The organism is Paraburkholderia yinzeri (assembly GCF_046581065.1).
Taxonomy (GTDB): Bacteria; Pseudomonadota; Gammaproteobacteria; order Burkholderiales; family Burkholderiaceae; genus Paraburkholderia.
In genome coordinates this window covers 455,936-686,621 of sequence record NZ_JBFOCJ010000003.1, presented here as the reverse complement: position 1 = coordinate 686,621, position 230,686 = coordinate 455,936, and the positions used below count along the sequence as shown (strand labels likewise).

General features: G+C 63.6%; 206 protein-coding genes and 9 pseudogenes (2 of these 215 cut by a window edge). 82 read left to right on the top strand and 133 right to left on the bottom strand.

The features are described 5' to 3' along the window. Positions 1-103, top strand: partial view of a DUF1801 domain-containing protein gene (locus WJ542_RS29920; RefSeq protein ID WP_411193155.1) — the end only. 314 nt of this gene lie to the left of the window's left edge; only the last 103 of its 417 coding nucleotides appear in the window; its start codon lies off the left edge, out of view; the stop codon is at positions 101-103. 36 nt (positions 104-139) lie between these two features. Here WJ542_RS29920 and WJ542_RS29915 read toward each other — a convergent pair whose 3' ends face one another. The 10 genes from WJ542_RS29915 to WJ542_RS29870 form a co-directional block, all read right to left on the bottom strand. Further along, a complete protein-coding gene (locus tag WJ542_RS29915; protein ID WP_411193154.1) occupies positions 140-1,084 on the bottom strand; it encodes an endo alpha-1,4 polygalactosaminidase in 945 nt (314 codons plus the stop codon). Between the two features lie 15 nt (positions 1,085-1,099). Then, entirely contained in the window at positions 1,100-2,134 is a 1,035-nt protein-coding gene (locus WJ542_RS29910; protein WP_411193153.1) for a glycoside hydrolase family 191 protein, read from the bottom strand. Beyond that, positions 2,131-3,501, bottom strand: a complete 1,371-nt coding sequence (pelG, locus tag WJ542_RS29905; protein ID WP_411193152.1) for an exopolysaccharide Pel transporter PelG — start codon at positions 3,499-3,501, stop codon at positions 2,131-2,133. Before pelG ends, WJ542_RS29910 begins: the two co-directional genes overlap by 4 nt. Continuing rightward, positions 3,501-5,156 carry a GT4 family glycosyltransferase PelF gene (pelF, locus tag WJ542_RS29900; RefSeq protein ID WP_411193151.1) on the bottom strand — a complete coding sequence of 552 codons (1,656 nt, stop codon included), beginning with the start codon at positions 5,154-5,156 and terminating at the stop codon, positions 3,501-3,503. The genes pelG and pelF overlap by 1 nt, the downstream gene beginning before the upstream one ends. Further along, a complete protein-coding gene (locus WJ542_RS29895) occupies positions 5,153-6,163 on the bottom strand; it encodes a hypothetical protein (RefSeq protein WP_411193150.1) in 1,011 nt (336 codons plus the stop codon). The genes pelF and WJ542_RS29895 overlap by 4 nt, the downstream gene beginning before the upstream one ends. Then, positions 6,156-7,571 carry a PelD GGDEF domain-containing protein gene (locus WJ542_RS29890; protein WP_411193149.1) on the bottom strand — a complete coding sequence of 472 codons (1,416 nt, stop codon included), beginning with the start codon at positions 7,569-7,571 and terminating at the stop codon, positions 6,156-6,158. The genes WJ542_RS29895 and WJ542_RS29890 overlap by 8 nt, the downstream gene beginning before the upstream one ends. A gap of 22 nt (positions 7,572-7,593) precedes the next feature. Further along, positions 7,594-8,139, bottom strand: a complete 546-nt coding sequence (locus WJ542_RS29885) for a penicillin-binding protein activator LpoB (RefSeq protein WP_411193148.1) — start codon at positions 8,137-8,139, stop codon at positions 7,594-7,596. Positions 8,140-8,213: 74 nt separating this feature from the next. Beyond that, on the bottom strand, positions 8,214-12,203 hold the full coding sequence (locus tag WJ542_RS29880; protein ID WP_411193147.1) for a tetratricopeptide repeat protein: 3,990 nt from the start codon (positions 12,201-12,203) through the stop codon (positions 8,214-8,216). After that, positions 12,193-15,000 (bottom strand): polysaccharide deacetylase family protein, encoded by a 2,808-nt coding sequence (locus WJ542_RS29875; RefSeq protein ID WP_411193146.1) that lies wholly within the window; start codon positions 14,998-15,000, stop codon positions 12,193-12,195. Before WJ542_RS29875 ends, WJ542_RS29880 begins: the two co-directional genes overlap by 11 nt. A gap of 866 nt (positions 15,001-15,866) precedes the next feature. After that, positions 15,867-16,841 carry a LysR family transcriptional regulator gene (locus tag WJ542_RS29870; protein ID WP_411193145.1) on the bottom strand — a complete coding sequence of 325 codons (975 nt, stop codon included), beginning with the start codon at positions 16,839-16,841 and terminating at the stop codon, positions 15,867-15,869. 81 nt (positions 16,842-16,922) lie between these two features. Here WJ542_RS29870 and WJ542_RS29865 point away from each other — a divergent pair, with 81 nt between their 5' ends. The 7 genes and pseudogenes from WJ542_RS29865 (at position 16,923) to WJ542_RS29835 (ending at position 22,899) form a co-directional block, all read left to right on the top strand. After that, on the top strand, positions 16,923-17,453 hold the full coding sequence (locus tag WJ542_RS29865) for an SRPBCC family protein (RefSeq protein WP_411193144.1): 531 nt from the start codon (positions 16,923-16,925) through the stop codon (positions 17,451-17,453). Then, positions 17,450-18,106 (top strand): annotated as a pseudogene (locus WJ542_RS29860) (zinc-dependent alcohol dehydrogenase family protein); the annotation flags it as partial. The gene WJ542_RS29865 and the pseudogene WJ542_RS29860, both read left to right, overlap by 4 nt. A gap of 100 nt (positions 18,107-18,206) precedes the next feature. Beyond that, positions 18,207-18,704: a pyridoxamine 5'-phosphate oxidase family protein gene (locus tag WJ542_RS29855; protein ID WP_411193143.1), complete on the top strand. Its 498-nt coding sequence runs from the start codon at positions 18,207-18,209 to the stop codon at positions 18,702-18,704. 322 nt (positions 18,705-19,026) lie between these two features. Next, the gene (locus tag WJ542_RS29850) at positions 19,027-20,052 is read left to right on the top strand and encodes an amidohydrolase family protein (RefSeq protein WP_411193142.1); all 1,026 of its coding nucleotides are present in this window, start codon (positions 19,027-19,029) and stop codon (positions 20,050-20,052) included. 2 nt (positions 20,053-20,054) lie between these two features. Then, entirely contained in the window at positions 20,055-20,738 is a 684-nt protein-coding gene (gene ligK, locus WJ542_RS29845) for a 4-carboxy-4-hydroxy-2-oxoadipate aldolase/oxaloacetate decarboxylase (RefSeq protein ID WP_411193141.1), read from the top strand. Between the two features lie 11 nt (positions 20,739-20,749). After that, a complete protein-coding gene (locus WJ542_RS29840; RefSeq protein WP_411193140.1) occupies positions 20,750-21,478 on the top strand; it encodes a substrate-binding domain-containing protein in 729 nt (242 codons plus the stop codon). Between the two features lie 71 nt (positions 21,479-21,549). After that, on the top strand, positions 21,550-22,899 hold the full coding sequence (locus tag WJ542_RS29835) for an MFS transporter (protein WP_411193139.1): 1,350 nt from the start codon (positions 21,550-21,552) through the stop codon (positions 22,897-22,899). A 27-nt stretch (positions 22,900-22,926) separates the two neighbouring features. On the opposite strand, the gene WJ542_RS29830 is transcribed toward WJ542_RS29835, so the two are convergent. The 5 genes from WJ542_RS29830 to WJ542_RS29810 all read right to left on the bottom strand — a co-directional run bounded on the left by WJ542_RS29830 (position 22,927) and on the right by WJ542_RS29810 (position 27,783). Beyond that, the gene (locus WJ542_RS29830; protein ID WP_411193138.1) at positions 22,927-23,874 is read right to left on the bottom strand and encodes a LysR family transcriptional regulator; all 948 of its coding nucleotides are present in this window, start codon (positions 23,872-23,874) and stop codon (positions 22,927-22,929) included. Positions 23,875-23,955: 81 nt separating this feature from the next. After that, positions 23,956-25,206 (bottom strand): acyl-CoA dehydrogenase family protein, encoded by a 1,251-nt coding sequence (locus WJ542_RS29825; protein ID WP_411193137.1) that lies wholly within the window; start codon positions 25,204-25,206, stop codon positions 23,956-23,958. Between the two features lie 24 nt (positions 25,207-25,230). After that, positions 25,231-25,995, bottom strand: coding sequence for an SDR family oxidoreductase (locus WJ542_RS29820; protein ID WP_411193136.1), 765 nt, complete (start codon positions 25,993-25,995; stop codon positions 25,231-25,233). A 37-nt stretch (positions 25,996-26,032) separates the two neighbouring features. Further along, complete coding sequence (locus WJ542_RS29815) at positions 26,033-27,061, bottom strand: phosphotransferase (protein ID WP_411193135.1); 1,029 nt, start codon at positions 27,059-27,061, stop codon at positions 26,033-26,035. 47 nt (positions 27,062-27,108) lie between these two features. Continuing rightward, the gene (locus WJ542_RS29810; RefSeq protein ID WP_411193134.1) at positions 27,109-27,783 is read right to left on the bottom strand and encodes a histidine phosphatase family protein; all 675 of its coding nucleotides are present in this window, start codon (positions 27,781-27,783) and stop codon (positions 27,109-27,111) included. Between the two features lie 240 nt (positions 27,784-28,023). Between WJ542_RS29810 and WJ542_RS29805 the strand changes: the two genes are divergently transcribed. Continuing rightward, positions 28,024-28,800 (top strand): hypothetical protein, encoded by a 777-nt coding sequence (locus WJ542_RS29805; RefSeq protein ID WP_411193133.1) that lies wholly within the window; start codon positions 28,024-28,026, stop codon positions 28,798-28,800. A 148-nt stretch (positions 28,801-28,948) separates the two neighbouring features. Here WJ542_RS29805 and WJ542_RS29800 read toward each other — a convergent pair whose 3' ends face one another. The 12 genes and pseudogenes from WJ542_RS29800 to WJ542_RS29745 form a co-directional block, all read right to left on the bottom strand. After that, a complete protein-coding gene (locus tag WJ542_RS29800; RefSeq protein ID WP_411193132.1) occupies positions 28,949-30,715 on the bottom strand; it encodes a ShlB/FhaC/HecB family hemolysin secretion/activation protein in 1,767 nt (588 codons plus the stop codon). A gap of 98 nt (positions 30,716-30,813) precedes the next feature. After that, positions 30,814-31,230, bottom strand: a complete 417-nt coding sequence (locus WJ542_RS29795; protein ID WP_411193131.1) for a hypothetical protein — start codon at positions 31,228-31,230, stop codon at positions 30,814-30,816. 298 nt (positions 31,231-31,528) lie between these two features. Then, complete coding sequence (locus WJ542_RS29790; protein WP_411193130.1) at positions 31,529-31,780, bottom strand: hypothetical protein; 252 nt, start codon at positions 31,778-31,780, stop codon at positions 31,529-31,531. Beyond that, positions 31,777-33,213: a hypothetical protein gene (locus tag WJ542_RS29785; protein WP_411193129.1), complete on the bottom strand. Its 1,437-nt coding sequence runs from the start codon at positions 33,211-33,213 to the stop codon at positions 31,777-31,779. Before WJ542_RS29785 ends, WJ542_RS29790 begins: the two co-directional genes overlap by 4 nt. A gap of 14 nt (positions 33,214-33,227) precedes the next feature. Beyond that, the gene (locus WJ542_RS29780) at positions 33,228-33,482 is read right to left on the bottom strand and encodes a hypothetical protein (RefSeq protein WP_411193128.1); all 255 of its coding nucleotides are present in this window, start codon (positions 33,480-33,482) and stop codon (positions 33,228-33,230) included. Continuing rightward, on the bottom strand, positions 33,479-34,693 hold the full coding sequence (locus WJ542_RS29775) for a hypothetical protein (protein WP_462848400.1): 1,215 nt from the start codon (positions 34,691-34,693) through the stop codon (positions 33,479-33,481). The genes WJ542_RS29780 and WJ542_RS29775 overlap by 4 nt, the downstream gene beginning before the upstream one ends. Then, positions 34,690-35,061 carry a DUF6984 family protein gene (locus WJ542_RS29770; protein WP_411193127.1) on the bottom strand — a complete coding sequence of 124 codons (372 nt, stop codon included), beginning with the start codon at positions 35,059-35,061 and terminating at the stop codon, positions 34,690-34,692. Before WJ542_RS29770 ends, WJ542_RS29775 begins: the two co-directional genes overlap by 4 nt. Positions 35,062-35,307: 246 nt before the next feature. Then, positions 35,308-36,625, bottom strand: a pseudogene (locus tag WJ542_RS29765) (hemagglutinin repeat-containing protein); the annotation flags it as partial. A 44-nt stretch (positions 36,626-36,669) separates the two neighbouring features. Further along, a complete protein-coding gene (locus WJ542_RS29760; RefSeq protein ID WP_487007209.1) occupies positions 36,670-37,713 on the bottom strand; it encodes a two-partner secretion domain-containing protein in 1,044 nt (347 codons plus the stop codon). 252 nt (positions 37,714-37,965) lie between these two features. Continuing rightward, complete coding sequence (locus tag WJ542_RS29755) at positions 37,966-38,493, bottom strand: DUF6496 domain-containing protein (protein ID WP_411193126.1); 528 nt, start codon at positions 38,491-38,493, stop codon at positions 37,966-37,968. A gap of 92 nt (positions 38,494-38,585) precedes the next feature. After that, on the bottom strand, positions 38,586-39,080 hold the full coding sequence (locus tag WJ542_RS29750; protein WP_411193125.1) for a PRC-barrel domain-containing protein: 495 nt from the start codon (positions 39,078-39,080) through the stop codon (positions 38,586-38,588). 131 nt (positions 39,081-39,211) lie between these two features. Then, positions 39,212-39,631: a hypothetical protein gene (locus WJ542_RS29745; RefSeq protein WP_411193124.1), complete on the bottom strand. Its 420-nt coding sequence runs from the start codon at positions 39,629-39,631 to the stop codon at positions 39,212-39,214. Between the two features lie 353 nt (positions 39,632-39,984). Here WJ542_RS29745 and WJ542_RS29740 point away from each other — a divergent pair, with 353 nt between their 5' ends. Further along, positions 39,985-40,263 carry a hypothetical protein gene (locus WJ542_RS29740; RefSeq protein WP_411193123.1) on the top strand — a complete coding sequence of 93 codons (279 nt, stop codon included), beginning with the start codon at positions 39,985-39,987 and terminating at the stop codon, positions 40,261-40,263. Between the two features lie 56 nt (positions 40,264-40,319). Further along, positions 40,320-40,451: a hypothetical protein gene (locus WJ542_RS29735; protein ID WP_411193122.1), complete on the top strand. Its 132-nt coding sequence runs from the start codon at positions 40,320-40,322 to the stop codon at positions 40,449-40,451. A 73-nt stretch (positions 40,452-40,524) separates the two neighbouring features. Here WJ542_RS29735 and WJ542_RS29730 read toward each other — a convergent pair whose 3' ends face one another. Further along, entirely contained in the window at positions 40,525-40,956 is a 432-nt protein-coding gene (locus tag WJ542_RS29730; RefSeq protein ID WP_411193121.1) for a CBS domain-containing protein, read from the bottom strand. A 153-nt stretch (positions 40,957-41,109) separates the two neighbouring features. On the opposite strand from WJ542_RS29730, the gene budC reads away from it, so the two are divergent. Further along, entirely contained in the window at positions 41,110-41,874 is a 765-nt protein-coding gene (gene budC, locus WJ542_RS29725) for a meso-2,3-butanediol dehydrogenase (RefSeq protein WP_411193120.1), read from the top strand. A 75-nt stretch (positions 41,875-41,949) separates the two neighbouring features. Continuing rightward, complete coding sequence (locus WJ542_RS29720; RefSeq protein ID WP_411193119.1) at positions 41,950-43,020, top strand: hypothetical protein; 1,071 nt, start codon at positions 41,950-41,952, stop codon at positions 43,018-43,020. A gap of 53 nt (positions 43,021-43,073) precedes the next feature. Here the strand turns inward: WJ542_RS29720 and WJ542_RS29715 are convergent, their stop codons facing one another. The 9 genes from WJ542_RS29715 to WJ542_RS29675 form a co-directional block, all read right to left on the bottom strand. Then, positions 43,074-43,502 (bottom strand): DUF3005 domain-containing protein, encoded by a 429-nt coding sequence (locus tag WJ542_RS29715; protein ID WP_411193118.1) that lies wholly within the window; start codon positions 43,500-43,502, stop codon positions 43,074-43,076. A 62-nt stretch (positions 43,503-43,564) separates the two neighbouring features. Then, positions 43,565-44,164: a hypothetical protein gene (locus WJ542_RS29710; protein WP_411193117.1), complete on the bottom strand. Its 600-nt coding sequence runs from the start codon at positions 44,162-44,164 to the stop codon at positions 43,565-43,567. A 144-nt stretch (positions 44,165-44,308) separates the two neighbouring features. Then, positions 44,309-44,494 carry a hypothetical protein gene (locus tag WJ542_RS29705; RefSeq protein ID WP_411193116.1) on the bottom strand — a complete coding sequence of 62 codons (186 nt, stop codon included), beginning with the start codon at positions 44,492-44,494 and terminating at the stop codon, positions 44,309-44,311. Between the two features lie 76 nt (positions 44,495-44,570). Next, entirely contained in the window at positions 44,571-45,395 is an 825-nt protein-coding gene (locus WJ542_RS29700; RefSeq protein ID WP_411193115.1) for an alpha/beta hydrolase, read from the bottom strand. Positions 45,396-45,478: 83 nt separating this feature from the next. Then, on the bottom strand, positions 45,479-45,802 hold the full coding sequence (locus WJ542_RS29695; protein ID WP_411193114.1) for a hypothetical protein: 324 nt from the start codon (positions 45,800-45,802) through the stop codon (positions 45,479-45,481). Between the two features lie 211 nt (positions 45,803-46,013). Continuing rightward, on the bottom strand, positions 46,014-47,471 hold the full coding sequence (locus tag WJ542_RS29690; RefSeq protein WP_411193113.1) for an NCS1 family nucleobase:cation symporter-1: 1,458 nt from the start codon (positions 47,469-47,471) through the stop codon (positions 46,014-46,016). A 104-nt stretch (positions 47,472-47,575) separates the two neighbouring features. Next, positions 47,576-48,724 (bottom strand): porin, encoded by a 1,149-nt coding sequence (locus WJ542_RS29685; RefSeq protein ID WP_411193112.1) that lies wholly within the window; start codon positions 48,722-48,724, stop codon positions 47,576-47,578. A 230-nt stretch (positions 48,725-48,954) separates the two neighbouring features. Next, entirely contained in the window at positions 48,955-50,340 is a 1,386-nt protein-coding gene (locus WJ542_RS29680) for an LLM class flavin-dependent oxidoreductase (protein WP_411193111.1), read from the bottom strand. Next, a complete protein-coding gene (locus WJ542_RS29675; protein ID WP_411193110.1) occupies positions 50,340-51,590 on the bottom strand; it encodes an SfnB family sulfur acquisition oxidoreductase in 1,251 nt (416 codons plus the stop codon). The genes WJ542_RS29680 and WJ542_RS29675 overlap by 1 nt, the downstream gene beginning before the upstream one ends. Before the next feature lie 781 nt (positions 51,591-52,371). Here WJ542_RS29675 and WJ542_RS29670 point away from each other — a divergent pair. The 3 genes from WJ542_RS29670 to WJ542_RS29660 all read left to right on the top strand — a co-directional run bounded on the left by WJ542_RS29670 (position 52,372) and on the right by WJ542_RS29660 (position 58,530). Then, positions 52,372-53,856 carry an efflux transporter outer membrane subunit gene (locus WJ542_RS29670; RefSeq protein ID WP_411193109.1) on the top strand — a complete coding sequence of 495 codons (1,485 nt, stop codon included), beginning with the start codon at positions 52,372-52,374 and terminating at the stop codon, positions 53,854-53,856. 315 nt (positions 53,857-54,171) lie between these two features. Continuing rightward, positions 54,172-55,269, top strand: a complete 1,098-nt coding sequence (locus WJ542_RS29665; protein WP_411193108.1) for an efflux RND transporter periplasmic adaptor subunit — start codon at positions 54,172-54,174, stop codon at positions 55,267-55,269. Between the two features lie 12 nt (positions 55,270-55,281). After that, the gene (locus WJ542_RS29660) at positions 55,282-58,530 is read left to right on the top strand and encodes an efflux RND transporter permease subunit (RefSeq protein WP_411193107.1); all 3,249 of its coding nucleotides are present in this window, start codon (positions 55,282-55,284) and stop codon (positions 58,528-58,530) included. Between the two features lie 62 nt (positions 58,531-58,592). Here WJ542_RS29660 and WJ542_RS29655 read toward each other — a convergent pair whose 3' ends face one another. From WJ542_RS29655 to cynR, 4 genes are all read right to left on the bottom strand, one after another. Next, on the bottom strand, positions 58,593-59,336 hold the full coding sequence (locus tag WJ542_RS29655; RefSeq protein WP_411193106.1) for an SDR family NAD(P)-dependent oxidoreductase: 744 nt from the start codon (positions 59,334-59,336) through the stop codon (positions 58,593-58,595). A gap of 151 nt (positions 59,337-59,487) precedes the next feature. Then, the gene (locus WJ542_RS29650) at positions 59,488-60,543 is read right to left on the bottom strand and encodes an HAF repeat-containing protein (RefSeq protein ID WP_411193105.1); all 1,056 of its coding nucleotides are present in this window, start codon (positions 60,541-60,543) and stop codon (positions 59,488-59,490) included. A gap of 175 nt (positions 60,544-60,718) precedes the next feature. After that, a complete protein-coding gene (locus tag WJ542_RS29645; protein ID WP_411193104.1) occupies positions 60,719-63,085 on the bottom strand; it encodes a DNA polymerase II in 2,367 nt (788 codons plus the stop codon). Positions 63,086-63,212: 127 nt separating this feature from the next. After that, on the bottom strand, positions 63,213-64,094 hold the full coding sequence (gene cynR / locus WJ542_RS29640; RefSeq protein WP_411193103.1) for a transcriptional regulator CynR: 882 nt from the start codon (positions 64,092-64,094) through the stop codon (positions 63,213-63,215). A gap of 125 nt (positions 64,095-64,219) precedes the next feature. On the opposite strand from cynR, the gene WJ542_RS29635 reads away from it, so the two are divergent. The 5 genes and pseudogenes from WJ542_RS29635 to WJ542_RS29615 all read left to right on the top strand — a co-directional run. Further along, positions 64,220-64,879 carry a carbonic anhydrase gene (locus tag WJ542_RS29635; protein WP_411193102.1) on the top strand — a complete coding sequence of 220 codons (660 nt, stop codon included), beginning with the start codon at positions 64,220-64,222 and terminating at the stop codon, positions 64,877-64,879. Positions 64,880-64,919: 40 nt separating this feature from the next. Further along, entirely contained in the window at positions 64,920-65,390 is a 471-nt protein-coding gene (gene cynS, locus WJ542_RS29630; protein WP_411193101.1) for a cyanase, read from the top strand. A gap of 841 nt (positions 65,391-66,231) precedes the next feature. Continuing rightward, positions 66,232-67,083, top strand: a complete 852-nt coding sequence (locus tag WJ542_RS29625; protein WP_411193100.1) for an SPFH domain-containing protein — start codon at positions 66,232-66,234, stop codon at positions 67,081-67,083. A 53-nt stretch (positions 67,084-67,136) separates the two neighbouring features. Continuing rightward, entirely contained in the window at positions 67,137-67,661 is a 525-nt protein-coding gene (locus WJ542_RS29620) for a hypothetical protein (RefSeq protein ID WP_411193099.1), read from the top strand. Positions 67,662-67,702: 41 nt separating this feature from the next. Continuing rightward, positions 67,703-67,936: pseudogene (locus WJ542_RS29615) on the top strand (transporter substrate-binding domain-containing protein); the annotation flags it as partial. Here the strand turns inward: WJ542_RS29615 and WJ542_RS29610 are convergent. Next, positions 67,937-68,359: an Rrf2 family transcriptional regulator gene (locus tag WJ542_RS29610; protein WP_411193098.1), complete on the bottom strand. Its 423-nt coding sequence runs from the start codon at positions 68,357-68,359 to the stop codon at positions 67,937-67,939. Between the two features lie 76 nt (positions 68,360-68,435). Between WJ542_RS29610 and WJ542_RS29605 the strand changes: the two genes are divergently transcribed. Then, positions 68,436-69,410: an alpha/beta fold hydrolase gene (locus WJ542_RS29605; protein WP_411193097.1), complete on the top strand. Its 975-nt coding sequence runs from the start codon at positions 68,436-68,438 to the stop codon at positions 69,408-69,410. Between the two features lie 313 nt (positions 69,411-69,723). Here the strand turns inward: WJ542_RS29605 and WJ542_RS29600 are convergent, their stop codons facing one another. Then, positions 69,724-70,458, bottom strand: coding sequence for a hypothetical protein (locus tag WJ542_RS29600; RefSeq protein ID WP_411193096.1), 735 nt, complete (start codon positions 70,456-70,458; stop codon positions 69,724-69,726). 255 nt (positions 70,459-70,713) lie between these two features. Here WJ542_RS29600 and WJ542_RS29595 point away from each other — a divergent pair. Next, a pseudogene (locus tag WJ542_RS29595) lies at positions 70,714-70,956 on the top strand (integrase); the annotation flags it as partial. Between the two features lie 763 nt (positions 70,957-71,719). On the opposite strand, the gene WJ542_RS29590 reads toward WJ542_RS29595, so the two are convergent. Then, positions 71,720-72,289 (bottom strand): YdeI/OmpD-associated family protein, encoded by a 570-nt coding sequence (locus tag WJ542_RS29590; RefSeq protein ID WP_411193095.1) that lies wholly within the window; start codon positions 72,287-72,289, stop codon positions 71,720-71,722. A gap of 174 nt (positions 72,290-72,463) precedes the next feature. On the opposite strand from WJ542_RS29590, the gene WJ542_RS29585 reads away from it, so the two are divergent. The 5 genes from WJ542_RS29585 to WJ542_RS29565 all read left to right on the top strand — a co-directional run bounded on the left by WJ542_RS29585 (position 72,464) and on the right by WJ542_RS29565 (position 81,121). Then, the gene (locus WJ542_RS29585; protein WP_411193094.1) at positions 72,464-73,099 is read left to right on the top strand and encodes a TetR/AcrR family transcriptional regulator; all 636 of its coding nucleotides are present in this window, start codon (positions 72,464-72,466) and stop codon (positions 73,097-73,099) included. An 8-nt stretch (positions 73,100-73,107) separates the two neighbouring features. Further along, positions 73,108-74,217 (top strand): alkene reductase, encoded by a 1,110-nt coding sequence (locus tag WJ542_RS29580; RefSeq protein ID WP_411193093.1) that lies wholly within the window; start codon positions 73,108-73,110, stop codon positions 74,215-74,217. A gap of 62 nt (positions 74,218-74,279) precedes the next feature. Then, on the top strand, positions 74,280-75,254 hold the full coding sequence (locus WJ542_RS29575; RefSeq protein WP_411193092.1) for an alpha/beta fold hydrolase: 975 nt from the start codon (positions 74,280-74,282) through the stop codon (positions 75,252-75,254). Positions 75,255-75,355: 101 nt separating this feature from the next. Further along, positions 75,356-80,206: an NAD-glutamate dehydrogenase gene (locus WJ542_RS29570; protein ID WP_411193091.1), complete on the top strand. Its 4,851-nt coding sequence runs from the start codon at positions 75,356-75,358 to the stop codon at positions 80,204-80,206. Between the two features lie 12 nt (positions 80,207-80,218). Beyond that, positions 80,219-81,121, top strand: a complete 903-nt coding sequence (locus WJ542_RS29565) for an NAD-dependent epimerase/dehydratase family protein (protein WP_411193090.1) — start codon at positions 80,219-80,221, stop codon at positions 81,119-81,121. Positions 81,122-81,131: 10 nt separating this feature from the next. Here the strand turns inward: WJ542_RS29565 and WJ542_RS29560 are convergent, their stop codons facing one another. Next, a complete protein-coding gene (locus WJ542_RS29560; RefSeq protein ID WP_411193089.1) occupies positions 81,132-81,785 on the bottom strand; it encodes a TetR/AcrR family transcriptional regulator in 654 nt (217 codons plus the stop codon). A gap of 156 nt (positions 81,786-81,941) precedes the next feature. On the opposite strand from WJ542_RS29560, the gene WJ542_RS29555 reads away from it, so the two are divergent. The 3 genes from WJ542_RS29555 (at position 81,942) to WJ542_RS29545 (ending at position 88,926) form a co-directional block, all read left to right on the top strand. After that, positions 81,942-83,552, top strand: a complete 1,611-nt coding sequence (locus WJ542_RS29555) for an AMP-binding protein (RefSeq protein ID WP_411193088.1) — start codon at positions 81,942-81,944, stop codon at positions 83,550-83,552. A 633-nt stretch (positions 83,553-84,185) separates the two neighbouring features. Beyond that, positions 84,186-87,458, top strand: a complete 3,273-nt coding sequence (locus WJ542_RS29550; RefSeq protein WP_411193557.1) for a carboxyl transferase domain-containing protein — start codon at positions 84,186-84,188, stop codon at positions 87,456-87,458. Between the two features lie 112 nt (positions 87,459-87,570). Further along, positions 87,571-88,926, top strand: coding sequence for an MFS transporter (locus WJ542_RS29545; RefSeq protein WP_411193087.1), 1,356 nt, complete (start codon positions 87,571-87,573; stop codon positions 88,924-88,926). A 61-nt stretch (positions 88,927-88,987) separates the two neighbouring features. On the opposite strand, the gene WJ542_RS29540 is transcribed toward WJ542_RS29545, so the two are convergent. From WJ542_RS29540 to WJ542_RS31805, 10 genes and pseudogenes are all read right to left on the bottom strand, one after another. Beyond that, positions 88,988-89,716, bottom strand: coding sequence for a GntR family transcriptional regulator (locus tag WJ542_RS29540; protein ID WP_411193555.1), 729 nt, complete (start codon positions 89,714-89,716; stop codon positions 88,988-88,990). Positions 89,717-89,780: 64 nt separating this feature from the next. Then, positions 89,781-90,179, bottom strand: a complete 399-nt coding sequence (hpxZ, locus tag WJ542_RS29535; protein ID WP_411193553.1) for an oxalurate catabolism protein HpxZ — start codon at positions 90,177-90,179, stop codon at positions 89,781-89,783. A gap of 2 nt (positions 90,180-90,181) precedes the next feature. Then, the gene (locus tag WJ542_RS29530) at positions 90,182-90,847 is read right to left on the bottom strand and encodes a cysteine hydrolase family protein (RefSeq protein WP_411193086.1); all 666 of its coding nucleotides are present in this window, start codon (positions 90,845-90,847) and stop codon (positions 90,182-90,184) included. A gap of 62 nt (positions 90,848-90,909) precedes the next feature. Beyond that, the gene (locus WJ542_RS29525; RefSeq protein WP_411193085.1) at positions 90,910-92,523 is read right to left on the bottom strand and encodes an ABC transporter ATP-binding protein; all 1,614 of its coding nucleotides are present in this window, start codon (positions 92,521-92,523) and stop codon (positions 90,910-90,912) included. A 2-nt stretch (positions 92,524-92,525) separates the two neighbouring features. Further along, a complete protein-coding gene (biuH, locus tag WJ542_RS29520; RefSeq protein ID WP_411193084.1) occupies positions 92,526-93,218 on the bottom strand; it encodes a biuret amidohydrolase in 693 nt (230 codons plus the stop codon). A gap of 77 nt (positions 93,219-93,295) precedes the next feature. Continuing rightward, the gene (locus tag WJ542_RS29515) at positions 93,296-94,222 is read right to left on the bottom strand and encodes an ABC transporter permease (protein ID WP_411193083.1); all 927 of its coding nucleotides are present in this window, start codon (positions 94,220-94,222) and stop codon (positions 93,296-93,298) included. Next, positions 94,215-95,366: an ABC transporter permease gene (locus WJ542_RS29510; protein ID WP_411193082.1), complete on the bottom strand. Its 1,152-nt coding sequence runs from the start codon at positions 95,364-95,366 to the stop codon at positions 94,215-94,217. Before WJ542_RS29510 ends, WJ542_RS29515 begins: the two co-directional genes overlap by 8 nt. Before the next feature lie 29 nt (positions 95,367-95,395). Further along, positions 95,396-96,493 (bottom strand): BMP family ABC transporter substrate-binding protein, encoded by a 1,098-nt coding sequence (locus WJ542_RS29505; protein WP_411193081.1) that lies wholly within the window; start codon positions 96,491-96,493, stop codon positions 95,396-95,398. 39 nt (positions 96,494-96,532) lie between these two features. Further along, positions 96,533-98,398, bottom strand: a complete 1,866-nt coding sequence (atzF, locus tag WJ542_RS29500; protein ID WP_411193080.1) for an allophanate hydrolase — start codon at positions 98,396-98,398, stop codon at positions 96,533-96,535. Between the two features lie 249 nt (positions 98,399-98,647). Beyond that, positions 98,648-98,887, bottom strand: a pseudogene (locus tag WJ542_RS31805) (IS701 family transposase); the annotation flags it as partial. 796 nt (positions 98,888-99,683) lie between these two features. Between WJ542_RS31805 and WJ542_RS29495 the strand changes: the two are divergent. Together WJ542_RS29495 and WJ542_RS29490 are read left to right on the top strand one after the other, a co-directional pair. Continuing rightward, complete coding sequence (locus WJ542_RS29495) at positions 99,684-100,880, top strand: porin (protein ID WP_411193079.1); 1,197 nt, start codon at positions 99,684-99,686, stop codon at positions 100,878-100,880. 146 nt (positions 100,881-101,026) lie between these two features. Beyond that, entirely contained in the window at positions 101,027-101,383 is a 357-nt protein-coding gene (locus tag WJ542_RS29490) for a BON domain-containing protein (protein WP_411193078.1), read from the top strand. Positions 101,384-101,558: 175 nt separating this feature from the next. On the opposite strand, the gene WJ542_RS29485 is transcribed toward WJ542_RS29490, so the two are convergent. Together WJ542_RS29485 and gntR are read right to left on the bottom strand one after the other, a co-directional pair. Further along, positions 101,559-102,434 (bottom strand): lipid A biosynthesis lauroyl acyltransferase, encoded by an 876-nt coding sequence (locus WJ542_RS29485; RefSeq protein WP_411193552.1) that lies wholly within the window; start codon positions 102,432-102,434, stop codon positions 101,559-101,561. A 782-nt stretch (positions 102,435-103,216) separates the two neighbouring features. Next, the gene (gene gntR / locus WJ542_RS29475; protein WP_411193548.1) at positions 103,217-104,311 is read right to left on the bottom strand and encodes an HTH-type transcriptional regulator GntR; all 1,095 of its coding nucleotides are present in this window, start codon (positions 104,309-104,311) and stop codon (positions 103,217-103,219) included. A gap of 150 nt (positions 104,312-104,461) precedes the next feature. On the opposite strand from gntR, the gene WJ542_RS29470 reads away from it, so the two are divergent. After that, complete coding sequence (locus WJ542_RS29470) at positions 104,462-105,751, top strand: ABC transporter substrate-binding protein (RefSeq protein ID WP_411193077.1); 1,290 nt, start codon at positions 104,462-104,464, stop codon at positions 105,749-105,751. A 106-nt stretch (positions 105,752-105,857) separates the two neighbouring features. Here WJ542_RS29470 and WJ542_RS29465 read toward each other — a convergent pair whose 3' ends face one another. Together WJ542_RS29465 and WJ542_RS29460 are read right to left on the bottom strand one after the other, a co-directional pair. Further along, positions 105,858-106,916, bottom strand: coding sequence for an alpha/beta fold hydrolase (locus WJ542_RS29465; RefSeq protein WP_411193546.1), 1,059 nt, complete (start codon positions 106,914-106,916; stop codon positions 105,858-105,860). Positions 106,917-107,124: 208 nt separating this feature from the next. Further along, the gene (locus tag WJ542_RS29460; RefSeq protein WP_411193545.1) at positions 107,125-109,497 is read right to left on the bottom strand and encodes a plasma-membrane proton-efflux P-type ATPase; all 2,373 of its coding nucleotides are present in this window, start codon (positions 109,495-109,497) and stop codon (positions 107,125-107,127) included. Positions 109,498-110,192: 695 nt separating this feature from the next. Between WJ542_RS29460 and WJ542_RS29455 the strand changes: the two genes are divergently transcribed. Next, positions 110,193-110,714 carry an IS21 family transposase gene (locus WJ542_RS29455; protein ID WP_411193076.1) on the top strand — a complete coding sequence of 174 codons (522 nt, stop codon included), beginning with the start codon at positions 110,193-110,195 and terminating at the stop codon, positions 110,712-110,714. 9 nt (positions 110,715-110,723) lie between these two features. Here WJ542_RS29455 and WJ542_RS29450 read toward each other — a convergent pair whose 3' ends face one another. Together WJ542_RS29450 and WJ542_RS29445 are read right to left on the bottom strand one after the other, a co-directional pair. Then, positions 110,724-110,996 (bottom strand): hypothetical protein, encoded by a 273-nt coding sequence (locus tag WJ542_RS29450; RefSeq protein ID WP_411193075.1) that lies wholly within the window; start codon positions 110,994-110,996, stop codon positions 110,724-110,726. Positions 110,997-111,009: 13 nt separating this feature from the next. Next, a complete protein-coding gene (locus WJ542_RS29445) occupies positions 111,010-111,363 on the bottom strand; it encodes an NUDIX hydrolase (RefSeq protein ID WP_411193074.1) in 354 nt (117 codons plus the stop codon). Between the two features lie 130 nt (positions 111,364-111,493). Here WJ542_RS29445 and WJ542_RS29440 point away from each other — a divergent pair, with 130 nt between their 5' ends. Then, positions 111,494-111,850 (top strand): hypothetical protein, encoded by a 357-nt coding sequence (locus WJ542_RS29440; RefSeq protein WP_156954440.1) that lies wholly within the window; start codon positions 111,494-111,496, stop codon positions 111,848-111,850. Positions 111,851-111,884: 34 nt separating this feature from the next. Here the strand turns inward: WJ542_RS29440 and WJ542_RS29435 are convergent, their stop codons facing one another. The 16 genes from WJ542_RS29435 to WJ542_RS29360 form a co-directional block, all read right to left on the bottom strand. Continuing rightward, positions 111,885-112,214 carry a helix-turn-helix domain-containing protein gene (locus tag WJ542_RS29435; RefSeq protein WP_027796003.1) on the bottom strand — a complete coding sequence of 110 codons (330 nt, stop codon included), beginning with the start codon at positions 112,212-112,214 and terminating at the stop codon, positions 111,885-111,887. Then, on the bottom strand, positions 112,198-112,452 hold the full coding sequence (locus WJ542_RS29430; protein WP_027796004.1) for a type II toxin-antitoxin system RelE family toxin: 255 nt from the start codon (positions 112,450-112,452) through the stop codon (positions 112,198-112,200). Before WJ542_RS29430 ends, WJ542_RS29435 begins: the two co-directional genes overlap by 17 nt. A gap of 61 nt (positions 112,453-112,513) precedes the next feature. Continuing rightward, positions 112,514-113,578 (bottom strand): phage late control D family protein, encoded by a 1,065-nt coding sequence (locus WJ542_RS29425; protein ID WP_411193073.1) that lies wholly within the window; start codon positions 113,576-113,578, stop codon positions 112,514-112,516. Continuing rightward, on the bottom strand, positions 113,575-113,991 hold the full coding sequence (locus WJ542_RS29420) for a phage tail protein (protein WP_411193072.1): 417 nt from the start codon (positions 113,989-113,991) through the stop codon (positions 113,575-113,577). The genes WJ542_RS29425 and WJ542_RS29420 overlap by 4 nt, the downstream gene beginning before the upstream one ends. A 19-nt stretch (positions 113,992-114,010) precedes the next feature. Beyond that, positions 114,011-116,617 carry a phage tail tape measure protein gene (locus WJ542_RS29415; RefSeq protein WP_411193071.1) on the bottom strand — a complete coding sequence of 869 codons (2,607 nt, stop codon included), beginning with the start codon at positions 116,615-116,617 and terminating at the stop codon, positions 114,011-114,013. Beyond that, positions 116,610-116,732, bottom strand: a complete 123-nt coding sequence (locus tag WJ542_RS29410; RefSeq protein WP_411193070.1) for a GpE family phage tail protein — start codon at positions 116,730-116,732, stop codon at positions 116,610-116,612. The genes WJ542_RS29415 and WJ542_RS29410 overlap by 8 nt, the downstream gene beginning before the upstream one ends. An 8-nt stretch (positions 116,733-116,740) precedes the next feature. Further along, positions 116,741-117,082: a phage tail assembly protein gene (locus WJ542_RS29405; protein WP_411193069.1), complete on the bottom strand. Its 342-nt coding sequence runs from the start codon at positions 117,080-117,082 to the stop codon at positions 116,741-116,743. 28 nt (positions 117,083-117,110) lie between these two features. After that, entirely contained in the window at positions 117,111-117,620 is a 510-nt protein-coding gene (locus WJ542_RS29400; RefSeq protein ID WP_411193068.1) for a phage major tail tube protein, read from the bottom strand. A gap of 27 nt (positions 117,621-117,647) precedes the next feature. Then, a complete protein-coding gene (locus WJ542_RS29395; protein ID WP_411193067.1) occupies positions 117,648-118,820 on the bottom strand; it encodes a phage tail sheath protein in 1,173 nt (390 codons plus the stop codon). Positions 118,821-118,885: 65 nt separating this feature from the next. Beyond that, positions 118,886-119,218 (bottom strand): hypothetical protein, encoded by a 333-nt coding sequence (locus WJ542_RS29390; protein WP_411193066.1) that lies wholly within the window; start codon positions 119,216-119,218, stop codon positions 118,886-118,888. A gap of 49 nt (positions 119,219-119,267) precedes the next feature. Next, positions 119,268-119,693, bottom strand: coding sequence for a phage tail assembly chaperone (locus WJ542_RS29385; RefSeq protein WP_411193065.1), 426 nt, complete (start codon positions 119,691-119,693; stop codon positions 119,268-119,270). An 11-nt stretch (positions 119,694-119,704) separates the two neighbouring features. After that, positions 119,705-121,156 (bottom strand): phage tail protein, encoded by a 1,452-nt coding sequence (locus WJ542_RS29380; RefSeq protein WP_411193064.1) that lies wholly within the window; start codon positions 121,154-121,156, stop codon positions 119,705-119,707. Between the two features lie 11 nt (positions 121,157-121,167). Beyond that, complete coding sequence (locus WJ542_RS29375; RefSeq protein ID WP_411193063.1) at positions 121,168-121,722, bottom strand: phage tail protein I; 555 nt, start codon at positions 121,720-121,722, stop codon at positions 121,168-121,170. Next, complete coding sequence (locus tag WJ542_RS29370; RefSeq protein ID WP_411193062.1) at positions 121,715-122,635, bottom strand: baseplate J/gp47 family protein; 921 nt, start codon at positions 122,633-122,635, stop codon at positions 121,715-121,717. The genes WJ542_RS29375 and WJ542_RS29370 overlap by 8 nt, the downstream gene beginning before the upstream one ends. Further along, positions 122,632-122,994, bottom strand: a complete 363-nt coding sequence (locus WJ542_RS29365; protein WP_411193061.1) for a GPW/gp25 family protein — start codon at positions 122,992-122,994, stop codon at positions 122,632-122,634. Before WJ542_RS29365 ends, WJ542_RS29370 begins: the two co-directional genes overlap by 4 nt. Then, entirely contained in the window at positions 122,991-123,683 is a 693-nt protein-coding gene (locus WJ542_RS29360) for a phage baseplate assembly protein V (protein ID WP_411193060.1), read from the bottom strand. Before WJ542_RS29360 ends, WJ542_RS29365 begins: the two co-directional genes overlap by 4 nt. A 286-nt stretch (positions 123,684-123,969) precedes the next feature. Here WJ542_RS29360 and WJ542_RS29355 point away from each other — a divergent pair, with 286 nt between their 5' ends. Next, positions 123,970-125,208, top strand: coding sequence for a hypothetical protein (locus tag WJ542_RS29355; protein WP_411193059.1), 1,239 nt, complete (start codon positions 123,970-123,972; stop codon positions 125,206-125,208). Between the two features lie 455 nt (positions 125,209-125,663). Further along, complete coding sequence (locus WJ542_RS29350) at positions 125,664-125,834, top strand: hypothetical protein (RefSeq protein ID WP_411193058.1); 171 nt, start codon at positions 125,664-125,666, stop codon at positions 125,832-125,834. Positions 125,835-125,970: 136 nt separating this feature from the next. On the opposite strand, the gene WJ542_RS29345 is transcribed toward WJ542_RS29350, so the two are convergent. The 12 genes from WJ542_RS29345 to WJ542_RS29290 form a co-directional block, all read right to left on the bottom strand. After that, positions 125,971-126,450: a phage virion morphogenesis protein gene (locus WJ542_RS29345; protein WP_411193057.1), complete on the bottom strand. Its 480-nt coding sequence runs from the start codon at positions 126,448-126,450 to the stop codon at positions 125,971-125,973. Next, on the bottom strand, positions 126,447-126,860 hold the full coding sequence (locus WJ542_RS29340; RefSeq protein WP_411193056.1) for a phage tail protein: 414 nt from the start codon (positions 126,858-126,860) through the stop codon (positions 126,447-126,449). The genes WJ542_RS29345 and WJ542_RS29340 overlap by 4 nt, the downstream gene beginning before the upstream one ends. Beyond that, positions 126,853-127,083 (bottom strand): Rz1-like lysis system protein LysC, encoded by a 231-nt coding sequence (lysC, locus tag WJ542_RS29335; protein ID WP_411193055.1) that lies wholly within the window; start codon positions 127,081-127,083, stop codon positions 126,853-126,855. The genes WJ542_RS29340 and lysC overlap by 8 nt, the downstream gene beginning before the upstream one ends. After that, positions 126,974-127,405, bottom strand: coding sequence for an Rz-like lysis system protein LysB (gene lysB, locus WJ542_RS29330; RefSeq protein WP_411193054.1), 432 nt, complete (start codon positions 127,403-127,405; stop codon positions 126,974-126,976). The genes lysC and lysB overlap by 110 nt, the downstream gene beginning before the upstream one ends. Then, positions 127,402-128,208, bottom strand: a complete 807-nt coding sequence (locus WJ542_RS29325; protein ID WP_411193053.1) for an N-acetylmuramidase domain-containing protein — start codon at positions 128,206-128,208, stop codon at positions 127,402-127,404. Before WJ542_RS29325 ends, lysB begins: the two co-directional genes overlap by 4 nt. Further along, on the bottom strand, positions 128,205-128,489 hold the full coding sequence (locus WJ542_RS29320; RefSeq protein WP_411193052.1) for a phage holin family protein: 285 nt from the start codon (positions 128,487-128,489) through the stop codon (positions 128,205-128,207). The genes WJ542_RS29325 and WJ542_RS29320 overlap by 4 nt, the downstream gene beginning before the upstream one ends. A 1-nt stretch (position 128,490) precedes the next feature. Next, complete coding sequence (locus WJ542_RS29315; RefSeq protein ID WP_411193051.1) at positions 128,491-128,835, bottom strand: putative holin; 345 nt, start codon at positions 128,833-128,835, stop codon at positions 128,491-128,493. Positions 128,836-128,852: 17 nt separating this feature from the next. Beyond that, a complete protein-coding gene (locus tag WJ542_RS29310) occupies positions 128,853-129,059 on the bottom strand; it encodes a tail protein X (RefSeq protein ID WP_411193050.1) in 207 nt (68 codons plus the stop codon). Continuing rightward, positions 129,059-129,541 carry a head completion/stabilization protein gene (locus tag WJ542_RS29305; protein ID WP_411193049.1) on the bottom strand — a complete coding sequence of 161 codons (483 nt, stop codon included), beginning with the start codon at positions 129,539-129,541 and terminating at the stop codon, positions 129,059-129,061. Before WJ542_RS29305 ends, WJ542_RS29310 begins: the two co-directional genes overlap by 1 nt. Positions 129,542-129,640: 99 nt before the next feature. After that, complete coding sequence (gene gpM / locus WJ542_RS29300) at positions 129,641-130,366, bottom strand: phage terminase small subunit (protein ID WP_411193543.1); 726 nt, start codon at positions 130,364-130,366, stop codon at positions 129,641-129,643. Further along, positions 130,363-131,373, bottom strand: coding sequence for a phage major capsid protein, P2 family (locus WJ542_RS29295; protein WP_411193048.1), 1,011 nt, complete (start codon positions 131,371-131,373; stop codon positions 130,363-130,365). Before WJ542_RS29295 ends, gpM begins: the two co-directional genes overlap by 4 nt. A 36-nt stretch (positions 131,374-131,409) precedes the next feature. After that, positions 131,410-132,297: a GPO family capsid scaffolding protein gene (locus WJ542_RS29290; protein ID WP_411193047.1), complete on the bottom strand. Its 888-nt coding sequence runs from the start codon at positions 132,295-132,297 to the stop codon at positions 131,410-131,412. Between the two features lie 142 nt (positions 132,298-132,439). Between WJ542_RS29290 and WJ542_RS29285 the strand changes: the two genes are divergently transcribed. Next, complete coding sequence (locus WJ542_RS29285; RefSeq protein WP_411193046.1) at positions 132,440-134,206, top strand: terminase ATPase subunit family protein; 1,767 nt, start codon at positions 132,440-132,442, stop codon at positions 134,204-134,206. Further along, positions 134,203-135,237 carry a phage portal protein gene (locus WJ542_RS29280; protein ID WP_411193045.1) on the top strand — a complete coding sequence of 345 codons (1,035 nt, stop codon included), beginning with the start codon at positions 134,203-134,205 and terminating at the stop codon, positions 135,235-135,237. Before WJ542_RS29285 ends, WJ542_RS29280 begins: the two co-directional genes overlap by 4 nt. Before the next feature lie 62 nt (positions 135,238-135,299). Here the strand turns inward: WJ542_RS29280 and WJ542_RS29275 are convergent, their stop codons facing one another. The 12 genes from WJ542_RS29275 to WJ542_RS29220 form a co-directional block, all read right to left on the bottom strand. After that, positions 135,300-135,530 (bottom strand): DUF4276 family protein, encoded by a 231-nt coding sequence (locus WJ542_RS29275; RefSeq protein WP_411193044.1) that lies wholly within the window; start codon positions 135,528-135,530, stop codon positions 135,300-135,302. A gap of 27 nt (positions 135,531-135,557) precedes the next feature. Then, positions 135,558-136,838, bottom strand: coding sequence for an IS256 family transposase (locus WJ542_RS29270; protein WP_411188333.1), 1,281 nt, complete (start codon positions 136,836-136,838; stop codon positions 135,558-135,560). A gap of 26 nt (positions 136,839-136,864) precedes the next feature. Next, positions 136,865-137,407: a DUF4276 family protein gene (locus tag WJ542_RS29265; RefSeq protein WP_411193043.1), complete on the bottom strand. Its 543-nt coding sequence runs from the start codon at positions 137,405-137,407 to the stop codon at positions 136,865-136,867. Beyond that, positions 137,407-138,489, bottom strand: a complete 1,083-nt coding sequence (locus WJ542_RS29260; RefSeq protein WP_411193042.1) for an AAA family ATPase — start codon at positions 138,487-138,489, stop codon at positions 137,407-137,409. The genes WJ542_RS29265 and WJ542_RS29260 overlap by 1 nt, the downstream gene beginning before the upstream one ends. 182 nt (positions 138,490-138,671) lie before the next feature. Beyond that, positions 138,672-138,998: a hypothetical protein gene (locus WJ542_RS29255; protein ID WP_411193041.1), complete on the bottom strand. Its 327-nt coding sequence runs from the start codon at positions 138,996-138,998 to the stop codon at positions 138,672-138,674. A gap of 343 nt (positions 138,999-139,341) precedes the next feature. Then, positions 139,342-140,595: a hypothetical protein gene (locus WJ542_RS29250; protein WP_411193040.1), complete on the bottom strand. Its 1,254-nt coding sequence runs from the start codon at positions 140,593-140,595 to the stop codon at positions 139,342-139,344. 262 nt (positions 140,596-140,857) lie between these two features. Then, the gene (locus WJ542_RS29245) at positions 140,858-141,109 is read right to left on the bottom strand and encodes a hypothetical protein (RefSeq protein ID WP_411193039.1); all 252 of its coding nucleotides are present in this window, start codon (positions 141,107-141,109) and stop codon (positions 140,858-140,860) included. A 74-nt stretch (positions 141,110-141,183) separates the two neighbouring features. Then, on the bottom strand, positions 141,184-141,852 hold the full coding sequence (locus WJ542_RS29240; RefSeq protein WP_411193038.1) for an AAA family ATPase: 669 nt from the start codon (positions 141,850-141,852) through the stop codon (positions 141,184-141,186). Positions 141,853-141,899: 47 nt separating this feature from the next. Continuing rightward, positions 141,900-142,112, bottom strand: coding sequence for an ogr/Delta-like zinc finger family protein (locus WJ542_RS29235; RefSeq protein ID WP_411193037.1), 213 nt, complete (start codon positions 142,110-142,112; stop codon positions 141,900-141,902). Continuing rightward, positions 142,109-142,372, bottom strand: a complete 264-nt coding sequence (locus WJ542_RS29230; protein WP_411193036.1) for an ogr/Delta-like zinc finger family protein — start codon at positions 142,370-142,372, stop codon at positions 142,109-142,111. The genes WJ542_RS29235 and WJ542_RS29230 overlap by 4 nt, the downstream gene beginning before the upstream one ends. Then, positions 142,369-144,240, bottom strand: coding sequence for a replication endonuclease (locus WJ542_RS29225; RefSeq protein WP_411193035.1), 1,872 nt, complete (start codon positions 144,238-144,240; stop codon positions 142,369-142,371). Before WJ542_RS29225 ends, WJ542_RS29230 begins: the two co-directional genes overlap by 4 nt. Beyond that, positions 144,240-144,524, bottom strand: a complete 285-nt coding sequence (locus WJ542_RS29220; protein WP_411193034.1) for a hypothetical protein — start codon at positions 144,522-144,524, stop codon at positions 144,240-144,242. Before WJ542_RS29220 ends, WJ542_RS29225 begins: the two co-directional genes overlap by 1 nt. Before the next feature lie 453 nt (positions 144,525-144,977). Here WJ542_RS29220 and WJ542_RS29215 point away from each other — a divergent pair, with 453 nt between their 5' ends. The 5 genes from WJ542_RS29215 to WJ542_RS29195 all read left to right on the top strand — a co-directional run bounded on the left by WJ542_RS29215 (position 144,978) and on the right by WJ542_RS29195 (position 149,765). Further along, entirely contained in the window at positions 144,978-145,307 is a 330-nt protein-coding gene (locus WJ542_RS29215; protein ID WP_411193033.1) for a helix-turn-helix domain-containing protein, read from the top strand. A 95-nt stretch (positions 145,308-145,402) separates the two neighbouring features. Beyond that, on the top strand, positions 145,403-145,822 hold the full coding sequence (locus WJ542_RS29210) for a DUF302 domain-containing protein (RefSeq protein WP_411193032.1): 420 nt from the start codon (positions 145,403-145,405) through the stop codon (positions 145,820-145,822). A gap of 130 nt (positions 145,823-145,952) precedes the next feature. Continuing rightward, complete coding sequence (locus WJ542_RS29205; protein ID WP_411193031.1) at positions 145,953-146,564, top strand: glutathione S-transferase family protein; 612 nt, start codon at positions 145,953-145,955, stop codon at positions 146,562-146,564. Positions 146,565-146,604: 40 nt separating this feature from the next. Continuing rightward, the gene (locus WJ542_RS29200) at positions 146,605-148,719 is read left to right on the top strand and encodes a 2Fe-2S iron-sulfur cluster-binding protein (RefSeq protein ID WP_411193030.1); all 2,115 of its coding nucleotides are present in this window, start codon (positions 146,605-146,607) and stop codon (positions 148,717-148,719) included. A 143-nt stretch (positions 148,720-148,862) separates the two neighbouring features. Beyond that, positions 148,863-149,765 carry a LysR family transcriptional regulator gene (locus tag WJ542_RS29195; protein ID WP_411193029.1) on the top strand — a complete coding sequence of 301 codons (903 nt, stop codon included), beginning with the start codon at positions 148,863-148,865 and terminating at the stop codon, positions 149,763-149,765. Positions 149,766-149,778: 13 nt separating this feature from the next. Here the strand turns inward: WJ542_RS29195 and WJ542_RS29190 are convergent, their stop codons facing one another. Further along, positions 149,779-149,982 (bottom strand): DUF2970 domain-containing protein, encoded by a 204-nt coding sequence (locus WJ542_RS29190; RefSeq protein ID WP_411193028.1) that lies wholly within the window; start codon positions 149,980-149,982, stop codon positions 149,779-149,781. Between the two features lie 357 nt (positions 149,983-150,339). Here WJ542_RS29190 and WJ542_RS29185 point away from each other — a divergent pair, with 357 nt between their 5' ends. The 3 genes from WJ542_RS29185 (at position 150,340) to WJ542_RS29175 (ending at position 154,118) form a co-directional block, all read left to right on the top strand. Further along, positions 150,340-151,761: an aminotransferase-like domain-containing protein gene (locus tag WJ542_RS29185; protein WP_411193027.1), complete on the top strand. Its 1,422-nt coding sequence runs from the start codon at positions 150,340-150,342 to the stop codon at positions 151,759-151,761. A 144-nt stretch (positions 151,762-151,905) separates the two neighbouring features. After that, on the top strand, positions 151,906-153,696 hold the full coding sequence (locus tag WJ542_RS29180) for a nitrite/sulfite reductase (protein WP_411193026.1): 1,791 nt from the start codon (positions 151,906-151,908) through the stop codon (positions 153,694-153,696). Next, the gene (locus tag WJ542_RS29175; RefSeq protein ID WP_411193025.1) at positions 153,693-154,118 is read left to right on the top strand and encodes a DUF934 domain-containing protein; all 426 of its coding nucleotides are present in this window, start codon (positions 153,693-153,695) and stop codon (positions 154,116-154,118) included. The genes WJ542_RS29180 and WJ542_RS29175 overlap by 4 nt, the downstream gene beginning before the upstream one ends. An 8-nt stretch (positions 154,119-154,126) precedes the next feature. Here WJ542_RS29175 and WJ542_RS29170 read toward each other — a convergent pair whose 3' ends face one another. The 5 genes from WJ542_RS29170 to hutH all read right to left on the bottom strand — a co-directional run bounded on the left by WJ542_RS29170 (position 154,127) and on the right by hutH (position 159,975). Then, positions 154,127-155,008, bottom strand: coding sequence for a LysR family transcriptional regulator (locus WJ542_RS29170; protein WP_411193024.1), 882 nt, complete (start codon positions 155,006-155,008; stop codon positions 154,127-154,129). Between the two features lie 15 nt (positions 155,009-155,023). Then, a complete protein-coding gene (locus tag WJ542_RS29165; RefSeq protein WP_411193023.1) occupies positions 155,024-155,872 on the bottom strand; it encodes a bifunctional allantoicase/(S)-ureidoglycine aminohydrolase in 849 nt (282 codons plus the stop codon). Between the two features lie 173 nt (positions 155,873-156,045). Continuing rightward, complete coding sequence (locus tag WJ542_RS29160) at positions 156,046-156,513, bottom strand: nucleoside deaminase (RefSeq protein WP_411193022.1); 468 nt, start codon at positions 156,511-156,513, stop codon at positions 156,046-156,048. Between the two features lie 181 nt (positions 156,514-156,694). Further along, a complete protein-coding gene (hutU, locus tag WJ542_RS29155; RefSeq protein ID WP_411193021.1) occupies positions 156,695-158,383 on the bottom strand; it encodes a urocanate hydratase in 1,689 nt (562 codons plus the stop codon). A gap of 56 nt (positions 158,384-158,439) precedes the next feature. After that, positions 158,440-159,975: a histidine ammonia-lyase gene (gene hutH, locus WJ542_RS29150; protein WP_411193020.1), complete on the bottom strand. Its 1,536-nt coding sequence runs from the start codon at positions 159,973-159,975 to the stop codon at positions 158,440-158,442. A gap of 237 nt (positions 159,976-160,212) precedes the next feature. On the opposite strand from hutH, the gene WJ542_RS29145 reads away from it, so the two are divergent. The 4 genes from WJ542_RS29145 (at position 160,213) to WJ542_RS29130 (ending at position 163,251) form a co-directional block, all read left to right on the top strand. Continuing rightward, positions 160,213-160,971, top strand: coding sequence for an ABC transporter substrate-binding protein (locus WJ542_RS29145; RefSeq protein ID WP_411193019.1), 759 nt, complete (start codon positions 160,213-160,215; stop codon positions 160,969-160,971). Positions 160,972-161,051: 80 nt separating this feature from the next. Continuing rightward, complete coding sequence (locus tag WJ542_RS29140) at positions 161,052-161,741, top strand: ABC transporter permease (protein WP_411193018.1); 690 nt, start codon at positions 161,052-161,054, stop codon at positions 161,739-161,741. Further along, complete coding sequence (locus WJ542_RS29135; RefSeq protein WP_411193017.1) at positions 161,738-162,451, top strand: ABC transporter permease; 714 nt, start codon at positions 161,738-161,740, stop codon at positions 162,449-162,451. Before WJ542_RS29140 ends, WJ542_RS29135 begins: the two co-directional genes overlap by 4 nt. Positions 162,452-162,483: 32 nt before the next feature. Next, positions 162,484-163,251, top strand: a complete 768-nt coding sequence (locus tag WJ542_RS29130; RefSeq protein WP_411193016.1) for an ABC transporter ATP-binding protein — start codon at positions 162,484-162,486, stop codon at positions 163,249-163,251. A gap of 34 nt (positions 163,252-163,285) precedes the next feature. On the opposite strand, the gene WJ542_RS29125 is transcribed toward WJ542_RS29130, so the two are convergent. The 10 genes and pseudogenes from WJ542_RS29125 to WJ542_RS29080 form a co-directional block, all read right to left on the bottom strand. Continuing rightward, on the bottom strand, positions 163,286-163,723 hold the full coding sequence (locus WJ542_RS29125; RefSeq protein WP_411193015.1) for a MarR family winged helix-turn-helix transcriptional regulator: 438 nt from the start codon (positions 163,721-163,723) through the stop codon (positions 163,286-163,288). Between the two features lie 110 nt (positions 163,724-163,833). Then, the gene (locus WJ542_RS29120) at positions 163,834-164,334 is read right to left on the bottom strand and encodes an OmpA family protein (protein ID WP_411193014.1); all 501 of its coding nucleotides are present in this window, start codon (positions 164,332-164,334) and stop codon (positions 163,834-163,836) included. Between the two features lie 77 nt (positions 164,335-164,411). After that, a complete protein-coding gene (locus WJ542_RS29115; RefSeq protein WP_411193013.1) occupies positions 164,412-164,888 on the bottom strand; it encodes a hypothetical protein in 477 nt (158 codons plus the stop codon). A 289-nt stretch (positions 164,889-165,177) separates the two neighbouring features. Beyond that, positions 165,178-165,570, bottom strand: a complete 393-nt coding sequence (locus WJ542_RS29110; RefSeq protein ID WP_411193012.1) for a hypothetical protein — start codon at positions 165,568-165,570, stop codon at positions 165,178-165,180. Then, positions 165,515-166,549, bottom strand: a complete 1,035-nt coding sequence (locus WJ542_RS29105; RefSeq protein ID WP_411193541.1) for a type VI secretion system protein TssA — start codon at positions 166,547-166,549, stop codon at positions 165,515-165,517. Before WJ542_RS29105 ends, WJ542_RS29110 begins: the two co-directional genes overlap by 56 nt. 182 nt (positions 166,550-166,731) lie before the next feature. Then, positions 166,732-167,109, bottom strand: a pseudogene (locus WJ542_RS29100) (type VI secretion system baseplate subunit TssG); the annotation flags it as partial. Next, positions 167,109-168,998 (bottom strand): type VI secretion system baseplate subunit TssF, encoded by a 1,890-nt coding sequence (gene tssF, locus WJ542_RS29095; protein ID WP_411193011.1) that lies wholly within the window; start codon positions 168,996-168,998, stop codon positions 167,109-167,111. The gene tssF and the pseudogene WJ542_RS29100, both read right to left, overlap by 1 nt. 25 nt (positions 168,999-169,023) lie before the next feature. Next, a complete protein-coding gene (tssE, locus tag WJ542_RS29090; RefSeq protein ID WP_411193010.1) occupies positions 169,024-169,575 on the bottom strand; it encodes a type VI secretion system baseplate subunit TssE in 552 nt (183 codons plus the stop codon). Continuing rightward, positions 169,562-170,419 (bottom strand): type VI secretion system accessory protein TagJ, encoded by an 858-nt coding sequence (locus WJ542_RS29085; protein ID WP_411193009.1) that lies wholly within the window; start codon positions 170,417-170,419, stop codon positions 169,562-169,564. Before WJ542_RS29085 ends, tssE begins: the two co-directional genes overlap by 14 nt. Beyond that, the gene (locus WJ542_RS29080; protein ID WP_411193008.1) at positions 170,416-171,162 is read right to left on the bottom strand and encodes a TagK domain-containing protein; all 747 of its coding nucleotides are present in this window, start codon (positions 171,160-171,162) and stop codon (positions 170,416-170,418) included. Before WJ542_RS29080 ends, WJ542_RS29085 begins: the two co-directional genes overlap by 4 nt. Before the next feature lie 439 nt (positions 171,163-171,601). Between WJ542_RS29080 and tssH the strand changes: the two genes are divergently transcribed. The 11 genes from tssH (at position 171,602) to WJ542_RS29025 (ending at position 186,939) form a co-directional block, all read left to right on the top strand. Further along, positions 171,602-174,322: a type VI secretion system ATPase TssH gene (tssH, locus tag WJ542_RS29075; protein WP_411193007.1), complete on the top strand. Its 2,721-nt coding sequence runs from the start codon at positions 171,602-171,604 to the stop codon at positions 174,320-174,322. A 39-nt stretch (positions 174,323-174,361) separates the two neighbouring features. Next, complete coding sequence (gene tssB / locus WJ542_RS29070; RefSeq protein ID WP_411193006.1) at positions 174,362-174,904, top strand: type VI secretion system contractile sheath small subunit; 543 nt, start codon at positions 174,362-174,364, stop codon at positions 174,902-174,904. A 27-nt stretch (positions 174,905-174,931) separates the two neighbouring features. After that, positions 174,932-176,425 carry a type VI secretion system contractile sheath large subunit gene (gene tssC, locus WJ542_RS29065; RefSeq protein ID WP_411193005.1) on the top strand — a complete coding sequence of 498 codons (1,494 nt, stop codon included), beginning with the start codon at positions 174,932-174,934 and terminating at the stop codon, positions 176,423-176,425. A 305-nt stretch (positions 176,426-176,730) separates the two neighbouring features. Then, positions 176,731-177,093 (top strand): tlde1 domain-containing protein, encoded by a 363-nt coding sequence (locus tag WJ542_RS29060; protein ID WP_411193004.1) that lies wholly within the window; start codon positions 176,731-176,733, stop codon positions 177,091-177,093. A gap of 47 nt (positions 177,094-177,140) precedes the next feature. Further along, positions 177,141-177,593 (top strand): hypothetical protein, encoded by a 453-nt coding sequence (locus WJ542_RS29055; protein WP_411193003.1) that lies wholly within the window; start codon positions 177,141-177,143, stop codon positions 177,591-177,593. 87 nt (positions 177,594-177,680) lie between these two features. Next, on the top strand, positions 177,681-178,163 hold the full coding sequence (locus WJ542_RS29050) for an Hcp family type VI secretion system effector (RefSeq protein ID WP_411193002.1): 483 nt from the start codon (positions 177,681-177,683) through the stop codon (positions 178,161-178,163). A gap of 114 nt (positions 178,164-178,277) precedes the next feature. Next, entirely contained in the window at positions 178,278-178,784 is a 507-nt protein-coding gene (gene tssJ / locus WJ542_RS29045) for a type VI secretion system lipoprotein TssJ (RefSeq protein ID WP_411193001.1), read from the top strand. Between the two features lie 23 nt (positions 178,785-178,807). After that, positions 178,808-180,154 carry a type VI secretion system baseplate subunit TssK gene (gene tssK / locus WJ542_RS29040; RefSeq protein WP_411193000.1) on the top strand — a complete coding sequence of 449 codons (1,347 nt, stop codon included), beginning with the start codon at positions 178,808-178,810 and terminating at the stop codon, positions 180,152-180,154. 85 nt (positions 180,155-180,239) lie between these two features. Continuing rightward, positions 180,240-181,607: a type VI secretion system protein TssL, long form gene (gene tssL / locus WJ542_RS29035; RefSeq protein ID WP_411193539.1), complete on the top strand. Its 1,368-nt coding sequence runs from the start codon at positions 180,240-180,242 to the stop codon at positions 181,605-181,607. Positions 181,608-181,636: 29 nt separating this feature from the next. Beyond that, positions 181,637-185,704 (top strand): type VI secretion system membrane subunit TssM, encoded by a 4,068-nt coding sequence (tssM, locus tag WJ542_RS29030; RefSeq protein ID WP_411192999.1) that lies wholly within the window; start codon positions 181,637-181,639, stop codon positions 185,702-185,704. Then, the gene (locus WJ542_RS29025; protein WP_411192998.1) at positions 185,701-186,939 is read left to right on the top strand and encodes a DotU/TssL family secretion system protein; all 1,239 of its coding nucleotides are present in this window, start codon (positions 185,701-185,703) and stop codon (positions 186,937-186,939) included. The genes tssM (WJ542_RS29030) and WJ542_RS29025 overlap by 4 nt, the downstream gene beginning before the upstream one ends. 360 nt (positions 186,940-187,299) lie before the next feature. On the opposite strand, the gene pobA is transcribed toward WJ542_RS29025, so the two are convergent. Beyond that, entirely contained in the window at positions 187,300-188,490 is a 1,191-nt protein-coding gene (gene pobA / locus WJ542_RS29020) for a 4-hydroxybenzoate 3-monooxygenase (RefSeq protein ID WP_411192997.1), read from the bottom strand. Between the two features lie 177 nt (positions 188,491-188,667). Between pobA and WJ542_RS29015 the strand changes: the two genes are divergently transcribed. After that, complete coding sequence (locus WJ542_RS29015; protein ID WP_411192996.1) at positions 188,668-189,540, top strand: helix-turn-helix domain-containing protein; 873 nt, start codon at positions 188,668-188,670, stop codon at positions 189,538-189,540. Positions 189,541-189,805: 265 nt separating this feature from the next. On the opposite strand, the gene WJ542_RS29010 is transcribed toward WJ542_RS29015, so the two are convergent. The 5 genes from WJ542_RS29010 to WJ542_RS28990 form a co-directional block, all read right to left on the bottom strand. Then, positions 189,806-190,168 carry a BON domain-containing protein gene (locus WJ542_RS29010; protein ID WP_411192995.1) on the bottom strand — a complete coding sequence of 121 codons (363 nt, stop codon included), beginning with the start codon at positions 190,166-190,168 and terminating at the stop codon, positions 189,806-189,808. 54 nt (positions 190,169-190,222) lie between these two features. Next, positions 190,223-191,308, bottom strand: a complete 1,086-nt coding sequence (locus tag WJ542_RS29005; protein ID WP_411192994.1) for a porin — start codon at positions 191,306-191,308, stop codon at positions 190,223-190,225. A gap of 640 nt (positions 191,309-191,948) precedes the next feature. Continuing rightward, positions 191,949-192,758, bottom strand: coding sequence for a glycosyltransferase family 2 protein (locus WJ542_RS29000; RefSeq protein ID WP_411192993.1), 810 nt, complete (start codon positions 192,756-192,758; stop codon positions 191,949-191,951). Positions 192,759-192,789: 31 nt separating this feature from the next. Continuing rightward, positions 192,790-193,506, bottom strand: coding sequence for a 3-oxoacyl-ACP reductase FabG (fabG, locus tag WJ542_RS28995; protein ID WP_411192992.1), 717 nt, complete (start codon positions 193,504-193,506; stop codon positions 192,790-192,792). 30 nt (positions 193,507-193,536) lie between these two features. After that, positions 193,537-193,797: a phosphopantetheine-binding protein gene (locus WJ542_RS28990; protein ID WP_411193537.1), complete on the bottom strand. Its 261-nt coding sequence runs from the start codon at positions 193,795-193,797 to the stop codon at positions 193,537-193,539. A gap of 710 nt (positions 193,798-194,507) precedes the next feature. Here WJ542_RS28990 and WJ542_RS28985 point away from each other — a divergent pair. The 10 genes and pseudogenes from WJ542_RS28985 to WJ542_RS28940 all read left to right on the top strand — a co-directional run bounded on the left by WJ542_RS28985 (position 194,508) and on the right by WJ542_RS28940 (position 205,290). Beyond that, a complete protein-coding gene (locus WJ542_RS28985; RefSeq protein WP_411192991.1) occupies positions 194,508-195,164 on the top strand; it encodes a COG4648 family protein in 657 nt (218 codons plus the stop codon). A gap of 88 nt (positions 195,165-195,252) precedes the next feature. Next, the gene (locus WJ542_RS28980) at positions 195,253-197,118 is read left to right on the top strand and encodes an AMP-binding protein (RefSeq protein ID WP_411192990.1); all 1,866 of its coding nucleotides are present in this window, start codon (positions 195,253-195,255) and stop codon (positions 197,116-197,118) included. Further along, positions 197,118-198,044, top strand: a pseudogene (locus tag WJ542_RS28975) (lysophospholipid acyltransferase family protein); the annotation flags it as partial. The gene WJ542_RS28980 and the pseudogene WJ542_RS28975, both read left to right, overlap by 1 nt. Before the next feature lie 110 nt (positions 198,045-198,154). Beyond that, the gene (locus WJ542_RS28970) at positions 198,155-198,844 is read left to right on the top strand and encodes an outer membrane lipoprotein carrier protein LolA (RefSeq protein WP_411192989.1); all 690 of its coding nucleotides are present in this window, start codon (positions 198,155-198,157) and stop codon (positions 198,842-198,844) included. Positions 198,845-198,869: 25 nt separating this feature from the next. Next, on the top strand, positions 198,870-201,404 hold the full coding sequence (locus WJ542_RS28965) for an MMPL family transporter (RefSeq protein ID WP_411192988.1): 2,535 nt from the start codon (positions 198,870-198,872) through the stop codon (positions 201,402-201,404). Further along, complete coding sequence (locus tag WJ542_RS28960; protein ID WP_411192987.1) at positions 201,401-202,312, top strand: polysaccharide deacetylase family protein; 912 nt, start codon at positions 201,401-201,403, stop codon at positions 202,310-202,312. Before WJ542_RS28965 ends, WJ542_RS28960 begins: the two co-directional genes overlap by 4 nt. A gap of 62 nt (positions 202,313-202,374) precedes the next feature. Continuing rightward, the gene (locus WJ542_RS28955; protein WP_411192986.1) at positions 202,375-203,598 is read left to right on the top strand and encodes a beta-ketoacyl-[acyl-carrier-protein] synthase family protein; all 1,224 of its coding nucleotides are present in this window, start codon (positions 202,375-202,377) and stop codon (positions 203,596-203,598) included. Continuing rightward, the gene (locus tag WJ542_RS28950) at positions 203,595-204,470 is read left to right on the top strand and encodes a beta-ketoacyl synthase chain length factor (protein ID WP_411192985.1); all 876 of its coding nucleotides are present in this window, start codon (positions 203,595-203,597) and stop codon (positions 204,468-204,470) included. The genes WJ542_RS28955 and WJ542_RS28950 overlap by 4 nt, the downstream gene beginning before the upstream one ends. Beyond that, entirely contained in the window at positions 204,467-205,009 is a 543-nt protein-coding gene (locus tag WJ542_RS28945) for a hotdog family protein (RefSeq protein WP_411192984.1), read from the top strand. The genes WJ542_RS28950 and WJ542_RS28945 overlap by 4 nt, the downstream gene beginning before the upstream one ends. Then, positions 205,006-205,290, top strand: coding sequence for a hypothetical protein (locus tag WJ542_RS28940; RefSeq protein ID WP_411192983.1), 285 nt, complete (start codon positions 205,006-205,008; stop codon positions 205,288-205,290). The genes WJ542_RS28945 and WJ542_RS28940 overlap by 4 nt, the downstream gene beginning before the upstream one ends. Before the next feature lie 29 nt (positions 205,291-205,319). On the opposite strand, the gene WJ542_RS28935 is transcribed toward WJ542_RS28940, so the two are convergent. Next, the gene (locus WJ542_RS28935) at positions 205,320-205,598 is read right to left on the bottom strand and encodes an H-NS histone family protein (protein WP_411192982.1); all 279 of its coding nucleotides are present in this window, start codon (positions 205,596-205,598) and stop codon (positions 205,320-205,322) included. Between the two features lie 157 nt (positions 205,599-205,755). On the opposite strand from WJ542_RS28935, the gene WJ542_RS28930 reads away from it, so the two are divergent. Then, on the top strand, positions 205,756-206,397 hold the full coding sequence (locus tag WJ542_RS28930) for a DsbA family oxidoreductase (RefSeq protein ID WP_411192981.1): 642 nt from the start codon (positions 205,756-205,758) through the stop codon (positions 206,395-206,397). 22 nt (positions 206,398-206,419) lie between these two features. Beyond that, a complete protein-coding gene (locus WJ542_RS28925; RefSeq protein ID WP_411192980.1) occupies positions 206,420-207,100 on the top strand; it encodes a cytochrome b/b6 domain-containing protein in 681 nt (226 codons plus the stop codon). A gap of 30 nt (positions 207,101-207,130) precedes the next feature. On the opposite strand, the gene WJ542_RS28920 is transcribed toward WJ542_RS28925, so the two are convergent. Beyond that, complete coding sequence (locus WJ542_RS28920) at positions 207,131-208,684, bottom strand: methyl-accepting chemotaxis protein (RefSeq protein ID WP_411192979.1); 1,554 nt, start codon at positions 208,682-208,684, stop codon at positions 207,131-207,133. Between the two features lie 204 nt (positions 208,685-208,888). Between WJ542_RS28920 and WJ542_RS28915 the strand changes: the two genes are divergently transcribed. Then, entirely contained in the window at positions 208,889-209,716 is an 828-nt protein-coding gene (locus WJ542_RS28915) for an isocitrate lyase/PEP mutase family protein (protein WP_411192978.1), read from the top strand. A gap of 62 nt (positions 209,717-209,778) precedes the next feature. Here WJ542_RS28915 and WJ542_RS28910 read toward each other — a convergent pair whose 3' ends face one another. Beyond that, on the bottom strand, positions 209,779-210,567 hold the full coding sequence (locus tag WJ542_RS28910) for an FRG domain-containing protein (RefSeq protein ID WP_411192977.1): 789 nt from the start codon (positions 210,565-210,567) through the stop codon (positions 209,779-209,781). A 157-nt stretch (positions 210,568-210,724) separates the two neighbouring features. Here WJ542_RS28910 and WJ542_RS28905 point away from each other — a divergent pair, with 157 nt between their 5' ends. The 3 genes and pseudogenes from WJ542_RS28905 to WJ542_RS28895 all read left to right on the top strand — a co-directional run bounded on the left by WJ542_RS28905 (position 210,725) and on the right by WJ542_RS28895 (position 215,136). Next, complete coding sequence (locus WJ542_RS28905; protein ID WP_411192976.1) at positions 210,725-211,177, top strand: MarR family winged helix-turn-helix transcriptional regulator; 453 nt, start codon at positions 210,725-210,727, stop codon at positions 211,175-211,177. After that, a complete protein-coding gene (locus tag WJ542_RS28900) occupies positions 211,174-212,430 on the top strand; it encodes an MFS transporter (RefSeq protein WP_411192975.1) in 1,257 nt (418 codons plus the stop codon). Before WJ542_RS28905 ends, WJ542_RS28900 begins: the two co-directional genes overlap by 4 nt. Before the next feature lie 595 nt (positions 212,431-213,025). Next, positions 213,026-215,136 (top strand): annotated as a pseudogene (locus WJ542_RS28895) (phosphocholine-specific phospholipase C). Positions 215,137-215,239: 103 nt separating this feature from the next. Here WJ542_RS28895 and WJ542_RS28890 read toward each other — a convergent pair. From WJ542_RS28890 to WJ542_RS28875, 4 genes are all read right to left on the bottom strand, one after another. Continuing rightward, complete coding sequence (locus tag WJ542_RS28890; RefSeq protein ID WP_411192974.1) at positions 215,240-216,178, bottom strand: OmpA family protein; 939 nt, start codon at positions 216,176-216,178, stop codon at positions 215,240-215,242. Between the two features lie 4 nt (positions 216,179-216,182). Beyond that, positions 216,183-217,172 carry a type VI secretion system-associated protein TagF gene (gene tagF, locus WJ542_RS28885; RefSeq protein ID WP_411192973.1) on the bottom strand — a complete coding sequence of 330 codons (990 nt, stop codon included), beginning with the start codon at positions 217,170-217,172 and terminating at the stop codon, positions 216,183-216,185. Further along, positions 217,169-221,062: a type VI secretion system membrane subunit TssM gene (tssM, locus tag WJ542_RS28880; protein ID WP_411192972.1), complete on the bottom strand. Its 3,894-nt coding sequence runs from the start codon at positions 221,060-221,062 to the stop codon at positions 217,169-217,171. Before tssM (WJ542_RS28880) ends, tagF begins: the two co-directional genes overlap by 4 nt. A 127-nt stretch (positions 221,063-221,189) precedes the next feature. Beyond that, positions 221,190-222,053 carry a M15 family metallopeptidase gene (locus WJ542_RS28875; protein ID WP_411193535.1) on the bottom strand — a complete coding sequence of 288 codons (864 nt, stop codon included), beginning with the start codon at positions 222,051-222,053 and terminating at the stop codon, positions 221,190-221,192. 133 nt (positions 222,054-222,186) lie between these two features. Here WJ542_RS28875 and WJ542_RS28870 point away from each other — a divergent pair, with 133 nt between their 5' ends. Next, positions 222,187-223,050: a phage tail protein gene (locus tag WJ542_RS28870; RefSeq protein WP_411192971.1), complete on the top strand. Its 864-nt coding sequence runs from the start codon at positions 222,187-222,189 to the stop codon at positions 223,048-223,050. 57 nt (positions 223,051-223,107) lie between these two features. Here WJ542_RS28870 and WJ542_RS28865 read toward each other — a convergent pair whose 3' ends face one another. Continuing rightward, on the bottom strand, positions 223,108-224,274 hold the full coding sequence (locus tag WJ542_RS28865) for a lytic transglycosylase domain-containing protein (protein ID WP_487007210.1): 1,167 nt from the start codon (positions 224,272-224,274) through the stop codon (positions 223,108-223,110). Here WJ542_RS28865 and WJ542_RS28860 point away from each other — a divergent pair. Continuing rightward, entirely contained in the window at positions 224,194-224,415 is a 222-nt protein-coding gene (locus WJ542_RS28860; protein ID WP_411193593.1) for a hypothetical protein, read from the top strand. The genes WJ542_RS28865 and WJ542_RS28860 overlap by 81 nt on opposite strands. Positions 224,416-226,724: 2,309 nt before the next feature. On the opposite strand, the pseudogene WJ542_RS28855 reads toward WJ542_RS28860, so the two are convergent. Continuing rightward, positions 226,725-227,177: pseudogene (locus WJ542_RS28855) on the bottom strand (RHS repeat-associated core domain-containing protein); the annotation flags it as partial. Between the two features lie 433 nt (positions 227,178-227,610). Next, positions 227,611-230,686, bottom strand: partial view of a DUF6531 domain-containing protein gene (locus WJ542_RS28850; protein ID WP_411192970.1) — the 3' portion only. The gene runs 1,505 nt beyond the window's last position; only the last 3,076 of its 4,581 coding nucleotides appear in the window; its start codon lies beyond the right edge, outside the window — the gene reads right to left on this strand; the stop codon is at positions 227,611-227,613.

The following is a 230,686-nucleotide window of genomic DNA, read 5'->3' as shown; positions in this document are numbered from 1 at the left end:
CGAGGGCGAAGAGGTCGACGCGCAGGCGTTCAAGACGCTGATACTGGCCGCGGCGGCGCTCAACGCGTCTGGCAAGAAGGCGAAGCAAACGCCGGCGAAGTAGGCCGCCGCATCGCTAATCGGATCGCCGGGTTCCTTTTCACTGGGCGGCACGTGTGCAGGCGCTGGCCTCGCGCGGCGGCGGAAGCGTCGCCTCCGGCAGCGTTTGCAGCGCGCCGTCCGTGACGAAGGGCACGATGTCGTGGGCGGCAATGTTCGCAGCGGTCTGCCGCGCGCATTCGGCGTCGCCCGGCGCGCAATAGTCGATCGAGATGACGGGCAGGCCGTATTGCGTCCGCACGGTTTGCGCCATGCCCAGCAGCCAGTTTCTATCTGCCTCGGGCACGGGAACGTAGCGCGATTGTGCCTGGTTCCAGCCGCTATAGAGCGATTCGAACGCAACGGCGGTCACCTCGCCGTGTATCTGCGGCAGCAGTTCGAAACCGCGATTCAGGATCAGTTGCGCGGCCGGGTGGCTTGCCTTGATGGCGCGGATCACGCGCACGATGCCGTCGCGCTGGCGCGCGCGTTCGGCGTCCGTGGCGGTCACGAGCTGATACGAGTCCAGTGTGTCGAGAAAGAAGCCGCGATAGCCGCGCGCCCATAATGGATCGATGACGTGGCGCACGAAGAAGGCCGGCCAGCCGGCACGGCTTTGATCGACCACGCGCGACCCCCAGCTCTCGTTATGGCCCAGCAGCCAGTCTTTCGGCAGCGCCGCATAGTACGGCCGTTGGGCCGTGATCTCGCCGACGCTCGCATACGCGAACCACTGCGTGCACGGCAGCGCATGATCGCGCGGGAGAAAGCCGCTGTCCGGCTCGAGCACGGCAATGTCGTAGCGGGCGAGCAGTTCGGTGGGCGGCGTCGTGCCGTAGTAGAGCGCCACGCTCGGCGCGGGAGCGTTCGTGTCCGCCGCGCGGGTCGCGGGCGCCGCGCACAAGGCGCACAGGGCGGCTGCGAGCAGGCGCGCGCCACGCGTGAGGAAGCCCGGGGAGCGTCGCGAGCGGGCTTGCGGCGCCGTGCGCCCGGAGGTCTTATGCATGGAGGGTTCCGCGCATCAGGAAGGAAGAAAGGGCCACCAGCATACCGTGTTGAGCGCCGAGGTCGCCACCGACGGGTTCAATCCGGCCGCGAGACTCGCGTTCCAGTCGCTTTGCGCGGCGCTCGTTTGCGTGCAGTCCGTCATGTAGTCGAGCGAGCCCGTGAAGAACGCGCTGCGCGGCAAGCCGGCTTCGACGCTGCGCCAGGTTTGCAGCTCCTGCACCTGGCCGGTGTCCACTGCCGGTGCGAAGACCTGCTCGCCGAAGTCGCCGTCCACGAGCATCGGGAACGCGATGCCACCGCTTGTGCCGCTCAGCGCCGTGACGGGCGCATGGTTGAGCACGATCGGCGCGTCGGGAAAATCGTTGCGCAGCCGCGCGACGAGGTCGAGGCCGCCTTGCGCGCAAGTCGCGTCGCAGGGTCCGTCGGTCGCGCCGGCGCCGTGGCCGACGATCTCGAAGTTATCGAGCATCAGGCCGTCCACGCCGGTCGCCATCAGTTGCGGCGCGACGTAGTCGGCGATCAGGTGCTGATAGTCGCTGTTGGCGGGGTTCATCCAGTATTCGCTGTAGCCCGCCATCTTGCCGAGCTGCGCGGCCGTGTTCGCCGAGCACGAGAGGAAGCCCGCCGGCGCGCTGCTCCAGTAGGTCCGCCATGTTTCGCATGCGCCGAAGTTCAGGTAGCTCAGGACGGTGGCGCCGTTGCTCCTGAGCGTGGCGATCTGCGCGGGCGTGACGGCCGGGCTGCCGTTGGCCGGATCCGCATCCACGACGATGAGCTTGAACGTCGATGCCATGCGCGCGAGGTCTGCCTGGGATCCCGAACCGTAGTACACCACCCAAGCCCCTTGCGGGTTCAGATTGCGCGAGGCGGCAATCGTCACGTTCGTCGAGCCGTTGATGGCAACGGCCGGTTGCGGGCTCGACGCGCCGCTGGCCGGCGACGCGGCCGATCCCGAGGCGCCGCCGCCGCCACCGCAAGCGGCGAGGAGTGCCGCGCAGGCGAGCGCGGCTGCGCGGCTGCGCAGCGAGTTCGTGTCACCGGTTTTCATTGCAGCATGTAGGTTTCGTATTCGAGCGCGGCGAACTTGGCGTCGAGCGTGCGGACCGCGACGATCGTCGCGATCAGAAGGGCCAGCGCGAAACCGTAGCCGTACGCGGCCGGTCCGAGACGGATCGAGAGTGCGGTGAAGAGCGCATTGAGCGCGACGAAGAGGCCGGTGAGCCTCAGGCCGTCGCGGCGCGTGTCCAGATAGAACATCACGTTGAGCAGGCCGAGGAACAGCACCTGCAAGCTGGCGGCGATGACGTCGACGAGCAGCAGCGGCAGGTACAGCGACGAGATGCGCAGGACGCCCAGCAGCGCGGCGCCGAACGCCAGCATCAGCAAGACCACGACGATCTGGACCTTGACGATTTCCGCGAGACCGGTGCGGACGCTGCGCACCATCATGTCGCGCATCGCGTTGATGCGCTGCAGGGTCGCGCCCGTGCGCACGGCGTCGTAGAACGCGTCGTAGTAGCCGGCGAAATCGGCCTCGATGCGCACGAGGAAGGCGGCCATGGCCGGCATCACGCACACGTAGGCGAGAAACACGGGAATGTCGTAGATGACCGAGGCATGGAACCAGCCGATCACGCGCGTGCCGGTGACGTCCGAGAACCAGAAGATGAACTTGTCGATCCAGACGCCGAGATTGAACATGATCCCGACGCAGGCCAGGCTCGGATAGACGTAGCGGCGGTCGAACATCTCGAATGCGATGTAGCGCGAACCCGGGTATTGCCGGTGCACGATCGTCGAAAGGCACAGGAAAAGAATGGCATGACCGGCGACGAAGCCGCCAAGCAGACCTTCGAGCCCATGGCGATTGAGCCCGAGTGCGAGCCCGACCACCGCGGTGTAGCCGATGGCGAACGACACCAGGATTTGCCGGTACTGCTTGACGCTCGAAAGAAAGATCACGGCGATCCAGATGTTGCTCACGATCACGAAGCCGCCGATCATCAGCAGCCGGTAGGCGAGCGGCGTCTGGCCGAAGCCGAAGCTCATCGCGAGGGTGCCGAGCACGCCGGACATTGCCGTGCAGGCGAGCTGGACCGCGCGGTAGTTCGGCAGCACGAGGTCGTCGCGGCGCTCGTAGAGCCGGTCCGAGACGAAGCGTGTGAAGGAGAGCTGCAGCGGGCCCGTGACGATCAGGCTGCAGGCGATCATATAGGTCACCGATACCTGAAACTCCGTGATGAGCACGCTCGGTATCACGATAGCGAAGCTCAGCATGCCGATGATCAGGATGCCGAAGCACGAGAGGATCATCGGGCCCGAGCTGATGAGGCCGGCGTAGAAGTAGGCGCGCGCAACCCCCGTCAGCGTGTCGCGGCGCATCAGTTTGCGCAGTTCGAATCCAATGCCGGCCATCAGCGACTCCGGTTGAAGGCCGCGCGCAGCGCGGCGAGGGCGCCGCCGCGCGCTTTTCCGTGAACCGGGCAGCCGCCCGCGGGGCCGGCCGCACCGGGCGCGGCGCCGTCGCGTGGGCGGTCCGGCTGCGCGTTCGCGCGGGCGTAGATCGCCTCATAACGCTCGATCATCTGGCTGCGCCGGTAGTAGCGCTGCGCGCGCTGCGTGGCGGCGCGTTGCGCGGCGAGCCAGCGCGGCTCGTCGTTCAGCAGCGCGATGGCCTCGCTCGCGAACGCCGCCGGATTGGCGATCTGCACGACCGCGCCGGCCACGCCGAGCTCGCGGTCTTCGGGCTGGCCGCCTTCGATGAGCTCGCGGCACGCGCCCACGTCGGTCGTGATCGCGGGCACGCCGGCGGCGAATCCTTCCAGCACCACGAGCGGCAGGGCCTCGCTGATCGAACTCAGCGCGACCAGGTCGACCTGGGGCAGCATCTCGTCCATGCGCTGGAAGCCGAGGAACTTCAGGTTGCGCTGCAGGCCGAGGCTTTCCGCCAGCGCGCGGCATTCGCGTACGTATGCTGGATCTTCGTCCTCGGGGCCGATGATCCAGCCTTCGATGTCGGGCATCGTGCGGGCGGCAATGAAGATCGCGCGGATGAAGGTCTTGATGTCCTTGATCGGCACCACGCGGCCGATCAGCGCGACCACGCGGCGCGCTCGCGCGGGACGCCGCGCGGCGAGCGGCATCAGCGTTTCCACGTCGATGCCGTTAGGGATCGTGCGCGTGAGCTCGGCGCGCGCGCCGTCGACAATCTGGCGCTGGCGGTTGCCTTCGTAGAGCGCGACGATCTCGTCGGCAGCGTCGTAGGCGAGGCGCCCGAGCGCTTCGAAAAAGCGCAGCCACAGGTCGCGGAAGTAGCTCACGTCCGAGACGTCGCGTTCGAACACGCCGCGGTTGTCGCGTATCCAGCGGCTTTGCAGCAGGTCGATCTTGCGCTCCTTCGTGTAGATGCCGTGCTCGCTCACGATGAGCGGGCGGCCCGTGCGATGGTGCAGCAGCGCGCCCAGATAACCGGCATAGCCCGTCGATACCGTGTGGTAGATGCGCGCCCGCACGGTGCGCTCGGCCACGCGGGCGAGCTGCCAGAGCGGCTGGTGCATGTTGCGCACGGTCCAGAAGTAGTCCGTGAACGAGGGGTCCGTGCAGCGCTCGCGGTATTGCTGCTCGATGTACTCCCAGGCTTCGCGGCTGTACAGGAACTGCTCGGCCGAAAGACTTCCGCCTTCCCCGAGCATCCCGATCAGTTCGACCATCATCGAGCCGATTTCCGGCTGGCGGTCGCGGCCGCGCAGCATCTCGTGGAAGGCGGCGGAGCGGGCAAAGGCTTCGTGGTCGCCGGGTACGGCGCGATGATGCGGCATCGCGTCGGCAAACGACGCTTCGTAGAGATAGTGGTCCTCGAAGTGCACGACATTGTCGGGCAGCGCATAGGCGGCCTTCGTGTAGTCCTCCCTGCGCCCGCCGATGAAAACGATGGCGAACTGCCGCTGCGGGTAGGCGCGGATCATCTCGTTGACCCAGCTCGATACGCCGCCGCGCACATAGGGGAAGGTGCCTTCCAGCAGCAGGCAGACGTCGGCTTCTTCGGCGCGGCGAGTGAGCGTTGTGTTCATCGTGTCCAGTAATCGATCACGGGTTTGAGCGCCGGCGTGCCGGCGTGCCGCGCGAGTTCGCCGACGATCGCGGCGGCTTCGGCGTCGCGGCGTTGCCGGAAGGCCGCCTCGGCGAGCCAGGGCAGGAGGCGCTCGCGCGGGAAGCTGAGTTCGCGCGCACGTTCGAGCAGCGGCGTGGCTTCGTCGGCCCGGTCGCGGGCTAGCGCGAGGCGCGCGAGCAGCAGGCAGAGCGCGGCGTCGCGGTCGCCTTGCGCGAGCGCTTGCGCCTTGCGCGCATGCATTTCGGCCTCGGCGATCGCATGGTGATAGACGTCGCCCTGCGCGAGCCGCTGGTAGACGAGCTCGAAATGCAGTTCGGCGAGCTGGCGGTGCAGCGCCTGCTGTTCCGCTTCGGTGCCGGCGCGCGTGAGCGCGTCGCGGCACGCGAAAATCTGGTTCACGATTTCGTTTTCGGCCTGGTCGAGCATGCCGTAGGCGAGGAGGCGCAAGTCGTCGACGGGGTCGGCGAGCAGATCGCGCAGCAGCGTGCCCGTGGTTCGCGTCGGCAGTTGCTGGATCGAAACGAGCGCGGCGAGGCGGTCGCCCGTGGCCGCGTGGCGGTTTGCAAGGCGCGCCTGCACGCGCGCGCCGGCGGCGTGCGAGACGCGCGAGACGAGATGGGAGACGAACTCGGGCCGTCCCACCACGTCGATCTCGCGCAATGCGCGCGCGATGGCGAGCCGGGTGCCGACGCGGCTCGCGAGCACTTCGAGCAGGCCGCCCACGCAGGGCGCGAAGAAACACAGCGCCCAGAGATGGGCGAGGGCGGCGCGGCGCGGCTCCTGCTGCTCGGCGGGCATCAAGCGGCGGAACAGGATCGCTTCGGCCGCCGCTGCCAGGGCCTGCAGCACGAGAAAGCACGCCAGCGGTTCGAGGCCCGCGAACGGATGAAACGCGCTCCACAGCGCCGCGCCTTGCAGCAGCGCGGCAAACGGCAGGGCGAGGAGGATCGCGGCCGCGTCACTCATGGTTCGTTACCCGCTGCAGCAGTTCCGCGAGATTGGTCTTGCCCGAGGCGCCCGTCACGTGCAGCGTGTGCACGCCGATGCGCGCGCGATCGAAGTCGGTGTCGAACTGGTTGCGCAGGTTCGTCTCGATGCGGGCGAGATAACCCGCGACGCCGGTGGCATCGGCAAGCGGCATCAGGTTCACGAGCACCGAGCGCTTCGAGGTCTGCAGCGGCCAGGCGAGGTCCGCCGAACGCCCGCGGCGCAGCACGTGCTCGAACAGCGAGTCGTGCTCTTCGTCGCGCGGGAACGACAGGGCCACCACGGACGACTCGATACCGCTCCTCTGGTGCAACTGCACGAGGCGGCCGTATTCGAGACCGAAATCGCTCGGGCAGCCGGGCACGGCGTCCATGAGATCGTGCGTCGCGCGAGCATATTCGAGGCCGTCGCCGTAGTAGCCGAGCAGGACGAACAGCAGTTGCAGGTTGTCGTGGTTGAGCGAGAGAAACGGCATGCGCTGGACCACCAGCAGCGCGCGTGTTTCGCCGCTGGCCGAGATCAGCGGCGCGCAGGCGATGTATTGGCTGCCGACGCCGAGTATGTCCGCCGATTTCAGGTGCGCGAGCTGGCCGCTTGCGAGGGCGAGCGTGACGAGTGGATCGGCGGCGTCGAGTTCGAAGGGCTCGCCCACCGTCGCGAGCGGCTCGGCCGCGAGCTTGCCGGTGTTGACCGCATAGAGCGCCGCTACCTCGATCTGGCAGGCCCGCGCAACGAATTCGATAAGCCGCGCCGTGCCCGGCAGCCGGGTTGCCGCATCGGCGGCGTCGGCGGCATTGCCGGCCGAAAGCTGGCGGAGCTCGTTGATCGAGTCGCGCAGCGTGGTCGGGCGCGTGAGCAGGTCGCGCTCCAGCCGCTCGTGCGAGAGCCGCAGCAGGTAGTGGTTGTCGGTGAGTGCCGTGAGGCGTTCGTTGAGGTAGTCGTTGACCGAATTGGCGCGGTCGGCGCGCACGTTCCAGGTGTCGGCGAAGTGGCCCGCGAGGATCACGAGCACCCCGCCGCCCACGAAGAACGGCGTGGGCCACGGCGTGCCCGTGGGGTAGGCGAGTGTCCAGACCAGTGCCAGCAGCACGCCCGAGCCGAGACCGGCAATCACGCCGTAGCGCAGCGCGATGAGGGTCGGCACGAGCCACAGCCAGGGAAAGCCGCTTTTCAGCAGGAGCGGATCGGCGCGGTCGAAGAACCAGGCGAGCGCGAGCGCCACGATCGTGATGAGCGCGGTCTCGGCCCACGCGAAGCGCGAGCGCATGACCGGCGCGAGCACATTGCGCAGCCAGCCGGGGTCGCTGTGGGGCCGCTCGTAGACGTGCCGCCGGCCGCTGCCTTCGCGCGAGGCCGGATCGCGGCCGCTATTGGTCTGGATTTCCATCGCGATCTCGCTTGAGGCGTGTTCAGCCGTGTGCGGCCAGCGGCGCGAGCAGCTTGCCGACCAGGCTTTGTGCCGTGCTGCCGAGGCCCGAGCGGCTCCAGCCCGTGCGCGAGCCCGTCGCGCTCCAGACCACGCGGCCCGAGGGCAGCTCGCGCAGCTCGAACGAGAGCGTGACGACGGGTTCGCCGTCCACGCCCACCTTGTAGCGCCACTCCTCCACCGCGCCGGTCAGCACGTATTTCGCGTGCTGGCCGCGGGCCCAGTCGAGGCCCTGTTCGAGGTTCGGCTGCGTGGAGGCGTCGAAGCTCGCGCCGTTGTCGGCGCTTGCCATCGTCGCCACGCTCGCGTAGCCGAGCGTGCGCAGCGTATTCGCCGCTACGGCCTGGGCGGAGCGTCCCGCGTCGGGCGTTTCGGTGAAGTTCGCGAGCGGCAGCACGGCCACGCCGTTCGATGCCGCGAGCGCCGGCGCCGGCGTCGAATCGACGCTGGCGCAGGCGCTCAGGGCCAGCATGCCGGCGGCGGCCAGCATCAGCCCCCAGCTTCTGCGGATGCGCTCGATTGCATTCATGTCTGCTCTTCCTTTCCGGTTCGTTGAGTGTCGGGATCGGCACGCCCCGAGGCGCACCGTCTTGCGTCGTGAAGTCAATACAGCCAGCGATAGCGTGCGCCGATCATCGTGAGCTGCGAGCCGTTTTGCGCGAGATGCTCGTGCTCGAAGTAAATCGCTGCATGGTCGCCGCCAAATACCGATCCCGCAATGCCGACGTCGGCGTTCAGGCCCCAGCCCTGGACCGTGTCGTGCACGATGCCGAGGTCGAGATAGGGCCGCCAGGCGTGCGTGTAGCGTTCGGCGAGATCGTTGCCGAAGCCCACGTACGCGCCGAACTGCGTGTAGCTGTTCGGCATGAAGGTCGCGGCGGTGATCGGGCTCTCGTCGGCCGGCACGAGCCGCGCAAGCAGGGCGTCCGGCTGGCCGCTGTTGTTGTAGCCGCCGTGCGCAGCCACGAAGCGCAGCGTGTAGTCCGGGTACTCGGTGCGGATCTTGTAGTCCACTTCCGCCTGCTGAACGCCACCCGTGCCGATGAGATTGCGCGCCTGGCTGTAGAAGCGGTCGGCTTCGAGGCTCGCGTTGAACGACCAGCGCGGGTCGATCTGCCACAGAAGATTGCCCGTTACGAGATCCTTCATGCCGCCGACAAAGAGCGTCTGCGTTTCGTCCGCGTCCGCGTTGCGCGCGATCGAGCCCGACAGCGTGACGGGCGAGCCGTTGCCCGTCGACCCGTCGAGGCGGAACGTGTAGAACGAATCCATCCCGTCGCGCCGCCCGAAGCTGGCGTTCACGGTCGAATCGTTGGTCTGGCGGCGCAGGAAGAACGACGCCTGGCGGTCCACGGGATCGACGTTGACGAGCTGCGTCGTGTCGGCGGTGCGCTGCCAGCGCTGGATGCCGAGCAGGCCGATCAGGTAGTGATCCGTGAGCTTGAGGCTGGCCGTGATGGTCTGCTGCACGTAGTCGAGCGGGTGCTCGATATAGTTTTCGATCGAGGTGCCGATCGACTGGTCCCAGAACAGCGACGTTTCGACGAGGCGTTCGTGCAACTGGTCGTCGTACGGCGCGCCGTCGAGGCCCGCGAACGCATGCGCTTGCGCGGCGCCCTGGCGGTCGACGAAATTCTCGGCGTCGATGCGGCTGTAGAGCGTCGGCGCGGTGCTGCGCGAGTCGAGAATCTGCGTGATCTGCTGGGCGTCTTCCTCGGCCAGCGCGATCGTGAGCTGCTCGTTGCGCTGGCTGGAGAGATCGGTCGCGTAGCGGCGCGAGAGCCAGCGTTTGGCCACGTCGTTGCGCTCGAGCGAGAGCGCCCACGCAACGGCGACGTCGCGCGCGACCGAGCGGCGGAGCTTGCGGTACTGCGCGTCGCGCTCCTGCGGCGCGGGCAGCGCATCCACGCCGGGCGCGTTGCCGAGCAGGCTGTGCCCCGATGCATCGTCGGGCGCGCGGGTGTCGGAGGCGGTCAGCGCGGCGAGAAGATGGGCGGCGGTGTCACCGTTCTCCAGCATCTGCGCCAGCATCGCGCGGCGCCCCTGCAGTTGCTCCTTCGCTTCCCATTCGTTGCGTGCGGGCATGGCGAGGGGCTTCGTGCCGGGCCTGGCGCCAGGCTTGCCCGCGTTCCCCGAAGTCTCGTGCAGCAGCGCGATCCAGACGCGCCGCCGCATCGACCACGCGAGCGCCGTGTGCCCGGCCATTTCCTGCGCGTCGGCATAGGTGAGCAGCCACAGGGGATCGTTGCCGCTCGTGACGGCCTGCCGGCGCAGATAGGCGAGGGCGGCCTCCGGGCGGTTCAGTTGCATTTCGCCGGCGGCGTACGGTCCCCACAGCATTTCGTCGTCGAGCGAGCGGTCGCGCCAGCGGTTGAGCGCCGCGCGTAGCTCGTCCTCGGTGCCCGCGTCGACCACCATCCACAGATACGCGGCGATCGTATCGGCGTTCGTTCCCGGCATCGCGACGGCCCGGCGCAGGTCGGCGAGCGCGGCATCGAGGCGGCCGATCTGACGCTCGTACTCGGCGCGCGCGGCGAGGAAGCCCCCGTCGCGCTCGGCGTTGGCGAGCTGCTCCGGCGTGAGCGAGGCCAGCAGCGCGCCGGTCTCGTCGAGGGCGTGCGCGGCGAGGTAATAGTTGATCGCGTCGCGCAGCGGCTGGACCTCGCCCGTCTTGCGGAACTGGCGCGTGGCGGTGCGCGCGGCGTCGATCGGATAAGGCTCGTAGAAGAAGGTCATCGTGACGAGGTCCTCCGGCTCGGTGCCGGGGTTCGTCAGCAGATGCCGGTAGGCGCGGTCGGTGTCCGCGTCGTCCTGCAGCAGGCGCGCGAGCTGGCCGTAGGTGCGCCAGTAGAGCGTGTCGGTATCGCTCGCATAGGGCTCGGCGCGCTTGAGGGCGGCGAGCGCCTCCGCGTAGCTGCCGCGCTGATAGAGCAGATTCGCGCAGCGCTCGGCGTATTCGGTGTTGCGTGGCGAGGCCAGCGCCAGCTTCTGGTAGGTCGCGAGCGCCTGATCGTAGTTGCCGTTGCGTTGCGAAAGCCACGCGTAGCGGCGCAGCATTTCCTCCGTGCGCGCGCCGGTCGCGCGTGCCTTCAGGAACGCGAGGCCGTCGTTGGGGCGGCCGAGTCGTTCGTAGGCGGCCATCACGTCGTCGACGAGCTTGAGGTTGTCGGGCGCGGCGTCCGACGCGTGCACGAGCGACTGCACGTAGGCGTCGTCGTCGTCGAGCATCGGCGCGATGCGCTGGACGTTGCGCCAGGCTTCGGGGTCGTCGGTCGCTTTCGCGTAGGCGAGCCACGACTGCAGCGCGGCCATCGGCTCGTTGTGCCATTCCTGCACTTGCGCGAGACGCTTGCGCCACTCGGGTGCGGCGCCCGGGCGCTGCGCCTGTTTGGCCGCGATCGTTTCGGCGTTCGAAAGATCGTTCGCTTCGAGAAAGGATTGATAGAGCGTGAGCGCGAGCTTGTCGTCCGCGGACTGGGTGCGGGTTGTGCCGGCGGGGCTCGCTGCGGCGGGTACCGACGCAGCGACGCGCAGGAGCCGCACAGGCCGCGCCGACGCAACACCGGTTTCGACGAGCGGGCCGAATGAGCCGAATGGGGCGACCGCGGCGCGCTTCGCACGCACGCGCTCGAAGCGCTCGATGCCGGGTAGCCGCAACCACTTCGCGTGCTGCGGCGCACGGTCTGCGGGCACGTTGGTGGCGACATGTGCTGCGGCGAGCCGTATCGCGCCGGCCTCGGGCGTGCGCTGCGTGACGAACGGCATGAGCGCGCGCGCGTAGCGCTGGACGAGTTCGGGGCGATTCGCGGCCCGCGCCAGTTCGAGCATGACTTCGAGCGTCGCGCGGTCCCCGGAGAGAACGCCCAGATGCGCGCCGCCCTGCGCGAGCGCGTCGTCGAGCAGATTGCCGGCCTGCAGCGCGCGCACGGCGGCGATGAAGTTGCGCCGGGTGTCGTCGCGCGTCGTGGCCATGGCCTGCGCGGCGAAGTAGCCCGCTGCTGCCGCGCGATAGTCGCCCGTCGCCAGATACAGGCTTGCGGCCTCGCGCTGCCAGTGCTGGCGGCGCTCGGGGTCCACGGCGATGAGCCGCTCGTTGTAGCGCGCGGCGATGCCCGGCGCGTTCACGGCGAGAGCCTGTTTCGAGAGCCATTGCAACTGGCTGGCGTCCTGCGTTTCGGCGACCATCGCGCCGAGCAGCGCCTGGGTCCTGGCCGTGTGCGTTGCGCGCTCCGGCGAGCCGGGCCTGGCTGCGAAGGTCTTGATCAGCTCGCAGCGCAGTTGCAGGGAGTCGGCCGCGCGGCGCTGTTCGGGCGTGCCGAGCGCGGCGAGCCGCGCGGCGATTACCTCTGCGTCGTCGAGCCGGCCGAGCCCGAGGTATTGCTCGCCCAGCGCTTTCAGATAGACCGGGTCCGCGGGCTCGCTGCGCAGCCACGCTTCGAGGTAGGCGGTGTTCAGTTCGTTCGGCGTCGTATCTTCGACCACGCGCGAGCGCAGGTGTGCCGCGCCGTAGACGCCGCTCAAGGCGGCCACGAGCGCGAGCGTCGTCGCGGCGAGCGCCAGCGGCGAGGCAATGCGGGGCCGGTCACTGGCCACAGTTCACCTCGACCGGCTGGTAGGTCACTTCGACGCCCGGCACGGCCGGCACGACGATGTGCAGCGTGTCGCCCTGGCGCTGCGTGGTGAGCGCGCGGCCACCGCTGCTCGCGCGGCATTGTCCGGCGTGCGCCACGTCGATGAACGGCTGGTAGTAGCTGCCGAATTCGAAGCGCAGGCCGCGCGCGGTGCGCTCGAAATCGCGCACGAAGCCGTTGGCTTCGGCGAGGTAGGGCAGCGTGCCGTTCGGGTCGGGCTGTGCGAGCGTGAAGCGCGCGCTGCCGCCGTCGAAATGAATGTAGGTGCCGTCGGGGCCCGACGAGTAGCCCGTCACGCCGGAGGCGTCGGCGAGGCGCGGGACCTCGTTGCCGTTCCAGTGCAGTTCGCTCACGCTGCCGTTGCCGCGCACGAGCCAGCCGTCGCCGTCGCGGGCGACCGCGAAGTGATGCCAGTCGAGCACGATGCGCTCGTAGTCGGTCACCTGCACGGGCAGCACCGGTTGCGCGAGCACAGTGCTCATGATCGTGTCGAGCGAGCGCAGCGACGCGAGCTTGGTGCCGCTGTACATGTGGTAGTAGATGTCGATCGGCTTGAAGCGCAGCGGCTTGTCGGTCATCTCGAAGGTCTGCAGCACCTGATCGAAGCCGTAGAACGGGCCTTGCCAGTCGTTCGTGTAGACGTTTTCATCCTGGTTCGGCGCGAGGACCTGGTAAGCGCCGGGCCCCTTGTCGATGCCGATGGGCGCGATGTTCGTCCAACTGTTGTTGCCGCGCGTGATGACGGTGTCGCCGCCGTTGAAGTTGTAGACGCCGGCATCGTAGGTGCGCTTCACCGCGACGGCGGGCGGCATGCAGTCGCCCGACCATTGCAGGACGAGCACCTTCTTGCCCGGCGGCGCGAGACGCGTGTTGATGTACTTGATCGAACCGAAGATCTCCCGGTCCAGATTGAAGTGGTAGCCGGGAATGTTCAGCGAGAACGCGGAGTCCGAGCCGCCGCGATCGGTGCGCGAGCCGTCCTTGCCGTTCACCTCTTCCCAGATGAACGGGTGCGAGTAGGTGTGCGTGCCGATCTCCACGTAGGGCAGCGCGAACATCTTGCGCGCGATGGCTTCGAGGCGCGGCGAAATCGCCGGATACAGGCCGTCCGGACCGACCTCGCCCTCGATGACCGAGAGCAGGGTCGGCACGGGGTAGCGCGTCCAGATACGCTCGTAGAGCGCTTCGCCCGAGTAGTCGGGACCGGGGAACTCGGCGCGCGAGGCGAAGCCGTCGCCGTCCACGTGCGTCATGAAGAGGCGTCGCCCGTTTTGCGTGGTGGTGCTCGGTCCCGGCAGCGCGGCAAGGCGCAGGGTCGCCTTCAGGAAGCTGATGGGCTGGATCACCCAGCGCTCCTGGTCGATGCCGCTCAGGGATACTTCGGTGTACTGATTCAATGCGAAGCCGCCCCACGGCATTACGCCGACAGCATCTACGCGTGTGCCGTTCGCATCGATACCGAGGAGCGAGCGGCCCGAGCCCGCGACGCGCACGGATGGCAGGTCGCGCGGGTCCGGCTTCGGCATCGTCTCGAAGCCGACCATGGGGTCCTGGGTGACGATGGACAGCGGCCCCGTTAACTGGCCGCTTACGGAGGCAAGGCCCGGGAGCTCGCTCGAATCGCCGGCGCTAAATCCGAACTGGCCGAGAAAAGCGATTGGCACGTGCGCGGCGGTCACGCGCCGGATCCAGCGGCGCCAGGACATCTGATCGGCAACGTCGCCGTGCTCGATCCACACGACGACGCCGGCGTAGCGGTCGGGCGTCACGTTCGCCGGCAGCGGGCCCGAGATGTCCGCGTACTGGACGTCGTAGCCCAGGTAATTGAGCGGCGTGGCGAGCACGCGTACGCCCGGTGTCAGGTCGAGCTGGTCTCCGGTCTCGCGGTCCTGCACGACCAGCACCTTGCGCGGCATTACCTCGATGCGGCCGATCCCGACTACGTCCTGATCCGGATCCGTCACGTAGGCGTCGAGCCCGGCGGCCAGCGCCTGCTGGGCGGTGTGGCGCGCGCATGCCCGGTCGGTGGCGTCGCAGTATTCGAGCGTGACGACCGGCACGCCGGTCTCGCGCGTGAGCGCCTTGGCCGCTTCGAGCGCACCTGCCGGGCTGGCGGCCGGCGTGGCGTCCGCCGTCGCGCCAGCAGCAAGGGGCTCGGTGAAGAACGGGCCGGCGAGCACGGCGTAGACGTCTTTGGCGTGGGCGCGCGCCGCGTTCAGCGCGTCGGCGCCGCCGAGCACGATGGCGGCATCCGGGTGGGCCGCGCGAATCGCGTCGAGCGCGGCGATGGCCACAGGCGTATCGAGCACGAAGCCGCGGAAGCCGCGCTGCCAGAGCGGCGCGATTTCCTGTTCGACGAAGGCGTCGGCGCGCTCGCCGGGCTGCGCGGTCGTGCGCGCCAGGTAGATCGTATGAGCGAGGGGGCGTGAGGCAGGATCGAAGCTGCGCGCCGGATCGAGTACCACGGCGTCGAATGCCTGCAGCCTATCCATCGGCGGATCGTCGCCGTCGAACGTGGCGAGATTGACGTGGCGTGCCGAGGCCGTCGCCGTGCTGGTGGAGAGAGGGAGCGTCGAAATGGCCGAGCTGGCTGCCGTTGCCGCTGCCGTCGTCGCGGCGGCGGGAGGCGACCCCCAGGCCGCATGAGAACACGCGCTGGCGGCGAGGCACGCAACCAGAATGCGTTTTATCTCAAAAATACCCGGCAACCGGCCCGCGAGTCGCGCGCGCAGCGCGATCTTATGTACAAGACTTGCCAACTTTCCACACCCGGTAAGAATTTAGTCGGCGGAGAACACTTCAGCGCGCGTAAATCGGTCGGTGGGATTATTGAATTCCGACGAGGCGTAGCCCGGTGCGCGGTGCGGTTGACTCCCTCTTTAGGAGGCGCAAGGTAACATAAATATGTAGAAAGTCAAAGGCATGTTAAATGTATTTTTCTATTTTAACGTTTTACATGTTGTTTTAGATCGACATTGGAGGCGGTTTTAAAAACGAACGGTTGGACTTTCTTTGGAGTGCGGTCTTTGCAGGGCTGGCGTATGGGGCGGTCAAGTCAGGAAGATGATGATGCATCGAGTTATCGGCTGGCAAAAAAATTGTAGTCAATAAATCTGGCCCTTTGCATGCGAAAGATCTTGACAAAAATGGCAATGGGGCGGGGTTAACCAGTGTCGTGCCCGGTTTCCCCTTGTTTTTCGCATAAAGGGTAAATACGGATTTTGGTCTTGTGAATTTGACGGCATTCACGCCCGGAGAAGCCGCGAAACCTCTGACCGCTTTGCAGTCGCAGGTGAAACGCCGGTGATGCGTCAGAATTTTTTGAGGAAGGCCTGCGGCGCCGATGGGCAGAGGGCAGACGGAGAGGAGCGGCTACCCGCTAACGCTTCATGCCGAGCAAAATCGCCGTCATGGTCATTACACGGTCACGGAATGGTTGCCGCGCGAAGTGAAGCAGCCGCGCGCGGGGTTCTGCTGCGGCGCATCAGCCATCTCGTCGTCGCGGCTGCTGTGACTCATGACCTGACGGTGGTAACGCGAAATGTCGACGACTTCGCCAGTACAGATACCCGCGTGCTAACCCTCTTCAAAGGGTAGCGTCGGAGAGGGGCAACCGGAAAGCGCATCACCTTCTTTCAGGCTTGGTCCCTGTTGCCTTACGCCGTCGCCTGGCAGCGCCCGATGCCCGCTCGTCAGGCAAATCCACACAGGTCCTGAAAAGCAGTTCCCGCACCCAGCGATGCCCCGCGTCGTGATGCCTACGCTCATGCCACACCGCATATTTCGTGAATCCCGGTATGTCGAGCGGCGGCTCGAACTGCACGAGGCCATCGGCATGCGAGGTCAGCCGGCCAGGCACCACGGCGATCAGGTCGCTCTGGCGCAGGATCTCGGGCAATACAAGAAAGCTCGTCACCGAAAGGGTAACGCGCCGCGCGCGCCCGAGCCGGGCCAACGCTTCGTCGGTTACCCCTTCGAAGCTGCCACCTGTGTAGGACACCAAAGCATGGTCCAGCGCGCAGAACCGGTCCAGCGTGAGCCGGCCTTTCGCGGCGCCGGGATGATCCGCACGCATGATGCAGATGTAGCGTTCCTCGAAGAGGCGCCGCGCGTGCAGATCCGCCGCGGTACTTTCCAGCGTGACCAGCGCCAGGTCGATCTCGCCGCGTTCCAGTTGCGCGTGCAGTCGCGCGTCCTGAACGGGCAGCACGGCAACGCGAATGCCGGGCGCCTCGCGTCGGAGCACCGAAAGAAAAGGCGCGACGACGGCGCGCAGCGCGTAGTCGGTGGCGGCGATGGTCAGCACCATGCTGGCAGTGACGGGATTGAACGCGGCCGGCCGCAGCAAGCCCTCGATTTCGCTCAGGATCTGCTTGACGGGGACCGCCAGTTCCAGCGCGCGAGCGGTCGGCACGATGCCGCGCTGGGTGCGCACGAACAGCGGATCGCCGAAGCGCTCTCGCAGGCGCGTAAGCATGCCGCTTACGGCAGGCTGGGTCAGCGAGAGCCGCGCCGCCGCGCGTGTGACATTGCGTTCGTCGAGCAGGGCATCCAGCGCCTTGAGGAGATTCAGGTCCATTGTCCTGATATCACTGTTCATGATGACAAAAATAGATATTCGCGATTAGATTTATTTCAGCATAACGCCCATCATGAGCGGTGTCCATCAAGGAGCTGGCGAATGAAAATGAACGCAATCCTCTGGCCCGAGGGCTATGTGCCGGGCTTTACCGACAACTACGCTTCGAACGAAGTGATCGTGGCGGGCCTGAGCGCGGCCGACGTCTGGCCGCTGCTGGGCGCGCCGTCGAGCTGGCCTGCTTACTACGCGAATTCGGCGAACGTCCGCTTTTACGATGGTAAAGGCCTCGAGCTGGAAAATGGCGCACGCTTTTACTTCGAGACCTTCGGATTCCCGGTGGAGGCACAGTGCAACGAATACGTTCCGCCGGCCGGCGGCCAGCCGGGTCGCGTGGCCTGGCACGGCTGGGCGGGCGAGGAAGGTGCCGAAGCGCGTCTCGACGTGCACCACGCGTGGCTCGTGGAGGATCTCGACGGCGGGCGCGTGCGCATCCTCACGCAGGAGACCCAGAAGGGCAAGCCGGCGCAGGAACTGCACAAGACCAAACCGAACCCGATGATCAACGGTCATCAGGACTGGCTGGACGGGCTCGTCGCGGCGGCCCGCAAGGAGAAGGAGAATCAATCATGAAGGCCATCGTCGTCAAGGCGCCGGGCGGTCTCGATCGCCTGGAAGTTCGCGATCTGCCCGACCCGGGGCAGCCCGGCGCAGGTGAGATTCGCGTCGCACTGCACGCCACTTCGCTGAATTTCCACGACCTGCTGGTCGCCAACGGCAGCATCCCGGCCGCCGACGGCCGCGTGCCGATGGCCGACGGCGCCGGCGTGGTTGAGGCCGTGGGCGCCGGGGTCACGGAGTTTCAGCCCGGCGATCGTGTGGTGTCCTGCTTTTTTCCGCAGTGGCCGGCCGGGCCTGCGTTCGACGCCGTGGGCAGTTTCGCCGGTACACCCGGCGATGGTATCGACGGCTACGCCGCGCAGTACGCGGTGCGGCCGGCCAGTGCTTTTACTCACGCTCCGCGCGGCTGGAGCCACGCGGAAGCGGCGACGATCACGACTGCCGGACTCACCGCCTGGCGCGCGCTGGTGGGCGACGCTCAGTTGAAGGCGGGCGATGTCGTGTTGACCCGCGGCACGGGCGGCGTTTCGATCATGGCGTTGCAGATCGCGAAAGCGATGGGCGCGCAGGTCACCGTCACGTCCTCGTCCGACGACAAGCTCGAACGCGCTCGCGCATTGGGGGCCGACCACGGCATCAACTACCGCCAGCACGCCGACTGGGCAAGGTCGTGGCCGAATGGTGAGCGCGATTCGGTTCGCCTTGCGTCGAGGTGTCTGCGTCGAGTCTAATGGAACGTCGACAGCTTGAGGCAAGGAGAAACCGATGGACGAACGCGAGGCCGTGCGCAACGCGGCGCCTGGCACGGCCGCACTACCGCAGCCGGTGTTGCAGAAGCTCGACGGCGACCATCTTGCAGCGAGCCTCGGCGAGGCGATTCGTCTTTCGACGCTCGGCCCCGATGGCTGGCCGCATGCGGCCCAACTGAGTGTCGGCGAGATGCTGGCCGTGGGGCCGGCCGAGCTGCTCGTTGCGATCTGGCCGCAGTCGAATACGGCCCGGAATTTGCAGCGCGATGGGCGGTTGACGCTGTCGCTCGCTCACGACGGCGCGCTGCTGGAGATACGCGGCCGCGCGAGCGTCGCGGCGGAGCATCAGACGGCGCTCGATCTCACCGTGTTCCGGGTGGCGATCGAGGCAGTCGACGAGCATCGCGCGAAATACGCAGAGGTACTAAGCGGCGTGACGTTCCGCCTGCACGAGCCGGAGAGGGTGCTCGCGCGCTGGCGCGAGCAGATCGCGATGCTGCGCGGCTTTGCCTGAGCGAGGCTTGCCCATACCGCCGACGCGGCGATTGCGAACTCTTTCACGCGGTATCGATTCTGTTTATGGGAGACCGTGCGCGCGGGTGGATCGCGGGCATGTTCGTACGCTTTCGCCGCTAGCCGCGACCAGCCTTGTCCCGCAAGGCGCGGCGCCCTGCGCGGGAGGCATCGCGCGTGCCGTTCCAGGCCACGGACGGCCCCCGCGACAGCCCTGATTTCTGGTTAACCCCGTATAGCCGGACCGCTGGCCGGCTCCCTATCTTCATGTTCGATCTGTCGCGACCGCTCGCCAGGGCGGCGCGAACGCCAAAGGATGGTTCATGATTATCGATATCCACGGTCACTACACGACAGCGCCCAAGGCGCTGGAGGCCTGGCGGAACCGCCAGGTCGCGGGCATTACCCATCCGGCCGAAATGCCCCGGGCTTCCGAACTGAAGATCGGCGACGACGAGCTGCGCGAATCGATCGAGCAGAATCAGTTGCGCCTCATGCGCGAGCGCGGTCTCGACCTCACGGTGTTCAGCCCGCGCGCGAGCTTCATGGCGCATCACATCGGCGACTTCGAGGTGTCGAGCACCTGGGCCGCGATCTGCAACGAACTGTGCTACCGCGTGAGCCAGTTGTTTCCGCAGCATTTCATTCCGGCCGCGATGCTGCCGCAGAGTCCCGGCGTGGACGTCGCCACCTGCATTCCCGAGCTCGTGAAGTGCGTGGAGCAGTACGGCAACGTGGCGCTCAACCTCAATCCCGACCCGTCGGGTGGGCACTGGACGAGCCCGCCGCTCTCCGACCGCTATTGGTATCCGCTCTACGAGAAGATGGTGGAGTACGACATCCCGGCGATGGTGCACGTGAGCACGAGCTGCAACGCGTGTTTCCACACCACGGGCGCGCACTACCTGAACGCGGACACGACGGCGTTCATGCAATGCCTCACGTCGGACCTGTTCCGCGATTTTCCCACGCTCAGGTTCGTGATCCCGCATGGCGGCGGCGCCGTGCCGTACCACTGGGGTCGTTTCCGTGGTCTTGCGCAGGAGCTGAAGAAGCCGCTGCTCGAAACGCATCTGCTGAACAACCTCTTCTTCGATACCTGCGTCTATCACCAGCCGGGCATCGATCTGCTGACCAAAGTGATTCCTGCCGACAACATCCTGTTCGCGAGCGAAATGATAGGCGCCGTGCGCGGTATCGATCCGCAAACGGGACACTATTTCGACGATACGAAGCGCTATATTGAGGCATCCGAAATGAATCCCGATCAGCGCTACAAGATTTACGAAGGCAACGCGCGGCGCGTGTATCCGCGCCTTGATGCCGCGCTCAAGGCACAAGGACGCTGACCATGTACGAACTCGGAGTCGTTTATCGCAACATCGCGCGCGCGGACAGCCGTGCCGCTGATGGGCTCGGCGCGCTCGGCAGCGCGACCGTGCACGAAGCCATGGGCCGCACGGGCCTCATGAAGCCGTATATGCGGCCCATCTACGCCGGCGCGCACGCGTGGGGCACGGCGGTCACGGTGCTGCTGCATCCCGGCGACAACTGGATGCTGCACGTGGCGGCCGAACAGATCCGCCCCGGCGACGTGGTGGTGGCGGGCGTCACGGCGGATTGCACCGACGGCTACTTCGGTGATCTGCTCGCCACGAGCTTCAAGGCGCGCGGCGCGCGGGCACTCGTCATCGACGGCGGCGTGCGCGACGTGAGCGTCTTGCAGCACATGGACTTCCCGGTGTGGAGCAAGGCGATTTCGGCCAAAGGGACGATCAAGGCGACGCTCGGCTCGGTGAACATTCCGGTGGTCTGCGCGGGCGCGCTCGTGCACCCGGGCGACGTGATCGTGGCCGATAGCGACGGCGTGGCGGTCGTGCCCGCCGCGAAGGCGCTGGATACGCTGGACAAGGCCAGCGCGCGCGAGGCGCTGGAGGAAGAGAAGCGCGCGAAGCTGGCCTCGGGCGTGCTTGGCCTCGACATGTACAAGATGCGTGAGCCGCTCGAAAAGCTGGGCCTGCGCTACATCGACTGAGGGCGGCAATCATGGCACGGCAGCCCTCGCTCATGGGTATTTCGTCGATGGCGACGCGTCTCGTTCTGGCGGATTTCGTCGAGGCCTGGCGCTCGCGATTCGCCGGAAACGAGGCAACGGCTCCGTACATCGAGTCGGTGGGCGGCGTGGAAGCGGCGCGCCGCGTAGCGGAAGGCGAGCCGTTCGATTTCGTGGTGCTTGCCGACGATGCGCTCGCGCGTCTGGGTACGCAAAGGCACGTCGACCTGGGCACGCGGGTCGAGGTGGCGCGCTCGGGCGTGGCGATCGCCGTGCCGGCCGGCGCGCCGGCCGTTGTGCCACTTCCCGCCCTGCACGACGAGGACGCCGTGCGCCGCGCAGTGCGGGAGGCTCGTCGCATCGGCTATTCGACGGGACCGAGCGGCGCGCATCTCGCGACGCTGCTCGATCGCTGGGGCATGGCGAAGACCGTTGCCGATCGCCTCGTGCAGGCGCCGCCGGGGGTGCCGGTGGCCTCGCTGCTCGCACGCGGCGAGGTGGACCTGGGTTTTCAGCAGTTCAGCGAACTCGTCAACGTTCCGGGTGTGCAGATTGCCGGCGCGCTGCCGGACGACATCCAGCTCGTGACCGTGTTTGCCGCCGCGTGCACCGCCGCAACTTCGCAGCGCGCGGCCGTGCAGGCTTTCCTTGACTTTGTCGGCGCACCGCAAGGCGACGGGATCCGGCAGCGCCACGGCATGGAGGCGCCTGTGCGCGCCTGAAGCGGTTGGGATTGGAAAAGCGTATGCCGCTTCGGTGGCGGATCTCACTACAAAGAGAGAGGAGACAACAGATGTCGACCAGCAAGACGATTGATATCAAGGCGTTCATCGACGAACGCCCCATTTCGGCCTGGCAGTGGCTATTGGTGGCGCTGTGCTTTCTTGCCGTGACGGCGGACGGGATGGACGTGGCCATCATGGGATTCGTGGCGCCTTCCGTCATTCACGAGTGGGCCATTTCGCGGCCGGCGTTCGGGCTCGTCATGAGCACCGCGCCCATTGGCCTCGTGATCGGCGCGCTGACCGCGGGTCCGGCTTCGGACCGCATCGGCCGCAAATGGGTGCTCGTGGCTTCCGTGTTTTTGTTCGGTGTCTTTACGATCCTCACTGCGTTCACGCAGTCGCCGGCATCGATGGCCCTGCTGCGGATTCTGAGCGGCATCGGCCTGGGCGCGGCCATGCCCAATTCGACGACGCTGCTCTCGGAGTACTCGCCGCAACGCAAGCGCGCACTCCTCATCACGATTATGTTCACGGGCTTCAATCTGGGCTCGGCCTTGATCGGGTTTGCCGCCGGCTGGCTCATTCCGGCGCACGGCTGGCGCGCCGTGCTGATTTTCGGGGGTGCCGTGCCGCTTGCGCTCGTGCCGCTGCAGATCTGGCTGCTGCCCGAGTCGGCGCGTCTTCTCGCCGTGCGCGGCGCTTCGCCGGTGCGCATTGGCGCGGTTCTCGGCCGGGTCACGGGGGCGCGCTTCAACGGCAACGAGACCTTCGTTTCGAACGAACCGCCGCTGCCCACCCGCAAGCCCATTGGCGTGCTGTTCTCGCACGGCTACGGGGTGATGACGATCGCCCTGTGGGTAACGTATTTCATGGGACTGCTCGTCATCTATCTGCTGACCGGCTGGCTGCCCACGCTGATCAAGGACGCGGGCCTTTCCGTGACCGTGGCGGCCAACGTGACGGCCATGTTCCAGATTGGCGGGACGATCGGCGCGGTGCTCGTGGGCTGGGTCATGGACAAGGCGCGCCCCGCGCGCGTCATCAGCCTCGCGTACGTTGGCGGCGGAATCTGCGTGCTGGTGCTCGGTGCGATGGGGGCGTTGTCCTCGTCACTCGCACTGCTCGTGTTCGCGGCCGGCTTCTGCATGAGCGGCGCGCAAACGGGCCTCAACGCCTACGCGCCAGGACGCTACCCGACTGTCGCGCGTGCGACGGGGGTTAGCTGGATGCTGGGCATGGGCCGCTTCGGCAGCATTTTCGGCTCCGCCATCGGCGGCGCGCTGCTGGGACTTGGCTGGCAATTCGGCGCCGTGCTCGGGATGCTTGCCGTGCCGGCCGTCCTCGCGGCCATCGGCATACTCGTTTCGCAACGCACAGTGAGTGCGGAGCCGGCGGCGCAAATGCGCGCCGCGCAGTGAGCGCTGTGACCGGGCCGCTACGGGATGCTACGTGAGGGCGCGCGCCCTGCGGCGTTTGCGCTCCGGCTGTTCCGGCACACTGGCGCGCTCGCTCAACAGGTCGATCACCTTGCGGCGTAGCCAGATGCTGGCCTGATCCTGTTCGCTGCTGCGATGCCAGTACAGATGCCATTCGAGCCGCGGGAGCCCGAATGGCAATTCCAGAATTCGCGCGTCGTGCCGTTGCAGAAGCTGGACCGGCGCGGTCAGCGCGAGATCGGTGCGCAGCGCCACGAGCGGTGCCACCATGTAGTGCTGCACGCGCATCTGGATGCGTCGCGCCTTGCCGAGTTTCTTCAGCTCCGCATCCACGAACCCGCTTCCCTGGCGGCGGCTCGACACCTGGATATGGCCGAGCGCCAGGTAGTCGTCGAGGCTCAGCGTGTCGCCCGCGAACGGGTGGTCGTGGCGCAGCAGGCAGGCGTAACGGTCGCTTCCTAGCGGCAGCGTATGCAACTGCGGGTCGTCGATCAGCGGCACGTCGATGGCAAAATCGATCTTGCCGGTCGCGAGCGCAGTGGACAGTTCGCTGCGCGGCGTGAAATAGCATTCGAGGCTCATGCCCGGCGCCTGTTGCTGAAGCAGTTCGCCGAGTGCGGGCAGCAAAATCGCTTCCGTCAAATCCGGCATGCTCAGACGAAAGGTGCGCTCCGAAGTGGCCGGCACAAAGACGTCGCCTTCGGTCGCGCTGGCCTCCAGCAATTGCAGCGCCTCGCGCACGCGGCCGATGATGTTTTCGGTGAGCGGCGTGGGCACCATGCCGGACGGCGTGCTCACGAAGAGCGGATCGTTGAACGCCTTGCGCATGCGGGCCAGCGCATTGCTGACCGCGGGCTGGGTGATGAAAAGCGCCTCTGCGGCGCGGGTCAGATTGCGCTTTTCGTAGATCGACTCGAATACGACGAACAGGTTCAGATCCAGCTTCGGTGAACGCATCTCACTGCCTCCGTTTGCCCGCCATCATAAACGAGAGGTGTCGTGGCGATGCGTCCGGCCGGATCGTTGCCGCTCAGTGCTTCAGTCGCGCGGCGGGATGTTGAGGTAGGCCGCCGTCGAGCCGAGCCGCTCCTTGCCCCCGCCGATCTCCATGCGGGCGATGGCCTGGAGGTGGACTTCGTCCGGGCCGTCGGCGAAGCGCAGGGCGCGGCCCCAGGTCCAATGATCGGCGAGCGGCGTGTCGGGGCTCAGGCCCATGGCGCCGAACACCTGCATCGCGCGGTCGCAGACCGTGGTGTGGACCTGCGGAATCAATGCCTTGATCATCGAAATTTCTTTGCGCGCCGCTTTCGCGCCCACTTCGTCCAGGAGCCATGCCGTTTTCAGCACGAGCAGCCGGGCCTGCTCGATTTCGATGCGCGACTTCGCAATCCATTCGCCCACCGTGCCGTGCTGATGCAGATACTTGCCGAACGCCTTGCGCTCCTGGGCACGCTCGATCATCAGTTCGAGCGCCAGTTCCGCCGCACCGATCGAGCGCATGCAGTGGTGAATGCGTCCCGGCCCGAGCCGTGCCTGCGCGAGCGCGAAGCCGCTGCCTTCTTCGCCGAGCAGATTCGATGCGGGCACGCGGACGTTCCTGAACGTCACCTCACAATGGCCTTCCGGGGAAACGTGATTCATGACCGGAATATTGCGCACGATCGTCACGCCCGGGGTGTTCGCCGGCACGAGAATCATGCTCTGCTGATGGTGGCTTTCGGCATCGGGGTCGGTCTTCCCCATGACGATGAAGAGCTTGCAGTTCGGATGCGCCGCATTCGTGATGAACCACTTGCGGCCATTGATCACATAGTCGTCGTTGTCGCGCCGGATCGACGTCGTGATGTTCGTGGCGTCGGAAGAGGGGACGTCCGGCTCGGTCATCGCGAAGGCCGAGCGGATCTTGCCTTCCAGCAGCGGTACGAGCCACTGATCGCGTTGCGCGGGCGTTGCGAACATGTGCAGCAGTTCCATGTTGCCGGTATCGGGCGCGTTGCAGTTGAACACCTCGGGTGCCCAGGAGATCCGGCCCATGACTTCGGCGAGCGGGGCATATTCGAGGTTCGTGAGGCGCGTGCCCGACTCGTCGTCCTTCAGGTGCGGCAGGAAGAGGTTCCACAGGCCTTCGGCTTTGGCGATGGCCTTGAGGTCTTCCATGAACGATACGGGATAGTGCCCCGCGTGTACCTCTTCGAGCCATTGCCGGTGGCGCGGCACGATATGTTCGTCCATGAAGCCGCGCACGCGGCGTAGCAGGTCTTCAACCTTGGGGCTATAAGCGAAATTCATGTCGGGTTCCTTCCTTGCGGAGTACTAGATCGTCAGGCCACCGTCGACGACGATGCATTCGCCGTTCGTGTAGCTCGACGCATCGGAGACGAGATAGAGCACGGTGCCGGCCATCTCGCGCGGTTCGCCATGGCGGCGCAGCGGGATCTCGCTGATCCAGCGTTCGTAGATCTCCTTGTTCTCGAACAGCGCACCAGCGAACTTCGTTTTCGTGAGGCCAGGCAACAGCGCATTGACCCGGATGCCGAACGGTCCGCACTCCTTCGCGAATGCCCTGGTCATGTTGACGACCGCGGCTTTTGTGATCGAGTAGATGCCCTGCATGTCGCCGGGCTGCAGCGCGTTGACCGAGGCCGTATTGACGATGGCGCCGCCGCCCTGCGCCTTCATCATCCTGCCGGCTTCCACCGACATGAAGAAGTAGCCGCGCACGTTCACTTCGACGGTCTTGTTGTAGGCGGAGAGGTCCGTGTCGAGGATATGGCCGAAGTAGGGGTTGGCCGCCGCGTTGTTGACGAGAATGTCGAGGCGGCCATGCTTTTCGCGGATATGGGCGAAGATGGCCGCGATGTCTTCCATGCGGCCGACGTGGCATGCGAAGGCTTCGGCGCTCTTGCCGTTTGCGCGCAGGCTTGCGGCAACCGCTTCGCAGTCGTCGAGCTTGCGGCTCGAGACGATCACATGAGCGCCTTGTTCGGCCAGCAGCGTTGCGATGGCTTCGCCGATACCGCGACTGGCGCCGGTCACGAGGGCGATTTTGCCCGTGAGGTCAAAGAGGTTCGTGCTCAATGTCGTTTCCCTAGTTCGGGTTGAATGGCTTGGTGTGTCAGGCGAGCAGGTCCGCGGCGAGCCTGGCGAGCGGCTCGACCATCCCGCCCACCTCGTGAGCATCGGTGCTCGAAGCGTTGCCCTGCATGGCGCGCGCCTTTACGCCCTGGGCAATCGAGGCAAGCCGGAAGAAACTGAACGCCAGATAGAAGTTCCAGTTGGCGATGCCGGGCAGGCAGCATAGTTCGCAGTACTGCGCAACGATCTCGTCTTCCTCGGGAATACCGAGTGCGGCGCGGTCCTGACCGCGCAGTCCCATGATGTGCCCCTTCGAAGGCAAACGCAGGCACATGCAGAAGTAGGCGAGGTCCGCGAGCGGATTGCCCAGCGTCGAGAGTTCCCAATCGAGCACCGCGCGTACGCGCGGCGCGTCGCTGGCGAAGACGAGGTTATCGATGCGGAAGTCGCCGTGCACGAGGGCAGGGCGCTGGCCGTCGGGAGGGCAATGCGCCGGCAGCCAGTCGATCAGCGCTTCCATCGACGCCAGGCGCTCCGTCTCGGCGGCCCGGTATTGCCGCGTCCAGAGCTCGATCTGACGCTGGAAATAGTTGCCGGGACGCCCGTAATCGGCGAGATCCACAGCGTCGATATCGACGTTATGCAGCGCAGCGAGCGTCGCGACGATCGACGCGTAATAGTCGCGCCGCGCTTCGCGGTCTACCTCGGGAAGCGCCGGGCTCCAGAAGATGCGTCCTTCTTCGTAGCTCATCAGATAGAACATGCTGCCGATCACTGCGCGGTCCTCGCACAGATGCACGGCCTGGGCGACCGGCACCGGCGTGGGTGCGAGCGCTTTGAGCACGCGGAATTCACGATCGACGGCGTGCGCCGACTTGAGCAACTCACCGGGCGGCTGGCGGCGCAGCACATAACGGCCGCCGGGAGTGTCGAGCAGAAAGGTCGGGTTGGACTGGCCGCCCGCGAACTTCGTTGCGCGGACCGGACCGCGAAAGCCGGGAAGGTGCTGTTGCAGATACGGCGTGAGCCGCTCGACGTCGAGCGGGAGGCTGGAGTGTTCGCTGGTCATGGACTTCACTGCGGGATTTCGCTGCATGTCGGGTGAACGACGGGGGATCAACCGTAGGTCTGGAACTCGCGGCGTTGCGGGTCATCGAGGTGCGAAACGACATTGAAGCTCGACAACTGAAACGTTTCGCGGTTGAAGAAGCAATGGGTGACGCTGCTATTGCGGATCTGCATGTTCAGCGCGATGGCCGTCGCGGCCGGCGCGTGCAGGATCTGCTGCGTCAGCGCGCCGATTACGCCGCCCGACGTGATCGCCAGTACGCGCTGGGCGTCGCTCTGCTGGATCGCCGCGCGCGCGTCGGCCACGCGCTGCTGGAAGGCTTGCCACGTTTCGGGCACGCGTGCATCGAGCGCACCTTCGGCCCATAAATGGAGGACCTGGCGCAGGGCCTTGAAGAAACCGCGCGGATTACCGTTGACGGCCTCGGCGAGGCTGCGATGTTCGTCGCCGAGGGCGCGAAAGAGCGCGTGGAAATCGTATTCGTCCAGCCCCGGATGAATGTCGCATGCCGCGGGCAGGCCGGGCAGCGCATGCCGGATCGCATCGAGCGTCTGCGCGTGGCGCCGCAGCGTGCCGCTGACGATCCGGTCGAAGCGAATGCCGTTGCGGGCAAAGTGCTCGCCGAGCCAGACGCATTGCTGCTCGCCTGGGGTCGAAAGCTGGTCGTAGTTGTCGGCGCCGAGCGACGCTTGCCCGTGCCGCACCAGATAGAGTTCCGCCATCGCAAAGTCCGCCGGAAAAAGGATTGAGCCAGCATAGCGATGGCGCGGGTATTGATGAAGTTTATTTTTTTAATATGCTGGCATTCATCGTAATGATGATTGTCATAAGCGCAATTTCATCGGCAAGCCGGTTATGACGAGAAATGGTTTGTCAGACACGGTGACTGCCCGCAATATCTGGGGGTACGAAACCCTTACTACATACGGCAAGGCGAGTGCTCTCCGCGTCGTTCGCTCATCATGGATCTTCTGGTTTTCAAGCTCGTCGTTACCCCGCTGTTGCTGCTGGCCGCAAGTCTTGCCGTTCGCCGCTGGGGCGAAGCGGTGGGCGGATTGCTGGTGGGCCTGCCGCTCACTTCGGGGCCGATCTCCGTGTTTCTGGCGCTGGAGCATGGGCCTGCGTTTGCCGCGCAGGCCACGGCGGGGTCGCTCGTCGCCACGGCTGCACAAGCGGCCTTTTGCCTTGCCTATTGCCGGCTGGCGATCCGGGGATGGTCCGTGGCCCTTGCCGGCGCCTGCGCGACGTTTGCCGTCGTGGCCATCCTCCTGCAACGCAGTGCGCTACCGGAAACGGGCCTGTTCGCGGTTGCCATTCTTGCCGCCGCCCTCGCGCTCAGTCTCATTCCCCACAAGGCCGGCAAAAGCGGCCGGCTCGATCCGCCGTGGTGGGATTTGCCCTCGCGCATGGTGCTCATCGCCACGCTCGTGGTCAGCGTCACGATGATTGCGTCTTATGTCGGTCCTGAAGCGAGCGGCGTGCTGGCGTCGTTCCCGTTCATGGCCATCATTCTGGCGGTCTTCGCCCATCGCATGATCGGTCAAGCCGCTGCGCAGCAATTGATGCGCGGCATGGTGGCGGGGCTGCTGGGCTTTGCTGCGTTCTTCTATGTCCTGAGCCTGGCGTTGCCGCGCGTGAACCTGCCGGTTGCGTACGGCAGCGCGATTCTTTGCACGCTCGTGATCCAGGCGGTCTCGTTCTACCGGATGCGCGTTCCGGTCACTTTGCCCGCGGATTAGTCTCGCGCGGGCGCCATGGCTGGACTGGGCGCCCTTAAATCGCGTATCGCGATCGGACTCGCCATGAAGCGGGCATGTCAGACCTTCTGCGCGGGAAGCGGCGGTAGTATGGCGCGCGAAAGCATATGGCGTTTTCCCCTGTTCATCGTCAAAACTGCCCCATGACCTGGAACCCCAGTGTCACGCGGGCGGTATCGAACCCGTCCGGCTTGTAGATCGGCGTGCCCGCGAAGAGGTCCCAGGAGAGCGTGCCGATACGGATGGGCAGACCGCCCCGGATGCCGATGACGGCCCCCGCCAGTTGTGTTCCGACCAGCACTTCGGTACCGGGGCCGAAAACATGGCCGTAGTCGATGCCCGCGTAGAGCGATTGTCCCGTTTGTCCGACAGGCCATTGCAGTTCGTTGCGCCAGTAGAAGCCGCGCCCGGCGGCGAGCATCTGTTCGCCGTCGAAGCCGCGCACCGTATAGCGCCCGCCGATGCTCAGGTCGTCGATGTAGAACAGCGTGTCGCCGGTGTACTGGCCGTGCACGGTAGCCACGTAGCGCAGCGGTTGGCTACCGACCGCGAACGGCACCGAGAGATTCGCGTCGAGCGTCGCCATGTGGAAGCGGTATGTGGCCATCTGCGGCGTGCCGTCGCCGGCGTCCGGGTCGGGCGTTGCCCCGAGCCCCCCGATACCCTGGCGGTACGCGAGCGTGCCATCGAATTGAGCGGCGCCGAAATAATGCCGGTCGGTCACACCGCCTTCGATGAACGTGTTGTTGCGGTCCTGTTGCGGAATCGTCGTGTCCGCGATGAAGCTCGCGCCCCAGCGCTTGATCAACTGGAATTCGAGGCCGAGTACGTCGTTCTGGCTGCGGCTGATGACCCGCTGGATTTTCAGGGCTGCTGTCTGCGCATTGCCGCTCGATACGAAGGCCTGGTTCGCGGTCGCGATCTGCTGGTAGTACGTGTTCGTGTTGCCGTAGAGCGTGGCCGTCCAGTAGCCCCAGGGGATCGAATACGAACCGTTGAAGCCGTGCGAACCCAGGCCATGATCGGCAAATTCGAGGTCCTGGTTCGCACCGACCGTAAAGATGTCGTTCAGGCCGAGCGGATTGTCGATGCCGAGCGATACGTTGCCCTGCAGTCTGCCGGTGGCGCGCTGGCCCGAGTTGTCGACCGAGGCGACGAAGGTCCAGGGCTTCGAGCGCTTCACGGTGATGTCGACGTCGCTTTCGCCAGGCACAGTGCCGGGCACGATCGGCATGGTGGCGTCCTGGCTTGCCGGGCGCTTCATCTGCTCCAGGCCCTGTTCAAGATCGCGCAACTGGAGCACGTCGCCGTCGCGCGCGGGAAACGCGCTCTTCCAGGTGCCGCGCGTGGACGGGTCCACGAACCCCAGATGACGGATGACGCCGGGGATGAGGGAGAATTTCAGTGTGCCTTTAGACAGGTCCTGCGGTGCGAGCAGGACGCGCGTGGTGACGTAGCCCCGGCTCAGGATTTCGCGCTGCAGACCTTTAGTGAGTACGTCGAGGCCCTGCCTGCCGATGCATTGACCCCGGTAGTGCTGCAACCAGTCGTGCAGGAATGCGAACCGGTCCATCGGCAATGCCGAAGCGCCCCTGGCGCGCTGTGCCTCGGGCAGTGTATCGGGCACCTCGACCGCGAATGTGTCGATGCGAAAGCACGGAGTTTCGGCGGGCAGGACCGGCCATGCGCCTGCTGCCGGCGCTGCCGAGAGGACAGCGGGCGCGGCGACGGTGGCCGCGCGCTGCTGCGCGTCGCGTTGCTGCTGGAGCTGCTGGTTTTGCAGCGCGTTTGCGCGGGCGGCAGCGGCAACATCGGGCGGGGTCTCTTGCGCGTGGGAGGCGAGTGTAACCAGGGCTGTGAGCGGCAGCGCCGCCATCAGCCTCTTTGAGGTTTTCATGTTGATGAAAAATAGTGCAGAATAATTACAGGGTGTGATTTTTGATAAATTTGGATTGCTTATGATATATAGAGGTGAGCGCCGTTCAAACACCATCTTTAAGATTGTCCTTTTAAGACGTCACGTCCTCTCCATAGAGAAACCAATCCAGCTATGCCGATACAGATTGAGAGGCTCGGAAAGAAGCTAGGTCGAATAATCAATGTCAGAACATTCATGGAAAGGTTCGTCAGAAACATCGCCATTGCCATGCGCCAAACGAATTTTGTGTAAGTTGACAAGTTCACGCCTAACAGGAAGTAGGCGACAGAAAAAGCCAAGTCCGTCACTACACCATTAAGCGTTACGAAAAGGCGTTGCAGCGTCGTAGCCTGGGAGGCAAGCGGAATAGAGGAAAAATTCGCGACCAGAATGATCGCTGCAATTATCTGAAATGTCGCGAATATGTAAAATGCAACCTGCGCCGCAAAAAACCTGTCATCAGGAATAAAAGTACTTGATTTTGATTCGCTCATTTATTGATTCCACCCTCTCGAAGGTAACCTGATTTTGCGTGCCAAATAAAGTCTGCAAATTTTAACGCTTCTCGATATACCAATTTTGAGATTCAAGTTGCATCCGGCGTAAGACGCACCGAATCGGGAGCAAACGTCCTTTTGTTTGCCGTTAAGTTCCACATTCATCATAAAAATCCGAAGTAATTTCTCATTTTGGATATCATAGTTTGTTTGGACGGTGTGAGGTGCAGCAGCAGACAGTAACCGCTGCATCACATTCCTAGAAAATGATGCTGTACTTGTCCGAAAGCGAGAACTAACCCAAGCGTGGCCGATTAATCACGTCAAGCAAATTCTCCAACTCCCGGCCGTAATCATTGGGTTCGAAATTCAGTTGAATACCTTTCATCATGAACTCGTCATTGATGATCCCGCAAACCCATTCAATGTCCTTCGGGTCTATATAACCGTTCTCAAGGTTTTCAAAAATATCGGAATTTTTCCCCGAGTCCTTGGTACGTAGCACACCAAGAATATTCTTTTGGCGAGTCGTAAGAGTGATTTTCATTTTTTAACTCCAGCGGCACTTGTGCCCCACGTAGTGACAACGTTCCCTTGTTCGTTCACAACGACCGTTGCATTTTGGCCTATGTATTTGAACGTCGGTCCATACGCGCTAGGCACATATTGAATGTTAGTAGGATTGGAAAATGCATCATTGACGGCAGCCTGATTAACGCCAATGCCTCCATTCCGACCTGCGATTTGCTCAAGAGCATGATTGGAATAGCTAGTAATCGCCGTGGGCGCCGTAGCTCCTGCTGCCTCCTCAGCGGAAAGTTGCATGCTGAGGCGTGCAGCTTGAAGTGAGCTTTGTGCAGCTTGTTCGGCAAGGCTACTTTCCCCTGCTGTGAGTATACCGACGCCCGCGTCAACGAGAGAGCCAACTGCCAGCGCCGCCGCAGCGCCGTAATTACCGTTCGCAAATGCTGTCTGCGCCTGGTCGGCCAATTGTTTGCCTGGCACAAGGTTAAGCGTGGCTTGGCCAAATTCTTTCGCATACTGAACAAAGCTAGCCTGGTTCTGAGCGGCCGCCAGATCGCTTTTCGCCTGCTCATTACCCTTGTCGTTGTGCTGGTTGTAGAGATCGACGTTCGAGGCCGTTGCGGCTCCCGCCGTGCCCCCAATCAGCGCACCGCCCAATCCTGACAGGACATTCCCGGCGAGGTTACCAAGCAACGATGAACTTGTTGCATCAGTGACCGAATTGCCAGCCGCCTTCGTCTGGTCGGCCAGCTTCGACACTAGCCCCGCACCCAGCGCACCGCCTGCCGCTGAGAACATGCTACCGCCTCCGAGGCCGCCAATGAGTGCACTGCCTACCGCCTGCAGTTCCGCGCGCGAATCACCACCTTCCATCCACTGATTGGCCTGGGCTGCATCCGCCGCCACGGCAACCGTGTCGCCATTGGTCGCATCCACCTTGGCCTGGGTGACCGCCGCATCACGCTTGCTGTCCGCATACTGTCCGATACCCTGCGCGACGACCTGACCCGCTGCCTGTGCCGCCTGCGTCGTATCCGCCTGCTGGTTGAGCAGGGTGTTCACATCGGGCGTATTCGCAACCGTGCCGTTGGTGTTCGTCGTGTCGCGGCTCAGGTTCGCCACGTCCTGCGTCTGCGCACCGGGATTCGTGACGTTGATCGTGCCCGCACTGATTGCGCTGCGCGTTGTCGCGCTCTGGTCCCCATTGGCGTCCTGCGACATCATCGGCGCGATACTACCGGTGCCGCTCACCGAGCCGGGGCCGATCAGGCGACTGACGATGATGGATACACCATCGAGTAAGTCGGGTTTGCCCATGTCCTTCAGGCAAAGGTCAACTGCCTGGGACGGGTGCAGGACCAGCGCTAGGGGCTTGCACCCATTGAGAACGATGTAACGCTCGATGCCGTCCTCAATGAGTGTCCACGGCCCACAGGCTAGATCGAATGCTTTCATGGAACCACACCCCGCTATCTTTCGTCTTCCTTATCACCATCGTCCTTTGCCTTGTAGTTGTCACGGCTTCTTAACGCCAGCAACTCTCTAACCAACTGAAACGTAATTCCGCCAAACAGAATTACATACAGCGGCATTCCTGCCATCGCGGGACGCCACCCTGCACCTTGTGCTATAGACACAATGGCGAAGGCACCAAAGATTCCGAGTAAGGAAAAGTACGCAATTGCGTAACGACGTATTATTTTTGTTCGCTGCTCGCTGTTCATTGCTTAGATATCCTGTTCTGAATTGCTGTCTGAACTGGTCCAGCTGCACCTTGTATCATCTGATTCAGGTAGTTTCCCATTGCCCCTGGAAGGGCAGCTTTTGCGCCAGAACCTAGAGCTGATGCAAGTGTTGCACCGGCTGCCGCACCATCTGGGTTACTGCCCGTCATTCCCGCAGTGCCGAACGAACCGACACCACTCACGACAGCGTTATAGCCATTTGCGGCAATTTTCCCGACCGTACCCATTTGTGCAATTGCGGCATCACCTACCGCAAGCGGTGTAGCTAATCCCGCGACGATTCCTGCGATATATGAGTTTGTAAAGCTAGGCGCATCCTTTGATTGTCCGCTCAAGTAGTTGTAGGTGGCCCCGCCGAAATCGGTCACAAAACCCCAACTAGCGGCCACCACAGCTTCCGGGCCAAGCGCAGCTACGGCAACCGCAGGAACTCCATACAAGGCTTCAGTTTTCATGTTGTCCGATGCGACCTGCGCATTCGCTCCCTCGGCATTAACGGCTGCCATCGCGAGGGATGGATCGCACGGCCCCGAAGCGTTACAGACCTTCGACAACAGGCTCTTTTTGTTGTCCAGGCTCTGGTTGTAGAGTTGCACAGCCGAACCCGTCGCCGCGCCTGCCGTTCCTCCAATGATGGCCCCACCCAGACCCGCAGCAATATTGCCCGCGAGGTCGCCGATCAGTTCCGAGCCCGTCGCCGAGCTTACACCGTTCGCGATATCCGCCAGCCCCGGCGCAGCCTTCGACGCAAAGCCTGCACCCGCAGCACCGCCAATCGTGCTGAATGCGCTCCCGCCACCCAGGCCACCAATCAGCGCACCGCCCGCGGCCTGAGCCAGCGCGCGGCTGTTGCCACCTTCATCCCACGCCGCCGCCGTCGTCGCATCCGTCGCCGTATCGCGCTTGTAGTCCGCATACGCGCCGATACCCTGCGCGACGACCTGACCCGCTGCCTGCGCCGCCTGCATCGTGTCGGCCTGCTGGTTGAGCAGGGTGTTCACGTCGGGCGTATTCGCAACCGTGCCGTTGGTGTTGGTCGTGTCGCGACTCAGATTCGCCACGTCCTGCGTCTGCGCGCCGTGATTCGTGACGTTGATCGCGCCCGCGCTGATCACGCTACGTGTCGTCGCACTCTGGTCCCCGTTGGCGTCCTGCGACATCATCGGCGCGATACTACCGGTGCCGCTCACCGAGCCTGCCCCCAACTAAGAAGGAATTTTTCTGGATCGTATGTTGCCGTAGCTTTTGTCCCATCATCCTTGTAAATATCAAGTTCCGCTATGAGGCCCGCCTTTAGAAGGAGAATGAAATTAATATATGGGTTCGAGATCGCAGTAGCGTCGATGTCTTCTTGCTGTCCAGTCACTAATGGACCGCTAACATCAGCATACGGAACTGCTTCGGAAATATAAAATTCAAGGGAGCCATATTCATCAATGCGCCTCACGTAGGCAGATTCAATTTGCCTTATTAAATTTTCATTCTTTTCTAGCACTGAAATTAGCTTCATCACAATACTTTTCTCCAGTGAGGTAAGAGGTCTAAAATTTTTGTCCAATTTAAAATCTCTTTACTTGTAAAAGTACGTGCCGATGTTCACGTCGCCGTTGGGCAACGGATACGCTCTATAAAGATAGTTTTGGGTTTGCCCCCAAAACGGCCCACCTATAATATTCAAAGGTGGCAGACTTCCCAAAATCTCGGCGCGAGCAGCGACAGGATCGGAAACGTGACGATCTCCGTGCCCCCAATGTACCTGCTGATTGTAGAGGTATACATTCGATGCTGTAGATGCGCCTGCGGTGCCGCCCACCAGCGCGCCACCAACGCCCGCCGCCACATTCCCAGCCAGATTGCCGAGTAGGGTCGATCCGGTCTCGGACGTAACATTATTCGCCAAGCTTGCCAGTTCGGGCGCGTACTTAGAGGTCAAACCCGCAGCGAGTCCGCCGCCCACTGCCGTAAAGACGCTACCACCTCCGAGGCCACCGATGAGCGCGCCGCCCGCAGCGTGCAGCAGGGCGCGGTTGTCCCCCCCTTCAGCCCACGAGTCGGCTTCCGCCTGATACTGTGTGGCTAACGCCGTATCTCCCGCCTTCGTTGCTGCATCAGCCGCACCCTGGGCCACGTCCTGCTTTTCAGTGGCATACATGCCAATACCCTGCGCCACGACCTGGCCCGCTGCCTGCGCCGCCTGTATCGTGTCCGCCTGCTGGTTGAGCAGGGTGTTCACATCGGGCGTATTCGATACCGTGCCGTTGGTGTTCGTCGTGTCGCGACTCAGATTCGCCACGTCCTGCGTCTGCGCGCTGAAGCTCGCGCTGCCGCCGGCCTCGCTGATACTGAACCCGCCACCCGCGCTGCTCTGGTGTGCTGCGCTCGTCGTCGTATCCTGTACGCTCGCGATATTGAGGTCGCCGCCTACGGCCGCCGTCACCTGGTTTCCCGCGACCTGCGAGCCGGTGATGTTCGTGTCGCCGCCGCTCAGGATCGTGACGCTGTTCGTGCCTGTAACGTGCGAGGCATTCTGCGTCGCCGCATCGCTGTTCGCGTCACCGTGCGCGTTCTGCATCGAGGCCGAGACCCCGAAGCCGTTCGTGGTGAGGGACACGCCCACGCTCGCCCCGGACGACGAATTCGAGCTGCGCGTCGAATCGGTGTTCGTCGTATTCACGATGTTGACCTGGTTCGCCGCGGCCAGCACGACATCGCTGGCACTCACGTTCGAACCGGCAATCGTCACATTACCGCTACCCGCCGTGCCGTTGCCCGTCGCGACGAAGGTGGTCGTGCCGCCCGCCTGCACGTTCGAACCCACCTGCGTCGTCTGGTCCTCCGACGACTGGCTCTGGCTGTGGCTCGACCCGACACTGACCTGCACGCCGATGCTCGGTGCGCCCGCCGCCTGGGAGACTCCGGTTGTCGCCATCTGGTACGCGCCGTAGCCCGCCAGCGCCGCATCCGCCCACCGCCGCAATCGCATGCAAGGCGTCGGCACGTCCATTGCTGTTGCCGCTCGCGAGCGACTGACCCTGCTGGTACGCACCGTTGATCGCATCCCCGATGCTGCCACCCAGGCCGATGCTCAGATCGTGCCGGTGTTCTGGACGCTGGCGGCACTGATGCCAAGGTTGCCGCTCGCATTCATGCGGCCCGACTGCACGAGTTACCCCGCGCTCGTGAGCGTGAGGTCGCCCGCCTGCGCTGCGAGGGTTCCGGCATTGGCGACCCCGACACCGTTCTCCGTGCCCACCAGGGTTATGCTGTTCGCATACATACCGCCGAGCTGCGACACGTCGAGGGAGACCCCCGGCGCGGCGCCGCTGCCCGCGATGGGTGTTGGCGTCAGGCTCGCATAGTCGATGTTGTTGGCGCCCGTGGTGACGTTCAGCCGGTTGGCGTAGATCGCCGCATTGGCCTGCACGGCACGCGCCAGCAGGTCTACCTCGTCGATATTCGAGGCGTTCAGGCCCGCGCCCTGGACCGTGATGGTGCCCTGGGTGACGCTGAAACCGCTCAGGTTGCCGCTGCCGTCGATGAGCGGATTGCCCGTCGTTAAAATTCCGCGGGCCGTATTGATAAAGCCCCCGCCATCCACCACCAGGCCCGAACTGTTGGCGATCACGACATCCGCTTTCTGCCCGGCCACCTCCACGTAGCCGGCGAGGCGGGAGGGAGTGTTGCTGTTGACCTGGTTGACGATGATCTTTGCGGACTGCCCCGGTGAAAGATTGGGATTACCCGATATCTGCCCGGCGAGCTGCGTGTTCGTGATCGTGGGGGAGTTGTTCAATATCGCGCCGCCCGATCCGACATCGAACTGCGAATAGGTATTGAGCGAGACGCCCGCCCCCGAGGGCTTCTGCACGTTCACCTGCGGCAGACCGTTAGCCGTATTGATCACGTTCGGCGCATGCGCACCGGATGGCACGATCTGCGCCCCGGCCATCAAGGGTGCGAGGCCAAAGACCGCGAGCGCAGCAAAAGCCACATGACGCATGGCGAACAGCGTGAAGGACCGGCGTGCGACCGATGGGCCGGTTTCGCCCTGGCCTGACTTGCCCTGCGCGATGGCCGTTTCCGAAACGGCGACAAGCATTCCCCGAAGCCTGCTGAACACAAGCCGGTAGCAATGGTTATTCAATTTTCTTGTACCTGTGATGCTGGACGAAGCCCTGCCGGTTTGCAGGACGTTTCCCAGTGACGTCACACGAGGCCAGACACGGCATCGGAACTGGAAGCGCGCTTTGCACGCACAGGCATGCTTACCCAATCCCTAATTAACGACTGTCAACTATTGCCAGGATTCGTCGTTAAAACCACACTTCGTTAAATGCTTTATGCGCCTTGTCGGTAAAACCGGCTTCGACCGATTACGCAGATAACGCTGCAATCTGGCCGATCGCGATCGGGCGATCTCGCCCGATGAGCCCGACGAAATCCGGCCGGATAGTGCGGCATGCTAGCGGTGCGTCCCATGTGCGCGCGCCGCTCGCGTTTGCGCGGCCTTTTTCGCCGCGGCCGAGCGTCCCGCCGCGCCCTTGGTCTGCGCGGCCTTCTTCGCGGCGGCCGAACGGCTGCTGGCCGGCCGGCGCGCGGCTGCGCTCTTCGCCTGCTTCGACATGGCCTTTTTCGAGGCGCCTGCCGGACTCTCACGCTTCAGTGCGGCCGTGGTCGCGCGCGAGCGTTGGGTCTTCGATTCGGAACTGGCGCGGGCCGGCTTCCGGCCCTGGCCCGCAACCGCATCCTTGCCGGCTTTTCTGCGCGTCGCTTCGCGGGTCTTGCCCTGCGCCGGCGGCTTCAGATCGACGCCGGCCCGGCGTGCCTCGGAAAGGCCGATCGCCACCGCCTGGCTGGCGGAACGCACGCCGTGCTTGCCGGCCCGCACGCGTTCGACTTCTTCCTTGACGAATTCTCCAGCCTGCGTGCTGGCCGACTTGCCGGCGCGCTTGTCGGCGCGCGCACGCTCGATGGTCTTTTGCTCGGGCATTTTCGTTCTCCCAGGTAAGTGTCGGGACATCTTGCATTTGCGCAATAGCCGTACCGCGCAGGTCCAGGTCGTGCCGAGCACTTCGTTTGCGATCAGCGCTTCGTTTCTGGAGCGTCCGGGTCGTCGCGCAGGCCGCGCATGTCGAGCACGGCGGGATCGTCCCAGTAGGGCTGGGTGCCGTAGTATGCGTGCAGCGTCGTGGCCCAGCTCAGGTCGGCCATGGTGGGCCACTGGTCCTTGTCGAATCCCGGCGCTTCCTTCACGCGTTCGGACGAAACACTGAGCAAAAAGCACTTGCGGCTCGTATCGAGCGTAAGCGCGCTCCACGGTATGGCGAGGAGCTTGTTGCCAATGCCGAGAAAGCCGCCGCTCGCCATCACGGCATAAGCGATGCGGCCGCCCTGCACGTCGAGCATGATCTCCTTGATCTTGCCGACTTCTTCTCCCTCCGAACTCAGCACGCGGTCGCTGTCGAGCGTGCTGGCCGCCATGACGTTCGGCCCCGGCCCGGCGGCCGTGGCACTGCCTTTGCCGACGATGCGCGCGCCGGTTCCTGCTTGCGTGGAGGTATGAGAGGTAACAGACATGATGGACTCCTGATCGGTTGGATGGCCCCTCATGGGCAGCAACGCGCGCGCCTGACGCGAGTTAGCGGGGTCTCGCGATGCGTGGCCTTGTGCGGATCTTTACGTGCGTGGCCGACAGCAGGCGAGTGGCGTTACCGGAAGGGGGCGCACAGGCGGTCGAGGGGCAGGACGAGCAGCACGGTCCCGCTGAATGCCAGGCCGAACGTGAAAGCGGCGGCCGAGGCCACACTGCACCAGGCCACGAACCGGATCGCATCGCCGCGCCGCGGCGCGAGCGAGACGATCTGGCGTAACGCGCGTCCCGCCGCGACCACCAGCGCGAGGCAGGCACCGAACGCCAGCACCGAGGCAATGGTGACGAAGCGCTCGAGTTCGTCCCATGGAAGCGCGTTGTGTTGCGTGATGCCGCCGGAGCAGGCCGTCGAGACGAGCTTTATGCTCACGAGCAGGTGCAGTAGCCAGATGAGCGGCGCGGCGAAGAGCGCAGTCCAGATGATCGCCCGCTGCAGCCGGGTGGGATCGCGGGGGGAGGGGGAAGCGGGCAGGCTCATCGTCGGTCGGCGGAATGATGGCTCGTCGCCATGGCTGGAGTTCCTGTCGGCAAATCTCGCTCTCGATCATACGCGCCTATCGCGGACTGCCCGATGGTGCCCGCCTGGCCCGACGCGACGTGGACAGGTCGGGTCACCTGGCCGGCCTGCATGAAAGGCCGGTGGAAGTGCAACTGTACCGTGCAACGCATCTCCCATGCCCGGGGCCCATTCCGGTAGTCCGGCAGCGCGACCTGACCGCAGGTACGAGCGATGCGAACCGCCATGTCGGGCAGGTTCATCGTCACGCGCGGACCGCCGTGCCCGCACCGTGCGGCCTCTCGCCCGAGGCCACGTTACCGAAGGAGAGTTCCATGAATTCTGCCAAACCCCATTCGCCTGCTGGCTCCGCCACGACGCCCCCTGTCGAAGGCACGCCGCCACGATCCGACGCGAAGCCCGCGCGGGGTTATCCCGGCTCGTTCGATCAGCCGGAGCCGCGGCCGGAGGCGATGCCCGCCGAAGGCGGTCCGCATCCTGAGCAGACCGCCGAGGTGCCGCTCGGCATGCACGGGCACCCGGAGCCGCCCGGCGCACGCGGGCACAACAGTCCGCCCATACGTAGGAAGCCCGGCGACAAATGCACGCAATAGGCCCACATAACCGCCACGCGCAGCCACATCGAGCGATGCGCTGAGGAGTGCGGATCATGCCGGAAGAGACCGCGTGGTTCCTGCTGGTTGGCGTGCTGCCGATGTTCGTCGCGCTCGACGCCATCGTGATTACCGTTGAGGGACTTTGCGGACCACCGAGGGCGACGAGGGCGCCGTTGCAACGATGACGTGTAATGACTGCAACGGCGAGCATCTCAGGGCCAATCGTCCGATGGTAAGCGCGTCTGTCTGCGCTCGTAATCACCTCACGCGCCGCTGCGAGATGTCTTCCAGCGTATTGGCCACGCTCTGGCGCTGCTGGCCGTCGCAGCGCGTGGCGATATCGGCGAGCGAAAGCGTCCCGACCAGTTCGCGCGCGTGGTTGACGACCGGCACGCGGCGCACCTGCGCCTCGCCCATGCGGCGCTGCACGACGTCGAGGTCGTCGTCCTCGTAGCAGCACTGTACGTCGGAACTGGCCACGCGCGCCACGGGCTCCATCGGCTCGTAGCCGGCGGTCAGGGCGCGCACCGCGAGATCGCGGTCGGTCACCATGCCGACGACATGATCGCCGTCGCAGATGGGCAGCGCGCCGATGTCGTGCCGGCGCATGAGTTGCGCAGCGTGCCGGATCGTGGATTCCGGCGTCACGCGCACGACGTTGCGCGACATGATTTCGTAGACCTGGGTCATGGGTTCCTCCTCTTTCGTGTGCAAGCGCGCAAGCATAGGAGCATCGGCCGTTCCGCGCTTCGCCTTAAGCCGCATCAGAGACGGGCATGGCAGTTGCACGTCCGGTCCTCACGTGCGCGGCCGCGCCGCGACGCTGCTGCCAGGGAGGGCTCGATGGAACGTTTCAACGACAAAGTTGTGATCGTGACCGGTGCGGGCTCGGGCATCGGCGCCGCCACCGCACGCCGCTTCGCCGCAGCGGGCGCCGCCGTGGTGCTCGCGGGCCGCACGCCCGCGAAGCTGCGCCACGTGGCCGCCGGGTTGACGGAAAGCCGTGCGCTCGTTCATCCCGCGGACGTGAGCGATGCGGGCGAGGTGCTGGCGCTCGTCGACGCCACTATTGCGCGTTTCGGCCGCATCGACGTGCTCGTCAATAACGCGGGCATCGCCTCGATGGGGGCGATCGACGAAGCGCCGCTCGAAGACTGGGACCGCGTCATGGCGACCAACGTGAGCGGGGTGCTCTATTGCATGCGAGCGGCTGCACCGTTTCTCAAGGCGACGAAGGGTTGCATCGTCAATGTGTCTTCGGTGTCGGGCCTGGGCGGCGACTGGGGCATGAGCTTTTACAACGCGGCCAAGGGGGCGGTCACGAATCTCACCCGTGCGGCAGCGCTCGATTTCGCGCCGGCGGGCGTGCGCGTGAATGCGGTGTGCCCCTCGCTGACGCGTTCGGATCTCACCGGGGATCTGCTCGACGATGAAGCCCTGATGGCGCGCTTTCGCGAGCGCATTCCGCTTGGCCGCCATGCCGAGCCCGAGGAGGTCGCAGCCGTGATTGCGTTTCTCGCGAGCGACGACGCGCGTTTCATCACGGGCGCGAATATTCCCGTGGATGGCGGATTGGGCGCGTCGAACGGGCAGCCGCGTCTGGCCTGAACGCATTCGTCAGAGGTACGAGAATTGCTGTGCGGGCGCGGATTCCACCACGGGCCGCCATGCGTCCCCTACAAGATGATTTCAAAGGCAACCGTTCTGGCTCTTCTTGGCGCCGCCTGTCTTGGTGCGGGCTGCGCGCATATCGGCCCGGATCACCTGCGCGCCGACCAGGTGGACTACGCGCGGGCACTCGGCGATGCCAAAAAGCGGCAGATCCTCGCCACGATCGTGGGGCTGCGCTATGGCGACGCCCCGGCCTTCCTCACGGTCAGCTCGGTCATTGCCGCGTATCAGTTCGATTCGAGCGCGGGCGCAACGGGCAACATTGGTTCGGGATCCGAACCGAACTACGCCATGGCGACGGGCAGCGTCTCGTATGGCAACCACCCCACGTTCACGTTCGCGCCGACTACCGGCGAAGCCTACGCTTCCGCCTATATCCGGCCGCTTGCGCCGGAACTCGTGTTGCCGCTCGCCGAAGGAGGCATTCCGATCGATCTGCTGCTGCGCATGACGGCGCAATCGATCGGCGGCTTGCAGAACGGCAGCGCGCTAGGCGGCGAGAACAGCGCCGGCGCCCCCGGTTTCTTCGAGTTGCTGCGCGTGTTCCGGCGCCTGCAACTGGCGGGCGAGTTGAGCCTGGAGTCTCGCGACGACAAAGGCAAGCCGAGCGTCTGGCTCGCGATCGGCGCCGAGCAGAGCGCCAGCACGCACGAGGTGGCAGCCGATCTGGCGCGCGTGCGCCAGTTGCTGCATCTGTCGGCGGCCACGCGCACCTACGAGATCGTCTATGGACCGTCCTCCGGCGGCGGGACGCGCATTCCGATGGTGACGCGTTCGGTGCTCGGCATCCTGACGGACCTCGGCGCGCAGGTGGAGGTGCCCGACGAGCAGGTGAGCAATGGATCGACGAAGGCGACCGTCGGCCTCATCGGCGGCGAAACGCGGCCGACCATCATCGTCCATGCCGGCAGGAAACCGGGCGCGGATCCGTATGTCGCCGTCGACTACGACGGCACGGCCTACTGGGTGGAGCGCGACGACTTCGACTCGAAATACGCGTTCACGGTATTGCAGAACCTGATGGCGCTCGCGGAATCCGATACGAGCGCGAAGGCGCCGGTGCTGACGATTCCGGCGAATTAAGGGGTCGTTTGCAGCCGGCCCTGCAGCCTGCCCGTTCCGGCGGCGGATTGCCCCTATTCGTGCGGGTCGCCCTGGACTTCGCGCTCCAGACTGATGATCGCGTCCGTGCGCTCGCCGTGGCGGCTTTCCACGACCACGTAGCCCTGCACCACCACGCGGTAGCCCGGCAGCGCCGCGATATGCGGCACGGCGCGCACGGTGCGGCTGTCGAAGCCACCGAGCCCGTCCGACGCGACGGAGACGTGGTTCTCCATCGTCGCATTGGAGGTGACGACGTTGTCGTGCCGTTCCCTCACGTCGCGACGCGCTTCGAGCGTCTTGCCGTCGGCGTCGACGGAGCTGTTGCTCGCCGCCGTTCCCGCTACTTCGACGGTGAGAATTCTGCGGCTCGCAATGGCGAGGGGATCCAGCGACGCGAAGCCGGCGGGGTGGTCGGCATCGGCTTCCGGCGGGGTGTTCCGGTTGTGCTCGGAATGCGGCATGTTGGCCTCCATGAGTGAGATCACATCGATGCGCATCGCGCGTTCCAACCGCCTGGCCGCCCTCATTTCACGTTCGTGCGGCTGCGTGCGGTACGGCTTTCGTCGACGGGTTTCACCGTTCGCGTGGGATCGAAGTCCGACCATTGACCATGTTGCCAGAGGCCGGACGCTTCTTCGATGTCCTGACCGTTGGCTTCGCGCAGGATGCTCACCACGCGCGGCTGCTCGGCGGGGCTGACGTGGACGGCGACGAGCACGCCGGACTCGCGCTCATGCGGACCTGCCGTAACGGCAGGCTCGTTCTCCTTGCCTCCGCCTCGTGTCATCAGCATCGCACCCGCCAGCGAGCCGACATAGGCGCCCACTGCGGTCGCCACGATCAGGACCAGCAGCGAATGAAAGAACAGGAGCGTCAGGATGCCGGCTATGAGCATCCCCACCACGGCGCCGATGCCGCCGCCGCCCGTTGCCCCGATGCCGGCGGGTCGCGCCTGTGTGTCGGCGTATTCGTCGCCGCCAATCGGGTAGCGCGCATGCTGGCCGCTGGGATTGACGTAGAACTCGGCGACGTCTTCGTCGACGAAGCCGTGGGTCAACAGCCGCCGTTTTGCCGAGTCGGCAGCGGCGAATGTCGTAAACCGTGCTGCGATGATCTGGGACATGGCTTCCTCCGTTTTGCAGTCGGCGATTGGGGATCGACGCCAGTGAAGCGACGCGTCGATCGATCTGCCTGCTGTCGCGCAAGTGCCGTTCCGACCATGTCGTGGAAAGCTCGTGGAAAGCGATGCGGACGCTTCGGCACGGCATCACGCGCCGGTAATCGGCCAGTCGGCCGCGCCGCCGCTTCGGTCCGCCGCGAGCAGCATGCGGACCACGCCGCTGTGCAGGATGACGGGTTTCCCGCCGTTGCGTTCGAGTGCCTGCGCGCAGATCGCTTCGATGCGGTCGCGCGCCTGAGAGAAGGCGTCGAGCAGCCAGGTCGCGCGGAGCACTCGCGAGGGCGTCGGCAGGATGCGCGCCTGGGCCGCCGGTCACGTTGGCTTCACGGCACGGCTTCCTGCCGCGACGTTAATCCGGCGCCCCGAGTACGCTCATTTGCCAGCCGTCATGTCGCGCGAGATCGTCGAGCATCGAAAAATGCGTGCAGCCGGGCACATGCACGAGCCCGACAGGTTCACGTGCCGCTTCGCACGCGAGCGCGTAGTCGGTCGAATGGCGCACCAGTTCCGCAAGCTCATTTGCGCCGACCGCGAGCACCATCGGCGCGCCGTGGCCGATATGCCTCAGCGGACTGTAGTCGTTGATCTCGCGCGCGCTCAGTTTCAACTTTTCGTCGAGCCAGCAGAGGCTGATCGGTTCGAGGTCGACGAGCGCGCTGATCGCGAGCACCTTCGAAACGGCCGGATGCGCGCGATAGATCGCGCTCAGATGCCCGCCCGCGGAATGCCCGCTCAGACACAGCGGGCGCCCTGCGATGCCGGCTCCGGCGCGGTCGGCGGCCAGGTGGTCGAGCAGCAGACCGATTTCCGCCACGATTTCGGTCATGCTGGCTTCCGGGGCGAGCGTATATTCCGCAAGCGCCACGTTATAGCCGCGCGCGATCGGACCCGAGGCGACGAACGCGAAGTCCTCTTTCACGCAGTTCTGCCAGTACCCGCCGTGAATGAAAACGAAGGTTGGCGCGTCCGGCCGGTCACAGGGGATCCAGTCATAACGCTGGCGCGGCCGCCCGCCGTATCGCAGATCGCGTTGGCAGGGCACGGCTTCGTAGAGCTTGCGGCTGCGCGCCTGGAAGTCGGCCAGCACGCCCGCGAAGTCGGCGACGGCTTTCGTGTTGTTGTAGGCCATGTCGAGCGTGTCTCGATCCATGCCTCGATAGATGGCTTGCGTCATCGTCTCCTCTCGTCCTCTGTGGTCGGATCGCCGTTTGCGGCCACGGCATGCAGCGTATTTTATGATCGGGCCGCAAACCCGCGCTAAACCGACGTGTGCCCGGCGTAAAACTGTCCGAAGTGGCGCGCGGCGAAGAGGGAAATCAACAGCCCGCCCAGGCCGGCGGCCGCCACATGCGAGGTAGCGTGAAGATCGAAAGACCCGACGCGGCAGATCAGCAGGTAACCTGTGGCGAGATTAAAGGCCCCCCACAGAACATTGACCGTCGGCGAGGACCGTCCCTTGCCGGGGGGATTGGCGAACGGACTCTGAAATGGCCGCCCCATCGTTCCGCTCACGAGATGAGGTATGGCATTGGCGAGAAAGACCCCGCCGAAAAAGTAAGCAATATGGTGTGCCCATTCCATTAGCAAGGTTCCTCATTGAGTGTTCCGGACCATCGACCGCGGCTCCATGCCGTGCGGCTTGCACAAGCGAAATTTGACAGTAACACTTAACAGTTTATCTGGCAAGTTTGACTGATGATAAGGACGTGCGCGACGGCTGCGCGGAAGCCGTCGCTTCGTGCAGCCGTCCCGGCAGGAAATGGGGGCTTTGTGCTTTCCCGGCGGAAAGCCTTCAAACGCGCGTGGGTGCGACGGCGGTGCGGGGCCGCAAGGCCGTCATGATCAGGTACGTGCCGCCGCCGATCGCGACACCGAAGAACCACCCATAGGTGTTCCACCAGACCGGCAGCAGGCTGGTGAGATTGGGCAGAAACGTGGAAAAGAGGCTGCCGAGCGCGACGGCGACGAGGGCGTTGACGTTCCAGCCGCCTTCGTAACGGTACTCGCCGTATTCTTCGTAGAGCGCCGCGACGTTGACGTTCCCTTTGGCCACCAGATAGTAGTCCGCAAGGATGATGCCGAGCAGCGGGCCCATCGTGGCGCCAATAGCGTTGACGAAGTGCGCGGCATTGCCTTCCCACGGGGCGAACGGGTAGAGCACGAGCGCGATGATCGCCGCAACGTAGCCGCCTTTGCGGAAGCTGATCTGCTTCGGGAACGTGTTGGAAATGTCGAAGGCCGCCGAGACGAAATTGGCCACCACGTTGATGCCGAGCGTGGCGACCGCGAAAGTCAGCGCCGCGATGAGCGCCAATACCCAGCTATCGAACCGGGCCGAGATCTGCTCCGGGTGGAGCAGCACTTCGCCATAAACCCGGTAGGCGGCGAGGGTGGTGATGCCGGCGACCAGCGAAAAGGCAATCAGGTTGACCGGCAGGCCCCACAGATTGCCTTTCTTCACGGCGTCGCGGTTTTTCGCATAGCGCGAAAAGTCGCAGAAATTGAGGTACAGCGCTGCGAAATAGGTGATCCAGGTGGCGCCCACCGCCATCAGCGCCCAGAATGAGCCCGGCTTGCCGCTCACGCCGACGTCTTTGGTCTTGTCGAGCAGCACATCGGTCGGAATGCCGCTCGCGAACGAGAAGCCGCCCGCTTTCACGCACAGGCCGACCGAGAGGATCAGCATGGCCACCCACACGGCCGGTCCCGCCCAGTCCTGGAACCGGCGCACCGTCTCCATGCCCTTTTGTATGATGAACAACTGCAGCACCCAGATGACCACGTAGCAGATCACCTCCAGTGCCGAATGGCCGAGCAACTGCGTGCCCTTGTGGAACGCGAGAAGGCTGTCGTTGCGGATCAGCAGCGCGACCACTGCGCCCGAAGCCGCCGCCGTTTGCGCGCCGTACCAGAAGCAGGCCACCACGGCTCGCACCAGCGCGGCCAGGTTGGCGCCCCAGATGCCGAAGGAGGCGCGTGCGAGTACCGGATAGGGCACGCCGGTCTTTTCGCCGGCATAGCCGATCAGGTTCATGAGCGCGAAGATCACGAGCGAGCCGATGCCGATCGCGAGGATGAAGTTGACGAAGCTCCCACATAGCAGGAACAGGCTGGCGGCGAGGTAGTAGCCCCAGAGGCTGTGCACGTCCGAGGTCCAGACGTTGAAGATGCTGAAGGCCCCCCAGTTGCGCGTCTGCGCCGGCGCGAGGTCTTCGTTGTAGAGGCCGGGGGAGGGATCGCGGAGGTCCATCTGTTGCTCCTTTGCACGCGCGGAAAAGAAGAAACACGACCGGACATGCCCAGATGGAGACGCTCCGCCACTGAGGCCTGCTGGTTTGCAGGCATTCTATGCTGTCAAAAACGCTCGCGCATGCCAATGGTGGCGGCGATCTGGGTTTGCGTGGACGACGGGCCACCCGCACCGTCGATGAACGCGACGTAGTTGTGCCCCGAAACCTTCTGGAACATGGTTTCGAAGTAGACGTCCGTATGTTTCGACAAGGTGTACACGGTCTGGAAATCCGCGGACTGCCAGTGCGGATTGCTGCCGTAGGTCTTCGTATCGGAAACGCTGCCGTCCGTATACGTATAGGTCAGTCCGACCGAGACACGCGAGGTCACGGTGAACATCGCATTCGCTTCGTAGTTGTTGAAACGCACCGTGCCGTCCGCGCTGCCGAACGAATCGCTGCCTTCGAACGCGCTTTGCGTATAAGCGAGCCCTAGCCGGGCAATACCGATCCCGTAGTTGACGGCGCCGCCGAAAGTCCGCTGTGTCTGCGCGCCGAGCTGGAAGCCGGCTTTGGCTTCGTACGACGACTCCGCGGTATCGACGGCGCCCGTGGTGTTGGTGGAGCTGGATCCATTGACCTGCATGTACCCGGCGGCGACATCCAGCGGACCGTTCGTGTATCTCGCGCCCGCGCTGTAGGCCCGGTTCGCGGCGAACTCCGTCGTGTTCGAGAACGCGTAGGCACCCCCGAAGCTCAAGCCGGACAGATCCGGGCTTGCGTACTTGACGGCGTTGTTGAACGCGAACGAGTGGACGAGGTTGTCGTTGTCGAACGGATGGGCGAAGCCGGTACTGCCGAAGGTATCCGCCTGGGCGGTCAGCGGTCTCAGGTAGTCGACGATGGAATCGTACTGGCGACCGAGCGAGAGCGAGCCGCTGTTGACACCCCCGATACCGACGAAGGCCGAGCGCCCGAACAGCCGGTTGTCCTGCCCGAGCTTGCCGTTCGTGACGTTGAAGCCGTTTTCGAGGTCGAAGAACGAGTTGATCCCGCCGCCCAGGTCTTCCTGGCCGCGAACGCCGAAACGCGATCCGTTGATCGTGCCGCTCGTCGCTTGCCAGAGCGGCCCATGGGCGCCCCCGCTCGAGACGTTGTTCGTATACATGAGCCCCGCGTCGATCAGCCCGTAGAGTGTCACGGAGCTTTGTGCGTGCGCGGCGCTGGCCCAGGCAAGAAGCAGGGCGGCGGGCACGGGTAGTAATTTTTTCATTGAGTTTCCCAAGGTCTCGACTGCACGATCAGCAGGCAGCCGAGTGTAGGGAAACGCCCCTAATTGCCGAACCAAGCAGTTTGAAAAAGCATTCCCGCGGCAATGCAAAGTAAGCGGGGCGGGGATGGCGGGGGCGATCGCGTTGTTCTGAAAGTCAGAATTGAGAATTTCGGAAGAATGGCGGGCGATTTTGCGGGGCTTTCGCGCCCGCGCCTTGTCTCCTCGCGTCGTCAGGCCACCGGTGCCTCGGCGCGCGCGCCCACGCGGAACCGCGCGCCGGCATGGCGTTCGGGCAGCGTGTCCTCTGCGCCGAACAGTTTGTGCCGCAGCGTGCCCGGCGCATACGCCGTCTTGTAGAGCCCGCGGTTCTGCAGCTCGGGCACGATCAGTTCGACGAAATCCTCATAACTTTCGGGCACTACCGTGCGGCTCAGGTTGAATCCGTCGACGCCGGCTTCGTCGACCCAGGCCTGCAGTTCGTCGGCGACTTGCGCAGCACTGCCGACGATGGCCGGATAGCGTCCGCCCAACTCGAACATCTCCAGCAGCTTGCGGCGCGTCCAGCCGTGCTGCTTTGCCGTGCGCGCCGCCGATTCGATCGCGTTGCCGCCTGCGTAGTCCACCGGCGCGTCGAGATCGTATTGCGCGTAGTCGACACCGGTGCTGGCCGCGAAGTGGGCGAGGCCGGCTTCGCGGCTCGCGTAGTGCAGATAGTCCGCGTATTTTTCGCGCGCTTGCGCCGAGGTCGCGCCGGGCACGACGGCCGCGCCCACGAAAACTTTCACGTCGTCGGGCCGGCGGCCCGCGCGCACCAGTTCCTCGCGCAGCGTGCGCACGGTTTCGCGGGCGGCCTGGCGGTTGGGCGGCGAGATGAACACGCACTCGGCGTGGCGCGCGGCGAAACGCTGGCCGCGCCCGGAACTGCCGGCCTGGAACAGCACCGGCGTGCGCTGGGGCGACGGCTCCGCGAGATGGTAGCCGTCCACGTTGTAATAGCGCCCCGCGTGCTGCACGCGATGCAGTTTCGCCGGATCGGCGAACACGCGCGCGGCCTTGTCGCGGCGCACGGCGCCTTCTTCCCAGCTGCCTTCCCAGAGCTTGTAGAGCACGTCGAGATATTCGTCCGCGCGATCGTAGCGCTCATCGTGCGGCAGTTGTTCGGCGAGTCCCATCGCGCGGGCGGCGCTGTCGAGGTAGCCCGTCACGATGTTCCAGCCGATGCGCCCGCCGGTCAGATGATCGAGCGTCGAGAAACGCCGGGCGAGCAGATAGGGCGGCTCGTACGAGAGATTCACCGTCACGCCGAAGCCGAGATGCGAGGTCGCGGCCGCCATCGCGGAGACGAGCAGCGTCGGGTCGTTGACCGGCAACTGGATCGACTCGCGCAGCGTCACGTCCACGTCGTGCCGGTAGACGTCGTAGACACCGACGATATCGGCGAGAAAGAGGCCGTCGAACAGGCCCCGTTCGAGCGTGCGCGCGAGATTCGTCCAGTAGGGCAGCAGCCGGTAGTCGGTCGAGCGGTCGCGCGGATGGGTCCAGAGCCCGTGATTGATGTGCCCCACGCAGTTCATGTTGAACGCGTTGAGGAGGACAGGCTTGCGCGGCGCGGTCATCAGATCGCTCCGTGCCGCGGCGGCAGGACGTCGTTCAGGAAGTAGTTGCCGATGGCGTGATATTTCCAGCGGACGGGGTCGTGCAGCGTGTGCGTGCGCGCGTTGCGCCAATGGCGGTCGAGGTTGTGGGCGGCGCGCGTGGCGGACGAGCCGGCCAGCTCGAAGAGCTTTTCGCTGGCTTCGAGCGCGATGCGCGTGGTCAGCACCTTGGCCTCGGCGACGGCTACCGAGGCGCGCGCGCTTGCTTCGGCGTCCACACGTTGCGCCGCGATTGCGTCGAGCGTGCGTGCCGCTTCGAGCAGGACTTCGCGCGCCGCGTGCAGATCGATCTGCACGCGGCCCACGTCGGCGATGATGTAAGGATCGTCGGCGGCGCGCGTGACGCCCGAATCGATCCAGGGCCGCGCGCGTTTGCGCACGAATTCGAGCGCGTCGGCCACGGCCGCCTCGGCGATGCCCTGGTCGATGGCTGCCTGGATCAGTTGCGAGTTCGGGCCGTAGAGTCCCGGACGGGTCGCGAGCTTCCAGATGGGCAGGACGTCGTCGGGGTCGACCGGCACGTCTTCGAAGATGACCGTGCCGCTCGCCGTGGTGCGCTGCCCGAACGAGCCCCAGTCGTCGATGATGAGGAGACCTGATGCGTCGCGCGGCACCCAGACCTGCACGGCGCGGCCCGCGTCGTCCACGGCGCGGGCGGGCACGCGATGCGCGAAGAGCGCGCCGGTGGAGTAGTAGCGCGTGCCGGAAAGGCGCAGGCCTTGCGGCGTTTCGGCAAGAAGCGTGGAGCCTTGCAGGATCGTCGCGGCGTCGGCTGAGCGGCGCTCCGGCCCGGCATTGCCGAAGCGGCGGCCCGCGAGCGCTTCGCCGTAGAAGCGGCGCTTCTGCGCCGGCGAGCCGATCTCGCGCAATACGCCTGGTACGCCGAAATGATTTTGCGGAATCTGCCCGAACGCGGGATCGGCGGCGCAGAGGATCGCGAAGACTTCGGCGAGCGTCGCGTAGGAAACGTCGGCGCCGCCGTATTTGCGCGGCACCGTGATGCCGCCCAGACCGCCTTCGGACCACAGGTCGAGTTCGTCCCACGGCAGCGTGCGTTCGCGGTCGCGCTGCGATGCGCCCGGCGCGATGGCCGCGGCGAGGGCGTGCGCCGCTTCGAGCGCTTCGGCGTCGCTGGCGATCCGGCGCACGCGCGAGGGATCGGGAAGACGAGGCAAACGCGCCCCGTCGGAGGCAATGACGGAGAGGGACATGGAGATCCGGTTCGAAAAGGCCGATGGACTGTGGTGGCCCGCGCGCATGTCGTTGCGTACCGTTGCGCGCCGTGGCCGGCGGCCGACACGTCGAGTGGGCCTGTCATTCATTGGAACAGCGGGCGCCGCGATTCCCTACCACTAAATCGTCGATTGCATATGCGCTTTCTTGCTATGCCGCCGCCGCTACGCCGGGACAGACGCCTCGGCCTGGGCGCCTGCGCGCGCCGCCGCTTCTTCCCGCTTGATGCGCTCGATGTCGCGAAAGCGCGCGGCCATATTCTCCCGCGGCAATCTCAACCCAACGGCTCGTTCCCCGGCGCAATTCGCCTGGAGATGACCGCTCCGGTCCAAAGGACTATATCGTTTAAAGACGATTGATCCGCTGCGCAATATCAATTCGCCAGTCTGTCTCCAACAAAACGAAAAAAAATCCGCCATTGTTTTCCGTATCGCTCAATTCGGCGATGTCGGTAACTGTCATTAGGGCGAAAAGTACGCCATTGCGGGCATTACCATTCCTTCTTCCAGGTAATATTCGAAACCGCTGGCGCCGCTAATCCCGATGGACGAATCGTCTTGAATCGCGGTTTGTAGGCTAATTGAAAACTGGTAATCCGTTTTAATTGACTCATTGATTAAGTTGGCTTAGGCTTCGTCGTTATTGTTCCTGGGGCAATCCCTTACGGCGGGTTCGCGAATGCACGTGTTTTCCGGTTTCTGCACCAGAAAGTCGCTTTCAGCACATGCCCGCTTGCGGGCCCTGACGCAATACGGGTGCATGATCGGCGCGGCCTGGTTGATGGCGGCGTGCGCGGTCGGGCCGGACTACCAGAAGCCGGAAGTGGTGATCCCCACCAGCTTCAAGGAAGGGGTGGACTGGCAGCGTGCGCAGGTCAATCCGCAAGCGTCGCTCTCGAGCACATGGTGGCTCGACTACAACGACCCCAAGCTCACGGAGCTGATCGAACAGTCGTTCAAGGCCAACCAGTCGATTGCCCAGGCGGAAGCCGCATACCGGCTCGCCCAGGCGACCGTGGAGGCCAGCAGGGCGAGCTTTTTCCCGACCATCGGCGCGGAGGCGGCCGGCACGCGCGTGGGGTTCGGCTCGGGCGCGGCGCAGCTCCAATACGGTAGTTCGGCGTTGTCGGGGGCGTACAACACGATCAATGTCAATGCCACGGCGAGCTGGGAGCTCGACCTGTGGGGGCAGTTCCGGCGCGAGCTCGAATCGAGCAAGGCGAGTGCGCAGGCGAGCGATGCCCAGCTTGCCGGCGAGCGCCTTTCCATTGCCGCGAGCATCGCGACCGACTACTTCGAGCTGCGCCAGGCCGATATCGATATCGACCTTCTCAAGCAGCAGGAGCAGATCGATAGCCGTATCCTCGAAATGACGCGCGCGAGCTATACACGCGGCATTTCGTCGTCCGATGACGTGCTGAACGCGCAAGATACGCTCGAACTCGTGGTCGCTCTTTTGCAGTCGACACAGACCTCGCGCGAGCAGGACGAGCATGCGATTGCGGTGCTGATCGGCGTGCCGCCCGGCAATTTCTCGCTCGAACCCAACGTGGATTATGCGTTCGCCGCGCCGGCCGTGCCGCTCGCCTTGCCGTCACAACTGCTCGAACGGCGCTATGACGTGGTGAGCGCCGAACGTACGGCCGCCGCGGCAAACGCAAAGATCGGCGTGGCCGAAGCGGCGTTCTTCCCGACGCTCACGCTCTCGGCCGAGGGCGGCTTCGAGCACAACGCGCTTGCCAACCTGTTCATGGTGCCGAACCGTTTCTGGACACTTGGCCCGACGCTCGCAGGGACGATTTTCGACGGCGGCGCCCGCACGGCCGCGGTACACGAAGCGCGCGCGACCTACGACGAAGATGTGGCGGCCTACCGGCAAGCCGTGCTGGGCGCGTTCGAGAACGTCGAGGACAGTCTCTCGTCGTGGAATCACCTGCAGCAGCAGCAAGATGCCTACGCGAAGATCTATCAGCGCAACCAGCAGCTTTTCAGCAGCGAGCACGCGCAGTTCACCATCGGCACGGCCAGCGAGCAGGATCTGCTGAACCAGCAGCTCACGCTGCTGACCGCCCGGGAGAACCTCGTGGATACGCAGGCGCTGCTGACCGAAGCCAGCGTCGTGCTGATCAAGAACCTCGGCGGCGGCTGGCAGTGGGATGACGCCAGCGGGCACGCGGCCAATGCAGTTGCGTCGGCGGCGCAAGCGCCGGTCGCAGCGTCCGGTTCGACACTTGCGCCGCAGTGAGGCCGGTATTCACGGGGCTCTCCGCGCGGCGCTAGGCTCGGGGCAATGCGCTGTCCCTGCGCGGCAAGACGTGCCGCGGGCAGTTTATCCACAGCGGCAAGCAGGTCCCCGGTGGGCCTGGAAAGCCGGCCCGGAAAGCGGGCCTGGCCGTTGCCGGCTGTCTTGTACTCATTCGCAGTCCTTTCTCTTTCAACGATCATGCAAGCATGGTGTCCCATGACGTTATTGCCTGTGCGCGCGTCCCTGCTGTCCTTAGGCCTACTCGCCCTCGCGGGCTGCGACAAAAGCAGCCCGCCGCCTCCGCCGCCGCCGCAGGTGAGCGTCGTCAAGGCCGAGCCCCAGAATGTTCCGCTCAAGCGTGACCTCGTCGGGCGGCTCTCGGCCTGGTACAGCGCCAACGTCACGGCCCGCGTTTCCGGCGTGCTGCTCAAGCGCGTCTATACGGAAGGCGCCACCGTGAAGGAAGGGCAGTTGCTGTTCGTGATCGATCCGGCCTACTACCAGTCGGTGCTCGACAACGATCTCGCGACGCTCGCCGAGGATCAGGCCACGTACGTCAACGACCACGTCACGGCGGTGCGCTATCGCCAGTTGCTGCCGGTCGGTTCGGTCTCGCAACAGACGGTGGACAACGCGGACGCCGCGGAGCGTAGCGCGGCGGCCAAGGTCAAGGCGGATCAGGCGGCTATCAACGGCGCGCGCCTGAGTCTCGGCTATACGAAGGTGACGTCGCCGATCAGCGGCATCGCGGGCCAGCAGCAGGTCACGGAGGGCGCGGTGGTGGGCTCCAGCACGGCCGACGCCGGCACGGGCGGCACGCTGCTCACGACCGTGCAGCAGATCGATCCGCTCTATCTGAACTTCACCATCAGCGCCGCCGATCTGGTCACGCTGAGGCAGGCGCAAAGCCAGGGCAATGTCGCGCTGGCCTCGCAGAATGCGACGACGGTGCAGATCACGCTGCCCAACGGCAGCCCCTACGACCAGACCGGCACGCTCGACTTTTCCGACGTCACCGTGAACTCCACCACGGGAGCGGTCAACCTGCGCGCGCGGATTCCCAATCCGCAGCATCAGTTGCTGCCCGGCATGTACGTGTCGCTCACCGTCGACCTTGGCCAGCACAACGGCGTGTACCTGATTCCGCAGCAGGCTATCCAGCGCGATACCGTGGGTGCTTTCGCGATGGTGGTCGACCCGAGCGGCAAGGTCGCGCGCAAGGACGTCGAAGCCAGGGACGCCGATGGCAACAACTGGATCGTCACGGGCGGGCTCGCCGAGGGCGACGAGGTGATCGTCAAGGGACTGCAGAGCGTACACGAGGGCGTGTCCGTCAAGGCGAGCGCATGGCAGCCGGATTCGGCGGGCGCCGCTCCGGCATCGGGGGCTCAGGCCGCCGGTGCGAAGTCGTAAGGAGTCCGCCCCATGCCACGCTTTTTTATCGATCGCCCGGTCTTTGCCTGGGTGATCCCCATTTTGATCTGTCTGATCGGCGCCATTTCGCTTTCGCGCATGGGGATCGATTCGTATCCCGACATCGCGCCGCCGCAGGTGACGGTCACCGCGACCTATCCGGGCGCGAACGCCGCCACGATGGAATCGACGGTCACGCAGGTGATCGAGCAGCAGCTTACCGGCATCGACAACCTGCTGTACTTCAGTTCGACGTCGAACAGCAACGGCACGGCGACGATCACGCTGAGCTTCGCCACCGGCACCGATCCCGACATTGCCGAAGTCCAGGTGCAGAACAAGGTCGCCCTGGCGCAGCCGCTGCTGCCGACCGAGGTGACGCAGCAGGGCGTCGTGGTGGCCAAGGCGAGCCCCGACATTCTGATGTTCATCAGCTTGCAGTCCAGCAACCCGGCTATCGATGCGGCCCGGCTCTCCGACCTCGTCGCTTCGCAGATCCAGCCGGTGATCGCGCGGATCAACGGCGTGGGCAATACGTTCATGCTCGGTTCGGAATACGCGATCCGTATCTGGCTCGATCCGGACAAGCTGCAGGGCTATGGTCTTTCGACCACCCAGGTGCTGAACGCGGTCAACGCGCAGAACGCGCAGTTCGCGACGGGCTCCGTGGGGGCGGACCCGGCGGTGAAGGGGCAGGTATTCACGGCGACCGTCTCCGGCGACACGTTGTTCTCGTCGATCGAGCAGTTCAAGAACATCATTCTGGTGACCACCAACGACGGTACCGTGGTGCATCTGGGCGACGTCGCCCGCATCACCTTCGGCGCGCAGTCATACGGCTCTTCGGCGGCCTACAACGGCCACTCCGCGGGCGGCATGGGCGTGTACCTGCTGCCCGGCGCCAATGCGCTGGCCGTGGCGAAAGCGGTCAAGGCGGAAATGGCGACTCTCGCCAAGGACCTGCCGGCGGGCGTGACGTGGGACGTGCCTTACGACACCACGCCGTTCATCACGGCGTCGATTACCGACGTGGTGCGCACGCTGATCGAGGCGATCATCCTCGTGTTCTTCGTGATGCTGATTTTCCTGCAGAACATCCGGGCGACCATCATTCCCACGCTGGTCATTCCGGTGGCCCTGCTTGGCACCTTCATCGGCCTGAAGGCGCTGGGCTTCTCCCTGAATCAGCTCACGCTGTTCGGCATGGTGCTCGCGATCGGGATCGTGGTGGACGACGCGATCGTGGTGATCGAGAACGTCGAGCGCATCATGACCGAGGAGAAACTCAGTCCAAAGAAGGCGACGCGCAAGGCGATGGGGCAGATCACCGGCGCCATCATCGCCATTACGGTGGTGCTGGCCGCGGTGTTCGTGCCTTCGGCTCTGCAGCCGGGCGCAACCGGCATCATCTACGCGCAGTTCGCCATGACCATCGCCATTTCGATGGGTTTCTCGGCCTTCCTCGCGATGTCGTTCACGCCGTCGCTGTGCGCAACGATCCTCCGGCCCGAGCACAACGCGGATTCGCACTTCATCTTCCGGTGGTTCAACCGGGGCTTCAACCGGCTCAGCAACACGTACTTTGGCCAGGTGGGGCGCGCGGTGCGCCATGCGCCGCGCTGGATGATACTGTTCGTGCTCGTGGCGGCGCTGGCCGGGTTCCTGTACGTGCGTATGCCGACCTCGTTCGTTCCCGACGAGGACCAGGGCTTCATGCTGGCGATCGTCAATCTGCCTTCCGGCTCGACGCTGCAGCGCAACGACGCGGTCATGGCGGAGATCGGCGACAAACTGCAGCACAGTGACATCGCCCGTGACATTGCCGGCGTGTTCGACGTGAAGGGTTTCAGCTTCGTGGGGCAGAGCGAAAACGTCGGCATGGTCTTCATCAAGCTGACCGACTGGGGCAAGCGTTCGCGTTCGGCCATGCAGTTGATCCCGGAGGCCAACAAGGTCCTGCACAGCATTAACGACGCGCAGATCTTCGTGGTGAACCTGCCGACCATTCGCGGGCTGAGCCAGTTCGGCGGGGTTGACATGTTCCTGCAGGCGCGCGCCGGGCAATCGCGCGCGCAGCTCGGGCAGGCCGAACAGACGCTGCTGGGCGAAGCAGGCAAGAGCCCCGAGCTTTATGGCATCCGCCCGAACTCGCTGCCCGAGGCGCCGCAATTGCAGGTGGCCGTGGACCGCGTGCAGGCCTCGGCCATGGGCCTTTCGCTGACCGACGTCTACAACGCGCTGCAGATGCAACTGGCGCCGTACTACATCGACCAGTTCACGTACGCGGGCCGCGTGAAGCGCGTCTATCTGCAGGCCGACGCGCCTTTCCGGATGAACCTCGACGCGCTGCAGCACATTTACACGCCAAGCGGCGTGACCAGCAGTTCCTCCGGCAGCACCAGTTCGAGCGCCACGACCACGGCCGTCAATGCGAATGGCTACGTCACGCCGTCCAATCCGTCGGTCAGCAACAGCGCGATCAGCCCGTACAACATGGTGCCGCTCTCCAGTGTCGTGAAGGCGAACTGGGGTGTGGGCCCGCAGGCGCTGCCGCGCTATAACGGCTATTCGGCGATCGAGATCGTCGGCAACTCGGCGCCCGGTTATTCCACCGGCCAGGCAATGCAGGTGATCACGCGCATCATCGACAAGTCGCTGCCGCCAGGCTTCGCCGCGGACTGGACCGGACAGTCGTATCAGGAAATCCTGGCGGGGAACGCGGCCACCTTGCTGATGATTCTTTCGGTGTTTGTCGTGTTCCTGTGTCTCGCCGCGCTCTACGAGAGCTGGTCCATCCCGGTTGCGGTGCTGCTGGTGGTGCCGCTGGGCCTGCTCGGCATGCTGACCTTCTGCGATCTGCGCGGCATTCCTAACGATATCTACTTCAAGATTGGCATGGTCACGGTGATCGGGCTGGCGGCGAAAAACGCGATCCTGATTGTCGAGTTCGCCGTGGACGGCCAGGCGCAGGGCATGACGCTGTTCGACGCCACGCTGAACGCGGCCAAGCTGCGCCTGCGGCCTATCCTGATGACTTCCATGGCGTTCATTCTCGGCGTGCTGCCGCTCGTCTTGTCGAGCGGCGCGGGCGCGTCGTCGCGGCACGAGATCGGCACCGGCGTGATTGGCGGCATGATGTTCGCCACATTCTTCGGCTTGCTGCTGATTCCGGTGTTCTACATCACGGTGCGCCGTGTGCTGGGCGACAAGCTCGATGAAGTCTCGAAGAAGATTCATCATGCCGATGACGACGATGACTGACGTGCGAATGCCCGGCTCCGGCCGGGCACTTGCCTGTCGGCAGGCGACGGGTCGCGACACGCTCAGGTGAGGTTCAGGCCGCCATCGGAAAGCAGGATTTCCCCGGTCAAATAATCCGAGGCGACGAGCATTGAAACGATCTGGGCGATGTCCTCCGGACTGGCCGCCCGGCGCATTGGGGCCCGTTCTTTCCAGAGCTGCTGCGCCTGAGTCCAATCCGCTGTGAGAGGCGTATCCACGAGGCCCGGAGCAACGGCATTGACCCGGATGTCCGGGGCAAGCGAAAGCGCCAGCAGGCGGGTGACATGATTCAATGCCGCCTTGGTCGCGGCATAAGGAATGGACGCACCCTTGGGCCGCACGCCGGCGTGGGAGCTCACGTTGACCACGCAACCCGGCTTTCCTCGCCTTGCGGCTTCGCGAAGCGCGGACTGGGCTTCGGCTATTAACCGAAACGGCGCTACGACGTTGACCTCATGCAGTTCATGCCAGACCTCAGGCGTTGCCGCCGCCATGTCCGCGTGAGCGATAACGCGGCTGATGCCCGCATTGTTGACGAGGACGTCCAGCCGGCCCGAGATCGCTATGGCTTCCCGGACCAGCTTTACCCGGTCGGCGTCATCTGCCAGATCCGCTTGCACGTAAGCGGCCGATCCCAGCTCGCGGGCCAGCGTACGGCCGGTTTCCGCCGAGATGCGCGAATGCAGGACAACAAAGTAACCGTCCAGCGAGAGGCGTCGTGCAATTGCCTCGCCAATACCAGAGGTCGAGCCGGTAACAAGAGCGACAGGGGGCGAAGATGGCATGGTGGACAGGGATTGTGGCCCATGCGCCTTTGGACATTGAAGGCGCATCGATGCTGGCCGTTTATTAACTCGGTGACGGATTGTCTGCGATTTAGCCGATTGTGTCGAATGTCCCCACCTCGCGGCATCTGCACCGATGCGGGATCGCCAGTCATTTTCCCGGCGTCCAGATAACGGCGTGCCACGGAGAATAAGGCGTCGCGGAGAAGCCCACGATCTGGCCGCGATTATTGATCGTGTCGGCGCCGCTGGTGTTGCCGCCAGGGAGTTCGCCCAGGTCGGTCATCACGCCGTTTTCATACAGGAAAGCGTGAAAGTTTCCAGTTGCATTGGTCGACGAGCCGACTATCTGGCCGCGCTCGTTGATCCCGGAAGCGGCGCTGATGCTGCCGCCGGGCAGCGTGCCCAGGTCGGTCATCACGCCGTGCTCGAACAAAAAGGCGTGCTCGTACCCGGCTGGCGTGGACGCCTGGCCGACCACCTGGCCGCGATCATTGATCGCGAAAGCGTCGCTGCTGTTGCCGCCGGGTAGCGTGCCCAGGTCGGTCATCACTCCGTTTTCATATAGAAAGGCATGGTCGTTGCCACTGCTTGCGCTCGTGGACCAGCCAACCACCTGGCCGCGCTCGTTGATCCCGTAAGCCGCGCTGAAGTAGCCGCCAGGGAGCGTGCCGAGATCTTTCACGACGCCTTTATCGAACAGAACGGCCTGAGTGTCCGTGAGTGAGTTGAGCGACCAGCCGACCACCTGGCCGCGACTGTTGATTGAGTTGGCGACACTGGTGTTGCCATTGGGCAGGGTGCCCAGATCGGTCATCACGCCGTGTTCGAACAAAAAGGCGTGCTCGTTCAACAGGGCGTGCTCGTTCCCGCCCAGGGACGACGAGCCGACTATCTGGCCGCGGTCATTGATTCCGGAAGCGGCGGAATTGGTGCCACCGGGAAGCGTGCCCAGGTCGGTCACCTTTCCATTTTCAAACAGGGTGGCGTGCTGATCCCCGTTCGAGAGGTTCGAGAAGCCGACGACCTGGTCGCGCTCGTTGGTTCCGCTTGCCTGACTCGTGTTGCCAGGAAGCGTGCCGAGATCCTTGATCGTAAAACTTTGCGCGTCAGCGGGCTGGAATGCGGCAGGCGCAAGCAGCGTGAAAATAATCAGGGTGCGGTGAATGGAGGGTGTCTGGCGAATTGACCTGCATGCGAGTTGCATAGTAATCCCCTTTCCAGTCATTGGAAATCAGATTAAAGGAGGCAGGTAAATAGAAGTCATCGACCAGTCTAGTCTACGGAATGCGTTTTTCAACCGGTCGTTGTACGCGAGCGAGAAGACATGCGAAAGACCGGGAGCGATGCCATCGGCACTCACGCAGACGCTAACACCAGCACTAAAAAAGGCTCGCCTGCCCCGAAGTTATCGTTTCGAAATCGTCGCCCACAAAGAGCAGGATCGCATCCGCAACGGGTTGCAACTGGCGCGCCACATAGAACGCGTAATCGATCGGCGCCGCCAGCGTTTCCAGCGGCTGCGGCCCGGCCACGGTCATCACGTAGCTGATCCATCCGCCGTTCTGGTACTGCAGCGGCCGTCCCTTTTCGCGATTGAATTCGTCGGCCACGCGCGCCGCGCGCACGTGAGGCGGCACGTTGCGCTGGTAGTCGCTCAACGGACGGCGCAGGCGCTTTCTGTAGACGAGCTGATCGTCGAGTTCGCCGCTCAGGGTTCGGCGCACGTAGTCGCGAATATAGTCGGCGTAGGGCTCGCGCCTGAAAACGCGGCGGTACAGCTCGCGCTGGAACTGCTGCGCAAGCGGCGTCCAGTCCGTGCGTACGGTTTCGAGCCCCTTGAACACGATGTCCTCGCTGCCGTCCTTCGCGCGCGTGAGCCCCGCGTAGCGCTTCTTGCTGCCTTCCTCAGCCCCGCGCACGGTGGGCATGAGAAAACGCGAGTAGTGCCGTTCGAATTGCAGTTCGAGTGCGCTGTCGAGCCCGTAGCGCTCGCGCAACTCCGCCGTCCACCAGGCATTGACGTGCTCGACGAGCGCGTTGCCGGTCCGCACGGCATCGGCTTCGGCGTAGGGGCGCTTGAGCCAGACGAACGTCGAGTCGGTATCGCCGTAGATCACGTCGTAGCCCTGCGCTTCGATGAGTTCGCGCGTCTTGCGCATGATCTCGTGCCCGCGCATCGTGATCGACGAAGCGAGCCGCGGGTCGAAGAAGCGGCAGCCGGTCGAGCCGAGCACGCCGTAAAACGCGTTCATGATGATCTTCAGCGCCTGCGAGAGCGGCGCATTCTGCTGGCGCTTGGCCTGATCGCGGCTTTCCCAGACCTGTTTCACGATCTCGGGAAGACAGTGCTTGCCGCGCGAAAATCTCGCGCCGAGAAAGCCCGGCACGGACTGCGGATCGGACGGGTCGCGCAGGCCCTCGATCAGGCCGACGGGATCGATGAGAAAGGTTCGGATGATCGACGGATAGAGGCTCTTGTAGTCGAGCACCAGCACCGAATCGTAGATGCCGGGGCGCGAATCCATGACGAAGCCGCCGGGGCTGTTTTCGCCCGTGACGTCGCCGAGATTCGGCGCGACATAGCCGAGGCGATGCATTCGCGGCAGGTACAGATGCGAGAAGGCCGCGACCGACCCGCCGCTGCGGTCGACGGGAAGTCCTGTCACCGAAGCGCGTTCGAGCAGAAAGGCCATGAGCTCCGTCTTCTCGAAGATGCGCGTAACAAGTTCGCAATCCTTGAGGTTGTAGCGCGCGAGCGCGGGCTTGTCCTCGTCGAAGCGGCGCTGGATCTCGTCCATGCGCTGATACGGATTGTCGATCGATTTGCCTTCGCCCAGCAGCGCCTGCGCGACGTATTCCAGGCTGAACGACGGGAAGCTCCATGTGGCCGAACGCAGCGCCTCGATGCCGTCGATAATGAGGCGGCCTGCCGCCGCGGCGAAATAGTGCTGCTGCCGCATGCCATGCTCGCGCCATTCCATCGCCTCGCCGCCGCGCCCGAGGCGCAGGGGCACACCATATTTTTCAGCGTGCTCGCGCAGCACGCGCAGATCGAACTGCACGAGATTCCAGCCGATGATCGCATCCGGGTCGTGCCGCGCCATCCACGCGTTCAGGCGCTCCAGCATCTGCGCGCGGTTTTCGCAGTACTCGAACTGGAAATCGATCGCGCTCGCGTGGCCGTTCTCCGGTCCGAGCATGAAGACCTGGCGTTCGCCGCAGCCTTCGAGCGCGATCGAATAGAGCTCGCCCTGAGCGCTCGTTTCGATGTCGAGCGAGACCAGTTTCAGGCGCGGGCGATATTGCGTCGCCGGCTTCAGCTCGCCGTTCATCAATCGGCCTGCTTCGTCGGGCTCGCCGCGAAAGAGAACCGGTGCCGTGATGAAGCGCTCCATCATGTAGCGATCGGGAGGCTGAATATCGGCTTCATATACGTCGACGCCGGCCTGCGCGAGCCGTTTGGCAAGACCCACGAGCGGGCGATATTGCGGCACGTAGAGCCCGAGCACAGGGCGCCGGCGAAAGTCTTCGAGCGAGAGCGGGCGAAGCTCGACACGCGCTTCGCCTTTGAGCACCCGCGCGGCATCGGGTGCCTGGTCGGCCGGGATGAACGCGACCGAGGGTTGCGGACGCAAACGCAAGAGGCGTGGCCCGGTTTGCGTGGATAGCCAGAATTCGACCTCGGTATGCGTGCCGGCATCGCGCCAGTGGCGCGTCAGAATGTAACCCTCCTGGAAATCGGTCAAAGCTTTACCCAGCAGTCCGTGTGATCTGCGATGATTTTAATACGCCGGTGCGGCACGACGAGGCCGCGGCTTGGGGATGCGGCGCGGGCTCGCGTCGATGTCGATGTTTTCTTGCGCGCAACACGGATCACCGGCTGGCTTCTTCCATCGCCAACGCGATAAACGCCTGGGTTGCCGCACTGCGCCAGGCTTCCTTTCTCAATAGCAGCGCGGCCGTTCGCTTGGGAGGTGCGGGCTTCAATTCCACGAGGCAAAGCTCCTTGTGGTCACGCGTAATATCGGCAGGCAATATTGTCGCGAGCTTGCTCCGGCTTACCAGTTCAATAACGGCGCTGATCGAATTCGCCTCGATCGCGATACGCGGCGCAATGCCGTGCTGCCGGCAATACCGGTCAATGTAATGGCGCGTCGCGAAGTGGTCGTTTAGCAGAACCAGCGCCTCGTTCCTGAACTCCTTCAGCGTCAGCGGCGCACGGGTTTTGGCATGCGGATGCGTCTTCCCGACCACCATGGCCAACGCCTCCACGAAAAGCACCTGCGCTTCGATATCGGGGGACTGGATATCGTCGAATGCGATGCCCACATCGAGCTCGTCTTCGCTCAACAGGGCTTCCATCCGTTCCTGCGACATTTCGATCACATTGAGCGTGAGGTTGGGATAGCGCCGATTGTATTTTTCGAGCAGTGGACCGATCAGGTACGCGGTGAAGGTTGGCGTGGTCGCGAGCCGCAGCGAGCCGCGAGTGAGTTCCTGAACATCGTGTATGGCGCGCTGCCCGGCCTCCAGATCCTGAAGCGCCCGCTGCGCATATCGAACATACGCCTCGCCCGCGTCGGTCAGTTGCACCGTACGACCGGATCGGTCGAACAACTGGGTGCCCAGCATGTCTTCGAGCTGCCGGATCTGTTGCGACAGCGTTGGCTGAGACACGTGCAATGCCTCGGCCGCACGCGTGAAATTGCGGTGTTTTGCGACAGCAAGCAGGTAGCGAATATGTCTGAGCAGCATGACCGGGCGGGTTCGAGGTATTGGTGTTGCCTATGGAGTGTATAGCAAGCCGGTCTTGGACTCGATAACGGGATCGGCGCATTCTTCGCTCATCGGTTGAACGACACCATCTGATGGAGCGAACCATGCAAGAGATCATCGACGGCTTCCTGAGATTTCAGCGCGATGCATTTCCGAAGCGCACTGAACTGTTCAGGGAACTGGCCACCTGCCAGCATCCGCAGACCTTGTTCATCTCGTGTTCCGACAGCCGGCTCGTGCCCGAACTCGTCACTCAGCGTGAACCCGGCGATTTATTCGTCATCCGAAATGCTGGAAATATCGTTCCGTCCTATGGTCCGGAACCGGGCGGTGTAAGCGCGACGGTCGAATACGCGGTAGCCGGACTCAGAGTGGCCGACGTGGTGATCTGCGGTCACTCCGATTGCGGCGCCATGACCGCGATCGCGACCTGCAAATGCATGGATCACATGCCCGCGGTCCGCAGTTGGCTGAACTACGCGGATTCGGCGAGGGTGGTCAACGAAGCGCGCGAGCATGCCAGCGAACACGAGCGTGTCGATTCGATGATCCGGGAAAACGTAATCGCCCAGCTTGCCAACATCAAGACGCATCCTTCCGTGCGCCTCGCTCTCGAACAAGGCCGCCTCGCACTGCACGGCTGGGTGTACGACATCGAGACTGGTTCGATCGAGACGTTCGACGGCACGAGCCACTGCTTCGTCCCGCTCGCTGAACATCCGGGTGTTTGCGCGACACCGGCCCGAGCCGACGCCAGGGCTTGAATCGCTATTTCCCCTTCATTTCACCACCAGGAGAACTATCATGACCCAGTCGCTGTGCATCAAAGCCCCTCGTGAAGCTCTTACCGAAACGATTCTGGACGCGAAGATCAGCAAGGATCTCACGTTCGAGCAGATCAACGAAGGCACCGGTCTTGGCCTCGCGTTCGTCACGGCGGCGCTTCTCGGACAACATGCCCTGCCGGCCGACGCGGCGAAGGTCGTGGGCGAGAAGCTGGACCTTGACGAAAGCCAGATTCGCCTGCTGCAAACGATACCCTATCGTGGCAGCATCCCCGGCGGCTTGCCCACCGATCCGACTATCTACCGCTTCTACGAGATCATTCAGGTGTACGGAACGACCCTGAAGGCGCTCATTCACGAAATGTTCGGCGACGGGATCATCAGCGGGATCAACTTCAAGCTGGATATCAAGAAGGTGCCCGATCCGGATGGCGGCGAACGAGCCGTGATCACGCTGAATGGCAAGTATCTGCCGACCAGGCCGTTCTGATGCATCGAGGGGGCGTTTCCATGGCGCCCCTCGATGCCTGGCGGAAACCCGGACATGCAGGCCGCGCCGCTCAGTCGGCCGAAGCGACCAGGCAGCTCCCGCACGAACGCGCCTGGCCTAATCGCAGACGCCCGGCACTCACGGTCGTCTCGCCACCGCAGTCGCACCGGCAAACCCACAAACCATCGCCGGCGTACCGGTCCGTCGTCAGTTGGCCGAACACCTCGCCTCCGCGTAGCGCAGGCGAGCCCGGCCGGGACCGCCACACACGGCGCTGCTCACGGCAGCCGCAATCCCGCGTACGGCCGGCCTCCACCGCGTCGAGCCCCGCGGTCACGTGGGTGCCGCACCGGCACCTCCAGAGCCACACGCCGGCGCCGCGATATTGAAGTGCGACGAGATCGCCGAAGGTCCGACCCGCGACATCGCGATTCGGCGGAAAGGGCCATTCGGGCGGCAAGGAGGGACGGATACGCGGATTCACGAACGATAAATGGGACTCGGTACCCGGCTTTCAAGCCTTGCAGCGGCCGCTTGATCGAGGGGCCATTGAACTCCTTACTGGCAGAATCGGACCCGGCATGTATCTTCTATCACACAATTGACCGATTTTTATGTTGGTGTCGACACCGCCTGGGCCAGTGCGAGGACGCTTTTTCCGTGCCACTTCCGGCTCCCGGGCACGGTGGACCCTATGCAGGGCATCGTTACTGGTATCGTTGACATCGAGGCCAACGCCCCTCGCGCGATCTGAGCGCCAGCGGGCCGCCAAGGACAGAACGCTGTAACGGCCACACTCGCCGGCCTGTGCGCGGGTATCTAACGGGAAGGGAACACGGATATGGCATTCGGACAAGGCAGCGGCCTGCAGCGACAGGTCATCAGCACGCTCGACAACCAGGGGCGCGACGTGATGGGGCTGGACACGCTGGCCTGGAAGTACCCGGACAGCAGTATCGTGTCCGGCTCCCTGCTGACCGTGGAATCGAACCACTTCTGCGTGCTGAAAAGCCGCGGCGCAGTGCTCGACGTCTACGAGACCGGTCAGCATCAGGTCATCACACCGGACAAGCCGATCCTCGGCAATATCGTGCAGGGCTTTTTCAGCGGCAGCTCACCGTGGCAGTACGAAACCATCTACGTCCAGCGCAGCAAGCTGCTGGCGCAGAACAAGGGCATCGCCACCTCGAAAGAGATGGCGATCATGGAATACACCGTTGACTATTACGTCCATGTCGACACGAAGGACGATGCGGTCAAGCTCATCACGCACATGCCGTTCGCCGGCGAACGTATCCCGATCGCGGAGCTGACCGCGTATGCCGGGCCCGTGATCGAACAGGCAATCAACCAGATCGTGCAGGTCACGCCGATGGAGCAGGTCAACGAGCGTATTCACGACATCATCGAGCTTGCAAAGGGACACCTGAGCGAGTTTCTCGACATCTACGGCGTGCATTTGAACGACGTGAAGGTGCTGATCATGCCGCAGGACGCCCGCATGCGCGAACTGATCTCGCTGCGCGCCTTTGGGATGACCGAAGTCGAGGCCGCGCGCATGTACCTTGCGTTGAAGATGGCGGACAAGGGCCTCATTTCCGCACCGAATGCTGCGGCGGGCATGCCGTTCCAGATCGGCGGCGGTACACTGGGCACGTTCGACGCAGGCGCGCTGGGCGGCCTGCCGAAGTAATCTCTCCACCGCGGCGGGCCGGCCGGCCCGCCTTACTTGCGACCGGACAAGCCATGTCCCTGACACCGAACCCCATCGACGACGCCGGCGTGCTCAAGGCGCTACTGGTTAATCTCTACACCGGTTGGGGCTACAACGCTTATCGGCAGGAAAACAAGGACCGGGCCGATGACCAACTCGTCCGCAATGGTGTGTGCGGCTTGCTGGGCGAAGCACGCGCGGCGCTGGCCAGTCGTGCGACAACCATTCGCCGCACGATCCCGACGCCCAGCCGCGAAGTGCCGTTTCCGGGCGTCGAAGAGCGTGCGCAGATCAAGAAACTCGAGGCGATCGGCCGCGATATCGAAGCGGTTGAAGCCCTCATCCGGCATCTGCCTGTTCCCGAGAACGACACGACCTGGCTGCGGCACCGCGCCGAGCGGGAATTTCTCCCGCGCCTGATCGCCGCCGATGAAGCCATGGCCGGCGAGGCGCTGCAATTGCGCGAGTGTGCGTGCAACGGTGCGGATCCCGCGACCGTTGTCGGGAGGATCGAAAAGCTTCGCACGACAATCGCAAACCGCAAAGCCATCCTGTAGCAATGCAGCCGGCGCGGTTTGGCCCGGTCATCGTCACCGGGCTATTCCGGGCAGGAAATCCAAAAACGCTCAAGAGCTATGCTTCGCTTGCGGAACGCCACGATGCACGTCTTGGCATCATTGCCGGACAGGTCCAACACGACTCGGCGAGAAATTCTGGCGTAAGCGACGACCAGATAACCTTCTTCGAACAACAGGCCGATGCCATCGAAGCGGTTCGCTCGGGGGCGATCGATGCATATGCGAGCACCGCTTTGGGAAATCGCATACTTGCCTTAGGCCTTCAGCACCTTCACGTACCGTGCTATGTCGGAAAGACGCATTTGCGCGAGACGCCGGAGCAATTCGTCCTCCGCCGAATTCAGTGCATCGTCGAGGAACCGGTTGACTGCTGACTCCACCGGGCAGGCCGGATTGTCATCCGCCGTACCGATCGCGAATGCGCTCTTGGATGCTATAGCAGCATATATGTCGCGCACGGTGAGATCATCGAGTTCACGACAGAGAGCCCAGCCTCCCCCCGGTCCTGCGATCGACTCTACATAACCGGCTGAACGCAGCGCAGCCATAGTGCGTCGAACCAGCGACGGCTGAGTGTGCAGCATTTGCGCGATCGTCTCGGAGGTGGTTGTGCCGCCGCGCAGATGCATGTGTACGAGTACGTGAAGAAGCCGGGCCAGCCGTGTATCTCGATGCATGTTTTTTGAAGCAGGGTATTCGTGACATTTGATGTTACGATTTCGCGTGACTTAACGCAACCATAGGAGCGCGATCGTGTCTGCATTGACTCAGTCCTTCATCGAAACCAATGGCGTCCGCCTGAGCGTCGCCGTCCAGGGAGCGGGGCCGCTGGTCCTGCTTCTCCACGGGTTTCCTGAAACGTCGTACGCGTGGCGACACCAATTGGCGGGCTTGTCGAGTGCTGGATTTCGTGCAGTTGCTCCGGATCTGCGGGGCTTCGGACTCAGCGATTGTCCGATTGAATCAGGGCGGTATACGACGCTCGACATCATCGGTGACCTGGTGGGGATCATGGATGCGCTCGGAGAGACAAATGCCGTCGTGGTGGGAAATGACTGGGGCGCAACCATTGCGTGGCAGGCCGCGCTGTTGCGGCCCGACCGCTTTCGCGCTGTCGTGGCGCTAGGGGTTCCCATGATGGACCGGGCCCCGATCATGCCGAGCCGGCTATTTCCGCAAACTGAACAAGCGTGGTTTTACACGCATTATTTTTCTCAACTGGGGCAAGCCGAGAGCGAACTTGAGTCCGACGTTGCCGCTACACTGCGTAAGCTCTATTTCTGGGCATCAAGGGACGCCGGCCCGCGCGACCAGAAAACACCGAATCCTTTCGGACTCGTGGCACGGCAGGCGGGACTCCTCGACGCTTTGCCGGAGCCCGCATCGCCACTCACGTGGCTCGAGAAGGCCGACATTGACACTTTTGTGCGGGCATACGAGGTGTCGGGGTTTCGCGGTGGACTGAACTATTACCGCAATCTCGACCGTAACTGGGAATTGCAGGCAGCCTTCATTGGCCTGCCGGTCCAAACTCCCGCCCTTTATCTCGTCGGGGAATACGACACCGGGCTGGCGATTCCGGGTATGCACGAAATCATTAGCGGCATGCGTAAGCTTGTGCCCAACCTGCGAGACTCCCGAATCATTCAGCAAGCGGGTCACTGGCTTCAACAAGAGGCCCCGGATCTCGTCAATGCCGCCGTGATCGAGTTTCTGCACAGCCTTTAGGAGCCGTTGACCGCACGTAGATTATCGGTCGTTCGCTCAAGGGGGAGCAACGACCGTCTCGGGTCGTCTTATATCATTTGCGTGAGATGCCGCCCTCCGGCGATCACCGCGCTCACTCGTGGGGCGGTGGTCGGCCACTTGACGACATTCGTTGTCACGGCTAAACGGTTACCAGAGTGGCTGTTCCACCAAGTAGAGCAGTCATTGAATGGATAGTGGGCGGAGTGGGTGAATACGGGCAACTACGCTGATTCGATACGGTCGACCGAGAATATGTACACTCCGGTTTTGCACCGGTTAGCCGTGACTTCGTTCATTGCGACTTCGCGAAATCCTGGCCAATCATCGCCACCACCGCTTGTTCGCACACTTTCAGGCCCGTCACGGACTGATCGAACTGGTCTTCCAGTTTTCCGAAACTTCCGTAACGGTACGCGGCATCACTATCAATATGAACGCTATTTGCCTTGATGTCGTAGCCGCAGGCGAAGGTCTTGTAGTACATGTCTTGCTTCGTCTTTGCGTCCAGTAGACGGGCACGAACAACAACCCATGGGACGAAATCGGTGGACTCAGGCGGCGACACGTAGCCGAACGATGTGAACCACACGTTCAGGATGGCATCTGCGTTTGTATGAATGTCAGAGTAGTCGTCCGATTTGCCATCCGCTGAAAGTTTGACCTTCTGATTGGTCAGCTTGACAACCTGATACCCGTCTGTGGTGAGGCGCGAGATGATTCCATCGCTGGTCAGTGGAGCAAACAGAATCTTCTGTTCCGCAATTTTCTGTGCGTAAGTCTTCGAATGACTACTGTTGATACCGGCTTGCACGAGCCCGCCAACAAGGCCAAACGCACCTGCGGCGCCCCCCAGATTCCAGACATTTTCGGCAGCCGGCTCGTTCACCTGAAGAATAGCGATGGAGTGCAACCCCTCACGATTTTGGGCAGCAAGTTCGCTCTTGGGTAAAGATACACATCCCGCCAGGAACGTTATGCAGAGAGCAGAAGTCGCTAGCCCGGTCCTGGAAATATATTCATTTTTCATAGTGTGGTCCATTCTTCTTTTATACGGAAAATCCTCTGGGGGAGTCGCACCACGGATGTGCTAATGGTTCGTCCATGCGGACCCGAGAGGACAGGATTAATATCGGCAGAACACGCATATACTTTAGGAATGACGCTTTCGACCGGAGTCGGGACCGGTCGAAAACGGATATCGCGTATTCACCTATTCGATCAGCACTCGTTGCTTTGGACACACACTGGATCTCCCTTCAACTGAAAGGAGATTGTTGCGAGTGTGCCATCCAATACCGGTTCGTCGCGGGTGCCGTGGAACAAAGGGAGATTGACCGGTCGATCAGAAGCCGCCGTTGAAGCTCAAGGAGATTTGGGCGATCCGAGCCTGCAGCTTTCGTTCCGCGTGCGGGATCTGGCCATGTTCAATCTCGCCATCGACAGCAAGCTTCGGGCGTGTGATCTGATGAAGTTTCGGGTGCGAGACGTCTGTCACAGGGAGCACATCGCCAACCGCGCGACGGTCGCCTTCGGATCGACTTGTACCTTCTGCATGAAGCGCGTGCCTCGGTCAGGTTCTTGTGCCAGTGGCGTAAAGATGGTCGACGCAATATGCGCTACCGTTCAACTGATTCTTCTCACAGGCATTCCACATGCATTTTGCCCCCGTATTCTCCCCGCGCAATTGAACGAGATATTCCTTACGCAGGGCCTCGTCTGAAGCACTCCAGTCCTTCATCGCCTTGACCTTTACCGCAAACTGAATCTGATACTTGTCCCATTCATCAGCAGCCCATAGTTGTCCGCACGTCGGACATCGCAGAAGCGCTCTCCAGTCCACAGCATCCACACGCTGGAAGCCGGGAAACAGTGCCAGCAAAGTCCCGTCAATCCTGCGAATTGCTGGCTGATCGTGGCAATCACATTTCATAGGCTTCCCGCAGTCTCTCATCGCTGAAAGAAGGTAACAGCGATAGCACGGATTAGGTCGTCAACCCTCGTCTGCTCCACTTCGGAAATCTCTGTCCGACAATTGGCTCGTAGTGTTCGTAGCGCTTCATGCAGAGCACCCCAATCGTCCGTTAGCCCGCTTGTCAGCGGCCACGCGCGCAGCAAGTGGCGTAAGGGACGTGCGGCGCGACGTTCGCACCCTATGTCGAAAAGTTCGGAGCATCCAGCGTTGATGTCGGCAGGAAACATTGATCGATTTTCGTCGGGTACGCGTGGCGCCTACGGTCTCGTTCTGTGCTCACCTGAATGGCAAGCACCAGTGCCAGAAGAACCCAAACCTAGGAATAAAAAGTCTCGCCTCGGTTCAGCATGTCGACGAATTCCTCGATCTTGCGCGCGCGTGTTTCCGGCTTTTTCGCATTCTGTACCCGAAACAGGATCGCATAACGATTGCGGCTGTTAAGCGTCGCAAAGAATTTCCTGGCTTTCGGATTGGCGTCGAGCGCAACCTGCAGATCGTCCGGCACTATCGAGTGACTTGCCGACGTATAAGCGGCCTCCCAGCGGCCGTCTTTCCTGGCCTTGTCGATCTCCCTCAAGCCTTGGGGACGCATTCGGCCCGCAGCGATCAGCGCTTCAGCTCTCGTTTTGTTGAGTTGGGACCAGAGGCTTTTCGGTGAGCGCGGGGTGAAGCGTTGTAACCAGTATTCCTCGCTCCCGGCCTGTTTTTGACCATCAATCCAGCCATAGCAGAGGGCGCTTTCCGTCGCCTGTGCGTAAGTCAAGGCAGGCTGCCCGGCGCCCTTTTTCGACAGGCGCAGCCATATTCCGGTCGAAGTGCCGCCGTTATGCTCCAACCAGCTTTCCCATTCAGTCTGGCTGCCAAATGCTAGAGGGACTTCAGTCATTGAAATGTCGCAAATGGTCGAGTAGGGGCGGGGCGTTCCGCGTGCAGTCTAGCAGCGTTTAACAGACTCCTATCTCGTGCTTCTGCGGAAGGCCAGCCGCTCAGTCGCCGCTCGCCGGACGACATCGCCGTCCGGCCGTTTGACTTTTAAGACGACCGGTCATATTATCCGCTCATGTCTCGAACCGCCGACAAAACCGACATCCCCAACCGCCTGATCCGGGCGGGGCGCGAGCTCTTTTCGCGCCAGGGCTACAACGCCACCGGCATCCAGCAGATCACCGATCACGCCGGCGTGCCGAAGGGTTCGTTCTACAACCATTTCGACAGCAAGGAGGCCTTCGCGGTCGAAATCATCGCGCAGTACGCGGCCTATCTGCAGCGATCGTGGGAGACCATGATCGAATCCGCGCCGCCGCAGCCGATGGCCGCGATCCGCTATGTGTTCGCGCAGATGATCGCGTATCACGAACGCCGGACGATGCAGGCCGGCTGCCTCGTCGGCAACTTCGCGGCGGAGATCGGGCTTGCCAGCGACCCGTGCCGTGTCGCGCTGCTCGAAGCGCAGTTCGCCTGGCGCGAGCGCCTTGCCGGAATGATCAGCCGCGCGCAGGCGCACGGCGACATTCGCGACGACGTGGCGCCGGCTGCGTTGTCGGGCCTCGCGTGGGACGCGTGGGAAGGCGCGCTGCTGCGCGTGAAGCTCGAGCGCTCGGTCGAGCCGCTGCGCCAAAGCGTCGACCTGATTCTCGATCAGTTGTTTCCGCCTGTTATCCGGGCTGCCGCCCCCATCAAACCAACCTCGGAGTAGTCCTCAACATGGGTGTCCAGACCGAAGCCTGTCTCACCGACGCATTGTTCCAGCCGATCAAGCTCGGCAAGCTCGAACTCGCGAACCGCATGGCCATGGCGCCGCTCACGCGCAGCCGCGCCGACGACAGCCTTGCGCCGACCGATATGGTCGTCGAGTACTACCGTCAGCGCGCCAGTGTCGGCCTCGTCATCGCCGAAGCGACGCAGGTCTCCGAGACGGCCCAGGGCTATACGCATACGCCGGGCGTTTACACCGCCGACCAGATCGCCGCGTGGAAGAAGGTGACCGATGCCGTACACGCGAAGGGCGGCAAGATCTTCGTGCAGCTCTGGCATACGGGCCGCATGTCGCACACGCACTTCCAGCCGGATCGCCAGGCGCCGGTCGCGCCTTCGGCGATTGCCGCGAAGGCCAAGACCTATATCGCCGACCAGGGCTTCGTTGACTGCTCGGAACCGCGCGCGCTCGCAACGGCCGAGATCGCCGGCATCGTCGACGATTTTCGCACCGCCGCGGCGAAAGCCATCGAGGCCGGATTCGACGGCATCGAGATTCACGGCGCACACGGCTATCTGATCGACGCCTTCCTGCGCAACGGCTCGAATCACCGCGCCGATGAGTACGGCGGCAGCATCGAGAACCGCGCCCGCTTCCTGCTGGAAGTCATGGCCGCCGTGATCGGCGAGATTGGCGCGGAGCGCGTCGGCATTCGCTTGTCGCCGGTCTCGCCGGTCAACGATTCGTCGGAAAGCGATCCGCAGCCCCTGTTCGAATATGTGGTGCGCGAGCTGGAGAAATTGCACCCGGTGTACATCCACGTTGTCGAAGGGCACACGGGCGGTCCGCGCGACAATGCGCCGTTCGACTACGAAGCGCTGCATCGCCTGTACACGGGCGTGTGGATGCTGAACAACGGCTATACGAAGGAGATGGCCGTCGACGCGCTGCAGAGCGGCCGCGCCGACATGATCTCGTTCGGCCGCGCGATGATCACGACACCGGACCTGCCGCGCCGTTTTCGCGAGAATGCGCCGCTCAACCCGCCGTTCAAGGACGCTTCGCTGTATGGTGGTGCCGGTGCGCACGGCTACGTCGATTATCCGGCGCTGGCGTGACGCGGTGCGAGTGAGCGCCTGATTCGATCCCTCAAGCCACGCAGGACAACGGGAGAAGTGCGATGTCGACGGACTGGAAGCATGGCTATGCGTACACCAATGGCATCCGGATGCACTACGTCGAGGCCGGAAGCGGGCCGCTCGTGCTGCTGTGCCACGGCTGGCCCGAATCGTGGTACTCGTGGCGCCATCAGATCGGGGCGCTCGCCGATGCGGGCTTCCGGGTGGTCGCCATGGATCAGCGCGGATACGGCGACACCGACGCGCCGCTCGCGATCGATTCGTATCACGTGCTCAACCTCGTGGGCGATCTGGTCGGCCTCGTGCGCGCGCTGGGCGAGCAGGAGGCGATTCTTGTCGGGCACGACTGGGGCTCGATCGTCGTGCAGTACGCTTCGCTGTTGCGCCCCGATCTGTTCAGCAAGCTTGCGCACTTGAGCGTGCCGTATCTGCCGCGGCACAAGCTGCGGCCGGCGGTGCGCTTCGATGCCGGCACGCAGGAGCGGGACTTCTATCAGCACTATTTCCAGGAGCCGGGGAAGGTCGAGCGGGAACTCGAACTGGACGTCCATCGCTCGCTGCTAGGAGTGCTGTACACGGCGTCCGGCGATGCGCAATTCGACGAAGCGCACAAGCGGATCAGCTTCGCGCGATTCGAAAAGGGCACGCGGATCATCGACAACCTGGCGATTCCGGACAGGCTACCCGACTGGCTGCCGGCCGAGGACCTCGACTATCTGGTCGGGCGGTTCCGGCTGTCCGGTTTTCGCGGCGGGATCAACTGGTACCGGAATCTGGACCGGAACTGGGAGATGACGCCGTTCCTCGACGGCGCGAAGATTCTGCAGCCGACGCTGTTCATTGCCGGCGAACTCGATGGCGTGCTGAAAATGGCGAAAGACGAGTACGCGAATCTGTCGAGCAACGTGCCGAATCTCGTTGGCAATCATCTCATCGCGCGCGGCGGGCATTTCATCCAGCAGGAGAAACCCGAAGCGGTGACGCGCTTGCTGCTGTCGTTCCTGACAAGAGGGTGACAGCTTCCGTCGTGCTCACGCATTCATCGTTCGATCACCTTGACGGTGCATAATGGCCGGACCGCCGATGCAGTCGATGGCTACCCGTCAAGGAGTCCGTCATGCTAGCGAAGAACGAAGAATTCGTCGCTCATCTGCTCTCCGATGTCATGGAATTCGCTCGGGCGCGTTTGCCCGAGCCAACCTTCCTGATCGTCGAACCTTTCCTGCGGCACTACTACGATTTCGCCGACGCAGAAGATCTGCGCAGCCGCAGCATTGCCGACCTCTACGGCGCCGCCATGGCGCACTGGCGAACCGCCCAGCGCTTCGTGCCGGGCAGCGAGCGCACGCAGGTTTACAACCCGATTCTTGAGCAGCACGGTTGGCATTCAGACCACACGGTCGTCGAAATCGTCAACGACGACATGCCGTTTCTCGTCGATTCGGTCTCCATGGCCGTCAACCGGCTGGGGCTCGCGCTGCATTCGGCGCTGCACCCCGTGTTCCGGATCTGGCGCGACAAAGAGGGGACGATCCGGCGGGTGGACGAGGGCGTTGCCAGCACCGACGACGGACAATCGCAACTCGCCTCGTTCATCCACTTCGAGGTGGACCGCTGCGGCGACGCAGCAAAACTCGAAGAATTGCGCCACGACATTGCCAGGGTACTGGGCGACGTGCGGGCGTCGGTCGAAGACTGGCCGAAGATAGTCGAAGTCGCGCGCGCCACGATCAAGACCCAGAAAGCCCGCGAGTCGACCGCCGAGGACATTGAAGCGCGGGCGTTTCTCGAATGGATGGTGGCGGATCACTTCACTTTCCTTGGCCAGTGCGACTACGCGCTCGTGGGGCACGACGGCGGCTACGGTCTGCGCCGCGTGGAGGGCTCGGGCCTCGGCATCCTGCGCGAATCGCTGCGAGTGCCGGGCGCACCCGACGTCACCCCGTTGCCGCCCGCGGCCCAGGACATCATCGGCGGCGCCTGGCCCATTTTTCTCACCAAGGCCAACTCGCGCGCCACGGTACACCGGCCGGGCTATCTCGACTACGTGGGGGTGAAGCTCGTCGGGCCGGACGGCAAGGTGTGCGGCGAGCGCCGCTTCGTCGGGCTCTACACCTCGACCGCGTATAGGGTGTCCGCCGCCGAAATCCCCATCGTGCGGCGCAAGTGCGCGAACATCGTGCAGCGCGCGGGTTTTCTGCCGAAAGGGCATCTCGGCAAATCGCTTGTCACGGTGCTGGAAACGTATCCGCGCGACGAACTGCTCCAGGCCAGCGAGGACGAGCTCTACGAGATCGCGCTCGGCGTGCTGCGCCTGCAGGAGCATCAGCGCACGCGGCTGTTCGTGCGGCGCGACCGCTTCGACCGGTTCGTCTCGTGCCTCGTGTACGTGTCGCGCGACAAGTACAACACCGACTTGCGGCGGCGTATCGCGAACCTGCTGGCGGATGCCTTCAATGGCGTTTCCGTGGAATTCACGCCGCTGCTTTCGGAGTCCGCCATCGCGCGGATCCATTTCGTCGTGCACGCCGAGCCCGGCACGATGCCCGACGTCGACACCCGCGAACTGGAGGCGCGGCTCGTGCAGGTCACGCGCCGCTGGCAGGACGATTTGGCTGACGCATTGCTCGACGCATTCGGCGAAGAGCAGGGCACGCGGCTCCTGCATCGCTACGCCGATTCGTTTCCGGCAGGCTATCGCGACGACTATCCGGCGCGCACGGCGGTGCGCGATATCGAACTGATCGAGCGTGTGCAGGGTACGCCGCGCATCGCCATGAATCTTTACCGCCCCATCGAGGCGGGGCCGCGCACGTTCCGCTTCAAGGTCTATTGCGCGGGCGAAGCGATCGCGCTTTCGCGCAGTCTGCCGATGCTCGAACACCTGGGCGTGCGCGTGGACGAGGAACGGCCCTACGTGATCGAGGCGCCCACGTGCGCGCCGGCATGGGTGCACGACTTCGGCCTCGAACTCGCGGACGACACCGAATTCGATATCGAACGCGTGAAGGGCCTGTTCGAAGACGCGTTCGAAGGCCTGTGGAGCGGCCGCATCGAGAACGACGATTTCAATCGGCTCGTCCTGCGCGCCTATCTGGGCGCGCGCGAAGTCACGATCCTGCGCGCTTACGCAAAATATCTGCGCCAGGTGGGATCGACCTTCAGCGACGCCTATATCGAACGCGCGCTGACCGGCAATCCGGCGATCGCCCGCCAGTTGGTCGAACTCTTCGTACTACGATTCGATCCGCGCGACGACGAAGCCCGCGAGGAGCGCGTGGCGCTCAAGCTCAAGGCCATCGAAGCCGCGCTGGACCAGGTGCCCAATCTCGACGAGGACCGCATCCTGCGGCAGTTCCTCGGCGTGATCAAGGCGACGGTGCGCACGAACTATTTCCGCCGCGGTGCGGACGGCGCGGAACGGCCCGCGCTGTCGTTCAAGTTCGATCCGTCGAAAGTGCCGGGCCTGCCCGAACCCAAGCCGATGTTCGAGATCTGGGTCTACTCGCCGCGCGTGGAGGGGGTGCATTTGCGCGGCGGGCGCGTCGCGCGCGGCGGCCTGCGCTGGTCGGATCGCCGCGAAGACTTCCGTACCGAAGTGCTCGGCCTCATGAAAGCGCAGATGGTGAAGAACGTGGTGATTGTGCCGGTGGGCTCGAAGGGCGGCTTTGTCGTGAAGAATCCGCCGCCGGCGAGCGACCGCGAGGCATGGATGCGCGAAGGCGTGGCGTGCTATCAGACCTTCCTGCGCGGTCTGCTCGATCTGACCGACAACCTCGTGACCCGTGCAGTCGTGCCGCCGCCCGACGTGGTGCGCGACGACCCCGACGATCCCTACCTCGTCGTGGCCGCCGACAAGGGCACGGCCACGTTCTCCGACTACGCGAACGCGATTTCCGCCGAATACGGCTTCTGGCTCGACGACGCGTTTGCTTCGGGCGGTTCGGTGGGCTACGACCACAAGAAGATGGCGATCACCGCGCGCGGCGCGTGGGAGTCGGTCAAGCGGCACTTCCGCGAAATGGGCGTGGACACGCAGGCCACCGACTTTACGGTGGTAGGTATCGGCGACATGTCGGGCGACGTGTTCGGCAACGGCATGCTGCTCTCGCCGCATATCAAGCTCGTGGCCGCCTTCGATCACCGGCACATCTTTCTCGACCCCACGCCCGATCCGCTCGCGAGTTTCGCGGAGCGCGACCGCCTCTTCGGGCTCGAACGCTCGAGCTGGGCCGATTACGATACCGCCGCGATTTCGGCGGGCGGCGGCGTGTTCGCGCGCACCGTGAAGACGATTCCGCTCGCGCCCGCGGTGCAGGCGGCGCTGGGTATCGAGGCCGTGGCGCTTACGCCGAACGAGCTGATTCGCGCCATTCTGCAAGCGCCCGTCGATCTGCTCTACAACGGCGGCATCGGTACGTATGTGAAGGCTGCGCGCGAAACGCACGCGCAGGTGGGCGACCGCGCCAACGACGCGGTGCGCGTCAACGGCTCGGACCTGCGCTGCAAGGTGGTGGGCGAGGGCGGCAATCTCGGTGTGACGCAGCTCGGGCGCATCGAATTCGCGCAGCACGGCGGGCGCATGAACACCGACGCGATCGACAACTCGGCAGGCGTCGATTGTTCGGATCACGAAGTGAACATCAAGATCCTGCTCGGCCTCGTGGTGGCCGACGGCGAAATGACGACGAAACAGCGCAACACGCTGCTGGCGGAAATGACCGACGAAGTCGGACTGCTGGTGCTGAGCGACAACTATTACCAGACCCAGTCGCTCTCGATTGCCGGTCGTTATGCTGTGAGGCTGCTGGATGCGGAGGCGCGCTTCATGCGCTGGCTCGAACGCGCGGGGCGGCTCAATCGCGTGATCGAATTCCTGCCGACGGACGAGGAAGTGGCCGAGCGCCAGGCCGCGAAGCTCGGCCTCACGTCTCCCGAACGCGCCGTTCTGCTCGCCTATAGCAAGATGTGGCTCTACGATGCGCTGCTCGACTCGGACGTGCCTGAAGATCCTCTCGTGGCCGGCCTACTGACCGATTATTTCCCGAAGCCGCTTCAGCAGCGGTTCAGCGAGCCGATGCAGCGGCATCCGCTGCGGCGCGAAATTCTTGCCACGCATCTGACCAATGCGCTCGTGAACCGCGTGGGCTGCGCGTTCGTCCATCGTCTCATGGAGGAGACCGACGCGCAGCCCGACGAGATTGTGCGCGCATGCATCATGGCGCGCGACGTGTTCGACCTCGACGACATCTGGCGCGCCATCGACGCACTCGACAACCGCGTGCCCGACGACGTTCAGGCGCGCATGTTCGTCGAGATCGCGCGGCTGCTCGAACGTGCGGCGCTGTGGTTCCTGCGCCATCTGCAGGCGGGCGCGGTGGACCGGGACGGTGTGGGCTCGCTGCTTGCGCATTGCCGGACGGCGGCGCAGCGGCTCGCGCCGCAACTGCCCGCGCTGCTGCCGGAGGGCGATCTCGAAGCGCTTTCCGTGCGCCAGGGCGAACTGGTGAATGCGGGCGTGGAAAGCCCGCTCGCGCTGCGCGTGGCGGGCGGTGAAATCTCCGTCGCGCTGCTCGATATCGCCGAAGTGGCGGCGGCATGCGGCCGGCCGCTGGAACTCGTCGCGGCCACGTATTTCGCGCTGGGCACGCGGCTCAATTACGGCTGGATCAGCGAGCGTGCGGCGGCGTTGCCCACGCCGACCCACTGGGACACGATGGCGCGCGCGGGCGCGCTCGCGGAGGTGGCGCGCCTCAAGCGCGCGCTCACGACGAGCGTGCTGGCGCAGGCAGCGGAGGTGGCGGATACGGCGGACGCGCAAGCGCTCGTGGACACCTGGTGCGGGCAGCACGAGGCCGCGCTGGAACGCTATGGGCAGTTACTTGCGGAATTGCGCGCGTCGAGCGGCGTGAGTCTTTCGGTGCTACTGGTGATTGTTCGGGCGATGGCTACGCTCGAGAGGGCTTAAGGAGGGAAACCGATGACGAAGAGAGTGATTGTGACCGGCGGCAGCGGCCTTGCCGGAAAGTGGGTAGTGCAAGACCTTGTCGGGCACGGCTACGAGGTGCTGAATCTGGACCGTGTGCCCATGGCGCAGCGAACCGCGCGCACGCTGATCGCGGACATCACGGACGCCGGCCAGGTGTTCAACGCGCTCGCCTCCAGCACGGCGGCGGTGGAGTTCGCCGAAGACCTGGAGCCGAAGCCGATCGACGCGGTCGTTCACCTGGCCGCCATTCCGCGCATCATGATTACGACCGACAACGAGGTCTACCGGATCAACGTGATGGGCACGTACAACATTCTCGACGCCGCCTCGAAGCTGGGGATCCGCAAGGTGATCGTGGCGTCGAGCGAGACGACTTACGGCGTGGTGTTCGCGCACCGGCATCGCGACCCCGAGTACTTCCCGCTCGACGAAGCGTATCCGGTGAACCCGATGGACAGCTACGCGACGTCGAAAGTGGTCAACGAAGTCACCGCGAAGGCATTTCAGACGCGGACCGGTTCGGATATCTACTGCTTTCGTATCGGCAACGTGCTCGAACCCGACGACTATGCGAAGTTCGCCACGTGGCTCAAGGATCCAGGCTTGCGCAAGCGGATCGCGTGGAGCTATATCGACGGGCGCGATCTCGCTCAGGCATGTCGCCTCGCGATCGAAACAGACGGGCTCGGCTTCGAGATCATGAATATTGCCGCGGACGACGTCTCTTCCGACGTGCCCACGCAGACGCTGCTGGAACGCTACTATCCCGGCGTGCCGGTCAAGAAGACGCTCGGCGAGTTCGAAACGTTGCTCAGCAACGAGAAGCTCAAGCGTCTGCTCGGCTGGCAGCAGCAACACTATTGGCGGGACGAGGCGGCGCGCTTCAGCGGGTAGGCGTTTGATCTCAGCATGCCGCTTTGCGCCGCGTTTTCCGCAGACCGAGCGCGCGGCATGCTATCTCCACCAGTTCGGCGACGATGGTGTCGACGTCGAGCCGTCCTTCGGGCTTGTACCAGGTGTACAGAAAGCCCGACACACTGCATGCGGCCTGCGCGGTGATACGCGTTTCGTTGAAATCGAACCAACCCTCGTCGCGGCCCTGTTCGAGCAGCGCGCACAGGCGCGCATAGAAATGTTCGGCGAGCTGATGCTGCTTCTCCAGGTACTCGGGGCGGTAAGCCTGCCGTTCGCGCGCCGGAAAAAACGAACTCGGGTAGTGCTCGATCGTTGCGCGGATCAACTGCTCGATCCCGGCGACCACCTTCTGGTGTGCGGGGCGAGGGTCGTCATCGGGGAAATCCAGCACCGTGAAGCAGGCGACGGCCGGCCGCCACGACAGCGTTTCGAAGATTTCCTGCTTGCTGCCGAAGTAATAATAGACGAATGGTTTGGTCACGCCGAGTGCCTGGACGATCTGGTCCATGGTCGTGCTCGCATAGCCCTGCGCGGCGAAAAGCCGCTCCGCGGCATCGAGAATCCGCTCGCGCTTATCGTCCGTACCGTGCGTCGCGATACGCTGGCGGCCCGATTTCGCGGGCAGGGTCGGCTTTTTTTTCATACTGACTAGTATAAGAGTGATACTGGTTGGTATATATTAAGGGCGCTGCTACGGCCGGTATGGGCTGGCGCCTGTCCCGGCACACGACTGTCCAATTGTATGGGATCGGAGTAAGGCGCTGAAGCGCTCACCCCGGTCGACACTGGAGACGACCCGATGGCCGATGCCGCCCCGCAAGCCCAGCCGTTGCACGAAACCCTGCGCCATCATGCGCGCACGATGCCGTCGCGCGCGGCGCAGATCTGGTACGGGCGAACGATTACGTGGGCCGAACTCGACGCGATGAGCGACGCGTTCGCGGCCCGGATGCAGGCGCTCGGCGTGAAGAAGGGGGAACCGGTCGCGCTGTACATGAACAACTGCCCGCAGTACCTGGTGGCGCATTATGGGATCCAGAAAATCGGCGCTGTCGTTTGCCCGTGCGGGCCGCTGAACAAGGAACATGAACTCGCGTATCAGCTTGGCGACCTGCACGCGCGCGTGATCGTCGCGGCCGACGTGCTGTTGCCGATCGTCGACAAGGTGCGCAGCCAGACGCAGTTGCAGCATGTATTCGTTGTCCGCTACGGCGATCTGCTGCCTGACGAACCCGAGATTCCGGTGCTTGCCGAGTTGCTCGAAATGCGTGCGCGGGCGGCGCCTGTGCCGGCCGGCTGTGAGGATTTTCTCGAGTCGGCCCGCTCCGGCGCGCGGCCGACGCCGGTGGATGTGGGTCTCGACGACCTCGCGCTGATGACCTATACGTCCGGCTCGACCGGCTTGCCGAAGGGCGCGATGCTGACCCACGGCAGCACGGTGTACAAGATTTCGTCCGCGGCGAAGATCAACGAAACCGGGCCCGACGACGTGATGCTCGCGGTCGCGCCACTCTACCATATCGCCGGCATGAACAATGGCGTCTACGCGCCGGTCTGCACCGGCGCGACTTCGGTGCTGATGTATCGCTTCGATCCGGTTGCCGTCGCGCTCGCGCTCGAACGCTATCGCATCACGTGGTGGTACAGCATCGCTCCGATGAACGTTGCGCTCATGCAGTTGCCCGACGCGCGCCAGCGCGACTGGAGCGCATTGCGCCGCAATCCGGTGACGAGCTTCGGCATCGCGTATACCGAGGCGCTGGCGGACCAGTGGCACGAATTCACGCCGAACTGCATCTCCGCCGAGGCCGCGTACGGGCTCAGCGAAACGCATACGTGCGACACCGCCATGCCGCCCGATGCGATTCGCTGGGGCACGCACGGCAAGCCGTTGCCGGGCAACGAGATCCGCATCGTCGATCCCGCGACGGGCGCCACGCTGCCGGCCGGTGAGTCGGGCGAGATCGCGATTCGCGGGCCCGGCAATTTCCGGGGCTACCTGAACAAGCCCGAAGCGACCGCCGCGACACTGCGCGACGGCTGGGTCCATACGGGCGACATGGGCCGTTTCGATGCCGACGGTTATCTGACCTTTCTCGGCCGCTTCAAGGAAATGATCAAGGTGTCGGGTTACAGCGTGTTCCCCGAGGAAGTCGAGGTCATCCTGATCAAGCATCCGGCCGTCGCGCAGGCAGCGGTGATCGCGAAGCCGGACCCGGAGAAGGGCGAGGTGGTCTGCGCGTTCATCGTCATCAAGCCGGGCACTGGGCTCACGGCCGAGGCGCTCGTGGCGTGGGCGCGCGAGAATATGGCGGCTTACAAGGTGCCGCGTGAGGTGCGCTTTATCGACGCGCTGCCTACGACCGGTTCCGGTAAGGTGCTGCGGCGCATGCTCAAGGAGCTTGTTTGAGATTTGCGTTTCCTTGTGTTCGTGGTGGTTTGCCAGGGTTGCCCCTGTGCGGGGCGGCACCTACTTTCTTTGCCGCGGCAAAGAAAGTAGGCAAAGAAAGCCGCTCACCCCGCCAGTGTGACGCCGTCCGCCACTCGCCCACTATGGTAGTGGTTCCGGGGCGTCTGCCATCACTCGTCGTTAGCCGGAGTGACAAGGCGCTCATCCTTCCGGCGGCGCTGCGCGCGCCGAAGGGCATAACTTAAACCAGCGGTACGTACACCGAAATGCTCCGCAGCAAGGCCGGTTTCCCTTGCAGACCTGTCTGCGGCGCGCGTAGCGCGCAGCAGGAGGTATGAGCCCTTTGTCACTAACGTGGAGGGTGCGGGGTGACAGACGCTCCGGAGCCACTGGCTATTGTGGTGCGGGGTGAATGGTGGCTGACATTAGCGGGGTGAGCGGCTTTCTTTGCCTACTTTCTTTGCCGCGGCAAAGAAAGTAGGTGCCGCCCCGCACAGGGGCAACCCTGGCAAACCACCACGAACACAAGGAAAGGCTAACTAACTAAACCCACGAAAAAAAATCCAGAAATCGAATTTCAAAACACTCACTAACCGTTTCCTCCCCATTGATTCCGCTGTCATGACTCGAACCCTGTTCAACAAAGTCCTTATTGCGAACCGCGGCGAGGTCGCCCTGCGGATCGTGCGTGCATTGCGCGAACTGGCCATCGCGAGCGTCGCCGTCTACGCGGACGACGACGCCGAGGCACCGCACGTGCGGGCGGCCGACGAGTCCGCCGCGCTAGGCGCGGTGGGGCCAGCCGCGTATCTGGACGCCGCGCGGCTGATCGCCATCGCCCGCGAGCACGGTTGCGACGCCGTGCATCCCGGCTACGGCTTCCTGAGCGAGCGCGCCGATTTTGCCGCCGCGTGCGCGCAAGCGGGTTTGCGCTTCATCGGCCCCATGCCCGAGCAACTCGCGCTGTTCGGCGACAAGGCCCACTCGCGCGCGCTCGCGCAGCGCTGCGGCGTGCCGGTGATGCCGGGCAGCCAGCAGGCAGTCACGCTCGAAGAAGCGCAGGCGTTCTTTGCCGCGCAGCGCGGCGGCAGCGTCATGATCAAGGCGATCGGCGGTGGCGGCGGGCGCGGAATGCGCGCGGTCACGTCGATCGACGATCTGCCGGCCGCCTACGAGCGCTGCCGCAGCGAGGCGAAGGCGGCATTCGGCGTGGACGGTGTCTATGTCGAGCGGCTGATGACCGGCGCGCGCCATATCGAGATCCAGCTCGTCGGCGACGGCCACGCGGTGCTCTCGCTCGGCGAGCGCGAATGCACGCTGCAAAGGCGCTTCCAGAAGCTTGTCGAAATTGCGCCGAGTCCCTCGCTGACCGACGCGCTAAGGCAGAGCATCGTCGCCGACGCGGTTGGCATGGCGCGCGAGGTTCGCTACATGGGGCTGGGGACGTTCGAGTTCCTGGTCGACGAAAGCTCAGACGATCTGCCCTACGTGTTCATCGAGGCCAATCCACGGTTGCAGGTCGAGCACACGATCACCGAGGAAGTAGCGGGCGTCGATCTGGTGCAGACGCAGATCGCCATTGCGGCCGGCGAGCGGCTGGCCGATCTCGGCCTCGATCCCGGCGCGCCGCCTGCGCCGCGCGGCTTCGCGATCCAGTGGCGCATCAATGCGGAAACGCTCGACGCACAGGGTCAGGCGCAGCCGGGCAGCGGCAGGCTCACGCGTTTCGATCTGCCGGCCGGACCGGGCATTCGCGTCGATACGCACGGCGTCGCGGGCGGTTCGCCTTCGCCGCATTACGACACGCTGCTCGCGAAGTTGATCGTCCATACGCGCGGCGCGTCGTTCGACGCGGCGCTGCGCCGCTCGCTGCGCGCGCTCGCGGAGTTCCGCATCGCGGGTGTCGCGACCAACCTGCCGCTGCTGCGCGCGCTGGCCGCCCGGCCGGAGATGGCGAGCCAGCAGATTCACACGCGCTGGCTCGAAGCGGTGCTGCCGGCGCTGGTGGACGCGGCGCGCGAATATGCGGATCCCACGGATGACGGCACCCGCGTTCCGGCCGGCGCATCGCAGGAGGCGCATCCGGCTGCGCCCGAACACGCGGTGCTCGCGCCGATGCCGGCGCGCGTCGTGCAGCTTTCCGTTTCCGAAGGCGACGTGGTGGCGGCCGGTGCGGAGCTTGGCGTGCTCGAATCGATGAAGATGGAGCATCTGCTGCAGGCGCCTCACGCGGGCCGCGTGATGTCGATTCTCGCCGCGCCCGGCAACTATCTCGCACAGGGGCAGGCGGTGCTGGTGCTGGAGCCGGTCGACGCGGCCGCAGTGGAAACGGTATCGGCCGAGGCGGCGCGCGATCCGGACTGCATCCGCGCCGATCTGCAGAAGGTGATCGACCGGCACGCGTTGACGCTCGACGCCGCGCGTTCGGAAGCGATCGCGAAGCGCCGTGCGCGCGGCGGCCGCACGGCGCGCGAGAACATCGCGGATCTGTGCGACGAAGGCAGCTTCATCGAATACGGTGCGCTCGCGATTGCCGCGCAGCGCAGCCGCCGCACGCTCGACGACCTGATCGCGAACACGCCGGCCGACGGCATCGTCACCGGAATCGGCGGCGTGAACGGCGCCCTGTTCGGCGCGGAACGCGCCCGCACGACGGTGATGTCGTACGACGCGACCGTGCTGGCCGGCACGCAGGGCTTTTTCAATCATGCGAAGACCGACCGGCTGCTCGAACTGTCGCTCAAACAGAAGCTGCCGGTTGTCCTGTTTGCCGAAGGCGGCGGCGGCCGGCCGGGCGACGAGTCGTTGCGCGGTCCCGGACTCGACGTCGGCACCTTCGCGAGCTATGCGGTGCTCTCGGGCCAGGTGCCGGTGGTGGGTATCGCTGCGGGCCGCTGCTTCGCCGGCAACGCGGCGTTGCTCGGCTGCAGTGACGTCATTATCGCCACGCGCAACAGCAACATCGGCATGGGCGGCCCCGCGATGATCGAAGGCGGGGGACTCGGCGCCTACACGCCGGAGCAGATCGGGCCCAGCCATGTGCAGCACGCGAACGGTGTGATCGACGTGCTGGTGGACGACGAACGCGAGGCGGTGGGCGTCGCGCGCCGCTATCTGGCCTTCTTTCAGGGCGCGATGAAGGACTGGCGCGCGCCCGATCCGGTCGGGCTGCGTCATGTGGTGCCCGAGAACCGGCTGCGCGTCTACGATACGCGCGCGGCAATGACGGGACTCGTCGACGAAGAGAGCCTGCTGATGCTGCGCGCGGGCTTCGGCACCGGGATCCATACCGCGCTCGCGCGCATCGAGGGCCGCCCGGTCGGGCTGATCGCCAATAATCCGCTGCATCTCGGCGGCGCAATCGACGCGGACGCGGCGGACAAGGCGGCGCGCTTCCTGCAGCTGTGCAATCTCTACGGACTGCCGATCGTGAGTCTCGTCGACACGCCGGGCTTCATGGTCGGCCCGGACGTCGAGACGACCGCGCAGGTTCGGCACGTGAGCCGGTTGTTCGTGACCGGGGCGCATCTGCGCGTGCCCGTGTTCGCGGTGGTGCTGCGCAAGGGCTACGGGCTCGGTGCGATGGGGATGACGGCCGGTGGCTTCCACGGGGCCGTATTCACGATCAGCTGGCCGACCGGCGAGTTCGGCGGGATGGGGCTCGAAGGCGCGGTCAGGCTGGGTTACCGCAAGGAGCTGGAGGCCCTGCCGGCCGGCCCCGAACGCGACGCGCTGTTCGACAAGCTGCTCGCGCGCCAGTACGAGCGCGGCGCGGCGCTGAGCATGGGGGCGACGCTCGAAATCGACGCGGTCGTGGATCCGGCCGAAACGCGCGCGTGGCTCGTGCGCGGGCTCGCGTCGACGAAGGTTGACGAGCAGATCATGCCGTTCGTCGACACGTGGTAATCGGGTAATGCGCCTCCGCAGGACCACCTGAGGTTTGTACCAAGTAGTATAAACATTGTACTGATTGGTATATTCGGTTTCGTTGCGTCGAACTTCTATTCAGGAGTGTGCAATGACATCAGTGGCAGCGCCCGCACCGAACGAGACAGTTTCCGGATCGGCGGCCGACAAGGCGATGTTTTCGACAATCGTCTGGCGGCTGATGCCGTGGCTGTTTCTCGCGTATGGCGTGAACTACGTCGACCGCATCAACATCGGCTTCGCGAAGCTGCAGATGGCGCAGCGGCTGGAATGGGGCGATACGGTGTTCGGCATCGGCGCGGGGATTTTCTTCATCGGCTATCTGATGTTCGAGATCCCGAGCAATCTGATGCTCGACCGGATCGGCGCACGCAAGACGCTGCTGCGCATCATGTTCTGCTGGGGCATTGCGGAGAGCGCGCTGATGTTCGTGCGCACGCCGCTGCAGTTCTACGTCGTGCGCTTCGTGCTCGGCTCGTTCGAGGCAGGCTTCTTTCCCGGCGTGATGCTGTACCTCACGTACTGGTTTCCTGGCGCGCGGCGTGGGCGCATCATTTCGAAGTTCATGATCGCGATGCCGATTGCGGGCATCCTGGCCGGTCCGACTTCGGGGGCGGTGCTGAAATTCCTCGACGGAGCCGGCGGCTTGCAGGGCTGGCAGTGGATGTTCGTGGTGCATGGCGTGCCGGCATCGATACTCGGTGTGCTGATCTTCGTATTCCTGATCGATCGTCCCGAGCAGGCGCCGTGGCTTTCGCTGGAGCAGAAGCAGCGGCTGCGCGAATTGCTCGACGCGGACCGCGAGCACGCCGCGCAGCCGGCGCACGGTTCGGCGCTGCGCGTGCTCCGCGATCCGCTGGTTTGGGTATTCACCGTCACCTACTTCCTGACGCTTGGCGGAAGCTACACGCTGGCCTTCATGTTGCCGAGCATCGTCAAGAGCTGGGGGATTCCGGACCCGTTCGTGGTCGGTCTCTGCACGGTCATTCCTTATGTCGTGACCGTGCTGGCCCTCATGGCGTTCGGCAGCAGCTCGGACCACTTCCATGAGCGTCGCTGGCACTTCGCGCTCTCCATTCTGATCTCGGCTCCCGGCGCGGCCGTGATCCTGCTGGCGCAAGGGCATGTCGCCACGCAACTGATTGGGCTCACCGCCGCCGTGCCGGGCACGATCGTCAATGCCGCGATGCTGTTCGCCCTGGCCACGGAGCGGCTGCCGAAGCGCGACGCCGCTGCGGGCATTGCCATGATCAGTTGCTTCGGCAATCTCGGCTCGGCGGTGGCGCCGGTCATTACCGGACGAATCGTCGAAAACACCGGCAAACCGATGACGAGCCTCTATTTCATGATCGCGATTTATCTCGTCGCGGTGGTGTGGCTGATGATGAGGGTGCCGGCACGCGCGGCGGGTGAGAGCGACGACGTTCGTCTGCCGCGGGGCGCGTGACGACGCGCTGTCTGGTGGTCCTTCAAGGCGTCGCGCCTGGGCGAGTGGCGCGCCGCCGTTGTCAGCTCACGAACGGCAGCTTCATGTCGCGCGCGGTCGCGAGCATCGACAGCGTGATCTTGCGCACTTCCAGTTTGCTCTGCGTAATGTGAGCGCGTAGCAGAAGGCTGGCCTCGCCGAACTTGCCCCGGTCGATCAGGTTGAGCATGGCCGAGTGCTCGTCGTAGGTCGCATTCGTGCGGTGCGCCTTGAGAAAATCGAGCCGCCGCACGATGCGGATGCGCTCGGTCACTTCATTATGCACCCGCAGCATCTCGGTGTTGCCGGCCGCGCCAACCAGCCCGCGATGGAAATTCTCGTCCAGCACGAACATCGCGGCCGGATCGCTCTCGCGCTGCGCAGCGTCGACGCACCATATGGCCCGCAATGCTTCCATCGAATCGTGCGGCGCCGTCGAAAGCCGTTCGATGGCCGCGAGTTCGAGCACGATACGCAGGTCGTAAAGCTGGTCGAGCTGGTCGAAGTCGATGTCGCAGACCTTCCAGCCGCGCCGGAAACCCACTTCGAGATAGCCCTCGCGCAGCAGCCGGAATAGCGCATCGCGCATGGGCGTGCGCGACACGCCGTAGTGCTGTGCGATGTCGTTTTCGGAAAAGCGGTCGCCCGGAAACAGCCGGAAGCTGAAGATGTCCTGCTTGAGCCGCAGGTACACCTGTTCCGCAAGCGGGTTCACGCTATAGGCCGCCTTGGCCCCGGAGGCTTCGGCAGTCGCTTCGCGCATGTCGTCCATGAGTCGGGTTTCGTCGGTGTCGAGGGGTGTGCGTCGCATCGGTACGCCTGTGATTATCCGCCCTTCAGACCGGTTCGATCAGGCTGACGTGCGCTGCCACGATCGTCCAGCCGCCGAAGGTCCGGTCGGCAGCGCCGATGCGGGCCCAGGTTTGCATCTGGCGGCCCGTCAGCGGTGTGGCGTCGCTCGTGAATTCGGTGCTCACGGTTGCGAAGTCATTGCCGAATGTGGTCACCACGGTGCGACGGAGACGCCGCGAGCGCGGCACCGGCGCGCAGCTTTCGCGCCAGCGGCGGATCGCCTCGCCGCCGTGCTGGATCTCCGCAATGCCGTAGCGCACCGTTTCGGGCGCGTCCCAGAACAGCGCGTTCATCGTTGCGACGTCATTGTCGACGAGCGCGCGCTCGTATGCCTCGAAGGCTGCCGCCACCTCCGCGACGATGGCGGGGCGGTTTAATTCCATTGTCATCGGGCTGCCTCCAGCAGGGCGTCGAGCGGCGCCGTCCAGCCGACGATGCCGCCTTGCGAGTGAATCATCGCGAGGGTCGCGTCGCGAAACGCGGGAATGTAGCTCGCTGTCGCGTCTTCGATCAGCAGGCATTCGTAGCCTCGGTCGTTGGCTTCGCGCATCGACGTTTGCACGCAGACTTCGGTTGTCACGCCGGCAAACACGAGGTGCGTGATGCCGCGCATGGCGAGCTCTTCGCCAAGGCGCGTGGCGTAGAACGCGCCTTTGCCGGGTTTGTCGATCACGAGTTCGCCTTCGAGCGGGGCGAGCGCATCGACGATCGCGTTGCCGGGTTCGCCGCGAATCAGGATGCGGCCCATCGGCCCCCGATCGCCGATGCGTGCATTCGGCGTGCCGCGCAGCCGCTTGGCCGGCGGGCAATCGGAGAGATCGGGGGCGTGCGACTCGCGCGTGTGCACGATTTGCCAGCCCGCTGCCCGCGCGTGCGCCAGCAGTCGCGCTACCGCCGGCACAATGCCGGCCAGCAGGGAAACGTCGTTGCCGAGCGCCTCGCCGAAGCCGCCCGGCTCGATGAAGTCGCGCTGCATGTCGATGACGATGAGCGCGGTATGGCGCGCGTCGAAAGTGAACGGTGCGGGCTTCGCCCGTGCAACGGTGGTCATCGTGGACTTTCTCCTTCTTTTGGCGGGTACTTCATCGCATCCTTGCCTGGCCTCTGCCTGGTTCATGCGCCGGCATGCAGCACCGCGGGTTCGGCCACCGGCGGCGCGCTTTCGTCGCCGTGGCCGGCCATGTGACGTCCGAGCGCCACGCGGTCGGCCTCGCTGGCGGCCGTCTCGTACACGAGCCGCCCTTCGGCCATCACGACGATGCGGTCGGCCAGTTCCAGCAGTTCGTCCAGGTCTTCGCTCACGAGCAGCACGGCCGCGCCGGTATCGCGCGCGGCCAGGATGCGTGAGTGAATATCCGCGACCGAAGCGAAGTCGAGACCGAAGACCGGATTCGCGACGATCAGCACGTTCACGGGCTGCCCCAACTCGCGCGCCAGCACGGCGCGCTGCACGTTGCCGCCGGACAGCGTGCCGATGGCGCGCTCCGTTTGCGGTGGCCTGACGTTGAACTCGGCGATCAGCCGCCCGACGCGCACACGCATGGCGCGGCGGTCGAGCCACCAGCCGCCGCGGCGCAGCGGGATACGATCGAAATCTCGCAGGGCCATGTTCTCGGCCACGCTCATGCCTGCCACGCAGGCATTGCGCAGCGGCTCCTCGGGCAGCGCGAACACGCGCAGGCGCGTCATCGCTTCGCGCGTCGCTGCATAGGGCGCGCCTTCCACGGTCATCTCGCCCGACCGGACCTTGCGCTGGCCCACGAGCGCCTCGATCAGCTCCTTCTGGCCGTTGCCCGACACGCCGGCAAGTCCGAGAATTTCGCCTGCCCGCACTTCGAGCGTCGCTTCGCGCACGGCCGCGTGGCCGCGGTCGTCGACGATCGAGAGATTCGAGAGTGCGAGCCGCACGGGCGCATCGGCCGGGCAGGGCGGCCGCGCGGGCCGCAGTTTGCCGGCGTCTTCGGCAGCGCCTGCACGCGCTTCGGCGCTCGCTTCGGTGCCCATCATCCACGCCGCCAGCCGATCGCGGTCGGTATCGGCCACCGCGCAGGCGCCGACGAAGCGGCCCTTGCGCAGCACCGTCACGTCGTCGGCATAGGCCATCACCTCGCGGAACTTGTGCGTGATCATCAGCACCGTGAGGTCGCCGCGCGAAGCCAGCGTACGCATCAGGCCGAGCACCTCGTCGGCCTCCTGCGGGGTGAGCACGGAGGTGGGCTCGTCGAGGATCAGGAAGCGTTGCTGCAAATACAGTTGTTTGAGAATTTCGAGCTTCTGTTTCTCTCCCGCGGCAAGCGACGAGACCGGCGCATCCAGTGCGATGCGAAACGGCATGCGGCGCATGAACGCCGCGAGCCCCGCGCGTTCGGCAGTCCAGTCGATCCGCCACGGCAGGCTGCCGCGCGCAAGCAACAGGTTCTCCTCCACGGAAAGACCCGCCGCCAGCGTGAAATGCTGGTAGACCATGCCGATACCCAGCGCCTGCGCGTCGCGCGGCGAGGCGATGCGCACCTCGCGCCCATCGGCCAGTATCGCGCCGTGGTCGAGCACGCCGTAGCCCACAAGCCCCTTCACGAGCGTGCTCTTGCCCGCGCCGTTCTCGCCGAGAAGCGCGTGAACGGTTCCGGGCGCCACCTTAAGCGAAACGTCGTCGAGCGCGCGAAACGCGCCGAACGACTTGCCTGCACCGATCACCTCGATGCCGAGCGCACGCATGGCGGTGGCCATGATCAGCGCTCCAGCGCGGCAGCGAACGCCGCCGAATCGGACACGGTGCCGAACACGCCGCCCTGCATGAGGATCATGTTGAGCGCGGCGTCGTGGTTGCCCTGGTCGGTGGCGCCGCAGCAGTCGGCCAGCACGGTGCATTCGAACCCGCGGTCGTTGGCCTCGCGCATCGTCGTATGGACGCACACGTCGGTCGTGATGCCGGTGAGCACGAGATTGGCGATGCCGCGCGTGCGCAGGATCAGTTCGAGATCGGTCGCACAAAAGGAGCCCTTGCCGGGCTTGTCGATGACGATTTCTCCGCGTAGCGGCGCGAGTTCGTCGATGATTTCCCAGCCCGGCTCGCCGCGCACGAGAATGCGTCCGCAAGGCCCATCGTCGCCGATACCGATGCCGTTCGTGCCCGCCTGGCGGCTGCGCCAACGCTTGTTCGCGGGCAGGTCGGAGAGGTCCGGACGATGTCCCTCGCGCGTGTGGATGACGGTGAAGCCGAGCTCGCGCATGAGCCCGAGCACACGCTTGATCGGCTCGATCGGGGCGCGCGTGAGCGAGAGGTCGTAGCCCATCTTGTCGACGTAGCCGCCGTAGCCGCAGAAATCGGTCTGCATGTCGACGATGATGAGCGCCGTGTTGTCGGGACGCAGGTTGCCGTCGTAGGGCCAGGGGTAGGGGCGGGCTTCGATGTAGCGGGTCATGGGATTCTCCGGGGCACGTGCCCGGGAAGCGGGCGCGTTGCGATTTCGATCAGGTATCCATATTGATTAATTTGCGCTTATCGCGTGAGACTCAGTTCGCCGGGCGCTCCCGCGAGCGTGCGGTCGGGGCGGCAGTTCGCGATCATGAGCGCAAGCGTCAGCACATAAGGCGCCGCGTTGAACAGGTAGTAGCCGGTCGTCACGCCGATGGCCTGCAGCGCGGGACCGAGCGCGCCCGCGGCGCCGAACAGCAGCGCGGCCCACAGGCAGCGCAGCGGCTGCCAGCGCGCGAAGATCACGAGCGCGACGGCCATGAGGCCCTGGCCGCTCGACAACCCTTCGTTCCAGCTACCGGGATAGACGAGCGAGAGATACGCACCGCCCACACCCGCGAACAGTCCGCCCACGGCGGTTGCAATCACGCGCACGCGCGTGACCGGATAGCCCATCGCGCGAGCGCTTTCGGCGTTCTCCCCGACGAGCCGCAGCGTCATGCCCCAGCGCGTCGAGCGCAGGCCCCACTGCAGAGCGAACGCCAGTGCTATGCCGATGACGAATAACAGATTGACGTGCAGCGCATTGTGCAACTGCGGCGACGAAGACCAGGCGCCGAGATCGATAGACGGCAGCATCGGCGCCTGCGGTTCGATGAACGGTTTGCCAACGTAAAACGCGAGGCCGGTGCCGAACAGCATCATCGCAATGCCGAACGCGATATCCGAGACGCGCGGCAGCGAGCAGACGAGTCCATGCAGGCCGCCGAGCACGAGTCCCGCGAGCGCGGCGCCAAGCACGCCTATCCACGGCGAACCCGAGAGATACGACGCCGCGTAGCCGCACATCGCGCCGGACACGAGGATGCCTTCGAGGCCGAGATTGACGCGGCCGCCCTTTTCCGTGAGGCATTCGCCCAGGCTCACAAACAGGTAAGGGGTGCTAACGCGTATGGCGCCGGCGAAGAGCGAAAGCAGCAGCACGGCCGCGGGCGAGTGAAGATCAGGCATGGTGAGCGCGCTCCGGCGAAATGGCGGAAACCGGCAGAGAATCGGCCTGCAGCCTGACGCGCCACTGCGCGAGGCGAGGGCTGAGCGCCTCCCAGGCCAGCAGGTTCGCGAACAGCAGGCCTTGCAGCACGAGCGTGGCGGCGTCGGGCAGATCGAGGCGGCGCTGCAGCAGGCTGCCGCTCGACTCGATGCCGCCGATCAGCATGGCGCAGACGATCACCGCCAGCGGGTTCTGGCGCGCCGCGAAGGCCACGAGAATGCCCGCATAGCCATAGCCCGAAAGCAGCGAGGCGTTGGCGCTGCCCTGCACGGCGGCGACCTCGAACATGCCGGCGAGTCCCGCGGATGCCCCACCCATCGCGCAGGCCGCGAGGGCGAGCCCGCTCACGGGCAGGCCGACGAGACGCGCCGCCCGCACGTTGCCGCCGGCCACGCGCATCGCAAAGCCCAGCGTGCTTTGACGCACGAGCACCCAGGCGGCCAGGCAGGCGAGCACACCCCAGAAGAGGCCCCAGTGCACGTCGAGTCCGGGCAGCGAGCCGACGGACATGGCATCGGGAATCGGCAGCGTCGAGGGCTTGTTCAGGCTCGCAGGATCGCGCAGCGGTCCTTCCACGAGGAACTTGAAAACGGCGATCGCGATGTACGACATCAAGAGGCTGCTGATGGTCTCGTTCACGCCGCGCCACTGGCGCAGGGCACCCACCGCGCCAATCCATAGACCGCCCGCGAGCATGCCGGCAATGGCCATGAGGGGCGTGGCGACGAACCAGGGCGTGGCAGGCGGCAGACATTGCGGCATCACGGCCGCCGCGAGACCGCCCAGCGCGAGCGCGCCCTCGCCACCTATCACGATCAACCCGACCTGGGCGGGCAGGGCGACGCACAGCGCCGTGAACATGAGCGGCGCGGCGCGCAGCAGCGTGTTCTGCCATGCGAACGACGATCCGAACGCACCTTCGGCGATGAGGCCGAGCGCATCGGCCGCCGGTTGACCTTGCACGAGCAGGAAGGCGCCGAAGAGCGCGAGCGTGGAAACCACGGCACAGGCCGTCGGCAGCGCGGGCAGCACGGCAAGCACCAGACGGGCCACGCCGGGCGAGAGGCCGTGCGACCCGTGAGCGGGCGAAACGGAAGCAGACATCGCAACTCCTGGCGAAGGCGCGGGCGCCCTCAGATCTGGCCGACGACGCCGGCTACGAGGTAATTCATGTTTTCGAGCGCGATGTCGGTTTGCGCGTAGCTCGTGCCGGCCGTGATGGCATTGCCGCCCTTGTTGTCCTTCATGGGCCCCTTGAAGATGACGTATTGGCCGGCGACCATCTTCGCCTTTACCGCGTCGGCATTCGTGCGCGCGCCGGGCGTCACCTTCGCGCCGTAGGGCGACATCTTCACGAAGCCTTCGCGCAGACCGCCGCGCAAGATATTGGGCTGCGCCTTTCCGGCCTGGGCCTGGGCGACGAGCAATTTGTAGGGCGTGGCCCAGTCCCACTCGGCACCGGTCAGGTAGCCCTTGGGCGCGAGCGCGGCCTGGCTCGCGTGATAGCCGCAGCTCATGACGCCGCGCTTTTCCGCGGTTTCGATCACGACCTTGGGCCCGTCGACGTGGCAGGTGAGGACGTCGCATCCCTGATCCACGAGACTGTTCGCCGACTCCGCTTCCTTGACGGGCATCGACCAGTCGCCCGTGAAAATCACGTGCGTGGTGATGGATGGGTCGACGCTCTGCGCGCCCAGCGTGAACGAGTTGATGTTGCGCAGCACCTGCGGGATGGGCTTGGCCGCGACGAAGCCGAGTTTTTTCGACTGGCTCGCATGGCCCGCCACCACGCCGTTCAGGTACTGGCATTCGTCGATATAACCGAAGTAGCTCGTGATATTGGCCGGGTCGCCCTGTTTCCAGAGGCCGCCGCAGTGCGCGAAGTGCACCTTCGGATATCGGGCGGCCATCTTCAGCACGTGCGGATCGAAGTAGCCGAACGAAGTCGCGAAGACGAGCGTCGCCCCGTCCTGTTCGATCATCGCCTCCATCGTCTTCTGCACGGCGATGGTTTCGGGCACGTTTTCTTCTTCGACCACCTTCACGTTGGGCAGCTTCTTGATGACGGCCGCGGCCTGCGCCTGGGCCTGGTTATAGCCGTAGTCCTCGCGCGAGCCAACGTAGATCACGCCGACGGTAAGCGGTTCGGCGCCGAAGGCCAGATCGAAGGGCAGCGCGCTGCCCAGTGCGAGCGCGCCAGCGCTCTTCATAAAGTCACGGCGTGTGGTCATGGTTGGGCTCCTCGTGGATTCTCTGGATTGGGCAGGGCGCTACTGGACGGATGGGGTTTCGGACTGAGCCTCGGCTTGCGCGGCGCTCGCGAGCCACGCGCGCCAGCCGCCGAACGACGTGATATCGAGCGCGCCGCTGCCTGGTCCCACGGCGGCCGGCTCGCAGATGAACCCTTTGACGGTGTGGCCGTTGGCGGTCCGGACGCTGCCGATGCCGAGCGGCGCGGGCACGTTGGCCACGAAAGTGCCGAAGGTGCGTGCCGGGATCTCCCAGAGCTCGATTTCGATTGGCATTCCTTCCTGTTGCGGCGTATGGACGAGTGCGGGCTTGGCTGGCGTCGTATGGGCGAGAGCATAGAGGCGGTGGTGCGACGAAGTCGTGGTCGTCTCGACGAAGCGTGCGCCGGCCTCTCGCATCTGCCAGCAGAGCGGTTGACCGCGCAGATGGGCGCCGACCACCGCGAGCGTGATGGTGGGCTCCTCGAAGGGCAGCGGCTGAGCCGCAATCGCGGCGGCATCGCCTGCCAGCCCCGATGAGCGGCCCGCCATGAAAAGCGCCTGGATCTGAGCGCCCAGCACGGCGAGCCGCTGGTCGGCGCCGGCGGGCGCGATCAGCGTGATGCCCGCGGGCAAGCCATCGGCGCGGCGCGGGCCCGGCACGGCGAGCGCGCACAGGTCCAGCAGGTTCACGAAGTTGGTGTAGACGCCAAGCTGGCTGTTCGCGCCGATCGGGTCCGCTCGCACCGCGTCGAAGGTCGGATGCGTGGGTGTGGTGGGTACGATCAGGATGTCGAAGGTTTCGAACATCGCTTCGACTTCGCGCCGTAGCGCGGCGAGGGCGTACTGGCCGTTGAACGCGTCGGCGGCGCTGTAGCGGTCAGCCTTCGCGATGATCTCGGCGACGACCGGATCGATGTCGGCGCGATTCGTTTCGAAGAAGGTACTGAGCGCGGCGCGCCGCTCGGCCACCCACGGGCCATCGTAAAGCAGCGCAGCCGTGCGCTGCATCGGTTCGAACGGCACACGTATGGGAGCGGAGCCCAGGCGGGTCGCAATCGCATCGAGCGTTGCCGCAAAGGCCTGCTGCGCTTCTCCGTCGCCAAAGAAGGTCAGCGGCTCGGGCACCGCGAGACGCAGCGGCGCATGGGGCAGGCCGAGCGCCGGCAGGCGCCGCGCGTAGCTGTCCTCGGCGTCGTACTTCGCCATCTGCAGCAAGACCTGCCAGGCGTCGCCCACGTCGTGCGCGAAGATCGACACGCAATCGAGGCTCCGGCACGCGGGCACCACGCCTCGCTTGCTCACGAGCCCCGGCGTGGGTTTGAGACCCACGAGTTCGTTGAAGCCTGCCGGCACGCGCCCCGAGCCCGCCGTATCCGTGCCGAGCGAAAAGGCGACGAGTCCCGCCGCAACGGCAACGGCCGAGCCGGAACTCGATCCGCCCGAGATGTGCCGGTCGGACTCGAACTGCCGTACGCCGCCATGCGGCGAGCGCGTTCCCACGAGGCCGGTGGCGAACTGATCGAGATTCGTTTTGCCGATGAGGACGGCGCCGGCGTCGAGCAGGCGGGCGACAGCGAACGCCGTGCTGCCGGGCGTGTATGCGAATGCGTTGCAGGCTGCGGTGGTCGGCAGGCCGTCGACGTCGATGTTGTCCTTCACCGCGAAGGGCACGCCGAACAGCGGCAACCGCTCGAAAACAGCCGCGCCGTGACGGGCCAGGGCTGCTTCGAGTGCGGCAGCGCGTGCGGCGAGATCGGCCGCGTTCACGCGCGAGATCCAGATTTCCGGGCGCGCGGCGCCGTCAATACGCGCGCTTACCGCTTCGAGAATCTCACGGGGCGTGTTCTCACCGCTCGCATAAGCATGAAGCAGCGCTCGAATCTTGAATGGAGTCGTTGTTGGCATGAGTGCAATCTTGAATACAAGATGGCATCCAAAAAGCAGAAACTATGCCAAGAGGTGAGTTTTTGTCCTCGGAGCGTTGCAGGGCAAGGGGTTGCGGGTCAGCGCAAGCCGCAGGATGGACGGGCGGACGTGATGCGGGATGGTGCGGTCCGTGCTCAGGCTGGTGCATGTGTCCCACACGGTGTGCAAGTGCTTCCTGGTGATTTGTACTCAAAAATCACGTTGACCACCGGATTACATGGTCAATGCGTATTGGTCGAGGCCACACTCTCCCTCGGCGGCCTCGAATCCGACTTCGATTTCCCATCGCCTGCCCGCAACGCTGACCACGGTCTGGCAGGTGACCTTGCTTCGAGGTGCATAGACGACGTAGTACGCATGCTCGCGTTTATCGTCGAGGCGACGCCAGGACCGTGATGGCAAGGCTTGAGCGATCTTGTCGGCGCGTGCGTAAATAGGACCATTCCACCACAGCGGCTCGCTCTCGCGTGGGTTTTTGACGGTAAGTGCTCCAGTAGACCGCATTCAAAACCCTCGCGTCGGAGTCAATGAGTATCGACGCTTACAGATAAGCCCTGGTATGTTGAGTTTACGGGTTTTGGACATCGAATCTCATGGCATAAAAGTTTGCTGTGCCCCATTTCGTTCCGTCCAGAGTGCGAATTGTGCAATGCCGAGTTGGAATTCTTTCGAAAATGAGTTGACGGAATTATATGGCCATACTGAATGATTAAATAAAAATTAAGATAAGTGGATATCTTCTATCTACGATCAATGGAAATTAATGAGGTGGATGATTAATTCATACCCAAGGATTCTTCTTGGATTATCTCGATGCAAGAGCGATGAGATTAAATAAAATTCATTAACGTGAAATGAGATCAGGTAGCAAAAGATAGGGGAAGCGTGTTGAGCCGTGTTTGGGAGGGGTGGGAAAGGGTCCTGTTTCCTGGAATGATCGTTTGACGAAGGGAAAAATCATCCAGGACGTGATCGTTCAACGTCTCCCGGTGATTTGATGAAAATTCACAACGCCAGCGCATTCATCATTCGCTTCGCTGACCCGGCTTTGATACATTGATTTAGAGCACAAGAAAGCAGGCAACAGAATACCGTTTCAGCTTCCTCGCAGCAGCTGTGAACGCCCGCGACACGGGCAAAGATGGCAGAGTCCATGAATGGGTCGGATGGCACTACTTGTAGCAAGCGTTTTCGCTCACTTTGTAAACCATCGGGTAAAGTTAGTAGTACTGCGCCCGGCCTTTGTGAAGATATGGAGGAGAGGATGAAGAAGGCTTTGCTTGCCGCAGCGCTCATGTCTGCGGGAATCGTCGCGCATGCACAAAGCAGCGTGACGATGTATGGCCGGCTTGATGTCGGCGTCCAGTACCGCACGGGGATTCCGGGCGGTAACGCCGTGCAGATGGAGAGCGGCGACTGGGGCGAATCGGAATTCGGCTTCAGAGGCGCGGAAGACCTGGGTGGCGGGACGAAGGCGATCTTCAAGCTGGAGATGGGCCTCGATATGATGAACGGCAACTATCAGAATGGTTCGCTGTTCGGTCGCGAAGCGCGCGTCGGTCTGACGAACGATACGTGGGGTACGTTCAAGATTGGCTATGCGGGCGCGGCGGAAATCAGCCAGGACAGTTGGGACGTCGATCCGCAACTGATGCAGTTCTATTCGATCGCCACGCTGGTTCGGGGCCGTAACTGGGCGCAGGCAGGCAACAGCGTGGAATACACCTCGCCGCTGCTCGCCGGTCTCACCTTGAAGGGCCAGTACGATCTTGCGAACGCCTCGAACTGGAACGGCAATGGCGGAACGGGCAGTGCGCCGGGTCAGCTTGGCGCGACCTCCGGTTTCGGTGCGTCGCAGGGCCGTTCGGACGGCGCCAAGATCCAGTACAACGCCTCCGCGTTCGAACTGCAGGCGATCTACGACGAAATCCGCGACCCGTTCGGGCGCTTCAGCAACGTCTACCTGTACTCGCGTTCGATCATGGCCGGCGGCACCTATTCGCTCGGTCCGGTCAAGTTCTATGCGGGCTACCAGCACCTCGCGGCGCCCGACGCGGACGAAGCCGGTTATGACTTTGCGGCCACGCCGGGCGGTGCGAGCCTGCCGACCGCGGTCGATCATGAATGGGGTGGCGTGGGCTGGCAGATCACGCCCGTTACGCTGCTCACGGCCGCTATCTATCACGCCAACGCCAACAACGGCAACGGCAACGCGACGCTGTACACGCTCGCCGGTAGCTACAACCTGTCGAAGCGGACGTTCCTGTACTCCGAACTGGGCTATATCCACAACAGTTCGACGTCGAACATCGGCCTCGGCGACGGTTATGCCGATCCGTACGGTACCGGCGGCGCGACCAATGCGAATGGCGGCGGCGCGGTTGGCAGCGGCCTCAACGAAGGTCCGGGCTACGGTCATGGCCAGTTCGCCGGCAACGTCGGCATCATGACCCAGTTCTAAAGGAGCAGCGGCAACAAGCATCGACTCGTCGAGCGGGAAGCCGGACCGGCAGGACCGGACTTCCCGCGCGTGAGGTTCGTCCCCGAGGTTCATCCGCTTAAGCCGGGAAGAAATCAGGAAGAATTTTCAGAGCAAGGAGAATCGATATGAAGTTGATACAGGTTGCCAGGGTCACCACGGCGGCGTTCGCACTGACGCTCGCCATGGGTGCTCACGCACAGGCCAGCGATACGTCGGCAAATAACGCGGCGGCGGCAGCGCCGACTTCCGCCAAGGCAACGAAGGCTGCGAACCGTGCGCTCGCCAAAAAGGTTCATCGCGCACTGGCACGTACCAAGGGACTGGATCCGACTCACATCTACGTCAAGGTCGCCAACGGCGTCGTGACGCTCACCGGCAGTTGCGATAGCCAGCAGCAGATGGACCTGGCGGTCGAAGCGGCAAAAAAGGTTGATGGGGTGACTTCGGTAAGCAACGGACTGAGTATCAAAACGCCGGATTAACGCTAACGCTCTCTCGCGGCCGCGTCAGGCAGACACCGACGTCGCCTGACGCCGTGAGACTGCACATCGGGTTCTTGATCGTGTTAGGCGCGAAGGCAAGGATCGTGTCCATCCAAATTGCGGATATCGATGCTTCTCGCCCCTGTCGATCCTCGCCAGACCTCAAATCTTCGTGTCAATACACTCCCGGTACACCTTCGGGTCGATTCTTGAATCGCCTGTGAACCCAATAGTACTGGTCAGGGATTCGATTAATCTGTTGTTCAAGGAATTCGTTCATCGTGCACGCGTCAACCAATTCATCATTCGTGGGATAGTTTGCAAGCGGTTTGAATATGGTTAGCTTGTATCCGCGATATTCGGGAAGCACTTCGGTGACAAACGGCACGACGCGCGCGCCGGTCAGCTTCGCCAGGCGCGAAACCGAGGTCAACGTGCAAGCGGGTACTCCGAACAGAGGCGCGAATACCGAGCCGGTTATGCCATGGTCCATATCTGCGGCCAGCATCACCGGAACTCCGGAACGCAAACTCCTCAGGGCCAGCCTCGCGCCCGTACTGCGCTCGATCATCTCAGCACCGAATCGACCACGTTGTCGCCTGGCGAGTTCGCAGAGGCGAGTATTCGACATTCGGGTGTATAGCGCTGTAACTGGCAGGCGCATGGAGTACCGCATGCAACCGACCTCAATTCCGACAAAATGAAACCCCATGAAAATGGTCGGCGGAGGGTCGGGGTCACCCAGATCGATGCCACTCTCGATCTGCACCAGCCGGTCGATCGTGCGCGCACTGCCGAACCATTGAAAACCGCGCTCCAGGTAGCTACGCGCAACATGGCGGAAGTGCGCAAGCGCGAGCTCATCACGCTCGCACTCGGTTTTCGTGGGAAAACAAAGGCGCAGGTTCACGAGTACCACGTGCTTACGGTGACTCGGCAACCGGTAAAGTGCCGCGCCAAGGGCCGCTCCCACGCTGGCGACCCACCGATAGGGAAGAACGGAGAGGAGCCCTAGCAAACCGATGAGCATCCAATATCCGAGAGTTTTCATGCATTCTTTCACTTGAACGATCATGGGTGATTTTTGTGTTCAGGATGACTGGCGAATGAACAGCCGCTTTGCCGGAAACCGCGTCAACCTGGAGGTATAAGCAGACGACGCTCGTCTCGCGCCGCACGTGCGACCGGACTCATTGCCCAGCGAGCTGGAGCTTGGCAACCGGATTCTTTCGCATAGGGGGTCGAGAATGCAAGCTCGGGCAGATGAAGATCGATTTATTGACAATCGCCACAGGGGGGGGCCGCATGGGCACGCGACAAACGTTGCAACGATACCGGGTTTTTGCCGCGTAGACGACCCAAGATACGGGAAGCCATGACTAGCAGTGTACCCTCGGCAGCACGCAGATCAAACAGTTCGGTGTCGAGGCCGGAGCTGCCCCAGTTTCGGTAATGTTCAGCCTCTTCGCTATGCGGCGGGTTGCATAACGCGTCGAGGAACGATTCGTAACCAGCCGGCCTGGAGCAATCGTTAATTCTGGTGTGCGCGGGCGGGAGGCATGATGAGGCGGCCAGCGCTTGAGAAGTCGGTATGCGTTGACTCACGGGGACGTCGTGCGCAAGCGCGAGGGTCGGCGCGCCGAGGCGAGAGGTTCCCAGATCCAGCAGCATTGTCGTAGCCAGCCGATCTGGTGGGACAGGCCGCCGAGCAGCATGAGCACGCTGACGACCACGATCGGGTAGATGGCGAAGATTTCGGCCGTAGTCGTCAGAGTGATCGGTCTTGGCGAAGTTCGACATGTCGGTCTCGACGACGCCAGGCGCGACCGCAAACTAGGCGCTTTCCCGCGGCGTGAGCATGAACCGCAGATCGACGCAACTCCGCTCGGGCGGATGTCCGTCCAGTATCTGCAGCAACAGTCGCGCGGCCTCGAAGCCGATCGGGTAGCGTGGCGTCGTGATGGTCGTGAGCGACGGCGTCGACCATGCGGAAGGTGGCAGATCGTTAAATCCCGCGATCGCAATCTGGCCTGGCACGGAGATGCCGCGCCGCTGGCACTCGAAGAGTGCGCCGAGTGCAAGGTCGTCGTTGCAGCAGAAAATCGCGTCGCATCCGGGAGCCTGTTCGAGCATCCGCGCGAGCAGCTTCGAGCCGAGCCCGACGCTCGATGGTTCGTCGGTCAGTATCTCGACATCGGGGTCGAGACCCGCCGCGCGCAGCGCGCGGCGAAAGCCGGCGCGACGCTGCATGGTGCGCGGGTCCAGTTGCGCCGCGATGAATCCCGGGTACTGGTAGCCGCGTTCGAGCAGATACTTCGTCAGTGTGAAGCCCGCGCGCTGCTGCGAAAAACCCACCGACCATTCACCGGGAGTCCGGCTCAGATCGTACATATGAACCACGGGCACACGTTTTGCCGCCAGGCGTTGGCAGATTGCTTCGGAGCCGTCTATACCGGTGACGAGAAAGCCGTCGGGTGCGTGCGCGAGGTAGGTCGAAACCAGTTCCGCCTGCTTCTCAGGAGAGTAGTTTGTAATGCCAATTAAAATCTGATAGCCGGCCGGTCCCATGCAATCCTGAATGCCGGCGAGCGTATCGACGAAAACCGCATTCGACAAAGACGGTACCAGCACGGCCACGACGCGTGAGCGCGACGAGGCGAGCGTGCGCGCCGCATGGTTCGGCACGTAGCCGAGTTCCGCGACGGCCGCTTCCACACGGGCACGTGCTTCGGGCGACAACTGCGCTGGATCCTTCAGGGCACGCGATACTGTCATCGTACTGACTTGTGCGAGATCCGCGACGTCGGCGATCGTCGCGCGTCCGCTTTGCCGGCGTCGCGCTGATTCATGGGGTGTCGCGGTCGTGGCGCTGCGCGGGCTCTGGAGCGTTCCGGGCTGCCGTGCTGCGCGAGTCGGTTTGTCTTTCATCATGCGAGTATCGCCTCGCCTATGCCGGAAGGGAAGCCCGGGAAAGCGCGGGATTGAAGCAGGGTTCATCCGGATAGGGCAGAGTGATCTGTTAGCGCTAACATCCGCGTCATGCAACATGAAAGCACGACGATACAAGGAGACAGCCAGATGCGAACCCAACGAGGCAACCTGCCAAAGCCGGCCAGCCGGACTGCGAAAGTCACCGCCTGCTCGCTCGGCGTTGCGGCGCTCCTCGCCGCCGGGGCGGCGCGCTCCGCGGAGGTCGAGGTGCTGCACTACTGGACCTCCGGCGGCGAAGCAAAATCGGCACAGGTCCTCAAGCAGATGCTTGAAGAAAAGGGCGATACCTGGAAGGACTTCGCGGTGGCCGGCGGTGGCGGAGGAAACGCGATGACCGCGCTCAAGACGCGCGTGATCGCCGGCAACCCGCCCGCGGCAGCCCAGATCAAGGGGCCCGCCATTCAGGAGTGGGGCGACGAAGGCGTGCTGGTTTCGATCGACGACGTAGCGAAACGCGAAGGCTGGGACAAGCTGATTCCCCCGCAGATTGCGGGCATCATGAAGTACAAGGGGCAATATGTGGCGGCGCCGGTCAACGTGCATCGCGTCAACTGGCTGTGGATCAATGCCGACGCGCTGAAGAAGGTGAACGCACAGCCGCCCGCCACGTGGGACGAGTTCTTCAGGATAGCTGACGCACTACAGAAAGCGGGCATCACGCCGGTCGCGATCGGTGGCCAGCCATGGCAGGAAGCCGAAACCTTCGAGACCGTGGCGCTCGGTGTGGGCGGCGCGGCCTTTTACAGGAAAGCCTTCGTGCAACTCGATCAGGCGACCCTCAAGGGGCCGACCATGGTCAAGGCGCTCGAAACGTTCAAGAAGATCAAGGCCTACACCGACAAGGGGCAGACGGGGCGCGACTGGAATCTGGCGACCGGCATGGTGATCTCCGGCAAGGCGGCGATGCAGTTCATGGGGGACTGGGCCAAGGGCGAGTTCAGCGTGGCCGGGAAGGTGCCGGGCAAGGATTATCTGTGCGTGCCGGGTCCCGGCTCGCAAAACGCCTATACGTTCAACGTCGACAGCTTCGCGTTCTTCAAGGTCAAGAGCGCGGATGTCGAGAAGGGACAGAAGGATCTCGCGAGCCTGCTTCTTAGCCCGAAGTTTCAGGAGATCTTCAACCTCAATAAAGGTTCGATTCCGGTGCGGCAAGGCATGGATCTGTCGAAGTTCGACGCCTGTGCGCAGCGTTCGGCCGCCGACTTCACCAGCGCGCAGGCGAAGGGAACGCTCGTGCCGTCGTGGGCGCACGACATGGTCGATACGCCGGCGGTGGAAGGTGCCTTTTACGATGTGCTCGGCAACTTCTGGAACGACGACAACGAAAGTGCGCAGGAAGCCGCGGACAAGCTCGCCGTTGCGGCGAAGACTCGCTGAAGTGGCGGCACGGAACGGCCTGGATGACAGGTCTTTCCGTGACCACGGCCATGCGGTTCGTCAGGATGGGCGATCTGCGTGGCGAAAATCGCAACGCCGCGCCGTATCAAACGCTGCCGGCAAGCCAGGCCGCGATTTCCGGCCACGTTCCGGCAAGCGTGCGCGAGCCCATGAACAAGCCGATATGCCCGCCCGGAACCGTTCGGCTGACGATTTGCCCGTCAGGGGTGCCCAGATACTTTCGCGCGTCGAGTACCTGCTCGGGCGTCGTGATGTCGTCGGATTCGCCCGCGAGAAGATAGACGGGACAGGTGATGGTTTTCAGGCTGAGCTTGCGTCCCAGCGCGACAAACGTGCCTTTCGCGAGGCGGTTTTCCTTGAACAGTTGCTCGATCGCCTGCAGATACCAGCGCCCCGGCAGATCGATCGGATTCTCGTACCAGCGGGCGAACGCTTCCTCCTTGCGCACGTAGGCAGGATCGTCGACATGTTCGTACAGGTCGACGAATTCGCCGAGGTAGTGCTGATCGGGATGCATGTTCTTCCAGCCGCGCAACATCAAGCGTCCGCGCATCAGACCGCCGCCCATGGCGACGAGCTCTTCGTAGAACGACAACGGCGAATCGTGCGCCATTCTCCTGATCGGACCGTCACCGGCGTCGGTATCGATCGGCGAGCCTGCCAGCACGAGCCGCGCGACCTTATGCGGGAAGCGCGCCGCGAACATGGCCGACAGCCAGCCGCCCTGGCACAGGCCCACCAGATTGACCCGACCGCCGACCTCGTCGACACAGACATTCAATTCTGCGAGGTACTGGTCGATCTCGAGATCCTTCATGTCGTCCGTGGCCGATTTCCAGTCGGTCAGGTAGAGATGCCCGACACCGTGCGTGCGTAACGTTTCCATCAGGCTTTGACCCGCATGGAAGTCAGCGATCATCGCGCTGTGGCCCGCGTAGGGGGCATCGACGATGGTCGGCAACCCGACCGCGCCTTCGACCGAGTAATCGCGGAACGTCATCGTACGCAGTTCGAGCAGCGGTCGATTGCTGGACGCGAGTTTGGGATGCAGCTCGAAGTGCAGCTTTTCCTCTTCGGCGAAGGCGCGCAGGCCGCGAGCCGAAAGCTCCATGCCGGTCTCCGCCATGGCGACGGCGGCGGCCATGGGCCAGAAGAACGGCAGGGCAGGGGTCACGTGCTTTGCGGTGTTCGTCTTTTTCGATTTCGTCATGATGTTTCCATCAGCAGTTGCGTGGGTTCTTCGTGTGGAAGGCAAGAGGACGCGTTTGTCGTGATCCATTGTGGTACAGGTCAGCGCGGATCGCATGACTTCGATCAATTTATTCGGGAGCCGCCAGGCTGTTGCAACGAGGTCAGGTGAGGTCGAAGCGCCGGAACACGATGCGCTTGATCTGGTCGAGTACGAGTGCGAATGCGACGACGCTTCCGATCAGGACTCCGATCAATTTTGGCGATACCGCAACCATCAGCACTCCCGTTGCGGCCAGCGCGCTCACGAGCACGATGTCCGCGATACTGGCCAGTGCCATGACGGCACCCGGGGCGAACGTCCAGATTCGCCCGTCGTTGCGTAGCACATACACGTTGGCCTGGGTCGTGAATACCAGCAGCAGGAACACCACCGTCTGCATCTGCCCGGAATCGGCTCCAGAGCGCGTCCGCACCAGTTCGTAGAGCGACAGTGAGAAAACGAGGGAAACCGAGGCGAGCACGGCCGCGGCCCCGACAAGTTGCCCAACCCGCCAGTGTTGTGGCCGGGCCGCCGGTTGGACCCGATCGGCGGCGATGCTCATGGTCACGAAGTCGTTCGCGAACAACAACAGCACGATCAGGCGTGGCGAGATCACAAAGCCTTTGGTGAGCCAGAGGCCGAGCGTAAGGAAAACGACGATCTCGAGGGTCTTGACGACCTTGTTGAGAATATAGGTCAGCATGCGCCGGTGCACTTCACGCCCCGTGCTGACCACCGTCAGGACTCCACTCAGGCCCGGATCGGTCAGAACAACCCCCGCCGCAGCTTTGGCCACGTCGGTTGCGCTGGCGACCGCGATCCCGAGTTCCGCCTGGCGCAAGGCAGGCGCATCGTTGACTCCGTCGCCGGTCATGCCCGTGACATGTCCGGACCGCTGCAGCGCGCAGACGATGGCGTGCTTTTCTTCGGGCAGCACACGCGCGAAGATGTCGCAGCTTTCGGGATGTCGAAGGTCGTCACCGCGCGGGACACAGATGCGTGTGCCGAGTCCGAGTCGCTGGCCGATTGCCTGCGCTGTCTCCAGTGCGTCACCGGTGGCCATGCACACGCGAACGCCGAGCCGGCCGAGCTTCGCAATCAGTTCGGCCGCATCTGCCCGAGGGGGATCGGCGAGGGCAATGAGGCCCGTGAGCCGGATCGCCCCCGCCGGACCGGCTGCGATTGCCAGCACGCGCGCACCGCCGGCGGCCAGAATCCGCTCGGCTTTCTGTGCTGCCTCGCGCTCCGCTTCCCCGGTTTCGCAGCGCTCGAACACGGCGCCCGCCGCGCCTTTGATCGCATGCCACTGGCCGCCGTCGACGGTGTAGATGCCTTCGCTGAACCGCGTTGCTGGATCGAAGGGATGATAGTCGGCACGGACAGGCTGGGAGGTGTCCTGGGGGCGCGTGCGCCAGGCTGCGAGAATCGCAAGATCGAGGGGATCCTGCGATGCGTCGTCGCTGGCGAGTGCCGCCGCCCGCAGCACTTCCGTCTCGTCGGTTGCCGCCAACGTCCGGATCCCGGTGACCGACAGCACGTTTTGTGTCAATGTGCCGGTCTTGTCCGAGAGCAAAGTGTCCATTGCGGCGGCTTCCTCCACCGCAGGGAGCCTGGTGACGAGAACGCCCCGGCGGGCGAGCCGAGTACTGGCGACGGCTGTGGCCAGCGTATACGTCGCCGGCAACGCTACCGGTACCGAGGCAATGAGCAGCAACAGGGCGAACACGGCGGTGTCGGCCCATGGCAGATCATGGGTTGCGGCGTAGAGGACGACCAGCACGACGAGCGCGAGGTCGAATGCGACAAGGCGCTTGACGATGGAGAAGATCGTGCGCTGCATGTGGCTGGGTGCGCTGGACGTGCGTACCAGTTCTGCCGTCCGGCCGAAACAGGTTCGCGAACCGGTCGCGGTGACTTCACCGCTGGCTTCGCCTTGACGTACGATCGAACCCGTATAGGCAGGCTGCCCAGGGCCCGCGTCGACCGCGAGGGATTCGCCGGTCAATGCTGACTGATCAAGCGCCACCATTCCATCGAACAGCACGAGATCGGCGGGCACGATGTCGCCTGCCCTTACGTGCACCACGTCTCCGGGGACCAGTTGGGCTGCGGGCAAGCGACTCCAGTGCGCGTCACGCAGTACCCGGGCGCTAACCTGCAACTGATGCCGCAGAAGCATCAGGGCATCCTGCGCGCGGCGCTCCTGAACGAAAGCGACGAAGGCGTTGAAAGCAAGCAGAAACAGGATGACCAGCGCCTCCTGGGTCCGGCCAAGCAGGATCTGCAGAAGGATGACCGCCTCGAGCATCCATGGCACCGGTCCCCAGAGCTTCCCGGCAAGTTGCCGCCATCGCGGTGTGCGGGCTTCTTCGATGGCGTTGGCGCCGAACTGTTGAAGGCGACACCCGGCCTCCGCCGACGCGAGTCCCGTCGTATGATCGGTCGTTGAAGGCGGTTGTGTTGTTGTTGCCTGAGGTTCGGCGATAATCGGCATTGGCGGCAGGCTACGGATCAGGGGAGTGAGGACGACTTCTGCGTCGCGCACACGCACCACAGCCTTGGTGGGTGCGTCGGTGTCAGGCGATGCCGTGAGGTGCGGTATCCATCCGTTCGCCGTGGCTGCAACGCCGTGGACTTCAAAGAGAGTACCGTTGAAGCGAGCCCGAGCATTGATCTAGCTCAAAACGGTGTATTGCGTACGACATACCAACGGCATAGCTGTACTGCTCGCCATTCTGTAATTCTTGCGGGCACTCTGATGCAGATTCCGCGAACCAGACGTTTGCAGCGGGTGAGCCGTCTCGCACCGTTTGTGATAAGTGCGCCTATTGTGTCGCCGAGGTATTGCGTCGGGAAGCCACCGGTTTCGGTGAGCCACCATGTATCAACGATGACCGCTTCGCCTTTGCCCACAACGCTGTGATACCACTTCCAGACTTCGGATCGATGGGCTCGCCGACGGTCGTCATATGCTTGAAGTGGTAGTTGTACCTCGATGGTTCGTCGGGACCGCTGCATACCCGAACACGACATTTCTATAAAGCTACTACAACAGAAAATTCGATAAATTATGTTATGTAAAGTCTCGGAAGCTAGTCCGAACAGAATGTAGTTATTTCGACAGCATTGAGTTAACTATTTGTAATAATACTTACAAAAATATAACGGTTAGCCTCAACTGCACTGCCCATGAATGCTGTAGCACCCCGTCACGGCGAGTTGTCCGATTTCCTCGCGCTCTCAAACGGCCTGTCAATCGCGCGTATCGCTGATGTTCTCCGCTGCTGCACGCGAACCGTCCGGAACTATCTCGCCGGTCGTTCGCCGATCCCGTGGCACCGAATCGAGCTGATGCGTTTGCTCGTGCGCGAGGCGGCCGCGGCATCCTCCCAAGCCCAGACACAGCCTGAGCTCGACGAAACCGGCGTCACCGCCAACATCGAGCCCGATCCCGATGCGCCTGACGTGCCGCCGGCGGAAATGCTGGCGTGGGTCGGCGTCCACGCTCCGCATTACCTGTCGAGTCAGCGCAGCTTCGAGCAATATGTCCGGGGATGGCGAGTCGTCGAAAAAATCCGCCGCGCGAAACTCGAAGGCTCATTTGCCGACGTGCTGGCTCGCTGGCGAGTGCTCGCCGTCGAGCTGCCAAAGGCTTGGCGATCCGGCCGCCTCTGGCGCGACCTGGGACCACCCGCTTACCACAAGGCCTAAACCAGCAGGCTAATTGGCATCGGAACCAAAGAGGTCGTCGACGATCTTGCGCGCCGCGCTGTACCCGCCCATCAGCGCATCGGACTCGGTGGCGAATGGACGGCCGGCGACCTCACCGAATCGCAATGGCGAAAATGCGGCAACTGTCGCTCCCGCACGAAATATTCTCACTACCGCGACGAATCCCGAATCGGTCGGCCGGGGTTGGGGCGCCCGCGTCTTGAAATTCGCTTCGGTAGTGACTTCAAGCGTATAGCCGTGGTATTCGTAACTGCGCATCATCTCGGGGCTTGATTCATTTCAAAAGTCGAACGATTTCGTGCGTCGGCACGCTTGCCGCGAGCGTCAAGATTTTCGCAGGTTTAAACCAGCGACATTGCACGATCTCGTTTTGTGGTTCTGGTCTCGTGTCTCGCGGGAGTTCGGCGAAAAACACATGATGACGCTTGCTGAGGCCGCCGAACTGGAACAGATAGGCCAGCGCATGACCGGTAATTGTTGTCTCTTCCTCAAGTTCCCGGTAAGCGGCCTCAAGCGGCGATTCTGAACGCTTGATCGTACCACCCGGCAAGGACCAACGCGATCGCCCCCGTGCGACAAGCAGCACCTTGTCGCGTTGAAAGCACACGATGGTCGCCCTTTCTCTCATCCCGTTCCCTGCTCCCGTTCGGTGCCCTATCCTTTAATCAGGCATGGTCCCTTGGCACAGGACTTTAGCCTTCGGCCGACCCTGCTCCGATGTCGTCGCTGGGCGTCTGCAACTCAGGGAGAGAACACAGATGAAAACCCGGTCCTCATGCAACATATGGCTGCCCATCGGAGGCTTCGCGGTGGCTTGCTTGCTTTCCGTTCCTACACTTGTCCTCGCCCTGGCGTGGCTGAGTATTGGCGTCTGTGCGATCGGCTACCGCTCGCTTGATACCTTCCCTGTCGAGGGGTTCTCAGTCAAATGGTTGTGCGGGCGACGTCGCGCCTGCCTTTGGTTTCATCACCTGCTCTACTGGCCGCGCCACATCGAGCCAGGGCTACAGGAAATCGCCACCCGCACCGCCAAACACGTCGCCGAAAGCTGCACGCGCTCACGCAGCAAATCGCGGTCCTCCGCGGACTTACCGTCCGGCAACCGCGAACGATGACGGCCTGCGAACGCTGTCTTGCGAGCGGCTGTCGTCAGAAATCTAGTTGCGCGGCCGTGATGCCAAGCGCGGCCGCAATCTTCTCACGCGACGATTTCCGCAGGCGTGCACTCGCCTCCTGCTGCGCGTAAGCCGATTGGCTCACGCCAAGGCGTGCCGCGACTTCAGCCTGAGTCAGACCAAGGTGTTCCCGCCATGCCCGCGCCGGCGGCACGTCATCAGCCAGTGTCCGACGCACAACATCATGCGGGATCAGGTCGCTGTCGCGCGCGTGCTGCGCCACATAGTCCGCATATGGGATGACAACAAAGGCCGGCTTGCCGTCCGGTCCCATAATTGTTTGAATGTTAGTAGGTGCGTTCATCGCGTTTCCTCACTTCCTGAATGTCGACGATCTTGATTGCCCCATCCCAGTCGAACAAGACCCGGTAGTTCCCTACCCTCAAACGGTAGCCGTATTCGTGATTGATGAGCGCCTTCACGTTCGAAACATCGGGCATCGTTGCGAGACCTTCTACGGCATCAAGAATCTGCAGTCGCACGGGGCGGTCGAGCTTGCGCGCCTGCTTCGCGGCCTTGGGGCTCCAGTTGATCTTGTTCATCGACTCCAGTATAAGCCAAATATAAGTTATTACAACCGACGATGCCCGCTTTTTATAAGGTTCAGGCTGGGCGCCGGAAATGCGACCGGTGCCTGTCGGTCGTCGGGTCGTCACGCACTTCGAGCTCGAGCGCGGTTGTGAACCCGCCGTCGCCGAGCGTGTGCGTCGCCTTCTTTACGAGCCAGGGCGTTTCGTCGATTTCGGGTTTGAAGCCGGAAACTGTCACGGGCAGCTCGGGGAATATCCCGGCCTGCCCGCGTGCGAGCGTGTAGTCGAGCGTGGCCTGGCTGCGCTGCGTGCGGGCCAGCTCGGCTTCGGCGGCCGCGCGTGCTTCGGCTTCGTTCGGGTAGTCCTCGGGCAATACCTTGACGTTGTGATTGTTGTTGCCGCCGACGACGACCGATTTGCGCCTGCCCTGCCCGTTCGAATGGTAGTGCGCGCGCACAGCCGCATAGCTCTCGCGTTGTGAGACGTGGTAACGGTGCTGGTCGCCGCTTTTGCGCGTGATGTTCAGCACGTCGAACGCCCTGCCGCTCACCGTCTTGCCGGTGCCGATCGGCGTGAACAGAAGGCGCAGGTCTTTCACGTTCATCACGGCATCGTACCGGCGCGCGAGGCGCGTCAGAAACGACATGTCGCTTTCCTGCGTCTGGTCGATATGAGCGATCGCAATCTGTGCGAGTGCATCGGCGACGGCCGGCTTGAGCGAGTGCCGGCCGGCGATCGCGTTCACGATCGCGCCGAGCGTCTGCGCGTGCCAGCTCTGTTCCCGCCGCTCGTGCATGGCTTCGGTCATCGAGGCCGATCGCGCGCGGATCGTGATGATATCGGGCGCCCCGCTGTGCTCCACTTCGTCAACCGTGAATGTTCCCTTGTCGACAAGGGGCTCGCCCACCCATCCGAGTGCAACCTTGATATCGGCGCCGCGCTTCGGAATCGCGAACGTGTTTTTCGAGTCGTCGAGAACAATGTCGAGCGTGTCGGCTTCGTCGGCGCGCGATTCTGAAAGTGACAGGCTGATGAGGTACGGCGCCATTGCGCCCGACAGATCGCGACCGTCGAGCGTTACGCGGTAGTCGGCCTGCGGTTGCACGCGGCCGGCGCGCGAGTGGTCAATATCCGTCATTTCACGGCCCGCTCGTTGACGGCAGAAAGCGCGTCATCGTCGACGCGCTTGAGGGTCAGCGTGAATTCAATCTTGCGCGCGACGCCTTCGGCCGTGTGGTACGTCTGCGTTTCGTCCAGGCCTTCGATGACATAGGCGCCGTACACGTTGCCGACTCCATCCACGAGCACATACGCGTCGCCCGTGTCGCCCATGTCGGCGAGCTGCTTGATCGAGGCGCGCGAGCCGATCGACTCGCCCTGCGCGACGGTTCCATTGAGGGTGATCGAGTCGTCTCCGGGGCCGGTGTACTGGCTCGCGTCACGGGCGCCCACGCGCGAGCTGGTTCGGTGCTTCCAGTTACGGCGACGCTGCAGCTCGCGAAAAGGTGCCGTCGCGAGACTGAAAACGAATTGATCGAGGGCCATCATCATGAGCCGCTCTCCTCCAGGTTCAATGATCGGACAGGCTGGAAACCCGGCGCGAACGTTGCGCGCGCTCGCGGCGGTCCAGCTCGGCCGCGACGGCACGCGCGATCGCCTGCGGATCGGCGCCGGCCTGCGGGTAAATGTTGATGATGGGCGCCCCCGCGCTGCTCGCGCCGGCCGCCTGCGCCGCCGGCGAAGCGACAACAGGCGGCCGGGTGTCGATCGGTACGGTCGGACGCACGAGCGGGACCGTCGCGGCGCTTGCGCCGGTGCCGAATGCGGGTGCGCCGAAAGCCGTCGTCGCGACGGTCGCCATCGCGACGGCGGCCCTGGCGACGCGCCCCTGCTCGCCTTCCATGCCGATTGCGGCGCCCTGCGCGACGAACCCGCCCAGCTCGGCGAAAACCCGGCTCGGGCTGTGAATGCCGAGCTTTTCCTTGAACCATCCGACCGTCGAGCTGGCGACGTTCACGATCGCATCCTTGACCGTGCCGAGGCCGTTCGTGATGCCGTTCACGAGCCCCGAAATCAGGTGTGTACCGAACTCGGCGAACTGCGCCGGCAGCGTGGCAAACCATGCCATTCCGCCCGCGAATGCGCCGCGAATGCCGTCCCACGCCCACAAGGCGCCGGCGCGAATCCGGTCCCAATACGTGTAAATCAGGTACGCGCCGCCGGCGATGACTGCGACGGCCGCGGTGATCGCGAGGCCGATCGGATTCATGAGCATCGCGCGGCTGGCGAACATTGCCGCGGTGCCGAACATGCGGAATGCGCTCGCGCCGAGTCCGAGGCCGCGCGCGAGCAAACCGCCCTGCATGCCGAGCGTTTGCATGCTGAATTTCACGATGGCCATTGGGCCGAGCACGCCGGCGAGCGCAATCGTCAGCGTGCCGACGACGACAAGAATCGCCGCGAGTGCCGCAAGTACCGTGAGCATCACTTTCGCGGCCGTGCCGTGTTCCTTCATGAACCCGACGACTTTCGAGGTTGCGGTCGCCGTCGCCTGCAGCGCCGAGTTGTAGAGCGGTGAAATCTTCTCGCCGATTTCGAGCTTGAGGTCGCGCAGCTGCGTGAGCGCGGCAATCTCGCGGCCCTGTGTGAGCTGTTCGCCCTTCGCGGCCGCATCGTCGATCCCATCGGCGCCGGCATTCAGGCGCTCGTTTTTGTGAATCTGGTCACGCTGCATGTACATCGTCGTGAACAGGTTCGCGGCCGTCCGGTTGGTAAAGATCGTCGAGATCATGTCCTTTACCTTGTCCGGGTCAGTGATGCCCTTCGCCGCGAGCTTCGGGAGCAGCACCTTTTCGAGCCATTCGAGCGGCGACGCCTTGAGCTGGTCGCCGCCGGCAAGTGCGCCCGGTTTGACCTGCTTGATCGTGCCGATCTTCGTGTATTCGACCATCTTCGGATCGAGCAGGCCGAGCGCCATCATCTGTTTCGCGGCCCGTACCGTGGTTTTGCCCTGGTACGCGTTGCTATATGCGGACATCAGGCCCGTGCCTACGGCGTGGCCGCCCATCTCCTGAATCAGCGGCTCCATCTGGTAGTAAAAGGCATCCTTGCGCATCTGCTTGGCCGCGACGCCGCCCGTCTGGATGAAATCGCGCCACTGGTCGCCGCCGACACGGCCGCCGGTCGCCGTGATGACTTTCTGCACCATGTTCGCTTCGTCCTTGAACGTTGCTTCGTTCTTCGTGCCGCCGCGCAGCTCGATCACCTTCAGCATGTTCATGAACTTTTCTTCGTTCGCGTGTGCGTCCTCGGCGCCATACATCGAATCGTTGGCGAACTTCATTTTCGAGAGCGTGGGCATCACCATCTGGGCGTGATGCTCGTCGGCGAAGATGCTCAGGGCGTCGCGCATCATGAGCACGTTGTCGGTCGTCGCGACGCCGTACTGCTTCATCGCGCGGGCGTACTTCACGGCATCGGCCGACGCGTGATCGCCGAGGCCGAGCGCCTTGATCCGCATCGCCTCGCGCTCGAACTCCTTCGACTCGTCGAGCGATTCGCGCAGGTCGCCGAAAATGTGCGTGCCGGTCGAGCGCGCCGCGTAGCCGCCTACGGCCATACCGGCGGCGACGCCCTGCATTTTCTCCATGCTCCTGCGCGCGGCCGCGACGCGCTTCTCGCGCTCGCCGATCGCTTCGAGCTTCGCCATCTGGTCTTTCATGGTCGCCGTCGTGGCCGCGATGTTGCCGCGCAGGTCGCGCTCGTGCTGCGACAGGTTGCGCGTGTTCACGCCGGCGGTCGCGAGCTGGTCGCGCAGCTCGCGCACGCGCGTCGATTGCCGCCCGTGTTCGGTGGTGAGGCGCGTGGCCTCCTGCTTTGCCTTCTCGAAATCGGCCGCCATCTGGCGCGACGGGTTCGAGGTCGAGCGCATCGAGGCGGCCAGTTCGCCCACGCGGCCGCGCGCCGCGTTGAGCTGCGTGGCGGTCGCGGCGAGCCCCTTGCGCACCTCGCGGAACTCGCCGACGGTCTTCTGCGTCTTGCCCATCTCGGTCAGCTCGCGCCGCGTTTCCTTGAGCGAGCTCGCGAGCCCCTTGTTACCGGCGAGGATGTTTTTCAGGGGCTTCGTCAGGTTGTCGATCGCGTCGAACATGACGCGAAGCTTCAGGGCGTTATCCATCGTTTCCGGTTCCGCTTCTCACGCGCGCACGCTCGCGCCAGTCCATCAGTTCAGCCAGGCCGAAACCGTCCATCAGCGGCGGTTCCCATCCGAAAACCGTCGCGATATCGGCCATCGCATCTTCTACGCGGTCAGGGAGGCCATGCTCGCCTTCACGGCCTTCGGCATCAAAAAACCGGCGAAGATACCCCCCAGCTGCACGAGGTCGGCGGGGTCGAGCTGGGCGACATCGTGCTCAGTGAGCGTCGGCGAGCTGATACGCGGCAGCACCTTCGAGAGCGCCGACACGTCGAGGCTCACAAGGTCGGAGAGCGAGACGCCGCGCAGCTCGCCCGATTGCGGCTTGCGCAGCGTGATTTCGGTGATCGTCTGCTTGCCGCGCACGATCGGCGTGTCGAGCGTGAGCGTGTTCGGGTCAGCAGCGGGCGGCGTGGAAACTGCATCGGTTTCGTTCGTGTTTTTCATGGTATCCAGCTATGGGAGGTTGTGACCGTTAGAGGCCGATCGCCGTGCGAAGCGTCTGCATCAGGTCGGTGCCGTTGATGTTCTCGATCATGTTCACGAAGTCGATTTCAATGATCGTTTCGCCGTTCACGGTCAGCTTGTAGTAGCTCGCCACGGTCGTCACCTTGAACGCAGTGTCTTCCTTCGCCTTCGCCGTGCCGGGGTCGATTTCCATGTGGCGGCCGCGCACGACGACTTCGATCGCATCGATTGAGGCCGAGTCTTCGGCCTGATAGCCGCCGGCGAAGCGCAGCAGCACGCCGTCGTGCTTGAGCGTGCCGTAAGACTGCAGGACCGATTTCAGGAAGCCGGCGGCGGTCCATTCCATCTGGATACCCTCCTGGCCGAAATCGATCTTGATCGGGCCGCTCATGCCGCCGCCCTGATAGGCCTCCATCTTGCGGGTCAGCTTCGGCAGCGCCACTTCGGCGACCTTGCCGGCGAAGTTTTCGCCGTTGTGAAAGAGGTTGAACCCCTTCAGTTTGCTCGGGAGAGCCATCGAATTTTCTCCTGTGTTGGGCCGTCGTTATGCCGTGACGCGCGAGGCGAAGTCGGCGAGGTAGCGGTCGGTGATGCGCTGGCGCAGCATCAGGTTTTCGAGTGGCGGCACGGGCGTATAGTCGTAGTCGATGTACGCCTTGCCGGACTTCAGCACGTCCTGCGTGTTCGGCTCCGAATCCCACCACGAGCTACCTCCGACCAAATAGCCGTTACTCGTCTGCTCGCGAAACCATCGGTTGATACCTTCGATGACGTCGCGCGGCAGCGAGGGATTCAGCGGCCCGTCGACGACGGGCATTTGAGCGTCGGCGATCGAGTCGGCGATAACCTGCGCGGTGCGCGTGTAGTTCTCGAACATGAACAGCGGATCGTCGGAACAGGTGCGCGAGCCCCAGAAGCGATAGCCGTCGCGGTTGATGAGGGTCGTTACGTCCGCTTCGTTGAGATAGCCCGCGTCCGTCGCCGGATCCTGCAGATCCCAGAAAACGTCCTGGCTGATGCCCGTTACGCCGTTCACGCCGACATTCGAAATCGTCTTGTGCCAGCCCGTATCGTTGTCGATCTTCGCGCGCAGGCCGAGGGCGTAGGCCGTCGACGGCACTTCGACCGTTTCGCTGGTCGCTTCATCCCATGCGAGGAAATTCGGCCAGATCACCATCACTTCGCGCTGGCTGAACTGCTTGCGGTACGTGGTGGCCTCTTCCTTCGTCTTGCAGCCGTAGGCGTACACGTAGGCGAAGGCGCGCAGCGATTGCGCGGTGCTGGCGAGCGCGGTTGCGACGGCCTGTGAATCGAGGTTCGGCGCACCGATGATGCGGGGCTTGACGCCGACCTTCGCCTGCGCCGTGAGCAGGGCCTTCATGCCGGTGTATTTGCCGTCAGCGGTCACGGTGCCGATCACGTTGCTCGTAGTCTCCGCATCGTCCTTGCCTTCCGCGACGCGCACGACAACCGTGATCGGCTTCGTCTGCTTGCCGATGCCGTCGAGCGTCTTGTACAGCGTGCCCTTCGTGCCGGCCTTGCCGAGCGCCGACACGACGTTCGTGATCAGCACGGGCGTATCGAGCGGGAACGTCGCCGCGTCGGCATCCTCGGCCGTGCAGACGATACCGACGATCGCGGTCGATACCGAACGGATCGGGCGCGTCCCTTCGTTGACTTCGGTGACGCGTACCCCGTGGTGGTAGTCCTGCGGCATGTTTTGTACTCCTAAGGTGAGAGGAAACGGGATGTACCCGGTTTCAGGTCGAACTGCAGGTCGAATTACAGGTCGAGCACTTCGGCGCCGGCGAACGCGTAGCGGTCGGCGCCGAATTGCGTGACAACCGGATTGACCGTCACGTCATCCGGCGCCGGCGCGGCCAGCGCTGCCTCTGCGAAATCGAAGGCGTTCTGCCCGTTCGCCGGGATGCCGTCGAGCTGGATCGAAACCTGTGCGAGCGGGTTGAGGCCCTGCTTGAGTGCGTCCTCGCTGTAGAAGCACGAGACGACGGCAAACGTCAAGTTGGTGAGCTTGTTGAGCGTGACGTTATCGACACGGTGAACCGTTGCCGGTGCGCCGTTCAATGCGACGAGAATCTGCTTTCTGAGTGCCATGTTTTGAGGTTCCGTTTCAGGGATAGATGGATTGATGTGTCAAGCGGAACTAGATCAGCGGGCCGGGCGCCTCTGGCCACTCAACATCAATCGGGAAACCCGGATGCTCCGTAATGTCCCGTAGCGCCTGCCGGTACGCTTGCCATTGCGCGGCCTGCGCCTTGACCGGATCGGGTGCATCCGGCGGGACGATCACCCGCGCATCGGTCAGCCGGAGCATGTTGTCGCGCACGCGCCGCATGACGATGCCGCGGACCTCGGTCCGGTTATCGCGGAAGTGCCGGGTCACAGCCAGCATGTCGGGTTGCGGGACCGTCGCGCTGTACCAGGCCGCGATCGCCGGCTCGCCGGTCTGCTTGCCTGATGCGTCGACGGGATGCCCGACGCAGAAGTCGACGCCGGATTGCACGCCGAGCATGTGCGTCAACGTTGCAGCCAGCAGGTCGTGAGAAAACCGCTTGCAACTGATGCCCATAGAGGCCCCCTTTAGTTGTTGCGCAGAACAATGCCGCGCATGTGCCAGTAGCCGCCGGGGTCAAGAAACTGCCCGACCATGACGTAGGGCGACGGGCAATCCTGACGCTGGTTTGCGCCAGTGAATGCGGCGCCTTCCCATGCCCCGGAATTCCACTGGCAATTCGCATTGCGGTCGGCCTTGCCGGCGTTCAGGTTGTCGCGCCACGCGTAGAGGTCGCCGATCACGTCGCTGATCCACTGGCCGCGGAACGGCATGTAGATGTTGCCGTCGTTGTTGAACTGCGCCCCGCCCGCCTGGAAGCCGCCGTTGCTATACAGGCGGCCGCTGTTGTCGAACCACGCCGTGACGGCGCTGTAGCCGTTGTTGATGACTTCGAGGCCGCCCCCGTTGCGGGCGCGGATATACGTCCACCATCCATCCCCGGAGCGCATGCCGAAGTCGCCCTGGCTCCCGGTCGGCGCGATGGAAAGCCGGGACGTCATCGTGTCACCGCTCCTGTTCACCTTGGCGCTGACCTGGCCATTGGTCGCGTCGCGGTCGGCGGTCGTCGCATAGTTCGCGGGGTTGAGGTTGGCGGTATCCCACGGCGTAGCCCCGTTGAACACAGGGCGCTGGTTGAACGATGCGACCTGCGAGGCACGCGAAACTGTCAGGACACTTACCTGTGTTCCGTCGTCTTTCCAGGCACCGAGGAAGAATTCACCGCCGGCGTTGTTGCCCGTTTCGGCGGTGTCACGCTTGCCCAGCATCCAGCGCGTTTTGCCGTTGTTGGACAGATACAGCGCGCTCAGGCCTGCGCCGCCGTCGATGGTCGAGCTGGCCTGTTTCACGCCGCCCGCGACCTGCAACGTGTTCGTACCGTCGTCGGCGGTCGTGGCGATCAATACGCGCCCGCTGAGCTTCGGCGAATTCTTCGGCGCGTATCGCGTGGCCGCCTTCTTCGGCGTCACAGCGCGCGCGTCATCGGTGCCAGCATCGACTTCGGCCTGCGTGGCGAGCTCGATCACGCCCTGTATGTCCTCGCCCGCCGGTGGATTCAGGAACGAAGCGGACGGAAAGGACAGCGCCGCGGCATCGATCGATGCGAACTGAACGTCGACGGAAAGCAGCAGCTGCGCCGCCGGCGACTTCTCCATGATCGGGCCGTCTGCAGCCTGCTGGCTGTAGTACGCAGCAAGCGTGCCGTCTTCGAGATAGAACCCGAAGCCCCAAAGCGTGTACTGCTCGGCGGTGCTGTCCTGCAGCGTGACGTGAATCGTGTCGGCATCGATGTTCTGCCCGCCGAACGTGTCGATACGCTTGAGCTCGTTCGGGAGCGCGGTCAGCTTCCTGTTCGACGCGTCAAAGGCGGCATTGCACAGGCCGATCTTTGTGACCTTGTGGGCGTTCGTTCCGGTGTTGCCCGAGGCGACGAGCGCCGCGCGAAAGGCGTCTGAAATCGTGATGAGGGTTCCGGCCATGGTCAGATTCGTCAGATATCCGAGAGGGTGAGGCGGCGATACAGGGCGGGCCGTGCGGCGGCCGCGACGCCAAAGCGCCCCTGCATCGAATAGCCCTGCGTGAACGTGTAATGCGCGCGGACGGGCTTCGTGCGTTCGATTTCCGCGATGATGTCGGCGACGTATTCGGCCGTTGCGGGCTCACCGTTGCGCGCGGTGACAGTCATCACAATGTCGAACGTGCCGGGCGTGCCGCGAGGCGTCATCTCGAACCACTCGCGCAGCACGAGGTTGGCGCCAAATGTGGCGACGACTTCGCGTACGGCCGCCGCGGTGCCCTTCCTGCGTGCGATTGGGATCGCCTTCCTGACGCGATCGCGCTTCACGCTTTCGGGCCAGTAGTCTTTCCACGTATCGACGCCGAGGTGCCACGCGAGCCACGGCAGCAGATCGAGCCGGATGGTTGCCGGGTTCATGAGCAAGCGCAGCGGCACGTCGATATCGCTGATCGCCGCGTTCGTCGCGGCGAGGTTGCGCTCGTGCCGGCTCGCGTTCGGCGGGAGCAGTGAGGTCGTGCGACTACTCATTGCTGTACACCCCGCCGTCGATCAGGCTGATATCCGTGCAGAAAGGCGCCTGTTGCTTGGTCGACGGCATATCCGCCGCGGGGGTACGCAGAATGACCTTCTGCACGCCGGGCTGACGCGCGGCCGCAAAGATGCCGTCTCGCGTAATTTCCATGCCGAGCCGGTGCATGTCGTCGGTGTACTTTTTCACGGCCTTGTTTGCCTGCGCGAGCACGACAGAACGATCGGGGCCAGCGAAGAAAATGAGCGTCGCGTCGACGGCGTAACCATTGATTTGCGCTCCCTGCACGAGCACTTCGTCGGTGAGCGGGCGCACGTCGTCTTTCGAAAGCGCGTCGCGCACGGCTTCTAGAATACCGTCGCCGTCCTGCACGGAGCCGTCGCCGATGCGCGAAAGCACGGTAACGAGCACCTGACACGGCGACGGGCTCATGGCCGTTGCATCGAGCACGCGGCCATCAGCATCGCGCGCGTGCTTGATGTACGCGCTCTCAGGGCCGGCGACAGACAGACTCGACGGCGCGAGCTGCGTGCGATAGCGCAGGTCGCTGTCGCTTTCCATGACGGCCACGATACCGTGTACCGGATCGGCCGGCGTGATCGTCAGACGCTCCAGATCGAAGAACGCGGCGAGCTGTTCGAGGTCGCCGTTTTCTGCATAGGCCAGCATGACGGCGCGCGCCGCGTCGTTCACACGCTGACGAAGCACAACCTCGCGGTACGCGTTCTCCTGCAGGAGCTTCACCATCGGCTCCGATTCGAGCTCAAGCGTCGCCGCGACTTCGGTCTGTTCTTCGGCCGGATAGAGCGACACGAGCCGCGCCTTACGTTGCGCGAGCAGCGTCTCGTAGTCGATCAACTCGACGATATCGGGAACCGGGAGTTGCGAAAGGTCGATCGGCGTCGCGCTCACGCTGCGGCCCCGTTTGCGATTGGGACGCTTGCCTTGACCGTCTCTCCGGTCTCGGTGGTCGCGCCTTCAATGTCGACGACCTGCACGCCCTGCCCTGCATCGTCGGTGTCGGTTGCGAGCTGGACGCGCGTGAGCGTCAGGCGCGGTTCCCATCGCATAAGCGCGGTCGCGATCGCCGCATACACGCGGGTGCGCGTCGCGCCATTGTTCGGGGCGTCGATCAGGTCGGGAATGTCCGAGCCAAACGTGCGGCGCTTGACGCGCGAGGCGAGCGGTGTCGACAGGATTTGTCCGATCGACTGATACAGGTGATCGAGCCCGCTGATCGCGCGGCCCGTCGTGACGTTCAGGCCTTTCATTGTGGTTCGCTCACGAGTTGACCGTCGCCCTGCTCGCGGTGCGTGTGTTTCGGCAGGCTGATGCCTTGCGATTTCACTTCGCCCGTAAAGTCGGCCGCGCCGTTGATCTTCATGGTCGCGCCGCCGCCTTCGCCGCCCGTGCCCGTCATGCCGGATTCGAACGCAAACGGGCCTTTAACCGTGAGCGATTTCGTCACGGTTGCGTCGCCGTCGAGCGTGATCGTCTCGGCCTGTACGGTCGCCTGTTTGGTTTGCACGTTCACGGCGCCCGGTGCGACGATCAGCACGGTCGCGCCGGCCGGCAGCGTCGCTTTGAGGGCGTGTGCTGCATGGTCGTATTCGAGCTCGGCGCCGTCCGGGTAACGGCGCAGGTGCTTGTCGGGGCTGGTGCTCGGCGGCGGCGTGTCGTCGGCATTCAGGCCAGCGACGGCGACGCCCTGGGCGGGGTCGCCCATCGGACACAGAAGCAGAACCCTTTCGCCTTTCGTGAGCGGGTTCCATTCGCGGGTTGTGCCGGCGCGCAGCGCGAGAAACGGAATCCAGTTCGTTGTGAGTCCGGGATTGTCGGTGTCGGCAGGGTCGCCAACGGATACCCGGCACGTCGGCGGGTTGCTCGTGAGGTCAACGTCGATCACAGATCCTTTGCGGATCAGGTTGACGATGAGGCGGCGGGTTTCGTTGGCATCCATACCGCCCATGTTGCCGGCCGCGCGTGCGCGGGGCGAGCAGCGGCATGCGTTACCGGTCCGGGTACAAAAGCCCTGCGCAGATTTCCGGAGAAAGGCCGCTTACCGATCCGCTTCAGTTCCCCGCTTGGTCGATGGCCTGCTCAGGAGCGGGAAGCTGCACGTTCAGTCCGGCGGACAGTGTATTCATACTGAGTCGTGCCGCGGATATTGCCCAGTGGTAAGCTGGCGCTCGCAGGCCAAGAACAATTTCGAGGACGAGCTTTATAACTACCGAACCAGAACAGCAATGAGCCCACAGTCGATTATGAGCGCAGCTCACATCGTGAAAGGTATATCTACAGCACTGGGCATAGTTGGTGGTTTGCTTGGGGCATATACCTTTATTGATACGTATGTGCTGCGGTTCAAGCCAAAATTTGTTATTGGCGACCGCATCTATCTTGTGTACAAGAAAAACAAGGCCGACTATACGTATCTATCGTCGCTTGTTATTCAGTTCGATATTTTTAACCACAGAAATAAGCTTGGCCGCGTAGAGGATATTTTTCTAAAAATTTATGATTCTCGGATGCTAGAGGCATCCGTATTGGATTTGTTTCCAATCGCAAATTTGGAAGAGATGCCCATAAGCAGAGAGGATGTTATATCGGTAAAGCGCCTCCCGCCTGCACCCTTTGCGGTTCCAAACAAATCTTCTAAGACCATAGTTCTAGAAATGGCGCAAGAGAAATTACACCACGGCGCGATCAGCCCCAGCGCATATTTGAATTTGGAGGCATTTTACAAAAACCCGGTGGGCAAATGGAAGAAATTTGCGAAATTGTCTCTTTATGCAGGGTTCGAGGAAAGCTCGACGCATGGAGATGCGACTGTGCATAATTTTTCGCTGATAGATCGATTTTCGGAAAGAGAGAGGCTAAAGCGAAAGCGCATAAGGCTGAAAATCACTTCTTATAAGGGAATCGCGGGGTTTTATCTTTCCCTCTGGATGCACAAATCATATCGATTTGTGATATCGAAGTTTGCAGTGCTGCCAAAAGGTATTCGTTATTTGCTATCAATGGGGGTTGCATTGTGGGGAAATATTATTTCCGAATATATTGAGTGGCCGATTGCGAGAAGCAAAACATCAAAAAAACGCCCTCTAAATATTTCCATTGGCAATGCGATTCATGCCAAGCAAACAATTTTATTTTTAACAAAAATTGGCGTTAGCTTAGAGCGAAAGGTTGCCAAATTAAATAAACACGAAACACCCGAAAGGAAGATAGTCATTACCGCAGAGGCCAAGGAGATTGTGGTTAAGAGGGGCGATGTTCGGATAAAAATATATATCGGCGGAGATGGATTTATAGGTATTCACAAATCAATTCCAAATTCTGAAAAAGTGGAAATGATATTTACAATCAAAATCAAACAATTCCCATTCCGCAGATTTATTTGGAGCCTTAGCGAAAAGCCCGTTTTTTCGTCAACCGTCGCAACGAGAGTTCTCGATTATCTCGCTTTGCTCACGTTGCGGTAAGCGTCGGACGTCATTTTAGACGTTGAATCACGTGGCGGACGCTCAGTTGTTCGCCGTGGATTGACCGGTCTTGGCCCCGAGTAGTGTAAATGTAATTATGTATTGCGCATAGATAGCGCTATCGCAATACTAGGTGGACGCACAACATCCCAACATGCGAGAAAGCGTCTAGACTTTCAACATCGATTTCACTGCGGTGGACACTATGGTCACCAAGACTGTGCGTCGTGCATTTTCTGCATTTGCGTCCGTGTTTGCCTCAACGCCCGAGGCGAAGCAACGGACCGCGCATACCTTGAACGCGGCTTATCGGCATGCTGACGAAGCTTGGCGGCACACGATGCATGCGGAGGTATCGGCAAGAATCGTAAAAGTGCGAGACCGTGAGCTGCGGAGACAGGCAGCGCGTCAACGGACCTGACCGCCCGTTTGCTGACTTTTGACTCGGAGATCCCATGACTGCGCCCCGTAAGCTCGACGGAGTAACGCTCAAGCCACGCGTCAAGATTCGTCCACGCAGAAAGATCGACATCGCCGCTCCCGAAGGCAAGCGGGACACACGCGATATCCTTCGGCAAGTCGTTGAGGAGCATCGAGAAGTGATCGAGCATTTGCCCGATCGTTAGCCTTTCAAAGAGGCCGCAAGGAACGTTGTGCTGCAGTACAACCAATTCGTCGTCGACCACCCATTCCATCTTTTCGCAAAGCAGAAGCCGGCCAATCCGCGCCCAGCACGGGCGAAGGTCGATCCGGAACCGACGTTTAAGGGATGTCGATGATGTGCTTGAGCAGCCTGTCGCGAATCAGCTCTCTATCGGCATCGGTAAAGCCGAGCAGGACACGGGCCGCATAGCGCACTTCAGGGCCGGCCGGTGAGACGCGATCCAACTCGCCGAGCTGGTGAACGCGTGCGATCCGCGCGACGCGGCCGGCGAAGCCAATCGCGAGGCCGGTGGGTGTTGCTTCGACCTGCATGTAACGTGCCGTGCGCAGCTTTGCAAACATCGCCGCGCGTTTGATGCGGCCGCGCTTGCCGCGCAACCTCTTACCACCCTTCTGAGCCTTCACCTTGCGCGGTGTGTACGCGGTGCCGTCAGGGTCTTGCTGCGCGGCGATGCGGGCCTGTTGACTGCGCCGCAGCTCGCGCGCGATATCGAGCATGACTTTCCGGCGCGCGGCCGGCGCGAGCTGGGCGAGCAGCGAGCCGGCCCATCTTTCGACGGCCTGCAGCTCGTCCGTCATGTCGGCCAGCCCTGCGAATCGTCGACGTGTTCAATCGTTCGCGTGCCGTCGTCGGCCCGCCTGACGACGACGCTCTCGGTCAGCTGCAGCTTGACCGATACGTCGACCGTTGCGTTATCGAGAATGTCGACTTCGTAGGTGATACCGTTCGCGCGTTCGTCGGGATTCAGAAAAAGATCGGCCTGATACGCGCGCGTCCATTCGACGATCGCGACGAACAGCTCGTCGGAGTCGCCCGCGAAATCGAGCAGCATCACATTGCACGTATAGCGATACTCGAACGAGAGCGAGCGCGCGCTCGTCGCCGCAATCGAGCCGGCGTCAATGAACACGGTCAGCTTGTCCGGGTTGGCAGCGAGCGAAGGAATCGCCCTGACGATCGCCGCGCGCAGGCTCGCGGGCTTAATCATGCGGCGCGCTCCCCTGCTCTCCCTTATGCTGGCAATCGAACACCATGTCGACGATCGCCGCGCAGGATGCCCAGGCGGCGCGCGCGATGGTCAGCGCGTCGTCGAGCTCGCCGTTAGTGCGCGGTGCCATCGCCGGGAGCGTGCAGCGCGGCACGGTCTGACACTGCTGCAGCGTAATCGCCGGCGCCGGTCTGGGCGGGGGTGTTGTGCAGGCGGGCAACATCAAAAGGCAAAGGTGTATCAGCCCATGCGCGAACCTCGGCGTTTTCATCCCTGAGTCTCCGGTTTTCCTGCAGTGCGGTGTCGAGCTGTGAGGCGATCGCCGATCGTGCGCGGTCGAGCTGTTGCTGTTGCTTTGCCTTGTCGGCGGCATCGTCCTGAAGGCGTTTGATGGCGTCGTCACGGTCGGCGATGCCCTGCCGTGCGTCGTCGAGCTGCTGCGTGCGTTCGGCCAGCTCCGCGTGCAGCGCGCGCACGTACACCACGCCGAGGTCGAGCGCGACCAGCACAAGCAGGCCAGCGAGGATTTTCGCGGTGAGGCTCATGCGGCCGCCTGTTCGGATTCGGCGTAGCGGTCATACGCGCGGGCGAGCTTCACGTCGTAGAGATTGGCCGCGTAATTCGGGCCGTTGTAGCCCTTGGCGAAGGTCGCCCACTTCCGGGCCTTGAGCGCCGCGACGAGCCCGCTGTCAACCGCCACGAAGCGCACAAACGCATCGAGCTGGTCGGCTTCGCTGTTCTCCATGTGGGCGACGAAATCGTCGACGCTGGCATAGCCCAGGCGCTGCCAGTTCTCGCCCATGACCTGAAACGCGCCCCAGCTCGCCGACTCGTAGGCAGCGGCTGGATCGATCAGTTCGGCCGTCGCCAGCCGCGTGTATTCCGCCGCGCCGCCCTGATAGCCGCCGGGCGTCTGCGAAACGATGTTCGGATACTTCGCAGCGAGCGGCGCCGGATCGATGCCGCGCGCCTTTAGCCGACGCCGGAACACATGCCGCTCGAACAGGATTTTCGGGCGGCCGTCGACGAGATAGCCTGAGCCGGTCGACTCCACTTCGTTCACGGCCCGCACGCACGCAAGCGGCACGCCGAGGGAGTCGGCCGCGCGCACGAGGTCGGCGTCGGCGAGGTGCTTCGGATCGCGCTGGCCGGTGGCGAGCGCGGCGTAAGTCTTGGGGCCGGCGATGCCGTCGACCACGAGGCCGGTTTTCGTCTGCAGCGCGCGCACCGCAGTTTCGGTGGCGGCGTCGTAGACGTGCGTAACAGCGAGCGCGAAGCCGGCGCGGTTCAGGCGTGACTGCAACAGGCCAACATCGGCGCCAATGTCGCCGAGGCGGTGCGTTTTCATGGGGTGTCACTCCGCAGAAGCCGCGCGACGTTGCCGCGCGCGCAAAAGACGAACAGGGCCAGCAGAACCGCCTTGCCGGCTTCAAAAAATCCGACCTGCTTCGCGTGTAGCGCCAGCTCGATCGACGAGCCGCCCAGCACGACCACAAGCAGCCAGGCGAGCCAGGAGACGTGATGCCGGTGGCGCGCGCCGTTGCGACGGTACGTGAGCAGGAGCAGCACGGCGGCGAGCTGCGCAAGTTGTGCGACAAGCGGCGCGATCATCGCGAGGGTGATGTGCATGTCAGCCCCCTTTCTTCAGGAACGCCAGCAGGTCGACCGTCTTGATGCGCTCGATCAGCTGCAGCGTGACCGTGATCACGAGCGCGGCCGCGAAGAATCCCGCTACGCCAGTGGAACGGATCGGCGTCGCGTTGACGATTTCCGGCGCGGCGAGGTAGCCCATCACGAGCGAAATCAGCAGGTACGCGGCGCGCTTCAGGACGCCGAGATCCTTCGAGGTGACGACCACGAGCGCCGCGCCCGTGAATGCCCCGATCAGGGCGTTGCCGTCGATACCCGGTGCGAGGCCTGCGAGCCCGATCGCAGCTGACACGGCTGCAGCGGTGGTGGTGTTCGGTTCGGCCATGCGTTCGGCTCCTGGGGTCAGTCAAACAGTTGCAACAAGGGGGCCGTGCTCGGCACGGTGTCGAGGTCGGGCAGATAAACGACCGTTCCGATCGGCAGCACGGCGCCGAGATCTGCTAGGCCCGCATTCGCTTCGAGCACCGCCTCGACCGTGGCGTCGGTGCGGCCGTAGTAACGCCAGCAGATCGCGTCGACCGTATCGCCCTGGAGTGCAGTCACGTTCATCAGATCAGCTCGACGGTAGTGCGGCGGATGCCGCGAATGTCGGCAAGCGCGATGCGGACATTGCGCCGCGCTTCGCAGATCGTTTCTTCGAGCGCTTCTGCCGCCTGGCCGCCCGATTTCGTCGAGTCGTAGCCGCGATACTGCTCGGTGAGGTCCGCGCGCACGAGGTTGAAAATCGCGCGGCGGTAACGAATGACGTGCGTGCTCTGGCCGCCGAGCTTCGGCGCCGGCACGCTCGCGAGGTCGGAATGGCCGGCGGCAACCTGCGAGACCTGCCACGAGCCCAGCTCGGCGTTGCAGCTCGCCATCGCATCGAGCGCGGCCGCGCGCAGGCGCGTGTCGGTCACGGTGCCGTCAAGGCGCGTTTCCTCGCGCAGTTCGGCGAGCTCGATATCGGGAAACCATCCGTCGTTTTCGAGCGTGGTCGGCGGCGCCGGCGCGGTGCCGCTGGTCGTGTCTGCAGTGGCGAGAAAGCTGCTCATGTCCGGGGCGTTGAAGAGGTGGCGGTGGACCGGCGTTCGAATCCCGTTGCCGTCAGGTGTTGGGAGTGAACGCCGGTGCCGCCATTGCCGGGGGGCTCTTTACACGCAGGCGGCCGATCGGCGGCCGTCCGCTTCGCCCAACATCTTTTCCAGTCGGGCGATGGTCTGTTTCACGCCGGCACGGGCATCGAGCCGCAGCGACGTTTGAAGGTTCTGGACGGCCTGCGCGGCGCGCGCCCGGTCGCGGGCGTCGTCGAGCTGGTCGTCGCTGATCCGCTGCATCGAGGCCAGGCCGAGCGCCTTGTGCAGCTTGGCGCGGATCGGGTCGTGCATGTCGGCCGCTTCCGTGAGCTCGCGCACTTCGTTGAGCTGGTCGGCGTCAAACGTGCCGCCGTCGCGCAGCGCCGCGAGCGCGGCGTCGGCGAATTCTTCGGCGATCGCGGCGGCCGCCGAGCGCTCATAGTGGTCGGGCAGCGTCAGGCCGTGGCGCAGCGCGTAACGCGCGATTTCCAGCGCGCCGGCGTAGTCGCCCGCGTCGATGCGCCAGATCAGCACGGTCATCAGCACATCGTCCTGACCGCCCCGCCCGCCTTCGAGCGTGCCGGCCACGTAGTCGGCATATTCGGGCAGCACTTCGCGCTTGACTTCGACCTTGCGCGCGACAGACTGCACGGCTTTCAGGCGCCGCCGGTCGGCGGTGAGCTTCACGAGCATCAGCTCATAGTGGCTCGCGCCGGCGGGCAGTTTGCCGGGCTCCGTGCGGGCCGCATCCTTCGCGGCCCGTACCTGCTCGTAATGGCGGCGTGCGGGGCTCGTCATGCTCAGGCCGCGATTGCGATGTTTTCGACCACGCAGCCCGAGCCGAAGTCTTCGACCACGTAGGCGTCGTTGGACGATTCGTAGTTTTCGATCCGGTCGCGCTTCGGGTTGTCCTCCACGGCGCGGCGGCGACCGCCCTCCTGCCAGTAAATCGACAGGTGGTCGAGGCGCTGGATCATGAGTGCGTTCGCCGGGAAGTACGGCACTGACACGGCCGGCAGGCCGCCGATGCGCTTCTGGCTCACGATCATGTCGGCCGCCATCTGCTCGGTCGGCGCCTGCTGCGTGTTGAGGATCGGGAAATACTTGTCGTGCAGCAGCCCACGGCCGCAGATCACGACGAGGCCCGTATCATCGCGATACCACGGCTCGACGAGACTCGACAGCGCGTCGTACACGAGCGCATCGAGCGTTTTGTAATCGCCGCCGGCGCCGACCGTCACCTTGCCCGTGCCCTTCGCCACTTCCTTGAGCACGCGCTCGGCGGCCTGCTCCCGGTACTTCTGCAGCCAGCCCTTGTTCACGTCCTGCAGCAGCGGATTCGCGTTGCGGTCCGAGCTCGGCGCGCGGCTCGTGCCGTTGAAGCCGATACAGATGCGGTCGAGCGCCTGACGCTTCACGATCGCATCACGAATGCGCGTCTGGAAGTCGGGAAACTTCGCCCACGCGTCGAGCTTCGCGTACGTGAGGTGTGTGTCGAAATTCGTCTGCGTGCAGAAATAGCCGTTCGGGTCGAGGTCGCTGGCGTCGACGGTCGTGCGGTCCTTCGTGCTCGTGTCGGTGGTACTCGCGATCGGCGAGCCCACGCCGAGGCCAAGTTTCTGGCCCTGCTGCTCGGCCACGCCGATCACGTTGATCTTGCCGAGGAATTCACTCGACTCGGTGATGCGGTTTTCGAGGGTCTGCTGCACGCTCGGGTCGACCGCGAATTTCGCGGCCGCATTCTCGATGCCGTTGAGCTGCGCGATCGCGCTCAGGTAGGCGTTGAAGGCGTGCCGGGTTTCGTTGCGCATGGGTGGATTCTCCGGGATGTTGGGGTCGGTGGCCGGTTAGCAGTCGGTCTTGATGCCAGCGTTCTGGCCGGTCACGGCGGGACGCTGCGCACCGCTGCCCTGTTGCGAGAGCGTCACCTTGAGCTCGGCGAACGCCGTGTCGGCCGCTTCGCGGGCTTTCTTTTCTGCGGCGAGCTCGGTGCGCACCGCGTCGAGCTGCGAGGCGAAATCGGCGACGCGTTCGGCCTGATCGCGGCCGTGGTTCGCGAGCGCTTCGACCGCCTGCGCCACATCGGCGAATCGCGTGTCGTCTGCGGCGCCCTTCTTCTTCGCGAGGCCGAGGGCTTCGGTCACTTTCGCAAACAGGGAGGCGACGCCAGCGCCGGGCTCGGTGGCCGGCTCGAACTCGATCACGGTTTCGGCGGCCGCACTGAACAGGTTGTCGGGGCCGAGCTTGCGCGCAGCGAGCGGGCTGGCTTCGCCCTTCGCAACCTGCCCGGCCGAAAACGCCAGCATGTCGGTGCCGAGGCTCGCGGGGCTGTCGGTCACGGCAAGGCCTACGAGATAGGCCTGTTTCGAATCCGCGAACGAGGGGTCGACTTCGATCGACGTGAACACCTTCTGCCGCGCCTTGGTCATCGCCACGAGCGAGGGCGTCGGTGAAATCTGGGCGTACAGACCGACCTTGCCCGAGAACTCGCCCGACTCGTCGCGCGCGTCGAGCGCGAGAACGTCGCCGTACGCGTTGAACGGGCCATCGGGCAGCACGCCGCGAATGTGTTCGAGGTTCACACGGGCGCCGTACAGCGTCGGGCTGTAGTTCTTCGCCATCTGTGCGATCCAGTCGCGCGAGATGCTGCGGCCGTCCGTCGTCGCACCTTCAACGGCGACGCGGAACCACTTCGACGTGCTCGCGTGATTCGTGTTGCCCGGTTGACCGTTCATTTAGTTTGGACTCCATCTGTTTGGATCGTGTAACCGAATGTTGCCGGGATGAAAGCGAGTGGGCAATCAGGCGCCTCAGTGGATGGGCCGGGCACAAACGGCAACGCTGCGCACGCGCGCGCGTGACCGTTACGCTCTCGTCATGCCTGAAACAACGAACATTCCTGTATCCACGCCTGATCCCAAAAAGGCGGCACGCGCCCTCTACTGGCAGGGGTGGCGCGTGTCGTCTATCGCACGCCATCTCGAACTGAAACGCTCCACGGTCGAGACGTGGAAGCAACGCGACGGTTGGGACAAGACGGCGCCAGTCGACACGATCGAGCTCACGACCGAGATGCGCGTCAATGCGCTGATCGCGAAGGAGAAGAAAGATTCGGGCGATTACAAGGAAATCGACCTGCTGATGCGCCAGCTCGAACGCATCGCGCGCGTGCGCAAATACGGCGAGACGGGCAAGGAATCGGACCTGAATCCGAACATCCAGGCGCGCAACGCGGCGCCGAAGAAGAAGGCCACACGTAACGCGTTCAGCGACGAGCAGGTCGAGAAGATCAACGACGCGTTTCGTGAATCGCTGTTCGACTACCAGAAGGTGTGGTTTCGAAGTGGCGAGCAGCGAACGCGCAACATCCTCAAGTCGCGGCAGATCGGCGCGACCTGGTATTTCGCGCGCGAGGCGCTGGTCGACGCGCTCAACACCGGCCGCAACCAGATTTTCCTGTCGGCCAGCAAGGCACAGGCGCACGTATTCAAGCAGTACATCACGCAGTTTGCGCGCGAGGCCGCCGACGTTGACCTGAGTGGCGATCCGATCGTGTTACCGAACGAGGCGATTCTCTACTTTCTCGGCACGAACGCGCGCACGGCGCAGAGTTATCACGGCAACTTCTACTTCGACGAATATTTCTGGGTGCCGAAATTCACGGCGCTCAACAAGGTCGCGTCAGGCATGGCGATGCACAAGCACTGGCGCAAGACCTACTTCTCGACGCCATCGAGCATCGGGCACGAGGCCTATAAATTCTGGAGCGGTGAGCACATCAACCGCGGCCGCGCGAAAGCCGATCACGTTCACTTCGATGTCACGCACGAGGCACTGGCGCGCGGCCGGCTCTGCGAGGATCGGCAATGGCGCCAGATTGTCACGGTCGAGGACGCGGCGCGCGCGGGCTGCACGCTGTTCGATCTTGGCGAGCTGCGGCTCGAATACAGCGCCGAGGAATACGCGAACCTGCTCATGTGCCAGTTTATCGACGACACGGCGTCGATCTTTACGCTGGCAAACCTGCAGCGCTGCATGGTCGATTCGTGGGAAGTGTGGGAAGACTTCGAGCCGCTGCTCGCGCGGCCGTTCGGCTATCGGCCGGTATGGGTGGGCTACGACCCGGCACTTTCGGGGGATTCCGCCGGCTGCGTGGTGGTCGCGCCGCCCGTGGTTGAGGGCGGCCCGTTGCGCGTGCTGGAAAAGCACCAGTTTCGCGGGATGGATTTCGAGGCGCAGGCGCGCAGCATCGAGGAAATCACGAAGCGCTACCAAGTCGCCTACATGGCGATCGACACGACGGGTATCGGCCAGGGCGTCTATCAGCTCACGAAGCAGTTCTATCCGCGCGTCGTCGCGTTCAACTACTCCCCCGAAGTGAAAGGCCGGCTTGTGCTCAAAGGCCTGTCTGTCGTCGGCAATGCCCGGCTGCAGTTTGATGCCGGCTGGACCGACATGGCGGCCGCCTTCATGGCGATCAAAAAGACGGTGACGGCAAGCGGCCGTCAGGTCACGTACGAGGCTGGCCGCAACGAGGAAACAGGACACGCCGACCTGGCGTGGGCGGTCCTGCACGCAATTTCAAACGAGCCGCTCGAAGGCATGGCGGCCCGCAATTCTGGATTTATGGAGATTTCCGCATGAGGGCGAAACACAAGTACCGCGCGCAGCTCACGCGCGCCGTCGAACCGGCCGCCGCGGCATCACGCGCGCCGAAGGCAACGGCATTCACATTCGGCGATCCGATGCCGGTGATGAGCCGCGCCGACCTGCTCGACTACTCCGAGCTCGTCGAGGTCAACGGCTGGTACGAGCCGCCGGTGAGCTGGACGGGGCTCGCGAAGTCGTTCCGCGCCGGCACGCATCACGCGTCGGCGCTCTACTTCAAGCGCAACGTGCTGGCGTCGACGTTCATTCCGCACCCCCTGCTCTCGCGCGACACGTTCCGCCGCTGGGCGCTTGATTTCCTCATGTTCGGCAATGGATACATCGAGCGGCAGGCGAACCGGCTCGGCGGGACGCTGAAATTCGAGGCGGTGCCGGCGAAGTACACGAGGCGCCGTGTCGACCTGACGAGCTACGTGCAAACGGACGGCTGGCAGGCGGTTCACGAATTCGACGCGGGCGCCGTGCATCACCTGATCGAGCCTGATGTAAATCAGGAGGTCTACGGCCTGCCCGAATATCTTGGCGCCTTGCACGCGGCCTGGTTGAATGAGTCGTCGACGCTCTTTCGTCGGCGTTACTACGAGAACGGGAGTCACGCCGGCTTCATCCTGTACCTGACCGACCCGGCACAGAATCAGGATGACGTGGATTCGTTGCGCGATGCGCTGAAGAACGCGAAGGGACCGGGAAATTTCCGCAATCTGTTCTACTACGCGCCGAACGGCAAGAAAGACGGCCTGCAGCTCATTCCGGTGTCGGAAGTGGCCGCAAAGGACGAGTTTTTCAACATCAAGAACATCACTCGCGACGACCTGCTCGCGGCGCATCGCGTGCCGCCGCAGTTGCTCGGCATAGTGCCGAGCAATACGGGGGGGTTCGGTGCGGCCGACACCGCGGCGAAGGTCTTTGGGCGTAATGAAATTGCGCCTCTGCAGGCCCAATTCACAGCGATTAACGACTGGTTTGGTGACGAGATCGTCAAATTTCTACCATACGAGATCGACTGATGCGGTACAAATAGAGCGTACACCCCTCACAGAAGACGTGAAAAATCTCCGCGATAGGCGACTCACAAGCCTTCAAGTTTCGTGATCCAGTCGTTGAATCGTGGGCATTTGGCTCGCATCCGCGGTAGTCCTATCTGCAGTGCGACAAGCGTCCCATATAGAGGTTTTGACCGCTCATAAGTCGGCCATCTCGCTATCAGACGCTTCGACGGAGCGGTCAGTGGGGAGTTATTAAGAAGCTCGGGATTTGCGACTGCTGCAAGTTCCGCTTGCCAGCCCAGAGCAATCGTCAATAGTGGTGTACGGGCGGGACGGCATGATCAGGCGGCCAGCGCTTGAGGAGCCGGTGTGCTTTCAATCACCGGGTTTCCGTCTTTGAACGGAACGCCCTTCAGAAGCTGATCAATTTTCTCGGCGCTGCGAATCTTCCTCCAGGTCTGCCCGGCCGCTTCAATCAGCTTGAACGCCATCGCCAGGAAGGTCGCGCGCGACAGACAGTTGCGCGTGCGGCTCGTGCGATGGCGTACCGTCGCAAACGTCGATTCGATCGGATTCGTGGTCCGCACATGCTGCCAGTGCTCCGCAGGGACATCGTAGAACGTGAGCAGTGCGTCTCGATCCTTCGTGAGCTTCTCGACAGCCTTCGGGTACTTGGCCGCGTACACGTCGACGAACTGATTGAACGCAACAATCGCATCGGCGCGCGTCGCGGCATTCCAGATCTCTGCGAGCGCCGCCTTGGCCTTGCCGTGCTGCGATTTGGGCATCGCGTTGAGGATATTTCCGACCTTATGAAACCAGCAGCGCTGATGTCGCGTTTGCGGGAACACCTCATCGAGTGCCGCCCATAGTCCCATCGCGCCGTCACCAACCGCGAGCAGTGGCGGCGCCTGCAGGCCGCGCGCTTTCAGATCGAGCAGCAGTTCAATCCACGACTGTTTCGACTCGCGGTAACCGTCGCTGAGCGCAACGCGCTCCTTGCCGCCGTCCGGTTTCACGCCGATGATCACGAGCAGGCACTGCCCGTCCGAATCCTCTGTGCGGGCTTGAGTATGGATGCCGTCGGCCCACCAGTAGACCCAGCGCGAGGCGGACAGGTCGCGCTTGTTCCACTTCTCGTACTCTTCTGACCATGCGGCCTTCAGGCGGCTCACGACGCTCGCTGACAGCCCTTTAGCCTGCTCGCCGAGCAGCTCGGACAGTGCGTCGCCCATGTCGCCGGTTGAGACGCCTCGCAGGTACAGCCACGGCAGCGACGATGACACGCGCGGCGACTTGCGCACATAGGGCGGCACGATCGTCGAATTGAACTTGATGCCGGAGCTCGAGCGGTCGCGAACCTTCGGTACCTTGACCGGCACCGGGCCTACCGCCGTGACGATCTCGCGCTCTGGCAGGTAGCCGTTGCGCACGACCGCGCGCCGGCCGTCCATCGTCTTCACATTCGAATATTGCTCGAGCATCGCCGCCAGTTCCGCCTCGATTGCCTGCTGGATGATCCGCCGCGCCCCTTGCTGGATCAGATCGTCCAGGCCGGGTGCGCCCTCAAATTGCGGTTCTGCTGTTTGACTGCTGCTCGTTTCCTGCGTATGTTTCGCCATGGTGGTGGAGTTCGATTGAGGAAGTGTTACCGTGGAAAGCAACATTCTCCATCAATCGCCACCGCCTTCTCCTGCCTCCTCCCTACGCCGCATACACCACTTCCGACGATAACTCGCCAGCCCACAATATGGGCTGGATCGACATCGCAGTACGCAAATGCGTCAAGATCGCTAAACAGAAGGGCTTCGAATTCGTGCAATTGCAAATAAGGTAAAAAATTCTGCTTCGCAACTGAATTCTTTAGCGTATTTTCTAATAGTGCAACTTGATTTACCGCATTCCCTGCATTATTCCACGCATTTACCCCCGGATAATTTGCCGGCAGTCCATAGACGTCAAACATTGTAGTAACAACGGCTGTCTGGTCCTCCAAGCACCAACGACTAACTTGATCACAGATCTTTACGTAGCTGACCGCACCACCTTTGTGGTATTTGCTAGTCCGGACTACCCGCGCTGTCGCCCATACGCTAAAGCCTGCCAGATGAGGGACTAAAAGATCCCGCACAAACGATTCCTCAGTTTGCCCTTCAACGAGGATGTTAACGCGTGTGTTGTTACCCGCCATCAGCGAGGCCTCCCACCGAAGACGTTTTGCTTCCACAATTCACCGAGTGAATATTCCTCAAGCCAAGTAGCCAGCGTCGACACGTTTGGTCGCGTGAAGGTAGATTGCCCATCTACTCGGTCAACAACAATTACATCCTCGGGGTCAAACTGATTCAGCAACTCGACTGATTGTGTAGAGACGATTAGTTGGTGATCTCTATCAACACATTGACGCATTAATGCCGCGAGTAGTTCAATTGCATACGGGTGTAGACCAAGCTCAGGCTCGTCGACCAAGATGGTGGCCGGCATCAACTCGTCTGGCTGCAAGAGCACCGTAGCAAGACAGATGAAGCGCAGTGTGCCGTCGGACAAATGATGCGCGAGAAATGGGAAATCACTTCCCTTCTCCTGCCACTCTAGTTGGATAGAGGTCTGGTCGAGAGGGTTCGGGCGAAGCATGAACCGCGAAAAGAATGGCGCAACAAGTCGAACTGTATCAACTATTCGCTGATAGTGTGCTGGAAACGTTTCGCTAAGCCTATATAAATAGGCAGCCAAATTTGCACCGTCCGGGCGCAATCGGGCATTGTCGTTGATCGCCCACGACTGTTTCATCGGAGCTGAATCGCTGGTATCGTGAAAATGATAGACGATCCAGCTCGTAATCGCCGGCACGATGTATTCTGCCATCGTGCCATATCGGCCGCTTGTCGAGGCTGTTTCTGTATGCCCGGCCCCAAGCGTATAAAATTTATTTGTGTAGTTCCAATAAAACTCTTCTTTTGAGAACACGAAGCGGTTATCTTGCGTCGGCTGTAGTTCCAGCCTATATCCGTTGTTCGCAAAACGCAGGTCAGCGGCGAGCGCATGCGTACGCTTCCGACCGTAATGCAAGAGGCTGTCAGGGCCGCCGGCCTTTGCAACGTACAAGTTCAGTTCTCCGGCCATCAATCGAGCAAGCAGCCGGAAGAAGCCGATAAAGTTGCTCTTACCGGCACCGTTCGCACCGATTAGCACATTCAGCTTGCCGAGCGACAAACCGTCCAACTTCCGGATCGATTTGTACCCCTCGATGCTGAGTCTATCGATTGCTGTCATAGTCAGTCTGTTAAATTTTGCTCTCGGCCCGCAGTGGGCACCGGAAGCGTTGCGATCCCATTTGAGTATTGTCACATATAAATGCACTGTTCAGACCACCCATCCAAGTGGACTGTCTGCACTTGTATGCCTGATGGCATGCCGTCAAGCATCGGAATATGTGACGCGAGGTTGATCGCGGATCACTCGCCATTACGCATGCGCCTGCGCACACGGCCTGGTGTCTCGCCCGGATAAAGCAGCCCCTTTTGGCGTGTCGTTGGGGGGGCGGTCAGGCACGGTTCAGCGTCCATTTCCTTCTCGAACAGTTCCCAAACGCCGGCCAGCGCATATGACGAGCCTACTTTCGGCCCGATCATGCGGCGGATCTGGTCTGCTCGCATGATTGTCGCTCGCAGACGATGAATCTCCCACAGCAGCCGCAACACCTGTGGGGTCGGCTGGCTGTCGTAAATCTCCGCAAGTTCGGCTGCCGTGAGCGGCGGCCGGTGTCGGTGCCCGTTCCCCATCTCCTCAGTCCAAACACTGTATATATATACAGTATAGCCAGTGGTGCTCCATGTGCCGGCCTTTTTCGGTCGACATTTGGTTCAGCCGCCGATTCGCGGGCATAGGATGCAACTAGATCGAAATCGAAGCTAATTGCCCGAGCTCCGCTCCCGACTGGCTTTCATTGTTGCGAAAATTAACCTATTTTTTGCATCAGGACGCGTTAACTGCCAACCTGCGCGTGCGCCACGAAACCTCCGCTGCTGCCGGGCTCCCGCCAGATGGCGCAAGCATCAAAATTGGCCATCTTTGAAGCGCTCAGGCGGGGCGGGGGACCGCGCTTCTTTCGTCGCGTGCTGTGCGTCAGCCTTGTAGGTCACCACCGTAAATTGCTTTCACTTTCTCCTTTGGAAAGATCCACACCTTATGGCTCTTTGTGTCGTACAGAAAGCAAAAATTCGGCGTCGTCTGCAATAACCTAAGCTGATCGGCTCGAATCAGTAATTTGACGCTGTCGTCGAGCTCTACCCGATCGGCATCACCTTTAAAAAAACTTCCGTTCCTGACAGCAATTGCGTTCATTTGAGCTTTAGCATAAATGCTTGCAGAAAAATAAATGACATATAGAGCAACAAAGAGCATGATGAATGGGCGCTTGAAATAAGCATCACACCACCCCGGCACGTACAATAGCGCCAGATTCCACGTAAAAATCGGCAGCACGTCGAATGGAAAGTGGCGACTAGTAAGCCATTCAATGATCAACAAAATTGTAGTGAGTGCAAAGGAAAACCACAAAAAATAGCGATCAGTCTTTAACCTTACTTGTTGCGTCATTTTATTTGACTGCGTGTAGCGCATTGCTCCAAAAAACATCGCTACCACATTAATTCCCATGGATAATGCAGCTGGAGATATTGTGCCTATACTGGAAGATAAATAATCAGAAATGGATAGATATCGAGTTATATCTATTCCCAGTCCTTTAAAGAAAATTACCTGATAGAAGAAACCTCCTGTCACCAAACTGACTGAAATCAAGGTGATTGTTTGTGCAATATCCGAGCCTGTTACATCAACTTTTGGAGCCTTCCTTACTTCGATCGCCTTTCTGGCGCTTCTAGCAATTGTTCGGGCATACCACCACAACTTAAGGATTGACCATATGTTAATAGATTTATTTTTCCCCGCCCGATTCACTGAAAAATCTGGCTGAGACGCCAAGCTGATAAGATGATCGGCCTCAAGGAGTGCGACATTTCTGGAATTCAATAATCTTTTAATAACCTTGTTTTCTGAAAGTTGCGCAACAAGCGGCTCAACTTCACTCGATTGCTCATCAGTCGGTGAGACGCCGCAAATTACCTGCGTGGCGCACCGAATTACTTCGTCAGTTTTCGGATCATCCGAGAAATCTAAATCAGGAAATCTCTCAAATCGAATTGTGCGACCGATCGCATTAAAGCTTGTTTGCGAAACAAGATTCAATAATGTAATTTTCGCGGAAATTGAAATTCCTCGCCAAAATGTTTTTTTAAATAAAATCATGCCTATTATTACCCTCGACCGTTGCGCGATAATATTGTGGAAGATGTTTTTTGATAAATTGCGGCGCATTTTCTCCTGACTGCCTGACCAAAGCCCCCGGTTTCCGCGGGCTCCCTCGTCTGCGATATATTCTCACGACCAAGCTGTCGTTAGGTGAACCGCCAACGTCGTTCGTGCAGGTTGGCCCTTCCACGAGATGAGGCCGGTCTGCTGAAACTGTTCAATCTTAAGTCGGGCTGGTTTCTGGACTACCGCTCGCCGATCGTTCGAGAGGTTCATGCGATGTGCGCGGCGCATATCGCGCATCGCTGACGACGGGCCGTCGCTACGATCAACCGCCCTCCTCCTGTTCAATGAGCCGCACCATCGCAAGACTGATCGCCGCCGCGCGTGTGAGCCCCAGACGGTCTGCGAGAGCGTCGAACCGCTTGAGTAGCTGCGAATCGATACCAGGACTAATCACCTGCTTTCGGCGCCGTTCTGCCGGCTGCGGCCGATCGTGGCCCGCGTCCGGTGCCCGCGCGATGAAATCGTCAATGCCCGCCGTGCGTTCTGCGCCTGACGGCCGTTTCGTAATCGCCATATTCCTGCCCCTTCAATATTGATTCGATATCGTTTTGATATCGAATCGATGCCTGTTCGATCGCTAGTCGATATCTAGATGCCGAACACGGCGGCCGTGAGCCGGTCGATTTCCGCGCAGGCTACCGTATCCCGTCGAGGCATTTCTTCGACGTGCAGGCCGGCACCGCTCGCGTTCGCGAAGGCCTTGCGGCGGCCGAGACGGAACGGAAGCAGCTCAACCTGTGAAAACTCCGCGATCGCGGCGGCCGCGTCGCGATTGTCGGACCCGTTGGCGTCGGCTGCATTCAAGAATGCGAAGGCCCGCAGGTCGTGAACGGCGCGTGCCTCGTCGACGAGCTGCACCATGTCCTGCATGGCCCACACGTCGAACGTACGGGGCAGGCACGGAATCACGACGGCATCGCAGACCGTAAGCGCGGCGCGTAGCGCGCTCGAATCTCGCCCGCCGGCATCGATCACCACGAAATCATAGGCGTCACGCTGTTGGAGCACCTGGGCACGCAGCGTGGCGCCGTTGGCATAAGCCGACGCGGCAATCGGCGGCCGTCCGCTTTCTGCACGCATGGTAATCGCGGTGACGCTGGTTTCCTGCCGATCACCATCAACGAGCCACACGCGCGCACCTTCGCGTGCCAGCCCGATTGCGAACTGCAGCGAGCTCGTCGACTTACCCGTGCCGCCCTTCGAATTTGCCACCACAACGGTTTTCATAATGCTCCCCCGAGCAGGATTGAAACGCATGGCCGATATCACGTCGATATCGATCTAATTGCTTTGAAGCCGGGCCGCTACTCGCCGAATTGAAGTGCGACTGTTTCACGCCGCTCGCGGCGTGGGATAGGCGTTTCCGGCGGAAACATTTCGATTCGTGTGCGGTACGTGTGGCCGCACGTCACGTCATCGCACTGGAAGTCGAGCAGCCACGACACGGGCGACTCCTTTTCGATCGACCTGGCGATGCCGCGCGCGCCGCAGTGCGGGCATTTGATGGTGAACCTCATGCCGCCCTCGCGAGCGCCGCCGTCGTGCGCGCGTTGAAGCCGCCGCGAAGCATCGGCGAGGGCCGCACTTCGAGGGCGACGTCGGCGCGCGGCTTTGCGGACGCGGACAGCGAGAACAGGATTTCGAAGCCCGCCGGCGTGCGATAGCCGCAGTCCTCGCAAACGAAGTACATGCGCCGCATGGTGTCGGACAGGCCTTCCGTGTGCCGCGCGTCGATATCGCCGCCGCAGCAAGGACAATCAATTTTCATGGTCGTCATTCCGGTCTCCGGTCAGTACGAATTGCGCCGCCCCCGGCGAAACTCAGGACCGCGCCGTCGAAATCTGCATTGAGCGGCGCGGCCGTGTGGTGATCAAATTCCGGCTCTGTGGCCGGTCGCGTACAGTTATTCACACAGGTCCGAGGCGCACGCTGCGCGCGCTCCAAACCCAAACCACTCGCCCGCGAGCCGGCGCGCACAACTTCCCACTGGTAGCGCTTCGAGTCGACCGTGACGGTCCGCGGCAACACGTCGATCCAGTTGCCGATCGCATCGCGCACCTTCGCGACTTCGAAGTACTCGACGCCGACCGGCTTCGCGGCGGATTCCTCGCCGTAGGCCGTGCGCGAGCCATCGCGGAACGTCGCGAGCCGTACGCGGTAGTTGCGGCCGCAATGCACGCCGCCCTGGGCGTTGACGTAGTGATCCCAGGCGACGGACGCGTTATCCCGCCCTTCGAGACTTGCGACGCGGTTCACGGCGTTGTGCGCGGCACGAACGTGCGCCGGCGCATCGGCGGGTACCGATTCGACGCGCCGCAGCTCGCGCCATACAGTGACTGGTGCCCCGCCGATTTGCTGGAACTGGCGAATGCGCCAGCGCGAGGCCCACGCTTCCACGCGCGCCGACGTTTCGAGTGCGTCGTTTCCGATCAGATCTTTGTCGAGCTTGTAGCCGTCGATATTCTTCGCGACGTACTTCGCGATATAGGCGGCGGCCGTGCCAAGCTCGGCGTCCATGCGCTTGAAGTCGCAGCGCTTCTCCTGCGCGCCCGCCTCGTCGCCGTCCATTTCGAGCGCGTAGCGGCGCACGATCGACTCGACGGTCGAATCGTGCTGCGGCGAATAGAACACGAGCAGATGCCAGTGCGGCGTGCCGTCGTGCTGCGGCTCGGCAATACGGAACCCGTAGAGTGCAATGTCACGGCGCGCGAGCGCGGCGCGGATACGCGCCCACACGCCACGCAGATACGCCTGTGCCTCGTCGGGCTTCGTGCCGTCGTGGCGCGGGTTGCGAATCGCCCGTGTGCCGACCATCTTGAAGGCGTGCATTTTCGACGGGCATGTGATCGTCAGGAACAGGCCCGCGTGCGCCGAGGCGATCGCGATGCGCTCGAAACCGGCGATGCGTGTCATGAGCTCAGCGCGACGGATTGCCTTGTTGGCCGGCCCCTTTGCGGAGAGCTCGGCCAGCGTGAATTCCTGATCGGTATCGAGGTTGTGCGCAATCGTGCTTTCGAGCATCTGCGCGTTGCGGGCGTTCTGTGCTTCGCGCGCGGCAAGCCCTTCGTTAGACACGTACGCGTCGCGTGAGCGGTTCACCAGGCCGAAATCGATCGCGGCCGCTTCGACTGCGCGAGCGTGTGCGCGCCGCATCCGCATCGTCCACCATCGCGGCGCGATCATGCGGCGCACGGCGCCCTCGTCCGTTATGCGGCCCGTGGCCGGCAGCACGCCGCGCGAGTCGCAGAAGTCGGCGAGGAGCGCACGCGCCTCCAGCACTTCCACGTCGGCGAGCTCAAGCGCCGAGACGCCGGCGGCCCGCGTGGCACAGCGCCCCGCTTCCTGCCACGCCTCAAGCGTGAGCAGACGCACGCGCGCCTGTTCGGCACATGCCTGCGCATGTGCGATTACGTCGTGGTCCTGGGAGTCGAGCGGCAGCTCGTCGCTTACCGCATGGCCGATCAAGCTCGCAACGGTATCGCGCAATGCGACGTTGGCGGCCCGCTGCGCGTCGTTCTCCGCCGTAACTTTCTTCGGGTTGAACGATGCGCGGCGGCGATCCCATTCGTGCATCATGTTGGCCTGCCAGCGACGCGGGAACGGGGCAACGAGCCCGGCGGCCCAGACGTCGTTTGTGCCATGCATTACGCGTAGCCCCGCACGACTCGGCTGATTGCTGCCCAATAGGCGTCAGGTGTCACCCTCAGACCGCGCGACGCCGTGCTCTGCCCTGCTTCGTCCGCCGCTTTCGTGGTGGTGAGTATGGATTTGATGCGGGCGAGCTCCGCGTCGCCTCGTGCAGTCGCGCGAATGTGCGCGACGCTCGGTGCGGCGTGCTGCTTGAAAGACAGGTGCATATCGCCCGCGTAGCCAATATCGCCATCTTCGACACGAGACCAGACTTCACCGAAAGCGGTTGACGCACGCATAGCCGTCACGCCCCGAGCCAGTAGAAAAATCGGTCGAGCGCGCGAGCGAGGCGAGATGGGCGGCGGTAGAACGGGCCTTCGATGGTGAATCCGCCTAGCGATGCCGGGTGGACCGGCGTGACGGACTTCAAAGAGGAACTGCGGCAAGCCCGACTCGAAAATCGTTGCGACCCCGTGAGAGCTGTAACGGATTGTTGCTGCGAAATCTGCATTTTGCGTTCCCCTGCTCAACCCCAAGAGCGATGTTTTCGAAAAACATCGCCCCGGCGGCCGGGTAGCAAATCCAGCACTGGCGGGGTTGAGGGCCAGTTGCCGGGGCGACGACCGGATCATAGTTGATGTTACTCGCACTAGTCAAACTTACTCGTACGTACGAGATTTTCGGACGTTGCAGCCGGTCGAGCGTTCGACTAACCTTGACGGCGGGTTGACTTGATTTGTAAGGGGTTTTTAATGAGAACCACGATTGAATGGCTCGACGCAGCCAAAGTGCGTCTTGATCTCCCCTCCGACTACGCGGCAGCGAAAGCGCTCGGCGTAACTCGCTCTACGATCAGCGGGTACCGGACGGGGCGTTCTGTTTTTGACGAAAAGACCTGCATTCGGGTCGCCGAAATTCTTGGGATCGATCCGCTCGAAGTGATCGCTTCTGCGCGCGTTGAAAGCGCGAAAGATGCCGAAACGCGTGGCGTTTGGATGCACGCCCTGGAAATTTTTTCCAAGGGTTTTCGGTTGCTGGCGCTACCCGCTAACGCTTGTGGGACTTGGCTCCCACAGGTGTAACGCCAGCTAAAGTTAGCTTTCGGGACGATTACTTATTATGTTATGTAAAATAAAGTGAATCCATCTACATCGCCGCGACCTGGAGATTGCAGACCATGACCGCTCAAGCCCCGCAAATTCCCTATCCCGCTCGCACGCAATCCTTGCCGAGCCAGCACGATTTTCCGACCACCGTGTCACGCTTGATCGAAACGCTGAAGTCGCGCGGATTAACCCTGTTCGCGGATATCGATCAACGTGCGGCAGCCGAGAGCGCCGGAACTACGTTGAGACCAACACGGCTTTTTCTTTTCGGCAATCCCAAGGGCGGCACGCCGGTCATGGAGGCCAATCCCCACGCCGCGGTGGAATTGCCGTTGCGTGCCGTGATCTGGGAAGACGAGCGCGGCACGACGCATATCGATTACGCGGACATCGGCGAGATCCTGTTGCGGGACTACGAGCTGCCGCAGAGCGTGGTTGCGCCGCTATCCGGCGTGCGCATGCTTTTGCAGGGGGTGGCCGGCGGGCAATGACCCCTGCACCATTCGCGTTTCAGCAATAGTGAAATCGCGCGGCGCCGTATTCAGTTCCCGGCGGGACCTCTCTAGACTGCAGTGCATCGTGGTTGATGCCACGTTTTCCACCCAGTCCAGGAACTGCCTAATGAAACTGTATTACACGCCGCTATCGGGCCATGCACATCGCGCGCAACTGTTTCTCTCGCTGCTTGGCGTCGAGCACGAGCTGGTTTCGCTCGACCTTCGGGCCGGAGAGCACAAGACGCCGGCGTTCCTTCAGATCAATAGCTTCGGTCAGGTGCCGGTGCTCGTCGATGGCGAGACGGTGATCCCCGATTCGAACGCGATCCTGGTTTATCTCGCGAAGAAGTATCAGCGGACCGACTGGCTGCCGGAAACGCCCGCCGGCGCCGCGGCGGTGCAACGCTGGCTGTCCGTGGCGGCGGGTCAGGTTGCGTATGGCCTCTGCGCCGCGCGTCTCGTCACGCTCGTCGGCGCTCCGTTCAATGCCGACGAGGCGATCGCCCGCGCGCACGCCATTCTGAAGCTGATCGACGCCGAACTCGACGGCCGCGAATGGATCGCGGCGCCCCATCCCACCCTCGCAGACGTGGCGTTGTACAGCTATATCGCGAATGCGCCGGAAGGCAACGTCGATCTTGGCGACTACTCGCGCGTCGCGGCATGGCTCGCTCGCGTGGAGTCCCTGCCCCGCTTCGTGCCGTTCGTCCAGACTCCGATCGGCTTGCGAGCCTGACCGCGGAGCCTGCCTCGCACCGCTTCGAGGACGCTCGATCATGAACACCGCCGCCTCACCGTCCCCCGTTGCCTCTGGCACAACCGCCTCGTCGCTGTGGCATGCCGGCGAGCTGGCGATGCAACAGGCGGCGGGCGTGGCGGAGCGGATGGAGGCGGTCGGCCGCCGCAATGTGCGCGATCATCTGATCGACCAGCATCGGCGGTTCTATCCGCAGTTGCCGTTCGCGGTGCTAGGCGCCGTGGACGCGAACGGCGACGTATGGGCGACGGTGCGCGCGAACCGGCCGGGCTTCCTGGGCGCCCCCGACGCGTACCGCCTGCACGTCGAACTGAGCCGCGATCCCGCCGATCCCGCCGATGCCGGGATGAACGATGGCGATTCGATGGCCCTGCTCGGCATCGAATTGCCGACACGGCGCCGCAACCGCCTCAACGGCACCGTGCAGCGCGCGACGGACGGCGGCGCGATGGGGTTCGATCTGCGGGTCGAGCAAAGTTACGGCAACTGCCCGCAGTACATCACCCGGCGCGACTTCAGCTTCGTACGCGATCCTTCGGCACCCGGCGCCATCGCGCCGGTTGTCGGCAGCGAACTCGATGAACGCGCACGTCATCTCATCTCCCGCGCCGATTCGTTTTTTGTCGCCTCGTATGTCGATCGCGAGGATGGCCGCCGCCAGGTCGACGTATCGCATCGCGGCGGCAAGCCGGGATTCGTGCGAGTGGACGAGCACGGCGTCTTCACGATACCCGACTTCGCCGGCAATCTTTTCTTCAATACGCTCGGCAATTTCGTCGTGAATCCGCGCGCCGGTCTGGTGTTTGTCGACTACGCAACGGGAGACCTGCTGCAGCTCACCGGCCACGCCGAGGTCGTGCTCGACAGCCCGGAAATCGCGGCTTTTCAGGGCGCGGAGCGGTTGTGGCGCTTTACGCCTCGACGCGTCGTCTACCGTGCCGAGGCGTTGCCGTTGCGCTGGACCGTGCAGGACGATGGCGCCTCGCCGAACGCACTGTTGACCGGCAACTGGACCAAAGCCGCGGAGCGTATGAAGGCGAATGCGCTCGCGAACGCCTGGCGGCCGTTCAAGGTGGCACGCATTGCCGACGAAAGCAGCTCGATTCGTTCGTTCTACCTGGAACCTGCCGACGATGCGGGCCTCGTGCGTCATCAGGCGGGACAGCATTTGCCCATACGTGTGATCTTGCCGGGCGAGGCGAAGCCGACGCTGCGGACGTACACGCTTTCGGTGGCGCCATCGGACGGCGTGTACCGGATCAGTGTGAAGCGCGAGGGACGGGTATCGCGCCATCTTCACGACACGCTGAAGCCAGGTATCCGGATCGAAGCACGCGCGCCCGCAGGCAACTTCACGATCGATGCGCACGCGACCCGGCCTGCGGTGCTGCTCGCCGCCGGGGTGGGCGTCACGCCCATGCTCGCGATGCTGCGGCACCTCGTCTACGAGGGGCTGCGCACGCGCGGCATCCGGCCGACGTGGTTCCTCTACGCGGCAAGGACGAAAGCGGAGCGCGCATTCGACGACGAGTTGCGCGCGCTGGTCCACGAAGCGGGCGGCGCCGTGAAGCTCGTCAACGTGCTCAGCGACCCGGCCGGCGCGACGTCGGCCATCGATTATCAGGCGATCGGACACATCGATATGCCGATGCTGAGCGAGGTGCTCCCGTTCAACGATTACGACTTCTACCTGTGCGGGCCGGCTGGATTCATGCAGTCGCTCTACGATGGCCTGCGCGGACTGAACGTCGCCGATTCGAGAATCCACGCCGAGGCCTTCGGTCCCGCCGCGCTCAAGCGCACGCCCGAGGCGTCGGCACCGGCCGCGCCGCAGCGGCAGCCCGCGGCGCAGGCGGTTCCGGTTCGCTTTGCCCGCGCGGCGAAGGATGCGCGCTGGACACCGGAGGCGGGCGGCACGCTGCTCGATCTTGCCGAGGCGAGCGGTCTTGCCCCGGAATTCAGTTGCCGCGGCGGCAACTGCGGGACGTGCCGCACACGCATCCTCGAAGGCGCGGTCGCCTATCCGGATCAGCAGCCGTCGGCATCCGCAGGCGAGCACGAGGCCTTGATTTGCTGCGCGGTGCCGGCGGCGAATCCGGACGGCGGCCCCTCCTCGCTTGTCCTCGATCTGTGACGCCCCGCGGCCGCCCGCGCACCCGCGTAATCGCGGCGGTTCCCGCCTTGAGCGCCCCTCCCCGATCAGGTTCGACGTCACCCGACTGTATACTGCGGCCATCCGATACTGAGCGTCTGCCGGGAGGCAGGCCACCCTTCCCTATGGACCGTCTGCAGGCCATGACCGCGTTTCTTTCCGTGGTCGACACCGGGGGTTTTGCCTCGGCGGCGCGCAAGCTTCAGGTGTCGCCGTCCGTCGTTACGCGCATGGTGAGCGAACTCGAGGACGATCTCGGCGTGCGCTTGCTCACGCGCACCACGCGCATCGTCCGCGTCACCGACGCCGGGGCCGGCTACGCGGACAGTTGCCGCCGCATCCTCGGCGATCTGGAAGAGGCCAATCTTGCCGTCGCCGGTGCACAGCAGCTGCCGCGCGGACTGTTGACCCTGACTGCTTCGGTGCTGTTCGGCAGGATCTACGTGACGCCCATCGTCCTGGACTATCTGCGTAGGTACGACGAGGTCGACGTGCGCTCGTGGTTTCTCGACCGCGTCGTCAATATGCTCGACGAGGGTATCGACGTCGCTGTGCGGATCGGGCAACTCGCCGATTCGTCGATGCAGGCAATACGCGTGGGCAGCGTGCGGCGCGTGGTTTGCGCATCGCCCGAATATCTGACCCGGCACGGTGCGCCGCAGACACCAGGCGAACTCGGCGAACATGTGCTGATCTCGGCGGGGGGAGCCTCGTCGCTGTCCGAATGGCGCTTCGGGTCCGGCTCGCAACGCGTTGGCTCGCAGTTGCGCGCGCGGCTCTCGACTACGACCAACGATTCGGCGATAGCCTCTGCCGTCGACGGGTTCGGCCTGACGCAAGTGCTGTCATACCAGATCGCGCAACAGCTCGACTCGGGGCAGCTGCGGATCATACTGGCCGATCACGAGCCGCCACCGTTGCCAATTCACCTGCTGCACCGCGAAGGCCGCCACCCCACGCGCAAGGTCCGCGCATTTCTCGATCTGGCGACCGAGCGCCTGCGCGCCAATGCTTCATTGAACCGCTAGCCGGCGTGCGGGCTCAAAAGCCTTGAACCGTGCCTGTCGAATGCGCGACGAGCAGCACGACACCAAGAATGCCGCCGGCAATGACTGCCGCGAGCCCAACGGCCACGACCGGCAGCAGGCTGAACTTCACGTTCGCGAAGTCGGCTTCGTGCGACGCACGCTTGCGCACGCCGAAGAAGCTCCACAAGACAATACGCACGAGACGAAAGAATTCCATCGTTTTCTCCATTTCGCCCGACCCCAGGGCACTCTGCCCGGCCATCGAGGCGAAAATGCCCCGGCACATGTGCACCGGGGCGAAGCGCTTGCCGCGCTACAGGCATGGAGCCGCAAGCTCTGCGGGTTTAGGGTGATGATCCGGGCACTCGCGCAGTAATCCCGGCGCATCCCGGGAGAACAGACCCGGACTTCGATGCGCACTGGACGCCATGTTGCGCGCCGCGGCCGCCACCGTATAGCAGCAGACGGCGAGAAAATCGCCGCAGCAGATTGCTTCCCAAGCCCGGCAAGACGTACGAAAATTGAGCCGGAACGCGCGGTATGGAATCGACCACCCTGCATCGAAAGAGAACGAATGACCCGCTACGAACGCCTCGCCAAAAGCATGGCTGCCGAGATTCGCTCGGGCAATCTCGCGCCCGGCTCGCGCATGCCGTCGCTGCGCCAGCTCATTGCCCAGCACGGCGTCAGCCAGTCGACCGTGACGCGCGCTTACTATCTGCTGGAGCAATGGGGCCTCGTGCGCGCAGCGGAGCGGTCGGGCTATTTCGTCAACCCGCCGGCCACAGCCGGCAAAACGGCAACGCGCAGCACGACAGGCGAATCCGCCACCGTCGATATCAGCGAGCTCGTTTTCTCGGTGCTCGATGCCGCCAAGCGGCCGGGCATCGTGCCGCTTGGCTCGGCCTTCCCTTCCCCCCTGCTCTTTCCGCTGGCGCGTCTCGCGAAGTCATTGGGCCAGGCGGCGCGCAGCGTCAGTCCGTGGAGCACGGTCGTCGACCTGCCGCCCGGCAACGAAAACCTGCGGCGCCAGATCGTGCTGCGTTATCTGCGCGTCGGCATCTCGCAGCCGGCCGAAGACATCGTCGTCACCAATGGGGCGCTCGAAGCGCTGAATCTCTGCCTGATGGCGGTGACGCAGCCGGGCGACATCGTCGCGGTCGAGTCGCCGGGCTTCTATGGCGCGCTGCAGGCCATCGAGCGCCTGGGCTTGCGCGCGGTCGAGATTCCCGTGGATACCGTGACCGGACTCGATCTCGATGCGCTGGCCGAGGCACTCGCCAGGCATCCGGTCCGCGCCTGCTGGTTCATGACGAATTTCCAGAACCCGACCGGGGTCACGCTCAGCGCCGCGAAGAAACAGGCGCTCGTCGACCTGCTGGTGCAACACGACGTCCCGCTCATCGAAGACGACGTCTACGGCGAACTGCACGACTCGCCCAGCTATCCGCCGCCGGCCAAGGCGTTCGACTGTCACGGTCTCGTCATGCACTGCAGCTCGTTTTCGAAGACGCTCGCGCCCGGCTACCGTATCGGCTGGGCAAGCGCCGGGCGCTTCGCCGCGCGCGTGCAGCGCCTCAAGCTGATGACGACGCTTTCGGCTAGCATCCCCGTTCAGGCCGGCATCGCGGACTATCTGGAGCACGGCGGCTACGAGCGCCATCTGAAGAAGATCCGCCTTGCGATGCAGAGCCACCGCGAGGCCATGTCCCAGGCCATCCGGCGCTGGCTGCCCGCCGGCACGGAGCAGACGGCCCCGGAAGGCGGCTATTTCCTCTGGCTCACGTTTCCCGAGGCCATCGACGCCATGGCATTGCACCGCCTCGCTATCGAGCACGGTATCAGCGTCGCACCAGGCCCCATGTTCTCCGCTGCGCACGCGTTCGAAAACTGCATTCGCCTCAATTACGGCCACCCCTGGTCGCCGCGCATCGAAGAGGCCATCCGCACGCTGGGGACTCTGCTCGTCGATCCCCAGGTACGCGCCCCTAGCTGAAGCTAACCGGGCGCCACGGAGCACCGCTGCCCGCATCATCTGCTGCGCTCATTTTTGCTGCATCTGCTGCTTGAGGGCCGGATGCCGACGCGATACCGTCGTGACATCCCTCTTTTCCGGCCCCCCGGCACTCTCGCAGTCACCATGTATCGTTACACCGAATTCGACAAAGCCTTCGTGGCCAACCGCGCCGCGCAGTTCCGCGATCAGCTCGAACGCTGGCAGAGCGGCAAGCTGAGCGAGGACGCGTTTCGCCCGCTGCGCCTGCAAAACGGCTGGTATGTCCAGCGCCACGCGCCCATGCTTCGCGTGGCGGTGCCCTACGGCGAGTTGTCGAGCGAGCAGCTTCGCGTGCTCGCGCGCATCGCCCGCGAATACGACGAGCCCGAAGCCGAGGTCTATCGCCGCGCGCTCGAAGCACAGCGCAAGCTGGGCACCGTCCGCCTGCCCACGCAGCATGCGCATTTCACGACGCGCACCAATGTTCAGTTCAACTGGATTCCGCTCGCCAGGTCCGCCGACGTGATGGACCTGCTTGCGACGGTGAACATGCACGGCATCCAGACGAGCGGCAACTGCATCCGCAATATCTCATGCGACGAGCGCGCGGGCGTGGCGCCCGACGAGATCGTGGACCCGCGTCCGTTTGCCGAAATCATGCGGCAGTGGACCACGCTCCACCCGGAATTCGCCTATCTGCCGCGCAAGTTCAAGATCGCCATGACGGGAGCGGCCGAAGATCGCGCGGCGACCGACTGGCACGATGTGGGCCTGCGGCTGCTGCTCAACGAACAAGGCGAGCTTGGGTTTCGCGTGACCGCGGGCGGGGGCATGGGACGCACGCCGGTGATCGGCACGGTATTGCGCGAGTTCCTGCCGTGGCGGCACATCATGAACTACATCGAGGCCGTGGTGCGCGTGTATAACCAGTACGGCCGCCGCGACAACAAATACAAGGCTCGCATCAAGATTCTCGTGAAGGCCGAGGGCCAGCGCTTTCTCGACGACGTCGAGGAGGAGTTCCGGCAGATCGTCGACCACGACGGCGGCCCGCATACGATTACGCAGGCCGAGTTCGAACGCGTGAGCGCCTGTTTCGTCGAACCGCCGAAGCTGGTCGCCAATCGCGCGGCCAGCGCGACCGCCGCAGCCGAACTCGAAGCCGCCGCTGCCAGCACGCCGCAACTCCGGCGCTGGCTCGAACGCAACGTCTGCGCCCACAAGCAGCCTTCGCTGCGCATTGTCACGCTCTCGTTCAAGCGCCCGCTGCAGGCGCCAGGCGACGCCTCCGCCGATCAGCTCGAACGCGTGGCGGATCTCGTGGATCGCTTCTCCGCCGGCGAGGCGCGCGTCACGCATACCCAGAACGTCGTGCTGCCGTGGGTTCACGCCGACGACCTGCTCGCGCTCTGGCGTGCCGCCGGGGAAGCCGGCCTCGCGAGCGCGAACGTGCATCTGCTTACCGACATGATCTCCTGCCCCGGCGGCGACTTCTGCGCGCTGGCCAACGCGCGTTCGCTGCCGATCGCGCAAAGCGTCATGGAACGCTACCAGGATCTCGACGAACTGAACGATATCGGCGCGATCGATCTGCATATCAGCGGCTGCATCAATTCGTGCGGCCACCACCATAGCGGCCACATCGGCATACTGGGCGTCGACAAGGACGGGGCGGAGTGGTATCAGATCACGGTCGGCGGCTCCGACGGGTCGGCGGCCAGCGGCGATGCGAGATCCGGCAAGGTCATCGGGCCGTCTTTCGCGGCGCAGGAAGTGCCCGACGTCATCGACGCCCTGCTTGCCGCTTATCTCAGGCAGCGCGAGCCGCGCGGCGAACGCTGCGAAACGTTCATCGAAACGGTTCGCCGCATCGGCCTCGAACCGTTCAAGGCGGCCGCCGATACGGTTCGCGCCACGGCGGAGGGTGCCGTATGACGCGTCTTCGTCTCCTCGGCGCCCTCGAACAAGCTGCGGATGTTTCGTCATCCACACTGGTTCTTGCCAACGACGCCGATCCGCTTGCCTACGCCGATGCCATCGCGCATGCATCGCGCGTGGAGCTTCAGTTTCCTGCGTTCACCGATGGGCGCGCCTATAGTCAGGCCTATCTCATCAGGCGTCGTCTTGGTTTTGGCGGCGATTTGCGCGCGACCGGCGACGTGCTTGGCGATCAACTGCTCCAGATGGAACGCATGGGATTTTCGAGTGCCGTGCTAAGCGATGGGGTTTCCATGGATGACGCGCTGCGCCAGCTCGAACGGTTTCGCGCGTTCTACCAGGGGGATGTTTTGCGCGAGGCGCCATGGCGCGCGAAAGTGCCGAACGAGACTGAGGCTGAGAAAGTACGGTGCGACTGACGTGAGCCTTACCGCCGCGGCGTTCCAAACATCCGCGACAACGCGCGCGCCAACTCCGTGACGGCCGTATCGGCAGTCGGGCGATGAAGCAGCGCGATGTCCATGGTGTCGATGGAAGGCAGTCCGCTCTTCGGCGTCAACACGACGTGGTCGGCGGTGACCGCCCGCGCCGGGAGCAAACTGATGCCGAGCCCGTCGGCCACGGCGGCCTGGATGCCGCTCAGGCTGGTACTGATGAAGCTCATGCGCCAACGGCGGCCGAGCCCCTCGATCGCGTTCGTCATGTCGTCGCGATACAGCCCGCGTGGCGGGAAGGCGACCAGCGGAACCGGATCGCGCTGGATCGAGGGATATTTCGCGCTGTCGATCCAGCGTAGTTGCTCGGGCCAGCAGGCCACCGCCTCACGGCTGTTGTGCCGCTGCTTCAGCAGCACGAGATCCAGATTGCCGTGATCGTAGCTGTTGGCGAGGTCGCGGCACAATCCGCTCGTGACTTCGAGCTTCACCTGGGGATGCTTGCGATTGAACGTCGCAAGTAGTTGAGTGGTCGGTCCGCCGACAAAATCCTCCGGCACGCCGAGGCGAACCGTCAACCCCACCGCCTCGCCCGCGAGGGATTCGATCATTTCGTCATTGAGCGCCAGCATGCGCCGGGCGTAGGCCAGCAAGGTCTCGCCTGCATCGGTCGGGCGCGCGTCGCGGCTGCCGCGTTCGAGCAGCTTGTGCCCGGCCATCTCCTCCAGACGCTGCACTTTCTGGCTCACCGTCGACTGGGTCGAATGGAGCCGTGCCGCTGCCGCCGTGAACGTACCGCAGTCGGCCACCATCACGATGGCCCTCAGCAGATCCAGATCGAATAGCGGCGTGCGCGCTTTTCCGTTGCCTTTCATCCGGCCATTTTACTACTACCCCCTGCGCGTTTGCGGCGCGCCGAGCGTGAGCTTCATCTGGCGGTTGACGTCCTTGTAGAGCAGATAGCGGAAGCGCGAAGGGCCGCCCGCGTAGCAGGCCTGCGGGCAAAACGCACGCAGCCACATGAAGTCCCCCGCCTCCACCTCGACCCAGTCCTGGTTCAGCCGGTAGACGGCCTTGCCTTCGAGCACGTAGAGACCGTGCTCCATCACGTGCGTTTCCGCGAACGGGATCACGCCGCCCGGTTCGAACGTGACGATGTTGACGTGCATATCGTGACGCATGTCGTTGATGTCGACGAAGCGCGTCGTCACCCAGCGTCCCTCCGTACCAGGCATGGGGATCGGCTCGACGTCGCGTTCGTTCTTCACGAACGGATCGGGCAGCGGCAAACCGTCCACTGCTTCGTAGTGCTTGCGAACCCAGTGGAAGCGCGCGCAATCGTCGGAACGGTTATGCAACGCCCAGTTCGTGCGCGGCGGAATGAACGCATACCCACCCGGAACGAGCCGGTGTTCGACGCCATCGAGCGTGAGCGAGATCTCCCCTTCCACCACGAAGAGGACGCCTTCCGCGTGCTCGTCCAGCTCGGGACGCTCGCTGCCGCCGCCGGGCCCCACTTCCATGATGTACTGCGAGAACGTTTCGGCGAAGCCGGACAACGGACGCGCCAGTACCCAGAGGCGGGTATTGTTCCAGAACGGCAGATGGCTCGTGACGATGTCGCGCATCACGCCTTTCGGAATGACCGCGTACGCTTCGGTGAACATGGCGCGATCGGTCAGCAACTCGGTCTGGGCGGGGTGGCCGCCGTGCGGTGCGTAGTAAGGGGTCGACGACATTCGGCGGGCTCCGTGCGGATGGGTGTTGGACATCGACACCATATCGGACACGTGCGTTATCGACAAATTAAATATTGGAATGCGAGGTATTCGATTTCTGGATGGATGGTAGCTGGGTGGCGACGCGTGGCAATCCGTCTGCCGAATCGCGGGCGTTGCGATCCGGCCCGCTGCTACGCGCCCTGCCGGGCCTTCCAGGCCGCGTAGAGATCCGCGCGGGACGCCGGCCGGACCGGCTCGTAGCGAATCTTCATGGATTGCTCGGCGAACGGCTTTGCCAGTTCGGCGTAGACGGCCGCCGTCGATAGCCCGTAAGGCGCAGCGTCGTCGTTCGAATACGCATAGACGACCTCGCCGATGCCGGCCATCCGCATCGCGGCGATGCACATCGGGCATGGGTGGCCGCTTGCGTAGACCGTGCATCCCGCGAGGTTCGGCGAGCCGAGTTTCTGGCTGGCAGCGCGGATCGCGTTCAGTTCCGCATGCGAGGTTGGATCGTTGGTGCGCAGGATCTCGTTGACGCCGGTGGCGATAGTTTCGCCATCCTTGACGATCACTGCGCCGAAGGGCCGGCCGCCCTGCTCCACGTTGGCGTAGGCGAGTTCAATGGCTTCGGAAAGGAAGCGTTGCTGAGGGGGCATGGTTGTGGCTCCTTCGGTGATCGAGGCGATAGCGCGCAAGTCCTGTTCGTTCGCACGCCTCCCGATTCTACCGATCGCCGGATCGGCGCATCCGCGACAATGCCACGAACCCGGCTTCGCGCCGAAGCGCGAAGCCGGCCGCACGCACGGCCCATGTTTTCCTGCAATGCGTGCGCGCCGCTCATCGGCCGAGCATCGGCAGCTTCAGGCCCGCTTCGCGCGCGCTCTGCTGCGCCAGCTCGTAGCCGGCGTCCGCATGGCGCATCACCCCCGTCGCCGGGTCGTTGTGCAGCACCCGCCCCAGACGCTCGTGCGCCGCCGCCGTGCCGTCCGCCACGATCACCACGCCCGAGTGCTGCGAGAAGCCAATGCCCACGCCGCCGCCGTGATGCAGCGACACCCACGACGCGCCCCCCGCCGTGTTCAGCAGCGCGTTGAGCAGCGGCCAGTCGCTCACCGCGTCCGAGCCGTCCTTCATCGCTTCCGTCTCGCGGTTCGGGCTCGCCACCGAACCCGTGTCGAGGTGATCGCGGCCGATCACGATCGGCGCCTTCAGCTCCCCGTTCTTCACCATCTCGTTGAACGCCTGGCCCAGACGATAGCGGTCCTTCACCCCCACCCAGCAGATCCGCGCCGGCAGCCCCTGGAACGCAATGCGCTCGCGCGCCATGTCCAGCCAGTTGTGCAGGTGCGGATCGTCGGGGATCAGCTCCTTCACCTTCGCGTCGGTCTTGTAGATGTCCTCAGGATCGCCCGAGAGCGCCACCCAGCGGAATGGCCCCTTGCCCTCGCAGAACAGCGGACGGATGTACGCCGGCACGAAACCCGGGAAGTCGAACGCATTCTCGACGCCCATCTCCAGCGCCATCTGGCGGATGTTGTTGCCGTAGTCGAGCGTCGCCGCGCCGCGCGCCTGCAGCGTGAGCATCGCGCGCACCTGCTGGGCCATCGATGCCTTCGCGGCCTGGACGATGCTCTCCGGCGCCACCTTCTGCGCCTCGCGCCACTGCCCGACCGTCCAGCCCTGCGGCAGGTAGCCGTGGATCGGGTCGTGCGCGCTGGTCTGGTCCGTCACGCAGTCCGGCACGATGCCGCGCGCCACGATCTCCGCGAACACGTCGGCCGCGTTGCCGAGCAGGCCCACCGAAACCGGCCTGCCCGTTTGCTTCGCTTCCTCGACGATGGCGAGCGCCTCATCCAGCGTCTTCGCCTTGCGGTCCACGTAGCGGGTCTTCAGGCGGAAGTCGATGCGCGTCTCGTCGCATTCCACCGCGATCATCGAAAAGCCCGCCATGGTCGCCGCGAGCGGCTGCGCGCCGCCCATGCCGCCCAGCCCGCCCGTGAGGATCCAGCGGCCCTTCGGGTTGCCGTTGAAGTGCTGGTTCGCCACCGAGTAGAACGTTTCGTAGGTGCCCTGAACGATGCCCTGCGAGCCAATGTAGATCCAGCTACCCGCCGTCATCTGGCCGTACATCATGAGGCCCTTGCGGTCCAGTTCGTGGAAATGTTCCCACGTGGCCCAGTGCGGCACGAGATTGGAGTTCGCGAGCAGCACGCGCGGTGCGTCCGCATGCGTGCGGAACACGCCCACCGGCTTGCCCGACTGGATCAGCAGCGTCTCGTCCTCGTTCAGGTCCTTCAGCGACGCGAGGATCTGGTCGAAACATTCCCAGTTGCGCGCGGCGCGGCCAATGCCGCCGTACACCACGAGCGCGTGCGGATGCTCGGCGACTTCCGGATCGAGATTGTTCTGGATCATCCGGTAGGCCGCCTCGGCCAGCCAGGTCTTGCAGACCTTCTCGCTGCCGCGCGGCGCGCGGATCGTGCGGGTGGGATCCAGACGCGGATCGGTGAAATTGGGGTGATTCATGACGCCCTCGGAATGGTTATCAGGTTCGAACTGCGATTCGTGAAATCCTGCCGCGCTTATTGTTCGGACGCGAACGTCAGCGGGCTGTGCGCCGCAATCACGCCGTTCTGCACGAGACGCGTCATGGCCGCGATGTCCGGGGCAAAGTAGCGGTCGAGATCGTAGTGCGGTACCTCGCTGCGTACTGTCTGCATCACGTGCGCGAGCGCCGGGCTCGTCTGGTGCGGCGCGCGCAGGTCCACGCCCTGGGCGGCAGCGAGAAGCTCGATCGCGAGGATGTTCGCCGTGTTGTCCGCAATGTCGGCGAGCTTGCGCGCGGCGAAGGTCGCCATCGATACGTGGTCCTCCTGGTTCGCCGAAGTCGGCAGCGAGTCGACCGAAGCCGGATGCGCAAGCGTCTTGTTTTCCGAGGCGAGCGCGGCCGCCGTCACATGCGCGATCATGAAGCCCGAGTTCACACCGCCATCCTTCACGAGGAACGGCGGCAGGCCCGAGAGCGTCGCGTCGATCAGCAGTGCGATGCGGCGTTCGGCCAGCGCGCCGATTTCGGCGGCGGCAAGTGCCAGGTTGTCGGCGGCGAACGCTACCGGCTCGGCGTGGAAGTTACCGCCCGAGAGCACTTCGCCGGTGTCCGGGAAGATCAGCGGATTGTCGGAGACGGCGTTCGCTTCCACGAGCAGCACCTGTGCCGCGTGGCGCATCTGGTCGAGGCACGCGCCCATTACCTGCGGCTGGCAGCGCAGCGAATACGGGTCCTGCACCTTGCCGCAGTCGCGGTGCGAAAGATTGATCGCCGAGCCTTCGAGCAGCGAGCGGTAGGCCGCCGCCGCCTCGATCTGGCCGCGATGTCCGCGCAGCTCGTGAATACGCGCGTCGAACGGCTTGACCGAGCCCGCCGCCGCGTCCACGCACAGCGCGCCCGAGACGAGCGCCGTGCGGTACAGGTCTTCGATCGCGAAGAGGTTGTAGAGCGCGAGCGCCGCGGAGGCCTGCGTGCCGTTCAGGAGCGCGAGACCTTCCTTGGCCTGCAGCGCGAGCGGTTTGAGGCCAACGAGACGCAGGCCTTCTACCGCGCTCACGCGCTCGCCCTTTGCGAACACTTCGCCCACGCCAAGCAGCACGGCCGACATATGTGCGAGCGGCGCGAGGTCGCCCGAGGCGCCCACGGACCCCTTGACGGGAATCACCGGCAGCACGTCGGCGTTGAAGAGCGCGATGAGCGCGTCCATCACCTCGCGGCGGATGCCCGAGTGGCCGCGGCCGAGGCTCGACAGCTTGAGCGCCATCAGGAGGCGCACGACCGGGCGCGCCATCGGCTCGCCCACGCCCACGGCGTGCGAGAGCACGAGATTGCGCTGCAGCAGTTCGAGCTGGTCGGTCGGAATGTGGGTGCTTGCGAGGCGGCCGAAGCCGGTATTGATGCCGTAAGCGGGCTCGCCCTTCGCGGTGATTTCGGCAACGGCGCGGGCGCACGCGTCGATGGCGGCAAAACTTGCCGGATCGAGTTCGAGCGTCACCCCGTTTTTGTCGGTTGCGCGGGCGATCTGGCGCAGTTGGGGAAGAGTCAGGTGGCCGGGAGTCAGTTTAATCATGGCGATCAAGTTGTCTGGACAAGATGACTGGCAGATTACAGAATGAGGCTTGTATAGACAAGTAGAAAAAGCTCCGCGTATACCCGCAAATCGTCTTTCTGGCGCTTCCATTACTTGGCCTTTCGATTGTGGCGCGAACGCTTGTCTCGGTAATAACACCGATTGTTGGCCATCGAGAGTACCGTTAATTTGTATAGACAACTTGATGCTGTGTCGACAATCCTTCCCGGAGACTTCATGAAGAAACTTGCCTTGTGCGTCGCCCTTGCCCTCGCTGCCGGTGGTGCTTATGCGAAAGACTGGTCCACCATCCGTTTCGGCACCGACGCGAGCTACGCGCCGTTCGAATCGAAGGCGGCCGACGGCAAGCTCGTCGGCTTCGACATCGACCTCGGCAACGAGATTTGCCGGCGCATGAATGCGAAGTGCGTGTGGGTCGAGCAGGACTTCGACGGCATGATCCCCGGCCTCAAGGCGAAGAAGTTCGACGGTGTGCTCTCCGCGCTGACGATCACCCCGCAGCGCGAAGAGCAGATCGCCTTCTCCGCGAAACTGTTCAACACGCCTACGCGTCTCGTCGCGAAGAAGGGTTCGGTGCTGCAGCCGACCGTCGCGTCGCTCAAGGGCAAGACAGTGGGCGTCGAGCAAGGCTCGATCCAGGAGACTTATGCCAAGGAGAACTGGGCGCCTAAGGGTGTCAACGTCGTGCCGTACCAGAACCAGGACCAGGTCTATCTGGATCTGCAGTCGGGACGCCTCGACGCCGCGCTGCAAGACGAAATCCAGGCCGACCTCGGCTTCCTCAAGACGCCGCGCGGCGCCGACTTCGCGTTCGCCGGACCGGAAATCCCGACCGGCGCGGCGGCCATCGGCTTGCGCAAGGACGATGCCGATCTGAAGGCCAAAATCGACAAAACGATTGCCGACATGATCAAGGACGGCACGTACAAGAAGATCGAGTCGAAGTACTTCGACTTCGACGTCTACGGCGGCTGAGCCTTGCCGTTTGCATCCGCATCAAAGGAGTCGGTGCTGCGCGGCCGCGCGGCGCCTGCCCTGTAATCGAGGATCCATCCATGCTTTTTCAAGGCTTCGGCCCGCTGCTCCTCGCGGGCACGTGGGAAACCATCAAGCTCGCGGTGCTTTCGCTTGCCGCGGCATTCCTGCTGGGTCTCGCCGGCGCTGCGGCGAAGCTCTCGCCCAACCGCGTGGTCTCGCGCATCGGCACGCTCTACACGACGCTGATTCGCGCGGTACCCGACCTCGTGCTGATGCTGCTGCTGTTCTATAGCATCCAGATCTGGCTGAACGACCTGACCGACATGCTCGGCATGGACCAGATCGACATCGACCCATTCGTGGCCGGCGTCATCACGCTCGGCTTCATCTATGGCGCGTATTTCACGGAGACCTTTCGCGGGGCATTCCTCTCCGTGCCGCGCGGGCAGATCGAGGCCGGCTTTGCCTACGGCATGAGCTCGCGGCGCGTCTTCACGCGCATCCTGTTCCCGCAGATGATGCGCTACGCGCTGCCCGGCATCGGCAATAACTGGCAGGTGCTCGTGAAAGCCACGGCGCTCGTCTCGATCATCGGTCTCGCCGACGTGGTGAAGGCCGCGCAGGACGCCGGTAAGGCCACGCAGGCGTTCTTCTTCTTCACGCTCGTCACCGGTGCGATCTACCTGGCGATCACCACCGTTTCCAACCTGGCATTGCATCGCCTCGAAAAGCGCTACTCGACCGGCGTGCGGAGGGCTGCGCTGTGATCGAACTGCTTCGGCAATACTGGCCCAACTATCTGTACAGCGACGGTTTCAATTACAGCGGCCTTGTCATCACGCTCTGGCTGCTGGTGGTTTCGATCGTGCTCGGCTTTGCGCTCGCCGTGCCGCTCGCCATCGCGCGCGCGTCGCGCAATCCCTGGATTTCGCGGCCCGTCTGGCTCTATACCTATGTGTTTCGCGGCACGCCGCTCTACGTTCAGTTGCTGCTCTGCTATACCGGCCTCTACAGCCTGCACTACGTCCATACTCACGAGCTGCTCGGCGAATTCTTTCGCAGTGCCATGAATTGCACGCTGCTCGCGTTCACGCTGAACGAGTGCGCCTACGCCACCGAGATCTTTGCCGGCGCGATCCGCGAAACCTCATACGGCGAGATCGAGGCGGCCCTCGCCTATGGCATGCCGAAATTCAAGCTCTATACGCGCATCATCCTGCCCTCTGCCCTGCGGCGCGCCCTGCCCGCGTACAGCAACGAAGTGATTCTGATGCTGCACGCCACCACGCTCGCCTTCACCGCAACCGTGCCCGATATCCTCAAAGTGGCGCGCGATGCGAACTCCGCCACCTACATGACGTTTCAGGCTTACGGCATCGCGGCCGTGCTGTACGCGTCGATCGTCTTCGCCCTGATCTGGGCATTCCGCCGCATGGAAACCCGCATGCTGGCCTACCTGAAACCGCAAGGGCACTGACGCGCTGTTAGTCCTGATGGAGTGTATTGAGCATGTACAAGCTGATTGTCGACGACCTGCACAAGAAGTTCGGCGAGAACGAGGTATTGAAGGGCGTATCGCTCAAGGCGAAAGCCGGCGACGTGATCAGCCTGATCGGGTCGAGCGGCTCGGGCAAGAGCACGTTCCTGCGTTGCATCAACTTCCTCGAATCGCCCTGCTCGGGCCGTATCGCGGTGAACGGCGAAGAAATCCGCACGAGCCCCGACCGCAGCGGGTCTCTGCGCGTGAGCGACCCGAAGCAACTGCGGGCGATGCGCACGCGCCTCTCGATGGTCTTTCAGCATTTCAACCTGTGGGCACACATGAATGTGCTGGAGAACATCATCGAAGCGCCCGTGAGCGTGCTGGGCCTGAGCCGCGACGAAGCCGAGGCCCGCGCCCGCAAGTACCTGACCAAGGTGGGTCTGTCGACTGGCGTCGAGCACAAGTATCCGTCGCACCTGTCCGGCGGTCAGCAGCAGCGTGTGGCGATTGCCCGCGCGCTGGCGATGGAGCCCGAAATGATGCTGTTCGACGAACCGACCTCGGCGCTGGACCCTGAACTGGTCGGCGAGGTGTTGAGAGTGATGCAGGCGCTGGCGGAAGAAGGCCGCACGATGATTGTCGTCACGCACGAAATGGGGTTCGCACGCAATGTCTCGAATCACGTCGTCTTTCTGCACCAGGGAAAGATCGAAGAGCAAGGCGATCCCCGCGAGGTGCTGAATGCGCCCCGCAGCGAGCGATTGCAGCAGTTTTTGGCGGGGCGGTTGAAGTAGGCGCGCCGCGCGTGCTACCTCGCCATCGCTGAGTTCATTCGCCAATAAACTTGCTCAGCAGCCTGCGCAGTTCGTCGAATTCAGCTTTGGTGAATTTGCGCAGTCGTGCGTTGAGCACCTTGGGTGCGATGTCCGGAATCTGCGCGGCAGCGGCCTGGCCCTCCGCGGTCAACGCGAGGTTCACCACCCGGCGATCTTCCACGCAGCGCGAGCGCTCGACGAGCCCCTTGTCTTCCAGCTTGTCGAGCAGGCGCGTCATCAGGCCCGTATCGACGCTGAGGAGTTTCGAGAGGGCGTAGGGCGTCGTGGCGACACCCCTGCTGATCGACAGCAGAATGCCCATTTGCGGGCTCGTAATGTCGAGACCCTTCAGCGCCGCATCCATCTCCGATGTGATCAGATTACGCGCCTTCGTGAGCGCAAACCCCACGCTTTCGGTGAGCATGAAATTCTTCGGCGTGTAGTGGTCCATCGCGATGGGCTCCGGAGAGACGTTGTCGAATTCAAAATAACTGCAGAGTCAGAATTTGTCAAGATGCTCCGGAGCTGCCAACTGGGTGGGCGTCAGGCCGGTAGATCCCCTTACCTGCCCATGATGCGTGCCTCCGACTCGCCGACGATCACGATCTCCGTGCGCCGGTTCCTCGCCTGGCCTTCGGGCGTATCGTTGTCTGCTACCGGGTGGTCATATGCGAAACCTTTCGTCGTGATCCGCGAGGGGGGGATGCCGCGTTCTTCGAGTGCATCGGCGACGGTTTTCGCGCGCGCTTCGGACAATTGCATGTTGTACTCGTGCGTGCCGACATTGTCCGTATGTCCTTCGACGATCACGGGCTTGTCGCTACGCTTGAGCAGCACCACTGCGCGATTGAGCGCAGTGGTGGCATCCGCGCGCAACGTGGACTGGTCGAAGTCGAACAGCACCTTCTCGGGTAGACGCAGTTGCACGCCATCCTTACCTTGAATTACTTCGATGCCGCTCGCCTGGTTAAGGGCCTCTTCATGGCCGCGATTGAGATTCGAGCAGGCTGTGAGCAGCGTGATCAGGCTGGCGCAGGTGGCGACGGTGAATATATTTTTCATTCAGGTTTCCTTTATATATAAAACTGTACTACTGAGATATGATTCGACGATCTACGTGCTTGCCCGAACCACTGAAATTACGCGGCGCGCTGCTGTAGGCAGTATCGAGCCTGACCTGTGCCTGCTCTGTCGGGAGACAAGACCTTGAACGTGTAGCTCAACATGCGATTCCAGAATTCGGGGAAGCCAAAGTCATCCACCACGTCGTCTGGCGCGTAACCCTCCGAGTCCGTCCAGTACTTTGCGATGGCATAACGGAGGGACCTGCGTTCGTTTTCGACACGCACGCGCAGCACCAGTGCGCTCCAGTACTCCTCGTCTGGCCTGTAAGCTTTTGACGCTACGAAGGTTAGCCACCGTTCGTTTGCGGAGCCTGACGGCAGTGCGGTATGTTCGAACAGCATGAGCAAGCCAATCCCCTCGGGTCCGTGTCTCATCGAGAGTCCCGGCACAATACACAATGCCCGCGCGCCAGTGGTCGACGCGTCAAGTGGCATGTCGGAGGCCACATCCGTCATCTTGAGCAGTTGCTGAAGCGATTCCGTATGGTTCATACAGCGCACCCTTGCGCAGCCAGAGCGCCATGTTTGGCACACTGGACACAACGATTCCCCCCAGAAACTCCCCGTTTTTTTCCGCCAGTCTCGTTGGGTGTGAGTGAGGACGAGAAGCCTGGTTTCCGTCAGAAAAGAGAATGGATCGTTTTGCGGATCGGCAAGTGCGGACTCCAGCTCTGCGCCGGGTTGGCCGTCGGCGCAGCGTGCTTTGCCCCATGCTTCGATTGCACCCGAGGCCCGAACGCGGATGAGTATGGGAAGCATGCGGTAGTGACCGTCAACTGCGTCAAAGCTGCGATCGATCCGATCGCTCGACAATCGCGGTGGCCGGCGTTCGATGGACGACTCCTTCGAGATTGAAACCGATCGCATCACGAGATGCAGACGTTTGATTGCCTTCCATCCGAGATCGCGTGGCGCCGTGCCTCCCAATAGTCGGCGTAGCAACCCTGGTCATGGCGGCGATATCCCGAGGATCTTCGACATCGATCTGAAACACGCCCGGCAACCAGTCCAGATGAGACCCGTGGGCAAATCGGGCAATCGCCCCAAGGGCCTCGCAGCACAGCAGTTCGCTTGACGGCTCAAACTGGATATAGTTTGGAGGAACGCCAATATAACGTTTAATCCTCTCGCTCCCACTGCGCCAGTAGTTCAGCAGGAATTGCGGTAACAACATCGGCGTATCGCTTACCGACAAACTGTTCGGCGCGCTTCAGCAATACCGGAATCGGGCTGCTGGGCTCGTGAAGTTCGAACCACTGTCGTGCCTCACGGATCAGGTTAAGCGCTGAGTGACGATCGGAAGCCTTGCCGGCTGCGCGGGGAGGTACTGGTTCGGATAACGTACTTGCCTCACTTTCATCAGAAGTGGTCGGCGGCTCAACCAATTCCGCAGATTCGTGGATCACTTCCTGCTCGTCCCTTTCTTCGTCCGAGGCGTCTTGCACCGGGCGACTGCTGGCCGGCACCGCGATGTGACGAAGAAGCCGCTTGAGCGCGGTGAGATCCGGTGCGTAGACACTCAGGTGCTCGTGGCACCAGTCTTCGATCGCCGTCAAACTGTCTAACGCATCGTCGAACCCAGAGAGGACTTCGGGACGCTGCATGCGCAACTCTTCAAGCTGCCTTGTCACAGATTCCGGTGTCAGCGTATCACTCGGACGGGGATGCGCGAATGCCCGCTCGACGTCGCGCAACTGCAGGCGCGTCGCCGTCGACCGCGTTAGCGCGATTTCCCGCAGATCGGAGATCAGCCCGTCGGTATCGGCCAGCGATTGCAGCGCGTTCATGCGGATTTCGAGCGCGACCGCGCGATCTTCGTCCACACCCAGTTGCGGGTGAACCAGATCGGGGAATGCAGCCAGCCATCCGGCCAACAGACCCAGTCCCTCCGCGAAGCCTGTGGCGGCCGCGAGCCGTGTGCGGCCGCGGATAAAGAGCACGGCCAGGCGCACGTCCTTGCTGCGCATCATCAGGCGGCGGCAGTCCCTGTCCACATCGCTCCAGTTCACTGGCTCCGGCGTACCGACGAAGTCGCCATATTGAGCTGCGGCCTTTGCGGCGACGCTTGCGCTCAACACGACGAACTCCGGATCGTATTCGAGATCACTGCCGCACGGCGACTCGCCCGAGATGGGCGCCATCCAATCGTGCATGGCGCCTCGACTCCCGGCTTCAGGCCGGTTTTTTTTCCGCTCTTGCTCATGGTTCAGTCTTTTTCTGCCGGGCCGCACGGGCTTCGGCGTCGCGTTGAAGCTGGGGCACATAGCGCTCCGGCTCGAAAGTCATGCCTGTGACAGGCTCAGGCGAAGGAGACTGCCCGAGCCATCCGGACCAGCACGCCGAAGTAGTGGGACAGCGTCGGGTCTCGCCGGTGCTCCTTGCGTTCACGCGCAATCTCGGTTATGTGGATGGGCAGCGGGCCGTTGGGTCCGAGCATGCTGAGCCTGACCAGGAGAACCTTCAGGCGCTCTTGTTCAACGCTGACGCTCGCGATCTCGCGCGGCGCGAAAACAAGACTCGCCTGCTGCCCCACCCGGTAAGGTTCAGCCTGAGACAGCCGGGCCGTCCCGATCGGGTCGATGGCTGGACTGGCCCCGATACGGCGCATCAGGGCGAGAAATCCATATCGCCACGGCTCGGCCTGCAGGTGGTCGAGCAACGGCTGGGACAGGGCGATGTCCTGGATCAGCGCCTTGAACGGAGTACGCTGCATCAAGCCACTCCGCGCGTACCCATGCGCACGGGCCAGCGCGCGACCCGGCCGCGTTGCATTGAGTGCAACTCGGTGCGCGTGAACGAGTTGATCGACACATGCCGCGCCATGTAGTGCTCGAGGATCAGGCCAAGCAGATAGGGGCTCACGCCTGAGAATCCGGTCTCGTCCACGGTGAAGACACACTCGATACCGCGCCCGAAGACGAGCGGGCCGTTACCCGGCAACATGGCGTTGATGGGACGCGTTTTCACCCCGATCAGGCCTTCGACCTGGCGCTGACGCTCGGTATCGTCACTCGCGAGGAAAAGCCTGAGCAGATCGCGCAGGCCCTGGCCACCTTCGCGGTGATCCATGTCGCTGAACGGCAGATAGTTGAAGTTCAACTGCCGGATCAGGCGCCAGGCCATCTCGCGCTCAGCATAGGGAGGTCTCGGCGGACTTGGAGGACGGATCAGGCCGATCGACAGGATCGAATCCTCGTCGTTTCCGTCGAGGTCGTCCACACCGTTGCGCGGAACGAGCAGCGGGAGATCGCGATTGGTCACCCATGCGTCCGCCGACAGATAGCGGATTTCGCCACTATAGGGCGCCTCCGTCTGGTCGACCAGGGAGACGAACATTTCGGTGCCAATATAGGGCGTGCGTGTGCCATACCGCCGGCTGTTGTCCGACGCCAGGCGCCGCTCGCGGCGCCCCGAAAAGTATCGGCCGTAGTTGCCTTCATCGTTGTTCAGCGTCTGGTACAGCGGCCTGAATTCCAGTTCAGCCGAACTGGATGTCTTCTGGCCGCATAGCTTCCGGATGGCAAAGATTTCGTAGTCAAGCGGTTCCAGCTTCGACGGCGCAAGCCTGATCTCAGCTTCGCCCCGCGGGATTTCGATCTGGTCGGTCCGCTTTTCGAACAGGTTCACGACCGGGGTGCAAAAAAGTGCGAAGCGCGACGCATCAACCAGATGTGTCAGCTGACTGGTGGGCTGGTCCAGCAGCACGATCACTTCGACTTCGCTACCGGCGATGCGGCTGAATCCTTGTGCGAGCCCGGTCAGCGCAAAAAAATAAAACCTGCTCGGGCACGCGAAGTACTCATGTAGCAGATTGTGCCCGTGAAACTTTGACCAGGTGAGTGGCAGAAGTCCCTGGCCAATACCGATGCCCTCAAAGTCAACCGGGTTCGACTTCACAACCGACAAGGACTCGCCCGCCGTACCGAACTGTCCCGGCTCGCCGATGACCAGCGCAACGTTGGTGGCATGCACCAGTTCGAACAGATGAGAAGCCACCTGCTCATCGCCGGCAAGATAGATCGGCAGGCGGTCAAGGCCTTGAAGATCCGAGATCGGCGAGCCATTCGTGGTGCGGAACCGGATGCGCAAGGCACCCCGAACCTGGCAGTCAGGCGAAACATAACGGTCAAGTCCGATCACGTCGGGCGGAATCGCGGTGAGTTTTGCTTCGGAGATACCCAGCGGATACAACGTAACATCCAGTCCACTGCGGAACTGGCACGCCGTCTTCTCGCCCACGGGTTTGCGTGCCTTGAAGATGGTGCCGCGAGGCAAATGAAACCCCCTGTTCAGGTTCTCTTCCTTCGGACTCGGATAGATGCGTGCCACCGACATGGATGGCGTCGGCGCCACGTAATTCGGGTAGATGACTTCGAGAAGCCGTTCAGTGAACTTCGGAAACTCCGCATCGATCTTGATCTGGGTACGGGCCGCCATGAAGCAGAACGACTCGATCAGGCGTTCGACGGAAGGGTCTGCGACTTCGCCCACCTGCATGCCCAGACGCGCTGCAATCTTGGGGTGCTGCCGCCCGAACTCGCCAGCGAGCTCGCGCATGTAGATCAGTTCCCGGTTGTATTCGTCGAGCAGTCTTGGCTCCATTTCCCTACCCCGTATTCGTTATGATTCAGACGGCGTGAGCGCCGCTGACGCTGAGCTGACTGGTCTCCAGATCGAGTGAGCTCTGCACCATGAATTCCAGGGGATAAGGATCCATGCTGATCAGGCCGCGCACCTCAAACGCCAATGCGTTGTACTGAACTTCACCCTTCTTGTCCGCCAACGGCGATACGCTGAGGCTGTCTGGAACCAGGCGCGGCTCGAAATCGGTGATCGCCTGTTTGATGATGCTTTCAATGTCCGCCCACTGGCGGGTTGCCATGAATTTGCCGGCCAGCGCCGGCACACCGAAGTTCACCGTCGAGGCCGCCGCTTCCGGGTAGCGGGCGCGATCGATCTGCTCTTCGATGTTGGTCGTATTGAGCAGATAGGCGAGATCGCGCTGGACGATGTCTCGCATCTGCGAGCGGGTGACTGCGTATTCGCCTGGCGCCTCATGCTGCCGGTGTGGCGCATCATCGCGCAACCTGTCCAGCAGCGTTGGCATCAACCAGGCATTCGGTCGCCGCGGAGCCGTGGTCGTGTTTGCGGCCCCGGTCTTGCGCTTACGCTCCTCCATGAGCGCCCCCCTCGCCGGATAGCGCAACCTCAGCGATGCCGTCGGCCGGTCTGGGATCGGCATCCTGGGCAAACGTACAGACATCGAGTTCGAACAGGCCGATATCGCCAACGCTCGTCGCCCAGGTTTTGCGGCCCTGGGCAATCACGCCTGTACGACCGGCCGCTGCCCAGATCGTCGTATTGCCGAGGCGCAGCGCATCCTGCGTGGCGTCATCGTGGGTTGTATCCGCGATAGCGGGAAAACGGGCAGGCATAAAGCCACGGACCGTCGAACCGTCGACGAGCGCGATCGAGCACGGCGCCCAGACGAGATCCACCAGTGCCGTCGGCCGGCCGAGTTCCCAGGCCGAGATGTCGGAGAAAGGCAGCCAGCGATAGCGGCCTGCCGTAATGACCTCGCAGACGGGCCCAAGACGCGAGTCGCTGTCCGCGATCCACTCAAACGGATGGGCTGCACCAAGACCGCTCGTCAGGGGAGCCTGATCCAGCGCGGCTTCACGCATGTCATCGGCAGCGTCTGGTTCTCCCGCTGCACCCAGGCGCAGTGCCTCGACGAGGCCTTGCGCCCACGATGGCGGATCGATGACGAAGCCGGGCTGCGCGAGTCCACCCATGACTTTCGCACGCCAACGCTCGGCGCGGATCAGGTCCCGGTATGCCTGCGCCACCTGGGCCTGCCCGGGACTCAACTGCGCAAAGATCTGGAGTTGCTGGATCGCCCGCTCCCATTGTTCCATTACGCAAAGCAGCTGGAACAGCATCCAGCGGTGGTCCGCAACGGCGGGCTGACTGCGTATCATGCCCTGCACGTCATCCATGCTTGCATGCAGCGAAATCATCATGGTGTATCCACGGTCGAGCTCACTTGGGGCATTGGCAGCGGGCTGTCAATACCGGGTGAATGATGGTCGCGCCGGGCGAGTGCAGGCGGCAGGGTCGCCATCGAACGCCAGGCCGAAGCCAGGTATTCCGGTGGCGCAAAAAGGCGCAGGATCTCCGGCACGGATTCCGACTCCGGCAGGTTTCCGATATCGCTCTCTTTCAGCGGGCCAAATGCATGGTCCAGCAGTTGTGCGCCAGAGAGCAGTGCTTCGATTGAATCCAGGCCGGCATTGGGGCGACGCGGATCATCAGGCAGACCCGAATCTCCACGGGCGTACCGTTCAGATCCGGTCGTGGATTCCCAGTCAGCCTCGACCCCTGGTCCGAGTGGATTGTCCAGTGCCTGGCAGTACTGCCTATGCAAGCTGGCGATCAGATCATCACCATCTACGCGTGTCGATGTCCGGGACACAGCGCGCGGCTCCATCACCGGGCGTGATCCGATGAGACCAAAGATCGCCTTACTCCCGTGCAAATCCGCGTGAGTCTGATGCGTATCAAACATCAACAACGCGCCGTCGTTCATTTCCGGCATTTCCGCATGCTTTTGCCCGGCGGTATTCTCAAAAGAAAGTGTGCGCGGCTCGGCGCGCGTCACAGGCAATTCACGACGATGAAGCAACCGGAGGATGTTCATGAGACAGTGGCTGGAATATACATCGAAGATGCGCATTTTAAACATAGTAATCGCACGTTCGTCCACTGTGGTCTCATGAAAGCATATCTTTTTATTCGAATCGCATATTGTTAAATAATTGTTGAATATCGAAAAAATTCTGATATGGGGCAAATTTTCGCATTAATGTTGAGAAAATTAAGAATCCCGTTATTGACTGAGATTGCCAATTTTCTGTAGTCGAAGCACTAAATATCGAAAAATTATTTTTGAGATATTCGAGATTGAAATTTAGAGCAAACATCCTGAATTTATATCGTTGACGAGCGCGGACATAAAGAATTAAAGTTCGACGTGGAAATAGTCCCAGATGTCCAGAAGGGGCTATTCTTCGTCGTATTTACCCGGGGAAGAAGGAGGCACCAGGCAATTGCGGTAAAAGCACACGGTGCATACCGCAATATGCGATTTCCAAGGGTGGCGAAGCGCAACAAGAATGAAATCAAAGACAATCCTGGAAAAAATCATGACGATTTCCCGTCAGGCACTGTTTGGAAAGATGGGTATCACACTGTTTAGGAATGCTGAATCCGCGACAGCGTATTGCAAGCTTAGAGGCAATCCGTACGTCGAACTGGTGCATTGGTTGCACCAGATCCTGCAACAGCCCGATTCCGACCTGTATCGCGCGTTGCGACACTGCGGCATCGAGCGCACGATAGTGGATTGCGACATCGCGCATGCATTGGTGACGCTGCCCTCTAATGCAAGTTCTGTCATCGACTTCTCGCACCACATCGATATCGCCATCGAGCGGGCCTGGGTTATTGCAACACTGAGCATGAACGACCAGCGCATCCGCAGCGCGTGGCTGCTGGTGGCCCTGGTGACAACACCTGAACTACGGCGCGTTCTCCTTTCCATCTCGTCTGCCTTTGCGAAAATTCCCGTAGACGGTTTGACCGAAGCGCTACCCGCATGGATTGACGGGTCGCCAGAAGCGAGTGAAGCTCCGCACGACAACAGCGACTACACCCCCGCCCTTCCTGGCGAGGCGTCCCAGGCGCTGCCTGGTACATCGAAAGGCTCCATGTTCGAGCAGTACTGCACGGACTTGACTGCCCGTGCAAGCGCCGGTGAGATCGATCCCGTCGTCGGGCGCGAGCTCGAAATCCGCACGATGATTGACGTGCTGCTGCGCCGACGGCAGAACAACCCGCTACTTACGGGTGAAGCCGGTGTCGGCAAGACAGCCGTCGTTGAGGGGCTTGCGCTGGCGATCGCCAATGGTGAAGTGCCGCCCAAGCTTGCCTGTGTGCGACTACTGAGCCTCGACGTCGGTGCGCTCCTTGCCGGTGCAAGTATGAAGGGTGAGTTCGAGGCGCGCCTGAAGAGCGTGCTCGAAGCGGCCGCAAAGTCGCCCGTCCCGGTCATTCTCTTCGTCGACGAAGTCCATACGCTGATCGGCGCGGGCGGGCACGCCGGTACTGGCGATGCGGCCAACCTGCTCAAGCCGGCGCTTGCACGCGGCACGATCCGTACCATCGGAGCGACGACGTGGACCGAGTACAAGCGACACATCGAGAAGGATCCGGCGCTCACCCGTCGCTTTCAGGTATTGCAGGTTCTCGAGCCTGAGGAACTGGCCGCCATTGACATGGTGCGGGGTCTCGCGCAAATGTTCGCGAAGCATCATGGTGTCACGGTGCTCGATGAAGCCATCCGCGCCGCGGTAACCCTTTCACATCGCTACATTCCCTCGCGGCAGTTGCCGGACAAGGCAATCAGTTTGCTCGATACGGCCTGCGCACGTGTGGCGCTCTCGCAGCACTCGCCACCGCGCGAAATGCAAAGCCTGTCCGAGCGCCTGCGTGCGGCAATCGTCGAGCGCGACCTGCTGCAGCAGGAAGCACGCATTGGTCTCGATGCGGATCGCGCCATCGCTTCGGTCAGCGAGCGCATCGAAACCCTGACCTGTGACATGACAACCATCGAAGGACGATGGCGTACCCAGCTCGACGCCTTGAAGGCGCTTGCGGGTGCGCGCGAGGCGGCCATGTCAGGCGACCGGGAAGCGGTTGGTTCACTGCGCGATCTTGATGCGCAGTTCTCGGAACTGCAGGGTGAAACACCCTACGTGTTCCCGGAAGTTGATGAAACCATCGTCGCCGAGATCGTGTCGGACTGGACCGGTATTCCGGTGGGCCGCATGGTGACGAACGAAATCGCAGCAGTTCGCACGTTGCCCGCGACACTCGAGGCACGTGTGATCGGCCAGACCGACGCACTTCACCAGATTGGTGAGCGCGTGCAGACAGCCCGTGCCGGTCTCACGGACCCGAAAAAGCCGCTCGGCGTATTCCTGCTCACAGGACCTTCCGGCATCGGCAAAACCGAAACGGCGCTTGCGATCGCCGAAGCACTCTATGGTGGCGAGCAGAACTTGATCGCCATCAACATGAGCGAGTACCAGGAGGCTCACACAGTCTCTGGCCTCAAGGGCGCGCCGCCGGGCTACGTCGGTTATGGTGAAGGCGGTGTGCTGACGGAAGCCGTGCGCCGTCGCCCCTACTCGGTGGTACTCCTTGACGAGATTGAGAAGGCGCACCGTGACGTCCACGAATTGTTCTTCCAGGTATTCGACAAGGGCTACATGGAGGACGGTGATGGCCGGTACATCGACTTCCGCAACACGACGATCCTGCTGACCAGTAACGTGGGGGCTGAACTGACCGCGAGCCTGTGCGCCGACCCGTCGCTCGCGCCCGCAGCAGAGGCCCTGCGCGATGCGCTCACGCCCGAGTTGCTCAAGGTCTTCCCGGCTGCATTCCTCGGTCGCGTCGCTGTCGTGCCGTACCGCCCGCTCGCCAGCATGTCGCTCGCCCGCATCGTGCGCCTGCATCTGGATCGCGTCGTGAAACGCATGGCTGAAACGCACCAGATCGTGCTTACCTATGACGAGGCGGTCGTCGATTACATCGCCGGACGACGCCTCGTGCAGGAGACGGGCGCCCGCGTGCTGATCGGCTTCATCGAGCAGCACATCCTGCCCCGTCTTTCGACCCTGTGGCTCGATGCGTTCTCGTCGAAGCAGCCCCTTTCAAGCATTGATATCGCCCTGGGCGATCGTGATGCGCCGCCGGCCACCGCGCTGCTGTTCCGCTTTCCATCGGCGGAGTCGGCCAGCCGGACCGATGACCTCAACGCAGAAACCGAAGAATCTTTCCCTGTCGGGCAGGCCCTCTGATGCTGCCGACCTTTTACCTCCGCTCACGGGAGTTTCCCCATGTCCGCTAGCAGTTCGCAGAAGTTCATTGCACGCAACCGCGCGCCGCGCGTGCAGATCGAGTACGACGTCGAAGTCTACGGTTCCGAAAAGAAGGTCGAGTTGCCGTTCGTGATGGGCGTGCTTGCCGACCTCTCCGGCAAGCCGGTCGAATCGCTGCCTGCTGTGGCAGACCGCCGCTTTCTCGACATTGATATTGACAATTTCGATGAAAGGATGAAGGCCATCCGGCCGCGTGTCGCATTCGCCGTACCGAACACGCTCACGGGCGAAGGCCAGATCATGGTCGACATGACTTTCGAGAGCATCGAGGACTTCTCGCCTGCGGCTATCGCACGCAAGGTTGAGCCGCTGCGCAAACTGCTCGACGCACGCACGCAACTCGCGAACCTGCAGACGTACATGGACGGCAAGTCGGGAGCGGAATCGCTCGTGAACCAACTGCTCCAGGACCCGGGACTCCTCAAGTCGCTCGCTTCCGCACCGAAGCCGCAGGCGACAGACGATGCAGCGCAAGCCACGGAAACTGGCAGCGCGAACTGATCGACAGGATATCCCAAGAGACAAGCCATGACAAAACAGCAAGCACAGGCCGCAAGCGCCGCCGTCGAGACCCAGTCGGATTTTAGCCAGCTGCTCAATCAGGAATTCCGCCCGAAGACTGACCGGGCCCGCGAAGCCGTCGAACTTGCGGTCCAGACGCTCGCCGAACAGGCGCTGCTGCAATCGGCCACCATCAGCGACGACGCCTACAAGAGCATTACCGCGATCATCGCGCAGATCGATCATAAGCTCTCCGAACAGACCAACCTCATCCTGCACCACGACGATTACCAGAAGCTCGAATCGGCATGGCGCGGCCTGCATCACCTCGTCTCGAACACGGAGACGGACGAGCGCCTCAAGATCCGCTTCATGGATATCTCGAAGGACGAGCTGCGCCGCACAATGAAGCGCTACAAGGGCCTAGCATGGGACCAGAGCCCGCTCTTCAAGCAAATCTACGAAGAGGAATACGGTCAGCTCGGCGGCGAGCCGTACGGCTGCCTCGTCGCAGACTACTATTTCGACCACACCCCGCCCGATGTCGACCTGTTGGGTTCGATCGCGAAGATCTCGGCCGCCGCGCACGCACCCTTCATCTCGGGCGCGTCGCCATCGGTTCTTCAGATGGAATCGTGGCAGGAACTCGCCAATCCGCGCGACCTCACGAAGATCTTCACGCAGAATCTCGAATACGCTCCCTGGAATTCGCTGCGCAACACTGACGATGCCCGCTATGTCGGTCTTGCAATGCCGCGCTTCCTGGCCCGCCTGCCGTATGGCGCGAAAACGAATCCTGTCGACGAATTTGACTTTGAGGAGGAGACGAACGGTTCGGATCATCGCCGTTACGCGTGGGCGAACGCGGCCTACGCGATGGGCGTGAACATCAATCGTTCGTTCAAGCTTTACGGCTGGTGCTCGCTGATCCGCGGCGTCGAGTCGGGCGGCACGGTCGAAAGCCTGCCGTGCCACACGTTCCCGACGGACGACGGCGGAATCGACATGAAATGCCCGACCGAAATCGCTATCTCGGACCGCCGCGAGGCAGAGTTGTCGAAGAACGGTTTCATTCCGCTCATCCACCGCAAGAACACGGACCATGCGACATTCATCGGCGCCCAGTCGATGCAGAAACCGGCTGAGTACACCGATGCTGACGCAACGGCCAACGCGAACCTCTCGGCACGCCTGCCGTATCTGTTCGCCTGCTCGCGCTTTGCGCACTACCTGAAGTGCATCGTACGCGACAAGATCGGCACGTTCCGTGAGCGCGAGGACATGCAGCGCTGGCTCAACGAATGGATCATGAACTACGTCGATGCCGATCCAGCCAACTCGTCGCAGGAAACCAAGGCCCGTCGACCGCTGGCCGCGGCTGAAGTGGTTGTCGAGGACGTGGAAGGCAACCCTGGGTACTACCAGGCAAAGTTCTTCCTGCGTCCTCACTTCCAGCTTGAAGGTTTGACGGTTTCGCTGCGTCTGGTCGCCAAGCTGCCGTCGATCAAGGAAGCCGCATAACAGGCACAGATGGGCCATCGGCATATCGGGGTCGATGGCTTGGACCGCATTCCTTCACAAGGAGTCCACGCATGAAAACGTCCTTGATCAGTCTGTCCCCTGTCATCCTCATTGCCGCGCCGCTGATCGCCCCGGGCGCCGTGGACGTCAAGGGTGCACTCGTCATGAATGTGCAATGCGGGTAGTCCGTATCTGAAGCCTGTGTGTATCGAGGGCGACTCGCGAAAGGCACCTTCGGTTCCATCGGTAGCAGTAAGCGTAAGCAGGTTGGTTTCTACTTTTCCAGACTTAAAGAGGAACAAGCAATGCCGTGGACATATATCCAGTCGACAGGCTCCCTGACTGACCCGCAGGGACATCCGATAGCCAGCAATACCTATTCCGGTGCTGGACTCGGTCGCAACAACGGCGCAATGGGACAGACACCCAATGTCGGCCCCATCCCGCGTGGGCGCTATAGCATCGGTAATGCGCGCCACTCGCCCCACACTGGCCCGGTATCGATGGACCTGACACCGCAGGCGGGTACGAATATGTTTGGGCGCAGCGCGTTCCTGATCCATGGCGATAACCTGACGCATACGGCGTCCAACGGCTGCATCAGCTTGCCGCGCACTGTGCGCGACCAGATCAATCGCAGTACCGATCGTGAGCTTGTGGTTCGATGATACGAAGACGTCCATACGCGCTCGTGCTTCTCTTTCTTGGCGTACCCGTGTTCGCTGCAACGTTGACACCTTCGCAACTGGATCAGGAGATCCATACACGCGGAGCAAAAGCGACCGTGCAAGCGCTCGACCGGAGAGGGATGTTCGATACAGTGCTCGACAGGATCGCCACTGGGAACACCGCATGGGTGCGCCTGGCATCCGGCCTGGCACAGGGAACTGACGCCGGTGATTCGACCGGCCTGACTGTCGCGTTGGCCACGGCGTTGCCAAAGAATCCGGCGGTGGTGCTCGCTGCCCTCAACGATGGTCCGGTTATCAACCCGGCGGCTGTGTGTGGTGTGCCGTTCATCGAACCTTCTGCGCAGGAAGTCCGCGAATATCTGGACCGGACCATTCCCGCTGTGACACGCGTCAAACCTTCGGACCGCGTACCGTTTCGCACTCAGTGTCTGGAAGCGCTGCATCACATCCAGAATCCGGTTGCCGGCCAACCTTGACGCTGCAGGCCAGCAATTCGGAGACAGGTTATTTACAGAGACTTAACGGTCTCCACACCCGGCAGTACCATTTTCAAGGAGTTTTAGATGGCGCAAGATATTTTCCTCAAGATCGACGGTATCGATGGTGAGTCGCCCGACGCGTCCCACAAGAACGAGATCGAAGTGGCCAGCTGGAGCTGGCAGGTTTCGCAGCAGTCGAGCATGCACGCCGGCTCGGGCGGCGGTGCAGGCAAGGCAACCGTGGAAGATCTGGCGTTCGACCATTCGGTCGACCGCGCCAGCCCCAACCTGATGAAGTACTGCCTGACCGGCAAGCACATCGACCAGGCCGTGCTGACGGTGCGCAAGGCGGGCGGCAATCCGCTCGAATACCTCAAGATCACCATGAGCGACGTGCTCGTTACGCACGTGAGCCCGGCCGGCAGCAACACCGACAGCGGAATCCGTGAACATGTCCGGCTCTCGTTCGCCAAGGTCAAGCAGGAATACGTCGTGCAGAATGCCCAGGGCGGTAGCGGCGGTGCGGTAACGGCCAGCTACGACATCAAGGGCAACAAGGAGGCATAAGCCTCACCTGGCTGCTTCGTGCAGTCCCGTTGTTGTTCCACCCTGCGAGGGCACGTCCGGTACGTACGTGCCCTCGCAGGACGTTTCAGGACTTATACCGATGTTCCCTGACGCATGCGCCTGATTCCCTTCGTGACAGCCTGCGCGTTCGCGCTGCTGCTCGCCGCCTGTGCGAGTGACGACCCCAAGCCGCATGAGCCGCTGCGGCTGGACCTGACGGTCAGTGCCGCCACGACGGTCAACCCTGATGACCAGGGACGGGCCGCGCCTATCGTGGTGCGTGTCTATGAACTGAAAACCGATAACGCATTCAAGGCTGCAGACTATTACTCGCTGCAGGACAAGGACAAGACGGTGCTCGCCGACGACCTCGTCAAGCGTGACGAATTCCTGTTGCGCCCAGGCGAGTATCAGACGATCCGGCGAAATGCCGATGCGACCACCACAACGCTGGGCGTGCTGGTCGAATACCGCGATTTGCCGCACACGATCTGGCGAACCGCATACGTGTTACCGGAGACACCCGAGAAAGCGTGGTACCGCATCTCCTCGCCAAAACTGAATCTGACCATCAATCTTGACGCCAGCGCGATCAGGATTACCGACAACACGCAGAAGTAAACCGTAAGGCTGAGACTTGAATCATGAGCTGGCACAACAAGGTCGTCTGGTATGAAGGGCAGTTCATGCGCCCACAGCTGTTTCAGCAGTTGGAGCGTTACCTCGAGCACTTCGCGCACAAGCGCGCGGCGCCTCTTTCGTCGTTCTTCTTTGGTTTCACGCACTACGGCCTCGACGACGAGGCACTTGCGCTTGGCAAGGTGATCGTGAAATCCGCGGCAGGTATCTTTCCGGACGGCACACCCTTCGATGCGCCGGGCGGTACTCCGCCGCCCGCGCCACTCACGATCCGGCCGGAACACCTGGAGCAGCTCATCTACCTCGCCGTCCCCATCCGTGTGCCCAACGGCGAAGAGACGACCTTCGACAATGCGTCGGATTCGCTCGCACGCAACGCTGTCTTCAACACGGATCTGCGCGACACCAACTCAGTCGGCCAAGGTTCGCAGATGATCCAGCTGTCGAACCTGCGACTGCGGCTTGTGCCCGAGAAGGAAATGACCGATGCGTGGATCGGTCTTGCGCTCACACGCGTGAAGACCATTCGGGCCGACGGCAGCATCGAGCTCGATGACACGGTCGTGCCGCCAGTGTCGGCATACGGCGCGAGCAGTCTGCTCTCGAGCTGGCTTGCCAGGATCCATGACCTCACGCGTCTACGCGCCACGGCGCTAGCACAGCGCCTGACTGGGGCAGACGGCAAGGCCGGCACCGCAGCCGAGGTCTCGGACTATCTGCTGCTGCAGACCCTCAATCGCTACGAGCCGCTTCTGCAGCATCTGCGCCGCGTGCCGACCACGTCGCCCGCCGATCTTTATGCACTGCTTCTCAGCATGGCGGGCGAGCTGTCAACCTACGTGCGCACCGCGACGCGCCGGCCGCTCGATTCGCATCCGGCATACCAGCACACGGCACCGCACCTATGCCTGAAACCCGTCGTCGATGACACACACCAGTTGCTCAATGCCGTGCTCGTCCGCAGTGCGCAAAGCATCGAACTCAGGGATGCCGGCTACGGCATGCGCAATGCCGTGGTGGATCCGGCGGAGATCCCGGGTTTCACGTCAGTCGTGCTCGCGGTCAGCGCCGCCATGCCGCCCGATACGCTGCAACAGCAGTTCGCCGCCCAGGCCAAGCTTGGCCCTTCGGAGCGCCTGCCTGATCTAGTGCGTGCTCACCTGCCGGGCATTGCACTGCAGGCACTACCGGTACCACCACGACAGATCCCGTTCAATGCAGGCTACATCTACTACGAACTCTCGCGCTCCGGGCAACTCTGGGAAGACATCGAACGCCGTGGTGGTCTCGCGCTGCACATCGCCGGGGACTTCCCGTCCCTGAAGCTTGAACTGTGGGGCATCCGCGGATAACCACGCGCGGCGGCGCTCGCCAGGCAGGTGAGCGCGCATGTAGCGGATACGCAGACAAGGAATTGCAGTAATGTCACACGCAACGATGGATCCGGTCGGGCAAATCCCGGACGTCAAGGAAAAGCAGGCAACGCCCCGCCGGGAATTGCCACCCGGCGAAGCGCTCACGACGCGTCTGGCGGCCGTCAAGGCCGCCAGTAACCCGCTGCTTGAGGCCGCGCGCCCCCTGCTGCGGGCATTGGCCGACATGCCCGAACAACTCGACCGTGAGCGTGTAGAGCAGTTGCGCGAACTGCTTGAGCAGGAAGTGCGCGCCTTCCAGAAACTGTGCGAGCAGACGAGTATCCGGCGCGACCACATGCTCGGCGCACGCTACTGCCTCTGTACGGCGATCGACGAGGCGGCCATGCAGGCCGCGTGGGGCAAGAACAGCAAGAGCAGCCAGCCCGACGAGGGTACAGGTAACACCACAGCCCCCGTGCAACCCGGCAAGGAGCGTCCTGGAAAGGATCAATCTGGAAAAGATAATGCTGCTCCCGGCCGGGACAAGAATTCGCCAGACGCTGGCGTCGAATGGATGATCCGCGGACTGGCGACCATTTTCCACGAGGACCGGCAGGGTGGCGACAAAGTTTATCTCCTCATCGGCCGCCTGATGGCCGATCCACAGGAGCACTTCGATCTGCTCGAGGTGATCTACCGCATCCTGAGCCTCGGCTTCGAAGGCCGCTACCGCTTTGAGCCAGGTGGTCACCGCAAGCACGAGGCCGTGCGCCAGCGCATCTACAACGAAATCACGGCGCGACGCGGCATCGTGCCCACCGCCCTCTCTCCGCACTGGCAATCAGATGTCAAGGGCCAGCGCGCCTCGTTCTACGACTTTCCGGTGTGGATCACGGTCGCCCTGCTCTCCATCATCCTGCTCGGCTGCTTTGGTTACTTCAAATACGCGCTGCTGGGCCGCAGCGCCGAAGTGCAGAAGCAGATTGCGGACATCGGCCATATGACGCCACCGCCGGCACCACCCGTCCTGCACCTGAAGACATTGCTCAAGGACGAAATCGCGGCCGGCACGGTCAGTGTCGACGAAGACGTGCACCACAGCGCGGTGACGTTCCGTGGCGATTCGATGTTCCCGCCTGGTGGTGTTTCAGTCAATGCATCGGTGGGACCGCTCATCTCGAAGATTGCAGCGGAAATCATCAAGGTGCCTGGCAAGGTTTCGGTGCTGGGCTATACCGACAACGTGCCGATCAGGAGCCGCCAGTTCGCGTCCAATGACACGCTGTCTCTTGAGCGCGCCACGCAGGTCATGCAGATGTTGCAGGCCGCAGGGATCCCGGCGAGCCGCCTGGAGGCCGTCGGCAAGGGCGACGCTGATCCGGTGGCCGACAACAGCACGCCGCAAGGCCGAGCACAGAACCGCCGCGTCGAAATCACGGTCGCGGAATAACGAACCATGAAAGCAGTCAGCATCCTGGCATGAAAAAATTCCTGTCGTTTCTGGTATCGCGCCAGTTCCTCGCCTTCCTCGCGCTCGTCGTCATCGCGCTGGTGATCTGGTTCGTTGGACCCTATGTCGCGTTCGGCGGACTCAAACCGCTCGCGAGTACGGGCATGAGTGTGTTTGTCATCGCCCTGCTGCTCGTGGGCGTGCTGCTGTGGCTCGCCCACCTGTCAACGAGCCCGGTCGTCGTGGCGCTGCTGTGCCTGCTAATCTGGTACGCCACGCCGCTGCTCACTTTCGGCAAGGCCCAGCCCTTTGCATCGGAGTCGGCCCGTGTCATCGCCATCGCGGTCGTGCTGTTCGTCTTCGCGGCGTACTGGCTCTTCCGTCTCTGGCAGGAGATGAAGAGTAACCGGCCGCTCGTCGACAGGATGCTGACGTTTGGTGGCAAGAAGGATCCCTCCCCCGCCAAAGCGCAATTGAAGGAAGTCAGTGCGATCGTGGATAGCGCCCTTGCTCGCCTGAAGGCGATGCGAACGGGCGCACGCGGCATCGGGCGCCTGTTCCAGGGCAAGCGGTACCTGTACGAACTGCCGTGGTATATCGCGCTCGGTTCGAAGTCGTCCGGAAAGACGAGCGCGTTGCTCAATGCGGGCCTCGCGTTTCCGGTTGCCGAACAGATGCAGCGCGCGGCCGGGGCAACGCAGAAGCCCACTGCAAACGTGGACTGGTGGCTGACCAACGATGCCGTCCTCATTGACACCGCAGGCCGATATACCCGTCACGGATCGGGCGGCGGCAGCCTGTACGCCACGCCCTCGGGGGAGGGGCAAAAGCCCGCGGCCAACGCCGCGGGAACGTCTGGCAACGCCACGAAGGGTGCAGATCAACCGGGTGCTTCTGCTGGGGAGATTACAGACAAGGCAGAACTGGCGACAACGGGCGCGACAAACAGCACGGCGATTACCGACTCGCAGCGCGTTGACTCGGCTGAGTGGCTCGGCTTTCTTGCCATGCTGCGCAAGCACCGCCCGCGTGCGCCGATCAACGGCGCGCTGCTTGCCGTCAACCTCACCGAACTGGTGAGCCAGGACGAGAGCCGCCGCATGATCGAAGCTGCCGCACTGCGTGCACGGTTGGCCGAACTACGTGGCGAACTCGGTATCCGGTTTCCCGTCTATCTGGTCGTCACCGGCATAGACCGGCTCACCGGCTTCTCCGAATACTTCTCGTCGCTGACCAGCGAGAGCCGGGCCCAGACGTGGGGTTTTACGCTGCCCTACGGTAAGGAAACCATTGCGAAGGAAGGGGTAACCGCACGCTGCCGCTCCGAGCTTGCCCAGCTCGTGCAGCGTCTCGACAACGGCATCAATACCCGCTTGCAGGACGAATACGACCAGATTTACCGCCGCAAGCTCGCTGCGTTGTCGCAGGAGTTCGCGGCGCTCAACGGCCCGCTTGTCGAGCTGATCGAGCGCGTGTTCCTCGATTCGCGATACGACGACACACAGCTGTACTCGACGCTGCGCGGCGTATACTTCACGAGCGCCGATCAGACCGGTCGCGAGATTGTGGCTGAGCGGCGCACGATCCTGCAGCGGGTGATGTCAGGCATGGCCGCTCCGACAACTTCGTTGCGCGAAGCCACGAGTGAAGGCTTCTTCCTGCACGACCTGTTCACGAAGATCGTGATTCCGGAAGCCCACCTGGTCCGTCCAAACCTGCGCTGGGAGTTCCGCTTCCGCCTGCTGCGCCTGATCGGTCACGCGCTCGCCCTGCTGCTCTTCGTGTGGCTGGCGATCGGGCTGCGCATGAGCTTCAGTAACAATAGCGATTACCTGAGCACTATCGAGCGCAAGACACAGGCACTCGCCGCACGCGTAACACAGCTCTATCACGACCTGAAACCGGAAGCCGTGCCGGACACGCTGAGCGTAGCGCAGTATCTGCCGACGTATCAGGGGCTCGACCTCTCGGACCCCGACAGCACGTTCCGCTACGGCCTCTACACGGCACCCGATATCGTCACGGAAAGCCGCCACACCTACGACGCGCTCGAGGACAACCTGCTGGTGCCGCAGATCGTGCATCGGATGGAGGATGTCATTTCGCAGTCGATCGCCGGTAACGACCCGAAAGCGACCTACGAGGCACTGCGCGTCTACCTCATGCTCTACGACAAGGCGAAGTTCAATGCCGACGACGTCAAGACTTGGGTGCTCAACGACTGGGCAAGAACCGACAGCGCGTCCGTGTTCGGCGGCCGGGCCTCGATGATCGACCACGTCCAGCAGCTCTTTTCGGGAGACCGTGTGGTCCAGTCGCCGCTCATCCGCAACGATGCCCTGGTCCAGCAGGCGCGCGCCTTCCTCGACGGCAGCAATGCGACCGACCGGCTCTATGAGCGTGCCAAGGCCGCGATGATGAAGGAAGCGCCCGACGAGTTCACACTGATCCGCGCGGTCGGCCCGCAGGCGGGCACCGTCTTCGCGCGGGCGAGCGGCGCCCCGCTCTCGCGCGGCGTGCCAGGCCTCTTCACGTTTGACGGCTACCGCAATCTCTTCGACAAGCGTCTGCCGGAATTTGTGCAGGTCGCACGCGACGACGATGCCTGGGTGATGGGGCGCTCATACCTCGGGGAACTCCCCGGCGGCGCTCAAAAAAAAACTGCTGAGATCGTAAGCACGGCAATCGGCGCAGACGATTCGCTGACCGAGGCAATCCGCCGCGAATATCTGACGGAATACGCCCAGCAATGGGATACATTCCTCGGCGACATCCGCACGGTGACGGGCACAAGTCTCGCCTTCAACCTGCAAGTGCTCCGCGGCTTTGCGGCACCCGATTCGCCCCTCGCACGGATCGCCCGTGCCGCCGTGCATGAGACGACGCTCACGCAGCCCGCCGCCGCGGCCGATGGCTCGCTCCTGCAGAAGACCACTGACCAGATCAGCCAGAAGGCAAATTCTGCACTGGGCATCCGGGCCTCGGAACAGGTCGAGCGCGAACTGGTCGACAACCACTTCGCTGCGCTGCGCGAGGTCGTGACCGGCAACGCGGAGGTGCAGGCCTCCGGCGACGCCGCGGCGCAGGCGGGCAAGACCGGGCTGGACGGCGTTACGAACCTGCTGAACGACTACTACACGGCGCTTACTGTGGCCGACAACGCCATCAGCAACAACAGCATGCCGCCGGCGAACGACACGGCGGCCAGGCTCAAGATGACAGCCAACACGATGCCCGTGCCGTTCCGTGCGGTGTTGCTGCAGCTCGCCCAGCAGGGCTCGCAGGAGGTCAACCAGGGCATCGGCCAGTTGCTCTCGCGCCAGATGGGCGCGGTCATCGGCGACACCTGCCGCCTCACGATCGAGGGCAGCTATCCGTTCACACCCGGTAGCACGCGCGATGTGAGCATCGACGACTTCACACGACTGTTCGCGCAGGGCGGTGTCATCGACGATTTTTTCAGCAAGATTCTGGCGCCGTTCGTCGATACCTCGGCCAAGCCGTGGCGCTATCGCACGCTGCCCGGTGCGACTGAGCCCGTCCAGGGTCCTGACCTTGAACCGTTCCAGCATGCGAAGGCGATCCGTGACGTTTTCTTCAGCGGCCAAGGCCAGAACCAGATGACCTGGAAGGCTAGTCTCCAGGTGCCGGAGCTTGATCCGTCCATCACCGGTCTCATGGTCGACATCGACGGGCAGACCCTGCTTTACCGGCACGGACCGGTCCTGCCCTTCGCCGTCAGCTGGCCGGGCCCGCGCGGTGGTGTCCACGCCGAGATTACGGCGAACCCGCGTATCCGTCCCGACACGTCAACGGCTTCGGCCGACGGTCCGTGGGCTTTCATGCGCCTGCTGGACAAAGGGCGCGTCACGGGAACCGCCACGCCCGGACGCACGCGTGTCGCCTTCGACTTCGACGGGCGGCGCGCTGTGCTCGACATCACGGCCGCCGGTAGTGTCGCCAATCCGCTCACGAGCGACGTGCTGAAGACGTTCCGCTGCCCTAGTTCGATGCCGGTATTCGGTCTCGCTGACAGTGGGCCGCCGCCCGGTTTGCCGCCTGCAAGACTCCCCGCGGTACCGACCGGCTCACCTTGATCGAGGCGCCCATTACCGCAGCAGCAGCCTCGCCAGAAGCACGACGCGATACCGCTCCAGAGGCATCCTGGCTCGCACGCCTGCGCGCGGCCGAAGGCGCATCGAATCCGCTGCTCGAAGCCGCGCGCCCGCTGCTGGATGCGCTGTTGGATACACCTGCCGGGCTCGACGTAACTGGCGTCGAGCAATATCGGCAGCAGCTTGTCTATCAGGTGCAGCAATTCGGGAAAGTGTGCGCCACATTGCAGCTACCGCCGCCGCAGGTCGACAAGGCACGCTATTGTCTTTGTTCCGCGCTCGACGAAGCGGCCACGCTGACCGACTGGGGCAATGGCACGGCAACCGGGGTCGAATGGGAAACAAACGGGCTCGCCTCGACATTTGGCTACGACCGTCAGGGCCGCGATCGCATCTACACGATCGCGACCGACTGCATGCGCGAGCCTGAGAGAAATCACAACCTCAATGAGGTGATCCAGCAGATTTTCGCGCGGGGATTCAAGGGCCGTTACCGCTTTGCCGTTGATGGGAAGCATCAGATCGAGGCCGTCCGCGCGGACATTCGCGATGCGATTTACCCTGATCCACAGGACTTGCCAACGGCGCCGGACGACATCCAGTCGCTCCCCATACCGCGTCTTCCCGATGATCTGCGCACGGACTCACACGCTCCGAAATCCCGTCTCTGGTCTGCCGTTGCGGCGCTTTGCCTTGCACTGCTACTGCTGGCCATCACCACGAGTGTGGCGCACTGGTGTTTCTCGCATGTCAAGGCGCCCGTTCCGGTGATACCGCTCATCGATGCGTTGGCCACAAGGCTCACGGGGCGCCTCGCGAACGAAGTGCAGGCCGGCACCATTACGCTTGCGGAAAACGCCCAGCGCAGCATGCTCACGCTTCGGCTTGAGGGTATCTTCGAAGCCGGCGAATCGACTGTCAATCCGTGGGTTGCACCAATGATCACGGCCATCGGACAGGAGATCGCGAAAACGCCGGGCACGGTCCTCGTCACTGGCCATACCGACAATCAGCCTTTCACCCAAGCGCAATCCAGTTCCAACCAGGCGCTGTCCGACGCACGTGCAAAGGCAGTCGTGCAGATCCTGGTCGCAGCGGGTGTCGCGACCGATCGCGTTGCCGCAACAGGAAAAGGCAACACCGAGCCCGCCGCCGACAACGCTACCCGTCAGGGCAGAACCAGGAACCGTCGTGTCGACATTACCGTATCGGAATAACTGCGGTGCAGACGAGACGCATGCAGATCAAGCATAACGTACAAGCCACACCGAATAGCATGAAGAAAAGTCGTATTCTGGGCAGTCTGACTCTCATTGCACTAACAGTCGTCACGTTTCATGATTATGAATCGTACTCCGAAAAATGAATAAGTCCGCGGCAACTCGGACTGGGAGAGGCACAGGCACTCTGACCTGCCCTGGAATTTTCGGACCAGCTGAAACTTGAGAAAATGGCTTCCATGAACTGCGATTTCTTCACGACAAGGTCTCTCCTGCGGCCTCGTCACTAACTTTACAGTAGGATACTTTAGAGAATAAAGGTCAAAGTGGTACACAAGTCTCCCTCACACCAACCCATCACTCAATCGCCTCATACGGCAGTCCTACATAATTCTCGGCGATAGTCCTGAGCCCCGCCTCGGACCCCGTGTAATAGTCGTAATCGGTGCGCTGCATGCGCTTGTCGAACGCATCGCGGTCCGGAAATTCGTGCAGCAGATTGGTCATGAACCACGAAAATCGCTCCGCTTTCCAGACGCGCCGCAAAGCGATTGCCGAATAGCGTTCAAGCAGTTCGGTGCGACCGTCCTGGTACACGCGGCGCAAGATGCGATACAAGGCGCTCACGTCGCTCGCCGCCAGATTCAACCCTTTCGCGCCCGTCGGCGGCACGATGTGGGCAGCGTCGCCGACGAGGAAGAGCTTGCCGTACTGCATCGGCTCGACCACATAGCTGCGCAGCGGTGCAACGCTCTTCTCCAGCGAAGGGCCCGTCACGAGGTGGTCGGCGATATCGTTCGGCAAGCGGGTCTTCAGTTCTCCCCAGAAACGCTCGTCGGACCAGTCGTCGGCCTTCTCGGTCAACGGCACCTGAAGATAGTAGCGGCTGCGGGTCATCGAGCGCTGGCTGCAAAGCACAAAGCCACGCTCGTGATGAGCATAAATCAATTCGTGGTTGACGGGCGGCGTATTCGAAAGCAGGCCGAGCCAGCCGAAAGGATAGACGCGTTCGTAATGCGCGAGCAGATGCTCGGGAATGGTCTTGCGCGATACGCCGTGATAGCCGTCGCAACCGGCAATGTAGTCGCAGTCGAGCCGGAACGTTTCGCCATCCTTCTCATACGTGACATAGGGGTGTTCGCCCTTGACGTCGTGCAACTGGACGTCGCCGGCTTCGTAGATCGTCGTCGCCCCGCTCGCGGCGCGCGCGTCCATCAGGTCGTGCGTCACTTCGGTCTGGCCGTACACGAGCACCGAAGCGCCCCCCGTCAACCGCTTCAGGTCGATGCGATCGCGCCGGCCGCCATAAACCAGCTCGATGCCATCATGGACCAGGCCTTCCGCATCCATGCGCCGGCTCACGCCGGCCTCGCGCATCAGATCGACTGTGCCCTGTTCGAGCACGCCCGCGCGGATTCGGCCAAGCACATACTCGCCGGATTGCCGTTCGAGGATCACGTTATCCACGCCCGCCCGGGTCAGCAACTGACCGAGCAGCAACCCGGACGGCCCCGCGCCAATGATCGCAACCTTTGTTCTCGTCTCCATCTTCTCCTCCGTCTCAGCTCATTGCCGCGGTGCGTCGAGGTAGAACTCCCGCTGCGGCATCCGTCATCGATGGACTGTATTTTTTGTTAAATACCGGGCTTTGATAAGGCACAATTCCGCACTAAAATTGTACTTTTCAAATATCCGTCGTGATCCCGCGAAGCCCGGCAAACGGAAATGGCTCACTCGACCCTGCAGAACATTCCCGTCTTCAAGCTGTACGGCGAAGGTGCCGAGTGGCGAACCCCGGACCTGCTGCACTGCGAGTCGATTCCGGAGCGCAGCAGCCTCCACGACTGGGAAATCCGCAGCCATCGGCACGCGGATCTGGCGCAGTTGCTGTACGTGCAACGGGGCACGGCCGTCCTCGAGGTGGAGGGCGAAGCGACGCCGATCGACCGCCCGTCGCTTCAGGTCGTTCCGCCGATGTGCGTTCATGGCTTCCATTTCAGCCCGGAGGTCGATGGATTCATCATTACGATCGCGGCGCCGCTGATCGGCTGGCTCCACGAGCAATGCGACAGGCGGCGGCTCCCCTTGCAGTATCCTGGCTGCTACCCGGTAGGCGACGATCAGCCGTGGCTGGATACGCTCTGTACCACGCTGAACCGCGAATACGCGAACCCGGCGCCGTCGCGCGATCTGCTGCTGCGCTCGCTCGTTAGCGCGCTGGTAGTATGGGTGAGCCGGCGCGACTACGAACGCAATGTCGCAAGCGAGCGTCTCGATCGCGGCCGGCACTATCTGGGCGCGTTTTCCCGGCTCGTCGAAAAGCATTACCGCGAGCATCTGTCCATCAGTCAGTACGCCGCATTACTTGGCGTCACGCCGGTGTATCTGAATACGGTCTGCCAGCGTGCCGCCGGCCAAAGTGCGCTTTCAATCGTACATCAGCGGCTGTTGCTGGAGGCCAAGCGCAATCTGGTTTATACGACACTGAATGTGAGCCAGATTGCCGACCTGCTCGGCTTCACCGAGCCAGCCTATTTCACGCGGTTTTTCAAGCGGCTCACAGGCACGACGCCGAATCACTTTCGGGCACGAAAGTGATCCGGTTTCCGCGTCGTGCGCAGCGCTGTGAATGCGCTCGAAGCGTCCATGCTGGAAGGTCTGGTCGAGATTCCGGTCGATATGCTGAGGAAAGCGCGGCAGGTCCGCGTGTCCAACTTTAGCAACTAAGGCCGGCCTGCGGCCAGATTAACGCGGGCCTTGGCGGAAGCGTTGCGGGTTCGATCCCGCAAGCTGGGAAGACAATATCAGGAGATCGGGCACAGCGCGGGACATGGCATCCGCCGCGCTGCGCCCGAGGCCGATGTTACTGGCCGATTGCCCGGACCCGCAGGGCGTTCTGCACGCTCTGCACCCCGTTCACCCCCTGCGCGGTGGTTACGGCCATCTGGATCTGGTCGGCCTCGGGCACCGTGCCGCCCAGCAGGATCGCGCCGCTCTTCGCCGAAACGACGATATTGCTCGAATCCAGTCCCTTGACCTTCACGAGCGCGCGCTGCACGTTCTTCGAGAGCAGCCGGTTGGCCTTGCGCATGGCCTTGGGGCTCTGCGCCGTGCTGCTCATGGCCGGCGCGCTGGCCGCGGTGCCGCTGCCCTGCGCCCAGGCGCCTGCCGTACCGAGCAGGAGCAGCGAACACGCGAGCGTGGTGATGAGGCTAGCCTTCTTCATGTTGTTTCTCTTCCTTTCAAGAGGAGGTTGACGCGCGGAACGGCGGACCGGCAGTTAGAAAATGTGGCGGATACCGATGTCCGCGCCGACCGTCGTGCCGGCTGCGCCGTTGAGCGCACTGTCGACGGAAAGGCCGGTATCCATCGTGCCATGGTTGTTGACCACGCCAAACTGCGCATAGAGGGTCGTGGCACGCGACAGATAATAGTCGGTGCCGATGGCGCCCATGACGGAGTGGTTCGTGGTGTCGCTGCGGTCGCTCGTGTACCAGACGCCGCCGTTCAGGTCGACTCTGGGCGTGACGAGCCAGTCGAGACCGCCGCTGTAGACGTTGTCGTTGAACGAGCCGGCCAGCCCCGTTCCCTTGTAGCTGGTGAACGAGGCCTTGGCGGTGAGCTTGCCGAACTTGTAGGACATGCCGATGACGCGGCCTTCGAACGCGTAGGTCGAGGGGACCGGCGTGGCGGCGCCGCCGGCGTTGCTGTCGTAGAAGCCGGCGTTGATCAGGAACGTGCCGGTGCTGTACGAGAGGTTCGCCGAATAGTTGCGGCCTGCCTGGAAGTCGCCCGCCACCCCGCCCAGCCCGAGCATCACGCTGCCCTGGAAGCCGTAGACCTTGGGGCTCGTGTAGGAGATCGAATTGGCGTTGAAGATGCCGGTGGCGATGACGCTGTCGAGGTAGGGCAGCAGGCCGCTGCCGAACTGCGAGAGGTCGCGCGGATCGAGCTCGTAGACCGAGAGGAAGAACGGCGAGAACTGCAGGCCGACCTTCACGTCGCCGTAGTTGCTGTCGAGGCCCACATAGGCCTGGCGGCCGAACAGGTTGCCGTTCGAGTCGTTCAGGCCGCCGTTGGACATGCTGATGCCGCTTTCGAGCTTGAATTCCGCTTTCAGGCCGCCGCCGAGGTCTTCGGTGCCCATCACGCCGAACTGCGAAGGCGAGTTGCCGCTGTCGATCATGGAGAACTGATGGCCGGCGTTCTGCCCGGTGGTCGTGTTGAGCGTCTTGCTCGTGTACAGCAGGCCGCCATCGACCAGGCCATACAGCGTGACACTGCTCTGGGCATGGGCAGCACCGCCTGCCAGCAGGCAGGTTGCAGCGGCGATGAGCTTCAGGCGCAGACCTCGTTGCTTGTACATCGTCGATCTCCTTCGGGACGGAACGCATGCCGTCGAGTTTTGGTATGAATCGGGTAACTGCGGGGTAACTGCGGGGTAACTGCGGATTACCCGAGTGAGTAATTGCGTCTTTTAATTAGCAATACTACCTATATGGATTACACCAGGCGGCTGCTTGATGTTGCCCTGGCGATTCCCCTGCGAAGCGTGTTGCCTGTTGTGCTGCTTGCTGCGTCGAGAGGCCGGCAAACCTCGTGAACCGGCGTGCGTGACGGCCCGGAAGGTTCCGGATCCGCTCCGATAATCGCGGTTCGATATTCGAACTCGATTTCGTTTTCCGAACCGTCCGGGCGATCTTAGGAAAAATCGCACGATCGTGTCAATGTAAAGTACCGCAGGAACAACAATCTGTTGCCTACACGTTTCCACTCATTTACCGGCGTGCCGGTTTCCTCTTGAAGCCCTCGGCGCGGCTTCGCCGGCCTCGGGCACAAGGCGTCCGCCATGTGCCGGCGCAACGACTTCGGGAATGCACGAATGGGGAGTGCCCCAGGTTGCCCGGGTTTTCCCTTGTGGTGGAGTGGCGACGCTCTGGCCGAAGTTCGCCGCGCACTTCGCCAGAATGGTACGGAATGCTATGCAATATTCGGGTTAAACCGGATCAGATGGTGCCGTCACGGCCCAGCAAGCGTCTTGCGGCGAGCAGCGGCAAACGTGCCCCGAAGCCGGCGACGAGCCGCAGGTGCATCCAACTGAGCAGCAGGTTGTCGCGCGCGTAGTTGAAATGCGACACGCCCCCCTCCTGTGCACTGAAATAGCGCACCGGCGCCTCGATCTGGATCGGCCGCACCCCGGCCCAGCACAGGCGCACGGCGGCCTCGGGATCGAAGTCGAAACGGCGCATCCACGGCTGCCGCCGCATGATCGCCTTGAGCGGCGCAATGGGATAGACGCGAAAGCCATAGAGCGAATCGCCGATGCCCGCCCATAGCGTCTCGACATCCGCAAAGAGGTTCGAGAGACGCCGCCCTTGCACGCGCAGTTGTGGCGCGCTCGCATCGAATTTCGGCAAGCCCAGCACCATCGCGTCGGGCGACGCCTGCGAGGCCGCCATGAAGCGCGGAATCAGCGCGGCCGGGTGTTGGCCGTCGGAGTCCATCGTCAGGACGTGCGTGAAGCCTTGCGTCGCAGCCGCCTCGATTCCCGCGAGCACCGCGCCGCCTTTGCCGCGATTGGCCGGCAGCACGATCACATGCAGCCCCGGGTCCTGCGCGGCCATCGCCTGCAGACGTCCGGCGCTGCCGTCGGTGCTCCCGTCCACGACGACCCACACCGGACTCCACTGAGCACGCGCCGCGCGCACGGTTTCGTCGACCTTCATGCCCGGGTTGTAGCTCGGGATCAGGACGAGATGCGTGGTCGAGGGCGTAGGGGAAGCAGCGGGCGCGGTCATGAAAACAGCCGGTTGCATGGAACAGGAATCCAGGGACGCAGACGCGCGCTCAGGCGAGTCCGCCGTTGATCGACAATACCTGCCCGGTCACATAGGCGGCCGCATCGGAGACGAGGTACGCAACCATGGCGGCGACCTCCTCGGGCTGGCCGGCACGCTGCGCCGGCACGAGCTGCTTGATGCGCTCAGCGGGAAACACGTGCTCAACCATGGGCGAAGCGATGATGCCGGGCGCGATCGCGTTGACCGTGATGCCGCGCGAGGCCACTTCGAGGGACAGCGCCTTCGTCGCGCCGATCAGCCCGGCCTTGGCGGCCGAGTAATTGACCTGCCCGCGATTGCCCATGACGCCCGCGAGCGACGCGATGTTGACGATGCGGCCATGCCGCGTGCGGATCATCGGCAGCAGGAGCGGCTGCGTGACGTTGAAAAAACCGTTGAGCGAGACGTCGATCACGTGGCGCCACTGGTTGCGCGTCATGCCGGCCAACGGCGCGTCGTCGTGCACGCCCGCGTTGTTGACGAGAATCTGCACCGGCGCGTCCTCGATGAGACGGGCGAGCGCGGCCTCGGCGGCGTCGGCATCGGTTACGTCGAACGTGATCGCGTGCGCCGTCCCGCCCGCATCGGCAATGCGTTGCGCGACCGCTTCGGCTTCGCCCGCACGGCGATTGGCATGCACCCACACATCATGGCCGGCCCCGGCGAGCGCGAGGCAAATGGCCTGGCCCAGCGCTCCGCTGCCGCCTGTCACGAGTGCACGCATCGGCTCTCTCCTCTCGTTCGCGCTTGACGTTCAACGCACGCGGTGCGCGGCGACGTAGGCGGCCAGCGAACCGAGCGTCGCGAAGATCTTTTCGTTATCCGGATTGTCGGAGCGCAGCTCGAAGCCGTACTTCTTCGAGATCAGCAGGGCGATTTCGAGAATGTCGATCGAGTCGAGCCCGAAGCCTTCGCCATAGAGCGGCGTCTCGGCGTTCACGTCGTCGAGCGAGACATCTTCGAGATTCAGTTCGCCGACGATCAGCGCGGCAAGCTCTTGTTCCAGTGCGTTCATCATGCGTGCGATCAAACGGTACGGGCCGTGCGCACAAACGGGGGTGGCGCCCCCGTGCCGGACAAGGGCACCGCCGGCTTCCCGGCTCCTGCCCACCGCCCCGCCCGCCTGGGTTTGGAGTCGATTTGGTAAAAGTTACGCGGATTTTAGACGATGGGTACCGGTGCGTATACGGGATGTACGGCAGAAAGGTTACAGACGTTAGAAGGGGTGACGTCCGTATTTTGGGATACAACGGGGCGGCGACGCCTAAGCGGCCTTGGGTGTAATCGGATTGTAGGGCGACGTGGCCGTCCGGCGAGCCATACAAACGGTTACAAACGCGCCGCATGTGCTCTGAAAGATGCCCCGCCGCGGCCCTAAAATACGCCTGCCGCAATCCTGCTCGCCGTCATTCCCGTGACCAATGCCGGCGGCCAGGGATTAAGTGCACCGACTCACCGCGCCGCTGCCGGACGCAACCCGATGAAGACTGCTACTCATTTTTGAAGCCTATCGATCATGCCGCGCTCACCCACCCCACTTCGTCACGCACCGGACTGCCGTCTCGTCCATGCACGGACGCGGGGCCGTTTCGCGGCTCACGGAGTTCATGGGGCTCATGGGATTCAGGGCCGGGTCTGTGGCAAAATTCGCGCGCGATCTGGATGCGAAAGCAGAGGCAAAGGCGGACGACGCACCCCCTGCCCTTGCCCGTCGGGAGGTCCGCAATGAATGCGTTGGCCGGTTTCGTCCGCGGTGCGCTGGCAATCGCCGCCGTAGCCGCGTATCAGTTGCTGGCGCACCACGCTGTCGCGACGCCCGGCGAGCACGGACTCGGGCTCGCCATGGCGCTGCTGCCGCCACTGGCCATCGCCCTGGTTGCCGCTGCCCGCTCGTCGCACCGCGCCGCGTGGCTGCCGCTTTGGGCGCTCGCGGTTGCCGCGGTCTGGACCGCGCGCACGCCGCTTGCTCTTCATTTCGAATGGGGCCTATACATCGAGCATGTGAGCTTCAACCTCGGAATGGCGCTGCTGTTCGGCCGCACGCTGGTCGAGAGGCGTGTTCCGCTCTGCACGCAGTTTGCGGCGCTGATCCGCGGTTCGCTCCCGCCGGCGATTGCGCGCTATACGCGGCAGATCACGGTGGCGTGGACGCTGTTCTTCGTCGCGACCGCGGCCGTTTCGACGCTGATGTTCGCCATCGCGCCGATCGTTGCGTGGGCGACGTTCGCCAACTATGTGGCGCTGCCGCTGGTCGGTGCGATGTTCGTCGCCGAGCATGCCTGCCGGCGCTTTGCGCTGCCCCGCGAGTCGCACTCCGGCATGCTCGATGCGATTCGCGCTTACCGGCGATCCCGGCCGGAGCCGGTGCGGGTCGCAAGGTGAAGCGCACGCCGCGCAGGGATAGCCACTATGCCTGCATCGGCGCCGCATCGCCGGTGTTTTTTGTTCCAGCCGAAGTTATGCCGACGTTATGCCGACACATCCGCTGATTTTTCACACCTCACCCCGCCAGGTCATCGCCTGGTGCGACGGTTCCCCGGTCACGGCGCGAGCGTTCCTCGCCGACGTGGCGCGGGTAGCGGCTGCGCTGCCGCCGGGCGGTCACGTCTTCAACGTCTGCCGCGACCGCTACCGCTTCGCCGTGAGCCTGTGCGCGGCACTCGTCTCCGGCCGGATCAGCCTGCTGCCGTCCACCCACACGCCGGAAACGGTGCGCCAGCTCGCCACGTTCGCCCCCGACGCGTTCTGCCTGCACGACACATCCGACTGCGCGATCGACCTGCCGCGCTTTCGCTACCCCGAAGGCCGCGTCGAAGATGCGGCGGCGGTCGGCCACGACGCCGGCGACGACGCGCCCTTCGACGTGCCCCGGATCGACGCGGCGCGCATCATGGCCTACGTCTTCACCTCCGGCTCGACCGGCGCGCCGGTGCCGCACCGCAAGACCTGGGGCTTTCTCGTCGCCAATGTGCGCGCGGCGGCGCAGCGCCTCGGACTGCTCGACGCGCACGGCGAGTCCCGCGCGCAAGCCGGGGCGACGACGCCAACACTGATCGGCACGGTGCCCGCGCAGCACATGTACGGCTTCGAATCGACGGTGCTGCTCGCGCTGATCGGCGGCCTCGCTTTCAGCAACCGCCAGCCGTTCTATCCCGTCGATATCCGCGCCGAGCTAGAGGCCGTGCCGCAACCGCGCGTGCTCGTGACCTCGCCGATCCATCTGCGCGCGCTGCTCGCGACCGAAGCGCCATTGCCCGACGCCGCGCTCGTGCTCAGCGCGACGGCGCCGCTTGCGGAAAAGCTCGCGTGCGAAGCCGAGGCGCGTCTGAACGCCCCGCTGGTCGAGATTTACGGCAGCACGGAAACCGGCCAGATCGCGACCCGCCGTACGGCACAGGGTGCGACGTGGGAGCTGCTGCCGCAGATCCGCCTCGATGCGCGCAGCGCCGCGCCGGCCGGCGCGGAGGCCGAAGGCGACGAAGGCCCCACGATCTGGGTGTCGGGCGGTCACGTGGAAGCGCCGGTGCCGATGGGCGACGCGCTCGAAGTGCTCGATGCGCACCGCTTCCTGCTGCACGGACGCAAGGCGGACCTCATCAACATCGCGGGCAAGCGGACCTCGCTCGCCTATCTGAATCATCAACTCAATGCGATCCCGGGCGTGATCGACGGCGTTTTCTTCATGCCCAATGAAAGCGGCACCGGGGACGACGGCTCGCACCGCGAGCCGGTGACGCGCCTGATCGCACTCGTGGTCGCACCGACGCTGAGTGCCGTCGACCTGCAGCGGGCATTGCGCGAGCGTATCGACGCCGCGTTCATGCCGCGCCCGCTCGTATTCGTCGACGCGCTGCCGCGCAACGAAACCGGCAAGTTGCCGCATCACGTCCTCGCGGCACTGGCCGCGCGCCATACCCGGGCCGTTCCGGCAGGGACCCTGACGCCCGAGGCCGGCGCAAACCCGGCAGGCATGGCCGCCCCGACCGGCAAGACGCCCGGCGCCACCACAGTCTCCTTCACGATACCCGCCGACCACCCCGCGTTGCCGGGCCACTTCCCGGGCCAACCCATCGTGCCCGGCGTCGTGCTGCTCGACCACGCCATCGACGCCATCGGCGCGGCCCTGAACCGCCCGATGGACGCCTGGCGGCTCGGCGCTGCGAAATTCCTGAGCCCGGCCGCCCCCGGCGAGCCGCTCGATCTCGCGTTCGACGCCACGGCAAGCGGCGCGATCCGCTTCACCGTCCAGGCCGGCGCGCGCGATGTTGCGAGCGGCACGCTGTCGGTTCCGCCGTCCCCTGCACACCCCGTACCCCAGGAAGGCCCGCACCCATGATCAAGCGCACCGACTGGACCCAGCGAGAAGAACGCGGCAGCGCGCTGTTGCTGCGCGTCATGACATGGCTGTCTCTGCGCATCGGCCGCCGCGCCTCGCGCGTTCTCGTGCATCTGTGCACCGGCTATTACATGCTGTTCTCTCCGCAGGCGCGGGCTGCCTCGCGGACCTATCTGAGCCGCGTGCTGGGCCGCCGCGCGCACTGGCGCGAGGTCTACCGGCACCTGTTCACCTTCGCGACAACGATCCACGACCGCCTTTACCTGATCAACGAGCGCTTCGACCTCTTCGACATCCGTCCGCAGGGGCACGAGCTCGTCGACGCCGCGCTCGATAACGGACGCGGCGCGTTCCTGATGGGCGGCCATCTGGGCAGCTTCGAGGTCGTGCGCGCGCTCGGCCGCACGCAGCCTGGCCTGCGCGTGGTCGTCACGATGTACGAGGAAAACGCGCGCAAGATCAACGCGACCATCGCCGCCGTGAACCCGGCCGCCCAGCCCGAGGTGATCCCGCTCGGGCAGGTCGATTCGATGCTGCGCGTGAACGAGCGGCTCGACCAGAACTGCATGGTCGGCATGCTGGCCGACCGCACACTGCTGGAAGACACCACTTCGGCGCGCAGCCTGCCGTTTCTCGGCAAGCCCGCGTCGTTCTCGCTCGGGCCGCTCTACATGGCCGCGATGCTCAAGCGCCCGGTGATCTTCATGACGGGGCTCTATCGCGGCGGCAACCGCTACGACGTGCACTTCGAAATGCTCGCCGACTTCACGCACACGCCGCGCGAAGCGCGCGCCGACGCCATCGATGCGGCGCTCGCGCGCTATGTGACGCTGCTCGATCGGCATTGCCGCACGGCGCCGTACAACTGGTTCAACTACTTCGACTTCTGGCAGACCGCGCAGGCGACCGAAGCGGCCGAGGCGGCGACCACGACGAAGCAAGGGGCCATCGCCGCGCGGGTGGCGAAAAACGCGTATGGCGTACGCCGTGCCGACGTGCAGCACGCGCGCCTCGCCGCCCAGGAGACCTCCGACGCATGAGCGCCTCCCGCCGTCCCGCCAGCCGTTTCGTTTTGCGCGACGCCTTGCGCCGCACCGTGGCGCACGCCAGCCTTGCCGTCGCGCTTGGCGCAATCGCGCCGGCATTCGCCGGCACGGCCTCCGCCACGCCGGCCACCACCGCATCCGCATCTACCTCCACCTGGACGCTCGACCGCCTCATGGCCGCGCTCGCTCAGCGCAAGTCGGGCCGCGCCTCGTTCAAGGAGACGAAGTCCCTCGCGATCGCTTCGCAGCCCATCGAATCGTCCGGCGAGCTCGTGTTCGTCGCGCCCGATCATCTGGAAAAGAACACGCTGAGCCCGAAGCCGGAGCACCTCGTGGTGGATGGCGACATGCTCACCGTCCAGCGCAACAACCACACCTACACGCTGCCGCTGACGCGCTATCCCGAGCTTGGCGCGTTCATCGAAAGCATCCGCGCGACGCTCACCGGCAACCGGCCCGCGCTCGAACAAACGTACCAGGTCGCGCTCGCCGGCAACGGCGACGACTGGACCCTCACGCTCACGCCGCGCGATGCGCGCATGCTGAAGGTGGTGAGCACGATCACGCTGGAAGGCACGGCCGACGTGCTGCGCAGCGTGGCAATCGAGCAACCGGGCGGCGACCATTCGCTGATGCGACTGCAGCCGCTTGCGGCCGCAGCGAATGGGGCGGCGAACTGAGCGTTCGCCCCTTGGTAACGAGCCGATGAACACCCCCGCCCGGCCCACACCGACCACCCGAGGCCCGCATGCCCTGGCACGTGCCCTGGAGCGGCACGCGGTGCTGATCTGGCTGCTGTTCCTGCTCGCCTGCGCGGCGGCGATCGCGCGCGCCCACTTCAGCGCGGACCTCTCCGCCTTCCTGCCTCGCACGCCGGATGCACGCCAGCGGGTGCTCGTGGATCAGTTGCGCGAGGGGCCGGCCCTGCGTCTCATCCTCGTCTCCATTGAAGGCGGCGATGCGCCTGGGCGCGCCCAGATCTCGCGGGCGGTCGCGGCGACGTTGCGCGCCGACCCGCAGTTCGCGGCCGTCAACAACGGCGAAGCCGCGAACGATGCCCGCGACGAGCAGTTCGTGTTTGCGCATCGCTATCTGCTGAGTCCGGCCGTCACGCCGCAGCGCTTCACGACGGCGGGGCTGCACGACGCGCTCGGCCAGAGCATCGATTTGCTGAGTTCGTCGGCGGGTCTCGTCGCCAAGGACTTGTTGCCGCGCGATCCGACCGGCGAAGTCGCCGCGCTCATCAGCCAGCTCGACAGCACCGCGCAACCCACGAGCCTCGGAGGTGCATGGGCTTCGCGCGACGGCACGCGCGCCGTGCTGGTCGCGCAAACCGCCGCGGCGGGCTCCGACACCGACGCGCAGGAACGCGCCATCGACGCCGTTCACCATGCGTTCGACACCGCCAGGCGCGCACTGCCGGGCGCGTCGCCATACCGGATCGAGCTGAGCGGCCCCGGCGTGTTTTCCGTCGAAACGCGCGATCTGATCCGCCACGACGTGGAGCGCATTTCGACCCTGAGTCTCGTCCTCATCGTCGCGCTCCTGCTGACGATCTACCGTTCGCCGCGCACGCTAGGGCTGGGTTTGTTGCCTGTGCTTTCAGGCGTGGCGGCGGGCATCGCGGCGGTGAGCCTCGCATTCGGCACGGTTCAAGGCCTCACGCTCGGTTTCGGCACGACGCTGATCGGCGAGGCGGTCGACTACTCGATTTATCTCTTCGTGCAGTCCGCGCAGGTTGGCGCGACTGCGCAGATGGCTCACCCGGCACACCCATTACGCGCATGGATCGCCGCATACTGGCCGACGATCCGCCTCGGCGTGCTCACGTCGGTGTGCGGCTTCGCCTCGCTGGTGTTCTCCAGTTTTCCTGGGCTCGTGCAACTGGGCGTCTACTCGATCGCGGGATTGACGGCGGCGGCACTGGTCACGCGCTATGTGCTGCCGCGTCTGCAAGGCGGTCCGGTAGCGGTACGCGACGTCTCCGGCATCGGCGCGCGGCTCGCACACCTCGCCCAGGCCGCGCCGCGCCTGCGCTGGCCGCTCGCGGCGCTCACGCTCGGCGCCCTCGCCGTGCTGGCGTGGCATCGCGGCAACCTCTGGAGTCACGAACTCGAAGCGCTGAGCCCGGTCCCGGCGGCAAGTCGTGCGCTCGACGAACGGTTGCGCGCCGACCTCGGCGCCCCCGACGTGCGCTATCTCGTGGCCATTCCCGCCGCCAGCGAACAGGCAGCGCTCGAAGACGCCGAGAAGATCGGCGCGCAACTGCAACCGCTCATCGACCAAGGGGTGCTCGCGGACTTCGAGAGTCCGGCGCATTACCTGCCGAGCGACGCGATGCAACGCGCGCGCCGCGCGAGCCTGCCCGACGCCGCCACGTTGACCGCGCGCATGCGCGAAGCCGTGGCCGATCAACCGGTCAGCATCAAGCCGGAAGCGTTCGCGCCGTTCGTCGCCGACGTCCAGGCGGCGCGCGAGGCGCCGCTGATCACGCGAGCCGATCTGCGCGGCACCTCGATGGCGCTCGCCGTCGATTCGCTGCTGACCCGCCACGCGAATGGCTGGAACGCCATGCTCGCGCTGCGGGCGCGCGACAACGGATCGCCCGTGCAGGGCGCATTCATGCAGGCCGCTGTCGCGCGGGCGGGCGTGCCCGGCGCGCTGTTCGTCGATCTGAAAACCGAGGCCGACCGCCTTTACGTGAACTACGAGCGCGAGGCCGTGCGCCTTTCGCTCGCGGGATTCGCGGGCATAGCCGTGCTGCTGGCCTTCGCGCTGCGCTCGCCGCTGCGTGCGGCGCGCGCGCTCGCGCCGCTCGTCGCCGCGGTGCTGGCCGTCGCCGCGGGCTTCGCGCTGGCAGGCGTGCCGCTGACGATCCTGCACCTCATCGGCATGCTGCTGATCGTCGCCGTGGGTTCGAACTACGCGCTGTTCTTCTGCAAGCCCCGCAGCGGCAGTACGGACTTCGCGGAAAATGCCCTGCAACCCGGGCCTCGAATCGCCCCGTCTACGCTCGTCTCGCTGCTGGTCGCCAACCTCGCGACAGTCGCGGGCTTCGGCCTGCTCGCGCTTTCGCGCGTGCCGCTGCTCGAAACCTTCGGCCTCACGGTCGGACCGGGCGCGATGCTCGCGCTCGCGTTCGCCGCGATTCTTGCGCCGCAGACCGCACATACCGAGCGGACCGCGCCGACGCCGGCCGCCTCTGCCGTTCCCGCCGGCCGCGAAGGAGGACGTGCATGAACGCGCCCGCACCGCGCGCAGGCACTCCGGGCGCCGCGCGCCGCTGGAAACCGGCCCCGCTGATCCTGGGCACGGCGGCGCTGCATGGCGGCGCGGCGGCAGCGCTGCTGGCCCAGCCGGCAATATGGCCGTGGGCGGCCGGCGGCGTGATCGCCTCGCACCTCGCGTTGACCGCCGCGGGACTCTGGCCGAAGAGCGCCCTGCTCGGTCCGAACTGGACGCGCCTGCCCGGCATGCCCGGCGGCGTCGACCGTCGCATCGCCCTGACTGTCGACGACGGCCCCGACCCCGAAGTCACGCCACGCGTGCTCGACCTGCTCGACCAATATGGTGCGCGCGCAACTTTCTTCTGTATCGGCGATCTGGCGCACCGGCATCCGCAGTGGATCGAGGCCATCGTCGCGCGCGGTCATGCCGTGGAGAACCACAGCCAGCGGCACCGGCACACCTTCTCGCTCTCGGGTCCGGGTGCCTTGCGGCGAGAGATCGAGGCCGCCCAGAAGACGCTCGCCGAAATCAGCGGCATGCGTCCGCTCTTTTTCCGCGCTCCCGCGGGCCTGCGCAACCCGTTCCTCGAACCGGTGCTGTGCGGCCTTGGCCTGCGCCTCGCGAGCTGGACCCGGCGTGGCTTCGACACGCGCGAGCGCGACGCCGGCAAAGTCGCGCACCGGCTGCTGCAGGGTCTGGCGCCGCGCGACATCCTGCTCGTTCACGACGGCCATGCGGCGCGCGGCGCCGACGGTCGCCCGGTGGTGCTGGAGGTGCTGCCCGGGTTGCTGCGCGCAGCCGCCGACGCGCAACTGCAATGGACGACGCTGCGCGCCGCGCTTGCCGCGCAGGCGGCATGGCACGAGAGCGAGCGCCCGGTGCCGGGCGGGGGACGCCATTCCCCGTTTGATAAAATTTAATGCCTGTCGACGCGCTGGCATCGGCTTCGCCGCCAGCGCGGCCCTCACTGGATACGACCTTCGTGAAACCTCTCCTGCTCTCGCACTTCACCGCCGCCAGTTGTATCGGGCGCGGGCTCGACGCGACGCTCGACGCGCTGCGCGGCCAGAAGAGCGGCCTCGCGCCGTGCCGTTTCGAGCGCGCGGAGCTCGACACCTGGACGGGCGAAGTGGCAGGCGTCGACACCGAAGTGTTGCGCGCCGACCTCGCCGACTACGACTGCCGCAACAACCGTCTCGCACAGATCGGCCTCACGCAGGACGGCTTTGCCGCAAGCGTCGAAGCGGCCGCCGCCCGCTACGGGGCCGAACGCGTGGGCGTTTTCATCGGTACGAGCACGAGCGGAATCCTCGAAACGGAAAGGGCCTACCGGCAGCGCGCGCCGGAGAGCGGCGTGCTGCCCACGGGCTTTCGCTATGCGCAGACCCACAATCCCTATTCGGTCGCGGCTTTCGTGCGCGCGTACTTCGCGCTGCGCGGGCCCGCGACGGCAATTTCCTCCGCATGCTCGTCCGGCGCGAAGGTATTCGGGTCGGCGCGGCGCATGATCGAGGCGGGGCTCATCGACGCCGCCGTCGTAGGTGGCGTCGATTCGCTGTGCCTCACTACGCTGTATGGCTTCAATTCGCTCGAATTGCTGTCGCGCCAACCCTGCCGCCCGTTCGACGTTGCGCGTGACGGCATCTCGATCGGCGAAGCGGCGGCATTCGCCCTCCTCGAACGCTTGCCCGGGCCAGGCGGTGCGCTCGACGACGAGGCGATCCTGCTGCTCGGCGTAGGCGAATCGAGCGACGCGCATCATATGTCGGCGCCGCACCCGGAAGGGCTCGGCGCGCGCACGGCGATCGAGCAGGCGCTCGCGACGGCCGGCCTTACGCCGCGCGAGATCGGCTATATCAATCTGCACGGCACCGCCACGCCCAGCAACGACGCAGCGGAAAGCCGCGCGATCACCGCGCTGTTCGAAGGCACACCGTGCAGTTCGAGCAAGGGGGCGACCGGCCATACGCTGGGCGCGGCCGGCGCGCTGGAGGCCGTGATCGCAGCGCTCGCGCTGCGCCACCGTTTCATGCCCGCAGGCGTGAATACCACGCAAGCCGACGCGGCGCTCGGCCTCGACTACATCCTGCAAAACCGCGACGCCGACCTGCACACGGTCCTCAGCAATTCGTTCGGCTTCGGCGGGACGAACTGCAGCCTGATTTTTGGCCGCGCGACCCATGCGCTGCGCGAGCATCGACCATGAAACTGAACGCCTGCATCGAAAGCATCGGCCTCATCGGGCCAGGCCTTGCCGACTGGCCGCAGGCCGCCGACGTGCTGGCGGGCCGCAGCCCTTACGCGAGCGCGCGCACCGTGCTGCCGCCGCCCGCAGGCCTGCCTCCCGCCGAACGGCGCCGTACCGGCCCGATCGTGAAAACCGCGCTGGCCGTAGGCCACGAGGCCGTGGCCGCCAGCGGACGCGACGGCACGACGCTGGCCGCCGTCTTCACCGCATCGGGCGGCGATGGCCCGAACTGCCACACGATCTGCGAAACGCTGGCGGGCGACGACCGCCAGCTCTCGCCTACGCGCTTTCATAACTCCGTCCACAACGCCCCCGCCGGCTACTGGAGCATCGCAGCGCGCTCGCGGGCCGCTTCTAACGTGCTTTGCGCGTACGACGGCAGCTTCGCCGCGGGCCTCATCGAGAGCGTTTGCCAGGTCGCGGTGGACGGCGTGCCGACCCTGCTGATCGCGTACGATGCCGACTACCCCGAACCGCTGCACGCGGTGCGCCTGATCGAGGACGCCTTCGGCGTGGCGCTGGTACTGGCGCCGCTTGCCTCGGTGACGCCTGCCGCCGATCCGCAACGCGCGCTCGCGCACGTCACGATGACGCTCACCGACGCGCCCGCGACGACGCTCGCTTCGCCCGAACTGGAGGCCCTGCGCGTGTCCAACCCGGCGGCGCGCGTCCTGCCGCTGCTCGAAGCCATCGCAACGCGCCGCGCTTCGAGCGTGGTGCTCGACTATCTGCCTGAGATGCGCGTGCAGATCGACGTGACTATTCTGAACACTGCGCTGAACACTGCGCCGGACACAACGCCAGACACAGCGGCGGAGCGCTCGCGATGACGCAAGATGTTTCCCGAGGCGCTTCTCCCGCCGCTGCGCCGCTCGCCGCACCGCTGAACCGCGCCTGGATCGCCGCGCACATTCCGCACGCCGGCACGATGTGCCTGCTCGACCGCATCGATGCCTGGGACGAAGCCCGCATCTGCTGCACCGCGACCAGCCACCGCGATCCCCACAACCCGCTGCGCTCGCAGGGGCGGCTCGCCTCGGTCTGCGGCATCGAATACGCGGCGCAAGCGATGGCCGTGCATGGCGCGCTCGCCGGTGGCCAGAATGAGGCGGCGCAGCAGCGTCCGCGCGTGGGCTATCTCGCGAGCGTACGCGGCGTCGAAGCGCATGCCGCGCGCCTCGACACCTTCGAAGCCCCCCTCGCGGTGGAGGCCGAACGCCTGAGCGGCGACGGCAACACCGTTCTCTACGGCTTTACGGTTCGCTGCGGCGAAGCGCTGCTGCTGTCCGGCCGCGCCGCCGTGATGCTGGACGCGTCCGCCGCGCAGGCACGGGCGGCCAACTCAACCCCAACAGGAGATTCGACGTGAAAACCCATCGATTCATTGTGGTCGCGCTGCTGCTCGGCATGATCAGCTCCGTGGCCCGCGCCGACATCCACGAAGCGAAAGAGGACATCAAGCACGACGCCAAGTCGGCCGCCACGGCGACCGGGCACGCCGCACGCAGCTTCGGCCATGCCACGGCGAACGCCGCGAGGTCGGTTGGCCACGGCATCGCCCACGCGTCGCGCGAAGGCTACGAGGCCACCAAGCGCGCGACGAAGCGCGTATTCCACAAAGACGACAGCGACGACAAGCACGAGACGTGATGGCCTGAACGCGCCGCGTCAGGCACGCCCTAACCGGCGTGATTCAGGTTGGCCGGCGCGAACAGATCGAGCGTCCCGCCGTCCGCATCGTTGCCGGCGCGCGGCTTGCGGGCCGCCTGGCCCGCGCGCTTCTTCGCCGCCTTCGTGGTTTTCGCTGCCTTGCCGAAGAGATCTTCGGGCGTGAAACCGAATTCGGCAATCGCGGCGCGCGCCGCGGCGAGCGCTTCGGCGGCAGCCTGCGCGCGGGCTTTTTCAATCTGGGCGTCGAGTTCCCGCTTGCGGGCGATCAGTTCGAGATACGTGGACATGGGACTATCGTGAGACAGGAACAACAGGCCTCGTATTCTATCCGCCCATTCCGCATTGCGTGAGGGCGAACCGGGCACGCCCGGAGTCGTGGCGTCCTCTGCAGCGATCGGCGTTTCGGGCTACCCTGTGCGCAATCAGCCTTTGACAAGGAATGCCATGACACAGCCACTCAAGATCGATTTTGTCTCGGATATCGCCTGCCCCTGGTGCGCGATCGGTCTCTCCTCGCTGCAGCTCGCGCTGGAGCGCCTTGGCGACAAGGTCGACGCGCAGATCGTCCTGCATCCGTTCGAGCTGAATCCGCAGATGGGACCGGACGGGGAATCGATCGTCGACTATCTCGGCAAAAAATACGGCCGCACGCCGGAACAGATTGCCGAAACCCAGGCCATGATCCGCGAGCGCGGCGCCGAGGTCGGCTTCGCGTTCGGCACGCGCGAGCATGTGTACAACACCTTCGACGCCCATCGCCTGCTGCATTGGGCGGGGCTCGAAGGCAAGCAGGTGCCGCTGAAGCTCGCGCTTTTGCGCGCCTACCACGGCGAAGGCAAGGATATGGGCAATCACGACGTGCTGGTCGAAGCCGCGCAATCGGTCGGACTCGACGCCGCGCAGGCACGCGAAGTGCTGCAAAACGGCGCCTACGCCGACGAAGTGCGCGCCGAGGAGCAGCAGTATCAGGCGATGGGCATTCACTCGGTGCCGTCGATCATCTTCAACGACCGCTATCTGCTCTCGGGCGGCCAGCCGGTGGCGGCCTTCGAGCAGGCCATCGGCCAGATCCTCTCGAAGACCTGATCCCCCTTTGCCGCGCGAACCCATGGAATCCGGACGCCCCGAAACCGCCGGCGCACGGTCGGTGCGCGTCTGGGACTTTCCCACCCGGCTCTTCCACTGGCTCGCCGTTGCGCTCGTGGCGGCCTGCTGGGCAACGCAGCGCCTGAACTGGATGGAGTGGCACGTGCGGTTCGGCGAAGCGCTGCTCGTGCTTGTGCTGTTCCGGCTGATGTGGGGCGTGGCCGGCGGCGAGACTGCGCGCTTTCGCAGCTTTGTCGCGTCGCCGGCCACGGCCTGGCGCCATCTGAGGCACCTGTTGCGGCGCGAGCCCGATCTTCAGGTCGGCCACAATCCGGCGGGCGGCTGGATGGTCCTCCTCCTGCTCGCGCTTCTCCTCGCGGAAACGCTGAGCGGTCTCTACGACAACAACGACATCGCCGACGAAGGGCCGCTCAGCGAAATCGTCCCCGCCGCCATGGCGAACGCCATTGCGAAGCTGCATGCCTGGGGATGGGACGTGCTGCTGGCGGCCGTCGTGCTGCATGTGTGCGCAATCGCGGTCTATGCGCTCGCGAAAGGCCATAACCTGCTCGGCCCCATGCTCACCGGCAAGAAAAGCCTGCCGGCCGCGATACGCGCGCCCGCGCGCACCTCCCTCTGGCTCGCGGCGCTGCTGATGGCGCTCGCCGCGACGATCGTGGCCCTGCTCGCGGCTTACCTCTGACGCCACCGCGAGCTTCAGAGCCCCAGAACCTCAGTGCAGCCTGAACGCCGAAACGCTCTGCCTGAGCGATGCGGCCTGCTCGCTCAGGCTCTGCGCCGCGGCGGCGGCCTCCTCGACGAGCGCCGCGTTTTGCTGCGTGACCGCATCCATCTGCCGCATCGCCTGGTTGATCTGCGCGATGCCCGTGCTCTGATGATCCGACGCCGAGGTCACGTCGCGCATCAGCGCAGCCACGCGCTCGACGGCGCTCTTCACGGCGGTCATCGATTCGGCCGTGCGCTCGGTCACCTGCGAGCCGCCGCGGATGTCCTGCGTGGTCGTGTCGATCAACTGCTTGATCTCCTTGGCCGCCACCGCGCTCTTCTGCGCGAGGCTGCGCACTTCGCTCGCCACGACCGAGAAGCCCTTGCCCTGTTCGCCCGCGCGCGCCGCCTCGACGGCGGCATTCAACGCCAGGATGTTGGTCTGAAAAGCGATGCCGTCGATGGTCGCGATGATCTCGGTAATCTTGCTCGCGTGGCTCACGAGCGACCCCATGCTGCCCGAGAGTTCCTGCATGGCCGCGCCGCTATCCGCGGACGCCTGCGACGAATGTTCGGCAAGCCGCAGCGCGTCGGCGGCGAAAGCGCTGTTCGCGCTGACCGTGGAGGTGAGCTCATCCATGCTCGCCGCCGTTTCCTCGAGCGAGGCGGCCTGCTCTTCGGTGCGCTGCGAGAGGTCGAGGTTGCCGCGGGCGATTTCGCCCGAAGCCGTCACGATCGAATCGCTCGACACCTGGATCGTGCCGATGATCTCGCGCAGCCGGCCCTGCATCGAGGCGAGCGCGGCCATCAGGCTCGTCGTGTCCTTTTCGCGCAGCGGCACCGGCGAAGCGAGATTGCCGTCGGCGATGGCCCGCGCAACGTCCTGGGCCTGCGCCGGCTCGCCGCCCAGTTGCCGCTGAAGCTGGCGCGCGATGAACACGCCGAACGCCATGCTGGCGACGAAGCCCGCCACGACGAGCGTGGACAGCAGGATGCTCATGCTCGCGTACAGGCTGGCCGCGTTCGCGGCGGCATCGTCCGCGCGCTTCTTGCGGTACGCGGCGAGCGACGCAATGGCCGTCTTCATCTTGTCGCTCGCCGCAATGGCGTCGTGCACGAGCAGATCGTGGTCGGCATATTGCGGCTGCAGCGGGGAGAAACCGGCTTCCTGCCTGACGATGGGTTCCCAGACGTCGTTGGTGCGCTGCAGGTCGGCGAAGAGCGCCTGCCCCTCCTCCGTTTGCCCCGCGAGTTCGCCGTACTCGTGCATCGACTGATCCATGGCCCCAAGCTTCACCCGGATGTCTTCGATGAGGGACTGCTTGCCGGCGTCCGAGTGCGCATAGCCGAGGTTGGCCGCGTCCAGGTCGGTGGAAAGCTTGTTGCGCGCGATTTCGCTGAGCAGGTAAATGCCCTGCACGTGGTTTTGCGCAACGTCGCGCGTGAGACCGTACATGCGCGAGAGCGTGGCGATGCCCACGCCCCCGCAGGCGGCGCCGATGATGGCCACGGCGCCGAAGGTGGTCAGCAGTTTTTGCAATACAGTCAGTTTTCTCGGCATGATGTCCTGAATGGAAGCGTCGTTTTCCAATCAGCTAACGGCGCATGCTGCGCTGCCCTTTAAAGCTTTTTCGGTGCTTTTCCCGTATACACGTCATTAGTCTGGGTAATCTTGCGCCAAGGTACTTTACGTTTATCTTCGTGCTCATCTTCCGGTTTCGCTTCATGGCTCCCCGGTCAACCCGTCCTGAAAAGGAGACGTTCCATGCCCCGCACCGCCGCAGAAAAACGCGCCGCCTTTCGCGCCCTGCATGAATCCGGCTGTTTCATGCTGCCCAATCCCTGGGATGCCGGCAGCGCCCGCTATCTGCAACACCTCGGCTTCAAGGCGCTCGCCACCACCAGTTCCGGCTTCGCATGGTCGACAGGACACGCCGACAACACCGTCAGCCGCGAGGCCGTGCTCGCCCATCTGCGCGCCATCGTGGACGCAACGGACCTGCCCGTGAACGCCGATTTCGAAAACGGCTTCGGCCAGGATCCCGCGGGCGTGGCCGAAAGCGTCGGCCTCGCGGTCCAGGCGGGCGTGGCGGGTCTCTCCATCGAAGACTCGACCGGCGACGCCGCGGCGCCGCTCTTTCCGCTCGACGAGGCGGTCGAGCGGATCGCGGCCGCGCGCCGCGCCATCGACGCTCAGGGCGGCGACACGCTGCTCGTTGGCCGGGCGGAGAATTTTCTCGTGGGCCGGGCCGATCTCGACGAAACGATCCGCCGGCTCACCGCCTACGCGCAGGCCGGCGCCGACTGCCTCTACGCGCCGGGCCTCAAAACCCGCGAGCAGATCGAAGCCGTCGTGGCCGCCGTCGCGCCGAAACCCGTCAACGTGCTCGTGGGCGGCGTTTCGCCCTTCGTGCTGCCGGATCTCGCCGCGATGGGCGTGCGGCGCGTGAGCGTGGGAGGCGCACTCGCTCGCGCCGCGTGGGGTGGCTTCACGCGCGCGGCCCAGTTGCTCGCCGGGGGACGCTTCGACGGCTTCGAAGGCGCGGCGTCGGGCGCCGAGCTCAATGCGCTTTTCAAGCCGGGGGCCGAATGAGCGCCAGGTGACAAGGTGACAGCCGGACGCTTCGCGCTAACGGGTCCGAAAGCCCGGAAGTCTCAGGACGACGACATCAGCCCCGACCAGACGATCTCCAGCTCCACGGCGATCGACCGCGCGAGTCCGTCGAGCCCCGGAAAGAGCGAAGCGTTCGTGATGTTCATCCGGTAGAGCCATTTCATCGCATCCATGCGCATGGCCTTGGGCAGCACGATCTTGTGCAGCAGCTCCTCGTTGCTCTCGTAGCCGTCCAGGATCGCCTGCAGCGACTTGTCGATGACGCCCGGCACGACGAAGGTGCCCGACTGGGCGACGAGCCGGTCGTCCATTTCCGTGGGTTCGCCCGACCAGAGGATTTCGTTCGCGTTCGAGAAGAAATACTGCTGAAAATTGTCGTGCGCGCGCGGATCGATCACGTCGCGCGTGAGCGCCGGGTTGGCGAGAGGCAACGCGCGGCTGTTCCAGAGCGCGGGGGTGTTCAGCGCGAACACGGCGGCGTCGCCCGTTGCGCGTTCGAGCGCGAAAAACGCGGCCACGAACGGACTCTTCGTGAAGTCGAGCAGACGCGTGGGCGCACCGTGGTGCTGCATCAGCGCGAGGCAGCGCAGATCGTCCGCGAGCAGCGCGGGATGCGCGAGAAAGTTGTGCGCCTTGCGCCGGAACACGCGGATCGCCCGCTCCTCGCGCGAGCGCCACTGGCTGCGGTCCTGCACGTAATCGCGCATGTAGCGCGAGAGCGAGCTTTCCAGCTGCCAGGACGCGTTCTGCTGGCCGCGAAACGCCCAGCCGTCGAGCTGCGTCGTCAATGCCATGAACTGTTGCCAGTCGGTGAGTACGGTGGTCTGCATCGCGTCTCCCATCCAGGTAAAGCCGTGCGTCTGCCTGCCGTCGCGCCGATCTTAACGCCGTAGCGCGACGGCGCGATGAAGGCTGTAGCGGGTCCAGGTTCGGGCAGGTATGAAGGTCAGCTTTGAAGCTTACCTTCATATCTCGTAGAATGCGTCCATGACCCGTCAAAACGCGCAATCCGGGCCGGAACTCCCGGCTCAGCTCGCGAGCGAGATCCGTGCCCTCATGGCCAGGCTTCGGCGCCGCCTGCGCGAGCAGGCGAGCCCCGGCGAGTTCACGCCGTCGCAGGTGGCGGTGATCGTGCGACTCGAGCGCGAAGGCGCCGGCACGGTGTCGAGCCTGGCGCGCGCGGAAGGCATGCGTCCCCAGTCGATGGGGGCCGTGATTGCGCAACTGGAGGCCACGGGCCTCTTGAACGCCCTCCCTGATCCCGACGATGGCCGCCAGACCCTCTGGTCGCTGACCGATGCCTGCGCGACGTGGCTGCGCGAAAGCCGCGCCGCGCGCCAGGACTGGCTCACGCGCACGATCGAGGCTCGTCTCTCGGCCGACGAGCAGCAAGAGCTGGCCGCCGCCCTCGATCTGCTGCAACGGCTGGCCGAGGCATGAGCGTCTCGCCCGACGGCATGTTCCGTTCGCTGCGCAGCTTCAACTACCGCGTGTGGTCGGCAGGCGCGCTCGTCTCCAACATCGGCACCTGGATGCAGCGCACGGCGCAGGACTGGCTCGTGCTCACGGGACTCACGCATCACAGCGCGGCGGCCGTGGGCATTGTCATGGGCCTGCAGTTCGGCCCGCAGCTCCTTCTGTTGCCCTGGTCCGGCTACGCCGCCGACCATTTCAATCAACGCCGCCTGCTCATGATCACGCAGGCCACGCTCGGCGCCCTCGCGCTCCTGCTCGGCGTGCTGACCGTTGCGGGCGTCGTGCAGCTCTGGCAGGTCTATACGTTCGCGTTCCTGTTCGGCTGCACGACGGCGCTCGATTCGCCGGTGCGGCAGACCTTCGTCTCGGAACTGGTCGGTGACGGCGACCTCTCCAATGCCGTCGCGCTGAACTCCACCTCGTTCAATGCCGCGCGCATGATCGGGCCGGCGGTGGCGGGGCTCGTCATCGCGTCGGTGGGCGTGGGCTGGGCGTTCGTGCTCAACGGCCTCTCGTTCGTCGCCGTACTGGTCTCGCTCACGCGCCTGCGCACGCAGGATCTGCGCGTGCGCGAACGCGCCCATCCCGCACGCGGCAGCATGACGGCCGGGTTCCGCTACGTGTGGGCGAGGCCGGACCTCCGGTCGATCCTCTTCATGCTGGCGCTGATCGGCACGTTCGGCCTCAACTTCCCGATCTTCATCTCCACGATGGCCGTGAGCGTCTTTCACGCCAACGCCGGTGGCTACGGCCTCCTGTCCTCGCTGATGGCCGTGGGCACCGTGACCGGCGCACTCATCGGCGCGCGCCGCAGCCGGCCGCGCTTCGACTCGCTGCTCATGGCGTCCGCGCTGTTCGGGCTCGGCTGCACGCTCGCTGCAATCGCGCCCGCCTACGGCTGGTTCGGCGCGGCGCTCGTACTGATCGGCATCGCCGCGCTCACCGTCACGACTACCACCAACAGCCTCATGCAGCTCTCCACCGAGCCCGCCATGCGCGGCCGCGTGCTGGCCATCCGCCTCGCCGTCGCGCTGGGCGGCACGCCCATCGGTGCACCGATCGTGGGCTGGGTGGCGGATCATTGCGGGCCGCGCTGGGCGCTGATGGTGGGCGCAGCGTCGGGGTTCGCCTCGGCGCTCGTCGCGTGGCGCACGATGCGTGCGAATGTGCGGACCGACGCGCTTCCGGACGAACCGACGCCGCCCGGCTCGCCGTGACACCGCGCGATCTCCTGAAAAATATATCCTCGCTGCGCTCTCGTCATAAATCTTAAAAGCGGCTCCGCTATTCTCCTGCGTGCCTTGCTGTTCCTTACCGATTATTACCGTGCGTAGCATGGGGGCATCGATGACATCCGGATTCGTGCGGGCAAGCGCTGCGTTGCGCAAGCTGCCGCGCAAACGTTTGCGAATGGCTTTCATGGCCTGGCCGTTGCGCGCGCAAGGGTTTTGGCCGGTCTGCGCGCTGGCCCTCTGCGCGCTAGCCGCATGCAGCGGGCATGACGACGATCGCGCGACTCTGACCCAATCCGCCGCTCGCGAACTGGCGGGCGCGCCAACGCCCCAGGTCGCCACGGCGATCACACCCGAAAACACCGCACAGAGCGCGGGAAGCGCACCGGAAGTCGCGCTCCCTCCCCTCGCCGTACGAACACCCGCAGGGCCGCCCGCAGACGGCGGCCCCGCTATCGATCCGCTCGTTACACCCGTGATTCACACCGCAGACTGAAGTACCGTCCGCACATGGCCGTTTACGCGCAGGACCGACGTGCCGCGTGCGTTTGCCCAACCTCGATGAAGACTGGAACAACGAATGGCCTCGAGAACCCGCCGTGACTTTCTGCGTGCCGCCGCGATGACCGCCGGCTCCGCCACCGCGCTGACGATGCTGCCGGCCGGCATCCGCAACGCCCTCGCAATTCCCGCCAACAACGGCACCCGCAGCATCCGCGATGTCGAGCACATCGTCATCCTGATGCAGGAAAACCGCTCCTTCGACCACTACTTCGGCACGCTGCGCGGCGTGCGCGGATTCGGCGACACGCGCGCCATCACGCTGCCCGGCGGCCAGCCGGTGTGGAACCAGCCAGGCGTGGGCGGCGTAGGCCAGGTGCTGCCGTTCCATCCGACCGCGCCCAACCTCGGCCTGCAGTTCATTCAGGATCTGGCGCACGACTGGACCACGACACACCAGGCCTGGAACGGCGGCCTCTACAACCAGTGGGTGCCGGCCAAGGGCCCCACGACGATGGCGTATCTCACGCGCGACGACATCCCGTTCCACTACCAGCTCGCCGACTCGTTCACGATCTGCGACGCCTACCATTGCTCGACGATGGCGCCGACCGACCCGAACCGCTACTACATGTGGACCGGCTGGGTGGGCAACGACGGCAGCGGCGGCGGCCCGGTGATCGACAACGCCGAGCTGGGCTACGGCTGGTCGACGTTCCCCGAGGTGCTGCAGAGCGCCGGCATCTCGTGGAAAATCTACCAGGACATCGGCACGGGTCTGAACGCACAGGGCTCGTGGGGCTGGACCGAAGACGCGTACATCGGCAACTACGGCGACAACTCGCTGCTCTACTTCAACCAGTACCGCAACGCGCAGTCCGGCAATCCCCTGTATGACCGCGCACGCACGGGAACGAACGTCGCGAACAACGGCACTTACTTCGATATCCTGAAGACCGACGTGCAGAACAACACGCTGCCGCAAGTCTCGTGGATCGTCGCGCCCGAGGCCTACTCCGAGCACCCGAACTGGCCGGCGAACTACGGCGCGTGGTACGTGGACCAGGTCCTGCAGGTTCTCACGTCGAATCCGGAGGTCTGGAGCAAGACCGTGCTGCTCGTCAACTACGACGAGAACGACGGCTTCTTCGATCATGTCGCGGCGCCGTTCGCCCCGGCTTCGAGCACCAACGGACTGTCGACCGTCGCGCTCACCAACGAAATCTTCGCGGGCAACAGCGAGTACCCGGCGGGCCCCTACGGACTCGGCCCGCGTGTGCCCATGATCGTGGTTTCGCCATGGTCGCGCGGCGGCTGGGTCTGCTCGGAGACCTTCGACCACACCTCGGTGATCCGCTTCATCGAAAAGCGCTTCGGCGAACAGCACAGCCTGCCCGAGCCGAACATCACGTCGTGGCGCCGCGCGATCTGCGGCGATCTGCTGTCGCGTTCAACTTCCTGACGCCGAACGAAAGCCTGCCCGCGCTGCCTTCCACGAGCGGCTACGTGCCGCCGGATCAAAACCGGCACCCGGATTACGTGCCGACGCCGCCAGCCGTAGGCAGCGTGCCGACGCAAGAGCCTGGCGTGCGCCCGGCCCGCGCGTTGCCCTATGAGTTCTTCGTTCGCTTCGAAGCCGGCGCGGCGACGGGCAAGGCCGGGATCCGCTTCATCAACACCGGTCGCGCGGGTGCAGCCTTCCTCGTGTACGAAACGGGCGGCACGGTTGCCCCGCTCAGCTACACGGTGGAAGCCGGCAAGCGCCTGGAGGATCAGTTGACGGTTGCCGCTGCGGGCACGTACGACTTCAGCGTGTTCGGACCGAACGGTTTCCTGCGTCGCTACGCGGGCACGCAGCCGCAAAGCAGCGGATTCTTCGGCAGCGCGACGGCGCAGCCCGAAGTGGCCGACGGCTATGACGTGGCAAACGGCAATCTGGAGTTGCGGCTCGAAAACAAGGGCCGCGCGGCGTGCGAGTTCACGATCGTCAATGCCTACGATCCGTCGGCAAAAATCCAGCGCACGGTGCGCGGCGGCGATGAAGAGCAGCTCTATCTCGACCTGCGCAACGCGTACGGCTGGTATGACCTGACGATCACGGTCAATACCGACGCGAGCTTCGTGCGGCGCGTGGCCGGGCACGTGGAAACGGGGCGGCCGAGCTATAGCGATCCGGCGCTGGGCGGCTGAGCGCACCGCGCATGAAAAAGCCATGGTTCCGCCTTGCGGCGGGCCATGGCTTGCAGAATGTCCGGCGAGGCGCGCTGGTGTCAGTCCACGCGTGCCGCTTCCCTCACTGCCCCACCCGGAACTCGATCCGCCGATTCCTCGCCCTGCCGTCGGTCGTATCGTTCGACGCGATGGGCTGGTCCGGTCCGACGCCGGTGGTCGTCATCTGCTGCGGCGAAATCCCCCTGGTGACGAGATACCCTTTCACGGCGTCGGCGCGCGCCTGGCTCAGCGCGATGTTCGACGCCCGGCTGCCCGAATTGTCGGTATGACCGATGATGTCGACAGTGCGGGTCGGCATCTTCGCAAGCGCGGCCGCCATCTGGTCGAGGATCTGCTTGCCTTCCGGCGCCAGCGTGGCGCTGCCGGTCTCGAACTCGATCGTCCGGTTCGCGAGCGTCTGGTCGAGCAATCCCTGCTCGGAAGCCGACACGCGCAAGCCGTTGCGGATCGTGTAGGTCGGGTTGAGCGCCGTGGCCATATCGCTCGCAATCTGCTGGCGCTGCGCCTCGTTGCCGACCTCGCCCTTCATCTCGATCTGCGTGCCGTCGATCTTCAGTTGTCCTTTGCTGATCTGCTTCAGCGACGGCCCGATCAGCTTCTGCACGTTCGCGCTCCAGTTCGGCGGCGTCGCGACGTCGCCCACTTCGATCTGGTCGACGACGTTCGTCGCGCCGTAGGTATCGCGCAGCTTTTGCAGCACGGCGGCCTTGGTCGCCTCGTCCGGCACCTTGCCGCCCACCACGACCTGCCCCGGCGTCGCATTCGCGGGCGCCGGGATGTCCATCGCCGCGGCACGCGCCACGCCCGGTCCTGCCGCGGCCCCGACCGATGCCCCGGTCGAAGGCGGCAGCGCCGTCACCTGTACCGACGCACTGCCATTGGTGACCGGCGTGACGATGGCCGGACCGCCCTCGTCGGCCGCGCTCGCGCCGCACGCCGCGACGCCGGCGGCGAAAAGCGCCGCCGCCAAAGTACGGCGCACGTAATTCGAATCGCGCATGGCCTCAGCCTCCAATGAAGGCTTCGCGGAACGCGTCGATGGCGACGCGCAGCGACAGTTGCGGTTGGTCGAGGTAGCTGACGAGCTTGCTGGTCCGATGATCGTTTTGCGCATGAGCATCGATCCACTCCGGATCGTCGATGTCGATGTTGTGGGCGGCGTAGGTCTGCGGGTCGACGACGCTCAGCAGTGTCTTCGCGGAAGCGCCGTTGAAGCCGATGACGAGACGCTCGCGCCTGGCAATCGAGCCCATGAAGATCGCGATCTCGAAGTCGGCCTGCGACACGAACGGCGCGATCAGCTCGAGCCAGAATGCGGCGACGAGGCTGCGGTAGAACGGATCGACCGGCAGCGGCAGCGTGAGACCGCGTTCGATGTGCGACGAACCGCTCTGCATCACCGGGCGCAGCAGCGACCCGAGCGCGAGCATCGCCCCCTTGAGCCGCACCGGATGGCCGCTCGCGAGCAGCATCTGTTCGAGGCCGAACAGCGTCTGGTGCTCGATGAAATCGGCAAACGTGCCGTCGTGCGAGTTGCCGGGTCCGCCGATGTCGATCGGCGCCTGTGTCTCGCCTAGCGCCTGCAGCGCGCCGGGCGGCTCGGTCTCGCCGAGGAGCGGCGGCATCTGCGCGGCCACGCGCGCCCACAGCCGCGCGAACGCGAGCGGGCTGCGCGCGAGGAAGGCGAGCGGCGACTCGACTTCGAGCGCCGTGGCCGCGACGAACGGAAAGCGCCGTTTCGACTGGTCGTGGCTCGCCACCATATGGCCCGCGATCGCCAGCCGGCTGCGCGGACCGAGGAACGCGAAATGCATGGGCTGCGCGCTTTCGTAGACGATCTTCCAGCGCGGATCTTCGGCCAGCAGTTCGAGCGCCTGGGCGATCCAGCGGTCGAGCGTTTGCAGCAGTTGCGGATTGTGCAGGCTTTTGACGAAGTCGCCGCGCGACGGAATCTTGCCGAAATAGGCGATTTGCGCCTGTACCGTTTGCGTCATTGCGCCCCCTGTGCGTTCAATGGGTTGGCAGCCGCTGCATCGGCAACGGCCGAGCCCGGCTGGGCGGCGGCCGGAGTTCCCGCCGCCGTGCTTGCCGCCGAGCCCCCTGCCACGCCTGCGCTCACGTCGGCGATCGACGACGGCAGCGTCATGCCGAGCAGGCCTTGTTGCTGCGGCGCGTTGCCGGTGCCGCTCGTCGGCTGGGACGTGCTGACGATGCGCATCGTCACGGCCACGCTCACGCTGCCCTGCGTCCACACCAGGTCGAACGTGCCGTCCGGACGCCGCTTGCGCTGCGCCGAATCGATGAGCTTCTCGAGACCGTAGCGGCCCGGCTCGTTGACGAGCTGGATCGTGCGGCCGTCGAACGTCGTCGCGGAGAGCGTCGCCCCCGGCGCGCCCTGCGGGTTCGGCCAGACGAAGTTCGTCCATTGCGGCGGCGTATTGCGGTAGCGCAGTTGCTGGCCGTCGATCGCAATCGTGTACTCGGTCGTGCCGGGGCTAGGCTGCGGCAGGATCTGGAACACCGTCTGCGGTTCGGACGAACCGCCCCCGCTTGCGCCGCCCGCCGCCGCACCGCCCGACAAAGGCGCGATCCAGTGGCCAAAGCCGCCCGTGAAGTCCGGCGTCAGCGCGAGACCCATATCGCCCCACGTGCGGGCGGAGAGCGTGTCGCCGCGGCGCACCGCGAGCGGCCCGAGCGTCGTGCCGACGAACTTCGCGATCGAGCCGTCCGGACCGAAGGTCTGCGCAATCTCGCTTGCGCCGGCCTCGACCTTCGCGTTCGGGGCGAACGGATACTTGTTCGCCAGCGACGCCTGGAATGGTTGGTACACCTGCGCGTTCCACACCTTGTTCACCTCGACGCTCGCCGGCTGGATCACGACGGCGAATGCCTGCATGAGCGGCCGCACGAGCAGCGGACGCAGCCCGCTGCGTTGCGCGTCGGTAAGACCCGTCAGCATCTGCTCGTCGACGAACTTCAGCGAATCGGCCAGTTCCGAGCCGTTGCCGTCGAGCGTCTGCTGCATGAGCTGACGCGCGCCGGGGCCGGGGTCGCCCTGGTTCTTGATCGTGTTGAAGCGCGTGCGGACCTTCGAGAGCGAGTCCATATAGCCGTTGAGCATCGACGTGCCGTCCTGCTTCGAGACGATCCGCGCAAGGCCGACGAACTGCTGGCCGATCGGCCCCATCGGCGTATCGGGCGCCGGATTGCCGTTGATGTCGATGTTCGCGGCCTGGCTGTCCGCTGCATGCGAGAACAGGCCCTTGACCCAGTTCACGATGCCCGACTGCGCCTTTTTAAGCGTTGCGGCCGCGAGCGACGGGTTGTCCCACGAAGTCTGGTCGTAGGCGGTCTGGAGCACCTTGCGGATCGGCGAGTCCTGCGGGTCGCCCAGGCGGTTCATGCCGTCGACAGCCTGACCGAAGCTCGTGAAGCCCTGCACGGTGATCCCCTGCATGAACTGCTGCCAGTGCTGCGCGTACTCGGTCTTGTACATGCCGACGAGCGCCTTCTGGATCTGCTCGGGGCTGCCCTCCAGCGTCAGGTCGTCCTGCGTCGCCGTGTTCAGCACCCAGTCCTTCGCCTGCAGCTCCTTCGTCGCCGCGTCGCGAATCGCGGGCTGCACGTACTGGAACCACGCGTCGCGCGTGAACGTACCCGGAATCGCGTAGCTTCCGCCGATCAGGCTCGCATTGCCGTCGCCGACGATGCGTGCGACCGTCATCGGCGCGAAGCGCGTCGACGCGCGCGCCTTGATCTCTTCGTACACGCGCTGGCGCGCCGGCATTCCGCGCACGACGTGGCGCAGGTTTTCGCGCGTCTGGTCGACGAGCGCGAGGTTCGCGTCGATCATCGGCCAGTCGTTGTCGTTTACGCGCGAGAGATAGAACGTGATCATTCGCTCGGCACTGCGGATCATCTCGTCGCGGGGCATGTTGCCGCGATTCGTTTCGAGCCAGCCGCGCCAGAAGCGCGCGATCTGGTCGGTCAGATGCGCCTGTTCGACGTGGCGCTTGTCCGAGAGCATCAGGTAGGTCTTCAGCGCGTTGTACGCGTCTTCGACGTTGGTCGGCGACGCGTCGCGATAAAGGCCGCCCTGCTGCGAGGCGTCCGTCGCACCCGGCGCGGAGGCCATCGAGACCTGCACCGCGCCAGATTCCGGCGCATGCGTCATCGGGGCGAGCTGGTCCGGGTGCTCGTTGACCTCCTGCAGGAACGCCACGAGATTGTTCGCCACCGGATCGAGCATGATCTGCCGCACGCCGTTGTAATACTCGGTCAGCAGGTGCGCTTCGAGCCGGTCGCCCTGGTAGAGCCCGAGCGACACGGAAAGCGGCTTGTCGTGGCGGAACTGTTCGAGCTGCTCGATGCGGTCCTCGAGTATGTCCATCGCCTGCAGGCGCGACTGCAGATCGGTGCGGTTCTGCTCCAGCCGCGTGATGTTGTCGAGATCGGCCTGCACATTCGAAACAAGCTGTTCGTTGCTGATCGTCGACCACGTCCAGCCGCCGAGCGCGAGCGCCAGCACGGCGACGAAACCGAAGAACGTGGCATAGCGAAAGCGCGTTTTCGTGGGGCTCGCGAACTGGCGCACGGTCTGGCGATCCGCGAAAATCACTTTCGAAAACAGATCGCGCAGGAAGAAGCCGTTCTTCGAGAACGTGGTGGCGGGCTTCGGCAGCGACTCCGCATTCAGGCCGAAGCGGTGCGCAATGCGCTCGGCGGCCGCGCTGTTCGTCTCGCCTTCCTGCAGTGCGCTCGTGAAGTAGAAACCGCGGAATACCGGCTTGTATTGGAACGGATTGTTTTCGAACAGCGTCGCGAGGAACGCGCGCAGTGCGGGCTTGACCGTCGAGAATTCGAGCGGAAAGCTGAGCTGCCCCGGAGAAAGCTGGTTGCCGCGCGACAGCGACAACTGCGCGACGCTGATCTCCTTCAGGCCCTCGTAAAGCTCCTCGAAGCGCTCGTCGAAGAGCGCGACGACGTCGCGCTTCTCGTCGGGCTCATACGGCAAGGTCGCGCCCCAGACGCGGTCGTATTCGCGCTGATCGCTGCCGCTGAAAAATTCGGTGAAACCGGTAATGAGGTCGGCCTTCGTGAACACCACGTAGACGGGCGCAAAAACTTCGAGCTTCTCGGTAAGCTCCTGCACGCGCTGGCGCAGGTTCTTCGCGAGGTTGATCGCCACCTCGGGCTTGCTGCCCGTGAGCTCCGCAATGCTCGCAATCACCACGATGCCGTTGATTGGCGCCTTGGGGCGATGGCGTTTCAGGAGGCCAAGAAAACCGAGCCATTCGGAGCGGTCCTCCTCGTGCACCGAATAGCGGCCCGCCGTATCGAGCAGAATCCCTTCGGTCGTGAAGAACCAGTCGCAATTGCGCGTGCCGCCGATACCGTGCACGACCGCGCTGTTCTTGTCGGCGAACGGAAACTGCAGGCCCGAGTTCAGCACCGCGCTGCTCTTGCCGGCGGCCGGATTGCCGATCACGATGTACCACGGCAGCTCGTACAGCGCGGAACCGCCGGAGACCTGGCCGATCTTCGAGGTCTTGATGGTCTTCACCGCCTCGGTGAGCCGCGAGCGGAGCTGGTCGAGGTCGGCGGACTTCGTCGAGCCCTGGGACACCGCGGCAGGCGCCACCTTGCCGGTCTCCGCCTGCTCCTCCAGCACCTCGCCAAGCTTGCGGTTCGCGCGCTTCACCCGCGCGCGCCGCCATAGCGCGACAGCCAACCATAGCACGACAATCGCGGCCAGCACGAGCGCGGGCCAGATGAACGGGATCTGCAGCGCGTCGGCCGCGACGAAAAGGATCGCTGCAAGCGCAACGATCCCGATGATCGAGAGCGTGCGCGGGTGGGTCAGCACGTTGAAGAGGCGTTGCATAGGACGTTCAGGTTCCGGTGCGATTCGATAGGACGACGCACGCGCGTCGGGCGGCGAGCGCGATGGCGCGCCGGGTCGTCGGGAATTCGAGCGGACAGGGAGAGACCGGCATCGATCGGGGCGTTATTCACGGTTCGGCCGTCTGGCTTGCGCTGCCTCCCAGGGTGAAGCCGGGCTTGTGATATTCGACGTGACCGAGATCCATCATTTTCCAGCGGCCGCCCCAGGTCAGCCCGACCTGCTCCGCGACCTGCCCGTAAAGCTGATAGCCCCGCATCGCCCAAGGGTCTTTTTCGCTGATGACGAGCTTGCCGTCGCGCAGAAAGGCGTTGTCGGCCGCCAGCCCGTACTGGTGATAGCTCTGGAACGCCCCCGCATTGGTGACGTTGCCGCCCAGTTGCGCGAGGCGGCTTTGCCGTTCCGGGCTCCGATACCCTTCCAGCAGCGCCATGTCATAGCCGTATTGGTCGTGCATGATCTTGTAGACGAGCAAGAGACGCGTGCGGAAGTCCGCATCGAGCAAATTCCAGTCGCGGCTCGCGTCCTTCAGTTCGGGCCGAATCTGCTCGACTTCCCGGGTGGTAAAGACTTCCGGCGGTAACGGCGCGGGCGGCACGAGTTGTTCGCCTTGCAATAAAGCGGCGATTTTCTCGTCCGGTACACGAGCCGTGTCGTCGTATTGAAATAATTGCCTGCCGCGCAATGCAATCGCGATCAATGGAGGCGTCGCAAGAATACCCGCGGAGGCGATAATCAGCAAGCGCCTTTTGACCAGTATATTTTGCACGTCTTCAAGCGCGTTTCTGGAAATAGTTGCCGATTTGACAATCTCGCTGCGTGTCCGGGTGGCGTGTTCGGATGCGCGACGCATAAAACGGCCGCGTAATTGGGCAGCGGAATCCAGAACCGTTGCACGCACACCGGGTAACAGCAGCATTGCCGTTGCCATGACGGCAAGAACGAAATAGGCGACGAGTGCAAAGGCGATCAAAGAAAACCCCGGTATATGGAAGCGATTGTGTTTTGCATTGCTTGCTCTTAGAATCAGGCCTGCTCGGAGGCCGGCCTTCATTATCGCGGCGAAATTAACCAGGATTCAATAAGCAGGATTCAATGAGAGCTGAATGAGTGCTCCGGAAAACTCCAATTCGAAAACTCCGCCGAGCCTGCTGTCCGAGGCTCAGCAACCGGCTGGCGGCACGCAGTCCGCGCGGATTCTCGCCAATCTCGAAGGACGCGTAGCGCCTGCCGCCGAAGCGCCGCGCCGCTCGAAGGCCCCGCTCGCGGCGGCGATTGCGCTCGCCGCGATTGCCGTTGGCGGCTGGGGCGCCTGGCATTGGCAGAAAGCGGGCGAGCACCCGACGGTCGTGGCCGTTGCCGTTCCGGCGCCGGGGCCGGCCGCGCAAAACGCGAGCAGCGTGGCGGCGCAGGGTGCGAGTTCGGCCGCTCCGGCACCGCAAACCGCAACGATCGTCAACGACGACAGCGCCGCGAAGGCCGCCAGCGCACCGGACGCGGATCGCTTGTCGCGCGCCCTGGCGAACGGCGCGGTTGACGAAGCGGCTTCGGCCCCGACTGCCGCGAACACGAAGACCGATGCGGCGAAGGTCGCAACGCAGCCTGCTCCCGCCTCCGGCAAAGCACAGGCACAAGCCGAAGCGGCCCGCAAACATCGAACCGGACAAACCGAACTCGCCGAGGCGCACAAGCACCACAACGCGACCGCGCGGCAGGCGGGCAAGAACGACGACTCGGATGCGGATCTGATCGAAGCGCTCGTTTCGCGCACGCGGCCGGCCGGTTCGAAGAAATCGGATGAGGTGCCCGTTTCCGCGAAGGCGGGAAGCAACGCAACGCTTGCCGCGCGTGTGAAAGATTGCTCGACGCGCGGATTCTTCGAGGACCAGCTTTGCCGCTGGCGCGTGTGCGATGGCCACTGGGGCACCGATCCCGCGTGCCCGACCGCGCAAAGGCAGGCGCAGCAGTAGTCCCCTGGCTCGCGCGGCGAGGGGATGGGCGGGCTCCGCGGAGGGCCCGCCGTTCGATCACTTCGTGATGTACCAGAGCGCGTCGGTGCCCGGACTGGATTTCGTCGTTGCCTTTTCCTGTGCGGGCGGGGACGCAACCGGCTGAACGGGTGTTGTGGGCAGTGGGGTTGCTTGCGGCGCTGCCGATTTCGACGTCGACTGGGTTGCGTACCAGAGCGCGTCGGTCGCCGACGATACACGTTCCTTCGATACGGCAACCGGGCTAGCGGCGCTCGCCGGCATCGCCGCCGTGGCATGCGCCATTGCGTTCGCCGTTGCGTTGTTAGCCGCCGGGCCGCTTGCCGGTGCGCTGCCCGATTGCCCACTCCCCTGCGCGACGCTGCCCGGCGTGCGCTGCGCACGCGCCTCATACGTCCCCATCTGAAACACCAGCGTCTTTTCGGGCCGCGCGATCACCGCATACGGAAACTGCAGATCCCAGCGCAACAGCACGCGCGAACCCGTGGGCGTCTCGCCGAAAATCGCGGGGACGTGCTTCATGTCGGTGAACTGCACGAACACCTTCGAACCGTCGTCGAACACCTGGATCGGCTTCGCCTGATCCGCACCCGTGACAGTCCAGCCGAAGTTGTACGCGGCCGAAGAGGCGACGGCAGAACCCGATGCACCACCCGGCGTTGGAATGCCCGGCGGCATGCCGCTGCTCGCGCCGCCGCGCGCGGGCTGCACGGAATTGATCTCGAGGCTCGCGAACGGGTTGTACGCCTGCGGCGGTGTGAACGAAGGCGGGAGGATAGGCATGGACGAGTCCGACGAGCCGGAGATGGATTGAACCGCATCATAGACTTTGCGCGCATAGACGAGGCGCTTGTCCGGCGAAGCCGCATTGTACGCGCCGACCGCATTCCAGGTTGGTCCGAACTGGCGGATGTTCTCCGAGAGAATCCACGCACCGACGTACGCGTTCGTGCAGGGATCGAAGAGGCTCTGCTCGCTGATGCCCTCGCGCGCGAGCACGGGCAGCCACGAGCTGTTGATCTGCATGAGCCCGATGTCGGTGGTGCCGTTGCTGTTCGTGTTGATCCGGTCCGGTTTCATCCCCGATTCGACCTGCGCGATGCCGCGCATGAGGTTGACGTTGACGTGCTGGAAAGCGGCGGCATCGTCGATGCAATCGGCATGGGCGGTGTGTTGTGCGCCTGGCAGAAAAGCGGCGAATACGATTATCCGGAACAGAGGGCTACCGGCCGGGCTGCATTGCTGAAACGGCATGATGGTTGGAGTTCGAATCACGCGTCGCTACGTTACCTGCTCGGCGCGGATGACCGCCTGAATCGAGTTTCAATCCATTGGGTCGGCTTTTAACAATTGTTTGGCCTTTCGCAGACATGATGCTGATTGAGTTCGCGATGGGTGGCTGGTCCTGTTCCACCGTCATGATGCGAATCGTTCTGCCTTCGGGCAGGCCCGATTCTAAAATCAAGCATTGCAAAAGACAAATGCTTCCTTTGGGGGGGCGGGTTTGGTTGCTTGGTACTGCCATACCGGAGAGGAAAACGTCGGCTCTCGATGCGGTATTCGACTCGCATAATCAATGCTGGGCGCCACGCTTCGGTTGGCGCTATGCATGCGCCCTCTTTTCATATATCGGCAATTCTTTCGGTCGATATTACCGGTATGAACGACGCGCTGATCCGACGACGATGCCGAATATGGCGGGTATTCCTGCCGTGCCGCTAATCGCGGAAGCGGAGCCGCGATCTGTAACTGTCGCAGCCCCTTGATCGGTTCAGCGTTTGCGGCGCGCGCTGCCCACAACGGTCATGCCGAAAAGGAAATAGAGGCCGACGCCAACCAACGGCACACCAATCGCGCAAAGGATCAGGAAGGCTCCACACAAGACTGAAGACCAAGTGGGTAGGATCATAAACATAAGCCTGAGTACGTAAGCCACCGGACAATCCGATCAGATCCTCACTCAAATACTGCCCAGTCTCCGCTATTTTTTTGGTCCGTCGATCTGTTATTTATCTCGTCCGTTGAATGGATAGGTTCTAGAAAGCCCTCGCTTAACAAACTCGCATCCAACGATTCGCTCGCTTAACACAAAGCAGGCACCAACATATGAAGCGGTTTCTATTCGGTAGCTCTCCAACTGCTGCTCAGCGGGAAGCCTTTCCAATTCTGCGATCAAGCCTGGCAGACCAAATGTATCCAGTCCCAACCTTGTTGAGTTGTTCCGCCGCATTCTTGCCCTATTCCGAAGAAACGACACACGATACAACTGAGGGTTACCACGAATTTCCTTCACATCAGTTGATCGCAGAACCTCGAATAGGGGGTCATGCCAATCATCTTGACCGCCCATATTCAGCAGAGAAGTTAAATACTTTATGTTACCCATCACAAGCATCTTTCTCCATGGACTAGAAACGTCTATACCGGTTCGCGTCTTCAATCGCAGGGAGATTGGCACTCACACCTCTATACAACAACGAACACCCCGCCAACCCCAGCGAATCAATCCATTGCACCGGATCCCGCACATACGCCTGAGTGCGTAGGACTCCGCCGAGCTCGATTGGATCCGTGCTCAAATACTGCCCCGCCTCCGGATCTTAGTATCGGTTCAGGTTGTAAACAAACCGCCTTGACGCAAACTCCCCGCGGGCGGGCCGCAAACCAGGCCCGCCAAGGCTTCCAGCACCCGAGCCGCTTAAAGAACAGAATTTTTCCTCAGGCACGAGTGTCTCCGCTTCGGCAGCCTGACATCCCGCCGGGTTTGACGGCGGCCGCAGGCCGCCGTCAAACCCGGCGAAACAGGGCCGTGTGCCTCACCGCTCCAGAACTGCGCTCGCCGTCGCGCACCGCTCCGGCGCGGAACCCGTCAAGGCAGCGCAACGCGCGCCCGCAGAGCCTGGCCTTGACGGCGTGCGGTGTGCCACGCTCAGTCATGCGGTGCAAGACGGCACGGTGGCTTGCACCGCATGCAGACCGAGCTTTTACGTTGCTTAGGGAGCGATTTGTCCTTTCAATATGGCCGTTGCAAAAATTCGTGCGGCGTTGCGATCCTTGCGGAATGTTTCATATTGAGCCTCCGTCAAGATTATTTCCCTTTCATATTGAGAAAATCCGCCCATTAGCACAGCCATGATTGGCAAATTTCCCCTAAAAAATACTCTATATAACCATGGTTCATTGAACTCGTCCATTTCAATCATATTTAAAATATTCACAAGGGATTTTCAATATAGCTTCCAGCAGGGATTTGGTCCGTAACTGCTTCCGGAATACTGCCAGATGTATACCCTCCTGGCTTCCAAAGAGCATTCGCTTCCGACTCGTTGCTTGTTGCTATACGAAGATCAACCGACGGCGGATCTGGAATATCAATACGGCTAAGAGGAGTTCTTTACCACGATCCGGATGGAATTCCAAGCGCCTGTTCAAGTTCGGACACACTCCCACCAGCGGATTTCATTAGACTGTCTAAATACGAAGATGGCATAACAAATTGCCCATCAGGGCGTCCAATAGGATTGCGTCCGTAAGTATCAAGCGCACTTGCTGGAGTTATATATGAGGCACTGCCTCTAAATTGATCCCAATGAGAATCAACGCCGTCGGCTGTTTTAACAAAACGCCTCGTTTCGCTGTCGCGCCATCGGTTCAAAGCAAGGGGCCAAGCCCAGCGGATCCACCCACAGCACCGGATCCTGCACATAAGCCTGAGTGCGTAGACCACCGTGCAACCCAATCGGATCCGTGCTCAGATACTGCCCCGTCTCCGGATCATAGTACCGGTTCAGGTTGTAATGCAGCCCCGATTCATCATCCGCCCACTGCCCCGGAAACCGCAGCGTCGTATCGATCCCGCACGCACCATCATCGTCGTTCGCCGCCCGCCGCGCCGGCAGCAGCCTGCCCCACAGCGAGTACGACGCCTTCCACACCGCCTTGCCCTGCGCATCAAACACCGCCTTCGGCAGGCCCACCTGATCGGTCAGAACCGGATACAGGCCCTCGTCCGTCTCCTGCGCCAGCGGCGCAAAGCTGCCCGGCTCGATATGCCACGTCACTGCCTCCCCGGTCGTGCCGTCCCGCTGCTCGACCCATCGCTCGGCCAGCGCCGTTCACTTCCAACCTGCATATGCAAGGTAAGGAAATTTCGTCCCCGAGGGGTCTGACGAATTGAGCTTTTTCGCTTAGAGTGTTTCAACCGCGCCTTCAGCTCCATCTGTATCTCATCAAAAGATGCAGGATTCTCGTGTTAATGTGCCAAGTTTCTACAATTCCCACAGCTGCATTTCTGATTCGAAGACTCAATTCACAAAATTTTGTGATTTTTCAGGCCTGATTATTCAACAATAGTTGAATACTATCTCCTTCAGCAGTGCTTGATCTTCCGGAGAACTTCTCCCAGATAAGTCCGATGTCAGTTCGGCCAAAATGTGTTTGGTTGGAATTCTATCTCGAACGACAAGTGCTAACAAATCCTCCCGCTTCTTTTGTGGTTGAGCATATTTTTCAATAAGATGAATTAAATTGACTCGAAGTTCATCAGGGGTCATTTTCGGGTAATAATGTAACGTTATCAAGACTAACTTTAGTGCCAGGTGCTGCTGGCAGAAGCTGCGCCTGGCCTCCTGACCCATATTCTGGATATGCACTGGTTATGGGCTCAAGATCTGTACCATTATCTCCATTAGAAAATGGGACTCGTGCGTTAACTGATCCATCTTGGCTAAATAGCTGTAATGTATCAAATTCTCCCTTTAAGCGCCCATCGCTCCACGAATCAGGATTCCCCTCTTCGTAGAATATCTGGAATCCGTCGCGCACGGATGCTCCAGAAGATAGATCTGAAAATCCAAAATAACTTAATGGTGCTTGCAATGTACTCGCAGTTGTCGCCGCAAAGCGGCTGTCCATGTAACGATAGCCGACGGCCGGTAATGCTACTCCATTACTATTGACATAAAAACTAGAACTCCCCAGCTTTGAAAATTTTGCGGCATCTTCCGCAGAATACCCCGCCTCACGATAGATTTTGTAACGTTCATATCGAAAGGCGCATATAGCAAGACCTAAAGGATCGAAATAAAGCACCGGATCCGGCACATAAGCCTGAGTGCGTAGACCACCGTGCAACCCAATCGGATCCGTGCTCAGATACTGCCCCGTCTCCGGATCATAGTACCGGTTCAGGTTGTAATGTAGCCCCGATTCATCATCCGCCCACTGCCCCGGAAACCGCAGCGTCGTATCGATCCCGCACGCACCATCATCGTCGTTCGCCGCCCGCAGCGCCGGCAGCAGCCTGCCCCACAGCGAGTACGACGCCTTCCACACCGCCTTGCCCTGCGCATCGAACACCGCCTTCGGCAGGCCCACCTGATCGGTCAGAACCGGATACAGGCCCTCGTCCGTCTCCTGCGCCAGCGGAGCGAAGCTGCCCGGCTCGATATGCCACGTCACCGCCTCCCCGGTCGTGCCGTCCCGCTGCTCGACCCATCGCTCGGCCAGCGCCGGACCGTCCCACAGGAATTTCACCGCCTCGCGCCCGCCCACCTGGCGCTTCTCCACCCGCCGGTTGAACGCGTCGTAGCCGTACACCCACACGCCGCGCTCCGGCGTCACCACCTTCACGAGCCGGTTCAGACCGTCCCACGTGTATTGCCAGATCTTCGGCCGGAAGCCTGGCTGCTCGACCGTCTTCTCGATCGTGCGCCCGCGCGCGTCGTACCGGTAACGCGCATAGCCTACTCGCTCAGGCAAGCCGCCCCGGCCATAGCGGTGTACATCCACCGGCGCCTGTTGTCCGTTCGCCGCGATGTTCATCGCCGCGTCATAAGCAAAGTGTTCGGCGGGCTGCAGCAAGCTCTCGGCCGAGATAACCTGCCCACGCACGTCGCGGCGATAGGTCGAGATGTCGGCGTCCGTCTCGATCCGCTCCAGTTGTCCGGCGGCATCGTAGTGATACCCCTGCCGGGTCAGTTGCTCGAGCGCGCAAACCGGATCGGTCTGCAAAGCCTCGAGCGCCGGCGCGGGCCCGGCGATCTGCCGCCGTAGCCGCCCGAGTGCGTCGTACTGCTGTTGCGCAATGAAGTCGCCCGCCTGCCGGCCGGTCTCCCGGCCCAGGCCGTCGCGCTCGATCGTCAGCCCACCCACCCGCGTCAGCGTACCGAGCGTGTCGTACGCATACGCCGTCTCGCGGCGCGGCGTCATCCGCAACTGACGCTGGCCGTCGACGTCGTAGACGTGCCGCAGCAGTTCGCCATGCTGATCTTCGCCGATCAGGCGGCCGTTCCGGTCGTACGCCAGACGCGTCACGTGAGACTGTTGCTCCCCGCGCACCTCCGCCGAGGCCAACCGTCCCCGTACGTCGTAGCGGTAGGCCAGTTTCACGTCACCGGCGTCGACTCCGGTCAGGCGGCCAAACGCATCGTATGCGTACCGCCATTGTCCGCCGTCGGGCAGCGTCTTCGTCAGGAGGCGGCCAATCGCGTCCCGCTCGTATTTCGTCGCGCGGCCGCCCCAATCGATTTCTTCCGCAAGGCGGCCGGCTGCGTCATAGCGGTAGGTCCAGGTTTCGCCGAGCGCGTTGACGACCTTCGTCAGCCGGGTTGCATGGTCGTACCCGAAGTGCGTCGCATGCCCCGCGGCATCGATCGAGGCCGTCAGGAGGTCGAACGGTCCGTAGGTCCTCTGCACCGTGCGTCCAAGCGGATCGGTCCACTCGACGGGCAGTCCTTCGCTGTTGTATTGCGCCCGCGTCGTCGACCCGTCCGGCCGCGTGACGGCCCTCAGCAAGCCACGCGGATTGTCCGGGCCTGCGGCATAGTCGAAACGGGTCACGTGCCCCTCGGGCGACGTTTCCTCAAGCACGCGGCCCAGCACGTCGATCTTGCGCCGGAGATGCGCGCCGCTGGGCAGCTTGATGTCGGTTAGCCGCAACCGGTCGTCGTAGTCGAGTCGCGTCTCGCGCTTGCCCTGGATGATGCGCAGCAGTTCCCCATGCGAGCCGTACCGGTAGGCCGTCTTCGTGCCATCGGGCTCGATCCTGGCGGTCAACCGGTGAAGATGATCGTACTCGAGCCTGATCCGTTCCTTGCCGGGCAGGATCGTCGCGGTGAGTCGCTGCTCGTCGTCGTATTCGAAGCCGATGATGCGGCCCGGGACTTCCTCGACCGAGGTCAGTTGCCCGCGGTGATCGTAGCGGTAGTTCGTGCGCCGTCCGAGCGGATCGATCCGCGCCACCAACCGGCCAAGCTCCCATTCGGACCGGGTGCAATGGCCGAGCGGATCGGTTTCGGCGCTGACGAGACCTTCGTCGTCGTGGTCGTAAACCCATTCGCCGTCGGCGTCGAGCACGCGCGTACGCCCGGCCTCATAGACGAATCGTCCCGTGTGGTAACCCTGCCGGGTACCCGTCTCGACCACGCGCCCGGCGTCGTCATACCGATACCGAACGTCGGTTTGATCGGTATCCCGCCACTGCGTCATCCAGCCGCGTTCGTCGTACGCGTAGTGAAACTGGCCGAACTGGAAGCTCGCCACCTGCACGAGCCTGCCCCGTTCGTAGCCGTAATCGACGAGCGTTCGCAGACTTCCGTCCGCGTCGTGCAGCACGATA

Coding starts and splice junctions, on each gene's coding strand:
- WJ542_RS29915 (WP_411193154.1), bottom strand. CDS start 1,084: ATGCATAAGACCTCCGGGCGCACGGCGCCGCAAGCCCGCTCGCGACGC.
- WJ542_RS29910 (WP_411193153.1), bottom strand. CDS start 2,134: ATGAAAACCGGTGACACGAACTCGCTGCGCAGCCGCGCAGCCGCGCTC.
- pelG (WP_411193152.1), bottom strand. CDS start 3,501: ATGGCCGGCATTGGATTCGAACTGCGCAAACTGATGCGCCGCGACACG.
- pelF (WP_411193151.1), bottom strand. CDS start 5,156: ATGAACACAACGCTCACTCGCCGCGCCGAAGAAGCCGACGTCTGCCTG.
- WJ542_RS29895 (WP_411193150.1), bottom strand. CDS start 6,163: ATGAGTGACGCGGCCGCGATCCTCCTCGCCCTGCCGTTTGCCGCGCTG.
- WJ542_RS29890 (WP_411193149.1), bottom strand. CDS start 7,571: ATGGAAATCCAGACCAATAGCGGCCGCGATCCGGCCTCGCGCGAAGGC.
- WJ542_RS29885 (WP_411193148.1), bottom strand. CDS start 8,139: ATGAATGCAATCGAGCGCATCCGCAGAAGCTGGGGGCTGATGCTGGCC.
- WJ542_RS29870 (WP_411193145.1), bottom strand. CDS start 16,841: ATGAACAGTGATATCAGGACAATGGACCTGAATCTCCTCAAGGCGCTG.
- WJ542_RS29865 (WP_411193144.1), top strand. CDS start 16,923: ATGAAAATGAACGCAATCCTCTGGCCCGAGGGCTATGTGCCGGGCTTT.
- WJ542_RS29855 (WP_411193143.1), top strand. CDS start 18,207: ATGGACGAACGCGAGGCCGTGCGCAACGCGGCGCCTGGCACGGCCGCA.
- WJ542_RS29850 (WP_411193142.1), top strand. CDS start 19,027: ATGATTATCGATATCCACGGTCACTACACGACAGCGCCCAAGGCGCTG.
- ligK (WP_411193141.1), top strand. CDS start 20,055: ATGTACGAACTCGGAGTCGTTTATCGCAACATCGCGCGCGCGGACAGC.
- WJ542_RS29840 (WP_411193140.1), top strand. CDS start 20,750: ATGGCACGGCAGCCCTCGCTCATGGGTATTTCGTCGATGGCGACGCGT.
- WJ542_RS29835 (WP_411193139.1), top strand. CDS start 21,550: ATGTCGACCAGCAAGACGATTGATATCAAGGCGTTCATCGACGAACGC.
- WJ542_RS29830 (WP_411193138.1), bottom strand. CDS start 23,874: ATGCGTTCACCGAAGCTGGATCTGAACCTGTTCGTCGTATTCGAGTCG.
- WJ542_RS29825 (WP_411193137.1), bottom strand. CDS start 25,206: ATGAATTTCGCTTATAGCCCCAAGGTTGAAGACCTGCTACGCCGCGTG.
- WJ542_RS29815 (WP_411193135.1), bottom strand. CDS start 27,061: ATGACCAGCGAACACTCCAGCCTCCCGCTCGACGTCGAGCGGCTCACG.
- WJ542_RS29810 (WP_411193134.1), bottom strand. CDS start 27,783: ATGGCGGAACTCTATCTGGTGCGGCACGGGCAAGCGTCGCTCGGCGCC.
- WJ542_RS29805 (WP_411193133.1), top strand. CDS start 28,024: ATGGATCTTCTGGTTTTCAAGCTCGTCGTTACCCCGCTGTTGCTGCTG.
- WJ542_RS29800 (WP_411193132.1), bottom strand. CDS start 30,715: ATGAAAACCTCAAAGAGGCTGATGGCGGCGCTGCCGCTCACAGCCCTG.
- WJ542_RS29795 (WP_411193131.1), bottom strand. CDS start 31,230: ATGAGCGAATCAAAATCAAGTACTTTTATTCCTGATGACAGGTTTTTT.
- WJ542_RS29790 (WP_411193130.1), bottom strand. CDS start 31,780: ATGAAAATCACTCTTACGACTCGCCAAAAGAATATTCTTGGTGTGCTA.
- WJ542_RS29785 (WP_411193129.1), bottom strand. CDS start 33,213: ATGAAAGCATTCGATCTAGCCTGTGGGCCGTGGACACTCATTGAGGAC.
- WJ542_RS29780 (WP_411193128.1), bottom strand. CDS start 33,482: ATGAACAGCGAGCAGCGAACAAAAATAATACGTCGTTACGCAATTGCG.
- WJ542_RS29755 (WP_411193126.1), bottom strand. CDS start 38,493: ATGCCCGAGCAAAAGACCATCGAGCGTGCGCGCGCCGACAAGCGCGCC.
- WJ542_RS29750 (WP_411193125.1), bottom strand. CDS start 39,080: ATGTCTGTTACCTCTCATACCTCCACGCAAGCAGGAACCGGCGCGCGC.
- WJ542_RS29745 (WP_411193124.1), bottom strand. CDS start 39,631: ATGAGCCTGCCCGCTTCCCCCTCCCCCCGCGATCCCACCCGGCTGCAG.
- WJ542_RS29740 (WP_411193123.1), top strand. CDS start 39,985: ATGAATTCTGCCAAACCCCATTCGCCTGCTGGCTCCGCCACGACGCCC.
- WJ542_RS29735 (WP_411193122.1), top strand. CDS start 40,320: ATGCCGGAAGAGACCGCGTGGTTCCTGCTGGTTGGCGTGCTGCCGATG.
- WJ542_RS29730 (WP_411193121.1), bottom strand. CDS start 40,956: ATGACCCAGGTCTACGAAATCATGTCGCGCAACGTCGTGCGCGTGACG.
- budC (WP_411193120.1), top strand. CDS start 41,110: ATGGAACGTTTCAACGACAAAGTTGTGATCGTGACCGGTGCGGGCTCG.
- WJ542_RS29720 (WP_411193119.1), top strand. CDS start 41,950: ATGATTTCAAAGGCAACCGTTCTGGCTCTTCTTGGCGCCGCCTGTCTT.
- WJ542_RS29715 (WP_411193118.1), bottom strand. CDS start 43,502: ATGCCGCATTCCGAGCACAACCGGAACACCCCGCCGGAAGCCGATGCC.
- WJ542_RS29710 (WP_411193117.1), bottom strand. CDS start 44,164: ATGTCCCAGATCATCGCAGCACGGTTTACGACATTCGCCGCTGCCGAC.
- WJ542_RS29700 (WP_411193115.1), bottom strand. CDS start 45,395: ATGACGCAAGCCATCTATCGAGGCATGGATCGAGACACGCTCGACATG.
- WJ542_RS29695 (WP_411193114.1), bottom strand. CDS start 45,802: ATGGAATGGGCACACCATATTGCTTACTTTTTCGGCGGGGTCTTTCTC.
- WJ542_RS29690 (WP_411193113.1), bottom strand. CDS start 47,471: ATGGACCTCCGCGATCCCTCCCCCGGCCTCTACAACGAAGACCTCGCG.
- WJ542_RS29685 (WP_411193112.1), bottom strand. CDS start 48,724: ATGAAAAAATTACTACCCGTGCCCGCCGCCCTGCTTCTTGCCTGGGCC.
- WJ542_RS29680 (WP_411193111.1), bottom strand. CDS start 50,340: ATGACCGCGCCGCGCAAGCCTGTCCTCCTCAACGCGTTCAACATGAAC.
- WJ542_RS29675 (WP_411193110.1), bottom strand. CDS start 51,590: ATGTCCCTCTCCGTCATTGCCTCCGACGGGGCGCGTTTGCCTCGTCTT.
- WJ542_RS29670 (WP_411193109.1), top strand. CDS start 52,372: ATGATCGGCGCGGCCTGGTTGATGGCGGCGTGCGCGGTCGGGCCGGAC.
- WJ542_RS29660 (WP_411193107.1), top strand. CDS start 55,282: ATGCCACGCTTTTTTATCGATCGCCCGGTCTTTGCCTGGGTGATCCCC.
- WJ542_RS29655 (WP_411193106.1), bottom strand. CDS start 59,336: ATGCCATCTTCGCCCCCTGTCGCTCTTGTTACCGGCTCGACCTCTGGT.
- WJ542_RS29650 (WP_411193105.1), bottom strand. CDS start 60,543: ATGCAACTCGCATGCAGGTCAATTCGCCAGACACCCTCCATTCACCGC.
- cynR (WP_411193103.1), bottom strand. CDS start 64,094: ATGCTGCTCAGACATATTCGCTACCTGCTTGCTGTCGCAAAACACCGC.
- WJ542_RS29635 (WP_411193102.1), top strand. CDS start 64,220: ATGCAAGAGATCATCGACGGCTTCCTGAGATTTCAGCGCGATGCATTT.
- cynS (WP_411193101.1), top strand. CDS start 64,920: ATGACCCAGTCGCTGTGCATCAAAGCCCCTCGTGAAGCTCTTACCGAA.
- WJ542_RS29625 (WP_411193100.1), top strand. CDS start 66,232: ATGGCATTCGGACAAGGCAGCGGCCTGCAGCGACAGGTCATCAGCACG.
- WJ542_RS29620 (WP_411193099.1), top strand. CDS start 67,137: ATGTCCCTGACACCGAACCCCATCGACGACGCCGGCGTGCTCAAGGCG.
- WJ542_RS29610 (WP_411193098.1), bottom strand. CDS start 68,359: ATGCATCGAGATACACGGCTGGCCCGGCTTCTTCACGTACTCGTACAC.
- WJ542_RS29600 (WP_411193096.1), bottom strand. CDS start 70,458: ATGAAAAATGAATATATTTCCAGGACCGGGCTAGCGACTTCTGCTCTC.
- WJ542_RS29590 (WP_411193095.1), bottom strand. CDS start 72,289: ATGACTGAAGTCCCTCTAGCATTTGGCAGCCAGACTGAATGGGAAAGC.
- WJ542_RS29585 (WP_411193094.1), top strand. CDS start 72,464: ATGTCTCGAACCGCCGACAAAACCGACATCCCCAACCGCCTGATCCGG.
- WJ542_RS29580 (WP_411193093.1), top strand. CDS start 73,108: ATGGGTGTCCAGACCGAAGCCTGTCTCACCGACGCATTGTTCCAGCCG.
- WJ542_RS29575 (WP_411193092.1), top strand. CDS start 74,280: ATGTCGACGGACTGGAAGCATGGCTATGCGTACACCAATGGCATCCGG.
- WJ542_RS29570 (WP_411193091.1), top strand. CDS start 75,356: ATGCTAGCGAAGAACGAAGAATTCGTCGCTCATCTGCTCTCCGATGTC.
- WJ542_RS29565 (WP_411193090.1), top strand. CDS start 80,219: ATGACGAAGAGAGTGATTGTGACCGGCGGCAGCGGCCTTGCCGGAAAG.
- WJ542_RS29560 (WP_411193089.1), bottom strand. CDS start 81,785: ATGAAAAAAAAGCCGACCCTGCCCGCGAAATCGGGCCGCCAGCGTATC.
- WJ542_RS29555 (WP_411193088.1), top strand. CDS start 81,942: ATGGCCGATGCCGCCCCGCAAGCCCAGCCGTTGCACGAAACCCTGCGC.
- WJ542_RS29545 (WP_411193087.1), top strand. CDS start 87,571: ATGACATCAGTGGCAGCGCCCGCACCGAACGAGACAGTTTCCGGATCG.
- WJ542_RS29540 (WP_411193555.1), bottom strand. CDS start 89,716: ATGGACGACATGCGCGAAGCGACTGCCGAAGCCTCCGGGGCCAAGGCG.
- hpxZ (WP_411193553.1), bottom strand. CDS start 90,179: ATGGAATTAAACCGCCCCGCCATCGTCGCGGAGGTGGCGGCAGCCTTC.
- WJ542_RS29530 (WP_411193086.1), bottom strand. CDS start 90,847: ATGACCACCGTTGCACGGGCGAAGCCCGCACCGTTCACTTTCGACGCG.
- WJ542_RS29525 (WP_411193085.1), bottom strand. CDS start 92,523: ATGGCCACCGCCATGCGTGCGCTCGGCATCGAGGTGATCGGTGCAGGC.
- biuH (WP_411193084.1), bottom strand. CDS start 93,218: ATGACCCGCTACATCGAAGCCCGCCCCTACCCCTGGCCCTACGACGGC.
- WJ542_RS29515 (WP_411193083.1), bottom strand. CDS start 94,222: ATGCCTGATCTTCACTCGCCCGCGGCCGTGCTGCTGCTTTCGCTCTTC.
- WJ542_RS29510 (WP_411193082.1), bottom strand. CDS start 95,366: ATGTCTGCTTCCGTTTCGCCCGCTCACGGGTCGCACGGCCTCTCGCCC.
- WJ542_RS29505 (WP_411193081.1), bottom strand. CDS start 96,493: ATGACCACACGCCGTGACTTTATGAAGAGCGCTGGCGCGCTCGCACTG.
- atzF (WP_411193080.1), bottom strand. CDS start 98,398: ATGCCAACAACGACTCCATTCAAGATTCGAGCGCTGCTTCATGCTTAT.
- WJ542_RS29495 (WP_411193079.1), top strand. CDS start 99,684: ATGAAGAAGGCTTTGCTTGCCGCAGCGCTCATGTCTGCGGGAATCGTC.
- WJ542_RS29490 (WP_411193078.1), top strand. CDS start 101,027: ATGAAGTTGATACAGGTTGCCAGGGTCACCACGGCGGCGTTCGCACTG.
- WJ542_RS29485 (WP_411193552.1), bottom strand. CDS start 102,434: ATGAAAACTCTCGGATATTGGATGCTCATCGGTTTGCTAGGGCTCCTC.
- gntR (WP_411193548.1), bottom strand. CDS start 104,311: ATGAAAGACAAACCGACTCGCGCAGCACGGCAGCCCGGAACGCTCCAG.
- WJ542_RS29470 (WP_411193077.1), top strand. CDS start 104,462: ATGCGAACCCAACGAGGCAACCTGCCAAAGCCGGCCAGCCGGACTGCG.
- WJ542_RS29465 (WP_411193546.1), bottom strand. CDS start 106,916: ATGGCCGCCGCCGTCGCCATGGCGGAGACCGGCATGGAGCTTTCGGCT.
- WJ542_RS29460 (WP_411193545.1), bottom strand. CDS start 109,497: ATGCCGATTATCGCCGAACCTCAGGCAACAACAACACAACCGCCTTCA.
- WJ542_RS29455 (WP_411193076.1), top strand. CDS start 110,193: ATGAATGCTGTAGCACCCCGTCACGGCGAGTTGTCCGATTTCCTCGCG.
- WJ542_RS29450 (WP_411193075.1), bottom strand. CDS start 110,996: ATGATGCGCAGTTACGAATACCACGGCTATACGCTTGAAGTCACTACC.
- WJ542_RS29445 (WP_411193074.1), bottom strand. CDS start 111,363: ATGAGAGAAAGGGCGACCATCGTGTGCTTTCAACGCGACAAGGTGCTG.
- WJ542_RS29440 (WP_156954440.1), top strand. CDS start 111,494: ATGAAAACCCGGTCCTCATGCAACATATGGCTGCCCATCGGAGGCTTC.
- WJ542_RS29435 (WP_027796003.1), bottom strand. CDS start 112,214: ATGAACGCACCTACTAACATTCAAACAATTATGGGACCGGACGGCAAG.
- WJ542_RS29430 (WP_027796004.1), bottom strand. CDS start 112,452: ATGAACAAGATCAACTGGAGCCCCAAGGCCGCGAAGCAGGCGCGCAAG.
- WJ542_RS29425 (WP_411193073.1), bottom strand. CDS start 113,578: ATGACGGATATTGACCACTCGCGCGCCGGCCGCGTGCAACCGCAGGCC.
- WJ542_RS29420 (WP_411193072.1), bottom strand. CDS start 113,991: ATGATGATGGCCCTCGATCAATTCGTTTTCAGTCTCGCGACGGCACCT.
- WJ542_RS29415 (WP_411193071.1), bottom strand. CDS start 116,617: ATGGATAACGCCCTGAAGCTTCGCGTCATGTTCGACGCGATCGACAAC.
- WJ542_RS29410 (WP_411193070.1), bottom strand. CDS start 116,732: ATGGCCGATATCGCGACGGTTTTCGGATGGGAACCGCCGCTGATGGAC.
- WJ542_RS29405 (WP_411193069.1), bottom strand. CDS start 117,082: ATGAAAAACACGAACGAAACCGATGCAGTTTCCACGCCGCCCGCTGCT.
- WJ542_RS29400 (WP_411193068.1), bottom strand. CDS start 117,620: ATGGCTCTCCCGAGCAAACTGAAGGGGTTCAACCTCTTTCACAACGGC.
- WJ542_RS29395 (WP_411193067.1), bottom strand. CDS start 118,820: ATGCCGCAGGACTACCACCACGGGGTACGCGTCACCGAAGTCAACGAA.
- WJ542_RS29390 (WP_411193066.1), bottom strand. CDS start 119,218: ATGGCACTCAGAAAGCAGATTCTCGTCGCATTGAACGGCGCACCGGCA.
- WJ542_RS29385 (WP_411193065.1), bottom strand. CDS start 119,693: ATGGGCATCAGTTGCAAGCGGTTTTCTCACGACCTGCTGGCTGCAACG.
- WJ542_RS29380 (WP_411193064.1), bottom strand. CDS start 121,156: ATGGCCGGAACCCTCATCACGATTTCAGACGCCTTTCGCGCGGCGCTC.
- WJ542_RS29375 (WP_411193063.1), bottom strand. CDS start 121,722: ATGAGTAGTCGCACGACCTCACTGCTCCCGCCGAACGCGAGCCGGCAC.
- WJ542_RS29365 (WP_411193061.1), bottom strand. CDS start 122,994: ATGAAAGGCCTGAACGTCACGACGGGCCGCGCGATCAGCGGGCTCGAT.
- WJ542_RS29360 (WP_411193060.1), bottom strand. CDS start 123,683: ATGGATGCCAACGAAACCCGCCGCCTCATCGTCAACCTGATCCGCAAA.
- WJ542_RS29355 (WP_411193059.1), top strand. CDS start 123,970: ATGAGCCCACAGTCGATTATGAGCGCAGCTCACATCGTGAAAGGTATA.
- WJ542_RS29350 (WP_411193058.1), top strand. CDS start 125,664: ATGACTGCGCCCCGTAAGCTCGACGGAGTAACGCTCAAGCCACGCGTC.
- WJ542_RS29345 (WP_411193057.1), bottom strand. CDS start 126,450: ATGACGGACGAGCTGCAGGCCGTCGAAAGATGGGCCGGCTCGCTGCTC.
- WJ542_RS29340 (WP_411193056.1), bottom strand. CDS start 126,860: ATGATTAAGCCCGCGAGCCTGCGCGCGGCGATCGTCAGGGCGATTCCT.
- lysC (WP_411193055.1), bottom strand. CDS start 127,083: ATGTTGCCCGCCTGCACAACACCCCCGCCCAGACCGGCGCCGGCGATT.
- lysB (WP_411193054.1), bottom strand. CDS start 127,405: ATGAGCCTCACCGCGAAAATCCTCGCTGGCCTGCTTGTGCTGGTCGCG.
- WJ542_RS29325 (WP_411193053.1), bottom strand. CDS start 128,208: ATGAAAACGCACCGCCTCGGCGACATTGGCGCCGATGTTGGCCTGTTG.
- WJ542_RS29320 (WP_411193052.1), bottom strand. CDS start 128,489: ATGCACATCACCCTCGCGATGATCGCGCCGCTTGTCGCACAACTTGCG.
- WJ542_RS29315 (WP_411193051.1), bottom strand. CDS start 128,835: ATGGCCGAACCGAACACCACCACCGCTGCAGCCGTGTCAGCTGCGATC.
- WJ542_RS29310 (WP_411193050.1), bottom strand. CDS start 129,059: ATGAACGTGACTGCACTCCAGGGCGATACGGTCGACGCGATCTGCTGG.
- WJ542_RS29305 (WP_411193049.1), bottom strand. CDS start 129,541: ATGAGCAGCTTTCTCGCCACTGCAGACACGACCAGCGGCACCGCGCCG.
- WJ542_RS29295 (WP_411193048.1), bottom strand. CDS start 131,373: ATGCGCAACGAAACCCGGCACGCCTTCAACGCCTACCTGAGCGCGATC.
- WJ542_RS29290 (WP_411193047.1), bottom strand. CDS start 132,297: ATGAACGGTCAACCGGGCAACACGAATCACGCGAGCACGTCGAAGTGG.
- WJ542_RS29285 (WP_411193046.1), top strand. CDS start 132,440: ATGCCTGAAACAACGAACATTCCTGTATCCACGCCTGATCCCAAAAAG.
- WJ542_RS29280 (WP_411193045.1), top strand. CDS start 134,203: ATGAGGGCGAAACACAAGTACCGCGCGCAGCTCACGCGCGCCGTCGAA.
- WJ542_RS29270 (WP_411188333.1), bottom strand. CDS start 136,838: ATGGCGAAACATACGCAGGAAACGAGCAGCAGTCAAACAGCAGAACCG.
- WJ542_RS29265 (WP_411193043.1), bottom strand. CDS start 137,407: ATGGCGGGTAACAACACACGCGTTAACATCCTCGTTGAAGGGCAAACT.
- WJ542_RS29260 (WP_411193042.1), bottom strand. CDS start 138,489: ATGACAGCAATCGATAGACTCAGCATCGAGGGGTACAAATCGATCCGG.
- WJ542_RS29255 (WP_411193041.1), bottom strand. CDS start 138,998: ATGGGGAACGGGCACCGACACCGGCCGCCGCTCACGGCAGCCGAACTT.
- WJ542_RS29250 (WP_411193040.1), bottom strand. CDS start 140,595: ATGCGCCGCAATTTATCAAAAAACATCTTCCACAATATTATCGCGCAA.
- WJ542_RS29245 (WP_411193039.1), bottom strand. CDS start 141,109: ATGGCGATTACGAAACGGCCGTCAGGCGCAGAACGCACGGCGGGCATT.
- WJ542_RS29240 (WP_411193038.1), bottom strand. CDS start 141,852: ATGCGTTTCAATCCTGCTCGGGGGAGCATTATGAAAACCGTTGTGGTG.
- WJ542_RS29235 (WP_411193037.1), bottom strand. CDS start 142,112: ATGAGGTTCACCATCAAATGCCCGCACTGCGGCGCGCGCGGCATCGCC.
- WJ542_RS29230 (WP_411193036.1), bottom strand. CDS start 142,372: ATGACGACCATGAAAATTGATTGTCCTTGCTGCGGCGGCGATATCGAC.
- WJ542_RS29225 (WP_411193035.1), bottom strand. CDS start 144,240: ATGCATGGCACAAACGACGTCTGGGCCGCCGGGCTCGTTGCCCCGTTC.
- WJ542_RS29220 (WP_411193034.1), bottom strand. CDS start 144,524: ATGCGTGCGTCAACCGCTTTCGGTGAAGTCTGGTCTCGTGTCGAAGAT.
- WJ542_RS29215 (WP_411193033.1), top strand. CDS start 144,978: ATGAGAACCACGATTGAATGGCTCGACGCAGCCAAAGTGCGTCTTGAT.
- WJ542_RS29210 (WP_411193032.1), top strand. CDS start 145,403: ATGACCGCTCAAGCCCCGCAAATTCCCTATCCCGCTCGCACGCAATCC.
- WJ542_RS29205 (WP_411193031.1), top strand. CDS start 145,953: ATGAAACTGTATTACACGCCGCTATCGGGCCATGCACATCGCGCGCAA.
- WJ542_RS29200 (WP_411193030.1), top strand. CDS start 146,605: ATGAACACCGCCGCCTCACCGTCCCCCGTTGCCTCTGGCACAACCGCC.
- WJ542_RS29195 (WP_411193029.1), top strand. CDS start 148,863: ATGGACCGTCTGCAGGCCATGACCGCGTTTCTTTCCGTGGTCGACACC.
- WJ542_RS29190 (WP_411193028.1), bottom strand. CDS start 149,982: ATGGAATTCTTTCGTCTCGTGCGTATTGTCTTGTGGAGCTTCTTCGGC.
- WJ542_RS29185 (WP_411193027.1), top strand. CDS start 150,340: ATGACCCGCTACGAACGCCTCGCCAAAAGCATGGCTGCCGAGATTCGC.
- WJ542_RS29180 (WP_411193026.1), top strand. CDS start 151,906: ATGTATCGTTACACCGAATTCGACAAAGCCTTCGTGGCCAACCGCGCC.
- WJ542_RS29175 (WP_411193025.1), top strand. CDS start 153,693: ATGACGCGTCTTCGTCTCCTCGGCGCCCTCGAACAAGCTGCGGATGTT.
- WJ542_RS29170 (WP_411193024.1), bottom strand. CDS start 155,008: ATGAAAGGCAACGGAAAAGCGCGCACGCCGCTATTCGATCTGGATCTG.
- WJ542_RS29165 (WP_411193023.1), bottom strand. CDS start 155,872: ATGTCGTCGACCCCTTACTACGCACCGCACGGCGGCCACCCCGCCCAG.
- WJ542_RS29160 (WP_411193022.1), bottom strand. CDS start 156,513: ATGCCCCCTCAGCAACGCTTCCTTTCCGAAGCCATTGAACTCGCCTAC.
- hutU (WP_411193021.1), bottom strand. CDS start 158,383: ATGAATCACCCCAATTTCACCGATCCGCGTCTGGATCCCACCCGCACG.
- hutH (WP_411193020.1), bottom strand. CDS start 159,975: ATGATTAAACTGACTCCCGGCCACCTGACTCTTCCCCAACTGCGCCAG.
- WJ542_RS29145 (WP_411193019.1), top strand. CDS start 160,213: ATGAAGAAACTTGCCTTGTGCGTCGCCCTTGCCCTCGCTGCCGGTGGT.
- WJ542_RS29140 (WP_411193018.1), top strand. CDS start 161,052: ATGCTTTTTCAAGGCTTCGGCCCGCTGCTCCTCGCGGGCACGTGGGAA.
- WJ542_RS29130 (WP_411193016.1), top strand. CDS start 162,484: ATGTACAAGCTGATTGTCGACGACCTGCACAAGAAGTTCGGCGAGAAC.
- WJ542_RS29125 (WP_411193015.1), bottom strand. CDS start 163,723: ATGGACCACTACACGCCGAAGAATTTCATGCTCACCGAAAGCGTGGGG.
- WJ542_RS29120 (WP_411193014.1), bottom strand. CDS start 164,334: ATGAAAAATATATTCACCGTCGCCACCTGCGCCAGCCTGATCACGCTG.
- WJ542_RS29115 (WP_411193013.1), bottom strand. CDS start 164,888: ATGAACCATACGGAATCGCTTCAGCAACTGCTCAAGATGACGGATGTG.
- WJ542_RS29110 (WP_411193012.1), bottom strand. CDS start 165,570: ATGTTGTTACCGCAATTCCTGCTGAACTACTGGCGCAGTGGGAGCGAG.
- WJ542_RS29105 (WP_411193541.1), bottom strand. CDS start 166,549: ATGCACGATTGGATGGCGCCCATCTCGGGCGAGTCGCCGTGCGGCAGT.
- tssF (WP_411193011.1), bottom strand. CDS start 168,998: ATGGAGCCAAGACTGCTCGACGAATACAACCGGGAACTGATCTACATG.
- tssE (WP_411193010.1), bottom strand. CDS start 169,575: ATGGAGGAGCGTAAGCGCAAGACCGGGGCCGCAAACACGACCACGGCT.
- WJ542_RS29085 (WP_411193009.1), bottom strand. CDS start 170,419: ATGATGATTTCGCTGCATGCAAGCATGGATGACGTGCAGGGCATGATA.
- tssH (WP_411193007.1), top strand. CDS start 171,602: ATGACGATTTCCCGTCAGGCACTGTTTGGAAAGATGGGTATCACACTG.
- tssB (WP_411193006.1), top strand. CDS start 174,362: ATGTCCGCTAGCAGTTCGCAGAAGTTCATTGCACGCAACCGCGCGCCG.
- tssC (WP_411193005.1), top strand. CDS start 174,932: ATGACAAAACAGCAAGCACAGGCCGCAAGCGCCGCCGTCGAGACCCAG.
- WJ542_RS29060 (WP_411193004.1), top strand. CDS start 176,731: ATGCCGTGGACATATATCCAGTCGACAGGCTCCCTGACTGACCCGCAG.
- WJ542_RS29050 (WP_411193002.1), top strand. CDS start 177,681: ATGGCGCAAGATATTTTCCTCAAGATCGACGGTATCGATGGTGAGTCG.
- tssJ (WP_411193001.1), top strand. CDS start 178,278: ATGCGCCTGATTCCCTTCGTGACAGCCTGCGCGTTCGCGCTGCTGCTC.
- tssK (WP_411193000.1), top strand. CDS start 178,808: ATGAGCTGGCACAACAAGGTCGTCTGGTATGAAGGGCAGTTCATGCGC.
- tssL (WP_411193539.1), top strand. CDS start 180,240: ATGGATCCGGTCGGGCAAATCCCGGACGTCAAGGAAAAGCAGGCAACG.
- tssM (WP_411192999.1), top strand. CDS start 181,637: ATGAAAAAATTCCTGTCGTTTCTGGTATCGCGCCAGTTCCTCGCCTTC.
- pobA (WP_411192997.1), bottom strand. CDS start 188,490: ATGGAGACGAGAACAAAGGTTGCGATCATTGGCGCGGGGCCGTCCGGG.
- WJ542_RS29015 (WP_411192996.1), top strand. CDS start 188,668: ATGGCTCACTCGACCCTGCAGAACATTCCCGTCTTCAAGCTGTACGGC.
- WJ542_RS29010 (WP_411192995.1), bottom strand. CDS start 190,168: ATGAAGAAGGCTAGCCTCATCACCACGCTCGCGTGTTCGCTGCTCCTG.
- WJ542_RS29005 (WP_411192994.1), bottom strand. CDS start 191,308: ATGTACAAGCAACGAGGTCTGCGCCTGAAGCTCATCGCCGCTGCAACC.
- WJ542_RS29000 (WP_411192993.1), bottom strand. CDS start 192,758: ATGCAACCGGCTGTTTTCATGACCGCGCCCGCTGCTTCCCCTACGCCC.
- fabG (WP_411192992.1), bottom strand. CDS start 193,506: ATGCGTGCACTCGTGACAGGCGGCAGCGGAGCGCTGGGCCAGGCCATT.
- WJ542_RS28990 (WP_411193537.1), bottom strand. CDS start 193,797: ATGAACGCACTGGAACAAGAGCTTGCCGCGCTGATCGTCGGCGAACTG.
- WJ542_RS28985 (WP_411192991.1), top strand. CDS start 194,508: ATGAATGCGTTGGCCGGTTTCGTCCGCGGTGCGCTGGCAATCGCCGCC.
- WJ542_RS28980 (WP_411192990.1), top strand. CDS start 195,253: ATGCCGACACATCCGCTGATTTTTCACACCTCACCCCGCCAGGTCATC.
- WJ542_RS28970 (WP_411192989.1), top strand. CDS start 198,155: ATGAGCGCCTCCCGCCGTCCCGCCAGCCGTTTCGTTTTGCGCGACGCC.
- WJ542_RS28965 (WP_411192988.1), top strand. CDS start 198,870: ATGAACACCCCCGCCCGGCCCACACCGACCACCCGAGGCCCGCATGCC.
- WJ542_RS28960 (WP_411192987.1), top strand. CDS start 201,401: ATGAACGCGCCCGCACCGCGCGCAGGCACTCCGGGCGCCGCGCGCCGC.
- WJ542_RS28950 (WP_411192985.1), top strand. CDS start 203,595: ATGAAACTGAACGCCTGCATCGAAAGCATCGGCCTCATCGGGCCAGGC.
- WJ542_RS28945 (WP_411192984.1), top strand. CDS start 204,467: ATGACGCAAGATGTTTCCCGAGGCGCTTCTCCCGCCGCTGCGCCGCTC.
- WJ542_RS28935 (WP_411192982.1), bottom strand. CDS start 205,598: ATGTCCACGTATCTCGAACTGATCGCCCGCAAGCGGGAACTCGACGCC.
- WJ542_RS28930 (WP_411192981.1), top strand. CDS start 205,756: ATGACACAGCCACTCAAGATCGATTTTGTCTCGGATATCGCCTGCCCC.
- WJ542_RS28925 (WP_411192980.1), top strand. CDS start 206,420: ATGGAATCCGGACGCCCCGAAACCGCCGGCGCACGGTCGGTGCGCGTC.
- WJ542_RS28920 (WP_411192979.1), bottom strand. CDS start 208,684: ATGCCGAGAAAACTGACTGTATTGCAAAAACTGCTGACCACCTTCGGC.
- WJ542_RS28915 (WP_411192978.1), top strand. CDS start 208,889: ATGCCCCGCACCGCCGCAGAAAAACGCGCCGCCTTTCGCGCCCTGCAT.
- WJ542_RS28910 (WP_411192977.1), bottom strand. CDS start 210,567: ATGCAGACCACCGTACTCACCGACTGGCAACAGTTCATGGCATTGACG.
- WJ542_RS28905 (WP_411192976.1), top strand. CDS start 210,725: ATGACCCGTCAAAACGCGCAATCCGGGCCGGAACTCCCGGCTCAGCTC.
- WJ542_RS28900 (WP_411192975.1), top strand. CDS start 211,174: ATGAGCGTCTCGCCCGACGGCATGTTCCGTTCGCTGCGCAGCTTCAAC.
- WJ542_RS28890 (WP_411192974.1), bottom strand. CDS start 216,178: ATGCGCGATTCGAATTACGTGCGCCGTACTTTGGCGGCGGCGCTTTTC.
- tagF (WP_411192973.1), bottom strand. CDS start 217,172: ATGACGCAAACGGTACAGGCGCAAATCGCCTATTTCGGCAAGATTCCG.
- tssM (WP_411192972.1), bottom strand. CDS start 221,062: ATGCAACGCCTCTTCAACGTGCTGACCCACCCGCGCACGCTCTCGATC.
- WJ542_RS28870 (WP_411192971.1), top strand. CDS start 222,187: ATGAGTGCTCCGGAAAACTCCAATTCGAAAACTCCGCCGAGCCTGCTG.